Source organism: Rhizobium lentis (assembly GCF_014200175.1).
GTDB classification, from domain to species: Bacteria; Pseudomonadota; Alphaproteobacteria; order Rhizobiales; family Rhizobiaceae; genus Rhizobium; species Rhizobium mulingense.
In genome coordinates, this window is the sequence record NZ_JACHBD010000008.1 from 1 (window position 1) to 230686 (window position 230686).

Here is a 230686-nt window from a genome sequence, read left to right on the forward strand (position 1 = left end):
CGGCATCGCGCCGGGACAAAACACCCGCCTTGCCTTCAATCTCGACAAGGCCGTGTTCTTCGATCCAGACAGCCAGATGCGGATCGCGTGATGGCTGTCAGGCGGCGGACGTCACAGTGAGGGTCACCGGCGCGAAACGCGAGGAGATCGCTTCGACGGTGATCTCGCCGACCAAACCCGTCGCCTCCAGCCAGAAGCCGGCGGTGCCGCCCTGCAGCGGCACATTGGCCGGGCCGACGATTTTTCCGGGTCCATGCACTTTCAGCGCAATGCTGTCGTTCATGAAGGGCAGGCGCTGGCCGCATTGGTCGAGGGCGCGAATGATGACGCGGGTGCTGTCGCGTTCGCGGGCCTTCAGCGTGTGGCTGTCGGCGACGATTTCCAGCGTCGTCGGCAGCGGATCGGCGGCAAACGTCAGGCTCGCCGCCGGCTCGCCGCCGATATAACCGGTCAAGGTGCCGTCGATCCATTCCAGACCCCAGGTGCCGAGCTCGTCGGCGGTGAAGTGGCGATGATCGAGCACGACGGGCGGATGCGGCAGATGCGGATAATTCTCGCGGTCCGGGCCGATGCGCTTGCTGAGCCCGCCATATTGCAGTTCCACCTCGTCGCAATTGGTCAGGATGATCAGCGGCAGCACGCCGCCGATATTGCGCTCGCCGCGCGCCCAGAAGGTCACCGGCTTCATGACGATCTCGTCGGATGGATCGCACTGGCTGATATAAGCATAGGCCGCGAATTTCGGCTCGCGGAACATATCCATCACGCCGTGATAGCAGATGCGGTCGCCGGAGCCGAAATCCTTGTGGGTGTTGTAATCGAACATGCACCAGCCGATCGCGCCCGAGATATCGGGGTCGCCATAGGCGGCATTCAGCACCTCCAGGTGACGGCGCACATGCTCGGCCTGGCGCTGCTCCTGGTCATAGATTTTCGTCGGGTGCATGTGGCCGTTGAACTCGGTGATGAGATACGGCACCTTCCGGGACAGACCGGTATTTTCCTCTTGGCGGCGCAATGCGGTGCGCGGGCGATTGGCGCCCGGCAGTTCCTCGTTGCCGAGGATGAAGTCGTTCATCGTATACACGTCTTCGAGCAGCTCGCTCTCGGTGATGTAACGCACGCCGCCGGTCTGGCGGGTGCTGTCGAGCTCACGGGCAAGGCGATTCGTCTCTGTGTAAAAATCGTGATTATCTTGGGACTCGTTGATGCGCACGCCCCAGATGATGATCGAGGGATGGTTCCAGTCGCGCTCGATCATGCGGCGGACGTTCTCGATCGATTCCTTCTGCCAGTCGACATCGCCGATATGCTGCCAGCCGGGGATCTCCTCGAACACCAGCAGGCCGATCGCATCACAGCGGTCGAGGAACCATTTCGACTGCGGATAATGCGAGGTGCGGACGATATTGCACTTCAGCACGCTCTTCATGATGTCGGCGTCGCGTTCCTGGGCGGAGCGGCCGGCGGCATAACCGACATAGGGGAAGGACTGGTGGCGGTTGAGGCCGCGCAGCTTCAGCGGCTTGCCGTTCAAGAGGAAGCCTTCCGGCGTGAACTTGGCGGTGCGGAAGCCGAAGCGGCTGGAGACACGGTCGGAGCCGTGCTCGGTCCGGAGTTCGACGGTGACTTCGTAGAGCGTGGGATCGGTGATATCCCAAAGGGTAATGCCGGTGAGGCCGCCGAAGGAAAGCCTTGTGCGGTCGCCGATCGTCTCGGTTGCTGCGGTGGCGATCACCGTGCCGTCAACCTGCTTCAGCGTGGCGGTGACGGTCGCCGAAAAGCTGCGGCCCTCGGGATTGGCGATATCGACGCGGATGGTTGCCGATTTCTCCGGAGCGAGAACGTCCGCGGTTTCGATCTTGAGATTGCGGATCGACACCGGATCGGTGACCTTCAGCCAGACGTCGCGGTAGATCCCGGCATAGGTCAGATAATCGATGCGGCCGCCGAAGGGCGGGACCTCAGGGTTTTCGCTGCCGTCGATCTTGACGGTCACGAGGTTCTCGCCCTTGACGAGCCTGCCGGTGAGGCGGGCCTCGAAGGGGGTGTAGCCGTCCTTGTGGGCGATGATCTCTTCGCCGTTCAGATAGACGACGCTGTCGGCCATGGCGGCGTCGAAAACGAGCCAAACCTCACGGCCCTCGAATTCGGGCAGCCAGCGCAGCACTTTCTGATAGGTGAAGGCGCGCTGATAGCTTTTCTCGTCGAAATAATTGAACGGTAGTTCGACGGCGGTATGGGGCAGGCTGACCGACTTGGCGGCGTCGAAGGTTTCGAGCAGACGCTGTCCGAAGCCCTCATGGAAACTCCAGCCTTCGTTGAAGGAAACAACGGAACGCATCTCAGGCTCTCCCGGTCATGGCATCAGAAGTGGTACGGCGGCCTTCGGCGCGTGAAAATCGGGTCATCGGGACATCCCTTCTTGATGCAATGGATGTGCGGGCTGCCAGAACAGGATGTTATCCGAAAATCGCTCACAGGTTTCGGCATCATGCTCTGAAGCACGCACATCGAATCTCATTCGTGAGACGCGCTTTAGCTTTTTTTATGCAAGTCGTCATCCCGGAACGGTGTTCTTCAACCCGGTCCTGATTCTCACGGAAATTGCGCGCCGTTGGTCTTCGTGTAGATCGAATAGACCGAGCGCGTCGCGGTGATGAAGAGCCGGTTTTTCTTGGGGCCGCCAAAGGTGAGATTGGACACCGTCTGCGGCACCTTGATCTTGCCGAGCAGCGTGCCATCGGGCGCGAAGCAATGCACGCCATCCCCCGCGCTCGTCCAGAGGTTGCCACTGACATCAAAGCGGAAGCCGTCGGGATTGCCGACATCGAGGCTGCAGAAATAGCGGCTGTTCGTGAGCCTTCGGCCGTCGACGACGTCGAAAACTCTTATATGGCGTGGCACGTCATGTTTTGCCGAGCCGGAATCGGCAATGTAGAGCTTCGTCTCGTCGGGCGAGAAGGCAAGGCCGTTCGGCTGGATGAAGTCCTCGACGACGGCCTCGATCGCGCCGCTTGAAGGATCGATCCGATAGACGTTGCGGGTCGGCTGCTCGGACTCGGCCTTGTGCCCTTCGTAGTCCGACAGGATGCCGTAGGTCGGATCGGTGAACCAGATCGAACCGTCGGAACGGACGACGACGTCGTTCGGCGAGTTCAGCCGTTTGCCTTTGTAGCTGTCGGCAAGAACGGTGATGCTACCATCCGTCTCGGTGCGGGTGACGCGGCGGCCGCCATGTTCGCAGGAGATAAGCCGGCCCTGCCGGTCGCGGGTGTTGCCGTTGACGTAATTGGAGGGCGAGCGGAAGACCGAGACCGTGCCGTCGGGCGTCCAGCGCATCATGCGTTCGTTCGGTATATCGCTCCAGAGCAGGCAGTTGAGGTCGGAAAACCAGACCGGGCCTTCCGTCCAGCGGCAGCCGCCATAGAGTTCCTCGAGCGCGGCGCTGCCGATGACCAGAGCGCCGAAACGTTCATCGCGGATGTCATAAAGCGGATTGTCGGCCACGCCAGTTCCTCCCTGAATGCTGCCGCTCTTTTCCTAGCGACAAATGCCGGAAGGTGCCAGAGCCCGGCGAGTGGAAATGCCGGGTCCGGTTTTTCAGAGGGCGGCGACCGGATGCGGCGAGCCGTCGTAAGCACCCCAGATCGACTGGTCGAAGCAGATGACCGAGCCGGTCATCAGCCCGGATTCGGCCGACGACAGGTAAGCACAGGCGCGCGCCACCTCATGCGGATCGACGAGGCGGCCGAAGGGCTGGTTGGCGGCCGCCTTTTCCAGCCAGTCGGCGGGGGCATCGTGATATTCGCGCTGGATGCGGTCCTCGCCTTCCGACGCCATCCAGCCGATATTGAGGCCGTTGACGCGGATTCGATTGCGCAAGAGCGCATAGGCGGTGTTCTTCGTCAGCGTTTCCAACGCGCCCTTGGAGGCGCAGTAGGCGGCGATGAAGGGCTGGCCGGCTTTGGCGGACATCGAGCCGATATTGACGATGGTGCCTTCGGTCTTTTCGCGGCGCATGACCTTCACCGTCTCCTGCATCAGGAAAAACGGCCCGCGCACATTGACGGCGAACATGGCGTCGAAGAGTTCAGGACTGGTATCGAGGATGGTACCGCGATCGGTGATGGCGGCGGCATTGACCAGCGCGTCGACCCGGCCGAAGGCCTCGTCGCAGACGTGAACGACATTCCGCGCGTCCTCGACCTTTCCGAGGTCGGCCTTGACATAGACGACCCGCGCTCCGGTGGCGGCGGAAATCTCTGCGGCCCGCGCCTTGCCTTTGGCTTCGTTGCGCCCGCAGATGACGATGCCTGCCGCGCCGCGTTCGGCAAAGAGCCGGGCAATGGTGGCGCCCAAGCCTTGCGTGCCGCCGGTGACGATGGCGATCTTGCCGTCGATGCGGCCGTGGTCTGTGCTCATGGGGTTCCTCCTTGGTGGTGATGCACGAATGGCCTCCGCGGGTACGGGAGGCGGTTATGTCAACGTGTTTGGCCCCCTCAACCGGCTGCCGCCACCTTCTCCCCGAGGGGAGAAGGGATATGCCGCGCCGTCTGTTTTCCCCTTCTCCCCTCGGGGGGAAGGTGCCCGTAGGGCGGATGAGGGGGCTCCAGTCTACAAGTTCAGCTCAGCTTCTTCCGCGCCTGCTCTGCAAGCGCTGCCGCAAAGGCTTCGTCGCTCCAGCCTTCCTTCAATGCCTCGTGCATCAGCTGTGCCTGCGTCTTCGGCGCCAGGCCGCCGAGCGGCGGGTCGCGATCGAGATTGGTGGGGAAGGAATAGCCTTCGGCACAGGCGGCGACGGCGTTGGCGATTTCATCGGGGGAGAGCCTGCCCTGCAAGGTCTTCAGAGCGGGAAAGAGCTTGGCGCTCATTCTTTCGCGGTTGACGGTTTCCATGGCCCGGCCGAAGGCCGAGGAAACCTGCAGCAGGTTGGCGACGCGCTTGATATCGGCCGAGCGATTGGTGCCGGCAGCGTGAAAGAGTGCGGGGTTGAAGAACACAACGTCGCCTTTTTCGAGCGGCAGCTGCACATGGTTGGCGTCGAAATAATCCCGGAACTCCTGCCGTTTGAGCGCAAGATAACCTGGCACATAGGTCTGGCTATGCGGCAGGAAGAGCGTCGGGCCGCTTTCGAGCGGCATGTCGCAATGGGCGACCGCACCCTGCAGCGTCAATACCGGCGAGAGTCGGTGCACATGCGCCGGAAACTGCTCGATCACCTGAGACGACTGGAAGCCGAGATGGTAGTCGCGATGCGCCGACTGTGCCGCGCCGCCCGGATTGACGCGGTTGACCTGCGCCGTCATCTGGTAGCTTGGGCCCAGCCAGGCTTCGCTTGCCAGCGCGATGATGGCATTGCCGTAATAATCGGCAAAATTTTCCGGATCGGCGAGGCAATGTTTTTCCAGCGAATTCCAGATGCGGTCGTTGGCGCCGGGCTTGGCGAAGTGATCGCCGCCGCCGGTCGAGGTGCGATGCTGCTCCTCAATGATGGCGTCGAAGATCGCGCTGGCGCGGTCGATGACGCCGGTATCCTCGTAAGCATGTTTGAATACGACCACGCCGGGGCCTTCGCCCAAGGCTTCGCAGATTTCAGCCCGCACGGCGCGTTTGTCTTCTACCGTCGCGACCGCCGTCACCTTGCGGCTGTCATAGATCAGGATGTTCTTCTCGACAGCGGACGCGGTGGGATAGTCGGCAAGCACGGTCGTCTTTTCCGCCAGGTGGCGAAAATCGGCAAGATCGCAGGCGTCTTCGGAAAGCCAAACACGGTCGGCGCGCATTTTCCTGACGTTGTCGGTTTTCATCATGGGCTCCTCCCTCTTCCGATGGAGGCACTATACGCCGCGATGCGCGGTGATATAGATCAGCAATCCATCAAAAAACCATCAGAAGGATTCCTATGGCGCATGTTTTTCTCGTCAAGGAGATCGCCTTCGCTGGAAGTCATTACGCCCTACACTATGCCGGTAGGCGGTTGAGCCAATTGGCTTTCCCTCGAAGCCGAATTTGGGCTACAGCTTAGGCAGCAGCGAAGGTGAGCGCCATGGATTACAGCGACGTCAGCACGATTGCGGCCTGGGTTACGGAACAGGGGCTGAAGGGCGTTTCTGAAGCAGAGCTGATGACCGGTTTTTGCGCGGCCTGCCGCAAGGCCGGCCTGCCGCTCGACCGCGGCCTGGCGCTGATGGATACGCTGCACCCCGTGCATGAAGGCCGTGCCTTCCGCTGGGACAGCGTGGAGGAGATCGAAGTCGAATTCGAGTATGGTCCGACGATCTCGGGCGAAGCGGCGGCGAATTGGCAGCGCTCGGCCTTCTATCATCTCTGGTCGGGCAACGAGCGGGAGGTGCGCCGACGCCTGGGCTTTGGCGATCCGATCGATTTCGCCATGCTCGACAAGATTGCGGAAGCCGGCCACACGGATTTCGTGGCGATGATGCATCGTTTCAGCGAAGCCGGCACGATCGGCGAAATGGATTGCTTTTTCTCGCATTTCGCAACCAAACACCCGCAAGGTTTTTCCGATCATGATCTTGCCATCCTGCGCAAGCTGGTGCCGGTTCTCGGATTGGCGATCAAATGCATTGCGCTTGGACGCATCGCCCGCACCATCGCGGAAGTCTATCTCGGCGAGGACGCGGCGCGCCAGGTGATGGAAGGCAAGATCAGCCGCGGCAAGTCGGAGCGGATTTCGGCGGCGCTCTGGTTTTCCGATCTGTTGAACTACACCAAGATTTCCGACCGTGTGCCGCCGGAGGAAATCATCCCGCTGCTCAACGATTACAGCGAGGTGGCGATCTCTGCGATCCATGAGGCGGGCGGCAACGTCCTGAAACTGATCGGCGACGGCGTGCTCGCCATTTTCAAGGGCGAGGTGCCGGCGGAGACTTGCCGTGCAGCGCTCAGCGCCGAATCGCTGCTGCGGGAGAAGCTCGTCACCCTGAATGCCGCGCGCGCGGCTGACAGCAGGCCGACGACGGATGTCTATATCGGCTTGCATATCGGCGATGTCTTCTACGGCAATATCGGCAGCCAGAACCGGCTGGATTTCACAGTGATCGGTCCGGCCGTCAACGAGGTCAGCCGGATTGCCTCCATGTGCCGTTCGGTCGATCTCAACCTGTTGATCTCCTCCGATTTTGCTGCGGCCATTCCAGAGGAAGAGCGCGCCGCGCTCGCCTGCGTCGGGCGCTACGCGTTGCGCGGGGTGCAGCGCGCACAGGAACTCTACACCTTGGACAGTGCGCGGCTTGCCGACTGATCGTCTGACGACGCGCGGCTATCGCAGCAGGCCCTGGCCGCCGTCGATCCAGATCGGGGTGCCGGTAATGTGCCGGGCGCGCTCGGAGGCGAGGAAGAGGATGGTCTCGGCGACATCCTCGCTCTTGCCCGCCTTGCCGCCTGCGATCGGAATATCGCCTTCCGGCCAGATGACCGGAACCTCGGTTTCTTCACGACCACGACTGGCGGTATTGGTGTTGATATTTGTTTCGATCTCGCCGGGGCAGACGGCATTGACGCGGATGCCGTGCCGTCCGAGTTCCAAAGCGAGCTGCTGGACCATCGCGACCTGGCCGGCCTTGGTGGCGGTATAGGCAGTGGCGCCCGGCGTGGTGAAGGTGCGGGTGCCGTTGATCGAGGAGACGACGATAATCGAGCCGCCGTGACGCTTCAAATGCGGAACCGTCAGATGCAGTGTCAGATAGGTGCCGCGCAGGTTGACGGCGATCGTCTTATCCCACTCGTCCGGCTTCAGATCGTCGATCGGTGCCCAGACGCCGTTGATCCCGGCATTGGCGACGACGATGTCCAGGCCCTCGAAGGTATCCGTAAGTTTCTGCACCGCGGCTCGCATTTGAGCCTCGTCGCTGGTATCGGCCGTCAGCGCGATCGTGTCGCCGCCGAGCGCTGTGATCTCGGCGCAGGTCTTTTCGACTTCGTCTGCCGTCCGGCTCAAAGCAGCGACCGCCGCTCCCTCGGCAGCGAGTTTCAACGCGGCTGCCTTGCCGATGCCGGAGCCGGCGCCGGTTACCAACGCGATCTTTCCCTTCAGCTCCATGGACGCTCTCCTTGAGGTTCCGCCGTATGCCAATGTCCGGCGCGGCAGTTGGTTCCGGAAGGAGAGCTGGTTGTCACGCTATCTGAGAAGCGTTTGCTTGAGGGCCCATCTCTCCGGCCCATGGACGGCGGCGAAGAGCAGGCCGGCGAGGAAGGTGAAGTGATCGACGAAGAAGCCGAATTCGGCCTGGTTCTGCTGCCAATGAGACGGTCCGTGGAAGGCAAAGGCGAGGAAGATCACGTAGATGCCTGCGAGCAGGCTGGCTTCGGCAAAGAAGGCCCCGGAGATGAAGGCGAGCGCCAGCGCGATCTCGAAGAAGGCCGCGACCCAGGTCAGGAATGTCGCCATCGGAAAACCGGCGGCGGTGATATAGCCCGCCGTCGCGCCAATATCGGCGAATTTGAAGCCGGCGGCCATGAAGAAGATGAAGCTGAAGATGACGCGGGCGACGATGATTGCGATTGCTCTGGCCATTCTGAAATCTCCTCTTTGAGTTTCCACTATGACGGATGAGATCGGCGATATCCGACACGGCGCATGAAAAAGGGCCGCTTGCGCGGCCCCTCCAATCTTTACCATTCGGCGAAGCTGCCGTCGGCATGGCGCCAGATCGGGTTGCGCCAGCGATGGCCTTCCCTGGCGCGCTCGATGACATAGGCCTCGTCGACCTCGATGCCGAGACCAGGTCCCTGCGGGATCGAGACGAAACCATCGGCATAGTGGAACACCTCCTTGTTGGAGATGTAGTCGAGAATGTCGTTGCCGGTGTTGTAGTGGATGCCGAGGCTCTGTTCCTGGATGAAGGCATTGTAGCTGACGGCGTCGACCTGCAGGCAGGCGGCGAGCGCGATCGGGCCGAGCGGGCAATGCGGCGCCAGCGCCACGTCATAGGCTTCGGCCATCGCTGCGATCTTGCGGCATTCGGTGATGCCGCCGGCATGCGAAAGATCCGGCTGAATGATGTCGACGTAACCGTCAGAAAGGACCTGCTTGAAGTCCCAGCGGGAATAAAGCCGTTCGCCGAGCGCAATCGGTGTCGACGTGTGGTTGACGATATCGCGCAGCGCTTCCTTGTTTTCGGAGAGCACCGGTTCCTCAATGAACATCAGCTTGTAAGGTTCGAGCTCCTTGGCCAGAACCTTGGCCATCGGCTTGTGAACGCGGCCGTGGAAATCGACGCCGATGCCGATATGCGGGCCGATCGCCTCGCGGATGGCGGCGATCGTCTCGACCGCCTTCTCCACCTTCTCATTGGTATCGACGATCTGCATCTCCTCGCAGCCGTTGAGCTTGATCGCCTTGAAGCCGCGGGCGACCACCTCCCTGGCATTGTTGGCGACATCGGCGGGACGGTCGCCGCCGATCCAGGAGTAGACCTTGATGCGGTCGCGCAGCTGGCCGCCGAGCAGCGAATGGATCGGCTGGCCGAGGGCCTTGCCCTTGATGTCCCAAAGCGCTTGATCGATGCCGGAGATGGCGCTCATATGGGCAGCACCACCGCGATAGAAACCGCCGCGATACATCACGGTCCAGTGGTCCTCGATCAGGAAGGGATCCTTGCCGATCAGGTAGTCTTCGAGTTCGTGGACGGCGGCCTCGACCGTCAGCGCGCGGCCTTCGACGACCGGCTCACCCCAACCGACTATGCCTTCGTCGGTCTCGACCTTCAGAAACAGCCAGCGCGGTGGAACGATATAGGTGGTGAGTTTGGTGATCTTCATCGCGGTTCTTTCGGCCTCTTTTCATGTTTTTCAAGCGGCTCCTCAGGAACCATCATTTCGTTCTGCCGATCGCCTTTTCGGCGGCGTCAAGGTCGCGCACCGCAAGGTCGAGCATGCGGTTGGCGCATTCGCGGGCAGCCGTTTTGTCGCGCATGCGCAAAGCCTCGACCAGCTGGCCGTGAACGAGCACCGCATCCTCCCGGTTTTCGACAGCGATATTGGAGGCATGCAATGCATATTTCAGCGCCGCATGGATGGCGCTCGACAGGCGGCGGAATACCTGGTTGTGGCTGGCGGTGAGCAGCACGGTGTGAAACATCACATCGGCATCGGTGAAGCTTTCCGGTTCGCCGGCGCTGTCGCGCATCTGCCGCCAGGCCTTGTCGAGATCGGCAATCTCCTGGGCGCTGGCGCGTTCGGCGGCATATTCGGCGGCTGCCGGCTCTATGGTGCGCCGGGCTTCGAGAATGCAGCCCAACAGGTCGAAGTCCTTGATGTAAGGCCCCATCCAGTCGAGCACCTCGGCATCCAGGATATTCCAGTCGTCCCTGTCGCAAACAGTCGTTCCGACCCGCGGTTTGCCGCGGACGAGGCCCTTGGATTCCAAGACCTTCAATGATTCGCGGATCACCGTGCGGCTAACGCCGTAGAGTTCGCAGAGGTCGTTCTCGCGGGGCAACGCCGAGCCAGAGGGATAGCGGTCCGCGCAGATGTGCTGAGCGATCGCCGCCGTGATGTTGCGGCGTACGCGCGGGCGGCGCCCGCTGCCCGGGCTTTCCATTCGGCCCTGTTCCTCGGTCGATTCCAACTTCACCTCTCCGCGCTCTCTCCCTGCAGCAACCAAACCTGATTATCCGAATTCGATCCAGTTTGCGACGGCTGCATCCGTTTCCCGTCACTGTCCTACTACTCCAATCATCATACATTGGCAATTGACTGGTATGATGATTTAACGTAATTCATTGGACGCTGCCTGGGAGGCAGTTGCTCGATTTCAAGAGTTTAGGGAGAGAGACATGCGCTTGTTCAAAGCAGCTATTCTGGCTGGCACTTTCGCCATTCTGACAGCCGGCTCGGCATTTTCCGCGGACGTCAAGATCGGTTTCATCGTCAAGCAGCCGGAAGAGCCCTGGTTTCAGGACGAATGGAAATTCGCAGACCAGGCCGCCAAGGAAAAAGGCTTCACGGTCGTCAAGATCGGCGCCGAAGACGGCGAGAAGGTTCAGTCGGCGATCGACAATCTCGGCGCTCAGGGTGCGCAGGGCTTCATCGTCTGCACGCCCGACGTCAAGCTCGGCCCCGGCATTGTCGCAAAGGCGGAAGCCAACCAATTGAAGCTGATGACAGTCGACGACCGTCTTGTCAGCGCCGACGGCAAACCGCTGGAGGACGTGCCGCATATGGGCATTTCGGCCACCAAGATCGGCGAGACCGTCGGGCAGGCCATCGTCGACGAGATCAAGAAGCGTGGCTGGGACATGAAGAATGTCGGCGCGATCCGGGTTTCTTACGATCAGCTGCCAACCGCGGTCGATCGCGTCGAGGGGGCGATTTCGGTGCTGAAGTCAGCCGGCTTCCCGGTCGAGAATATTTATGACGCGCCGCAGGCGAAGACCGATACGGAAGCGGCACTCAATGCCGCGACCACGGTTCTCAACAAACATGCCGATGTGAAATACTGGGTCGCCTTCGGCCTCAACGACGAAGCCGTCCTCGGCGCCGTGCGTGCTTCCGAATCGGTCGGCATTCCCGCGACCAACATCATTGGCGTCGGCATCGGCGGGGCAGAATCGGCGATCAACGAATTCAAGAAGCCGGCCGCGACAGGTTTCTTCGGAACCGTCATCATCTCGCCGAAGCGTCATGGCTACGAGACAGCGATGAACATGTACGACTGGATCGCCAACGGCAAGGAGCCGGCCAAGCTGACGCTGACCTCCGGGTCGCTGGCGCTGCGCGGCGATTACGAGAAGGTCCGCAAGGATCTTGGCATCCAGTGATCATCTCCGGATGATGTCAATCCGGCGGCAGGCGGGCATGCTGCCGGATCCTTCTCGACGGAGCAGTGATGGCTTTCCTCGAATTCCACAATATCTCCAAGGGCTATCCCGGCGTGCAGGCGCTGGCGAGTGTTTCCTTCACCGTCGAGAAGGGTGCCGTCCATGGCCTTATGGGCGAAAACGGCGCCGGCAAATCAACGCTGATCCGCGTCCTTTCCGGCGATCAGGCCGCCGATGACGGCAGCATCTTCGTCGACGGCGAGGAGCAGAAATACGGCTCGGTGCGTGACGCCTTCCACGCCGGCATTGTCGTCATCCACCAGGAGCTGCAGCTCGTTCCGGAATTGACGGTTGCCGAAAACCTCTGGCTCGGCCGCTTTCCGGCCAGGGGCGGCGTCATCCATTCGAAGACGCTGATCGAGACGGTGCGCACGAAGCTCGCGGACATCGGCATCGACGTCGATCCTTCCGCCAAGGTCAGCTCGCTTTCGATCGGCGCGCGGCAGATGATCGAGATCGCCAAGGCGGTTATGCTCGACGCGCGGGTGATCGCGCTCGACGAGCCGACCTCCTCGCTTTCCTCGCGTGAAAGCGAAATCCTGTTTTCGCTTATCGGCAGGCTGAAGGCGAGGGGAGCCGTCATCCTTTACGTATCGCATCGTCTCGACGAAATTTTTCGGCTCTGCGACAGCCTGACGGTGCTGCGTGACGGCAAGCTTGCCGCCCATCACCCGAAGATCGCCGAGACGACGCGCGAACAGATCATTTCGGAAATGGTCGGGCGCGAGATCAGCAATATCTGGGGATGGCGCGAACGCACGCTCGGCGACATAAGGCTGGAGGTCAAGGGCCTGTCCGGGCCGAGGCTGCGCAATCCGATCAGTTTTTCCGTGCGCCAGGGCGAAATTCTCGGCTTCTTCGGCCTGATCGGCGCCGGCCGCAGCGAGATGGCGCGGCTGCTTTATGGCGCCGATGCCAGAGATCAGGGCCAGGTCACGATCGACAACATTGCCGTATCGCCCCACAATCCGAAAGCGGCGATCAAGGCCGGCATGGTGCTCTGCCCCGAGGATCGCAAATTCGACGGTATCGTCCAAGGTCGGTCGATTGAAGAGAACATCGCGATTTCATCACGCCGGCACTTTTCGCCCTTCGGCATTCTGAAGCCGAAGATGGAGGCAGCACAGGCAGACCAATTTATCGCCAAGCTTCGGGTGCGCACGCCGTCGCGCCGGCAGGACATCGTCAATCTCTCGGGCGGCAATCAGCAGAAGGTCATTCTCGGGCGCTGGCTCTCCGAGCAGGGCATCAAGGTTCTCGTCATCGACGAGCCGACCCGCGGTATCGATGTCGGGGCGAAGTCGGAAATCTACGACATCCTCTATGAGTTGGCGGCCGGCGGCATGGCGATCGTAGTGATATCGAGCGAGTTGCCCGAAGTCATGGGCATCTGCGATCGCATCATGGTGATGTGTCAGGGCCGGGTGGCGGCCGACGTCGCCCGGCCGGTTTTCGACGAGCGCAGCATTCTGACGGCGGCACTGCCCGACAAGAATGCCGCCGGCACCATTTAAGGTCAGGAATACGGACAATGAATGCGTTGAAAAAAACCCTTCTCGGCGAACAGGGGCTGGTGGTGATCTTCGCTGTCGCCTTCGTGGTCGTCTCACTCTTCGTCCCGAACTTCCTGACCGAGCGAAACATGCTGGGGCTCTTGCAGTCGGTCGTTACCATCGGCATCGTCGCCTGCACGATGATGTTCTGCCTGGCATCGCGCGATTTCGATCTTTCGGTCGGCTCGATCGTCGCCTTCTCCGGCATGATTGCCGTGATGGTTTCGAATGCGACCGGCTCGATTCCGGTCGGTCTGCTGGCCGCCCTGCTGTGTGGCGCCGTCGTTGGCTTCGTCAATGGCATCGTCATTGCCCGCTTTCGCATCAATGCGCTGATCACCACTCTTGCGACGATGCAGATCGTGCGCGGGCTGGCGCTGATCGCCTCGGATGGCCGCGCCGTCGGTATCAACGATCCGGCCTTCTATCAACTCGCCCTGTCGCGCTTTGTCACCGTGCCGACGCCGATCTGGATTATGCTGATCCTTTTCGTCGTCTTCGGCTTCGTCCTCAATCGCACCGTCTTCGGCAAGAATACGCTGGCGATCGGCGGCAATCCCGAGGCCTCGCGGCTTGCCGGGGTCAATGTCGTCAATACGCGCATCTGGATCTTTGCGCTGCAGGGCCTCGTCTGCGGTATTGCCGGCGTCCTGCTTGCCTCGCGCATCACCTCCGGCCAGCCGAATGCGGCCACCGGGCTCGAGCTGTCGGTCATTTCCGCCTGCGTTCTTGGCGGGGTTTCGCTGGCCGGCGGCCGGGCGGCGATGAGCGGCGTCATCGTCGGCGTGCTGATCATGGGCATTGCCGAAAACGTTATGAATCTCCTCAATATCCAGGCATTCTATCAGTATGTCGTGCGCGGGCTGATCCTGCTGATCGCGGTGCTGCTCGACAATTTGAGATCTTCGGCCGCGGGACGACGTGGATGAACAACGGACATGGTGGAGATGAAATCGAGCTGAGCCACGGCGATCTCTCGGTCAAGGTCAGCCGCCGGGGCGCTGCCGTCACCGCCGCAACGTTTCGGGGCAAGCCCTTTCTCCTTCCAGCCGGCGGCCCAGGCGGAAATTTCGCGAATTTTCCTATGGTGCCGTTCGGCAATCGGGTCGAAGGCAATGCCATGTCCTTCGGCGGACGCGACTATGCCTTCCAGCGAAATTCTCACGATCCTCTCTACCTGCACGGCGATGGCTGGATCAACCTTTGGCAGCTAGAGGAATCGAGCCCTGAGCATGTGCAGCTCAGCTTTTCGCGAAATGCCGATGGCATTTCGCCCTACGCCTATCTTGCCCGCCAGGAGATCCGTCTTGCCGGCAATCGACTGGCGGTGGCGCTCTCCGTGGAGAACCGCTGTGAGACGGATCTCCCCTTCGGACTCGGTCAGCATCCTTTTTTCGTCAGGACGCCGGAAACGCGATTGACGATTGCCGCCGAGCGGTTCTGGAACGAGCGGCACGACCACCTCCCCGGAGAACCCGGCCCGGTCCCTGATGATTTCGATTTCAGGTCCGGCAAGCAGCTGCCGCGGCTCTGGATGAACAATGCCTTCGAGGGATGGGATGGGCGGGCAGCCATCGCCTGGCCGGAGCTTTCAATTCAGGCGGCGCTGGAAGCCGATGCCGCGCTCGGCCGATTCATGCTTTATATGCGGATCGACCGCACGGATTTCTTCTGCCTCGAGCCGATGAGCCATCTGCCGAACGGCCATCACCTGCCTGAACTCGGAGGCCTCATACCGCTTTCGCCGGGTGAGGTTCTTTCCGGCAAGGTCACGATCGAACTGTCGCCGCTGCCGGTTCAACCGGAGGGAAGATGATGAGCAACCGCCTACAGGGCAAGAACATCCTGATAACGGGCGCTGCGCAAGGTATCGGCCTTGCAATCGCGAAGGCGTTCATCAGCGAAAATGCGGCCGTCTATCTCGTTGATCGCGATGCGGCGCTGCTGGCTCGGGCAGCGGCGGATCTCGCGAGCACCGGCGCCCGCGTCGGTTATCTGCCAGCCGATATAACCGATGCCGGAACGATCGCGCGGGTGGTTGCCGAGGCGAATGAGGAGATCGGTCCGCTGAGCGCGCTGGTCAACAATGCAGGGGTCAACGTCTTTGCCGAGCCGCTCGCGACGACGGACGACGAATGGAACCGTTGTTTCGACATCAACCTCAAGGGCGCATGGAATTGCTGCAAGGCGGTGCTGCCGGGTCTGATCGAACAGGGCGGCGGCGTCATTCTCAACATTGCCTCGACGCATGCCTTTACCGTCATCCCGCACACATTTCCCTATCCGCTGGCAAAGCATGCATTGCTGGGCATGACGAAATCGCTCGGTCTCGAATATGCGGCCCGCAATATCCGGGTCAACGCGCTGGCGCCGGGCTATGTATCGACGCAGAAAGTGATCGATTACTGGAACAGCTTTCCCGATCCGGAAGCGGCAAAGGCCGCGACGATGAAGCTGCATCCCGGCGGGCGGATCGCAACACCGGAGGAGATTGCGATGGCGGCGGTGTTCATGATCTCCGACGAGTGCCCGTTCATGAACGCGACCTGCCTGACGATCGACGGCGGCCTCAGCGTGCTGCAGCATTCCGCGTGAAACGGCTTCAAGCCGGCTGATTTTTACAGGCCTGTCGTCTTCTGGCGATAGAGCATTATATTGCCATCGGGAAGACTATCTGATCTCCCGCAGGCATGGAGCGGCACCCTGCCGCTTGCTCGAAAACACAATCGAAACAGGAGGACGGCATGCAGATCAATCGCACGGCTTCGGCTCATTGGACCGGTGGCCTCAAAGACGGCAAAGGCCTGATCTCGACGCAGAGCGGCGCCCTGACGGACTACCCTTACGGCTTTGCCAGCCGCTTCGAGGGCATTCCCGGCACCAACCCGGAAGAGCTGATCGGTGCTGCCCATGCCGGCTGCTTCACCATGGCGCTGTCCTTGATCCTCGGTGAAGCCGGTTTCACCGCCGAGCATATGGAAACCTCTGCCAAGGTGACGCTCGAAAGCGTCGAGGGCGGCTTTGCCGTCACCGCCATCCATCTTTCGCTCTCCGGCCGCATCCCCGGCGCCGATGAGGCGACCTTTACCGAACTCGCCAATAAGGCGAAGGCCGGCTGCCCGATTTCCAAGGCGCTCGCCGCCGTTCCGATCACGCTCGACGTCAAGCTCGCCTGATTTCTGCTGCCGCCGACGATGTGCCGCGCCTCTCCGTCGCGGCACTTTCCATTTCCTCACGTCTTTCCAAGAACTCCCGATATTCGCCGCGCTGCTCGATGGCAGGAGCCCTCGCGCAGCATTCCCGTGCTGGTATATTGACAAATGCCGGCTGATATTTTACGACTGACGAAATTCGAAAATCGTCAGTCGTAATTCGGACTCCGAAAACCATGAACGACATCGCGGAAAATACGCTCGACGTCACCCGGCAGGAGAATGTCACCCGCATTCTCGATGCGGCCGAGCGGCTGTTTCGCCACTATGGCTACAGCAAGACGACGGTGGCCGACATTGCCCGCGATCTCGGCATGTCGCCGGCCAATATCTATCGGTTCTTCGCTTCCAAGGTGGAAATCCACCAGGCGCTCTGCGGCCGCATGCTCGCCACGGCCTATCAAATTGCCTACGACATCCGGCATCAGCCGATCAGCGCCAGCGAGCGGCTGCGCCGCTATGTCGAGACGCAACATCAGTTGACGCTCGATCTGATGCTCGACGAGATGAAGGTGCATGAGATGATCATCGTCGCGATCGAGCGCGACTGGCATGTCATCGAGAAGCATATCGACCGCGTCCATGATCTCATTGCCGAAATCATCGCCGAAGGGATCGCGGCCGGCGAGTTTGCCGAGCAGGACCCGGTCGTTGCCTCGCGCTGCTTCGGCGCGGCGACGATCAATCTCTGCCACCCGCAGATGGTGGCGCAATGTCTTTCCAAAACCAACCGCGCGAGCGTCGACGAACTGATCGATTATGTGATTAGGGCGCTCAAGAAATAACGGGCGGCAGCCGCCGCCGAATCCCCCGAAACGATCCAGGAGTGCGGAAGATGTTTTCGCTCAAGTCCCTCAGCCACCGCATGCCGTCCGTCGCCCGCCTCGTGCTCGTCAGCGCCGTCGGCATCGGCCTTTCCGCCTGCTCGGAGGAGAAGGCCGAGGTGAAAGAGGTCATCCGGCCGGTGAAGGTCGTCGAGATCGCCAGGGCCGGCGACACCCGCAAGCTCGATTATTCCGGCTCGGTCAAGGCGCGCACGGAGATGAACCTCGGCTTTCGGGTCGCCGGCAAGATCACCGAACGCCTCGTCGATATCGGCGATCGGGTGACGCCGGGCGACGTTCTCGCCCGCATCGATGCCACCGATTACCAGCTGGCGGTCAAGACGGCGGAAGCCAATCTCGCTGCGGCCGAAAGGGGCGTCGAAACCGCCGATCTGGCCAATAAGCGCGCCGAGCAGCTGTTCGACAAAAGCGTCGCCCCGAAGTCGCAGCTCGAACAGGCCGCCCTCAGCCATGACCAGGCGATCTCGCAGCGCGATGCCGCGCTTTCCGCGCTCGACCAGGCAAAGAACCAGGTGAGTTACACCGATCTCAAGGCCGGCCAGAGCGGCATCGTCACATCGATCAATGCCGATATCGGCCAGGTGGTCGGATCCGGCACCCCCGTCCTCACCGTTGCCGTGGACGGCGAGAAGGAAGTGCAGATCGCTGTCCCGGAAAACGACATCGCCGAATTCAAGCCCGGCAAGACGGTCAAGGCAAGCTTCTGGGCCGACGACAGGCTGGTACTCGACGGCAAGGTGCGCGAGGTTTCCGGCAGCGCCGACCAGCAGTCGCGCACCTTTGCGGTTCGGGTGAGCCTGCCGAACGATCCGCGCGTGCTTCTCGGCATGACGGCGACGATCGAGGCCGATATCAGCAACGGCAACAGCTACGTCTCGATTCCGCTCAGCGCGCTCGCTGAAAAGGACGGCAAGCAAATGGTCTGGACCGTCGACCGCGACACGGGGACCGTGCATGGCCGCGACATCCAGGTCGCCGATTTCACCGGCGACGGTGTGCATGTGACCGAGGGCCTCGATACCGGCGATCTCGTCGTTGCCGCTGGCACGCAATTCATGAGCGAAAATCTGAAGGTGAAGGTGCCGGACCAGCAATCGGCCCTGGCCGCCACGGACCAGACGGTCCGCTGATCGCGTCGCAAAGGGAAGAAGACCATGGATGCCACCACCACTGAAAAGCGGCCCTTCAATCTGTCGCGCTGGGCGATCGGCCATCCGAGCATCGCCCGCTTCCTCTTCGGCCTGATCATCATCACCGGTGTGCTCGGCCTGATGCGCATGGGCCAGCGCGAGGATCCGGAATTCACCTTCCGCGTCATGGTCGTGCAGGCGATCTGGCCGGGCGCTTCCATCCAGGAGATGGAAGACCAGGTCGTCAACAAGATCGAGCGCAAGCTGCAGGAAACGCCGCATATCGACTGGGTCAAGTCTTATACACGGGCGGGCAGCGCGATTATCACCCTGCAGGTCAAGGGCGACACGAATTCGAAAGACGTGGCCGATGCCTTCTACCAGGTGCGCAAGAAGGTCGGCGATATCTCCAGCGAGCTGCCGCAGGGACTGCTCGGCCCCTATTTCAACGACGAGTTCGGCGATACCTTCATCACGCTGCACTCAATCAGCGGCGACGGCTATTCCTATCCGGAACTGAAGAAATTCGCGATCCAGGCGCGTGACATGCTGCTGACGACGCCGGGCGTCGAGAAGGCGGTCATCATCGGCGACCAGCCGGAGAAAATCTATATCGACGTCTCATCCAAGGCGCTCGCCGAGCGCGGCCTGACGATCCTCGACCTGCAGAACGCCGTCAAGGGCCAGAACAATGTCGATCCGGCCGGCTCCGTCGACACCGGCCTGCGCTCGGTGCGCATCTCCGTCGAAGGCGACGTCAAGAAGGCGGCCGATATCCGCGAGCTTCGCCTTCGCGCCGGCGGCCAGGTGACGCGCCTCGGCGATATCGCCACCGTCAGTTCCGGCCTCGAGGATCCTTATCAGCGCAAGTACCGCTTCAACGGCCATGACAGCGTCCAGGTCGGCGTCGTCATGGCCAAGGGCTTCAATGTCACCGATGTCGGCAAGGGCGTGGAGGCGACCTATCAGCGCTTCGAGGACTCGCTGCCTTACGGCGTCGCCGTCGATCAGATCGCCAACCAGCCCGACGTGGTGACGGATGCGATCAGCGAATTCATGCATGCGCTCGGCGAAGCCCTCGTCATCGTGCTTGTCGTCTCGTTCCTGTCGATCGGCTGGCGCTCGGGCCTCGTCATCGCCATCGCCATTCCGCTGGTGCTCGCTGCCACCTTTGCGCTGATGTACGAACTCGGCATCGACCTGCAGCGCATCTCGCTCGGCGCGCTGATCATCGCGCTCGGCCTGCTCGTCGACGATGCGATGATCGTCGTCGAGATGATGGAGCGAAAGCTGGAGGAGGGGCTGGTCAAGATCGAAGCGGCAAGTTTTGCTTATTCCTCGACCGCCTTCCCGATGCTGACCGGCACGCTGATCACCACGGCCGGCTTCATTCCGGTCGGCTTTGCCGCATCGACGGCCGGCGAATATGTTCGTTCGCTGTTTTATGTCGTCGGCATCGCGCTGGTGACCTCGTGGTTCGTCGCCGTCTACTTTACGCCGTGGCTCGGCTACATGATCCTCAAGCAGCGCCATCATGCCGGCGAGCACCACGACGCCTTCGACACGAGCTTCTATCGCCGGCTGCGCGGCACCGTCGGCTGGGCGGTCCGCCATCGGGTCATCGTGCTGCTCTTGACGCTCGGCACTTTCGTCACCAGCCTCTGGGCCTTCCAGTTCATTCCGCAGAATTTCTTCCCGCAATCGTCGCGGCCGGAAATCCTCGTCGATCTGTGGCTGCCCGAGGGCACCAGCATCAAGGAAGTCGAAGTCCAGGCCAAGGCGCTCGAAGCCAAGATGATGGATGATCCCGACAAGCGGTTCATCGCCACCTATATCGGCGAAGGCGCCCCGCGCTTCTTCCTGCCGCTCGACCAGCAGCTGCGCAACCCGAACTTCGCTCAGCTCCTCGTCATGGCCAATGACGAACCGGCACGCGAACGGCTGATCGTCAAGCTGCGCACGATCCTTGCCGAAGACTTCCCGTCGATCCGCGGCAAGGTCGACCGCCTCTTCCTCGGGCCCCCGACCGGCTGGCCGGTGCAGATGCGCGTCATGGGACCGGACCGCCAGGAGGTGCGTGCGATCGCCGACCAGGTGAAGGCGCGGTTTGAGGCAAATCCGATGCTCGGCGCCATCCACGACGACTGGCTGGAACAGGTGCCGGCGATGAAGCTGGTGATCGACCAGGACCGCGCCCGGGCACTCGGCGTCACCTCGCAGCGGGTGCGGCAGATGCTGCAGACCGCCATGTCCGGGGCGCCGCTCGACGATTTCCGTGACGGCGAGGAGACGGTTTCGATCGTCGCCCGCGAGCCGGATTCCAGCCGCTCGCTGCTGTCGGCAGTCAATTCCGTCTATGTGCCGACCGATTTCGGCGGCTTTGTGCCGGTCTCGCAGGTCGCCAAGGTCGTGCCCGTCATGGAGCAGGGTATCGAATGGCGTCGCAACAGGCTACCGACCATCACCATCCGTGCGACGCTGCCCGATGGCGTGCAGCCGAATGACGTGGTGATGAAGATGTATGCCGACATGAAGGACCTGCGCGACAGTCTGCCGGCCGGCTACAAGGTCGAGATTCAGGGCGGCGCCGAGGATGCGGCGGAAAGCCAGATGTCGATCGCCGCCAAGGCGCCGCTCATGCTGGCCGTCATCGTCGTGCTGCTGATGATACAGTTGCAGCATTTCGGCAAGGCGATGCTCGTGCTCGCCACCGGCCCGCTCGGTATCATTGGTGCGGCGGCCGCCTTGCTGATCAGTGGCGCGCCCTTCGGCTTCGTGGCGATCCTCGGCGTCATCGCGCTGCTCGGCATCATCATGCGCAACTCGATCATCCTGGTCGATCAGATCGACCAGGATATCAAGGCCGGCATGCACCGGACGGAGGCGATCGTCGGTGCCGCCGTGCGGCGTTTCCGGCCGATCATGCTGACGGCGCTGACCGCGGTGCTGGCGCTGATCCCGATCTCGCGCGGCGTCTTCTGGGGTCCGCTCGCCTACGCGATGATGGGCGGCATCCTGGTTGCGACAGTGCTCACCATCCTGGTTCTGCCTGCCGGCTACGCGCTTTTCTTCGGCCGTGAGCCGAAGACGAAGGACGAGCCAGGCCGGGATGCCGACGCCATCCAGGAAGAGGCGGATGACAGACATCCGCCGGCGTTGGCAGCTGAGTGAGGACGGCGCGGCGAAAGCCGCGCCGTTTTCCTTTGCGGGGCCGTTATCCTTATCCAAGCGCGATTCGGGCGGTTCCCGCACACGCGGACCGCCCACCCGCTAATGCGCTGTAATTCCTGTAACCCGCGCAGGCCGCTCCGCCGTGAACTCGGGCGGCCGATTCCATTACCGTCTCGAAAAAGCTAAGCTTGCGAATGCATGACCAGAGATCCGCCGCGATCGCGGCCATGCACAACCGCGGATCAATTCGCGGAGGGAGGCACGACCATGGCCGATTACCATCTGGAAGCGAGCTGGAGCCCGGTCGAAGCGGGTCCCGGACGCCTGACCCTGACACTTTTCAACCTTTCGTCCGAGCCGCTCTCCGGCTTCTCGCTTACCTATCGCTCACCGACGCGGATTGCCGACACCCACGTCTGCGACGGTGCCAGCCTGACGCGGCAAGTCGCGGATTTCCATGAATTCCTGCCGCCCGAGGGGCTGAGCATTCCCCCGGGCGGGCGCTGGCGGTTCACCGTCGAGGGGCTGGCCGACGAACCGAAACATCGGACGGACGGCATCAAATCGGCCTGTCTGACGCTCGGCGACGGCCGCCGCGTTGCGGTCGGCTTCGGCGATCTCTTACTCGAAGGTGGGGACGGCGGTGTGACGCCGCCGCTGCTGCCGCCGGGCCGGGTTGAGGAACCCTTTGCGCTGCTGCCTTGGCCGCTGTCGGTCGGGCTGAGAGCGGGAGACCTGCCTTCCGTCCTCTATCCTGCCGAAAGGACCCGGCCGGAGGCGATCAAGGCGCTCTCTCTGCTTCTTGCGCTTTACCAGCGGCTCTATTCTGCCGAGGCGGCGCCGTTCTCGCTTGCTGCCGTCAAGGGCGGGCGGGCCATTCGGTTCGTCACCGAATCGTCGATCGCCGCCTTTGCTTACGAACTGCGTTTCAGCGCGCGGGAGATCGTGCTTTCGAGTGCGGATGCAGCGGGGCGGCACTATGGGCTGATCAGCCTGGCGCAACTGCTGCACGGCGCCCGCACCGATCGCGATGCCTTCAAATTCCCGAATTTCGGCACGATCGCCGATCAGCCGCGTCATGGCTGGCGCGGCTGCCATCTGGACGTGGCGGGGCAGTTCTATCCCGTGGCTGATGTCATGCGGCTGATCGATATCCTCGCCTGGAACAAGTTCAATATCTTCCACTGGCACCTGACCGACGACGAGGCCTGGCGGCTGGAGATCAAGGCCTATCCCGAACTGACGGAAATCAGCGCAGGAGGCGGGACGGATGAAAGGCCCATGTCTGACTTCAACGACGGTGCGCAAGCGCGCATCAGCCACTACAGGCAGGAGGACGTCAGGCGCATCGTTGCGCATGCCGCCTCGCTGCATGTCGAGGTGGTGCCGGAAATCGATATTCCCGGCCACAGCACCGCAGCGCTCTCGGCGCTTGCCGATCTTGTCGACCGGCAGGAGCCGGCGGACAGCTATCGCTCGCCGCAGGGCTATGCCAACAACGCCCTCAACCCGGCGGTCGAATTCACCTATGAATTCCTCGGCAAGGTGTTCGATGAGGTCGTGGCACTGTTTCCCGGCGAGTATGTCCATGTCGGCGGCGACGAGGTGGCAGAGGAGGCCTGGCTTTCTTCGCCGCTCTGCAGGACACTGATGAAGCGGGAGAGACTTGCTGGCACCGCCGAGCTGCAATCCTATTTCCTGAGGCGCATCAAGGCCATGTTGTCGGAGCGCGGCAAGAAGCTCGCCGGCTGGAACGAGGCGGCGCACGGTGGCGGCGTCGACCGCGACGGCACGCTGTTGATGGCTTGGGAAAAGCCTGAAACGGGCCCCGAACTGGCTGAGGACGGCTACGACGTGGTGATGACACCAGGAAAGGCCTATTATCTCGACATGGCGCAGGCCGAAGCCTGGGCCGAGCCCGGCGCAAGCTGGGCGGGTTTTACGCCGCCGGAGCGCACCTATGCTTATGAGGCTGAGCTGCCGGAGGCGCTGAGGGAAAAGATGCGCGGCGTCCAGGCCTGCATCTGGAGCGGCAACATCGCCTCACGCGCCCATTTCAACCGGCTGGTCTTCCCCCGCCTTCCGGCAATCGCCGAAGCGGCGTGGACGCCGTTGACACGCAAGGACTGGGATCGGTTCGCAGCAATCGTGCGGATGTGGCCGGTGCTTTAAAGCGCGGCTGCTTCGGCTTTCAGCCCCAGCAGCGCGGCGCCGATCAGGCCGGGTTCGATGCGGCATTGGCTGCGCACCACCAGCGGGCGGTCGAACTTGCGCAGGATGCGGGCACGCACGGCGTGGTCGAGTTCTGCAAGCAAGGGTTCGACATTGGACAGGCCGCCGCCGACCGGCACGATGGTCGCGCCGGTGATGTTGATCGTCAGCGCCAAGGGCGAGGCGACGAGATCGACATAGACGTCGATGGTGCGTGTCGCCTTCTCCTCGCCTTGCTGCCATTGACCGATGATCTCTTCGCTGGAAAGATCGAGATTGTGCAGCGTCTTGTGCAGGCGCTCCAGGCCGCGGGCGCCGCCGACGGTATCGACGCAGCCTTTCTGGCCGCAGCCGCAGGCATAGACAGGAATGACGGCTGGCGGATTGCCGGCTGCAGACGCGATGATCGGGCCATGACCCCATTCGCCGGCAAAGCCGCCGGCTTCGTTAACGAGGCGCCCGTCGGCGACCAGTCCGCCGCCGACGCCGGTGCCAAGGATGGCGCCGAAGACGATGCGGTGGCCGCGACCGGCGCCGAGGCCGGCTTCGGCGATGGCGAAGCAATCGGCGTCGTTGGCGATCAGCGCCGGCAGGCCGAGTTCGGCTTCGAGATCGGCCGCCAGTGCGCGGCCATGGATGCAGGGAATGTTGGCGCAGATCAGCCGCTGCGTATCGGGATCGACGACGCCGGCAATGGACAGCGCGATGAGGCTCGGCGCTTCGCCGGTTTCGGCGATGATGGCGCGCAGGGTGTCGACGAAAGCGGCGAAATCTTCCTTCGGCGTCGGGCGCCGGCCGAGCGGCACGATGTCTGTCTCGGAGCGGGCGATGCCGCCCTTGATGGCGGAGCCGCCGATGTCGAACGAAATGATCATTGCCACTCTGCCGCTTTCCTGGTCTGGGCCGTCTGCTCGCACTGTTGGCGGGGAATTACAAGATTTCATTCGCTTCTCGGCTTCAGGGTTGTGCCGTAATTCTGACCCTATAAGTCATTCAATTGGCATATTGCGCGGTCAAAATCGAATCCCGCACTTCCATCATCCACCGGTATCATGACAATCGAAAACGCCGATTCCAGCAAACGCCGAAGACCACGTCCGCCACGACCCAAAGGCCGCCGCCTCTCATCCATCCTGCGGCAGTTGGCCGCCGACCGCAGCCGGGAGCGGATTTCGATCGGTGATCTGTTCCAGACGATGGGCGACAGGGCGATCAGCGCGCTGATGCTGATCTTCGCGCTGCCGAACGCGTTTCCCACACCGCCCGGCACCTCCGCCCTGCTCGGTGCGCCTTTGGTCTTTCTGGCGGCGCAGCTGACCTTCGGGTTAAAACCCTGGCTGCCCAAGGCGATCGCCGACCGTTCGGTGCTGCGGGAGGATTTCGAGAGCATCGTCGTCCGCATCCATCGCTGGCTCGCCTGGGCCGAACGCATGCTGAAGCCGAGGCTTGCCATTTTCGCCGAGCCGCCGGCAGAGTATTTCGCCGGTCTTGCATGCTTGCTGCTGTCGATCGTGCTGGTGCTGCCGGTTCCGCTCGGCAATATCCTGCCGGCGATCACGATCTCGGTCTTCGCTTTCGGCATCATGGGCCGCGACGGGCTCTTCGCGCTCATCGGCTTCATCATGACCGCCGTGTCGCTCGTCATTGCCGGCGGCGTGATTTACAGCCTCGTAAAGGCGGGGGTCTATCTGGTGATGCAATGGTTTGCCTGATTGGCAGCGGTTATTCGGACAAGGCTTTTGTCAACAGGCTCGACATTCTCAGGAATTTTGTTTTGATCTGGTGCGGTACAGACTCGAAATCATATCCGGCGGGCGGCAAGCCGGCTCACTTTGCGTGGTAGACATCATATGGCAAAAAGATCCGAGACCCCTGCACGGCTCGACGATGCGGCGCGTGCCGGCTGGCTTTATTACGTCGCTGGGCGCACGCAGGACGAAATCGCCGCCTCGATGGGGATCTCGCGGCAGTCGGCGCAGCGGCTGGTGTCGCTCGCGGTCGCCGAACGTCTGATCAAGGTGCGGCTCGATCATCCGATCGCCGCGTGTCTTGAACTCGGCAGTCAGTTGCGGCGGAAATTTGGACTGAAACATGTGGAGGTGGTGCCGAGCGATCCGGGCTCCTCGTCGACCACCATCGGCATCGCCGAGGCGGCGGCGGCCGAGATCGAGCGCTGGCTGAAGCGGGCGGAGCCGATCGTGCTTGCGGTCGGCACCGGCCGTACGCTGAAGGCGGCCGTGGACCAGCTTCCGGCCATCGAATGTCCGAATCACCGCATCGTCTCGCTGACCGGCAATATCGCGCCGGACGGATCGGCCGCCTACTACAACGTCATCTTCAGCATGGCGGATGCGGTGAAGGCGCGGCACTATCCGATGCCGCTGCCGGTTCTCGTCACCTCAGCCGAGGAGCGGGAACTGCTGCACGGCCAGCAGCTTGTACGTTCAACGCTTGACATGAGCGCACAGGCCGACGTCACCTTCGTCGGCATCGGCGAACTCGGCATCGACGGGCCGCTCTGCGTCGACGGTTTTCTCGAGAAGGACGAGATGATGGAGCTGATGCGCGGGGGCGCGGTCGGCGAAATATGCGGATGGATTTTCGATGTCGACGGCCGGCTGCTCGACAACCCGATCAACGAGCGCGTCGCGTCCGCGCCGATCCCGTCCCGTGAGGCATCGATGGTCATCGGGCTCGCCAAGGGCAAACGTAAATTCAAGGCGATCAAGGCTGCCGTCGTCGGCCATCAGATCAATGGATTGATCACCGACGAAGAGACTGCCGAGTTTTTGCTCAAGAGCTGAGCAAAAAATTCTTCTTCTGAATCAATTGGATAGTTAGGATGTTCGGCATTGCAGCAACGATTGCCGATTGACATTTTCGGTCGTTTGGTGAGTAATTGCTCATGAGCAAAGCGAATGCTCACATCTCGTCTTCTGGGAGGAAGATATGACATTGAGAACTTTCCTGCTGGGCGCCTGCTCGGCATTGGCGTTTGCCGGCATGGCTTCGGCCGAAACGCTGACAATTGCGACCGTCAACAACGGCGACATGATCCGGATGCAGAAGCTGACGGATGACTTCAAGGCAAAGAATCCCGGCATCGACCTCGAATGGGTCACCCTCGAAGAGAACGTGCTGCGCCAGAAGGTCACGACCGACATCGCGACCAAGGGCGGCCAGTACGACGTTCTGACGATCGGCACCTATGAAGTTCCGATCTGGGCAAAACAGGGCTGGCTGCTGCCGCTCGACAATCTCGGCGACGCTTACGACGTCAACGACCTGTTGCCGGCCATCCGCAGCGGCATCAGCATGGACGGCAAGCTCTATGCCGCGCCGTTCTACGGCGAAAGCTCCATGGTCATGTACCGCAAGGATCTGTTTGACGCCGCCGGCCTAAAGATGCCCGATGCGCCGACCTGGGACTTCATCGCAGACGCTGCGAAGAAGATCACCAACAAGGACAAGGAAATCTACGGCATCTGCCTGCGCGGCAAAGCCGGCTGGGGCGAGAACATGGCCTTCCTCACGGCGATGTCGAACTCCTTCGGTGCGCGCTGGTTCGATGAACAGTGGAAGCCGCAGTTCGATCAGCCCGAGTGGAAGGACACGTTGAACTTCTACGTCAACCTGATGAAGGAAGCCGGCCCTCCGGGCGCCTCTTCCAACGGCTTCAATGAAAACCTGGCGCTGTTCCAAACCGGCAAGTGCGGCATGTGGATCGATGCGACCGTTGCTGCGTCCTTCGTCAGCAACCCGAAGGAATCCACCGTCGCAGACAAGGTCGGCTTCGCGCTCGCTCCGGACAAGGGCCTCGGCAAGCGCGGCAACTGGCTCTGGGCCTGGAACCTAGCCATTCCGGCAGGCTCGCAGAAGGTCGAAGCCGCCGAGAAGTTCGTCGCCTGGGCAACGAGCAAGGACTACACCAACCTCGTCGCCGAGAAGGAAGGCTGGCTGAACGCACCTCCCGGCACCCGCACCTCGCTTTATGCGAATGCGGAGTATCAGAAGGCCGCTCCCTTCGCCAAGATGACGCTCGACTCGATCAACTCGGCTGATCCGACCAAGCCGACCGTCAAGCCGGTCCCCTATGTCGGCGTCCAGTTCGTGGCGATCCCGGAATTCCAGGGCATCGGCACGGCGGTGGGACAGCAGTTCTCGGCAGCCCTTGCCGGCCAGATTTCGGTCGATCAAGCATTGAAGAGCGCGCAGCAGCTGGCAACCCGGGAAATGACCAAAGCCGGCTACATTAAGTAAAACCTCCTGAGAAGGCGGATCCTTGACAATCCGCCCCTCTGGGCCGCCGATCGCCCGAACCGCATCGGCGGCCTCTTTTCCCGACAAAGCTGCCTTGCGGCCGCTCCCCGCTTCAGATCAGATCGGTGATTGCCATGGCAACATTACATACTCGCTCCGCGGCGCGCCTGATGATTGCGCCCTCCGTGCTGTTCCTTTTCGCGTGGATGATCGTTCCGCTCGCGATGACGATCTATTTCTCGCTCTTGAACTACAATCTGCTCAGCCCCGGCATGGAGAGCTTTGTCGGCCTGCTGAACTACGAATATTTCCTTTCCGATCCAGCCTTTATCGCCGCGCTGCTCAATACGTTGCTGCTTGTCGCCGGCGTTCTTGTCGTCACCGTCGTCGGCGGCGTCGCCTTTGCGCTGCTGCTCGACCAGCCGATGTACGGCCAGGGCATCGTGCGCATCCTTGTCATCGCCCCGTTCTTTGTGATGCCGACGGTTGCAGCACTCGTCTGGAAGAACATGTTCATGAATCCGGTCAACGGCCTGTTTGCGCATCTTGCGAAGGCGCTCGGCCTGCAGCCGATCGACTGGCTGGCGACTGCGCCGCTAGTGTCAGTAATCCTCATCGTCGCCTGGCAGTGGCTGCCTTTTGCCACCCTCATCCTGCTGACCGCGCTGCAGTCGCTCGACGAAGAGCAGAAGGAGGCGGCCGAGATGGACGGCGCCGGGGCGATCTCGAAATTCGTCTATATCATCCTGCCGCACATGGCCCGCGCCATCACCGTGGTGATCCTGATCCAGACGATCTTCCTGCTTTCGGTCTTCGCCGAAATCCTCGTCACCACCAATGGCGGGCCGGGTACCGACAGCACCAATCTCACCTATCTCGTCTATGCGCAGGCGCTCTTGCAATTCGATATCGGCGGCGCTTCGGCGGGCGGCATCGTCGCGGTCGTGCTTGCCAATATCGTCGCGATCTTCCTCGTGCGCCTCGTCGGCAAGAATCTGGAGGCTTGAGATGGCCAGAAAAGTCACAACGCAGCACAAGGTCATCGTCACCGCGATTGCCTGGACGCTCGGCATCCTGATCTTCTTCCCGATCCTGTGGACGTTCCTGACCAGCTTCAAATCGGAAGCTGACGCCATCGCGTCGCCGCCGCAGTTCCTGTTTTTCCACTGGACGGCGGAGAACTATGCCGAAGTGCAGAGCCGTTCCAACTATCTCAGTCACTTCATGAATTCGGTGGTCATTTCCTTCGGCTCGACGCTGATCGGGCTGATCATCGCAATCCCGGCCGCCTGGGCGATGGCGTTTTCGCCGACCAAGCGGACCAAGGACGTGCTGATGTGGATGCTGTCGACGAAGATGATGCCGCCGGTCGGCGCATTGATCCCGATCTATCTGATGTTCCGCAATTCCGGCCTGCTCGACACCCGCACCGGGCTGGTGATCGTGCTGACGCTGATCAACCTGCCGATCATCGTCTGGATGCTCTACACCTACTTCAAGGAAATCCCCGGCGAGATCCTCGAAGCGGCGCGCATGGATGGAGCGTCGCTGATGAAGGAGATCATCTACGTGCTGACGCCGATGGCGGTGCCCGGCATCGCTTCGACGCTGCTCCTGAACATCATCCTTGCCTGGAACGAGGCGTTCTGGACGCTCAACCTCACCGCTTCGAAGGCGGCGCCGCTGACGGCCTTCATCGCGTCCTATTCCAGCCCCGAAGGCCTGTTCTACGCCAAACTCTCGGCGGCCTCGACCATGGCGATCGCGCCGATCCTGATCCTCGGCTGGTTCAGCCAGAAGCAACTCGTCCGCGGCCTGACCTTCGGCGCAGTGAAATAAGAAAAGGGAGACAAACATGGGCAGTATTACCCTTCAGAAGGTTTCCAAGGTCTTCGGCGAAGCCAAGGTCATCCCGTCGATCGATCTCGATATCAAGGATGGCGAATTCGTCGTCTTCGTCGGCCCGTCGGGCTGCGGCAAGTCCACGCTGCTAAGATTGATCGCCGGTCTCGAGGACGTTTCCGGGGGCAAGATCGTCATCGACGGCAGGGACGCCACCGAAAAGGCGCCGTCGGAACGCGGCCTCGCCATGGTGTTCCAGTCCTACGCGCTCTATCCGCATATGAGCGTGCGCAACAACATCGCCTTTCCGCTGAAAATGGCGGGCGTCGACAAGGCTGAGATCGACCGCAAGGTGACCGATGCCGCCCGCGTGCTCAATCTCACGGACTATCTGGAGCGCAAGCCGCGCCAGCTTTCCGGCGGCCAGCGTCAGCGCGTTGCGATCGGCCGCGCCATCGTGCGCCAGCCTTCGGCCTTCCTCTTCGACGAGCCGCTGTCGAACCTCGACGCCGCACTGCGCGTCAACATGCGCCTGGAAATCAGCGAACTGCATCAGCAATTGAAGACGACGATGGTCTACGTTACCCACGACCAGGTCGAGGCCATGACCATGGCCGACAAGATCGTCGTCTTGAACCGGGGCAATATCGAGCAGGTCGGCTCGCCGCTCGAACTCTACAGCCGGCCACGCAACCTTTTTGTCGCCGGCTTTATCGGGTCGCCGAAGATGAACTTCATCAGGGGCCAGAACGCCGCCCAGCTCGGCGCCCACACGATCGGCATCCGTCCCGAACATATGCTGTTGTCGATGGAGAGCGGTGACTGGAAGGGCAGGGTGGTGGTCGCCGAGCATCTCGGCTCCGACACTTTTCTGCATATAGATGCCGATGGCATCGGCATGGTGACGGCACGCGGCAGCGGCGATTTTGCCGCCAAGGCCGGCGATACGGTCTACCTGACGCCGGACCGTTCGCGCATTCACAAATTCAACGAGGGCGGCCTTGCCATCTGAGGCAGGCGGCCGGCTGGGGAGGCATGCGAGCCGGGCGATGGCGCCCGGCCGTTTCGGCAAGACCTTCAAGAGGACTGGAACATGACGTGCAAACTATCGCTGGCAACGCTTCCGGACGCGGCGCGCACTGCTGCCATTCCCCGATATGACAGGGCGTCGCTGAAAGCCGGCATCGTGCACTTCGGGGTCGGCAACTTCCACCGCGCCCACCAAGCGATCTATCTCGACGATCTCTTCAACGCGGGCACGGATCACGACTGGGCGATCGTCGGCGCCGGCGTGCTGCCGTCCGATGCCGCCATGCGTGAGAAGCTTGCGGCCCAGGATTTCCTGACAACCATCGTCGAGCAGGACAATAACAAGACCGGGGCGCGCGTCACCGCGCCAATGATCGACATCCTGCCGGTCGGCGATCCCGCCGCAATCATCGCCAGGCTTGCCGATCCCGAGATCCGCATTGTTTCGCTGACGATCACCGAGGGCGGTTACTTCATCGATGCATCGGGCACATTCAATCCGGCCCATCCTGATATCGCCGCCGACGGAAGCAGTCCCGACGCGCCGAAGACGGTGTTCGGGCTGATCGTCGCCGGCCTGAAGGCCCGCAGGAAAAAGGGCATCGGTCCGTTCACCGTCATGTCCTGCGACAACATTCCCCATAACGGCATCGTTACCGCCAATGCCGTGGTCGGCACGGCGGCACTTTCAGATCCCGCCTTTGCCGACTGGATCCGGGAAAACGTCGCCTTTCCGAATGCGATGGTCGACCGCATCACCCCGGCGACCGGCCAGCGGGAGATCGATTTCCTCAGGGACAATTTCGAGATCGAGGACAATTGGCCGGTCTATTGCGAGGAATTCAAGCAGTGGGTGCTCGAGGACAAGTTCACCGCCGGCCGCCCGGCGCTGGAAAAGGTGGGCGTGACCTTCGTGCCCGATGTCACCCCCTATGAGCATATGAAGATCCGCATCCTCAACGGCGGACATGCGGCGATCGCCTATCCGGCGGCGCTGATGGACATTCATTTCGTGCATGACGCCATGGAAGATCCTGTGATCCGCGCCTTCCTCGCCAAGCTTGAGAAAGACGAGATCATTCCGATCGTGCCGCCGGTGCCGAACACGTCGCTGACGGATTATTTTGCGCTGATCGAGCATCGCCTGCTCAATCCGAAGATAGCTGATACCATTCCGCGCCTGGCCCAGGACGGTTCGAACCGCCAGCCGAAATTCATCCTGCCGTCGACGCTCGACAATCTCCGCCAGAACAGGGATGTCGTCGGCCTGGCGCTGGTCTCGGCGCTATGGTGCCGTTATTTCGCCGGCAAGACCGACAGCGGCAAGGATATCGTCTTCAACGACGCCAGCGCCGAGCGCCTGCATGCGGCGGCGCTGAAGGCCAAGGACGAGCCGTCCGCCTTCCTCGCCTTCGACGATATTTTCGGTGAGGTGGCAAAATCCGAGCTCTTCCGCAAGCGTTTCGCCCATGCGCTCAAAACCCTGTGGGAAAAGGGCACGCGGGCGACGCTGCAGCTCTATCTCGACGGCAAGCTCGCGGTGTAAGGACCGGATGGCGGCATTCGCGCCGCCATCCGGTCCGGTCTGTGAGCGGCACGGACGTGCGTGCGAATTGAACTCAGATTGGGTCTTTCATGGCTGATGCTGAACCAAGGCTGGTCATCTTCGATTGCGACGGCGTGCTCGTCGACAGCGAGCCGATCTCGATCAGCGTCCTCGTCGGCGCGATGAACGATCTCGGCGTCTCGATCAACGAAGATCAGGCCTATGAGCGCTTTCTCGGCCGCAGCCTGTCGACGCTCATCGATACGCTGGAAACCGAATTCAACGTCCATGCCAGCGAGGAATTCCTCGAACGCATCCGCATCGATCTCTACGCTCGCTTCCGCACCGAATTGAAGCCGATCGACGGCATCGCCGCGACGATTGACCGGCTCGGCATACCGTGCTGCGTCGCCTCGTCCAGCCAGATGGAGCGAATCCGGCTGTCGCTTTCCGTCACCGGCCTTCTCGACAGGCTGCCCGACATCTTCAGCGCGACCATGGTCAAGCGCGGCAAACCGGCGCCCGATCTCTTCCTGCATGCGGCGCACGAGATGCAAGTCGAACCTGGGTCCTGCGTTGTCGTCGAGGACAGTCCGGCCGGCATTGCCGCCGCCAAGGCGGCGGGTATGACGGTCTTTGCCTTCACCGGCGGATCGCATGCGAATTTCGCAGGATACCGTGCCGAACTCGACCGGCTTTCGCCTGATGTGGTGTTTGACGCCATGCCGCATTTGATACACCTTGTCCGCAACCATAAGCTGGACGGGACCAAGATTTGATGCCTGATCATGTGGTTGCGGTCGATGTCGGCACTGGCAGCGCACGCGCGGGTGTCTTCGATGCCGCCGGCCGTCTGCTCGCCAAGGCCGAACATCCGATCGCAATGAACCGGCCGCGCGAAAACCACGCCGAGCACGATTCCGAAAACATCTGGTCGGCCGCCTGCACGGCGGTGCGTAGCGCGATGGCGCAATCCGGCATCGCCGCCGCCTCGGTCGGCGCAATTGGTTTCGACGCCACGTGTTCGCTTGTCGTGCGCGACGCCGAGGGCCGGCAGATCAGCGTTTCCACCGGCGGCGAGCAGCGTTTCGACACGATCGTCTGGCTCGACCATCGGGCTCTGAACGAAGCCGATTTCTGCACGGCGACGGGGCACGCGGTGCTTGAGCATTCCGGCCACGTGATGTCGCCGGAAATGGAAATGCCGAAGCTGATGTGGCTGAAGAAGAAGCTGCCCGCCACTTGGGAAAAGGCCGGTTACTTCTTCGATCTCGCCGATTTCATGACGTGGAAATCGACCGGCTCGCCCGCCCGATCGCGCTGCACGCTGACGGCAAAATGGAATTATCTCGCCCATCTCGAAAAAGGCTGGCAGCAGGATTTCCTGCAGCGCATCGGTCTCGAAGACCTTCAGGCGCGCGGGTGCCTGCCGGATGAGACGACGCCGGTCGGCGGCAGCGTCGGCCGGCTGACGCCGGAGGCGGCGGCAACCCTGGGGCTGACCACCGATTGCCACGTGTCGGCCGGGATGATCGACGCCTATGCCGGCGCGCTCGGCGCACTCGGCGGTTATGCCGCCGATGCCGTCAAACGCGAGCATCAGCTCGCTCTGATCGCCGGCACGTCGAGCTGCATCGTCGCCTTTTCGCAGGACCGCAAAACGAGCCACGGCATGTGGGGTCCCTATTACGAAGTAGTCTTCCCGCAGTCCTGGCTGGTGGAGGCCGGGCAATCGGCGACCGGGGCGCTGCTCGACCATATGGTGCGCATGCATGCCGCCGGCGGTGAGCCGACGGCGGCGCTGCACCAGAGGATCGTCGCGCGCATTGCCGAATTGCGAGCCGAGGAAGGCGATTCTTTCGGGGAGCGCATCTTCGTGCTTCCGGATTTTCACGGCAACCGTTCGCCCCGCGCCGATCCGCATGCGGTCGGCGTCGTCAGCGGGCTGACGCTCGATACCTCCTTCGACGGGCTCTGTGCGCTCTATTGGCGGTCTGCAGTGGCTATTGCGCTCGGCATTCGCCATATCCTTGAGAAAATGAAGGAATATGGCTATGTGGCGGATACGCTGCATGTCGCCGGCGGGCATGTGAAAAACCCGGTGCTGATGGAACTCTATAGCGATGCCACCGGCTGCAAGGTCGTGGTGCCGAAGATGAACGAGGCGGTGCTACTCGGCACGGCGATCGCTGCATCGGTTGCCTGCGGCCTGCACAAGGATTTGGCGGCTGCTGGCGAAGCGATGTATCCGGGCGGCGAGGAACGGCTGCCCGATAGGGCGAAGCAGGCCCTTTACGACCGCGATTACCGCCGCCTTTTGGCGATGTATCGGCACCGCGCCGAACTGGAAGCGATGCAGTAGCCGCCGAAACGCGCGGTTTGAAGCTGTTTCAGTGGTTGGCCGTCTCGCCGAGGACGGTTGCGAATTCCAGCATGCGGCGGCGGCGAAGGGCGGCCTCTTCTCCGACTTCGAGAATGACCGATTCCGACAGGCAATCGAGCAGCGCGATCAGCGGTGGAAGATTGTCGAGATCGGGGGCGCGTGCGGGCGGCAGGGGCAGCATGACGTTCGACTGATCTGCCATCCAATCCGCCTGCTGCGGTGAAATAAGGATGACCTTGTAGCCGTAGCGCCGCGCGGTTCTGGCCAGCAGGCGCGCCTTGGCGAAGCGGCGACAGTCGATGATGACGAGCAGCGCGTCGTCGACCGCCGGCCGGGCAAAGAGGTCGGCAAAACGGTTGTCGGCGCCGTCGAGCGTGTGCACCCCGTCTCGGGCCTGTGTCAGCCGCTGGCAGAAATGATTGGCGAGGCTTGCAAGCCGCGCGTGGGTAGCGATCGACACTTCACGGGCGGTGCTGATCAGGCTGACGGCTTCGGACCAGTGCGGCTGCGCCGTCAGATGATAGATATGATGGAGCGCCTGGATCTGTTCAGCGACCAGCATGGCGAGCGGTTTGCCTTCCGCAGCATCCGCATGCAACTCGCTCATGGCGCTCTGCAACTGCGCCGGCGATGTCGTCACGGTCTCGCGGATCTCCACCTTGACGCTGTCCAGCCCCTGGTAACCGAGCGCGCGCAGGAATCGCCCGACGGTCATCGGCGACAGATCCAGGCGATCGGCGACGGACGCCGCCGTCTCAAACGGCAGGTCATTCAAGTGCTCGGAGAAATATTTCGCGATACGGCGCTCGGCCGGTGTGCCGCTTTTAACGTATTGCCTGAGTTTGTGCACAAAGTCTTCCACGTCAGCCTCCCCCGTCTTCCCTCAGAGGCGTTCCGTGGATGCGCTATCGCGATCCCTTGTCTTTGCAACTATTGTCGGAAGCTGCTTCTCAGGCCCATGCTTATTTCTATTGGATATAATATTATATTAGCACTTATATTGCGACAAGTTTCTATTACAGCCTGCAATTTTATTCTCACTTGTCGGTCGCATTCGCCTTTCCTACATCTTCTGCGCAACCGGAGACGCTGAAGAAATGATCCTTGACGCTGCTCGACTATCCCTCGCCAACCTGTTCGCGCCGGAAACGCGGTCGGTCTTCTGGAAAGTGCTAGGCTTGACGATTCTGGTGCTGGTCGGCCTGTGGTTCGCGTTGCGCGGAGCCTTCATGGCCTTTCTCTTTCCCTGGCTGACGGGCTTTTTTCCCGATCTGCCGGAATGGGCGGGGTGGTTCACCCTGGTGTTTACGATCCTTGCGGGCATCGGCCTTGCGCTCCTGCTGGCGCTGTTGCTTTCGCCGGTCACGGCCTTGATCGCAGGCTTGTTTCTCGACGATGTCGCCGATGTTATCGAAAAACGCGACTATCCCACGGACGCACCGGGCACCGCAATGCCCTTCGGACCGGCGATGGCAAGCTCGATCAAGTTCCTCGGCGTGGTGATCCTCGGCAATATTGTCGCCTTGCTGCTGTTGTTCATCCCCGGCGTCAATCTGGTCGCGTTCTTTCTGGTGAACGGCTACCTGCTTGGACGGGAATTCTTCGAATTCGCAGCCATGCGCTTCCGCCCGCCGCAGGAGGCGCGGCTTTTTCGCGCCAAGCATGCGCCCATCGTCTTTCTCGGCGGGCTGGTGATTGCGCTGTTTCTGATGATCCCGTTCGTCAATCTGCTGACGCCGCTCTTTGCTGCCGGCATGATGGTGCATCTGCACAAGCTGATTTCGGCGCGCGACACCGGGTCGCGCGCCTGAGGCTCAGCCGGGCAGGGCGGAGGCGTCGTACATCGCAGCGAATTCCGCACTCGGCGGGATCGGCTTGATGATGTCGATCAGCACGCCGTTCGGATCAGCGGTGATGAAGTGCCGCTGACCGAAATCCTCATCGCGGATCTTTCTCAAAATCGGCAGACCTGCGTTCCGGCAGGCCTCGTAGATGCGATCGACATCCTCGACCTCGAAATTGAGCAGCAAGCCGCGAACCTCACCACGCGCGGTGGCAGGAATAGTCTCGTGCCTGCCGTCGAGGATGGCGAGCGCGACATGCTCCGCCTCGGCCGATTGTAGATGAACGTACCAATCGCTTTCAAAAACGGCCTTGAAGCCGAAGTGGGCGCAGTAGAAGGCCGCGGTGCCCTCAACGTCGCCCGTCATGATGACAGGATAATAGCTGGTCGATTTCATCTTCCCTCCTTTTTACATACAGTCTGTATGTTTTTGTGTTTAACATACATGCAGTTTGTATGTAAAGAGACGGTATGAGCCGCAGCAATCGCGAGAGAACCGAACAGACAAGGCAGGCGCTGGTCTACGCCGGGCGGCGTATCTTCGTTGAGAAAGGTTATGCCGAAACCGCGACGCCGGAGATCGTCGCGGCGGCAGGCGTGACGCGCGGGGCGCTCTACCATCATTTCGAGGACAAGAAGGCACTGTTCCAGGCGGTGATCGCGTGCGAGGCGCAAGCGGTGGCCAAGGCAATCGACGCGGCTTCGGCGCCGGAGCATGGGGCGCGGGCTGCACTGATCGCCGGCGCTTCAGCCTATTTCGCCGCGATGGCGCAGCCGGGGCGGACACGGCTGCTGCTGATGGAAGCACCTGCCGTTCTCGGATCGCCGGCGGTCGCGGCACTGGATGCGGAGAATGCGGAGGCGAGTTTGCGGGACGGACTTGCGGCGTTTCTGCCGGAGGCAGGCGCCTTGCTCGACCCGCTGACATCGCTGCTGTCGGCGGCCTTCGACCGTGCCGCGATTGCGATCGAAGCCGGTGGGGAGCGGCGAGATTACGAGCGGGCGATTGCGGCCTTACTCGACGGCCTCGCCGATCACCTGCGGCGGTAACTCGACGAGCGGCGCCGGAATATCCGAACTTTTTTCCGGCGATTTGCAGATGTCGGCGATGACGCAGCACTCGCATTCGGGGCGGCGCGCCTTGCAGGTGTAGCGGCCGTGCAGGATCAGCCAGTGATGGGCGTGATAGAGGTACTGTTTCGGCACGACCTTCATCAGCCGCGCCTCGACCTCGTCGGGCGTCTTGCCGGGGGCCAGCCTGATGCGGTTGGCGATGCGGAAAATGTGGGTGTCGACCGCCATCGTCGCCTGGCCAAAGGCCATGGAGAGCACGACATTGGCGGTCTTGCGCCCGACGCCCGGCAGGCGGACCAGTTCCTCGTGGGTTTCCGGTACCTTGCCCGCGAATTCGTCGACCAGCATCTGGGAAAGCGCGATGACGTTCTTTGCCTTGTTGCGATAAAGGCCGATCGTCTTGATGTAATCGCGGACCTTCTCCTCGCCGAGATCGAGCATTTTCTGCGGCGTGTCGGCGACCTTGAAGAGCGCCCGCGTCGCCTTGTTGACCCCGGCGTCGGTTGCCTGGGCGGAAAGCGCCACGGCAACGACGAGGGTAAAGGGGTTGGTATGCTCGAGTTCGCCCCTCGGTTCCGGCCGCTGCACCGAGAAACGGCGGAAGATCTCCTCGCGCTCAGCCACGGAATAGGCGGTTTTCACCGCCGCTGCCGGTTTGCGGCGGGTGATGACATTCGAGTTTTGGGACGGTTTGCCAACGGATTTGAGTTTCGGATTCGCCATGGAGAATCTATACTCAACGGCCATGATGGAAAGCAACGTCGACAGCTTCAACGAAAAGCCTGTTTTCGCAGCCGAACTCTTTCCCCACCGATCGCTCGGGCGCAAGGGCTTCAAGGTGCTGCTCATTTTGTCGGGCGCCGTGTGCTTTCTCTACGGCATGTTCTTCACCGTGACCGGCGCCTGGCCGATCGGCTTCTTCTTCGGACTGGATTTCGTCCTGCTCTACGGTGCGTTCTGGCTGAGTTACCGCTCCGGAAGGGCACGCGAGGAAATCACGGTGTCGCGCACGGATGTTTCGGTGCGCAAGTTTGCGCCGTCGGGGCGGATGGTGGAGCATCATTTTAACCCGTTCTGGGCGCGTTTCCTTGTCCGGCGGCATCAGGAAATCGGCATCCTCTCCATGCAGATTTTCGGCGAGGGCCGGCGTACGGATGTCGGCTCCTTCCTGAACCCTGATGATCGCGAGAGTTTCGCCAAGGCTTTCAAAGGGGCGCTCGCCACGGTCAAGCAGCGTCTTTGAACCGATCTGCCGGAGGCGCAAGAATCGGGTGGCTTGGCCGTCTGCCCTTGATTATCTCCTGTCTAAAGGAGAAAAACGATGAATATGATCGCGAAGCTCGACACAGATATCACCCCCGGCGGCCCCGACTACGATACCGTCCGTCGGGTCATCGAACTCATCAGCGAAGAATATCGCGACCAGCCCTCGCTGGAAGCGATCGCGGCGCGGCTGAACCAGTCCCCAACGCAGCTTCAGAAGACCTTCACCCGCTGGGCCGGCCTCTCTCCCAAGGCCTTTCTGCAAGCCGTCACGCTCGACCATGCCAAGCGGCTGCTGCGCAAGGAAGAGATGCCCTTGCTCGAAACCTCCATCGAGGTCGGGCTTTCCGGCCCGAGCCGCCTGCACGATCTCTTCGTCACCCATGAGGCCATGTCTCCGGGCGAATGGAAGGCGAAGGGCGGCGGCCTGACGATCCGCTACGGCTTCCACAATTGCCCCTTCGGTGCGGCTCTCGTCATGGTCACGGATCGCGGCCTCGCCGGCCTTGCCTTCAGCGACAGCGGCGACGAAAAGGCCTGTCTGGAAGACATGACCTGCCGTTGGCCGAATGCGGAATACATCGAGGACCGGCAGGGGACGGCTCCCTACGCCGAGCGCATCTTTCAACCGGGCCGCTGGACATCGGACCAGCCGTTGCGGGTCGTCCTGATCGGAACGGATTTCCAGGTCAGAGTCTGGCAGAGCCTGCTGAAGATCCCATTCGGCAAAGCCGTGACCTATAGCGATATCGCCAGGGATATCGGCCGGCCGACCGCCATGCGCGCTGTCGGGGCTGCCGTCGGGGCCAATCCGATTTCCTTCGTCGTGCCCTGCCATCGCGCGCTTGGCAAGAACGGAGCATTGACCGGATATCATTGGGGCCTGACCCGCAAGCGGGCCATGCTCGGCTGGGAATCAGCGCACGCCTGAGGGGAGCGGCAGGTCCATTCGTCGCCGCCGCCCACCACCGCATTCCCCCGCTATCGCTCTGGTACTTGTCTCCGCTGGGGAGAAGAGGCTGGCGGTTGGATTGGCGGTGATGTCTCAGCCAATTCCAACAGTGCCCGCGCCGCGCTTTCGTCGGTGATCAGCGTGTTGCAGCCGATGCGTTTGATCGTGGCGCGGATGGCGACGGCACGATGGGCGCCGCCGGAGGAGAGTACGATGTGCTTGGCTTCCTTCAGCGTGTCGAGATCGACGGACATCACCCGACGATTGATCGAGTGGTCGACCGAATTGCCATCTCTGTCGAGGAAGTTGAACATGGTGTCGCAGACGCAGCCGGCGTCGATCAGTTCCTGCAGTTCGGCTTTCGATATCCAGCCTTCCGACAGCGAGGTCGAATGCGGGCCGATATCGCCGCAGCTGACGATCGCCAGATCAAGATTCTCGGCGAGACGGTAGATGGTGTCCAAGCCGCACTTCTCGATGAGATTGCGTTTGGTTTCGACGGAATCGACCAGAAGCGGCGCTAGGAACATATAGCATTCGGCGCCGAGCTGATTTGCCAGCCGCCACGTATAATCGATCGGGTTCGTCTGGTGGACGGCGACGATGCCGCCGAGCAGCGACACGACCTTGCAATTGGCGCGGCGCGGCGGCCGGAAGCTCGACAGCGAGGCTGTCATCGTGCGGCCCCAACCGACGCCGATCGTATAGTCGTCCGGGATGGCTTCGGAAAGGAACTGGCCAAGCGCCAGGCCGACATTCTTCGCCAGCGAAGCGACGTCGCCATGGACCGGCGCCGGCACGACGATCGCCTCGTCGAGGCGGTAGGCGCGCTCCAGCTTCACCGAAAGCTCGACGCAATCGCCGATCGAATCGTTGATCCAGATCTGGACTTCGCTGCGCTTCATCGCCTCGTCGAGCAGCCGGATGACGGTGGTGCGGCTGATACCGAGCTGTTCGGCGACATCCTTCTGAGTCAGGCCCTCATTGTAATAGAGCCATGCGGCCCGCAGCCGCAGCGAGGATGCCTCCGAATAGGCCGTATGCGTGCCGCGTTTGAGTTTGACCACATGTCCTCCAGCCGAATTCCGGCCCTAAATCCCATCAGGGATGAATGGCTGTCGCGGCGCATTTGTTGCGGGGATAATGACGGGTGTGACACTTATGTCAATCGAAATGCACAAATGTCCTTGACTTTTCCTCGGGCGAACGGCGATAGTCCGGCCCACACGAAGTCCTTTTGTCCGTCCGAGGAGGACATAGTGCGAGCATGCCGAAAGTCACGACCGGCCAAGCAGCCGCAGGCCACATCGCTTGCGTTCGGCGTGCGGTTTGCCCGCGGGAACACGGCCACTGTCCTTCACGTTTATGAATCATCCGTGACGGATGTGCGCATTTTCGCCTGCAGCATGCCGGCAACCTGTCGGTAGATCACCTTTGCCGGGCGGAACTCGCGCCGGTCGCAGCCAAGTTCAACAAGGATTATTGACGATGACATCCAAGCTTGACCAACTCCGCCAGATTACCACCGTCGTCGCCGACACCGGCGACATCGAGGCGGTTGCGCGCCTGAAGCCGGTCGATTGCACGACGAATCCGAGCATCGTGCTGAAGGCGCTCGGTACACCGATGTTTGCTGATGCCATCAAGGAAGCCGTCGCCTGGGGCAAGACGCAAGGCGGCAATTCCGAAGCCGTCTCCTCCGCCGTCGCCGATCGCCTCGCGATCTCGGTCGGCGCTGCGCTGGTGAAGCTCGTCCCCGGCCGCGTCTCGACCGAGGTCGATGCCGACCTTTCCTTCGACACCGAGGCTTCACTCGCCAAGGCGCGGTCGATCATTGCAGCTTATAAGGACCGCGGCATCGAACGGGACCGCATTCTTATCAAGCTCGCGTCCACCTGGGAGGGCATCCGAGCCGCCGAAGTGCTGCAGAAGGAGGGCATCGACTGCAACCTGACGCTTCTCTTCAGCAAGGCCCAGGCGATCGCCTGCGCCGATGCCAAGGTGTTCCTGATCTCGCCTTTCGTCGGCCGCATTCTCGACTGGTACAAGAAATCGACCGGCAAGGATTACACCGCCGAGGAAGATCCGGGCGTCATCTCCGTGCGTGATATCTACAACTATTACAAGGCGAACGACATCAAGACGATCGTGATGGGCGCCTCCTTCCGCAATGCCGGCGAAATCGAAGCCCTTGCCGGCTGCGACCGGCTGACCATCAGCCCGGCCCTGCTTGACGAACTTTCTAAGGACGAAGGCAAGCTGGAGCGCAAGCTCTCGCCCGAGAGCCGCAAGCCCGACGCCAAGGTCTCGGTCGACGAGAAGACCTTCCGCTGGATGATGAACGAAGACGCGATGGCGACGGAAAAGCTCGCCGAAGGCATCCGTGCCTTCGGCAAGGACCTGACGACGCTGCGCACTATGGTGCAGAAGGAACTGCAGCTCGCTGCCGCCTGATCGAGGTGCGCAAACAAATTGGAGGCGCGGAGGCCGGCTGGCCTCCGCGCCTTTTTCGTGCTGATATCAACGGCCTATGCGGCCGGAGGCGACGATAGTGCAAGAGAAGCGGGCAAGTTCTTTGGCGACATTCTTCCGAAGACATGCAAGCTTCATCATCGCTTTCGTGGCCGGGCTGGCGGTCTTTATGCTGGTGACATCGCGCGAGGTCAGCGCCCGCAACATCCTGTTCGGATGGAATGCGAGCGCCGGCGTGTTCATCGTGCTCAGCTGGCGCAAGATGCTACGGGCGACGGTCGAAAGCATCCGCGAACGCGCCGCAGATCTCGATTTTTCCGATACGGTCCTTTTGGTCCTTTCGATCGGCGCGGCGGTTGCCAGCATCGCCGGCATCGGCCTCGAGCTTCATTCGATCAAGGAGGCTACACCCGACGTCGCGCTCACGCGGGCAGGCGGCGCCGTGCTGACGATCCTGATCTCCTGGGTTTTTCTGCACACACTCTTCACCATTCACTACGCCCACTATTTCTACGGTGGTGCCGACGAAGAGGGCGGCTTGAAGTTTCCCGACGGGATCGAAGAGCCCAGCTATTGGGACTTCCTCTATTTCTCCTTCACCATCGGTGTTGCGGCGCAGACGGCGGATGTCGCAGTCGGGTCGACCGGCATGCGTAAGCTGACGCTGTTGCATGCCGTGCTGTCTTTCCTGTTCAATACGACGATCCTGGCACTGGCGATCAATGTCGGCGCAAGCCTGCTATAATGCGGTTGCCACAGCGGCGGCGAGGATCGGAGAACCGGTTGGCCCAAGACAGCATGGACGAGGAAGCTGAAGAACGAGCGGCTGGCCGATCGCCGCTCTTCGACCGGAGGTTAAGATGGAAAGCGCCTCAAGCCGGCTGCGGCCGGCCGATCTCATTGTTCTCCTGGGCAGGCTCCTGCTGTCGCTGATCTTCCTGCACGAGGGCTTGTCGCTTGCGGCCGATCTCGCCGCGACCGTGGACGCTTTCGAAAAGCTCGGTCTTTCGGCGCCGATCGCCTTTGCTACCATCGTCCTTCAGATCGGCGCCGGCCTTTGCGTTGCGACCGGGTTCCTCAGCCGGCTCGGCGCCTTGGCGCTGGCGCTCTTTTGTCTGGCAACCGCCGTTCTCTTCCACACCAACTTTGCAAGCCAGAACGAGCTCCTGCATTTCGAGAAGGATTTGGCGATTGCCGGCGGCATGTTCGTCCTGGTGGCTCCGGGCGCGGGATCGATATCGATCAGCCATCTGCTGAAAAAACGGACGGACCATATGCACCCCTGGCTAAGGGCGATATTATAGCAGGCGCGATCCTGGCCGCAGCCATCGAAAGTCCGGATAGAGAGCGAGAGACGTGGCTTCAGGCCGGCGGCTTGCAAAATGCTGCCGGCCGCGGCCGCTTACAGGACCGCCTGTCCAGCCATCAGTGCAAGGACGAGGAAGATCAGGAAGATCACCAGGGCGATGCCGAAGAGCACGCGGGCGATAGTCGCCGTGGCTGCGGAAACACCGGAAAATCCGAAGAAGCCGGCGACGATCGAAATCACGAAAAATATCAGAGCCCATTTCAGCATGGCGTCATCCTTTGCTTTTGCCTGAGAAGACGCCGCAGCCGGGAAATTGTTCCACATCGTCGACTGGCGATCAGCCGGAGAATGCTGGCGGAGGTCTAGATGTTGCCGGACAAAATGCTTGCGCGGCGGTCGGCGCTTTCCGACGCCTACAGCTGGACTGCCCGAGCCTCCCCAGATTCTGCCTTACGCCGTTAGCCGTGATTGATCATCACGTGGCGAACGGCGGTGTAGTCTTCCAGAGCATAGGTCGACAGGTCCTTGCCGTAGCCCGACTGTTTGAGGCCGCCGTGCGGCATCTCGTTGACCAGCATGAAATGGGTATTGATCCAGGTGCAGCCATATTGCAGCCGGGCGGCGGTCTTCATGCCGCGGCCGATATCCCTGGTCCAGACTGAGGAGGCGAGGCCGTAGTCGCTGTCGTTCGCCCAAGCGATGGCGTCGTCGGCGTCGGAGAAGCGGGTGACCGAGACGACCGGCCCGAATACCTCACGGCGGACGATCTCGTCGTCCTGAAGCGCGCCGGCAATGACTGTTGGCGTAAAGAAGAAGCCCTTGTCGCCGGAGACCTTGCCGCCGGTGGTAATCTCCATGTGCTTGTGTTCGGAGGCGCGGGCAACGAAGCTTTCGACGCGGTCGCGCTGGCGCCGGGAGATCAGCGGGCCGATTTCGTTTTCGGTATCGTCGGCGTGGTTGAAGCGGATGCTCGCGACGGCCGAGGAGAGATCGGCGACGAAATTGTCGTAAACCCTGGCATCGGCATAAATGCGGCAGGCGGCGGTGCAGTCCTGGCCGGCATTGTAATAGCCGAAGGTGCGGATGCCTGACACGACGGCATCGATGTCGGCATCATCGAAGACGATGACCGGCGCCTTGCCGCCGAGTTCCAGATGGGTGCGCTTGACCGTCTTGGCGGCGGCCTGCAGCACCTTTTTGCCGGTGGCGATATCGCCTGTTATCGAGATCATGCCGATCTTGGGGTGATTGATCAGCGCGTTGCCGACGCTTTCGCCGCGGCCGAGAATGACGTTGACGACGCCTTCGGGTAGGATTTCGGATAGTAGCTTCGCCATCTTCAGTGCCGTCAGCGGCGTTTGCTCCGAAGGCTTGAAGACGACGGTATTGCCGCCGGCGATCGCCGGCGCCAGTTTCCAGGCCATCATCATCAGCGGGTAGTTCCACGGCGCGATCGAGCCAACGATTCCGATCGGATCACGGCGGATCATCGAGGTGTGGCCGGGCAGGTATTCGCCGGCGGCCGGAGCGTGCAAGTTGCGCACGGCGCCGGCGAAGAAACGATAACAGTCGACGATCGCCGGGATCTCGTCGTTCAGCACTGATTTGATCGGCTTGCCGCAATTCAACGCCTCCAGCGCAGCGAAGGCTGCGGCATCCTTCTCGATGGCGTCGGCAATTTTCAGGAGATAACCGGAGCGCTCGCCCGGTGTCGTCTGCGACCAGCCGGCGAAGGCTTTTTCGGCGGCATTTACGGCGTCGTCGATCTGCGACAGCGAGGCTTCGGCAAGGTCGATCACCGTCTCGCCGGTCTTCGGGTTCAGGATGTGTTCTTCCGTCTCCGTGCCTTTTTCGAAGCGCGAACCGATCAGCATCTGGGTATCCATGATGTTCTCCCTGTTATTTGCCGCCGCCGGCGATCTGGTCGCCGTCGCGGGTGAGGTAATAGGCTGCCAGGATCGGCAGGAAGGTGACGAGCACCACCACCATGGCAACCACATTGGTGACCGGGCGCTGGCGCGGGCGGATGAGTTCTTCGAGCATCCAGATCGGCAAGGTCGATTGCTGGCCACCGGTGAAGGTGGTGACGATGACCTCGTCAAAGGAAAGCGCGAAAGCCAGCATGCCGCCGGCCAGAAGGGCGGTGCCGATATTCGGCAGGATGACGTGGCGGAAGGTCTGGAAGCCGTCGGCGCCGAGATCCATCGAGGCCTCGATCAGCGAACCGGAGGTGCGGCGGAAGCGGGCGACGGCATTGTTGTAAACGACGACGACGCAGAAGGTGGCGTGGCCGAGTACGATGGTCCAGACCGAAAACGGGATGTCGAACAGGCTGAAGGCGGAGCGCAGCGCAATGCCGGTGATGATGCCGGGAAGTGCGATCGGCAGGATGACCAGCAGCGAGATCGCCTCGCGGCCGAAGAACTTCGTCTGGCTGACGGCCGCCGCGCATAGTGTGCCGAGGACGAGCGCGATCGCGGTGGCAATGACGGCGACCTGGACGGAAAGACCGAGCGCCGACCAGACATCCGGCCGGTTCCAGGCGATGGCAAACCATTGCAGCGTCAGGCCGGGCGGCGGCCATTGATAGCTCTTTTCCTCCGTCGTGAAGGCATAGACGAAGATTAGCAGGATCGGCAGGTGCAGGAAGAGCAGTCCGCCGGCGGCGGCAATCTTCAAGGGCAGCGGCGATGTCTTGAGGTCAGAGCGCATCGAAGGCTCCCAGCTTTTTGGCGAGCGACAGGTAAAGCGCCATGATGACGATCGGCACGACGGAGAAGGCGGCGGCGAGCGGCACGTTGCCGGCCGTTCCCTGCTGGGCATAGACGGCCTGGCCGATGAACAGCCTGGACGAGCCGATGATCTGCGGGATGATGTAATCGCCCAATGTCAGCGAGAAGGTGAAGATCGAACCGGCGACGATGCCGGGCAGCGCCAGCGGCAGAAGCACCGTGCGGAAGGTCTGGCGCGGCGTGGCACCGAGATCGGCCGAGGCCTCGATCAGATTGCCGGGCACACGCTCGAGGGCCGCCTGCGTCGGCAGGATCATGTAGGGAAGCCAGATATAGACGAAGACGATGAAGGTTCCGAGATAGCTCACCGAGAGCGAATTGCCGCCGACGACGGGCAGATTGAGGATACCGTCGAGCAGCCAGGAAAGGTGCAACTCCTCGAAGAGCCAGGTCAGGATGCCTTCCTTGGCGAGGATCAGCTTCCAGGCGTAGACCTTGACGAGATAGCTCGACCAGAGCGGCAGCATGACGCCGAGATAGAAGAGCACCTTCCATTTGCCTTGCGCATAGCGTGCCGCGTAATAGGCGATCGGAAAGGCGATCAGCGCGGAAGCGAGGGTGACGAGCGCGGACATCGCGACAGTGCGGATGATGATGTCGAAATTCGTCGGGCTCAGAAGCTGGGCATAGGTCGCAAGGGTGAATTCGTAATTCACCAGACCGGAGAAATCGTCGATCGAAAAGAAGCTCTGCAGCAGCAGGGCGATCAGCGATCCGATATAGATGATGCCGAGCCAGAGCAGCGGCGGCGTCAGCATCAGGAAGAGCAACAGCTTCGGGTGCCGCCAGAAGACATCCGACATCCGGCCGAACAGCCCGCTGCGTCCCGGCAGGATCGATGTCTTGGCGCTGGAGAGGGTGAGCGCCGTCATGCCGCATCGTCCATATAGTGGATATCGGCCGGCTGCCAGGCCAGGCGGATACCGGCGCCGACGTCGGGCACGGGCGCGCCGGCCGGCAGCATCACATGCAGCCGGCTGCCGCGGAGATCGACGCCGAGACGGGTGGCGGCGCCGAGAAAGCTCGCATGTTCGACCGTGGCCTCGATGCCGTCGCCTGCCAGGTGGATCGCCTCTGGCCGCAGGCTCGCCCAGCGTTTCTGGCCGCCGAGCGCGGCCATCAGATCCGGCGCGATCACATTCGAGGAGCCGACGAAATCGGCGACGAAGCGGGTCCTCGGGCGGCGGTAAATATCCTGCGGCGTGCCTTGCTGGACGATGTTGCCGTCGTTGAAGACGGCGACGCGATCGGCCATGGACAGTGCTTCGCCCTGATCATGCGTGACGAAGACGAAGGTGATGCCGAGCGCGCGCTGCAGGCTCTTCAATTCCTCCTGCATCTGCTCGCGCAGCTTCAGATCGAGCGCGCCGAGCGGCTCGTCGAGCAGCAGCACCTTCGGCTTGTTGACGAGAGCGCGGGCGAGCGCCACGCGCTGCCGCTGACCGCCGGACAGTTGTCCGGGGCGGCGGGCGCCGTAGCCCGGCAGCTTGACGAGCTCCAGGGCATCATTCGCCGCCTTCAGCCGTTCCGCCTTGCCGACGCCCTTGACCATCAGCCCATAGGCGACGTTGTCGAGGATGTTCAGATGCGGGAAGAGCGCGTAGTCCTGGAACACGGTGTTGACGTTGCGGCGATAGGGCGGCACGCCATCGGCTGTCTCGCCGAAGATCTGGATATGGCCGGCACTCGGCTGCTCGAAACCGGCGATCAATCTCAGGCACGTCGTCTTGCCGGAGCCGGACGGACCGAGCATTGCGAAGAATTCACCGGGCGCGATCTCAAGATCGACGCCGTCGATGGCGCGAACCTGGCCGAAATGGCGCGATACCTGCTGGAAACGGACGGCTGACGTCATTGGAGCGCTCCGGGTCTTGCAATGCTTAGAGAGGGCTTCGGTCTTGGCTGATGAAGACCCGCCCCAAACCCCTCCCCACAAGGGGAAGGGCTTAATCTGCCGCACCCTCGCGAAGAATCGGCATCCAAAGAGGAGTAAGGCGGTGCCTCATAGCCCCTCCCCCTTGTGGGGAGGGGTTGGGGCGGGGTCTTCAACCACACAAGCCGACTTGGCTGTTACCGCCCGCCGATCACGCCGATATAGTCCGACACCCAGCGATGGTACGGCACGCATTCGCTTTGCGTCGCGCATTTGGCGACCGGGGTCTTCCAGAACTTGATCTTGTCGAAGTGATCGAAGCCGTTGGTGGCGCAGCCGGCATCGCCCATCAGTTCGTTGCCCTTGCAGGCGGCGGGAACGGAGGGGACGGCGCCGAACCAGGCGGCGGCGTCGCCCTGGACCTTGGCCTGCAGTGAATGTTCCATCCACATATAGGCGCAGTTCGGGTGTTCGCTGTCGGCGTGGAGCATTGTCGTGTCAGCCCAACCGGTGACGCCTTCCTCCGGGAAGGTGGAGGCGATCTTCTGCTTGTCGGCCTGCAGCAGGTTGACCTGGAAGGGCCAGGAGCCGGAGGCGACGACGCCTTCGTTCTTGAAGTCGTCGATCTGGATCATAGCATCGTGCCAGTAGCGCGAGACCAACTTGCGCTGGCCGCGCAGCAGATCGAGGGCGGCCTTGTACTGATCCTCGGTCAGTTCGTAAGGGTCCTTGATGCCGAGGTCCGGCTTGTGGGCCATCAGATACATGGCCGCGTCGGCAATATAGATCGCGCCGTCATAAGCCTGGACGCGGCCCTTGTTCGATTTGCCATCGGGCAGCGTCTGTTCCTCGAAGACGACGTTCCAGCTGGTCGGCGCCTTGTCCTTAAAGGCATCGGTATTGTACATCAGCACGTTCGGGCCCCAGAGATAGGGCACGCCGTAATGCACGTCGCCGACCGTATACCAGGCGCCGTTCTGCAGGCGCTGGTCGACATTCTTGAAGCTCGGGATCAGATCGGTGTTGATCGGCTGGACACGTTTGCCGGCGATGAGGCGGAGCGACGCGTCGCCCGATGCAGTGACGAGATCGAAGCCACCCTCGTTCATCAGCGACACCATTTCATCCGAGGTGGCGGCGGTCTTGACGGAGACCTTGCAGCCGGTCTTCTTTTCGAAATCGGTGACCCAGTCGTAATTCTTGTCGGTTTCGCCGCGCTCGATATAGCCGGCCCAGGCGACGATGCTGACGGCGCCTTCGCCCTTGCCGAGCGCCTTCAACGGTTCGGCGGCGGTCACCTGTGTCGCGAAGCTCAGGCAGGCGAGTCCTGCCGTGCAGGATTTCAAGAGATTCGTCATCATCCGTCTCCCGGTTTGGTGCCACTTTTCGTGGCCGTTCGTTCCCGGTTATGAAGGTGAGCCGAAAAAGTCGCTTTCGCAAATTCATTTATCAGAAAGGCGATATCGGAAATTCCGATATCAACGCATGCGGCCGGAGCGCATGCTTTCGGCGATCCCGACGAAATCGCGCGCCGCCTGCGGCAGGCTGGAGCCCTTGCGCCAGACCATGCCGACCTGCACGACCGGCAGAGAGCCGGAGACGTCGCGGCTCTCGATGCGGTCGCCTTCGAGCGACCACGGGCGGTAGACGAGGTCGGGAAGCAGCGCCACGCCGGCGCCGGTTGCGACTAGGCTGCGCACCGCTTCCACGGAGCGGGTGCGGAAGGCGACATGCGGGCGGGCGCCGAGCGCCGACAGCAGCTTGCCGGTATTCTCCTCGATTTCATCGACCGTCAGCATGATCAGCGGCTCGCGGGCGATATCGGCGACCGAGATGATGTCGGCGGAGACCAGCGGATGGCCCATCGGCAGCCACAGGCGATAGGGCGAGGTCTCGAGGATTTCCGCCTGGAGCGCCATGCGGTCGCGCAGGTTGGATATCACCATGACGGCGACATCGAGTTCGCCGCCGACCAGGAGGTGTTCGAGATAGCCGCCATTGTCCTCGATCGCACTGACCTCGACTCCCGGACAGGCGCGCCGGTATCGCGCCAGCAAGTCTGACAGCACGTAGCCGGCGACCAGCGAGGTGACGCCGATGTTCAACGTGCCGGAAAGGGCGCTCTGCCGGCCGGAGAAACTGGTGCGCGCATCGGAGACGGAGGCGAGGATCTTGGTCGCGTGACGGAGGAACTGGTGTCCATTGTGAGTGATCGTCAGGCCGCGCGGATGGCGTTCGAAGAGCTCGACGCCGAGGTCGGTTTCGAGCTCCTTCAGCGCCTCCGTCACAGAGGATTGCGAGATCGAAAGGTTCTGCGCGGCGCGTGTTACCGAACCTTGTTCGGCGACGGCGACAAAATATTGGATCTGGCGAAGCGTGAAGGCCATCAGCGTTTAGAGCATGGCGGAATGTGCCGTGGCAAGCGGTTGAAAAAGGCGGACCTTTTTTGGTCTTTATTCAAAATGGAGCAGGCTTGGCATGCTCACTTAAACTTTCGGAAACGTCATTTCTCTAGCATCTCAGCACCTGTCCTGCGTTGGAGTTTGAGATGGCGGAGCAGTTGGCGTGAAGGCCTTACTGCGCATATTCCGGCCTTCCCGGAAATCGGCAATCATCATCGGCGGCGTCGCGCTTCTGGCGGGCGTTTCCGGTGGTGCAGCGCTTTATGTCGGCAAGGACAGGCTGATCGGTGTCTCGGGCGGCGGCTACGGACTCGAATGCTCCGACGTCAACCTGGTGACGATCAAGAAGCAGGATCACGTCTGGGTGCGCAAATACATCAAGACCGAACCGACCGACGGCATGACGCGGGTCAGGACCGCGCTGCGTGTCGCCCAAGCCGTCTATGCCGCACAGAAACCGGATCTGGTGCAGGTGGTGGTGCTCGACGAGAACGGCCCGACGCTGCGCGCCGATATTCGCGGCCGGGCGATCGGCGCCGACGTCGTCTACATCCCGCATCCCGACAAGACGGTTCCCGGTCTCGACGACAAGCCCTATACGGCGCGCTACTATGACGGCAAGGCCAGCGAGAACGGGCTGTTCTTCGGCGAGCGCATCGACATGCCGGCCGACGAGATCGCCATGATCAGCGCCTCGTTCAAGGATCCTGAGGATTGTGTCGACCCGGTCGCCGTCGCCTCCACCAAGAACGAGGAAAAGGGCAAGAAGGATGCCGGCGGCGGACATGGCGCGGCATCCGATGCCGAAAGCGAAGCCGTGCCCGCCGGCGAGAGCGGCAGCCCCAACGTGGTGGCTGAGGCGCCGGCCGAAGAGCCGCCGGCGGAAGCTCCAAAGACACACTGACCTCGGCATGAAAAAAGTGGAGCGCCGTCTACAGCGCCTGTGCGTCTTATCGGATGCGCAAAGGACGCTGTAGCACTTTTGGATGGCTGCATAATTCTCTCCTTAAATCGATTCCGATTTAAGGAATTATGCAGTGGCACCCCGCTTTCGTTTTCCGACGTCTCTTCCTGTCAGTCGGCTTTGCTGCGGCGGGCCGGGAAGAGGATGATGTCGCGGATAGATGGCGCATTGGTCAGAAGCATGATCAGACGGTCGACGCCGATGCCGAGGCCGCCGGCGGGCGGCATGCCCTGGTCGATCGCGTCGAGGAATTCCTCGTCCAGCTGCTTTTCCTTTTCGCCGCGGGCATGCGCCTGTTCGAGCTGTTCGACCATGCGGCGGCGCTGCTCTTCGGGATCGTTGAGCTCGGAGAAGGCGTTGCCGAGTTCCCAGGCGTTGCAATAGGTTTCGAAGCGCTCGACGAGGCGCGGCTCGCCCGGCACTTCCTTGGCGAAGGGCGAGATGTCCTTCGGGAAGTGCGTGACGTGGGACGGTTGAATCAGCGTGGATTCGACCTTTTCCTCGAAGATGAAGGCGAGGCACTCGCCCCAGGTCCAATCCTTCTCGACTGCAAAGCCGGCAGCCTTGGCCGCGGCGCGCGCTTCCTCATCGGTCTTGATGGCGAGGAAATCGATGCCGGTTGCTTCCTTGACGGCGTCGGGCATCGGTACGCGCTTGAATGGTCCCTTGAAGGACAGCCGCTTGTCGCCGAAATCGAATTCCGTCGTGCCGTGAATGGAGAGGGCCAAGGTCTCGAACAGACGCTCGACGAGGTCCATCATGTCCTCGTAATCCGCATAGGCCCAGTAGCACTCCATCATGGTGAATTCCGGATTGTGCCGGGTGGAGACGCCTTCGTTGCGGAAGTTGCGGTTGATTTCAAAGACCTTGTCGGTGAGGCCGGAGACCAGGGTGCGCTTCAAGAACAGTTCCGGCGCAATGCGCAGGTACATGTCGAGCTTCAGCGTGTTGTGATGCGTCTTGAACGGCTCGGCGGTGGCGCCGCCATAGATCGACTGCAGCATCGGCGTCTCGACTTCCATGAAGCCGTCATTTTCCATGAAGCGGCGGATGCCGGAGACGATCTTCGAGCGCTGCTGGAAGCGCAGCTTCGAATCCTCGTTGGTCATAATATCGAGATGGCGCTTGCGGTAGCGCAGTTCGATGTCGGAGAGGCCGTGCCACTTCTCCGGCATCGGCAGCAGCGACTTGGTCAACATCTCGATCTTCTGGGCGTTGATCGTCAGTTCGCCGCGCTTGGTGCGGCGCACGATGCCGGTGACGCCTATGATGTCTCCAATGTCGATCATCGGCAGCAGGGCGCGGGCTTCCTCGCTTGTTACGTCCTTATGCGAAAAGATCTGGATCTTGCCGGAGGCGTCATGGATATCCATGAACATGCCCGAGTTGCGCGAGGAATAGACCCGGCCAGCGACGGTGACGATGTCCTGCGTCTCGACATCGGGGTCCAGCGCTTCATATTTGGCGCCGAGTTCGGCATTGGTCATCGTCCGGTGAAAATGCGCCGGATAGACGTCACCGATCTGCTCGCGCAGCAGCTTCAGCTTCTGAGCCCGCACCTCAGTCGCGTCGGAAGAAAGAGTGTTTTCGGTCTTGTTGTCAGCCACTGTCGAAATCCTCTGACTGTTTTTACTTCGAGCCGACGAGAGCGGCGACCGCCTGCGCGGCGAGCTTAAGGCGCTGGCGCACGACTGAGCGGCCGAGGATCGCCATGGAATCGAAGAGCGGCAGCGAGCGCGACGAGCCGGAGACGGCGACGAAGAGCGGGGAGACCACGACCTTCAGCTTCTTGCCCATGCGGTCGGCGATGGCGCGCAGCTCCGCCTCGATGGTCTCGACATTCCATTCCACTATCTTTTCGAGATCCGGCTGAACGGTGTTGAGGATCTCGAGAATCTCTTCCGGCGGCGATTTGATCTTGGCGAAGTCGGACGGCTGCAGGCCGAGATCGGACTTCAGCAGGAAACCGGCCAGATCGGGCAGCTCGCCGAGCTTGGAAATGCGTGTCTGCGACAGGCGCAGACCTTCCTTAAGGCGGTCGTTTTCCATTGCCCAGGTCAGCACGCGCGCCTGAAACTCCTCTTCGGAGAGCTTTTCACGGATCCAGCGGCCGTTCAGCCAATCGAGCTTCTGGATATCGAAGATCGCGCCGGCCTTGGAAAGGTTATCGGGATCGAATTTCTCGGAGAGCTCAGCCATCGTCAACAGTTCCTCGCCTTCGGCGATCTGGATGAAGAACAGGCCGAGGAAGTTCATCAGCGCTTCGGGGATATAGCCGAGCGCGGAATAATAGGAGATCGAGGTCGGGTTCTTGCGCTTCGACAGTTTCGACTTGTCGGCATTGCGCATTAGCGACAAATGCATGAAGACCGGCTGGTCCCAGCCGAAATAGCGATAAAGCAGGATGTGCTTGGGCACCGAAGCCAGCCATTCCTCGCCGCGGGCCACATGCGTGATCTGCATCAGATGGTCGTCGATGACGTTGGCCATGTGATAGGTCGGCATGCCGTCGGCCTTGATCAGGACCTGCATGTCGACGGAATCCCAGGGGATCGACACGTCGCCGTAAACGCCGTCGGTGAAGTCGCACGAGCCTTCGGTCGGGATTTTCATGCGGATGACAGTGGTTTCGCCAGCTGCCATGCGTGAGGTGACTTCCTCAGCCTTCAGCGTCAAGCAGAGACCGTCATATTTCGGTGGCTTGCCGGCAGCGCGCTGCGCCTCGCGCATCTGCTCCAGCCGCTCGGGTGTGCAGAAACAGCGGAAGGCATGGCCCTTGTCCAGGAGCTCCTGCGCGTAGGGCTGGTACAGCGGCTTGCGGTCGGACTGGCGATAAGGGCCATAGGGGCCGCCGATATCGGGGCCTTCCTTCCATTCCAGCCCGCACCATTTCAGCGCGTCCAGCACCTTCGTCTCGAATTCCGGGGTCGAGCGGGTCGCATCGGTGTCCTCGATGCGCAGGATGAACGCGCCGCCGTGCTTCTTGGCGAAAAGGTAATTGAAGAGAGCGATGTATGCGGTGCCGACATGCGGCTCGCCGGTCGGCGAGGGAGCGATGCGGACGCGGACGCCGGAAGCTGTCATAGTATGTGCCCGTCAATGAATGCCGGACGGCTTTCACGGGAAAGCGACGTTCGGCCGGAAGGATGCAGATATCTTCGGCAAACCGGCCGGAAAAAGGGCATGCGCCCGCACTATCCGCCGATCGTCCGTTCGGCTGGCCTTAGGCCATATTCAATCCGGCGCGTCAAGAAAAACCGCGCCTGCAAGGGGCCTGACGACGCTGGGAGGGGGCGCGCCGGTTACGACGCGCCCCCTTGCTTCGGTCTCAGTGAGCGCCCTCGCGTTTGCGCTTGCGGGCATTGCGCGCGAACATGTTCAGCACCTCGACCAGCGCCGAGAAGGCCATGGCGGCGTAGACGTAGCCCTTCGGCACGTGGAAGCCCATGCCTTCGGCGATCAGCGTCGTGCCGATCATCAGCAGGAAGGCGAGCGCCAGCATGACGATCGTCGGGTTCCGCTCGATGAAGTTGGCAAGCGGGGTGGCGGCGACCAGCATGACGGTGACGGCGGCGATGACGGCGATCACCATGATCGGCAGATGCGGCGTCATCCCGACGGCGGTGATGATGCTGTCGACGGAGAAGACGAGGTCGAGCAGCAGGATCTGGCCGATCGCCGATGCAAAGCCGGTTGTTGCCGACGTCGCGATGAAATCCTCTTGATGGTCGATCGGATCGACGCTGTGGTGAATTTCCTTGGTGGCTTTCCACACGAGGAACAGGCCGCCCGCGATCAGGATGAGATCCTTCCAGGAGAAGCCGTGTCCGAAGGCTTCGAACAGCGGTTCGGTCAGTTGGACGATCCAGGCGACGGTGCCGAGCAGAGCAAGACGCATGATCAGCGCAAGGCCGATGCCGATCTTGCGGGCCTTTTCCCGGTGTTCGGGCGGCAGTTTGTTGGTCAGAATGGAAATGAAGATCAGGTTGTCGATCCCGAGAACGACTTCCATCACCACCAGCGTGATGAGCGCCACCCAGGCGGCCGGATCCTGAATGAGCGTCATGATGTCCTGCATCAGCATATACCCCTTTGCGTCACATGAATGAATGACGCGCGCAATGTAATGTCGGCGGCCTGCCGCGCAAGCGCCGCAAGGGGGTATACGAAACCGATGTGAATTTTATTCCTCAGAACAGGATGATTTAAGGCCGGGTGGGCCTTAAATTCGAATCCTGTCCTAAATTGAAGAGTTAGACCATGATATCGTCCGAAAACCGCTCACGATTTTCGACATCATGCTCTGATTGGCAACCAGATTTCGGTGACGCCCATGCCGGTATAGGGGTCGAAGCGCTCGTCATAGCGTTCGAACATATCGGGTGTGGCGCCGTGCTCGAAGCCGGAAGTCGGCCACCATGTGCCGAAAATCCGGTTCATCGTCGCAGGAATGCCGGAGACATGGCCGCGATGGGTGAAGACCACGTAACGCTGGCCTGGAAGCTTGAGCGTGGTAAAATCCGCCGGTAGATCGCTGACGTCGGAGACTTCGGCCGCGGCCATATAACGGAATTTCTCCGCTTCGCCGTCGATATGGGTGCAGACGCCGTAGGCGACATTACCCTTCTGGCCTGATATGTGGCCGAAATGGGCATTGAACTTCTGCCAGAGAGACGGGATGGCGGCATTGCCGCCGTAGGGATAGGTCTCCTGCAAGCCGGCAAGGAGCATCGGCTGCAGCGTTTCGAAGCGGGGCGGTTCAAGGTCGTTGAGGTGAGTGGGGTCCATTCTGATCGGCTCCAGCAAGACAAGGTTACGGGCGTGCCCCTGTCTGCGCACTGCATCCGGCGTCATGCCGAACTGGTCGCGAAAGGCACGGGTGAAAGCTTCGTGGGATCCGTAGCCCGCGCAAAGCGCAACTTCGAGGATGGTGGATGAGCCGCTGACCAACGCGGGTACGGCGCGGCTGAGGCGCCGCCCCCTGATATAGCCGCTGATCGAGTGGCCGGTGACCAGCCCGAAGACGCGCGACAGATGGTAGCGCGACAATCCGGCTGCTTCCGATATCTCTTCCAGCGATATGTCGCTTTCGAAATGGCTCTCTATGAACCAGATCGCCCGTGCGATGGCGCTCATTTTCACTCCCCGCGGTTGCGGCTTCTTCCTTAGAGAAAAGTCGAAAGCGGGGTTTGATCGTTCTTGCGGAGTTTTGGCCGATGCAAGCGAGCAGTCAAGAAAGCGTATCAGGCGGTGTGGTGCCGGCGCGCGCCATAGGCCGCCATGAAGACCTTGATCGCACCGCGGATGACGCGGTCGATTTCTTCGCGGCTCGGCGGCTCCTCCATGCTGCCGAACAGACGCAGCTTGAAGAAACTGCCGCTGGCAAGATCGAGAAACTGACCGGCGGCCAGATCGATGTCGTCGATGACAAGCGTACCTTCCGCGACGTGCCGTTCCAGGAAGTCGCGCATGATAGTGCGCAGATTGACCGGCCCCTTGAAGAAGCGCTGACAGAGCACCGGCATGCGGTCGCGGACGCCAAGCACGGTGCGCATCGCAGTGATGACCTTTTCATCGGTCATATGGGTGACGAAGTTGATCCCGAATTCGTACAGGCCGGCTTCGGGATCGTCATGTTCGGCAAGCGCGGTGCGCACGGCCGCCACGAAAGCGGCGCGCTCGGCTTCGATCATCGCCGAAAATAGTTCTTCCTTGTTGGTGAAATAGACGTAGAGCGTTCCCTTGGAGACGCCGGCCTCACGCGTCACGTCGTTCATGCTGGCAGCGTCGAAACCCATCTTCATGAAGACACGTTTGGCACCGGCGAGGATCTGCTGGCGCTTTGTCGGATCTTCGCCCGCAGCAAATCGGCCTCCGCTAACGGGAGGGCTGAAGACGGCAGCGTTGTCGGGTTTCAGCGTCATTTCTCCTTAACCGTGTTCACGGTTTCGTATTTTCCTTAAAGAAATCGAACCGATTGGTTCTATACACCTTGATATGACGGTAAAACAGGTTTATGTCAACTGAACCGAACCGTTCAGTTCGATTATTTACTCCAAGATCGGTAGTGCCCCCATGTCGAGCAACCAGAAAAGCAACGTCGCGCGTATCGTCAGCGAAAAGGCCGAAGCCGAAGAGGTCAAGACCGAGGTCGCGGCTGTTGTGGAGGCTCCGACGGCGGAAGCCCTGGAAAAGCCGTCCGCCCCCGCGCAGTCGGCGCCGGCTCCGGTAGCAGCACCCGCGGCTGCGAAGAAGCGCCGCAGTCCGGTGCTGCCGATCGTCGTGCTCGCTCTTCTGGCGGGCGGCGGCTGGTATGGTTATGAATGGTGGACGAACGGCCGCTTCATGGTGTCGACCGACGACGCCTATATCGAGGGCGATATCGCAACGATTTCGCCGAAGGTCACGGGCTACGTCGCGAAGGTGAATGTGGTCGCCAACCAGGAAGTCAAAGCGGGCGACGTGCTTGCCACGCTTGATAACGGCGATTATCAGAACGCCCTCGATCAGGCGCAGGCCCAGATCGCCACCGAACAGCTTTCACTGCAGCGTATCGACGCGCAGATCGAAGGCGCCAATGCAAGCCTTGCGCAGGCGCGGGCGCAAAAGGTGGCACTCGAAGCGGCCGTTCGTGGTGCCGAAATCACCCAGAAACGCCAGAGCGAGCTCCAGGCGAAGTCGGTTGGCACCGCTGCCGATCTCGACAACGCCAATATCGCGCTCGACCAGGCCAAAGCCAATCTTGCCGGCGGCGACGCCAACATCGCCGCCGCGCAGGCCAATATCACCATTCTTCAGGCGCAGCGCAAGGAAGCCGAAGGCTCGGTCCGGGCGCTGGAAATCTCGCGCGACAAGGCCGCCCGCGACCTCTCCTTCACCGTGCTCAAGGCGCCTTACGACGGCATTGTCGGCAATCGCTCGGTCCAGGAAGGCGATCTCGTCTCGCCCGGCCAGCGGCTGATGGCGCTCGTTCCGGTGCATGAGCTCTATATCGACGCCAACTTCAAGGAAACGCAGATCCAGCATCTCGTTGCCGGCTCGAAGGTCAACGTCCATGTCGACGCCTATGACGACCATCCGATCGTCGGCACCGTCGAATCGATCTCGCCGGCGTCCGGCTCGGTTTTCTCGCTGCTGCCGCCGGAAAATGCGACGGGCAACTTCACCAAGGTGATCCAGCGCGTGCCGGTGCGCATCGCGCTGCCGCAGGAGGCGCTCGACAGCGGGCGTCTGCGCGCGGGCCTCAGCGTCGTCGTCGACGTCGACACCCGTACGGCGCCGAGCAAGTAGCCTCAATAAGGCGGAGGTGGTCCGATGGCCGGAAGCGCGACAGCAACGACGGGCACGATTCCGGCGTTACCTGACCATGCCGCGGATCGCATGGATCCGAGGAAGCTCATTGCCTTCTTCGCGATGGTGCTCGGCATGTTCATGTCGATCCTCGACATCCAGATCGTCTCGGCCTCGCTTGCGGAAATCCAGGCCGGCCTTTCGGCGGGCTCTGACGAGATCGGCTGGGTGCAGACGGCCTATCTGATCGCCGAAGTGATCATGATCCCGCTTTCGGGCACGCTGGCACGCATCATCTCGACGCGTTATCTCTTCGCGATTTCGGCGGCCGGTTTCACCATGGCGAGCGCGCTTGCGGCGACGGCGACGAATATCGACCAGATGATCGTCTACCGCGCCATCCAGGGCTTCATCGGTGGCGGCATGATCCCGTCGGTGTTTGCGGCCGCCTTCACCATCTTCCCGCCGTCGAAGCGCAGCATCGTCTCGCCGATCATCGGACTGATCGCGACGCTGGCACCGACCATCGGCCCGACCGTCGGCGGCTATCTCAGCCACGCCTTCTCCTGGCACTGGCTATTCCTGGTCAATATCGTTCCCGGCATCATCGTCACGCTGGTCACCTGGAACTTCATCGATTTCGACAAGCCGGAGCTGTCGCTCTTCAAAAAGTTCGACTGGTGGGGATTGATCTCGATGGGCATCTTCCTCGGCACGCTGGAATATGTGCTCGAAGAGGGCAATTCGAACGATTGGTTCAACGACAGTTCGATCGCGATTGCCGCCGTCGCCTCGGGTGCCGCGGCTATCGTCTTCTTCTACCGCGCCTTCTCGGTGGAGTTTCCCGTCGTCGATCTCAAGGCCTTTGCGAACAGGAATTTCTCCTTCGGCTCGGTCTTCTCCTTCGTCATGGGCATTGGCCTCTATGGCCTCACCTACATCTACCCGGTCTATCTCGGCCGCATCCGGGGCTATGATTCACTGATGATCGGCGAGACAATGTTCGTCTCGGGGCTTGCGATGTTCTTCACGGCGCCGATCGCCGGCCGGCTGTCGACCAAGATGGACCTGCGCCTGATGATGGTGATCGGCTTCATCAGCTTCGCTGCCGGCACCTACATCATGGTTCATCTGACGGCTGATTGGGATTTCTACGAGCTCTTCATCCCGCAGGTTCTGCGTGGCTTCGGGCTGATGATGTGCATGGTGCCGATCAACAACATCGCCCTCGGCACAATGCCGCCCTCTCGCATCCGCGGTGCGTCAGGCCTGTTCAACCTGACCAGGAACCTCGGCGGCGCGGTCGGCCTTGCCGTCATCAATACCGTGCTGACCAACCGGCAGGACGTGCACTATGAGCGGCTGCGGGAGAATATGGACTGGGGCAATCCGGCGGCGATCGACCAGATGAACAACATGGCCGCCAATTTCAACAGCTACGGCATGGATGGCGCCTCGGTTGCGATCAAGCAGATGGTCGGGCTTGCCACCAAACAGGCGGTCATCCTGTCCTTCAGCGATGTCTTCCTGATCCTGACCGCGCTTTTCGTCGCGATGATCCTTGGAGTCGCGATGATCCAGAAACCCGCGCCGCAAGGCGGGGGAGGCGGTGGCGGCCACTGACCTCCGGCCTGCCGCCCCATGAAAAGGTCCTCTCCGGAGGGCCTTTTTGTTTCCAGTTTTCCGGCCTCTATGCGATCAGCCAATAATCGTCCTGCTGAGCGGCTCCCGGCCGGCGGCGACGCGGGAAACGTGATGGGCGAATCACCCGCTCGATTTTTTGATTTACGTACATCAAAATTGGCGTTAATGGTCTCGTCAGGAGGAATGATGAGGCCAACAGTTCACGATATCGCTGCCGCTGCCGGGGTGAGTCTTGCGACCGTCGACCGGGTTCTCAACCGGCGTCCGGGCGTGCGCCACGTCACGCGGGAAAAGGTCGAGACTGCGATCCGCGAGCTCGGTTATATCAGAGACGTGGCTGCGGCCAATCTCGCCAAGGGCCGCACCTATCCGCTGGTGTTCATCCTGCCGGCCAGCGACAATTCCTTCATGCACGGGCTTAATGGGGAAATACGGCAAGCGATCCTGCGTTCAGCTGCCGAGCGCACCGATATTTGCACCATCGAGGTGCCGGCCTTCGATCCGGCGGCTCTCGTTGCTGTGCTCGAAGAGCTCTCTCAAGGAAAACCTTGCGGGGTTGCCATGGTCGCCACTGATGCACCTGAGGTGCGCGCCACTGTCGACAGGCTGGTGCATGCGGGCTTTCCCATCGTCACGCTGGTGTCCGACCTCACGGGCTCCCTGCGCCACCATTATGCCGGCGTCGACAATATCGCGGCCGGCCGCACGGCCGCCCGTCTGCTCGGCCGCTTTCTCGGGCCGCGAAAGGGCGAGATCGCCGTGCTCGCCGGGTCCATGCTGGTGCGTGACCATCGCGAGCGGCTGGAGGGCTTCACCGCGGTCATGGCCGAGGAGTTTCCCGATCTGGCAATCCTGCCGGTACTCGAAGGCCGTGACGATCCGGAGATCGCCCATATGCTCGTCGCCGACGCGCTTGCCAGGAATGCCGGCATTGTCGGCGTCTACAGCCTCGGCGCCGGCAATCGCGGCCTCATCCGGGCGCTGAAGGAAAAGGCCGTCGACCGGACGCTGACCGTCATCGCCCATGAACTGACCACCCACACGCGGGCGGCGCTTATCGACAATACGATCGATGCGATTCTCAATCAGGACGCCGGCCATGAAGTGCGTAGCGCCATCCGCGTCTTGAAAGCCAAAGCGGACGGGCTGCCAATGATCGACGCTCAGGAGCGCATCCGTCTCGATATATTCCTGAAAGACAATCTGCCGTAACGGCAAAGGAGCAACCCCATGTATCTCGGTCTCGATCTCGGAACCTCCGGCGTCAAGGCGATGCTGATCGACGGCGATCAGACGATCGTCGGCTCGGCCAACGGTTCGCTCGACGTTTCGCGCCCGCATTCGGGCTGGTCGGAACAGGATCCGGCCCACTGGGTGCGCGCCGCGCAAGAGGCTGTCGCCGGCCTCAAGGCAAAACATCCGAAAGAACTCGCGGCGGTCAGGGGTATCGGCCTGTCCGGACAGATGCACGGCGCCACGCTGATCGACGCCGCCGACAAGGTGCTGCGCCCCTGCATTCTCTGGAACGACACGCGCAGTCATGTCGAGGCCGCGGCCCTGGATGCCGATCCGCGCTTTCGCGCGCTCACCGGCAATATCGTTTTCCCCGGCTTCACGGCGCCGAAGCTCGCGTGGGTCAGGAAGCATGAGCCGGACATTTTCGCGAAGATCGCTAAGGTGCTGCTGCCGAAGGACTATCTACGTCTGTGGCTGACTGGCGAGTATATTTCCGAAATGTCGGATTCGGCCGGCACCTCCTGGCTCGACACCGGCAAGCGCGCCTGGTCGTCCGATCTGCTCGCCGCCACTCAACTTTCCGAGGAGCAGATGCCGAGGCTTGTCGAAGGCACGGCACCGGCCGGCAGACTACGCTCCGAACTCGCGGCACAGTGGGGCATATCGGGCAATGTCGTCGTTGCCGGCGGCGCGGGCGACAATGCCGCATCGGCCTGCGGCATGGGGACCGTCAGCGATGGCGCCGCCTTCGTCTCGCTCGGCACCTCCGGCGTGCTTTTTGCCGCCAACGGCTCCTATCTGCCGAAGCCGGAAAGCGCCGTGCATGCCTTCTGCCACGCGCTGCCGAATACCTGGCACCAGATGGGTGTCATCCTGTCGGCGACCGATGCGCTCAACTGGCATTCCGACGTGACCGGCAAGTCGGCCGCCGATCTCACCGGCGAACTCGGCGAGACGCTGAAGGCGCCGACCGGCGTCACCTTCCTGCCCTATCTCTCCGGTGAGCGTACGCCGCACAATGATGCCGTCATCCGCGGCGCCTTCATCGGGCTGGAACATGAAAGCAGCCGCGCCGTGCTCACTCAGGCCGTGCTCGAAGGTGTCGCCTTCGCCATCCGCGACAATCTCGAAGCGCTGCGGTCGGCCGGCACCGGCATCTCCCGTGTCACGGCGATCGGCGGCGGTTCGCGCTCGCGCTACTGGCTGGCGTCGATCGCCACTGCCCTCGGCGTTCCGGTCGACCTGCCCGCCGACGGCGATTTCGGCGCGGCCTTCGGCGCTGCTCGCCTCGGTCTGATCGCGGCAACGGGTGCCGATCCGATTTCCGTCTGCACGCCGCCGGTGACATCAGGCACGATCGAACCGGTGTCGGCGCTGAGCAGCGCTTACGAGGATGCCTATACGCGTTACCGGGCAATTTATCCGGCGATCAAATCGCTGGCGCATTGAAACTGGAGCCAGCGGCCCCCTCATTCGTCTGCCGGCACCTTCTCCCCGCTGGGGAGAAGAGATTCGCGGCGGCGCCTCTTTCCCTTCTCCCCTGGGGGAGAAGGTGGCCCGAAGGGTCGGATGAGAGGCCAGACGGCACAAACGACAAGACTGAACTACGAACCCAAGGAGACCTGACATGAGCACCGGATTTTTCGGCGATATCCAGAAAATCAAATATGAAGGCCCCGACAGCACCAATCCGCTGGCCTTCCGTCATTACCAGCCGGACGAGATCGTTCTCGGCAAGCGCATGGAAGACCATCTGCGTTTTGCGGTGGCCTATTGGCACACCTTCACCTGGCCGGGCGGCGATCCCTTCGGCGGCCAGACCTTCCTGCGCCCGTGGTTCGAAGACACGATGAAGGCTGCCAAGCTCAAGGCCGACGTCGCTTTCGAATTCTTCTCACTGCTCGGCGCACCCTATTATTGCTTCCACGACGCCGACGTGCGCCCCGAGGGCAAGAACTTCGCCGAGAACACCAAAAACCTCAACGAGATCGTCGATTATTTCGCCGAGAAGCAGGCTGCGACCGGCACCAAGCTGCTGTGGGGCACGGCCAACCTCTTCTCCAACCGCCGCTACATGTCGGGTGCTGCGACCAACCCGGATCCCGATGTTTTTGCTTTCGCCGCCGCGACGGTGAAGACCTGCATCGACGCCACGCAGAAGCTCGGCGGCGAGAACTATGTGCTCTGGGGCGGCCGCGAAGGCTACGAGACGCTGCTTAACACCGACCTCAAGCGCGAACTCGACCAGCTCGGCCGCTTCCTCAACCTCGTCGTCGAATACAAGCACAAGATCGGCTTCAAGGGCACGATCCTGATCGAGCCGAAGCCGCAGGAGCCGACCAAGCACCAGTATGACTACGACGTCGCGACCGTCTACGGCTTCCTCAAGAAGCATGGGCTGGAAAACGAGGTGAAGGTCAATATCGAGCAGGGCCATGCGATCCTTGCCGGCCATTCCTTCGAGCACGAGCTGGCGCTCGCCAATGCGCTCGGCATCTTCGGCTCGATCGATATGAACCGCAACGACTATCAGTCCGGCTGGGACACCGACCAGTTCCCGAACAATGTTCCGGAAATGGCGCTTGCCTATTACCACGTTCTGGCAGGCGGCGGCTTCAAGACCGGCGGTACCAACTTCGACTCCAAGCTGCGCCGCCAGTCGCTCGATCCGGCGGATCTGCTCATCGGCCATATCGGCGGTATGGATTGCTGCGCTCGCGGCCTGAAGGCCGCCGCCAAGATGATCGAGGACAAGGCGCTGTCGCAGCCGCTTGCTGATCGTTATGCCGGCTGGGAAACCGCCGAGGCGCAGAAACTGTTCCGCGGCGAATACTCGCTGGATGAGATCACCAACTGGGTCGAGGCCAAGAACGTCAACCCGCAGCCGAGATCCGGTCAGCAGGAACTGCTCGAGAACGTCGTCAACCGTTACGTCTGATAAGGTGCGCCGGCGGCCAGCGGTCGCCGGCGCAGCTCGTTGTAGCCGGCTATTATAACGTCTTCAGCGCTTCAACCATTGGCGCGACGGTGCGGAGACCGAGTTTCGAACCACCAGATCCGGCCGCAGCAGGATTTCCGTCTCGGCCGGCCGACCATCGGATAAGAGTTCCAACAGCAGCGCCATCGCCTGTTTGCCGATCGCCGTTCGCGGCTGACGGATCGTCGTCAGCGACGGGGAGATGAAGACGGCCTGCGGCACGTCATCAAATCCGGTCACCGAGAAATCCCGTGGAATGTCGTAACCTCGCGCACCGAGCCCGATCATGACGCCGATTGCCGTCTGGTCGTTCACGCACATGAAGGCGGTCGGGAGCGTGTCGCGCATGAAGAGCTGTTCGACCGCATGCCGGCCGCTTTCGATCGTGCCGTCGCCTTCGAGCACGATCCTGAGATCCGGCGGGACGCCGGCGGCGTCGAGGCCGGCATCGTAACCCATGCGGCGCCTGACATAGGCAAGCCGGGTGCGCGAATCGCCGATGAAGGCGATCTTGCGATGGCCTTCGGCCAGCAGCAGATCCACCGCCTTTCGCGCGCCTTCGGTATCGTCGACACCGACATAGGGAATGCCGCCGTTGAAGACCGGTTCGAAAACGCCGACGCTCGGCGGCAACCGGGCTGTCATCGTCTGATGGCCGAAGGGCAGGATGCCGGTGAAGAGGATCAGCCCGGCGGCCTGGTTGGAGTTGAAGAATTTCAGATATTCCAGGCCACGCTGGGCGTCGTTCTGGGTGTGGCCGATCAGGATGCCGTAGCCGTGGGCGCGCGCCTCGTTCTCCAGTCCAACGAGAATGTTGGAGAAATTGGGATCGCCGATGTCCGGCGCCACGACCAGGATCATGTTGGAGCGACCGAGCCTCAGGCTGCGCGCCATGGCATTGGTGGTGTAGCCGGTGACGGCGATCGCCTGATTGACTTTAAGCCGCGTCGAGTTGGCGACCTTCTCCGGGGTGTGGATCGCCCGCGAAACCGTCGCGATGGAGACCTCGGCAATCCGGGCGACGTCTTCGATTGTTGCGGGCGTGGAATTCGACACTGCGCTCTGCCTTGGGGCTGTTCGCCGCGACACTACACAGACTCGCCGAGAGGTCAAAGGCAAGCTTCAGCGGATCTGTGTAAATCAACGATGTAAACCTTTACATGCATGATGTAAAGGTTTACATAAGGCCCAAAGCGGACGGGAACCGCAAGCGCAGAGCTCTGAGGATCGAGAACGGTTTTCAGAATGGAAATGTGCGCTAGTTCAAGGTGATGGAGCGGCGCCGGCGCGTTCTGCCGGATGCAAGGCGCTCTTGGGGAGGCATGATGACCGTGGAGATCGCCGACACCGCACCCGTGGTGCTGTCCGCCAGGCGCATATGCAAATCCTTCAGCGGCGTGCAGGTGCTCTTCAGCGTCAATTTCGATCTCCGTGCCGGCGAAATCCATGCGCTGATGGGTGAAAACGGCGCCGGCAAGTCCACCCTCGTCAAGGTATTGTCCGGCTTTGAGCAGCCGAGCTCCGGTGAAATTCTGCTCGACGGCCAGCCCGTTATCCTGCCGCCCAATGGTGCGGCGGAAGCGCTCGGCATTGTCATCATCCATCAGGAATTCAATCTCGCCGAACATCTGACCGTGACGGAAAGCCTGTTCCTCGGGCGTGAGGTCACGCGTTTCGGTGTGCTCGACCGCAAATATATGCGCGCCGAGACACGCAAAGTCCTCGACGTGCTCGGATCGCATGTCGATGAGAATGCGCTGATCAGCACGCTTTCCATCGCCGACAAGCAAATGGTCGAGATCGCCAAGGCGATCAGCCGCGATGCGCGCGTTGTGTTCATGGACGAGCCGACGGCCGTCTTGTCGCGGGAAGAGACGAGCATGCTCTTCAAGCAGGTTCGCAAGCTGCGCGACCAGGGCACCAGCTTCGTCTTCGTCTCCCATAAGCTCGATGAAGTGATGGAATTGACGGATCGGGTGACGGTGCTGCGCGACGGCCAGTGGATCAAGACCTCGCCGACATCAATCCTCGACGGGGAATCGATCGCGCAGCTGATGGTTGGCCGCGAGCTCTCCAGCCTCTATCCCGCCAAGGTCGAGCCCGATGTCGACGAGGAGGTTGTCCTCAGGGTTTCCTCGGTGTCGACGGGTTATATCAGGGATGCGAGCTTCGAAGTGCGCAAGGGCGAGATCATCGGCTTCTCCGGGATGATCGGCTCCGGCCGCACCGAATTGATGGAGGCGATCGCCGGCCTGCGAACCCGCCTTGAGGGTGAAGTGGTCATCAAGGGGCAAACCGTTCCCTCCGGCGACGTGCATGCCGCCAATCGCTGCGGGCTTGCCTACATGACCAAGGACCGCAAGTCGAAGGGCCTGCTGCTGCGTTCCGGCATGATGGCCAATCTGACGCTGCAATCGCTCGGGCGGCATTCTCGCCATGGCTATCTCAGCCCGAGCAGTGAAGCGGCGGCGCTGGCGAAGGCCAAGCGACGCTTCGACATCAGGGTTCGCGACGGCAATATCATCGCCGGTCGCATGTCGGGCGGGAACCAGCAGAAGCTGCTGCTTGCCAAGGTCATGGAGACCGATCCCGATATCGTCATCATCGACGAGCCGACGCGCGGCATCGACGTCGGCACCAAGCAGCAGATCTATCATTTCATCTCGGCGCTTGCCCGCGACGGCCGGTCGATCATCGTCGTTTCCTCGGAGATGCCGGAGGTCATCGGTCTCTGCACGCGGGTGGCGGTAATGCGCGAAGGGCATATCGTCGGCGTGCTCGAGGGAGACGAGATTTCCGAGCAGGAGATCATGCGCTACGCCGCCGGGCTCAAAAAAAAGGCGGCCGCGTGAGGGCGAAGCGGGACTTGGCCGAAGCGGACAATAGATAGATGCCCAGGCAGTCTGGGACGGGAGGTTGGTTTTGGACATGAGTGTTAACGAGGAGACCAGGGAAATCCGGCGCAGGTCCTGGCGTGACGTCGATCTACGCGCGGTTGCACCCTTTGCCGCCCTGGCCTTGCTTCTCATCGTTGGCGCATTGGTCAATCCGAATTTCATCGGCATCACCAATCTGGCCAACGTCGCGACCCGCTGCGCGTTCATCGCCATTATCGCCGTCGGCGCGACGTTCGTCATCTCGGCCGGAGACCTCGATCTTTCCGTCGGCTCGATGGTGGCCTTCGTCGCCAGTCTGATGATCCTGCTGATCAATTCGGGCGTCATTGCCGATCCGGTGCTGATGCTGGCGGCTGCCGTGCTGTTCACGGTCGTTGCCGGGGCTCTTTGCGGCCTCGCCAACGGTCTCATCACCACGGTCGGCAAGATCGAACCCTTCATCGCCACGCTCGGCACCATGGGCATTTATCGCGGCCTGACCACCTGGCTGTCGCAGGGCGGCGCGATCACCTTGCGCTCGAGCGACATCCAGACGCTGTACCGTCCGGCCTATTTCGGCAATATCCTCGGTCTTCCGGTTCCGATCGTGGTGATCCTCGTCGTGACCGCGATTGCAGCCTTCATCCTGTACCGCACGCGTTACGGCCGCCATGTCGTCGCTGTCGGGTCGAACAGTGATGTCGCGCGCTATTCCGGCATTGCGGTCAATCGCGTGCGCACCATTGCCTTCGTCATCCAGGGCCTCTGTGTTGCGATCGCCGTGCTGCTCTACGTGCCGCGTCTCGGTTCCACTTCGGCAACGACCGGCATCTTGTGGGAGTTGCAGGCGATTACCGCCGTCGTCGTCGGCGGCACGGCTCTCAAGGGTGGCGCCGGCCGTGTCTGGGGCACGATCTGCGGCGCCTTCATTCTCGAACTCGTCGGCAACATCATGCTGCTTTCGAATTTCATCAGCGAATATCTGATCGGCGCGATCCAGGGTGCGATCATCATCATCGCCATGCTGGTGCAGCGGTCACTGGTGCGCAAATCGTAAGGCAAGCCGGCTTCTCGAATTGGTCGGGCTTTACAGGGCACCCGGCTCGAATTGGACAAGTCCCTGATATTTTTTGGGAGGAAATAGCATGCGCAAGCTCATGTTGGGTCTGGCGGTTGTGGGGGTGGCTTTTGCCGGTGCAGCCTACGCCCAGGACAAGAACTACACGATTGGCGTATCCATTCCGGCCGCCGACCACGGGTGGACTTCCGGGGTCGTGTTCCACGCCGAGCGTATTGCCAAGAAGCTGATGGCCGAACATCCGGGCCTGAACGTCATCGTCAAGACTTCGCCGGATGCCGCGACACAGGCTAATGCCGTGCAGGACCTTGATACGCAGGGTATCGACGCCCTCGTCATCCTGCCATCGGATCCGGATCCGCTCGTCAACGCCATCAAGGAAGTCAAGGACAAGGGCAAGTTCGTGGCGCTGGTCGACCGCGCACCGTCCAATAACGACAACTCCGTGCGCGACCTCTATGTCGCCGGCAACAATCCGGCGCTCGGCGAAGTCGCCGGCAAATATATTGCCGAAAAGACGCCAGAGGCTGAAGTCGTCGTCATCCGCGGCTTGCCGATCCCGATCGACCAGCAGCGCCAGGACGGTTTCGACAAGGGCATTGCCGGCTCGAAGGTCAAGGTCCTTGACCGCCAATACGGCAACTGGAACCGCGACGATGCCTTCAAGGTGATGCAGGATTATCTGACGAAGTACCCGAAGATCGACGTCGTCTGGTGCCAGGACGACGACATGGCCGTCGGCGTCCTGCAGGCAATCGAGCAGGCCAAGCGCACCGACATCCAGTATGTTGTTGCCGGCGCCGGTTCCAAGGACATGGTCAAGAAGGTCATGGACGGCGACAAGCTGATCCCGGTCGACGTTCTCTATCCGCCGGCAATGGTCGGCACGGCGATGGAACTCACGGCCGCCGCACTCTACGATCAGGTCCCAGTCCACGGTAACTACATCCTCGACGCGACGCTCGTCACCAAGGAGAATGCCAAGAACTTCTACTTCCCGGATTCACCCTTCTGATAGCAATTGGAAATACGCGCCCATTCGAAAGGATGGGCGCGGTTTTGCTTCCCTCCGGCGCGCAGTCGAAAATGCTGCACGTACCTCTTGCCCGCCAAAGCCCATCATGATTAGCTCGCAGCCGCATCGCATCCGGCTTCATGCCAGATCCGAGAGCCAGGGCGAAGAGGCGCCTTGCGCCAGCCGAATTGCGTGCTACAAGTTTCCAGAAACGTTTACGGTCGATATTCAGGGAGGAATCTGACATGAAGACGATCAAAGGCCCGGGTCTTTTTCTTGGCCAGTTCGCGGGCGATGCCGCGCCTTTCAATTCATGGGACGCAATCACCAAATGGGCAGCCGACATCGGCTACAAGGGCGTGCAGGTGCCGACCTGGGCGAGCCAGCTGATCGATCTGAAGAAGGCTGCGACGTCCAAGGATTATTGCGACGAATTCGCCGGCAAGGCCCGCGAAAACGGCATCGAGATCACCGAACTTTCCACCCACCTGCAGGGCCAACTGGTCGCTGTTCATCCGGCCTATGACGAAGCCTTCGACGGGTTTGCAGCCCCCGAGGTGCGCGGCAATCCCAAGGCCCGCCAGCAATGGGCGGTCGAGCAGGTCAAGATGGCGCTGACCGCGTCGAAAAACCTCGGCCTCAAGGCGCATGCGACCTTCTCCGGTGCGCTTGCCTGGCCGTTCATCTACCCTTGGCCGCAGCGTCCCGCGGGCCTGGTCGAGACCGCCTTCGACGAGCTTGCTCGCCGCTGGACACCCATCCTTAATCATGCCGACGAGAATGGCGTCGACGTCTGCTACGAGATCCATCCCGGTGAAGACCTGCATGACGGCATCACTTTCGAGATGTTCCTGGAGCGGGTGAAGAACCATCCGCGCGCCAACATGCTCTACGATCCTTCGCATTATGTCCTGCAGTGCCTGGATTATCTCGAGAATATCGACATCTACAAGGGCCGCATCAAGATGTTCCACGTCAAGGATGCGGAGTTCAATCCGACCGGGCGCCAGGGTGTCTATGGCGGTTATCAGGGCTGGGTCGAACGCGCCGGCCGCTTCCGCTCGCTCGGCGACGGCCAGGTTGATTTCGGCGCGGTCTTCTCGAAGATGACAGCCAATAATTTCGACGGTTGGGCCGTGGTCGAATGGGAATGCGCGCTGAAGCATCCCGAGGACGGCGCCCGCGAAGGGGCGGAGTTCGTTGCCGCCCATATCATCCGCGTCACTGAAAAAGCCTTCGACGATTTTGCCGGCAGCGGCACCGACCAGGCAGCGAACCGGCGGATGCTGGGGCTTTAATTTTTCATTTCCCTTCTCCCCAGCGGGGAGAAGATGCCCGTCAGGGCAGATGAGGGGGATGAGGAGCGATAACGACGAATGCCTTGAGCGGCAAGCGAAAGGCGATGTCTGTCGTGCCGCCCCCTCATCCGACCCTTCGGGCCACCTTCTCCCCACCGGGGAGAAGGGAAAAAGATTTCAGGAGGACAAGAATGGCAATCGAAGCATCATCGGAAAAGACCCGCGAGCCGCGCATCCGGCTCGGCATGGTGGGCGGCGGCGCCGGCGCGTTCATCGGTGCGGTGCACCGCATCGCGGCGCGCATCGACGATCAGTACGATCTTATCGCCGGGGCGCTGTCGTCGACGCCTGACAAGGCGGTGCAGTCGGGCCGCGACCTCGGTCTCGACCCGTCGCGGACCTATTCCAGTTACCGCGAGATGGCAATCCGCGAGGCGAAGCTGAAGAATGGCATCGAGGCGGTGTCGATCGTCACGCCGAACCATGTGCATTACGACGCAGCCAAGGAGTTCCTGAAGCGCGGCATTCACGTCATCTGCGACAAGCCGCTGACCTCGAACCTTGCCGATGCCAGGAAGCTGAAAAAGGTCGCCGACGAAAACGGCGCGCTCTTCGTGCTGACGCATAATTACACCGGTTATCCGATGGTCCGCCAGGCGCGCGAGATGATCGCGAACGGCGAACTCGGCGATATAAGAGTCGTCCAGGCCGAATATCCGCAGGACTGGCTGACGGAAGCGGTCGAGCAGACCGGGCAGAAACAGGCCGCCTGGCGCACGGATCCGGCCCAGTCCGGCGTCGGCGGCTCGACCGGCGATATCGGCACGCATGCCTATAATCTCGCCTCCTTCATCACTGGTCTCGAACTCGACAGCCTGGCCGCCGATCTCGACAGCTTCGTCCCCGGCCGCCGGCTGGATGACAATGCCCATGTCATGCTGCGCTTCAAGGCGAAGGGCTCGGAGAAGCCGGCCAAGGGCATGCTCTGGTGCAGCCAGGTTGCACCCGGCCATGAGAACGGTCTGATGGTCCGCGTCTACGGCACAAAGGGCGGGCTGGAATGGACCCAGAAGGACCCGAATTACCTCTGGTACACGCCGTTCGGCGAGCCGAAGCGGCTGATCACCCGTGCCGGCGCCGGCGCAGGCGCGGCGGCCGGTCGCGTCTCGCGCGTGCCGTCAGGGCATCCGGAAGGCTATCTCGAGGCTTTCGCGACGATCTATACGGAAGCGGCGCATGCGATCAACGCCCGCAAAAAAGGCAAGGAAGTCGACAAGGCGGTGGTCTATCCCACGGTCGACGACGGCGTGAAGGGTGTGGCCTTCGTCGAGGCTTGCGTTGCCTCGTCCAAGAAGAACGGCGCCTGGGTCAAGCTCTGAGGCTTGGCGATCCGCGCCTGGGTCGGCACGGAGCTCGCGAAATTGCCGAGGCGGTCATTGACCGCCTCGGCCCGTCCGTCATTCATCAGGCCGCAGCGCGGTCGCGCTTCATCAGGCTGTCGACGCTGAGCGGCCCGGCGCCCGCCGCCACCAGATAAAGAAACACGAAGCAGAACAGGATCGCCGCGACGCCGCCGTTCTGCGCGGGATAGAAGCTCTTTCCCGCATGGCCGATAAAGTAGGCGAAGGCCATCAGCCCCGAGAGCACGAAGGCTGCGATGCGTGTCTGGAATCCTATAAGGACGAGGAAGCCGAGGGTAAGTTCGATCAGCCCGGCGATCCAGGAGAGAGAGCCCATCGGCGGCACGCTTGCCGCGGCCGGAAAGTGCAGGATCTTCTGCGTTCCAAAGCTGAAAAGCACGAGCGACGAGACGATGCGCAGGAGGCTCAGCAGGTGGGGCTGCAACAGGTGGATCGAAGACAGCATTGGATTCCTTTCATGTTTTACGAATGTCTTCCGCTCTGTAGCGATCATGGGCGCGACAGCAAGTCACGACTGCTGACATTCGCGTTATGAAAGCGCTGGGGCGGAAAACAAGGCAATTGAGAGCGAGAAAAAATGCCGTATGGCCGCTCTGCCTTTCGTACTGCAACGTTGCAGTTTTTCGTCCCGGAGACCTGTACTTTGCTTTGCGGCTTGGCTAAATCCGCCCGACGGTCAGTCCGAATAGTGAGAGACGGGGATTACAGATGATCGATGCCAAGACGCTTGCAGGCCGCTTTCCCGGTGATTTCACCTTTGGCGTCGCCACCGCCGCCTTCCAGATCGAGGGTGCCAGCAAGGCCGATGGCCGCAAGCCGTCGATCTGGGACGCTTTCTGCAATATGCCCGGCCGGGTCCATAACCGCGACAATGGCGATATTGCCTGCGACCATTACAACCGGCTGGAGCAGGACCTCGACCTCATCAAGGAGATGGGCGCCGAGGCCTATCGCTTCTCGATCGCCTGGCCGCGTATCATCCCTGACGGTATAGGCCCCGTGAACGAGGCCGGCCTCGATTTCTACGACCGTCTTGTCGACGGCTGCAAGGCGCGCGGGATCAAGACCTTCGCGACGCTTTACCACTGGGACCTGCCGTTGCTGCTCGCCGGTGACGGCGGCTGGACGGCGCGCTCGACGGCCTATGCCTTTCAGCGTTATGCCAAGACGGTGATGAACCGCCTCGGCGACCGTCTTGACGCCGTTGCGACCTTCAACGAGCCTTGGTGCATCGTCTGGCTCAGTCATCTCTACGGCATCCACGCGCCGGGTGAGCGCAGCATGCAGGCCGCCCTTCACGCCATGCATTATATGAACCTCGCCCACGGCCTCGGCGTGGAAGCGATCCGTTCGGAGGCCCCGAACGTGCCAGTCGGGCTTGTGCTCAACGCGGCCTCGATCATTCCCGGCTCTACCAGCCCTGCCGACCTCGCCGCCGCCGAGCGGGCGCATCAGTTCCACAACGGCGCCTTCTTCGATCCGGTCTTCAAGGCTGAATATCCAAAGGCATTCGTCGAGGCGCTCGGTGACCGCATGCCCGTTGTCGAGGAGGGCGACCTGAAGCTCATCAGCCAGAAGCTCGATTGGTGGGGGCTGAATTATTACACGCCAGAGCGCGTCGCCGACGATGCCGAGCGCAAGGGCGATTTTCCCTGGACCGAGAAAGCGCCGCCGGTAAGCGACGTCAAGACCGACATCGGCTGGGAAATCTATGCGCCGGGCCTGAAGCTCTTGGTCGAGGGCCTTTACCGCCGCTACGAGCTGCCGGAGTGCTATATCACGGAGAACGGTGCCTGCGACAATACCGATGTCGCTGATGGCGAGGTCGACGACACGATGCGCCTCGAGTATCTCGGCGACCATCTCGACGTTGTGGCCGATCTCATCAAGGACGGCTATCCCATGCGTGGCTATTTCGCCTGGAGCCTGATGGACAATTTCGAATGGGCGGAAGGCTACCGCATGCGCTTCGGGCTCGTCCATGTCGATTACGAGACGCAGCGCCGCACGGTGAAGAAGAGCGGCAAATGGTATCGCGACCTCGCGCGGCAATTTCCGAAAGGAAACCATAAGCCGGGTCAGGGGTCTGTCTGAGCGCGAATTCTACCGGCGGCCCCAGGCCCCTTCGGGCCGGCGGCGGGCAAAAAAATAGACCGACCAAATCTGCAGCAGGCGGTTGCTTAAACGTTTCTGAACCCTTGGCTGGCAAAGTCCGATGGCTAGGGAGCGGTAATGCAGATACTCGGAAAGTTGCAGGGCAAGGGATCCGGAATAGGCCGTCACATCACTGTCACGGCTGTCCTGTTCTCCTTTGCTGTCATCGTCGCGGTTGCCACCGTCATGGTGATGACCGCAATCGAACGCGTGGCTGAAAATGCCAATGTCCTTGATGAAGCGCGCTCGCGTGAAACGACGATCGGCGCGTTGAAGACCTTCGAGGATCAACTCGGTGCGACGCTCGACGATTATGCCGCCTGGGACGACGCCGCCGCCAAGGTTTACGCAGCAGATGGAATGGCGTGGACGGTCAGCAACTACGGCGAGATGTCGGTCAATAGCTCGCTTTTCGATATGGCGATCGTCATCGATGACGCGAAGAAGTCGATCATAGCCTATCGCGACGGCAAGCCGATGGAGGAGCCACTCGCAGATTTCTTCGCGCCTTCTCTCTGGACGCTGCTCGACACGGTGAAGGCGGTCGGCCCGGCCGATAGGCCTCAGGCCGTCGGCTTCGTTCGCACCAAACGGGGGATTGCCGCTGCCGGCGTGGCGCTGGTGCGGCAAAAATCCGGGGCGCTCGATGTGCCGGCCGGTCAACATCGCTATCTTATTTTCGCCCGGCATCTCGATGAGGACAGGGTGAGCGCGCTCGGTCAGACCTATGTCATCGGTGGCCTGCGGCTGGCGCCGCCGAGCTTCGAAGCCGAGTATCTCGTGCCCATCGTCGATCCGATGGGGGCAACGCTCGGCAAGCTCGTCTGGACCTCGCGTGCACCGGGGAATATCGCCTATGCGCAGGTGCGGCCGATGGTCATCGAGGCTCTGGGTCTGGTCGGCTTGTTTTTCGTGGTGCTGCTGGCCATCGGCTGGCTCGCCGGCCGCCGCCTGAAGGCAGAGGAAAACAGGGCCCGCGAGGAGGCGTTGCGCGACAGGCTGAGCGGGCTGTCCAATCGCGAAGGTCTCGGGCTGGCCGTCGACCGCTTTGTTGCCGAAGCCCGCCAGAGCAAGCGCAATGTGCTTCTCCTCTATCTCGACCTAGACGGTTTCAAGGAAGTCAACGACAGCTATGGACACGGCACCGGCGACCAGTTGATCCGGGCGGTCGCGGCCGGGCTTAAGGTGCTGATCCCACGAGGCGCGGTTCTCGCCCGCATCGGCGGCGATGAATTTGCGATCGCCTTTATCTCCGACGGCGAGAATGCCGCCGCGCTGCAGCTTTCCGAGCAGATTCTCGATTTTCTGGTCGAACCTCTGGAGATCGGCCGCCGCGTCGTCGTCGTCGGCGCCAGCATCGGCATCGCCATGTCGCCTGCCGGAGCGATTGATCGCGAAGAACTGGTGCGCCGCTCCGACCTTGCCATGTACAAGGCCAAGGAGGCCGGCCGCGCGCGCATGACGCTCTACGATCCGTCGATGGATGCGGACCGCGAGCAGCGCAATGCGCTGGAACTTGATCTCAGAACCGCCATTGAAAGCGGCGACCTGACGCTTGCCTATCAGCCGCTGGTCGATGCAGCCACGCAGGCGCTGACTGGCGTCGAGGCGCTGGTGCGCTGGAACCGCCCGGGCTACGGCCCTGTTTCGCCCGAAGTATTCATTCCGATCGCCGAGACCAGCGGGCTGATCGAATCGCTCGGCCTGTTCGTCCTGCGCAAAGCTTGCGACACGGCCAAGCAGTGGCCGGAACTCAACGTCTCGGTCAACGTCTCGCCCGGCCAGTTCCGAAATCCCGCCTTCACTGATTATGTGCGCTACGTCTTGAAGCAGACGGAGATCGAGGCCAGCCGCATCACGCTGGAGATCACCGAAGGTTACATGATCCAGAATCCGCAGCGCACCCGCCAGTCGATCGAACGGCTGAAGGGGTTGGGAGTGAAAGTGGCGCTCGACGACTTCGGCTCCGGCTTCTCCTCGATCGGTTATCTCAGGCAGTTCGGCTTCGACCGCATCAAGATCGACCGCTCGCTGGTGATGGGCGTCAACGAGGACAAGCGCCAGCGCGAAATGCTGCAGGCGACGGTGGCGCTCGCCCGCTCGCTCGATATTCCGGTGACGGCCGAAGGCATCGAGACCGAGGGGCAGGCCGTCGCCATGCGCCTGTTCGGCTGCGACTCTCTGCAAGGCTATCTGTTCGGAAAGCCGATGGTGGCCGAGCGAATTACCGACATGCTCAACGAGCTGCGCGCCGCGGAGCCAGCGGCCCAGCGCCGTCTCGGCGCGGCCTGACGACGAAATTCTCGAACAGCAAGCCCGTCCAACAGAAACAGGTCAGTTGCCGATATGCCGCTGGCCACGTTTTCTTGCCAGCGCGATCTGATGCTGCCGCTGACGGTAACGCAACCGGTCCTCTTCGCTACGGGTGTGATAGCAGTGGCTGCAGGAAACGCCTTCCTCATAGAGCGGCGAGGTAATTTCCTCGGCGTTGATTGGATTGCGGCAGGCGTGACAGAGCTTGTGTTCACCCTCTTTCAGCCCGTACTCGACGGACACACGCTCATCGAAGACGAAGCAGGCGCCGTCCCAGAGGCTTTCCTCCTGCGGAACCTCCTCCAGATATTTCAGGATGCCCCCCTTCAGATGAAAGACCTCGTCGAAGCCCTCAGCCTTCATGAAAGCCGTGGCCTTCTCGCAGCGTATGCCGCCAGTGCAGTACATGGCGATCTTCGGCTTGTTGTGCAGGCCGGAATTCTGACGCACCCAACCCGGAAATTCGCGGAACGTCTTCGTTTTCGGATCGATCGCGCCGCGAAAAGTGCCGATTGCCGTTTCATAGTCGTTGCGGGTGTCGATGACGATCGTATCGGGATCGGAAATCAGCGCGTTCCAGTCCTGAGGCGCCACATAGGTGCCGACCACCTTGTTGGGGTCGATGTCTTCGACGCCCATGGTGACGATTTCCTTTTTCAGCTTCACCTTCAGCCGCAGGAAAGGCATTTTCGACGCGCGGCTTTCCTTGTGCTCCAGGCCCGCAAATTCCGGTTGGGCACGCAGGAAGGCAAGCACGGCACCAATACCGACATCCGGTCCCGCGATCGTGCCGTTGATGCCCTCATGCGCCAAGAGCAGCGTTCCCTTGACGCCGTTCTCTTCGCAAAGCGCCTGCAAGGGCGCCTGCAAGCTGGCAAAGCGCGCTACGGAAACGAAATGATAGAGCGCCGCTACGAGGAACGGGCTAGTGTGTGTCAGGCTGTCGGTCATGGCCGGGAAATACAGAAAATCCGCGGCTCGCGCAATTGCCTTCGCCGATAGCGGCTTTGACGGTTACCGATTATGCTTCGCCTTCCATTCCGAAAACGGCCGCACGCCGAAGCTTCGGTTGGGAGTGTCGTCGAGAATGCTGATGAATTCGATCGAGTGTCCATCCGGATCCTTGAAATAGATCGATAGGGCCGGCATCCAGCCGAGAACCACCGGCTCCGCCGCCGATTCGCCGGTAAAGCCGAGAGGTTCAACGCCCTTTGCCTTGAGAGCGGCGGGCGCCTGCAGCACGCCTTCGACAGTCATGCGGAAGGCAATATGCAGCCGCATCCGCAGGGGTCCGGTTCCGGTTTCCCAAAGGCCGAGCATGCCAGTCTTCCTGTCGTCCACCCAGAGGAAAGCGACTTTGCGCTCCTCGAACGAGGCCGCTGGTTCGAGTCCGACGACATCCCGGTAGAAAGTCGTGGAGGTTTTGAGGTCGGAAACGGTCAGATGGGTCTCGTAGAGCCCGAGCAGCTTTGGCATCGCGGCGTTTTCGGCAAATCATTTTTTCCTCCGGTCAAGTCTGCTGGTTCGGCCACCGGAGGGTAGGACCTCAAGAACAGTTGAGGTCAATGGGCTTTCTTGTGAAATTTCAGAAGCGCTGGCGCAATCGAATAATGACGCCGCCGCTCAACTTGCGGCCGTCAGCCAGAGAAGCTCAATCCGCTGCGCTTCCTCGTCGGGATCATCGGCGAAGATGGCTTCGGCCGTGACAAGCGCATGCCGCCGATCTTCCTGCTGGCGGAAAATGATGGCGTCGAGCAGATGCGCCAGATCGTCGTTGCGGGTGAAGAGCTGCGGTTCGGCTTCCACCAGTTCGCAGAGCACTGCCAGGTCGTGAATATGGCCGAGATCCTCGACGAGCTCCTTGGCCGCATCGCGCTTGGCCTTCATCGCGCCCGGCCATATGTCGCGCAACAGGGCGTGATAGAGTCGATAATCGTAGGTGCGTTTGCGCAGAACATGGAAGTCGTCGGCCGACGCCTCGCCGTGGCAGGCGGCGAGCGCTGCCCTGGCCTTTCGCGCGGTGCGGCGCCAGCTCTTCGCCAGCTTGCGGGCATTCTTGCGGTGACCGCCATCAAATGAGACTGTATCGACGGCGGCAATCGCTTCTTTCAGAACGTGCGAGGTTTCCGCGAGCCGCTGCTCTAGGCCGCTTTCCGCCTCCGCCATCCAGTCACGGCGGCCTTCGAGAATGGTGACGATCCGGCCGAGCGCTTCGTTCTCCTCTGGCTCACGGGCCGACTGTTGCAGATATTGCGCCGTGCCGATAAGAGCGGCTGCGTCGCGGATTGCCGACAGCGAGCGTGCGACATCGCGCAGCCTTGCATTTTCATGCTCCTGGAATTCGGGCACCTCGCGAGCCACGAGCCGGTAGAGCGAGCGCAATCGCTTCAGGTTCTTGCGGAAGGAATGGATCGCCTCATGCGCGCCGTCCGGCCGCTCCTCAAGAACCGTGATGGCGCTTTCCAGCTGCTCGGTCGCAACGCTCCGGAATGCCTCGGTGAAATCGCAATCAGGCCGAATGCGATAGGCCATGCCTGTCGTGCCCGTATTCTGTGGCGAGGGCCTGGTTTGAATAGCGGAAATCGCCGGTCACTTCGCGGCCAAGCCAGCTGGGCAGGGCCGGGTCGTCGGTTTCCGCCGTCATTTCCACTTCGGCGATCACCAACCCGCGATGCGCCCCCGCAAAGACGTCGACCTCCCAGACGAAACCTTGAAACGGAACGCGGTAACGTGTTTTTTCGATGACGATGCCGACCGCATTCTCCAACAGTTCCTCGGCATCTGCAATCGGGATGTCAAATTCGAATTCGTCGCGGGTGATGGCGCTGCGGCCAATCTTGATCGTCAGCTTCGCCTTCCGGCCGTCGAGGATGCGCACCCTGACGGAGCGGTCGTCCATCGAGGCGATATAACCCTGCTTGAGCTCGGATTTCGTCTCGACGGCGGATCGCCATCCATCGCTGCGCACCAGAAACTTCCGCTCGATCTCTTTCGCCATGCCAGTGAACCTTTTGTGACGATCGCCGCAACGGTAGACCAATTTACCCGCATTTCATACCCATCTTCTCATGCGGCCGGGTTTTATCTCGACAAGGGTCGGCGGGGGCGTTATTCGGGATGCAATTTCAATCGTTTCAAGGAGGTCGCGCGACCATGGGCGAGAAAACAGAGAAACTCCTTTCCATCCTGAAACTCCAGCCGGTTGTCCCGGTCCTGATCGTCGATGATGCCAAGTCGGCGGTGCCGCTGGCGCGCGCGCTCGTCGCAGGCGGCCTGAAGGCAATCGAGATCACCATGCGCACGCCGGCGGCCCTCGAGGCGGTGCGGGCCGTCGCTGCCGAGGTCGAGGGTGCTGAAGTCGGCGCCGGCACGATCCTGAATGCCGCCCATTGGCGGGCCGCCGTCGAGGCTGGTTCGAAGTTCATCGTCAGCCCGGGCACGACGCAGGAGCTGCTCGACGCCGCCGCCGATTCCGACGTGCCACTGCTTCCGGGCGCTGCCACCGCCAGCGAAGTCATGGCGCTGCGCGAAGAAGGCTACCAGGTGCTGAAGTTCTTTCCCGCCGAGCAGGCCGGCGGCGCCGCCTTCCTGAAGGCGCTTTCCTCACCCCTTGCCGGCACGCTGTTCTGCCCAACCGGCGGCATTTCGCTGAAGAACGCCAGGGATTATCTGTCGCTGCCGAACGTCGTCTGCGTCGGCGGTTCGTGGGTCGCGCCGAAGGAGTTGGTCGCAGCCGGCGACTGGGCGGGGATCACCAAGCTTGCGGCGGAGGCCGCGGCTCTGAAAGTCTGAGGTCGGATCGGCGGGGGATGCACAATCCCCCGCGCCCCGTGTTTGTATTTCAGCCGTCGCAAACCTATGTTCTCTCCAGCCTCAAACAGGGAGACGACGAGGAATGTTCGACGCAAAGAAGCTTCTCGACCAGTTCTTGGGTTCGCAGGTGCCCGGTCTCGGCGGTTCAGTCCGCGACAGGGCGGGCGATGCCGTGCAGACGGCGAGGAACAACCCGATGAAGACCGGCGCGCTTGCGGCCGTGCTTCTCGGCACCAAGACCGGGCGCAACATCGCCGGCAATGCGCTGGCGATCGGCGGTCTCGCCGCCATTGCCGGCCTCGGCTACCAGGCCTACAAGAATTATCAGGCGGGTCAGGCGCCTGCGGCTCCCTCGGATGCGCCGTCGGCCAACAATCCGGTTCTCCTGCCGCCGCCTGTCGACTCCGGTTTCGGGCCGGCGTCACCGGCCGGCAGCAACGAATTTGTGCTGGTGCTGATCCGCGCGATGATCGCCGCCGCCAAGGCCGACGGCCATATCGACGATGCCGAACGCGCGCTCATCATGGACAAGATCAAGGCGGCCGATGTCAGCGGCGAGGCCGCGGCCTTCATCGAACGCGAACTCGCTTCGCCGACGGATATCGATGCGCTTGTGGCTGCGGCGGTGACGGAAGAGCAGCGCGTCGAGCTCTACACCGCCTCGCGCCTGACGATCGAACCGGATTCGCGCGCCGAACGCGGCTATCTCGATCTGCTTGCCGGCCGGCTCGGCCTTGCCGACCAGCTGGTCGACCATATCGAGGCGACGGTGTCGTCCGCCAAGACGACCTTGTCACAGTAACATCCAGGCCGGTTGCCTTTGTCGGGCGGCTGGCCTATCCACTCCTCAGAACAGGGGAGTGGATATGCGCGATCTTGCGAATTTCAAAGGCTGTCCGGCGCCGACGCCGGTGACGCTGAAGGGCCGCTTCGTTACCGTCGAGCCCTATCGGCGGGCGGAGCATCTCCAAGCTCTGTGGGAAGGTCTCGGCGGCATGGGCATCAACCCGCTGCTGCTCTATTTCGCGCAGGACGATTTTTCCGGCATCGAGGATTTCGCCAACTGGCTGGAGGCCGTCTCCACCAAGTCCGGCTGGCTCACCCATATCTTCCGCGACAACGCCACCGGCAAGATTGTCGGCATGGCGAACTATATGCGCGCCGACCCGGCAAACGGCGTCGTCGAGATCGGCGGAGTGGCGCATGGCGCCGACATGAAGCGTTCGCCGCTCTCCACCGAGGCGCACTATCTGATGGCCAAGCACGTCTTCGAAGATCTCGGCTATCGCCGTTACGAATGGAAATGCGACAACAAGAACGAAGCGAGCAAGACGACGGCCCTGCGCTACGGCTTCAGCTTCGAAGGCGTCTTCCGCCAGCACATGATCTCCAAGCACCGCAACCGCGACACCGCCTGGTTCTCGATGATCGATGCCGAATGGCCGCTGATCAACGATGCTTTCGAGGCCTGGCTTTCTCCCGAGAATTTTGACGCTGCCGGCAACCAAATTCGCCGCCTGCAGGATATTCGCGCCGATTTCGAAAAGGAAAGGCTCGCATGAGCCCCGAGAGCCGCTCGCAGGCGACCGCCGCCGCCATCATCCTGCTTGGCGCCGGCCTCGTCCTCTATTTTCTGCCGACCATCGTTTTATGGATCGGCAATTTCTCACCGGTGCTGGGAATTGCCGTTGGCGTCTGCCTGATCATGGCGTTTTTCGTGGTCTTCTGGCTGCGGGCGCGCTATCAGCGCGGCAGAGGAAAATAGTCTATCCCTGCAGCGAGCCCCCGAGCAGCAGGACTCCCATCAGAATGACGAGCAGGGCGCCAAGGATTTCGATGGCGTTGCCGATCCACACCGAGGCGGCTGAGCCGCGCCCGGAGAGGCGGACCGCAGCACCTTTGGCGGTGACGGCGAGAGTGGCAAGCAGCGACACGGTGATTGCAGTGCCGAGCGACATGGCGGCGACCGACAGCATGCCGCCGAGGTAGAGCCCGTTCAGCAGCGAAAAGGTCATGACCAGAAGCGCACCGGAGCACGGGCGGAGGCCGACGGCCACGATCGCCGACCAGGCCTCGCGGGCGTTGAACTTGTCGCCGCCGAGCAGCGCGGGGTCGGGCACGTGGGCATTGCCGCAGGTCTCGCAGACCATGCCGGGAACGAAGGTATGGCCGGCTTCCACGGCCTGCGCCTTGCCGTTGAAGGCATAGGCCTGGCGTTCGGCCGCATTATCCTTCCAGTCGAGCATCATGCTGACCGGACCGGCGGACGTGGCCATCAGCCGGCGGCGCGGCAAATTGCCCGCCATCGAGCGCAGTTTGCGAAACAGCAGCCAGCCGCCGAAGAGGATGACCATGACGAAACTTGCGATTTCCATCGCATGGGTCGCGGCCGTCAGCGTAATGCCGGTGCCGCGCAGCACCAGCCAGGCGCCGCCAACTAGCGCCACGGCGACGACACCCTGGATGAACGCCGAAATGAAGGAAATCACCACGCCGCGCTTCAGCTCGACCTCATTGGCGATCATATAGGAGGAGATGACCGCCTTGCCGTGGCCGGGGCCGGCGGCATGGAAGACGCCGTAGGCGAAGGAAAGACCGATCAGCGATGTCAGCTGCCACGGATCCTCGCGCATGCCCTTCAAGGCATCCGTCAGCGCCCGGTAGAAGGCCTGCTGTTCATAGTTCACATAGAGGAAGAGCGGTGCGAACGGCCCACCGGTCGGTTGAAAACTCGGTTCGGCCGTGCCGATGCCGAGCGGCGACTGCGCATGGGCAAGGCTTGCCGCCGTCACGAGCGCAAGCAGTGCTGCGGAAAGGATGAGGGGGCGTTTTATCAGCATGTGATCTCCAGCCGGGTGGCGAAGAGCTTGGACATGTTGGTGCCGGTGGGATCGTTGAAGAAGGCGTCGGTCAGCGACTGCTTGTTTTGCGAGATCACCTCGTCGGCATCCGGTCTCACCACCTGGTGTTTGCAGGCTTTGAAGCTGTCGCCGACCGTGGAGAGTTCGTTGTCTGTCGGAAAGTCGATCGACGTATAGAGCGTCGGGTCGTAGACGCCGAAAGTGAGCCTGCCCTTGAGCGGCATCTTCTCCGCTGGCTTGACCGCGAAGAACATCAGGAGCTGGCCGTTTTTATAATCAACATGGATGATGTCAGGCTGCTGGACGGTGACGTTCTTCCCGTTGACCGTCAGATTCATGTAGTAGTCGTAATCGGCAAGCGACTGCTTCACCGTTTTCCCAACCTGCGCGAGTTCGTTCGGCTCCAGCTTCAGATCGGTGTTCTTGTCGAAATCCATGACGACCGAGGAGGAGAAGACCTCGTCGAAGCGCCAGACATTGCGCAGTTCCTCGATGCTGCCGTCGGCGCCGGCGACGACTTCGAGCCGCGCCTCCACGAAGATATGCGGATGCGCAAGGGCGGCGGCCGGCGCCAGCGAAAGAAGCGCGGCTATCAATGGTATGGATTTTTTCATAAGTCCCGCTGCCTTATTCGCTCGATCCGAGTTCTTGCCAGAAATTGGGACGGAATTGGGACCGGCTTGCGGCCGATGCCGATCGTCGACGTCCGATTCCCCAGTCGGGGGTCTTTCGTCAAAGCCTCACGGATGCTTCTTGAACCAGTTGTGCAGGTAGTCGACGAAGATCCTCACCTTGGCCGGCAGGTAGCGCCGGTGCGGATAGACGGCATAGATGCCGCGGTCGGTCGGGATGTAGTCGTTAAACAGCGTCAGCAGCTCCCCGCTCTCGATCGGCTTGCGGGCGATGAAATCGGGGATGAGAGCGATGCCGATGCCGGCGAGGGCTGCGCGCAATGTCGCATGCGGACTGTTGACCTCTATCGGCCCGGAGACGGCGACGGCGAAGGTGGTGTTATCAGGATTGTAGAAGCGAATGCTCCCCTGCGTGCGCGAATTGGTATCGACGATGAAGGGGACATTGGAAATGTCGCTCGGATGCTCAAGATCGGGATGGCGCTCGAGAAATTCAGGCGTGACGCAGAGATGGACGCGGAAATCGGAGATCTTGCGGGCGATCATGCCGGAATCTTCGAGCTTGGTAATGCGGATCGCGACATCGAAGCCCTCCTCGATCAGGTCGACGAACCGATCGTCGGCGGCGATCTCCAGCGACAAGTCGGGATTTTCCCGGGCGAAATCGATCAGCGACTGACCGACGTCGGCATCGACGAAGGTGCGCGGCACCGAGACGCGAAGCTTCCCCTTCAGCTGCGCATTGTTCTCGCGCACGAGATCGGCGAGGTTGTCAATCTCCTTAAGGATATCGGAAGCGGTGCGATAATAGGTGTGGCCGGCTTCGGTCATTGAGAACTGCCGGGTGGTGCGGTTGAGCAGCAGGGCGCCGAGCTCATCCTCCAATTCGCGCACATATTTGGAGAGCAGCGCCTTCGAGCGACCGGTGCGCCGTGCCGCGGCGGAAAAGCCTTCGGCCTCGACGACATCGATGAAGGCGCGTATGCGGGTCAGAGTGTCCATGGCGCTTCCCCAAGCTGTTTCGAAACGTTGAACAAATTGGCCCGATCTGTTCAATTATTTTTTTGACCCCAGATCAAAAAAACGCTTGATTGTGAAGGCGAATATTCTTATTTCCACCTCAGCCCAAAGTCGCACGTGCCCATGGGTGTCCGCCGAACCCTCGAATTGGTGAGGAAATCGGTAAGGTACCTGGAATTAACCCCTCCAGTCGCTATTCCGGCCAACCGGAAAATGCGAGGACGCCTGAAGCAACGACGGTGCGGGCCTTTTTGTTCTCTCCCTGCTTTCCATCAGCGGGGGTTACTGAAGAGGCACACCATCATTGCCGGAAGTGCGGTTGGGATTCTCCCTCCAATCCATGGCAGACAAAGCCGAACTTACACCGCATCGCGGCGTTGGTTCACTATCCGCGCATCGAGCGCTTGCTATGGTTCCGGGGTCTCCACCGGCTGGTTCCAATGCGAGTTCTCGTATGCCCTTTGTCCTCCGGTTCATGCCGGAGCTCTGGAATTGGAAGAGGGAATCGATATGACCACCCAGCGCATCCGCGACTTTCTCGCAACCCGACGTCCCGACGGTCCCTGCCTGGTGGTTGACCTCGACGTCGTTCGCGACAATTTCCATGCCTTCCGTCACGCCATGCCGGACAGCGCCATCTACTATGCCGTCAAGGCCAACCCGGCTCCTGAGGTGCTGAAGCTGCTCGCAGGCCTCGGCTCCAATTTCGATTGCGCATCCGTTGCCGAAATCGAAATGGCGCTCGAGGCCGGCGCGACCGCTGCCCGCATCTCCTTCGGCAACACGATCAAGAAGGAACGCGACGTCGCCCGCGCGCATGCGCTTGGCGTCAGCCTCTTTGCGGTCGACAGCCACGAGGAAGTCGAGAAGATCTCGCGCGCCGCTCCCGGCGCCCGTGTCTTCTGCCGCGTGCTCACCGATGGCGAAGGCGCCGAATGGCCGCTGTCGCGCAAGTTCGGCTGCGTTCCGCAGATGGCCGTCGACGTTCTCGTCTACGCCCACCAGCTCGGACTGCAGTCCTACGGCGTCTCGTTCCATGTCGGTTCGCAGATGACCAAGGTCGATGCCTGGGATTCGGCACTCGCCGATGCCAAGCGCGTTTTCGTATCGCTTGCCAAGCAGGGCATTCACCTGCAGATGGTCAACATGGGCGGCGGCTTCCCGACGAAGTATCTGCGCGACGTTCCGTCGGCAGAGGCTTACGGCAAGTCGATCTACCAGGCGCTGCGCACGCATTTCGGCAACCAGATCCCGCAGACGATCATCGAGCCGGGCCGCGGCATGATCGGCAATGCCGGCGTCATCAAGGCGGAAGTCGTGCTGATTTCGAAGAAGTCGGACAATGACGATGCCCGCTGGGTCTTCCTCGACATCGGCAAGTTCGGCGGTCTCGCCGAGACGATGGATGAAGCCATCCGCTATCCGATCCGCACGGAGCACGACGGCGACGAGATGGAACCCTGCGTCATCGCCGGCCCGACCTGCGATTCGGCCGACGTGCTCTACGAGAAGAACCTTTATCCGCTGCCGATCTCCCTTTCGATCGGCGACGAGGTCCTGATCGAAGGCACCGGCGCCTATACGACGACCTATTCGGCGGTCGCTTTCAACGGCTTCGAGCCGCTGAAGGCCTACGTCATCTAAGGTCGTTTCCGCCGGCCCGGTAACCAGCCGGGGCGGCAACCTCACATGTTCCTTCATCGCCGCTGATAACGGTATTGGGTACGGGAGGCCGAGATGGCCGCTGTTCTTGATTCTGTCCGCGCATTCTTTGCGCCCACCACCTTCGCCATCGACGTCGAAAATCCGTCGGATGTCGTTGCGCGTGAAAACCTGCTCGACCGCGTCATGGGGCCGGATCGCCGCAAGAAATCGTCGGAGAAGATCCGCCGCAACCGGATTCCGGCCGAAGGCCTCGCGCTCGTCGCGCGCGATCGCGACGGCCATGTCATCGGCTCGGTGCGGCTCTGGAACATTGAGGCGGGCGTCAACGATGAAGGCACGCCGATCAATGCGCTGCTGCTCGGTCCGCTCGCCGTTGCGCCCGATCACGGTGGCAAGGGCGCCGGCTCGGCGCTGATGCGGGCGGCGATTCTCGAGGCAAAGAACCGCGGACATGGCGCTGTTCTGCTCGTCGGCGACGCCGCCTATTACGAGCGTTTCGGGTTCTTCGCCGAAAAGGCTCGCCATCTTGTCATGCCGGGTCCGTTCGAACGCTCGCGCTTTCTGGCGCTCGAGCTCACGGAAGGCTGGCTTGACGGCGCGGCCGGCATGATCGTCCCCTCGGGGCGCATGCTGACCGGCGCGCCGGTTCGCCGCGCCGCCTGAAGCTGTGCCGATCGGCTGGCCGGGGTGGAACGTCCTTACCCCGGCCGGCAATATCCGCGCCGTTTGATCATGGAGGCAAGCGGGCCTGCCGTGGTTGCGGCGCGGATTGTCCTTTTGGCGGCCGACGCGGCGCATGATCACCGGCGCACGCGGCAACACAATCGCGTGAAAAGTGCCGCCGGCCCGCGAAGATATCGCTGAGATATCCTATCTTGCGCCGCATGCTCCGTGTTCTCTCCTTTCTGCTTCTTTTCTCTCTGCCGCTTGCCGCAACGGCGCCGGCCACTGCCCAGAGCGTAGCCCGCGCCAGCACCGGGCTTGACCCGCGTCTCGATCAGGCGGCTGATGACCCGGCGATGCGGCCGCTCAAGGTGGTGATCGTCGCGCGCGGCGGGCGGGTGCTTGCCGAACGCGGTTTCCACGGTCATTCACCGGCAGAATCGACCAATATCAAATCCGCTTCGAAGTCGATCATTTCGGCGCTGGTCGGTATCGCTATCGACAAAGGCCTGCTGAAGGGGCCGGATCAGAAGATCGCATCGATCCTGAAGGCCGATCTGCCCGAATCACCCGATCCGCGCCTCAACGACATCACCATCGGCAATCTTCTCTCCATGCAGACTGGGCTCGATCGCATGTCGGGGCCGAACTACGGCCGCTGGGTCTCCTCGCGCAACTGGGTGCGTTTTGCCCTTTCGCAGCCTTTCGTCGATCAGCCCGGTGGAGAAATGCTCTATTCCACCGCATCCACGCATCTGCTGTCGGCCATTCTCACCAAGGTCAGCCGGCGGTCGACGCTGGCCCTGGCGCAGGAATGGCTGGGTCCGGTCGACGGTTTCCGCATCGGCGCATGGGAGCGCGATCCGCAGGGCATCTATCTCGGCGGCAACCAGATGGCGATGAGCGCCCGCTCCCTGCTTGCCTTCGGCGAACTCTATCGCAACAGCGGCAAGACCGCCGAAGGCCGCCAGGTCATCCCGGCCGACTGGATCTCCCAATCGTGGCAGCACCGGACCAACTCACGCTTTTCGGGCGACGAATATGGCTATGGCTGGTTCACACGGCAGATTGGCGGCGAGCAGGTGCATTTCGCCTGGGGTTACGGCGGACAGATGCTCTATATCGTGCCGTCGCTCGATTTGACGGTCGTCATGACTTCGGAAGAGAGCGGCCCGTCCGCCCGAAACGGCTACCGGGATTTGCTGCACGGTCTGTTGGCGGACATCATCGGCGCGGTGCGGGCCGCCTGATTGCGGCGCCCGTGCATCTTGGAAATCAGCAGGCCGCGTAACGACCGAGGCACATTTCGGAAAGACCTAGCTAGATATTCTGATCCATCGTCTCGGCCGGGATTTCGTCGGCGCGGTGGATGCGCACGAGGGTGGCCGGCACGCCGGCGACCGTACAATGTTCGGGAACCGGCTTCAGCACGACACTGCCGGCGGCGATCTTGCTGAAGGCGCCGATTTCGATATTGCCGAGGATCTTGGCGCCGGCGCCGATCATGACGCCATGGCGGATCTTCGGGTGGCGGTCACCGGTTTCCTTGCCGGTGCCGCCGAGCGTGACGCCCTGCAGGATCGATACTTCGTCCTCGATCACGGCCGTTTCGCCGATGACGATTCCCGAGCCGTGGTCGAGCATGATGGAAGCGCCGATCCGTGCGGCCGGATGAATATCGGGGCCGAAGACCAGCGAGGCGAGATTGGCGAGCCAGGTGGCGATCTCCGGCCGGCCGGCGTTCCAGAGCTCGTGGGCGACGCGGTGCGTCTGCAGCGCATGAAAGCCCTTGAGGTTGAGGAGCGCGTGCAGAAATGTCGTGCAAGCGGGATCGCGCTGGCGCACGGCTGCGAGGTCTGCCTCGACCTTCCGCATGATGTCGTCGGTGAGGGTGGAGAGGATAAGATCGAACAGATTGCCTGTTTCCACCTGCGTTACCGAGAGCCGCGCCGCCAGCACCCGGGCGATGATCTCATTGTTGCCGGTGGCATCCGTTACCTCAGTGGTCAGCAGCCGTCGCAAGATCGGCTCGCGCACGGCAAGTTCGGCCGACTCGGCGCGGATCATCGCCCAGACGGAGGCATTGTCCGGAGAAGGTGGCTGTTGTTCGGCCAAACCGAGGCCGGTCGATTTCGGCATTCCCGTTTCCTCTGTCAGCGACAGCGCAGCCACTTCCTGCGCGCGGTTCATGTTTCGCCTGGCCAAGGCATTTGGCAAGTCCGATGTTCTACGGCCCTGGATCAGACGGCTGTAGGCCAGGCGTCCGCTCCGGAAGCCGGCGCCAGTGATAGAGCACGTCGGGCTCCTTTTCCTCGTTGTCGAGACCATCGGTCTTTTCCTCGACGGAAAAACCGTATCGCTCGTAGAAAGCGCGGGCGCCGCTATTGCGCTGGAACGTCCAGAGCCTGATTTCGTTCATCTCCTCCCGGGCGCAGCCGAGCAGCAGCGAGCCGATGCCGATATTCTGGAAATCGGGGAGAACGTAAAGCTGTTCGATCCAACCGTCACCAAAGGCGATGACGCCAACCAGCCGGTTTCCGATTGCGGCGCCGAGGATGGTGCAATTCGGCAGGAGATGCTTGCGCCAGTACTGCTCTTCTTCCTCAGGCGTATGCAGATCCGGCAGCCAGGGCAATTGCCGCCACAGGGCGACGCGCCTGATTGCCGCCGCCGCTTGCATATGCTCGGCGCCAAGCGCCACGATCTCCGGTTCGGTCACGGCGTCGCCCATTGCCGGCAACAGGAGCTCACGCCGAAATATCGATGACACCGCAATCGCCGGCTTCGGAGGCGAAAGCGAGCAGCTTGCCGTTTGCGCTCCAGCTCATCGCCGTGATCGCGCCCTTGCCGGGGCGGCGCAGCAGCGCTTCCTTGCTGTCGGCGATGCGTACGGCCAGAATCATGCCGTCGATGAAGCCGATGGCAAGGATGTCTTCCAGCGGATGGAATTTCACCGAGGTCGCCATGATATTGGCGCGGGTGCCGAGTTCGAGCGGCGCCTTGCCCATCGGGCCGTCCTTGCCCTGGAAGGGCCAGACGATAGCTGCGGGCGCGCCTGATGAGGCGAGCCATTTGCCCTTCACCGACCAGGACAACGATTTCACCTTGGCGGGATAGCCGGTCATGCGCATGTGCCGGGCCTCGGCGCCGGGTTTGCTGTCGAGCTTCCAGCCGTGCAAGGCATTTTCCTGCATCGAGGTGACGAGAAAATTGCCGTCAGGCGAGAAGGTGACGCCGGTATGCGCGCCCTTCCATTCGAGATCGACCGGTTTGGCGCTCGTGCCGACCCAATGCAGCGACACGCCGTTGTAACGGGCGGCGGCGATGCGCAGGCCTTTCGGCGCGAAGGCGATGCCTTCGACCGTGCGTTCCTCGGGGAATTCCTTGGTGGTGCCGTCGGCAAGGCGCACCAGCGAACTCTTGCCGTAGGAATAGGCAATGGCGCCTTGCGGGCCGGCGGCGACCTGCGAGATCCACTTGCGCGGCGCCGTTGCGAGTTCGCTGACGCTGCCATCGGCGGCAATGCGCAGAACCTTGCCGTCCTCGCCGCCGGAGATCAGGCTGTCGCTATAAGGATCGCGGATGGCGGTGAGCATGCCCTGATGGGCCTCGCAAACCTTCTCGCCGCCGTCCAGCCGGTGAAACGTGCCGTTTGCGTTTGCGAAGAAGGGGATATCACCTAAAAATTCGACGGCCAGAACGTGGCCGTCGAGATCAAGCGGTGCAACTGTCGGCATCAGGCGGCTGCCTCGCAGGCCTTGAAGGAGGCCTCGAGCTTTTCGCGGTCGAGATCGCGGCCGATGAAGACGAGACGGCTTTCATGTTTCTCGCCGTCCTTCCAAGGCCGCTGATGATCGCCCTCGATGATCATGTGTACGCCCTGAACGACGTAACGCTCGGGATCGTCCTTGAAGGCGATGATGCCCTTGAGACGCAGAATATTCGGGCCCTGAACCTGGGTGATCTTCTGGATCCAGGGGAAGAAGCGCTCCGGGTTCATCTCACCGCCGCGCAGCGAAACCGACTGCACCGTCACATCATGGATCGCCGACATCGCGCCATTGTGATGATGGCCGTGATCGTGATCATGATCATGATGGTGATGGTCGTGATCATGGTGATGATCGTGATCGCAGTCCGGGCCGCAGACATGGTCGTCATGGCCGTGTTCGAGGAAATGCGGATCGTTTTCGAGCGCCCGCTCCAGGTTGAAGGCGCCCTGGTCGAGCACGCGGGCGAGGTCGACGCCCGAGCGGCTGGTCTTGTAGACCCGGGCGGCCGGGTTGATGGCGCGGACAATGTCCTCGATCACGTCAAGTTCTTCCGCAGTCACTAGGTCGCTCTTGTTGATGACGACGACGTCGGCGAAGGCGATCTGGTCTTCGGCCTCGCGGCTGTCCTTCAGGCGCAGCGGCAGGTGCTTGGCGTCGACAAGAGCGATAACGGCGTCGAGCTCGGTCTTGGCGCGCACGTCGTCATCCATGAAGAAGGTCTGGGCGACCGGCACCGGATCGGCAAGGCCCGTGGTTTCGACAATGATGCCGTCGAAACGGCCGGGGCGGCGCATCAGGCCTTCGACGACGCGGATCAGGTCGCCGCGCACCGTGCAACAGACGCAGCCATTATTCATCTCGTAGATTTCTTCATCCGACTCGACGATCAGGTCGTTGTCAATGCCGATCTCGCCGAATTCATTGACGATGACCGCATATTTCTTGCCGTGATTTTCCGACAGGATGCGGTTGAGCAACGTCGTCTTGCCGGCACCGAGATAACCGGTGAGCACGGTGACGGGAATGGGCTTCTGTGTGGCTGTCGCGTCGGTCATGAGAACCTCTAGGATTAGGCGTGCGGCCGAGCGGCTTTGGATCGGCTGCTTAAACGGTTGGTCTCATATAATGGCATGGGCACGGCAGTTCAAAGGGTTTTATAATGTTATAAGATCACGTCATCTGCCCGTGCAAAATCAGTCGTGCTCACCGGAGCTCGCCGACGTCGAAGGCGTCGACATCTTCCAGCAGTTCCACCAGGCCCCTCACCGCATGGGCAATCAGCGCCTCGCCCTTTTCAGCCGTCGCCGCCGCGGCGTTGCCTGCCACGCCTTCGGCATTGAGATCCGACATCTTCCAGCCGAAGGCGTGCGGCCCGTAGGCGCGCAGATGTTTGAAGCGTTCGGCAAATTCCGTCTGACGCGAAGGGAAATCTGCGGCCTTCGCCATATCGACCCTGTCAGGATGAAGCGCCAGCATGACCGAGGTCTCGATGTCGCCGCCATGAATGCCAATCGCCTTTTCCCCGGGAGGGATCACCCCATCCGGCAGGCCGAAGCGGGTCCAGCTTGTCGCCACGGCCAGCATGGCAAAGCGGACCCGGGCCTCGGTTGCGACGATGGTCATCAGGGGCGAGTTGCCGCCATGGGCGTTCAGCATCACCAATTTACGGATATCCTGCGTGGCCAGGTCTTCGGCGATGCCTAGCCATTGGTGAACCGCCTCATCGAAAGCGAGCGTCTTCGTTCCTTCAACATCCATATGCTCTATCGAGTAGCCGACCGATTCGGCGGGCAGAAAGGTGACCGGCAGGCCGGCGGGCAGGGCCGCCTTCAATCGTTGGGCGATGCCTTGGGCAATCAGCGTGTCGGTTTCGAAGGGCAGATGAGGGCCGTGCTGCTCATGAGCGCCAAGCGGCAACACGGCGATGGGGCGGCGCGGGGCCGAGGCCGGGTGGCTCTCGTCGAAGCGGGGCGAAGGCGTCATCATCCGGTCGTTGCCTCTTGTTTATGACGAGATCCTGGGCAATGTCATATCGCAGCGGCGTCGGGGCTTAAAGATCAAAGGGATGGCTATGGGAAAGAAGCATAAGGACGGCAAGAAGAGCAAGTCCAAGAAGAAGGACCAGACGGAATATACGCTCGTCGATCTCTCGCCGGCGCTGACCCAGGCGGCTCGTTCCATGCGTACGGTGCTCTCTCGCAACTTGTTCGAAAGCGGCCTCTATGCCGGCCAGGACGGCGTCATTCTCTCGCTCGCCGAGAGCGACGGCATGACGGCGGGCGGTCTTGCCCAAAAGCTCGGCGTTAAGGCGCCGACGATGACCCGCACCATCGGCCGCATGGAGGCGCAGGGCTTTCTCGAGCGCAAGCCCGACGCCGAGGATGCGCGCCTGACCAAGGTCTATCTCACGGCGCTCGGTCGTGACAGCGTGCGGGCGATCGAGATGGCGGCCGCGGCCTGCGACAGGCTGGCGACGCTGGAGTTTTCAGAAAAGGAAATCCGCAATCTCGTGCGTCTGCTGAAGGCGATCGACGCCAATCTGCAGGCCGAAGCGCTTCCTTTGGAAGAACCTGACGAAGACTGAAATTTCGCTGAAAAGACGAATTGCCTCCGCCTGTTAAATCTTTTAATTAAACATTTTAAGGGACCGCGCCGGCTTTTCGATGCGGTCTGCTGTCTTGCGTGCTGCCTGGAGGAGGACACGTGGTCCAGAAGATCAAGCTTTCGACAATCGCCGAAACGCTCGGCATTTCAACGGCGACCGTATCGCTCGCCTTGCGCGACAGTCCGCTGGTTGCCGGCAATACGCGGGAGAAGATCAAGGAACAGGCGCGCGCGCTCGGCTACATCTACAATCGCCGTGCCGCCAGCCTGCGCACCTCGCGCTCCGGCATCATCGGCGTCGTCGTGCACGACATCATGAACCCCTTCTACGGCGAGATCCTGAAGGCGATCGAAAGCGAGCTCGATCGCAGCCGCCACACCTTCATCCTTTCCAACCATTACGACAATGTTGAAAAGCAGCGCACCTTCATCGAGACGCTCCTGCAGCTCGGCGGCGACGGCGTCATCATGTCGCCGGCGATCGGCACGCCGCCGGAAGATCTGCAGCTGGCGGAGGAAAACGGCATGCCGGCAATCCTTGTCGCTCGCTCGATGGATGGCCTGGAGCTGCCGACCTATCGCGGTGACGACAGTTACGGCATTTCACTTGCCACCAACCACCTGATCGGCCTCGGTCACCGCTCGATCGCGATGATCGGCGGCACCGACCAGACCTCCACCGGCCGCGACCGCTACCAGGGTTATGTCAATGCGCTGCGCAAGGCCGGCATCGAGGTCGATCCGAACCTGCGCATTCCCGGCCCGCGCTCGAAGCAGGGCGGTTTCGAGGCCGCGGTGCACTTCCTTTCGCTACCGCAGCAGCCGACGGCGGCCGTCTGCTGGAACGATCTCGTCGCAATAGGCCTGATGAACGGCATAGCCCGTGCCGGCCTGGTCCCGGGGCGCGACATTTCCGTCACCGGTTATGACGATCTCGAGGAAGCCTCGATCGCCACGCCGGCGCTGACGACCGTCTGGAACGGACAGACCGAAGTCGGCCGCCTGGCTGCGCGCGCGCTTCTCGATCGTCTCGCCGGCAGTCACGAACCTGACGGCATGCATCTCATCAAGCCGGAGATGCGCATTCGCCAGTCGACCAGTCCCCATCGGCCCCGCGCCTGAACAAAGCCCATCCAAGAGGAAAAGCCATGTCCCGCATCGCCATTCTCGTTCCTGGGAAGATACACGAGCGTGTTCTCGAAAGACTGAAGGATCGTTTTGAGATCATCGCCGCCGCCCGCGAGGAGAAGCTGGGGATCGACGGTGAGACAGCCGGCCGCATCCGTGGCGTCGCCGTCTCCGGTGCTTTTCCCGGCGCCTGGATGGATCAGTTGCCTGGTGTCGAGGTCATCGCCAGTTTCGGCGTCGGTTATGACGGCATGGACGTAAAGCGCGCGGCCGAAAAGGGTATCGTCGTCACCAATACGCCTGATGTCCTGAACGACGAGGTCGCCGATACGGCGATCGGACTGCTTTTGAATACGATCCGCGAATTGCCGCGGGCCGAAGCATGGCTGCGTGCGGGCAACTGGAAGCCGGGCACGGCCTATCCGCTGTCGCGTTTCTCGCTCAAGGGCCGTCATGTCGGCCTCTACGGCCTCGGCCGCATCGGGCTCGAGATTGCCAAACGGCTGGAGCCGTTCAAGGTGAAGATCAGCTATCACACCCGATCGCGCCATGCCGATGCCCCCTATGAATATTACCCAACGTTGAAGGGACTGGCCGAGGCGGTGGACACATTGATCGCCATCGTTCCGAAGACGCCGCAGACGCATAAGACGATTGATGCCGATATCCTCGCCGCTCTCGGTCCGAACGGCATCCTCGTCAATGTCGGCCGCGGCTGGACGGTGGATGAAGAGGCGCTGAGTGCGGCCCTTGCGTCAGGCGCGCTCGGCGCGGCCGGCCTCGACGTCTTCTATGAAGAGCCAACCGTGCCGGCGACGCTCATGGAACCGGCCAATGCCGTGCTGCTGCCGCACGTCGCCTCAGCCTCAGTGCCCACGCGCAATGCTATGGCCGATCTCGTGGCCGACAATCTAATTGCCTGGTTTGAGAAGGGGACGGCGCTGACGCCGGTGCCGGAGACGCCGCAAAAGGCCGAGGGAAAGTGAGTTCTTATGCATGTCGCCCGGACGTGTGCAGCGGCTCCGGGACAACGACATGCGTAAAAACAAGGGCCTAAAGCGCGCCGCATGAATCAAAGTCGCATGAATCAAATTTGATGCAAGGCACTTTTGGCCTCTTCAGGCGATTGCCTGCGCCGCTGCCGCTGGCAATTTGGCGGCGGCATAACTGCGGACGGCGTCGCCGAAGGCGGCAAACAGCCGGTTCGATGTCTTGTCGGTTTCGGCCCAATATTCCGGATGCCATTGCACGCCGACGGCGAAGGCCTTGGCATCGATGACGGAAACGGCCTCCACGGTGCCGTCTTCGGCGGTGGCTTCCACCTGCAGGCGCGGCGCGGTCCTGGCGATCGCCTGGCGATGCAGCGAATTGACGCGGATATCGCCCGGGCCGAGGATGCCGGCGATGCAGGAACCTTCCTTGACGTGGACAGTCTGGCGGATGGCGTACATGCCGTCACGGTCGACACCGTCCGGCCGGCGATGGTCCCAGATGCCGGGCTGCTCGTGGATCTCGCTTGCCAGCGAGCCGCCGAGAGCGACATTCAGCTCCTGAATGCCACGGCAAATGGCGAGCAGCGGGATGGCGCGGTCGATGGCACGGCGGATGAGCGGCAGGCTTGTGGCGTCGCGGGCGCGGTCGAAGGGGCCGTCCCGGTCGGTCGCCTCGGCGCCGTAAAGCGAGGGATGCACATTGCTGGCTGAGCCTGATACCAGCAGACCATCGATGCGGTCGAGCACCGCGTCGGAATCGTAGCCTGCCTCAAAGGCGGGAATCAAGAAGGCCATGACGCCGGCCGCATTCAATGCGGCACTGAGATATTGATGCTGTACGGCATGCCAGGTTGCGCCGTCGAAGCTGCGGATATCGGCAGGAATGGCAACGATCGGTTTCGTCATGTTTGCACCGGTAAAATCTTCTGCTCGTCGTTTTTGCCGCTAGAACGGCGGTGAAGTCAACGCCTGGCATTGTCCGATGACCAATTGCGCCGAAAACGGCGCCGCGGTTCGGGGGCTCGCGCTAAGCTGCTGATTTTGATAGGCGCCTCGCGCGCTACCTATTGCTATCCTGATGCCAAAGGCTAATAGACTAAAGCTTGAATCGCGGCCCCCTCCATGCTTAGCTCTGCCCTCGCTGCGGGTAGGGATGGATTGGCCGCGCAGTGCCATCTATACGGGAGGTTTTTAATGGATCGTCGTTCGTTTTTCAAGAAGGCGGGAACCGCCGGCGCCGGCGCCGTTGCCGCAACGGCGCTGGCAGCGCCTGCGATCGCGCAAGAGAATCCGAAGATCGCATGGCGTATGACGTCGTCGTTTCCGAAGAGCTTGGACACGATCTATGGCGGGGCCGAGGATATCGCCAAGCATGTTGCCGCCGCGACAGACGGCAATTTCACCATCCAGCCTTTCGCAGCCGGTGAAGTGGTGCCGGGCCTGCAGGCCGTCGATGCGGTGGCTGCCGGCACGGTCGAGGCGGCACATACCACCTCCTATTATTTCGTCGGCAAGGATCCGGCCTATGCCTTCGGCACGGCCATCCCCTTCGGCCTCAACAGCCGCCTGACCAATGCCTGGTTCTATGAGGGCAACGGCAACACGCTGATGAACGAATTCTACGCCACGCAGGGCATGTATGCGCTGCCGGCCGGCAATACCGGGGCGCAGATGGGTGGCTGGTTCCGCAAGGAAATCAATACACTCGATGACCTCAAGGGCGTCAAGATGCGCATCGCCGGCCTCGCCGGCCGCATCATGGAGAAGGTCGGCGTCATCCCGCAGCAGATCGCCGGCGGCGACATCTACCCGGCGCTGGAAAAAGGCACGATCGATGCGGCCGAGTTCGTCGGCCCCTATGACGACCTGAAGCTCGGCTTCCACAAGGTGGCGAAGTACTACTATTATCCGGGCTGGTGGGAAGGCGGACCCACGGTGCACGCCTTCTTCAATCTCGAAAAATGGAGCGGCCTGCCGAAGCACTATCAGGCAGCGCTCACCGATGCCTGCGCCTTCGCCAACACCAACATGCTGGCGAAATACGACATGAAGAACCCGACTGCGCTGAAGCAACTGGTTGCGGAAGGGGCGACGCTGCGCCCGTTCAGCCAGGAGATCATGGAGGCCTGCTTCCAGGCGGCGACCGGCATTTACAATGAGATCTCGGGCACGAACCAGTATTTCAAGAAGATCTATGAGGACCAGACGGCCTTCAAGCGTGATGCCTATCTCTGGATGCAGCTCTCGGAATACACCTTCGATACGTTCATGATGATCCAGCAGCGGGCCGGCAAGCTTTAAGCTTTCCGCCAGCGGCATTCGCCGACGCCTGATTAGGGCCGGCAGCAAAACCCCCGGATTTTCCGTCCGGGGGTTTTGCTTTTCCACGTTATTTGGCAGGTGGCGGCGATCCCGGCAGACCGTTCAGCGGCGGCAGGGCGAGGCCCGGAAGCTGCGGCGCGCCATTGCCGCCCCCGCCCAACGGCGGCAGGCCGAGCTGGCCGCCGAAGCCCGGCACTTCGATCTTGATCGAATTCGGGTCGACCTTCGGGCCATGGTCCAGCCAGTAGGTGACCGATTGCGGCCAGAAGATCACGATTGCCACCAGGATGATCTGCATGCCGACCCAGGGCAGAGCGCCCATATAGATATCGGATGTCTTGACGTCCTTGCTGGCGATCGAACGCAAATAGAAGAGCGCGAAGCCGAAGGGCGGATGCATGAAGCTCGTCTGCATGTTGACGCAGATCAGCACGCCGAACCAGATCAGGTCGATGCCGAGACTGGAGGCGACGGGGGCGAGCATCGGGATGACGATGAAGGCGATTTCGAAGAAATCGAGGAAAAAGGCGAGCACGAAGATGAAGATGTTGACGAAGATCAGGAAGCCGACCGGGCCGCCTGGGATGCCCGACAGCATGTGCTCGATCCAGCGCGAACCGTCCATGCCCTGGAAGACCAGGCTGAAACAGGTGGAGCCGATCAAGATCATCACCACCATCGACGTGATATGGGTGGTCGACGTCATCGCCTCGCGGATCAGCGGCCAGGTGAGACGGCGATGCAAGGCGGCGAGCAGCATGGCGCCAACGACGCCGAGCGCGCCGGCTTCCGTCGGCGTCGCAAGGCCCATGAAGATCGTGCCGAGCACGAGGAAGATCAGCACGATCGATGGCACCATGCCCATCAGCACTTTGGCGAGTAGCGCCCAGTTGAGATCGCCGCGCACCTCTTTCGGCAGCGGCGGCATCGATTTCGGCCGGATGATCGACATCACCAGAATGAAGAGGACGAAGATCGTCACCTGCAGGATCGAGGGGCCGATCGCGCCGAGATACATGTCGCCGACCGATCTGCCGAGCTGGTCGGCGAGGACGACGAGCACGAGCGAGGGCGGGATCACCTGGGTGATGGTGCCGGAGGCGGCGATTACGCCGGTGGCAAGGCGCGGGCTGTAACCGTAGCGCAGCATGATCGGCAGCGAGATCACGCCCATGGTGATGACGGAGGCGGCCACCGTGCCGGTGATGGCGCCGAGGACGGCGCCGACGAGGATGACGGCATAGGCGAGGCCGCCGGGAATTCCGCCAAAGAGCTTGCCGGTGCCTTCGAGCAGATCCTCGGCAAGGCCGCAGCGTTCCAATACCGCGCCCATGAAGGTGAAGAAGGGAATGGCGAGCAGCAGGTCGTTGGAGACGATGCCGAAAAAGCGCAGGGGCAGCGCTTGCAGAAAGGCTTCGCTGAAATGGCCGGTGGCGATGCCGATGATGCCGAAGAACAGGCCGACGGCGGCGAGCGAAAAGGCGACCGGAAAGCCGTAGAGCATGAAGATGACCATGCCCAGGAACATGGCCGGCGGAATAATGCCGAAATCAAACAAATCCGTTCCTCCCCGGGGGCGCTATTGCAGCGGCTTTTCGTATTTCGTGTCGATGCTGATATGGCCGGTGAGGGCGGCGATCCGCTTGATCAGCTCGGAAACGCCCTGAAGGGACAGCAGGCCGAAGCCTGCGACCAGGATCAGCTTGACGGGCCAGCGAATCAATCCGCCGGCATTGCCCGATATTTCTCCCTGCCGGTAGGACAGCGCGAAGAAGGGCCAGCAGAGCCAGGTGAGAAAGATGCAGACGGGGATGAGGAACAGGATGAGGCCGACGACGTCGATCCAGATCTTCGCCTTGTCGGACACGGCGCCATAGATCAGATCGACACGGACATGCTCATTGTTGCGCAGCGCATGCGAGGCGCCGAGCATGACGACGAAGGCGAACAGATACCACTGGATTTCCAGCCAGCCATTCGAACTGTAGTTGAAGGCATAGCGGACGATGGCATTTCCGGCACTGATCAGACAGCAGAACAGCACCATATATTCGGAAAGTTTGCCCATGATCCGACTGACCGAATCGATCAGCCGGCTTGCCGCCAGAAGTCCCGACATGCGTTTCCCTTATTCTTGTCCTGCCGTTATTCGGCAGCTTTCCCCTCTTTGGAATCGGTGTAGACCACGACCTTCGAAATTGGAAGGATAAATGCCGCGCATAGGCGCATAGTCGTACAGCGCCGTCTCGTCATTTCCGCGCGCGCTTCGGATTTTTCCGAAAACGATTCCGATTTTCGGGGCTGAGGCGGCGCTTTAGATGGCCGGCCCCAGGGGCCGGCAGTTATTTTAACAACCCAGGCGTGGATGATTATTTCAACAATCTCGCGAAAAGGCTGCAATATCACGCCGAGGCTGTGGCGCTCATCCTTGGGTTTTAGAAAATTTGACCAAATGTTTGATTCGATTGAAATCAATTTTTAAAGGGTTGCCACTAGAATTCCCGCGCACAGGGAAAGTGTGGATGAAGCCAGATAGCCCGAACAGGGTCCCTATAGATGTGTATCTATCGTTTGTGAGTTCCCTTTCCGGGAACCGCATGACGCTTCTTGCTGGCGTAATCGTCCACGTGGCGACATGCCTTGCCGTCGCCGCCAAGACACAGTCTTCCGTCTACATTTTCCTCTCTGCCGCCTTCCTTCTGGTCTTCAGCGTGCGCATGGCCATCTTCCGGCAGTTTGACCGTGTCGACAAGGAGAGGCTGTCGCACGCCGGAATCGAGCGTTGGGAGCGGATTCTGGTTGCCGGTGCTGCCTGCACCACGGCATTGCTTGGTATCGCCAGCGGCTACGCGATCTTCGTCGTGCGCGATTCCTTTGCCGAGCTTGCCTGCATTGCCGTCACTATGGCAACCATGGTTTCGGTCGTCGGCCGCAACTACGGTTCGCGCCTCGCGGTCGACCTTCAGACGTTCTCCTGTTGCCTGCCGATGATCGTCTGCAGCCTGTTGGCGCTGGATTTCTACCGCGGTCTCCTGTCGATCTTCCTTATTCCCTTCTGGCTGACGACGCGGGCAATGGCGAATGGCGTGCGCGAGTTCCTTTACGAGAACGTGATCGCGCGCCGGGAAATCACCATGATCGCCGACCGTTTCGATACGGCGCTCAACAACATGCCGCATGGCCTGGTGATGGTGGATGTGGAAAACCGCATTCAGGTCGTCAACCGCAAGGCCTGCGAGCTTTTGAGGATCGGTGCACCGGAGCGGCTGAAGGATCGTGACCTCGGCGCCGTGCTGCGCTACGGCGCCCGCTACAGCTTCATGGATGCCTCGCAGCCGGAGCTCATCCTGCGCCAGCTCACCCAGGTCGCCGACGGCAACCTGTCACGCACGCTCATCCATTTCCCCGAGGACCTGTCGCTCGAATTCTCCGCCAGCCGAAGGGCCGACGGCGGCGCCGTTCTGATCTTCGAAGATGTTTCGAGCCGGGTGAAGGCGGAGCAGAAGATCATGCACATGGTCCGCTTCGATGCGCTGACCGGCCTGCCGAACCGCGAATATTTCGGACAGCTGGTACAGGAATATCTCGCCAGACACCCGCGCAAGTCCGGCCCGCTCGGCTTCATGGTCCTCGATATCGACGAGTTCAAACATGTCAACGACATGCGTGGTCACGTCACCGGCGACCATTTGCTTTGCGCCATCGCCGCTCGCATCAAGCAGGCTTGCGGCAATGCCATCCTTGGCCGGTTGATGGGCGATCAGTTCATTCTGTTCTTCCCACATGCGAAGGAGCCCACCGCGCTCGAGCTCTCGATTCGCCGCGTGCACGCCGCGATCCAGGGCCATTACGAGGTCGACGAGCTGACCTTCCTCGTTTCGCTCAGCGCCGGCTACGCGATCCTCGAAAGCTCGGCCTTTGCGATGGACGAGTGGAGCGTCAAGGCGGATCTTGCATTGTTCGAAAGCAAGTCCCGCCTCAAGGGCGGCATATCCGGTTTCGAACGGGAGATGGACGGGCGCTATATCGAACAGCAGAAATTGAAGGCTGACCTGCGCGAAGCGGTTTCGGCGCAGGCGCTGCATCTCGTCTTCCAGCCGATGTTCCGAGCTGATGGCACAAGGATAGAATGCGCCGAAGCGCTGGCCCGCTGGGTGCATCCGGAGAAGGGCTCGATCCCGCCCGACGTGTTCATCCGGCTTGCCGAAGAGATGGGCATTATCTCCGACATCACCCGTTTCGTCCTGTTCAAGGCCTGCAGCGAGTGTACGAGCTGGCCGGACCATATCGCCGTCTCGGTCAACCTCTCGGCACGCGACCTGCGCGATGCCGATATCCTTTCCGTGGTCGCCGATGCGCTCGCTCATTCCGGCCTCGATGCGGCGCGGCTGCATCTCGAAGTCACCGAAAGCTGCCTGATCGACGAGCCGCAGGCCGTGCGTGCCATCCTGGCGGAGCTGAGGGTCCGCGGCATCACCATCGCCATTGACGATTTCGGCACCGGTTTCTCCAGCCTCAGCTATCTCGACACGCTGCCGCTCGATATCGTCAAAATCGACCGTTCCTTCGTGCGCAACATCGTCGAGGATACCCGCCGTCTCAAGCTGTTGCGCGGCACGGTCCATCTCGCCCGCGAACTCGGCCTGAAGATCGTCATCGAGGGTGTCGAGACCGAGGAGCAGCTCGCGCTGCTCAACAAGCACCGCAGCACCGATCTGGTGCAGGGCTATGTTTTTTCGCAGCCGGTGCCTTCCCAAAACATCCCGCTGTTGCAGCAGGGCATCGGCCGCCGCCCCGTGCAACGTCGCCGCAATAAGGTCGCCTGAGCGCTCTGTGAGCGCCAATTCTTCCGCTGACCATCCCCCGCACCGTTAACCTTAATAGTTTATATACGGGCCGAATTATCGGATTTCCTTGCCTAAAGTTCACCGGCGTATGATTAATGATCCGTTAACGAGCGGATCGAGAGAATGTCAGAGACACTGTTCAAGGGTGGCGATTTCAGCAGGAAAATTTTGGATATTCTGGATCATGTCGAATATCGTCGCGTTGAAAGCAGCGAAGACATGGAACAGGTGGAACGCCTGCGTTACAAGGCTTACAAGGCCCATGACGTCCTGGCGCTCGCTCCGAAAGGGCTGCTTGATGACAGCGATTTCGACAGCCACGCCTATATTTTCGGGTTGTATTATTATGGTGAGCTGATCAGCACGATCCGAGTTCATTATGTGACACCTGATCACCGCCTCAGTCAGTCCGGCGGCGCCTTTCCCGAAGCGATGGACGAACTCCTGGATGCAGGGTTGACCCTGATCGATCCGGCGCGTTTCGCGGCCGATCCGGAACTCACGGCCGATCTGCCCTGGGTTCCCTATCTGACACTGAGGCCCACCATTGTTGCGGCCGCCTATTTCCGCGCAGACCGTGTGCTTCAGTTCGTTCGACCGCCGCATGCCGCTTTCTATAAGCGGGTCTTCTATGCCGACACGATCGTCCCCGGCCGACTGGCGAAGAATTACGGGATCGACATGACACTGATGGCGACGAATGTGGTCGAGGTCGGGCGCAAGCTGTTGACGCGCTATCCCTTCTTCATCTCCAGCGCCAGCGAGCAGCGTATGATGTTCTCGCGCAATCCCAACGACACGTTGCCGCCGCTCACCATTATTCCGACGGCGCGTTTCGTGCCGCCAGGTGAACTCGGCACTGACCTGCCCCTCTGATTTCTCCTGCCTCCGGACGGGGGAGATCAGGCGATGACAAGATCCGCAGCCGATGTCCCGCCATGCCTTTTTCCTCCGTGGGAGAGGGGTGGTTTGGAACTGTGGCTGCGGCATTCTCATGCATTGCGCTTTCGCCTGTCATTGTGTAATTCCTGCAGGCAGGGATTTCCCTCGGCCTAAGCGGGGGAATCAGGCAGCGCAGAGGCATTTCAGGGAGACGATATTTATGGCCGAACATCATACCGGACCGGTCGAGACCGGCGCGCCGATGGATTACCGGGAACATGAAAAGACCTACGACATGTTCATCGCGGCCACGAAATACGGCTCGATGCTTCTCATCGTCCTGCTGCTTGCCATGACAGCCGGGTTCTTCGGCGGCGCCGGCCTTCTCGGTGGCCTCTTCGTTTTCATCATTCTTCTCGCTGCCGGCATCTTCCTGGTCCGCTGATCGCGGTAAGGGGAGGAGGGGCTTTTCCGCAGCTTTGTGACTGAAGCGCGTCGCGATCTTTCAGATTCGCTCCTCGCGCTTCAGGTCTGAATTTTCTGGCACGTCGTTATCGCAAAACCGCCGTACAGTTTTGCGCGACATGCTTAGGTGCTTGGCCTGCGCAGGGAAGCCTGCGGCGGTCTGGCTGACCCGGAGGAGGGGGCAGTTGGGCAATATCGTTTTCGTTGCAAAGGAAATTGCCGGCGGGGAGACGCGTGTCGCGGCCTCGGCCGAGACAGTAAAGAAAATGAAGAGTTTTGGCTTTGACGTCGTCGTCGAAGCCGGCGCGGGGGCGGGGTCACGTTTCCCTGATCGAGAGTTCGAGGCAGTAGGCGCCAGGATCGGCAGTTCGGCGGATGCCGCTTCGGCCGACGTTGTGCTCAAAGTGCGCCGTCCGAGCGAACAGGAAATCTCATCCTATAAAAGCGGCGCCGTGGTGATCGCCATCATGGACCCCTATGGCAATGAGGAGGCGATCGCGGCCCTCGCCAGCGCTGGGCTTTCGGCTTTCGCGATGGAGCTGATGCCGCGCATTACCCGCGCCCAATCGATGGACGTGCTCTCGTCCCAGGCTAATCTCGCCGGTTACCAGGCCGTCATCGAAGCGGCGGCGGTTTATGACCGCGCCATGCCGATGATGATGACGGCAGCCGGCACCGTCCCGGCCGCCAAGGTCTTCGTCATGGGCGCCGGCGTCGCCGGTCTTCAGGCGATCGCCACGGCGCGGCGCCTGGGTGCTGCGGTCTCGGCCACCGACGTGCGCCCGGCCGCCAAGGAACAGGTTGCCTCGCTCGGCGCCAAGTTCATCGCCGTCGAGGACGAGGAGTTCAAGGCGGCGGAAACGGCCGGCGGCTATGCCAAGGAAATGTCGGCCGACTATCAGGGCAAGCAGGCCGCACTCGTGGCCGAACATATTGCCAAGCAGGATATCGTCATCACCACGGCATTGATCCCCGGCCGCGCTGCGCCGCGTCTGGTTTCACGCGCCATGCTCGCCTCGATGAAGCCGGGTGCTGTCGCCGTCGACCTTGCGGTCGAGCGCGGCGGCAATATCGAGGACGTCGTTGCCGGCGAAATCGCCGATGTCGAAGGCGTCAAGGTGATCGGTTTTGCCAATATGCCGGGCCGGGTTGCAGCCAGCGCCTCGGCGCTCTACGCCAAGAATCTCGTCACCTTCCTCGAGACCATGGTCAACAAGGAAACGGGCAGCGTCGTCGTCAACCTCGACGACGAGCTCGTCAAGGCGACGATGCTGACCTATGCCGGCGACGTCGTTCATCCCGCCTTCGGCGGCGCGAAGAAGGGAGACATCTGATGGCCAGTGAAGCAATGGACAGGGCGCTGGAACAGCTCGACCAGGCGGTGACCGCCGTCGTCACGGCGGCGGCCCAGGCGCCGGAAGCGGCGAGTGCCGCTACTGGCGGGGCGATCGATCCCTTCGTCTTTCAATTCGCGATCTTCGTCTTGTCGATCTTCGTCGGTTATTACGTCGTGTGGTCGGTAACGCCGGCGTTACATACGCCGCTGATGGCCGTCACCAATGCGATCTCCTCTGTCATTGTCGTCGGCGCGCTTCTGGCGGTCGGCATCTCGACGAGCGGGCTTGCGACCGGCTTCGGCTTCGTCGCCCTCGTGCTGGTTTCGGTCAACATCTTCGGCGGCTTCCTCGTCACGCAGCGGATGCTGTCGATGTACCGCAAGAAGGACCGGTGAGCGACCGATGACCAATATCGCAGCCTTTCTCTACCTCGTCTCCGGCGTTCTGTTCATCCTGGCGCTGCGGGGTCTCTCGCATCCGGCCACTAGCCGCAAGGGCAATCTCTACGGCATGGTCGGCATGGGGATCGCTATCCTGACGACGCTGGTGCTGGCGACGCCTGACTTCGGCGGCTTTGTGCTGATCATCCTTGGGCTTGCCATCGGCGGCAGCGTCGGCGCCTATGTCGCCCGCACCATCGCCATGACCTCGATGCCGCAGCTCGTCGCCGGCTTTCATTCGCTGGTCGGACTTGCGGCCGTCCTGGTCGCGGCTTCGGCGCTCTATACGCCGGCCTCGTTCGGCATCGGCGAGATCGGTCATATCCACACCGAGGCGCGTGTAGAGATGGCGCTCGGCGTGGCGATCGGGGCACTTACCTTCACCGGCTCGATCATCGCCTTCCTGAAGCTCGACGGGCGCATGTCCGGCAAGCCGATCCTGCTGCCCTACCGGCATGTGATCAATGCGGCCCTGCTAGCGCTAATCATTCTGTTCATCATCGGGCTTGCCGTCACCGAAAGTCATTTCGATTTCTGGGCCGTCGTGGCGCTGTCGCTGGCGCTCGGCGTTCTCTTGATCGTGCCGATCGGCGGCGCCGATATGCCCGTCGTCGTCTCGATGCTGAATTCCTATTCGGGCTGGGCTGCGGCCGGCATCGGCTTCACGCTCGGCAATCTGGCGCTGATCATCACCGGCGCGCTCGTCGGTTCCTCCGGCGCAATCCTCTCCTACATCATGTGCAAGGGCATGAACCGTTCCTTCGTCTCCGTCATTCTCGGCGGTTTCGGCGGCGAGACGGCGTCCGGCGGACCCGATACCTCGGACCGGACGGTCAAGCTCGGCTCGGCCGAGGACGCGGCCTATCTGATGGCGAATGCGTCGAAGGTCATCATCGTGCCGGGATACGGCATGGCGGTTGCCCAGGCCCAGCATGCCTTGCGTGAACTCGCCGACAACCTCAAGAAGAACGGCGTCGAGGTGAAATATGCCATTCATCCCGTCGCCGGCCGCATGCCTGGCCACATGAATGTGCTGCTCGCCGAAGCGAATGTTCCCTATGACGAGGTCTTCGAGCTGGAGGACATCAATTCGGAATTCGCCCAGGCCGACGTCGCCTATGTCATCGGCGCCAACGACGTCACCAATCCTGCCGCGCGCGACGACAAGACCTCGCCGATCTACGGTATGCCGATCCTCGACGTCGATCGGGCAAAAACCTGCCTGTTCGTCAAGCGCTCACTCGGTTCCGGTTATGCCGGCATCGACAATACGCTGTTCTACAAGGACGGCACGATGATGCTGCTCGGCGATGCGAAGAAAATGACCGAGGATATCAACAAGGCGATTTTGCATTGATCGAGCCAGATGCAGCCGCCGATTGGGCGGCTGTTTGATTCATGGCGGCCGGTCCGTGCAATGCAAGCTCGGTCTCACCTTGCCGCAAACAACGCTCCTCCGGTCATACATCGCCCGGTACGAGCGTCATCTTTTCAACCCCGATCGCCAGGTTCAGTCCTTCCTGGGCTTGCACGTTCAACGGCTGCAGCATGAAAGCCTTGTTCGTGCCGCCGGCGATCACCTTGGCGCCGGCGCCTGCCCCGATGCTCGCATCCGCCCCGATGCCATAATATTCACCGGCCAAGGCGTATTGCGGCATATCCGTGCCGGTTTTCGCCATAACCTGCCAAATCATCACGCTCTTGCCGGTCTGACCGATGTCGAGGCCGAACTTCTCGATTTTGCCGGCGTAGACCGCCTTGGCGCCGCCGGATGCCGGCGTGTAGGTGCAGATCAGGTTCTTCTGCGACGTGATGATCAGGCCCTGGCCGCCATCCGATCCGCAGACCAGGCGGCCAAGCGTGACATAGTTTTCCGCGCCCGCCGGGCTTGCCCAGGCTGCGGCCGTGAGAGCCGCGGCTGCGATGATGGTTTGGTTGAACATGGTCTTTCTCCTTGGGAACGACCTGTTCGAAACGGGTGCAGGTGGCGATTGTTCCGGGAGGCTGAAGCACGCCGCATGAAACGCGTGATTCATGGGATGCGGTCCGGCACTTTGGTTTTCAGGAACCCCTGCGCGCCTCCGGGTGACATGGGTCAGTCCCGTTCCAGCGTGGCGCGCTGCGCCGTCAACACCCACAACAGGCCATCAGGCAAGAAATCGACCTCAACTGTGCCGCGGAAGGCGGAGGCCGCATGAGCTTTGATAACGGTCGTTCCGAAGCCCGTGCGTGATGGCTCTATCACCGGCGGGCCGCCACGCTCCTCCCAGGTGAAGCGGAGCAGGGCATCCGGCTTGTTTTCTTCCCTGACATCGCGCCATTCGAAGCGGACACGGCCTTGCGGAACGGAAAGCGCGCCGTATTTCACCGAATTGGTGGCCAACTCATGCAGCGCCAGACCGAGATTCTGCACCGCATCCGGCTTCAGGACGAAATCCTCACCTGTGATTTCGATCTGTTCACGCGATTGCGGGAAGGCCTGCAGATGGATATCGACGACCCGCCGCAGCGACACGCCTCCCCATTGCTCGCTGGTCAGGAGCTCGATCGAGCGCACCAGCCCCTCGAGGCGGTCGGCGACAGCGGCCTGGAAGGTCTCGACACTGTCGGCCTGCTTGGCGAGCTGGCGCATCATTGCCTGGGCAAGCGTCAGAAGATTTTTCGTGCGGTGGACGAGCTCGTGCATGACGAAACGCAGCCGGTCCTCGGTCTGGCTGCGGTCGAAGGAGGCATTCGACAGGGCGATCGCCACCTGGTTCGCCTCGATGACGCTGGTCTCGACCGGCGAGACAATGTGGCCGTCGCCCATACGCTTTGCCATTTCGGCGATATCGCGGATGGTGGTGCGCACCTGCCTCGCGACGGCATAGGCGGCGAGCACCGCGACGAGCACAAGCGCCACGCCGCCGATGATGAGGAAGCGCCAGGTGCTGAGGATCGAAGCCTGTGCTACCGGCCCCCAGATCACCGTCTTCCATGACCAGCCGGGAATTTGAGCATAACCGAGAAGCATGTGAGGCAGGATCGTTTTGTCTTCGAACACACCGCGGGAGAAACCAAGCGCCGGCAGGATGCGCGGATCGAAGGGCGTGCCAGGTTCCAGGGCTGCGGGGCCTGCGGCAACGACCACGTGACCGCTTTGATCGATGACGGCGGCCGACCAGCCGGGAGCCAGGCCCTGAGTCGTCACCACCCTGCCGAGATCCTTGGCATCCTGCGTGATGATGAGGGCGGCGACCGGATCATCCGCCGCCCGCGGGAGCGTGACGTTATAGACCCAATCGCCGCTGGTTCTGCCGCGAAAAACATCGGATGCCTCGATGCGACCGGATTTGATGGCGGCATCGAGGGCAGCGATATTTGCCATCTCTCCGAGCGGCGTGCCGAAAGGCCGGCGTGTGTTCAGCAGTTGCCGGCCGGTGCGGTCGACGGCAAGCACGTAGAGCGAATTGTTGCGGAGAGCCGTTTCCGTGCGCTCGTGGAAGGAGGCGAGATCGCCGTTTTCAAGTTCCGGCGAGCTCGACAGCAGCCGCAGCGTCGTTGCCATGTCCTGAAGCTGGCGGTCGATGATGCGCGAAAGGGCAAGCGCGTCCTGCACCGTCTCGCGTTTCAGCGCCGAACGCTGGTTGTCCTCCAGCTGCAGCAGAAGCAGCGCCACGAAGGCGAAAATCGGCAGCGCGATCGCCACCGCCATGGCAACGAGATAGGTGCCGATCGAAGCCTTTGGAAAGAACAGCGCAACGATCTTCATTGAATGCGCCACGCCGCCTGCGCCATCGCACAATCCATCGAGTCCCATCGAGCGAAGGATAAAATCGCCGAGCACAAAACATGGCCGCATCCCTTGCGTCGCTCGGACGTTGCGCGGGGCTGGGGCGGGCGCTGCCCGCAACAGTTTTCGCTCGCGGTCAGGAACGCAAAGATCCGTATCTCTCGCAAAACGCCCTCAACACGTTTTCCAACGCCCGATAGGGGGCTATCGAAGCAGCGACATGTTAGGGGGAGCAAGAGCGGGTTGCAACATCGTATGACATGCTATCGAAGACGACGGATGTTTCTTCCGCCTTTCTTTTCAAGACGATGCAGCCGCCTTCATGACAGCGTCGACGTCATGGGCGGTCGCTGCACGCGCATCGGGCCGGTCACAGGTGAGGCGGCTCCGCCGGAGATTCTCGCAACGGGAAGGTTTGGAGCATCCGATGGTCCGGCCGCCCCAATGCACATCTCTTAGCCGGCTGGAGCGCCGACGCGAGCGAGACCGTCGCGGGCCGGCTGGTATTTCGGGTCAAGTCCGATTGCATGACGATAGGAGCGGGCGGCCTTGGCCTTGTCGCCGCGGCGTTCGTAGACGAGCGCCTGGTTGGCCCAGGATTCGGCGATGTTGCCGTTGAGCTCGATCGCATGGTTGAAATCGGCAAAGGCGTTGTCGTCGTCGTTCAGCGCGATATAGGAAATGCCGCGGCCGTTATAGGGCTCGGGCGAGTTCGGTGCGAGCGAGATTGCTTTCGAGAAGTCGTCGATCGCCTTATCCTGCTGATTGCGCTTCTGATAAATCAGGCCACGATTGTGGTAGGCGCGGCCGTCGGTGGTGCCGAGCTGGATCGCCCGGTCGAAATCGTTGAACGCCTGGTTGTCCTGACCGGCCATGCGATAGACATTGCCGCGGCCGATATAGGCGACGTCATAGCTCGGGTTGATCTGCAGCGCGGCGTTATAGTCGGCGATCGCCTGGGCCTGCTGACCCATGTTGCGATAGACGAGGGCGCGGTTGGCATAGGCCTGGAAGAAGCGCGGATTGATCTGCAGCGCCGTGTTGAAATCGTTCAGCGCCGGACGGAATTGGCCGCTGCGGCCATAGGCGGAGCCGCGGACGTTGTAGCCCTCGGGATCCCTCGGGTTGGCGTTGATGACCGCCGTCAGCGACGCGATGTTCTCTTCCGACCCCTGAGCCTTGTCGATGCGGATCACGGCGTCGGTCGTATTGGTCGTTTCGCAGCCGGCAAGGCCGAACATGGCGGCCAGCGCCACAGCGGGCAGCAATGCGGTTTTCTGCAGGCGCCAGGCGCGGGACGGATTGAAGGTGGTAACAGCCATTCGGGCTCGCTTTCCCCATGCGGCATATCCGATCCTGGGATATGCGATCTTCAGCGGCAAACTAAAAAGGCGGCGGCGAACCAATCGCCCCCGCCACAATGCATCTGAAAACGTCGAAAAAACGACGGCAACGCTTAGCGTGCGACCAGGCCTTCGCGCTGGGCGCGCTTGCGGGCCAGCTTGCGAACGCGGCGAACAGCTTCGGCCTTTTCGCGGGCACGCTTCTGCGACGGCTTCTCGTAGTAGTCGCGCATCTTCATTTCGCGGAAAATGCCTTCGCGCTGCATCTTCTTCTTGAGAGCGCGGAGAGCCTGATCGACATTGTTATCGCGGACAAGTACCTGCACGAGAATCACGTTCCTTTGGTTTGGTTGATGCCTGAGGCGGCGCAGCGCCAGGGGCAAAAAAATAACGTTCGCGCGGCCGCAGCCTTGCGATTGGTGATGCGGGATAGCAGATCGGGTCGGGGAAGTCCAGACGGATATGGGAGGCAGGCGGAAAAATCACACCGGCCCGGTATCCTGTCTCGATCGCGCCGACTCCGGCAGGGCTTCATCCAGAGCTGCAATCGCCTCCTTGAGCGCCGTCCTGACCCGAAGTCGGTCGGCAGGCTCCACCCGGCTCATATCCAGATGCAGGTCGAGGCCGGCGAGATGTTCACTCAGAACGCGGCTCTTATGATCCGCGCCGAGCGTCAGCCCGTCCACAGCATAGGGCACGATCTCGCGCTGTATGCCCTTCATCGTGATCGGCGGCAGCGGATGGGCATCGACGATCTCGTTGACCAGCGCATAGGTTTCGTAGCTGATGACGATCTCCCCGCCCTGGGCGATCGATTGCAGGCGGGCCGCGAGATTGGCCTCCGCGCCGATGATCGTATAGTCCATGCGGTCGCTGCTGCCGAAATTGCCGACATTGCAATAGCCGCTGTTGATTCCCATGCGCACGACGAAAGGCTCTTCGGTGCCGTTTCTGCGCCATCTGTCCTTCAGTTCGCCGAGGCGGCGCTGCATGTCGACGGCCATGCGCAGGCAGGCTTTCGCATCCTCCTCCGGCCCCTTCGTTTCCGGGTCGCCGAAGAAGACAAGCATGGCGTCGCCGATGAACTTGTCCACCGTGCCGCCATGCGCCAGGGCAATGTTCGACATCTCGGTCAGATATTCGTTGAGCATGTCCGTCAGCGCTTCCGGCTGTAGCCGCTCGGTGGTCGCGGTGAAATCCTTGATGTCGGAGAAGAAGATCGTCAGGCGCTTGCGCTCGGTATGGACCACCACGTCCTTCTGCCCGCTGAAAATGCTCTTGTAGATCTGCGGCGAGAGGTAGCGTGAAATCTTCAGCGAGACGCTGGCGAGGAATTCGTTGGCCGCTTCCAGGTCCTGGTTGGCGTTATGGATCGCGCGCGCCTGCTGCCGTTGCAGCAGAATGAAGCTGAGGCCGATGATGGCGACAAAAAGAAAGTAGCAAAGCAGGTATTTGAAGGCGAAGACGTTGCTCGCATAGGGCTGCCGGATGATCACTTCCTGAATGCCGCGCACATCGCCAACCTTCCAATCGGTCTTTGGGCTTTCCGGATGGCTGTTGTGGCAGGCAACGCAGGCCTGACCCATGACAACGGGGGTGATGAACCGCAGGGTATCGGTCAGTCCGACACGCGTGAGATCGTTCAGCGTCTGTTGCGGATTGGTGCGCAGCGCCGCGAGCGCTTGTCTTTCGAAGTCGTCGAGCTCGTGGGATGCGCGGCTCTTGAACGGCAGGTCGGAGACGAAACGATAGGTGATATTGGCCTGCTGTTCCTTGATGACGCCGCCGAGCTCCAGCGAAAGTGTTGCCGGCAGCGGGATAGCGCCTGGAATATTGCGGTAGTTGTGGGAGACGACCGTGCCGGCGGTCGCACCGCTGGCATGCGCGGCCAAAACACGTCCGACGACGTTCGCCGAATAATAGGAGCGAATGCTCGATATCAGCGAACTCATGTCACGCGCCTGTCGCCGCAAGGTATTTCCCGAGAGATCGCTGATGTCGAGCCAGACGGCAAGCGGCAGCCCGGCCAGCATGGCCAGCACGACGACGATCAGCCAGTAGCCGCTGCGGCGCGCGGCGGATTCGGAAATCACGGCGACCCTTACCCTTCTCTTGAAAAAGCGTGCGATTTTCGATCGCTACATGAACATTTCGCCGGGCGCCCGGCAAGGTCGAAGCCTTGTCATCCTGGTAAAAGCCTGGCCAAAAATCGCAGCCGGGGGCTCATTGAAGGCCGCTCCTTATCGGCTGAGTGGAAAGACGAAGGGCCACCGGTCGAAAACGGAGCGTCCGGGATGCGTGCGTGAATGGCATTCGGGCCGAAAGCGGCGTAGCCTGTCTGCCGGCAGACGCAGGCCGCTCCGTCGGCGGCGGGAGGGACAGCCGGTGAGATGATGGCACGCGCGCAGCAAATCGGTGTGGTTATCGGCCTGGCGATCGTGGCGGCGCTGACAATGCTGCGGGCCGACGATCCCGGGATTTTCAAGCTGATCCGCGGGGTGACCTTCGACGAATATCAGCGGCTGCTTCCGAGAAGCTTCGAACCGATGCCGGTCCGCGTGGTTGACATCGACGAAGCCTCGCTGCGCGAATTCGGTCAGTGGCCGTGGCCGCGGGACAGGCTGGCGCTGTTGGTGGACAGGCTCTCGCAAATGGGGGCGGCGGCCATCGCCTTCGATGTTCTTTTCGCCGAACCGGACCGGCTGTCGCCGCGCACCGTCGTTCGCGAGGTCGCCGGCGTCGATCCTCTGCTGGCGGAGAAATTGCCCGATAACGACGAGATATTCGCCGGCTCGATTGCCGGTAAACCCGTCGTGCTCGGCTTCGGCCTGTCCAACGAGGGCAGTTACCGACCGCCCGTCAAGGCGGGCTTCGCCGTCACGGGCGAAAGCCCGATCTCGGCCCCGCCCGTTCTCCGCGCTTCGACGCCGCTCAGGCCGCAACTGGAGGCCAATGCGGCAGGGCTTGGCCATATCAGCCTCAATCCGGGCAATCCCTCGCCTGTGGTTCGCGCGGTTCCGCTGTTCCTGACCGATGGCGAGCAGCTCTATCCGAATCTGGCTATTGAGGCGCTGCGGGTGGCGCAGGGGGTGTCGACTTATGTGCTGTCGGGCGCGCCCGACCGCGCCGGCATTATGACATCGGCAAAGATCGGCGACTTCGTCGTGCCGCTGACGGCCGTCGGCGAACTCTGGCTCTATGTCACGCCGGACCGGGCTGAGCGCTATATCTCTGCACGCCAGGTGCTCTCCGGTACTGGCGCCAGCCCCGACGTTGCGGCCGCCATCAACGGCAGCGTCATTTTCGTCGGGACTTCGGCCGCCGGCCTGCAGGACATTCGCGTCACCGCGCTCGGCGAGAATGTCCCTGGCGTCTCGCTGCATGCGCAGGCCGTCGAGCAGATTCTCTCCGGCCAGTTCCTGTCACGGCCCGACTGGGCGGACGGGCTGGAAATCCTGACGATCGCGGTGCTCGGATGCCTGCTCGTCGTGATCACGACCTTCGTCAGTCCCGCCGTCGCCCTGGTCTGCGGCCTACTCATTACTGCAATGGCCCTCGTGGCCTCCTGGCTCTCCTTTCTCCATGCGGGGCTCCTTCTCGATCCGCTGGCGCCGATCGTGAGCGGATCGATCACCCATTTTGCCGCAACCTCGTTCCGCATTCTGGTGATCGATCGGGAAAGGCGCGAGGTGCGGCGCGCCTTCGGACATTATCTGTCTCCGTCGCTGCTCCATCGCATCGAGCATAACCGCGACGCATTGCGCCTCGGCGGCGACGACCGCGAGCTGACGGTCATGTTCGTCGACGTCAGGAACTTCACCGAGATGAGTGAACGGCTGGCGCCGACGGATGTCGTCGCCTTCCTGAACACATTGCTCGACGCGCTGAGCCGTCATGTCGTGGCCAATGAAGGCACACTCGACAAGTTTATCGGCGATTCGATCATGGCGTTCTGGAATGCGCCGGTTGATGTTGCGGATCATGAAGCCAAGGCCGTTCGCACAGCCCTGGCCATGCGCGAGACACTCGCCGAACTGAACGCCAGCGATGCCTTCGGCTTCGGTCCCGATCAGGAGGTCGGGATCGGCATCGGCATCCATACCGGCATTGCCTGCGTCGGCAATATGGGCGCCAAGACCCGCTTCAACTATTCGGCTGTCGGAGATGCCGTCAACGTCGCCGCCCGCATCGAGTCATCATGCAAAGAGGTAGGCTTCGATATCCTCATCTCCGACAGCACTGCACGTTCAGTGAAAGGAATGGCGCTGATCGACGCCGGGGCCATTCCACTGAAGGGAAAGAGCAGCCGCACCAAGATCCTTGCCGTCCTCGGCGATGAGCAGGTAGCGGCATCCCGGGAATTCGCCGCGCTCAATGCCGTTCACCGGCAATTGATGCAAGCCCTGCATTCGCATTCAAAGAATACCCGCAAACTTATGGATACGGCAAAGCTCAGGGCGGATGAAGTGCTGGGCGGTTTGGTGGAATTCTATCGGCGGATCCCCAGCAGGACTGGCCATTTTCGGGAATTGTCTGCCGGGAACGAAAAGAGCGCTGCCGATGCCGAAAAGTAGAAGCGATTTTCGAAGAGCGGTGTCCTTCTTCGGGATATCGCCTTCACTGCCCGACACGCCGGCAGTCCTCGCCGGCCTTCGCACTGCTCGTCGACGCACTACCCCACCGTCTGGCGGACATACCAGTGCCGACGCCTTGACTTGCAAGGATCCCGAAAACAGCCTCACCGACCGCGATTGAAATTCCGACTTCTGTCGTGGTTTCGATCATTCTTATGATCGCGATCGCCATCATGGTGGCGCTGGGGCTCCCGATGATCCAAACCGTGATTTCCGGGCTTTCCGTCATCGTCATGGCTCCCATGGCCCTCATGCTTGTCGGGTCTATCCGGCTTGTCATGGTGGGGCTTATCATGGTGCGGCCTGTCGTGATAAGGCCTGTCGTGATGAGGCTTGTCGGGCTTGTTCGGTTGCTCCTTTTGCGGCTCGGCCTGTGGCGGATCCTGCCTCTGCGGAGCAGGTGCAACTGCTGGCGGCGGCCTTGTTCTGTCCCTTCTTTCCGGCACAACGGAGGCCATATTGCAGCCGCCGAGCATGCCGAGGCCGCCCGAAAGCCGCTGGTTGCCGGAAAGGAAGGGCAGGGCACGCTGGTTTCCAAGTCTGTCAAGGATGTTGCGATCGACCCGGCCGGCCGCCGTCATATCGCCATTCGGCTTGGCGACAACGCAATCGCAGCGTTGCTGCAGCTGGCGACAGCCGCCGGGGCCGCAAAAGCTGGCCGCGCCGTTCAGGAGTACGACGGCGGTGGTGCCGTCGGCGCCGACATAGAAATCGAATGCGGTGCCGCGCACGCCGATCGTGCCGGCTGGCGTCAGGATCTGATAGGCCGACGATTTGGAATTGCCGCTGACCCAGCGGAAAGTGCCCTTGGCGGCCTTGATAGTGAGCTTTCTGACCGATTGCGTATCGTCGAACACAAACTTGTCGATGACGACAGAGGACCCCCAGCCGACCGCAAGTTTGGTGCCGTCACGAAACAGAAACTGGCCAAGGCCGGATTGCGATGTTCGGATCCGCTCGTCGCGGTGAACGCTGGCATTGACCTCTATTGGTCCAGCCTGTCCGGTGACTTCGGTCTTGATGAGGACAGCCTGGCCGACCGGCTCGGCAGCGGGCGCCGCCTGGGCGCTGCAAAAGGCGATGAAAAGCGCGTGGAAGAATGAACGCCGACCCCACATGACACAAGAACCCCGGCAAGGGGGGAGAATTAACATTTTAGTAACTTCTTGTCTTCTCGCCCTCTTGGGTGAGGGCTAGCCGACGGCCCGATCCCATTGCGTTTAACGCCACTCCCGTGAATGGCATTCGCTTCAGACTCGGGCAGGTGTGTCCTGAAAAACAGGGCGCTTTTCGACATCATGTCGCTCAGTGTCAAAACCAAAGCTCTCGCGCGTCGCAAAAGAGCCGTTGTGCCGCATTTGGATTTGCGATTTGTATGACACGGAGAATGGCCTGCCCGAAGGAGAAGAAGGCGGATGCGGAAATATTCGGTTTTTGCCGTGGCGCGAGAGGCCCTTCGTGGCCACAGAGGCTGGGAGAAGCAGTGGACGTCGCCGGAACCGCGCGCCGAATACGACGTCGTCATCATTGGCGCCGGCGGACACGGCCTGGGCGCCGCCTATTATCTCGCCAAGGAGCATGGCATCACCAATGTGGCGGTGATCGAGAAGGGCTGGCTCGGCGGCGGCAATACCGGGCGTAACACCACCATCATCCGCTCAAACTATCTCTATGAAGAGAGCATGCACATTTACGAGCATTCGATGAAGCTCTGGGAGGGGCTTTCACAGGAGCTCAACTACAATGTGATGTATTCGCCGCGCGGCGTGATGATGCTCTCGCACAATATTCACGACCAGCAGTCGTTCAAGCGGCATATCCACGCCAACCGGCTCTACGGCATTGACAATGAATGGCTGACGCCGGAACAGGCGAAGGCCTATTGCCCGCCGCTCGATATCTCCGCCAGCGCGCGCTACCCGATCAACGGTGCGGCACTGCAGCGGCGCGGCGGCACGGCGCGGCATGATGCGGTCGCCTGGGGTTATGCGCGCGCAGCATCGGACCGCGGTGTCCACATCATCCAGAATTGTGAAGTGACAGGCATCCGCCGTGCGCACGATGGACGCGTGACCGGCGTCGAGACCACGCGCGGTTTCATCGGCGCCAGAAAGATCGGCGTGTCGGCGGCCGGCCACACGACGACAATCATGAAGATGGCCGACGTGCGGGTGCCGCTGCAATCGAGCCCGCTGCAGGCGCTGGTTTCCGAGCCGCTGAAGCCGATCTTCCCCTGCGTTGTCATGTCGAACACGGTGCACGCCTATATCTCCCAGTCCGACAAGGGAGAACTGGTGATCGGCGCCGGCACCGACCAGTACAATTCCTATTCCCAGACCGGCGGGCTGCAGATCATCACCCACACGCTCGATGCCATCTGCGAACTCTTCCCGATGTTCCGGCGCGTCAAGATGATGCGCCAATGGGGCGGCATCGTCGACAACACGCCGGATCGCTCGGCGATCCAGTCGAAGACGCCGGTTCCCGGGCTTTACGTCAATTGCGGCTGGGGCACCGGCGGCTTCAAGGCGACGCCGGGCTCGGCCAATCTGTTCGCCCATCTGATCGCCCGCGACGAACCGCACAAGTTCAGCGCCGGCCTGACGCTGGAACGTTTCCGCAGCGGCCGGCTGATCGACGAGGCTGCAGCGGCGGCGGTGGCGCACTGACGATGGGTGTTTTCGTGCCAACGCTCGCCGCTTCTGTCGCTCACCCCCTCATCCGTCTTTCAGGCACCTTCTCCCCGCTGGGGAGAAGTGGAGGAGAAGGAAATCCTACATGCTGCTGATCCATTGCCCTTACTGCCAGGAAGAGCGCTCCGAGCTCGAATTCCGCGGCGCGGGTGACGCGCATATTGCGCGGCCCGCAGATATTGCCTCGATCTCGGACGCGGAATTCGAAGCCTATTTCTTTCTGCGCGACAATCCGAAGGGGCTGATATTCGAACGCTGGCGGCACATCCATGGCTGCGGACGTTTCTTCAATGCAGTCCGCGACACGGTGAGCGACAAGTTCATCACGACCTACAAGGCAGGCGAGCCGAAGCCCGAGATCGGTCCTGCAGCCGAGAAGCACGCGCCTGTCGAGACATATGAAGCCCTGGAAGGAGAGGCGCAATGAGCGGCGTCAACCGTATCGCCGGCAAGGGGCGCCTGACGCCGGCCAAAACCGCGCGCCTCAGCTTCGACGGCAAGAGCTACACGGCGCTCGAAGGCGATAGCGTCGCCTCGGCGCTGATCGCCCACGGCGTGCACCTCGTCGGCCGTTCGTTCAAATATCACCGGCCACGCGGCATTCTGTCAGCTGGCGCTGAGGAACCGAACGCCCTGATCGACGTCGCTCGCGATGCAGCACGCAAGCAGCCGAACGTGCGCGCCACCGTGCAGGAAGTCTTCGACGGCATGATCGTCAGCTCGCAGAACCGCTGGCCCTCGCTTGCCCGCGATATCGGGGCGATCAACAATCTGATGTCGCCGTTCTTCGCCGCCGGCTTCTACTACAAGACCTTCATGTGGCCACGCGCCGCCTGGAAGCATGTCTATGAACCGCTCATCCGTCGCGCCGCCGGCCTCGGTGTTGCGCCGACGGAAGGCGATCCGGACCATTATGCCAGCCGTTACGCTCATTGCGACGTGCTGGTGGTCGGCGCTGGGGTTGCCGGGCTTTCGGCGGCGCTGGCCGCGGCCCGGACCGGCGTCAGGGTGATCCTCTGCGACGAGCAGCCGGAAGCGGGCGGTGCGCTGCGCTATGATGCCGGCGTAAAGATCGACGGGCAGGACGGCTTCACGTGGGCGCAGAAGGCCGTAGCGCAGCTGAAGACGATGGACAATGTGCAAGTGCTACTGCGCACCACTGCCTTCGGCTACTACAACCACAATTTTGTCGCCCTTGCCGAGCGCGTCACCGACCATCTCGCTAATCCCGCCCATGATCTGCCGCGCGAACGGCTCTGGCAGGTCCGGGCCAAGCGGGTGATCCTCGCCAACGGCGCGATCGAACGGCACATGGTATTTCCGAATAACGACCGGCCCGGCATCATGCTGGCCTCGGCGGCGCGGACCTATCTCAACCATTACGGCGCCGCCGTCGGGAAGAATGTCGGCATCTACACGGCGCATGACTCGGCCTATGAGGCGGCTTTCGATCTGAAACGAGCAGGTGTGTCGATCGCCGCGATCGTCGATTGCCGGCAGGCCCCGGGCGCGGCGGTGCTGGCGGAGGCACGTGCGCTCGGTATCGACGTCCTGGCCGGCCAGTCGGTCATCAATACTGCGGGTCGGTTGCGCATCTCGTCAATGACGGTGGCGCGCAACGGCGGCGGTTCGCCGCGCAAGATCGCCGTGGATGCGCTGCTGGTTTCGGCCGGCTGGACACCGTCCGTGCATCTGTTCTCGCAGTCGCGCGGCAAAGTGGCCTTCGACGCTGAAAGCCAGCGTTTCCTGCCCGGCTCCTACGCGCAGGACTGCCTGTCGGTCGGCGCCTGCAACGGCACCGACGATCTGCAGCGGACGATCGAGGAATCGCTTGCCGCCGGCGAGCTGATGGCGCAGGCCACCGGCGGAAGCAGCGGCGAGAAGATCGCAATTTCGGCTGAGCAGGCCTTTGAATGGACAGGCGGCATGATCGGTGCTGCCGAAGGTGCCGGGCCGAAAACCAACGCCAAGGCGTTCATCGACTTCCAGCACGATGTCTGTGCCAAGGATATCCGCCTTGCCGTGCGCGAGGGCATGCATTCGATCGAGCACATCAAGCGCTTTACGACGAATGGCATGGCTTCGGACCAGGGCAAGCTGTCCAACATGCATGGGCTGGCGATCGCCGCCGAGATGCTCGGCAAGGAAATCCCGCAGGTCGGTCTCACCACCTTCCGCGCGCCCTACACGCCAGTCACCTACGGCACGCTGATCGGCCATTCGCGCGGAGAGTTGTTCGATCCGACGCGTAAGACGCCGCTGCACGAATGGGAAGAAGCCCATGGTGCCGTTTTCGAAGATGTCGGAAACTGGAAACGCGCCTGGTTCTACCCGCGTGCTGGCGAGACGATGCATCAGGCGGTCGCCCGCGAATGCCGCACAGCCCGAGAGTCGGCCGGCATCTTCGATGCTTCGACGCTTGGCAAGATCGAGGTGGTGGGGCCGGATGCCGCGAAGTTCCTCAACCTCATCTACACCAATGCCTGGGATACGCTGAAGCCCGGCAAGGCCCGCTACGGCATCATGACCCGCGAAGACGGCTTCGTTTATGACGACGGCGTCGTCGGGCGACTGGCCGAGGACCGTTTCCATGTGACGACGACGACCGGCGGTGCGCCACGCGTTCTTCACCACATGGAAGATTACCTGCAGACGGAATTCCCGGACCTGAAGGTATGGCTGACCTCGGTGACCGAGCAATGGGCCGTCATCGCCGTGCAGGGGCCGAAGGCGCGCGAGATCGTCGAACCACTGGTCGAAGGGGTCGACCTCTCGAATGAGGCCTTCCCGCATATGAGCGTTGCCGAATGCACGGTCTGCGGCGTGCCGGCCCGGCTCTTCCGCGTCTCCTTCACCGGTGAAGTCGGCTTCGAAATCAATGTGCCGGCCGATTATGGCCAGTCCGTGCTCGAAGCCGTCTGGGCCAATGCCGAGCCGCTCGGGGCCTGCGTCTACGGTACGGAGACGATGCACGTTCTTCGCGCCGAGAAGGGCTACATCATCGTCGGCCAGGATACTGACGGGACCGTGACCCCTGACGACGCGGGCGTTGCCTGGGCCGTTTCGAAGAAGAAGAAGGACTTCGTCGGTATTCGCGGCCTTCAGCGGCCGGACCTCGTCAAGGAGGGACGCAAGCAGCTCGTAGGCCTTGTCACCAAGGATCCGAAGCTGGTGCTCGAAGAAGGTGCACAGGTCGTGGCCAACCCGAACGAGCCGAAGCCGATGACGATGCTCGGTCATGTCACCTCGGCCTATTGGTCGGAAAACTGCGGCCGGTCGATCGCCTTCGCGCTCGTCGCCGGCGGCCGGGCGCGGATGGGCGAGACGCTCTACGTGCCGATGCCGGACCGGACGATCGCCGTCGAGGTGACGGATCTGGTATTCTTTGACAAGGAAGGAGGCCGCATCCATGGCTGATGTCGCAATTCGCAAGCCAGTGCTTGCCGGCCGTCTCGGCGGCTCCGCAACGGTACGGCTGACGGTGGCACCGGCAGCGGGCCGGGTGGCGCTGCGCGCGCCTGCGGAATCGATCGCCGCGCTTTCCAAAGCGCTCGGTCTCACTCTGCCGAACGCTCCGAAGACCTCCAGGCGGGCCGGCGCACGCTCAGCGCTCTGGATCGGGCCGGACGAATGGCTGGTAATCGACGAGGATGGCGCCGATCTGATGGCGGTGCTTTCCGGCCTCCGTGCCGTACATTCGGCGACCGACGTTTCCCACCGCAATGTCGCGATCATCGTCTCGGGACCGGGCGCGGAGACGACGCTTGCCGCCGGTTGCCCGCAGGATCTGTCGCTTGCTTCCTTTCCGGTAGGGGCCGCGTCGCGCACGATCTTCGGCAAGGCGGAAATCGTGCTTCTGCGCACGGAGGAAGAGACATTCCGGGTGGAGTGCTGGCGGTCGTTTTCGGACTTCGTTTTCGGGCTGCTCAACGAAGCGGCTCATGATGCCGGGCATTGAGGCCGCACCGCATTATTCTCTTAAATCGGAATCGATTTACGGATAAAAAATGCAGTAGCGCAAAGTTTTACAGCGTCAGCCTCTGGAAAGCCGCGCGGCGCTGTAACAATCTGCCCGCATAGGCACTTGGTCGAGGGATGGACGAATGCTGCATCATGCTTCCCTCGGCGTTTCCGATATCGAGTGGTCGGCGGCATTTTACGATGCCGCTCTTGGCGCGCTCGGTTATGTCAGGGTCTGGGATGACATCGGGCCGGGCCAGATAGGGCAGGCGGTCGGATACGGCCCTCCCGGCGGCGGGGACAAGCTAGCGATCAAACATCGGCCGGATTGCCAGCGCCCGGCAGGCCCTGGTTTTCATCTGGCTTTTGCTGCGCCGCACCGTCAGGCGGTCGATCAGTTTCATGCGGCGGCGATCACGCATGGCGGCCGTGACAACGGTGGTCCAGGCCTGCGACTCCATTACGACGAATACTATTATGCTGCGTTCGTGATAGATCCGGACGGGCACGCAATCGAAGCCGTCTTCAATTCGGCTGTATGAACAATAGTGCCGTTTTACTTAGACGTCCTCGGGACGATCCTTCGGGTCGAACTGGATGATGGTGATCCATTTTGCCGTCAGGGCCGGCTTCTTCTCGTTTTCGATCTCGATCGTAACGTCGTAGGTGGTCATCAGCATGCCGCCGCCGCGGAAGCGGGCGTCTGAGAGCAGGAAGCGGCCGCGCACGCGGGCGCCGCTTTTGACCGGTGTCATGAAGCGGACGCGGTCGAAGCCATAATTGATGCCCATGGTCTGCTCTCGCACTTTCGGCAGGCAGTTGTAATTCATCGCCGAGAGCAGAGACAATGTCAGGAAGCCATGAGCGATGGTGCCGCCGAAGGGGCTTTCGGCGGCGGCGCGCTCAGGATCGACGTGAATGAACTGATGGTCATCCGTTGCCCCCGCAAAGGCATCGATCATCGTCTGGTCGACGGTGATCCAATCCGAAAGGCCCGTTTCCATGCCGATCAATCCCCGCACGTCGGAGAGTGAAATTTCCGTGCCCATGCATTTCCCCGTCAGATAAGCCCGCCGCGCCAAAGCCTTATCGTGCATTTATGACGATTGCGATAAGGATTTGCGCCAATGGGAGGCGCCGGTCATTTTTCTATGAAAAAGCCGACGGAGCGTGGCTCGACGGTAACTCGGGCACCGGTCTTCTTCGCGCCTGCCGGCGTCAATTGACGCCAGGAAGCTTCGCCTTCCGCCGGAAGCGTAAAGAGCTCGCGGCTTTCGGAGCGATTGAAGAGCACGGCAAGCCGGGTGCGTTGGCCTCTTGAGGCCCGGTCGCCGGTTGCCAGCAGCATGCCGAGCGTGTGGAGCGACGGCGTCTCCCATTCGGCGACCGTCATCGGTTCGCCCGAAACCGAGATCCATTCGACGTCGCCATTTCCCGACAGGAAATCCGTTTCGGAAAAGACGGTGAAGCGGCGGCGCAGCCCGGCGACGAAGGCGGTATGGGCGATGAGGTCCTCATCCAATGTCTTCCAGTCGAGCCAGGTGATCTCGTTGTCCTGGCAATAGGCATTGTTGTTGCCGCGCTGGCTGCGTCCGCCTTCGTCGCCGGCCGTCAGCATGATGCTGCCGCGGGTGGCAAAGAGCGTTGATATCAGCGCCATCACATCGTTTTTTCGGCGCTTGCGGATCGAGGGGTAGAGTGTTTCGCCTTCGACGCCATTGTTCCACGAGTGGTTTTCATTATGGCCGTCGCGATTGTGCTCGCCATTGGCGTCGTTATGCTTTCCGGCATAGGAGACGAGGTCGATCAGCGTGAAGCCGTCATGGGCGGCAAGGAAATTGACGCTGCGCGTCCCTTTGCCGTCATTGCGGGCGAAGATGTCGGAAGAGCCGGCAAGGGCTGTCGCCAGCGCGCCGGTTTTCCATTGATCGCCGCGCCAATAGCAGCGCAAATCATCGCGAACCCGGTCGTTCCATTCGAGGAAGGGCGGCGGGAAGTTGCCGAGTTGGTAACCGCCCGGGCCGATATCCCAGGGTTCGGCGATCATGATCCGGTCGGCAAGCACGGTGTCGGCCAGAATCGCGGCAAGTGTTCCGCCATCGCGTTCGAAGCCGGCCGCGGTTCGGCCGAGCACCGGGGCGAGGTCGAAGCGAAAACCGTCGACGCCCGAATTGAGCACGAAATGGCGCAGGCTGTCGATGACGAGACGGCGAACTTCGGGATGGTCGCAGGCAAGCGTGTTGCCGGTTCCCGTATCGTTGACCAGTTCGCCCGGGCAATTCTGGACATGGCGGAAATAGTGCAGGTTGTCGAGGCCGCGCAGCGACAGCGTCGTGCCGTAACGATCGCTCTCGCCGGTATGGTTGAAGACGAGGTCGAGGATGACGGCGATGCCCTCGGCATGCAGGGCGGCAACGGTCTCGCGCAGCTCCGCCATGCCGCCCGGGGCGAGCCGCGGATCGAGCGCCATGAAGGCGACAGGATTGTAGCCCCAGCCGTTGGTGAGGCCGAGCGGCGGCAGGTGGCGTTCGTCGATCCAGGCGGTGATCGGCATCAGTTCGACGGCATCGACCCCGATCCGCTTCAGGTGGGCGATGACGGAGGGATGGGCAAGGGCGGAGATCGTGCCGCGCTGGTGCTCCGGTATGTCGGGATGAAGAATGGTGAAGGGCCGCACCGCCACTTCGTAGATGAAGCCGCCCGGTTTGAAGAGTGGCTTGGCGACGGCGGCGCGCGTATCGGTGGTGACGATCGCCTTCGGCATCAGATCCTGGCTGTCTTCGCCGTAGACGCCGAGGCGGGGATCGTAGCGAAACGGCCGGTCGATCTCCTTGGCGTAGGGGTCGATCAGCAATTTCGACGGATCGAACCAGAGGCCGTTGTCCGGCGCGTAGATACCGTCGGCACGATAGCCATAACACGCGCCTGCCTTCAGCCCGTCGACAAACAGACGATGGATGTGGTTGCCGTCGCGTGCCATCGGCAGGCGCGCGAATTCTCTATTGCCGTCATTGTCGAACAGGCAGAGCTCGACCTGCGCGGCATGATGCGACCAGACGGCAAATTCGACGCCGGTGTCGAAGACGATCGCGCCGACCTGCGCCGCATTGTTCCCGCGCATGTTTCCCCCGGATCAGGTGATCACGGTTGGCGCGTCGCGTCCCGTGCGTTCCCGAATGCTGGCAACGCTGTCGGCTGCTGCGATGAGATCGGCGAGCGCTTCCTGCGTTTCGAAGTTGTGGCGAGTGGAATCCGGCTCGTAGCGCTCGATATAGACACGCAAGGTTGCGCCAGACGTGCCGGTGCCGGAGAGACGGAAGACGACGCGGGAGCCGCCTTCGAAGAGGACGCGGATGCCCTGGTGCTCGCTCACCGATTTGTCGATCGGATCGTGATAGGCAAAATCGTCGGCTTTCTCGACCTTCAGGCTGCCGAAACTCTTGCCGGGCAGCGTGGAAAGCTGGCTGCGGAGACTGTCCATCAGCCCGTTCGCCGCATCGATGTCGAGGCCTTCGTAATCGTGGCGCGAATAATAGTTGCGGCCGTAGGTCTGCCAGTGCTGGGTGACGACATCGGCGACGCTCTCGCCGCGCACGGCAAGAATATTCAGCCAGAGCAGCACCGCCCAGAGGCCATCCTTTTCGCGGACGTGGCTGGATCCGGTGCCGGAGCTTTCCTCGCCGCAGATCGTCGCCATGCCGGCGTCGAGCAGGTTGCCGAAGAACTTCCAGCCGGTCGGCGTCTCATACATGCCGATGCCGCGTTTTTCGGCGACGCGGTCGGCAGCCCCCGAGGTCGGCATCGAGCGGGCGATGCCGGCGAGGCCGCCGGAGTAACCGGGAGCGAGATTGGCGTTGGCGGCAAGAATCGCCAGGCTGTCGGAGGGAGTGACGAAGATGCCGCGGCCGATGATCAGATTGCGGTCGCCGTCGCCATCGGAAGCGGCGCCGAAATCAGGCGCGTCCTCGCCCATCATCTCATCGAAGAGTTCCTTGCAGTGAACTGGGTTCGGATCCGGATGATGACCGCCGAAATCGGGCAGCGGCATGAAGTTGCGCACGGATCCCGAGGGAGCGCCGAGACGATTTTCAAAGATTTCCTTGGCATAGGGGCCGGTGACCGCACTCATCCCATCGAAGGCGATGCGGAAGCCGAGGCTGATCAGATTGCGGATGGCGCCGAAATCGAACAGCTCTTCCATCAGCGCGGCATAGTCCTCGACCGGGTCGATGACGGAGAGGATCATGCCGCCGGGAAGTTCGTCCTTGCCGATGCGATCCAGATTGACGTCGGCGAAATCGGCGATCTTGTAGCTGTCGATCGTCTTGGAGCGGGCATAGATCGCGTCGGTGATCTTTTCCGGAGCCGGACCGCCATTGTTGATGTTGTACTTGATGCCGAAATCTTCGGTCGGGCCGCCGGGATTGTGGCTGGCAGACAGAATGATGCCGCCGAAAGCCTTGTATTTGCGGATGATGTGGGACGCGGCCGGCGTCGACAGAATGCCGCCCTTGCCGACCATCACCTTGCCGAAGCCGTTGGCGGCGGCCATCTTGACCGCCTTCTGGATGACTTCGCGATTGTAATAGCGTCCGTCGCCGCCGATGACGAGGCACTTGCCATGGTAGCCTTCCAGCGAATCGAAGATCGACTGGATGAAGTTCTCCGCATAATTCGCCTGTTGGAAGACCGGAACCTTCTTGCGCAGGCCGGATGTGCCGGGCTTCTGGTCCAGGTAGGGCGTGGTGGGTACGGACTTGATCATTTTAGGTCACATGCCTTTCGAGACGAGGCTTGAATAGAGGGCAGCGTAGCGTTCGGCGCTCTTCTCCCAGGAGACATCCGATTTCATGCCCTGCTTTTGCAATTGGGTCCAGAGTTTTCGGTCCGCGTAAAAATGCATTGCACGGCGGATTGCCTGCAGCATGCCCGTTTCCGTCACGGATGAGAATTGTATGCCGGTTGCCACTTTCGCCGCAAGTGCGGCGTGATTGGCATCGATCACCGTGTCATTCAGCCCGCCGGTACGGGCGACGATCGGCACGCAGCCATAGCGCAGAGCATACAGCTGGGTCAGGCCGCAAGGCTCGAAGCGCGAGGGGATGATGATCGCGTCGCAGCCGGCCTGCATCAGATGCGACATCGGCTCGTTATAGCCGATCGAGACGCCGATGCGGCCGGGATGACGGCTGGCGGAAGCAAGCAGCGCGCCTTCGAGAGCGGCTTCGCCGGAACCGAGCACGACGAGCTTGCCACCCATGCCGACGATCTCGTCGGCGACATTGGCGACGATATCCATGCCCTTCTGCCAGGTGAGACGGCTGATAACGCAGAAGATCGGGGCATCGTCATTGTCGAGATGGAAGAACTCGGCGATCGAGCGGCGGTTCTCGTCGCGGTTCCTCAGTGTCGTCGGGCCGTAATGGGTGTGGACGACGGGATCGGTTGCCGGATTCCAGATATCGGTGTCGATGCCGTTGACGATGCCGTGCAGATTGTCGATGCGGGCGGCAATCACGCCTTCGAGCCCCATGCCGAATTCCGGCGTCAGGATCTCATCGGCATAGGTGGGGCTGACAGTGGTGATCGCATGGGCGGTTTGCAGGCCGCCTTTCAGAAAGCCGGTCGTGCCGTAATATTCGACGCCGTCGATGGCGAAGGCATGATCGGGCAGGCGCAGGCCTGAAAAGATCTCGGAGCCGAACTGGCCCTGGAAGGCGATGTTGTGGATCGTCAGCACGCTCGGAAGTTCCGGCGTCGGATAATAGTGCATGTAGACGGATGTCAGTGCTGCTTGCCAATCATGCGTGTGGACCAGATCCGGCCGCCAGCCGGGCAGCAGACCGGCGGCGATCTCGGAGGCGGCGAGCGACAGAGCGGCGAAACGGCGCCAATTGTCGGGATGGTCCTTGCCGAGCGGATCGAGATAGGGGCCGCCCGGCCTGTCGTAGTAGGCCGGGGCATGGAGGACGAGAAGATCGAGGCCCTCGTGCTGGACCTCGAGCACGGTCGCCTTTTCTCCGAGCAGGTCCGCGAATTCGAGCCTGACAACCGGGTCGCGAATGACCTTCATGACGGCGGGATAGCCGGGCAGGAGAGTCTTGGTTTCGACCCCGAAGGCGTTGAGAGCAATCGGCAGGGCGCCGGACACATCCGCCAGGCCCCCTGTCTTGATCAAAGGGAAGACTTCGGACGAAACCGAAAGAACTTTCATACGTCAGATATCCAGCTTGTCGATCATCGGCTGCGTGATCAGGCAAATGCCGCTTTCCGTCCGCCGGAAGCGCTTGGCGTCGAGTTCGGCATCCTCGCCGACAACAAGACCTTCCGGAATGACGACGCCGTGGTCGATCACCACATTCTTGAGCTGCGCGCGCCGTCCGATCTTCACATTCGGCAGGATGACCGCCCCTTCCAGCTTGGAGAAGGAATTGGCCCTGACACCGGTGAAGAGCAGGCTCTTATTGAGGCTGGCGCCAGAGATGATGCAGTCGCCCGACACGACGGATGATGTGGCCGAGCCGCGGCGATCCTCGTCATCATGGACGAATTTCGCCGGCGGGGTGATCTCGGCATAGGTCCAGATCGGCCAGGACTTGTCGTAGATATCGAGCTCCGGAACGATCGCGGTCAGGTCGATATTGGCCTGCCAATAAGCGTCGATCGTGCCGACGTCGCGCCAATAGGGCTCGTGCTCGAAATCCGATCGGACGCAGGACTTGGCGAAGCGATGGGCGACCGCCTTACCATTCTTGACGATATAGGGAATGATGTCCTTGCCGAAGTCGCGGCTCGAGGTCGGATCAGCGGCGTCGCGGCGCAGCGCATCGAGCAGGAACTTTGTGTGGAAGACGTAGATACCCATCGAGGCCAGCGCGAAATCGGGCTTGTCGGGAATGGGCGGCGGATCGGCCGGCTTCTCGACGAAGGCAATGATCTCGTCCTTGTCGTTGACATGCATGACGCCGAAGCCGGTCGCTTCCATGCGCGGCACTTCCAGGCAACCGATGGTGACGTCGGCGCCGGAATCGACGTGCTGCTGCAGCATCCATTCATAGTCCATCTTGTAGACGTGGTCGCCGGCGAGAATGACCATGTATTCGACACCATAATCCTCGATGATGTCGATGTTCTGGTAGACGGCGTCGGCGGTGCCTTCATACCACTGCGTTTCCGAAACGCGCTGGCTGGCCGGCAGGATGTCGAAGCTCTCGTTGCGCTCAGGGCGGAAGAAGTTCCAGCCGCGCTGCATGTGGCGGATCAGCGAATGCGCCTTGTATTGCGTGGCGACGCCGATGCGGCGGATGCCTGAATTCAGCGCGTTCGACAGAGCGAAATCGATGATGCGGGCCTTGCCGCCGAAATAGACGGCGGGTTTGGCACGCCGATCGGTGAGTTCCTTGAGACGGCTCCCCCTGCCGCCTGCCAGAACATAGGCCATTGCATCGCGGGCAAGTGGCTGAATACGCTTTTCTACCATTTTCTCCTCCCACCAGTCTTAATTTTCAGGTTCAAGCATAATTGTCGCCAAGGGCGGCAGGGTGATCGAGCAGGTGATGTTGCCGCCGGCATCGACGGCCTGCACGCGCCCGCCATTGCCCTTGCCGCTGCCGCCGTAGATGTCGGCATCGGTATTCAGAATCTCCCGCCACCGGCCCGCCAGGGGCAGGCGGATCGAATAATTCTCGCGATAGACGGGCGTGAAATTGGTGATCACGGCAATCGGCTTCTGGCCCGGCGCCTTGCGCAGCCAGGCAAAGACGGAATTCTGGTGGTCGTCGGCGACCAGCCATTCGAAGCCGTCGCCCTCGCAGTCACGCTCATGCAGCGCCGGTTTGCTGCGATAGGTGAAGTTGAGATCGCGCACCAAGCGCCGCATGCCTTCGTGCATCCGATACTGCAGCAGGTTCCAGTCGAGCGACTTCGCCTCGCTCCATTCGCTCCACTGGGCGAATTCCTGTCCCATGAACAACAGCTTCTTGCCGGGATAGCCCCACATATAAGCGTAATAAGCGCGGAGATTGGCGAATTTCTGCCAGTCGTCACCCGGCATCTTGGCGATTAGCGAGCCTTTGCCGTGGACGACCTCGTCATGCGACAGCGGCAGGACGAAATTTTCGGAATAGGCATAGAGCAGACCAAAGGTGAGCTCGTTGTGGTGGTGCCTGCGGTGGATCGGATCGCGTTTCATGTAGCTCAGCGTGTCGTGCATGAAGCCCATGTTCCACTTGAAACCGAAGCCGAGGCCGCCCTCGTGCACGGGCTGCGAGACCTTCGGCCATGAAGTGGATTCCTCGGCGATGGTCATGACATTGGGATGCAGGCCATAGATGCGGACATTGAGGTCCTGCAGAAAGCGGACAGCTTCGAGATTTTCGTTGCCGCCATATTCGTTCGGGATCCATTCGCCGTGTTTGCGCGAATAATCGAGATAGAGCATCGAGGCGACTGCATCGACGCGCAGGCCGTCGAGATGGAACTTCTCCGCCCAATAGAGGGCATTGTTGACGAGATAGGAGACGACCTCGGTGCGGCCGAAATTGTAGATCGCCGTGTTCCAGTCGGGATGAAAGCCCTTGCGCGGGTCTTCGTGCTCATAGAGCGCCGTGCCGTCGAACCAGCCGAGACCATGCTCGTCGGTCGGGAAATGCGCCGGCACCCAGTCGAGGATGACGCCGATGCCGACCTTGTGGCAGCCGTTGACGAAACGGGCAAAGCCCTCCGGCTCGCCGAAGCGGGCGGTCGGCGCGTAGAGGCCGGTCGTCTGGTAACCCCAGGAGGGATCGTAGGGATGCTCGGTGATCGGCAAGAATTCGATATGGGTGAAACCCATGTCGACACAATAGGGAATGAGGCTGGAGGCGAGCTCGTCCCAGGACAGCATGGTGCCGTCCTGCCGGCGCTGCCAGGAGCTGGCATGAACCTCATAGATCGAGATCGGCTGGCGGCGCTTGTCGGTCTCGCGCCAATGCTTCAGATGGGCCTCGTCCTCCCAGACCTGCTCCAGCTCGGCGGCGGCGACCGAGGCGGTCTTCGGCCTGAGCTCGCTGCGCCGGGCGAACGGATCGGCCTTCAGCGGCAGCAATACGCCGTCATGGCCGCGGATCTCGAATTTGTAGGCAACGCCGATCGGCACGTCAGGGGCAAAGATCTCCCAGATGCCGCTGTCGGCTCGCAGCCGCATGACGTGACGGCGACCGTCCCAATTGTTGAAATCGCCGACGACCGAGACGCGCTGCGCATTCGGGGCCCAAACGGCGAAATGGATGCCCTGGGCGCCATCATGCTTGATGAGATGCGCACCCATCTTGTCGAACAGGCGCAGGTGCGAGCCTTCGCGGGCGAAATAATCATCCATCGGCCCGAGCACCGGCCCGAAGCTGTAGGGATCGGTGACGGCCCATTCGGAATCGCCGCGCCGGGCGCGGTAACGCACCGGCTGGAGCTTTGTCAAGGAAACCGGGCCGGCGAAGACGCCGTCGGCATGAAGCTGCTTCAGTTCGCCGATGACGCCGCCGTCGAGCGTCATGGCGGTCACGTCTTCGGCGCCCGGGATGAAACACCTGGCGACGAAGGCGTCGCCGGCCTGGTGGACACCGAGGACGGCAAAGGGATTGGAATGCGAGCCGGCAAGGATCGCCGTGATTTCATCTGCCGAAATTTCCCAGGAAAGCTTTACTTCAGGGATGGTTTTCGGCGTTTTCATCCGGCTCTCCAGATTTCGTCTGCATATTGCCTGATCGTGCGATCGGAAGAGAACCAGCCCATCCGCGCCGTGTTGTTGATCGTCTTGGTGTACCAGTCGGACTGGTTGGTCCAGATCTGGTCGACGTCGCGCTGAGCCTGGGCATAGGCATCGAAATCGGCGGCGACCATGAACCAGTCGTGCGAATAGATGCCGTCGATCAGCGCGGCGTAGCGGTTGCGGTCATCGGGCGAGAAGACGCCGGAGCCGATGGCGGAGAGCGCCTGCGAGAGCTCGCGCGAGCCCTCGATAATGGCGCGGGGATTGTGGCCGTCGCTGCGGACCTTGGCGACCTCATCGGCCCTGAGGCCGAAGATGACGATGTTGTCTTCGCCGACATTGTCGCGCATCTCGACATTGGCGCCGTCGAGTGTGCCGATCGTCAGCGCCCCGTTGAGGCCGAACTTCATGTTGCCGGTGCCGGATGCCTCCATGCCGGCGGTCGAGATCTGCTCGGAGAGATCGGCGGCCGGAACCATGACCTCGGCGAGCGAGACATTGTAGTTCGGCACGAAGACGACCTTCAGCAGGCCGCGCACCGACGGGTCGTTGTTGATGGTGCGGGCGACATCGTTGATCAGCTTAATGATCAGCTTGGCGTTGTAGTAGCTCGGCGCCGCCTTGCCGGCGAAGAGTTTGACGCGCGGTACCCAGTCCAGCTCCGGATGCGAGCGGATCTGGTCGTAGAGGGCGACGGCTTCGATGATGTTCAGCAGTTGGCGCTTATATTCATGGATGCGCTTGATCTGGATATCGAACATCGCCGACGGATCGAGCTTAACGCCCATGCGGCTGGCGACGAGATTGGAGAGCGCCACCTTGTTGGCCCGCTTTATCGCCGCGAACTTCTGCTGGAAGCTCGGATCGGAAGCGTGCGCCTCGAGCGGGCGCAGCTTTTCGGCATCATCCAGGAACTCGTCGCCGATCGCCTCGCGGATCAGGCCGGTGAGGCCGGGATTGCACTGCTGCAGCCAGCGGCGCGGCGTGATGCCGTTGGTCTTGTTGTTAATGCGGTCGGGATAGAGCTTGTGCAGGTCGGCAAAGACCGTGACCTTCATCAGATCGGTGTGCAGCGCCGAGACGCCGTTGATCGAATGCGAGCCGATGAAGGCGAGGTTGCCCATGCGCACGCGGCGGTCGCCGCTCTCTTCGATCAGTGAGATCGAGCGGATTTCGCTGTCGGAAAAGTTCTTGGTCTTGCGGGCATCGAGCAGGATCTTGGCGTTGATCGCATAGACGATCTGCATATGGCGCGGCAGCAGGCGCTCGAACAGCGGTACCGGCCAGCTTTCCAACGCTTCGGGCAGAAGCGTGTGATTGGTATAGGAGAAAGTGTGGCGGGTGATCTCCCAGGCCTGTTCGAAATCCATGCCGTGCACGTCGCAGAGCAGGCGCACGAGTTCGGCGACCGAGACGGCTGGATGGGTGTCGTTCAATTGGATGGCCACCTTGTCCGGCAGCGAGGTGAAATCATCATATTGCTGCAGATGGCGGCGCAGGATGTCCTGCAGCGAGGCAGACGAGAAGAAAAATTCCTGGCGCAGGCGCAACTCCTGGCCGGCCGGCGTTGCGTCGGCCGGATAGAGAACCCGGGTCAGACTTTCGGCCTTGTTGCTTTCGCGAAGCGCGCCGATGTGGTCGCCGGCGTTGAAGGCATCGAGCAGGATCGGATCGATCGGCTGTGCCGACCAGAGGCGCAGCGTGTTGACTCGTTTGCCGCGCCAGCCGACGGCCGGCGTGTCGAAGGCGGCGGCGATCACGCGCTCCGCCGGTTTCCAGACGTAGCGCGGCTGGTCGTCATGGGTGGTGATGAATTCGACGGAACCGCCAAAGCCGATTTCATAGGAGCTCTCGCGACGCTCGAACTCCCAGGGATTGCCGTGGGCGAGCCAGTTTTCGGGCAGTTCCACCTGCCAACCGTCGGCCAGCTGCTGGCGAAAGAGGCCATGGACATAGCGGATACCGTAGCCATAGGCCGGGACGTTGACCGTCGCCATGCTCTCCATGAAGCAGGCGGCGAGACGCCCGAGGCCCCCATTGCCGAGTGCGGCATCCGGCTCTAGCCCGGCAATGACGTTGACATCGACGCCGAGCGAGGCGAGCGCATCGCGCACCTCTTCCATCAGGCCGAGATTCGAGATGGCATCGCGCATCAGGCGGCCGATCAGAAATTCGAGGGAAAGATAATAGACGCGCTTGGCGCCCGTCGCGTAGACCTCGCGGGTGGAGGCCATCCACTTGTCGATGATGCGGTCGCGCACCACCAGGATCGTCGCCGTCAGCCAGTCATGCGGCTTTGCCACCTTGGCGTCCTTGCCGATGCGGTAGGTCAGACGTTCGATGATTTCTTCAGCGAGAATTTCCGGCCTTGAACTGCGGGGAGCGGGAGAAGGGATAACCGGCTTGGAAACGGTATTCATGGTCAGATCTCGCCAATTTTAATTTGGTTTCAGGGTGTTATGCCTGATTTAATCGATTTGTCGCTTGCGCGGACCACAGTTTATGCATCGTTAGGAAGCACTTGCAACAAAGGATTTGGGCAAACGAAAAATTTGCGAAACCTTCATATTCACGGGGTTCGAGCGGATTGATTACAAACGTTTTTCCCGATCGGATGGATGGGTAGCGATCACGAAAAGCCGCGCCGGTTTGTTCCGGCGCGGCTTTTTTGATCGGCTTTCGGCTAGCGGTATCGTCAGTTCGTCAGGCGCGTTACCTGTGCGGAGGCCTTCGCTCCGATCGCCTTGAACGCGGCGAGTAGGTCTTCCATTTTTTCCGCCTGGAAATAGTGGGAGCCGTCTGAGGCGCAATACTGCAGCAGCGCTTGTCCGCCCGAAGGCGCCATGAAGGCGATCGTATAGATCTCGATGCCCTTGGACTTGGCGGTGTCGCATGTCGCCTTCGTCAGCGTGTCATATGAACGGCCGCCGCTGCTGTCGTTGTTATTGTCGCCGTCCGTCATGAAGACGATGTACTTCTTGGGTATCTGGCCGGTCTTCAGCTTGTGGGCGGAGTCTTCGGCGTCGTTCCCTGCGGCATTCTTAGCGATCAACGACGTGTAAGCCGTGTTCATTGCGCCGCTGGAATTCGTGCCGCCATTCGCCTGAAGTGCGTTGACATAGCTGGTTACACCGGTAATTCCCCAGGCGAGATTGCTCGGAGTGTATTGAACGATATCGTAAGATACCGCGCCGGTGCGGACGTATTGGGCGTTGGGATCGGCGCTGTTCAACTGGCTGAAGAGATTGCTCGCCGCGATCTTAAGCGCCTCTATCTTGGTGTAGTAATTTGTGCGGCTGCCGGTGCATTTGTCATAAACCCACTTATTATTCTTGCTGTTGTAGTGGAGGTTGCAGTCGTAGGTGAACGTTTCGGTCGGATCGTCTTCATTGACTGTGGCAGTATTCTCTCCCATTGACCCCGATTTATCGAGTGCGAGGAACATGGAGATCGAGCCTTGGGTCTGTGAGTGACCGCCGACCGTCGTGCCGGAGGTCGAGAGATGCTGTGTCTTGAAGCCGACCGCCTGCATCAACGGATTGACCGTCAGGTCGTAGCTCGGCGAAACCGTCACCTGGTAGGATGTCGAATTTCCCGATGTGTTTGTCTGCACGCTAACGCCCGTCGCGCTTTTAATATCGACGCCGCTTTGCAGATAATTCGCCATTTGCCCCACGACGAAATTCCGCGCGAAGGCTTCGGCCTGAGAGGATTGGATCGTGCCATTCGCCAACGCGGTGGCGGTGGCAAGCGCCGCCGAATCGGCGGCTTCCTGCAGTTGCTGCTTGGAGAGCAACATATCGCCGACATGGACCGCCATGCCGGCAGCGCCGAGAAGAACCGGCGCCAAAACCGCCGTCATGATACCGAAATTACCGCCTCGATCGCTGAACATGCGACGCAGGCAGGGACGCAAAAAGGAGGTGCTCATCATGTTCACCCAACTGGAAACCCTGTCAGGTGATTAACGCATGCTGGTTCTTTACGCCGTCCTTACGGCGTCAAGAGAATTTTAACGAATCGACGGTTTTTTCCAGTTTTGGGATTAGCCTATTTCAGCGGGATCACATCGACCGCTTGCACCGCGCGCTGGCTGCCGTAGCTTTTCAACACGCCGATAACAGGGACGACGTCGGAATAGTCCCGGCCGTAGGCGACGACGATATGGTCCGTGCCGGCTGGAATGTCGTTGGTCGGGTCGAGCTCGATCCAGCCGATCGTCTCGCCGCACCAGATCCTGACCCAGGCATGCATGGCATCAGCCCCTTCCAGCCGTTCCTTGCCGGGCGGCGGAATGGTGCGCAGGAAGCCGGAGACGTAACCTGCCGGAATGCCGAGGCTTCGCAGCGCCAGGATCATGATGTGGGTAAAATCCTGGCAGACGCCGCGCTTCAGCCTGAAAGCCTCAATCGGCGTCGTGTCGACCGTCGTCGCGTCGGGATCGTAGGTGAAATCCTTGTTGATGCGGGTGCAGAGCGCATGAGCGATCTGCATCGCCGTCAGATCGGGCTTGGCGCAGCTTCGTGCATAGTCGGCGATCTCGCGCGTCGGCGTCAGGCGCGGGCTGTCGCCGAGAAAATGGTGCGGCGAATCCGGCGCCAGCGACCAGATGCCTGCTATCTCCTCGGGCAGGTCGGCAAGCAGCGGCGAGAAATCGGCGGCGATCGGCTGGCTTTCGACCTGCACGCGGGCCTGCATGCGAATGTCGAGCGCCTCGTGCGGCGCACGCAGCATGAAGGCGGTGGCGGGGTGTTGAAAGAAATCGAGGAAATGCGACTGCTCGTCCGGCGTCGGCGAAATCGTGATCGAGCCGGCGACCAGGCGTTGTCGGTTGGTCAGCGAAAGCGGCATCAGGCGCATGATGTGGCGGGCGCCGGATGCCGGCACATCGTAGCTGTAACCCATGCGGAGCGAGAGGTCGTAAAGCACTGCCGTCACCCGAGATAGGTCTGGGCGAGCAGGTCGGAAAGCTGCTCCAATTCGCGTTCGAACCGCTGATAGACCTCAGGCCCCATGCCCTCCGGCGTCATCACCGCCAGGCCGGAATGAAGCCGCATCGCCTCGCGGTAGAAGGGCGACATCTGGCCGTTGATCAGGGCATTCGGCAGTTGCTCGACCTCATGGTGGATCTCATTCACCTGGAAGAGGACCGAGCGCGGATTGAGGGGATCGAGTGCCAGCAGGTCGGTGACGGTCAGGCGCGCCGTATTGACGTTGTAGCGACGGCGGTGGGTCATGACGCTGTCGCCGATCTCGAGCAGCATGTCGAGCGCGCCGTCGGGCGCTTCCGGGCCGGACATGTGGCCGAGCAGGCGGGTCATGTGCAGGCCGCGCTCGATATAGCGGCCGAGCGAGAGGAAGCGCCAACCCATGAAGCGGTACATGTTCTCGTGCACGAGGCCGGCAAAACCGGCGAGCTTGCGCAGAAGGATGGTCATCGCGTGGCTGGCGTCGTCGCCGGCAGTGACGGTGACACGGAAACGGCGGGCCGTCTTGGCGAGATCGTTGAGCGCCAGCCAGCCATCAGGCGAAAAACGGTCGCGGATGTTGCTCGCCGAATAAACCGCACTGTCGATGTTGCGCAACAGCGTTTCCGGTACGGCTTCAGCCGTATCGATATCGACGGCAGCGAGATAGGCGGAGACATCGGCGAGCAGCGGCTGGCTCGGATCGGCGGCCTCGGCATAACGCGAGTGCCAGGCGCGCAGGATGCGCAACGCCCCTTCGGCGCGTTCGATGTAACGGCCGAGCCAGAACAGGTTGTCGGCCGCCCGGCTCGGAAGGCTGCCCGGCATGTTGCGGGTGAAGCTGCCTTCGGCCGGCAGCAGCGTGTGACGCTCGACCGGCTTGTCGCTGACGATCCATACATCGGCGGCTGCGCCGCCCGACTGCATGGCAATCGCCGCGACATCGGCGCCGGAGCCGATGCGGGCAAAACCACCTGGCATGATCTGCCAGCCATTGGCGGTGCGGGCGGCGAAGACGCGCAGCGACATCGGCCGCGGCACCAGCTTGCCGTCCACCCAGGCGGGCGTCGTCGAGAGTGTGACGACCTCCTGGCCGACCAGCTTGGGGCCGTCCGAACTCAGCCAATCGGTGATGGAATCCCTGGCGGTCGCCCGCAGCGACGAGCCGAGCACGGATTCGCCGTCGTCGTCGAAGAAGGGCGCTCGGGAATAGGCCGGGCCGATCACCATCTTCTCGATATTCTTGGCGACGTGCTCGCGCTCTTCCTCCTGGCCGCACCACCAGGTCGCAATCGAGGGCAGCCGCAGATCCTGCCCCAACAGACGGCGGCAGATGGTCGGCATGAACGCCAGAAGCGCCCGGGTTTCGAGAATGCCGGTGCCGAGCGCATTGACGATGGTGACGCTTTCGGTGCGCAAGGCTTCGACGAGGCCGGCCGTGCCGATATGCGAATTCTGGTTCAATTCCAGCGGGTCGGCGAAGGCGGAATCGAGACGGCGCCAGAGCACGCCGATCGGCTTCAGGCCGGCGACGGTGCGCACCATGACGCGGCCCTTGACGACGGCGAGATCCTCGCCCTCGAGCAGCATGAAGCCGAGATAGCGGGCAATATAGGCGTGTTCGTAATAGGTCTCGTTGGCCGGGCCGGGCGTCAGCACGGCGATGCGGTCGTCGCCGGAGTGTTTCATGCCCTGCAGCGCATCGCGGAAGGCGCCGAAGAAGGAGGCGAGGCGGTGGACCGGGGTTTCGGCGTAGATATCCGAGAAGGCGCGGGTGGTGGCGACGCGGCTTTCCAGCGCGAAACCGGCGCCCGACGGCGCCTGCGTCCTGTCGGCGAGCACCCACCAATTGCCGTCAGGCCCGCGGCCGATCTCGAAAGCGCAGAAATGCAGATAGTGGCCGGATGCCGGTCTGATGCCGGAGAGCGGGCGCTGGAATTCCGGATTGGCGGCGATCAGCGCCGGCGGCAGGACCCCTTCCTCCACCAGCCGGTTGTCGCCATAGATATCGGCGACGATCGCTTCCAAGAGATCGGCGCGCTGGACCAGGCCCGCCGACAGCGCCTGCCATTCGCGCTCGTCGATAAGCACCGGGATATGCGAGATCGGCCACGCGCGTTCGCCGGTGCCCTTGCTGCCATAGGCGCGGTAGAAGACGCCGGCATCTCTGAGATAGCGGTCGGCGCGGGCGAAACGCTCGGCGAGGTCCTTTTCCGGCATTGCGCCGAGATGCGAGAGGAAACGCTGCCAGACGGGGCGGACGACGCCATTATTGTCGACCATCTCGTCGGCAGTGCCCGGAAGCGGCGCATAGTCGAAGGCCGCATCCTTGCCGATGCGAACCTCTGCCTCACCCTTGCGCTCCGCTGCGGGCCTTTTACCCATCAAATCTCACATCCCAACCTCGGCCTCAGCCCTCGGCCCCGACCCCGCCTCAAATTCCGGCGGGCCGCCGCAGATCCAGCGTCAGCGGGAATTCAAGCGAACCCGTCTCTGCGCGCGGGATATAACCGCCTGCCGTATGCCCCCACGGCTCGAAGCGGGCGAGCCGCCTTGCTTCGGCCTCGTTGCCGTTCACCGGGAAGGTGTCATAGGTCCGGCCGCCCGGATGGGCAACATGATAGATGCAGCCGCCGATCGAACGCTTCGACCATGTATCATAAATGTCAAAAGTCAAAGGTGTGTTGACCGGCAGGACCGGATGCAGGCCCGAAGCCGGCTGCCATGCCTTGTAGCGGACGCCGGCGACCGATACGCCAGAGGTGCCGGTCGGCGTCAGCGGCAGGGTGCGGCCGTTGCAAGTCACCGTGTAGCGGGCGGTATTGCTGGTTTCGAACCGCACCTGGAGGCGTTCGACGGAGGAGTCGACATAGCGGACGGTGCCGCCGACCGCGCCTTCCTCGCCCATAACATGCCAAGGCTCCAGCGCCTGGCGCAGTTCCAGCTTCGAGCCCTCGTATTCGACTTCGCCGCAGAAGGGGAAGCGGAATTCGAGCTGGGCCTTGAACCATTCCGGGCTGAGGTCGAAGCCGTTTTCGCGAAGATCGGCGAGCACGTCGAGGAAATCGGCCCAGACGAAATGCGGCAGCATGAAACGGTCGTGCAGGGTCGTGCCCCAGCGGACGAACTTGCCGTCGACCGGGTTGACCCAGAAGCGGGCGATCAGCGCGCGCACGAGCAATTGCTGGGCAAGCGACATACGTGCGTTCGGCGGCATCTCGAAGCCGCGGAACTCGATGAGGCCGAGCCTGCCGGTCGGGCCGTCGGGCGAAAACAGCTTGTCGATGCAGATCTCGGCGCGGTGGGTGTTGCCGGTGACATCGGTCAAAAGATTGCGGAACAGGCGATCGACGAGCCATGGCAGCGGCGGCTGACCGCGGCCGGGCGCCACGATCTGCGCCATGGCGATCTCCAGCTCGTAGAGGCTGTCGTGGCGAGCCTCGTCGATGCGCGGCGCCTGGCTGGTCGGGCCGATGAACATGCCGGAGAAGAGGTAGGAGAGCGAGGGGTGGCGCTGCCAGTGGAGGACGACGCTTTTCAACAGATCCGGACGGCGCAGGAAAGGGCTGTTGTTCGGATTGGCGCTGCCGACGACGACATGATTGCCGCCGCCGGTGCCGGTGTGGCGGCCGTCGATCATGAACTTGTCGGCGCCGAGCCGGGTGGCACGCGCCTCCTCGTAGATTGCGGTGGTGATATCGACGCATTCCCGCCAGTTCGAGGCTGGATGGATGTTGACCTCGATCACGCCGGGATCCGGGGCGACGCGGATGACGTTGATGCGCTCGTCCTGCGGCGGCGGATAACCTTCGATATGAACGGGAAGCTTGAGCTCGGCGGCAGCGTTTTCGGCAGCGGCGATCAGCTCAAGATAATCCTCGATCCGCTCGACCGGCGGCATGAAGACGCAGAGCCTGCCGTCGCGCGGCTCGACCGACATGGCGGTTCGCACGGCACCGCCGATTTCGCCGAGCGTCTGTTCGATGCGGCCCCGATTGTTCTCGCCGGCGTGGAAGGAGGCTTCCGGCATGGCGCGGCCGGCCGGCACGAAAACGTCGGGCAACGGTTGGCGCGGAATGGTCGGATCGGCCGGGTGGATATAGGGATAGCGCGCCGGCGGGACATAGGGCAGGGTGCCGAGCGGCAGGCGGTAGCCGATCGGGCTGTCGCCAGGCACAAGGAAGATCTTGCCGCGGCGGGTGCGCCATTTCTCACTGACCCAGACCCGGCTTTCAGCTGCCTTGGCGTTCCATGCCTGGACCGGAAGGATGTACCCCGTGGGGACAGTGAGGCCACGGTCGAAGACGCGGGCGATGCGGTTACGCTCCTCGGGATCCTTCAGCTTCGAATTCGCCGGATCGACATTGTCGGGAAGATTGCCTTCCTTGATGATCCAGTCGGCCGGATCCTCAAATGCCGGCTGCACCATGTCAGGTTTGATTGCCAGTTCCTTTGCGATCAACGTCAGGAGCTTCTCGGCATCCTCTGCCGCAGCGCCGGTATCCTTGCCTTCGGCGGCGACCAGATCGACGTTCTGCCAGATCGGCTTGCCATCGCGGCGCCAGTAGAGCGAAAAAGTCCAGCGCGGCAGGCTTTCCCCCGGATACCATTTGCCCTGGCCGTAATGCAGGAAGCCGCCGGGAGCGAAGCGTTCCTGCAGCCGGCGGATCAGGCTGTCGGCCTTTTCGCGCTTGGTCGGGCCGACGGCGGCGGTATTCCATTCCTCGGATTGGAAATCGTCAATCGAGACGAAGGTCGGCTCGCCGCCCATCGTCAGATGCACATCCTCGGCCTCGAGGACGCGGTCGACCTTCTTACCGAGTTCGTTGAGCTCGTTCCAGCTTTCATCGGAGAAGGGCTTCGTGATGCGCGGGTGTTCGGCGACGCGAGAGACCTTCATATCGAAGGCGAATTCGCTCTCGGCCTCGCCGAAATAACCGCCCGAGATCGGGGCGGCGTTGCGGTAATGCGGCGTGGCTGCCAGCGGGATGTGGCTTTCGCCGGTCAACAGGCCGGAGGTCGGATCGAGGCCGACCCAGCCGGCGCCGGGCAGATAGACCTCCGCCCAGGCATGCAGGTCGGTGAAATCGACTTCGGTGCCGGAGGGGCCGTCGAGTGCCTTCAGATCAGGCGTCAACTGGATGAGATAGCCGGAGACGAAGCGGGCGGCCAGGCCGAGATGACGAAGGATCTGGACGAGCAGCCAGCTGGTGTCGCGGCATGAGCCCTTGGCGCTTTCCAGGGTCTCCTCCGGTGTCTGCACGCCGGTTTCCATCCGGATGACATAACCGATCTGCCGCTGCAGGCGGGCATTCAAGCCAACGATCATATCGACCGTTGGCTGGCCGGGAGACCAGTCGAGCGTCGGAAGCAGCGCTTTCAGGCGCGGGCCGGCCGGCTCCGGCGTCATGTAGATCGACAGATCCTCCTGAATCGTTTCGGGATAGCCGAAGGGCCACTTGGTCGCCTCTTCCTCAACGAAGAAGTCGAAGGGATTGTAGACCGTCATGTCGGCGACAAGATCGACCTCGATCTTTAATTCTGTCACCGGGTCTGGGAAAACGTAGCGAGCGAGATAGTTGCCGTAGGGGTCCTGCTGCAGGTTGACGAAGTGGTTCGAGGGCGTGACCTTCAGCGAGTGGCTGAGCACCCGTGTCTTCGAATGCGAGGCCGGTTTCAACCGGATGATCTGTGGGCCGAGGCGGACCGGCTTGTCATAGGTATAGTGCGTCAGGTGATAGATGCTGGCTTTGATCGACATATTGCTCTTTTTATCCGGCGCGCATCGTCGTGCGGCTTGCTGTTCCCGAAGCCAGTGTGTGCAATGCAGCGAAAGAAAGCAAGGTGGAAAGGTCGATGGGGCGCCGGCTTTCAGGCCGCTCTGGCGAAAGTGACGGCAGCCTTCAGGCCCCTGCCGTCACTGCCCGATTCCAGTGTCAACGCTGCGTGGAAAAGACTGGCAATTTCCTCGACGATGGGAAGACCGAGGCCGGCGCCGGGGGCGGCGGATTCATTGCCGCGCGAAAAACGGCGACGCACCGCCTCCAGCTTCTCGCGCGGAATACCGGGGCCGTTGTCCTCGACTTCCAGGCGGATCGTCTCGGCGGCGGCGATGACGCGGACAGTGACTTCAGCGCCCTTGCCGGCATAGGCGATGGCATTGCCGGCAAGATTGCGCAGCATTTCGCCGATCAGCAGCGGCTCGGCGCGGATCATCGCCGGGCTCTCACCCTCGTAGCCGAGATCGATGCCGGCGACGGCAGCGGCCGGGATCTGTTCGCCCGTGATCTCCTGGGCGATGGCGGCGAGATCGATGGCGGAGGCGGTCAGCGCCTCCTTGGCCGTGGCGGCGTCGATCTTCGCCATCAGCAGAAGCTGGGCAAGAATGCGCTCGGCATGTGCGACGGCCTGGTCTCCCTTCAGAGCTGCCGCGTGGGCTTCACCGAGCGAGCCGGCGCGGGCCGACAGCGCAAGCTGAGTGCGGATAATCGCCAGCGGCGTGCGCAGCTGGTGGCTGGCATTGCCGGTGAAATTGCGCAGGGCATCGAGCGCCGACTGCAGGCGGACCATGAAGGAATTGACCGTATCGACCAGCGGCTCGACCTCGCTCGGCACGGTTTGTTCGATAGGATGCAGATCGTCAGGACTGCGTTCGCCGATGGCGTCGCCGAGCTTATAGAGCGGGCGGAGCGCCACCGTGACCGAGATCCAGACGATGACCGCCGCTCCGGCGATCATGAGAGCGAGGCGCAGTGCCGAACGCACGAGGATCGCCTGAGTCAACTGCCGGCGGGCAATCGTGGTTTCGGCGACGGTCACGACGAAGGGTACCGAGCGGATGCCGGTCGAGGCGGAACGTTCGAGCGTGGCGATGCGGATGGGCTCGCCGCGAAAGTTGTCGTCGGCGAAGGCCGCCGCACCGCTCGGCGTCTTCTGCAGGACCGGCAGAGCCTGGTAGCCGGTGATGAATTGGCCTGGCGGGCCGTCGACGCGGTAGAAGACGCGGTCCTGCGCTGCCGAGGTCAGCATTTCGAGCGCGACATAGGGAATATCGACCTGCAGCGTGCCGTCTTCGGCGACGACGACGCGTTCGGCGATCGCGAGTGCCGAGCCGGCGAGAACACGGTCGGAGACGATGTTCGAAGTCTGCACAGCCTCGCGATAAGTGTCGGCAAGCGCGAGCATGCCGATGACGGCCGTGGAGACGAGCAGCCAGAAGAGCAGGCGGCGCCTGAGAGAATAGGCGGCCTTCATGAAGCCTCTGGCACCTTGTCGAGATAATAGCCGATGCCGCGGGCAGTCTTGACCGTCAGGCCATGCGGCAAAAGGCGCTTTCTCAGCCGGCTGACATATTGCTCGATGGCGTTTGCGGAAATGTCGTCGTCGAAGGCGGTCAGCGACTGTATGATCGCCTCCTTGGCGACGACCTTGCCGGCCCGCATGAAGAGGATTTCGAGCAGGCCAAGTTCGCGGGCGGGGATGTCAAGAGGGGTGGAACCGGCGGAGAAGGTGCGGGAGTTGAGGTCGAAAGAAATGCCGCCGAAGCCGACCGTCGCCGAACGCAGCCCGGCCTGACGGCGAAGCAGTACGCGCACGCGGGCCTCGAATTCGGCGATGTCGAAGGGCTTGATCAGATAATCGTCGGCACCGAGATCAAGGCCTTTCACCCGTTCCTCCGGCGCTCCCCGTGCTGTCAGGATGAGGACGGCGGCCTGATTCTGGCGGGCGCGCATGGCGCGCAGCACGTCGAGCCCGTCCATCTCGGGCAGGTTGAGGTCGAGGATGACAAGGTCGAAATTTTCCGCCGCGATGACGGCATTGGCGGACGCCCCGTCATGGACGACATCGACGGCATGGCCCGTGCCGCGCAAGATCGCCGAGAGCCCGTCGGCCAGCGCGATATTGTCTTCGGTGAGCAGGATGCGCACGGTTGTTCCCCTGTTTTTAAAGCGACGTTACAGGGGTGAAGACGGCTTGTCACAGCGATTTTGAAGATTGGCGAACGGGGGCATAAAGATCGATCTCAGCTGCCCGTTCGCTCCATCTCCTCGCGCTGCGTCATCGCGGCGGCGAGCAGCTGTTGGAAGCGCGGGTCGCCGCGGATATTGTCGAGGTCGGAATCATTGTTGAACCATTTGATATGGTAGACGGAGCTGTGCGGCAGCAGCTTCTCCAGAAGCTCGATCGCCTGGTCGACATCACCGAGGACGGAATAGACGCAGGCGAGATTATACTGGGCGACGATATCGTCGGGATCGATGGCGATCGCCCGCGCCGCCCAATCGCGTGCGCGCGCCGCATCGCCGAGATGGGCAAGCGCCAGGGCACCGCGATGGGCGGGACCGGAATTTTCCGGATTGAGATTGAGCGCACGTTCGGCGCGCAGCAAGCCAAGGCGCGCCCAGTTTTCCCTGTCCACCCCACGGCCGAGCGAATGGTAGGCGGCCATCAGATGGATCGGCGAGACGTAGTCGTCAGGGCGGATTTCGGCGGCGCGGGTGAAGTATTGCACGGATTCTGCAAAATTGCCGTGCATGAAGAAGAACCTGGCATAATGGAAATTCGCCTCGAAGAGGTTCGGGTCGAGCGTCAGGGCACGCTCGAAAGCCGCCGCCGCCCGATCATCATAGCCGCTCTGATGCAGCGCCAGGCCGTGCGAGGCATGGGCCTCCGGAAGATCGGGATCGAGCGCGAGCGCGCGGGCGCTCATCTCGAGGATGCGTGTCAGCGGCACATCGTCGGGCGCCCAGTCGCGGATCGCGGCGTCGCAATCGGCGATGCCGGCATAGGCGCGGGCATAGTCCGGATCAAGCTCGACTGCTTTGCAGAACATGCGCCTGGCAAGCTGCAGGTAGGATTTCGTCCAGGTGTGGGAAAGCTGGCGGCCCCGGAGATAATAGGTATAGGCCTCGACATTGGCGGTCGGCTCGTTGGCGATCGCCTTCTTCTCCTCCGGCAGCAGCCGCACTTTCAGCTGGCCAACGATCGCATGAGTAATCTCGTCCTGGATGGCGAAGATGTCGGTAAGGTCCCGGTCGTAGCGCTCGGCCCAGAGATGATCGCCATTGGCGGTGTCGATCAGCTGGCCGGAGATGCGCACACGCTTGTCGAAGATGCGCACACTGCCTTCGAGCACATAGCGCACGCCGAGTTCCTGAGCGAGCCGCTTCAACTTCACCGAGATGCCCTTGTAGGTAAAGATCGTATTGCGCGGCACGACGTGCAGGCTGGAGATCTTGGAAAGATCGGTGATGATGTCTTCGGTGATGCCGTCGGAGAAATAATCCTGGTCGGCGTCGCCGCTCATATTGGTGAAAGGCAACACCGCGATGAAGCAGGTATTGCGATTCTGCGCGATGAGCTTGGCGGAAGAGGGTGGCGCGAGGGTGACAGTATAGACCTGCACCGGCTGGCGGATGTTCTTCAGCATGTGCTCGCCGATAAATTCGAAGCCGAGATTGAGGCGCGAGCCCACCTGATCGCGGACCGAAGCCGACACGGCGATGCCGCCGGGGGCGGCGATACGCTCGAGTCTTGCGGCAAGATTGACGCCGTCGCCGAAGATGTCGCCGTTTTCGACCACGACGTCGCCGAGATTGATGCCGATACGGAATTCGACGCGCTCATCCTTCGGGACGTTCTCGTTGCGGGCCGACATGCTGCGCTGGATTTCGGCGGCGCAGGCAACCGCATTCACCACGCTCTGGAATTCGGCCAGGATGCCGTCGCCGGTGAGCTTGACGATGCGGCCCTTGTAATCCGAAATCCTGACATCGACCAGCTCGCAGCGATGGCGGTTCAGCGCCTGCAGCGTGCCTGACTCATCGATGCCCATCAGTCGGCTGTAGCCGACGACATCCGCAGCGAGAATAGCGCTCAGTCGTCGTTCCATGACCCCTCCCATGGATCTTCCCGGGATAACCTAGCTATTTTTAGAGTTTTTGTCGCGCAGAGTCGTCCCCCGAAAAACAATTTCGGGTGGCGTCGACATTTTGACGCGGTAGCGCGACCATATATCGTCGCCGGTCTTCATCAATACTCTAAAAGGGTGAAGGGCGGCCTTGATTGCTAATCCTTTGTGGTGAAAGAAGGGCTCTCGTCGGTGGAAACGAAACATACCGCTTGGTCAACGCTTGCCGGTCGGCACCGAAAACGACCCGTGATCTAGTTGAGCCGGCCTTGCGGAGGGCCTCGCTCCGGCGCGCCCTTGCTCCTCCCGCTATGCTCGGGCATTGTTGCCGCATGAGGAGAATTTTCATCTTGCTGCTGGCATTCTGGCCGGGTTTTGCCCTGGCCGATCAGGTCTTTTTTCCGGCGAAATCGGGCAAGGCCGACGCGCCGGTGCTGACGGTTTATTCCTCGCTCGACGAGCCGCTGGCGCAGCCGATGATTCGGGGTTTTCAGGAGGCCAATCCCGATGTCGCGGTCAGATATGAGGATATGCTGACCGGCGAAATCTACGACCGGATCGTCGGGGAGACGGATGCCGGCAAGAAGACGGCAGATTTTGCTTTCTCCTCGGCGATGGATCTGCAGGTGAAGCTTTCGAATGACGGCTATGCGCAGGTCAGCAACCTGCCGATGAGCGCCGCGTGGCCGAAATGGGCGAACTGGCGCAACACCGCTTATGCGCTGACCTTCGAGCCGGCCGTATTCGTCTATCACAAGCCGAGCTTCGCGCATGAGCCGGTGCCAAGCTCGCGGGCGGAATTCATCGACTATCTGAAGCGCAAGGGCAATGCGGTCTATGGCCGGATCAGCACCTACGATATCGAGCGCTCCGGTGTCGGCTTTCTGTTCATGGCGCGCGACCAGGAGCAGTTCGGCGACATCTGGTCGGTGATCGGCGCGATGGGCTCGGCCGGCGTCAAACTTTACTCGACGAGCTCGGCGATCCTCGAACGCGTCGCCGACGGGCGCTTCGTGCTCGGCTACAATATTCTCGGCTCCTACGCCGCCGATTGGGCGTCGCGGCACCCTGATGTCGGGATCGTGCTGCCGAAGGACTATACGGTGGTGATGTCGCGGATCGGGCTGGTGCCGCAGGCGGCTGCCGAGCCGGAGCTCGGGCGTCGCTACCTTACCTTTTTCATGTCGAAGGAGGGCCAGACGATCATGGCGCGCGAGCTGCAGATCCCCGCGGTCAGTCCCGAGGTGGCCGGCGAGAACACGGCCAATACGCTGCAGGAGCTACTCGGCGCCCAGCTTCGGCCGGTGCCTGTCAGCCCCGGGCTGATGGTCTATCTCGACCAGGTGAAGCGAGCGCGGTTGATCGCGCACTGGAACGAGGTTCTGCGGGCTCAGTGAAAGCTCTCAGCGAAGACGACGTCGGCAATTACGGCAAAAAAGTGTCCTTTCCTCCTGGATATCTGGCCAATGTCAGCTAGATGACAGCTTGTTGTGGTGGCTTTGGCTACTTCTTCTCCGTGGAGGCGGAGAACTGAAGCTTTGGGAGGTCTTCCGCTCGTCATTCAGGACAACTGTGTCCGCCGGCCGGCTACCCTCCCGATTCCCTGGAGAATAACAGGCGGTGCGCTCAGCCGCCGACGGAGGACACATCGTGAAGCATACGTTCATTGCAACCATTATCGCAGCGGCGATCGCGCTGCCGGCCTATGCGGCCGACTACACCATCATCGCGCCGGCCGCGCCCGGTGGCGGCTGGGACCAGACCGCCCGTTCGCTGCAGACAGCGCTGCAGCAGGAGAAGATTTCCGGTAACGTCCAGGTCCAGAACGTCCCCGGCGCCGGCGGCACCATCGGGCTGGCGCAATTCAGCAGCCAGGCTGCCGGCAACCCGAACGCGCTGATCGTCGGCGGCTATGTCATGGTCGGCGCCATCCTGACCAACAAGTCGCCGGTAACGCTCAAGAACGTCACGCCGATCGCTCGCCTGACTGGCGAATATGAGGCGGTCGTGGTTCCCGCCTCGTCCGATATCAAGACGATGGCCGATCTGGTCGCCGCGCTGAAGAAGGATCCGGGCGCTGTTTCCTGGGGCGGCGGCTCGGCCGGCGGCACCGATCACATTACCGTCGGCCTGATCGCCAAGGCCGCCGGGGTCGACCCGACCAAGATCAACTATGTCGCCTTTTCCGGCGGCGGCGAAGCACTTGCCGCCATTCTCGGCAGTCAGGTCACCGCCGGTGTCTCGAGCTACAGCGAGTTCGAATCGCAGGTGAAAGCGGGCACGCTGCGTCTTCTCGCGGTATCCAGCGACAAGCGAATCGACGGCGTTGATGCTCCGACGCTGAAGGAAGCCGGCACCGATGTCAGCATCCAGAACTGGCGCATGGTCGCCGCTGCCCCCGGCCTGTCGGCAGAGCAGGTCGCGGCCATCACCGCCGATTTCGAGAAACTGCACAGCTCCGCAACCTGGCAGGAAACTCTGAAGACCAAGGGCTGGGCCGACACCTATCTGTCCGGCGACGCCTTCAAGGCGCAGCTCGAAAAGGATGTCGCCGCCACCGAAGGCATCCTCAAAGAGATCGGACTTGTTCAATGAGCGGGGATAACATCTCCTCGGCAACCACACGCCGCCCTGATTGGGCGGCGTGCATCATTGCCGCTTTCCTCTTTGTTGTCGCCGGCGTGATGTTCTGGGATGCATCGCATCTGAAAACAATCGCGCAGTACGACCGCATCGGCCCGGCAACGATGCCCGAAGTGGTGGCCTTCGGCCTCTTCTGTCTTGGGATCTGGACCGTCGCCGAAGCTTGGCGCGGCGAGTTTCCGGAACGCGATCGGCAGGAAGTTGCGCCGGTCATCTGGATTGTTGCCGGTCTCGTCGGACAGATGCTGCTTCTGCGCGTTGCCGGCTTCTCGATCGCCACAGGTCTGCTGTTTGCATTGACGGCACGCGGCTTCGGCAAGCGCAAGCTCTGGATCTCGCTGCCGTTCGGCATCGTCTTCAGCTTCGTCGTCTGGGCGATCTTCTCGCAGCTGCTGCAGCTGACGCTGCCGGCCGGCCCGCTCGAACGCCTGTTCTTCTGACGGCGCGCGCGCTGTCGGCACTTTTGATTTTGCGCAGCGCCGGATCGGGTAACGCACGGCCGGGAACGCGCTTGGGATATCAAGATGAGCACATTCGAATTCCTATGGCAGGGGATCCTGGTTGCGATGCAGCCGATGAACCTGGTTTATGCGCTGGTCGGCGTGACGCTCGGCACTGCCGTCGGCGTGCTGCCCGGCATCGGACCTGCACTCACCGTGGCGCTGCTGTTGCCCGCCACCTATAAGCTCGACCCCGGTGGCTCGCTGATCATGTTCGCCGGCATCTATTATGGCGGCATGTATGGCGGTTCGACGACCTCGATCCTCTTGAACACGCCAGGCGAAAGCGCCTCGATCGTCACAGCGCTCGAAGGTAACAAGATGGCGCGGGCAGGACGTGGCGGGCCGGCGCTGGCGACGGCGGCGATCGGTTCTTTCGTCGCCGGCCTGCTAGCGACACTCGGGCTCGCCTTCATCGCCCCCTATATCGTCAAGCTGGCGCTGGTGTTTGGACCGCGTGAATATTTCGCGCTGATGGTGCTCGCCTTCGTCACCGTGTCCTCGGCTTTCGGCGATTCGGCGCTGCGGGGCTTGACCTCGCTGTTCATCGGCTTTGCCCTTGCCATGGTCGGCATCGACCAGCAGACGGGGCAGGCCCGACTTTCCTTCGGCATACCCGACCTGCTCGACGGTATCGAGGTAACGACGCTCGCTGTGGCGATGTTCGCGATCGGCGAGACGCTTTATATCGCCGCGCAGGGCAACCGGATCGAAGATAAGGTCGAAGCCGTCAAAGGCTCGCTCTGGATGAACGCGCAGGACTGGGCGCGTTCGTGGAAGGCCTGGCTGCGCGGCACGCTGATCGGCTTTCCGATCGGCGCCATGCCGGCGGGCGGCGCGGAAATCGGCACCTTCCTCTCCTATGCGACGGAAAAGCGGCTGGCAAAGAACCCCGAAGAGTTCGGCCATGGCGCGATCGAGGGCGTGGCCGGTCCGGAGGCAGCGAACAACGCGTCTGCGGCCGGGACGCTGGTGCCGCTGCTGACGCTCGGCCTGCCGACGACGGCAACGGCGGCGATCATGCTGGCCGGCTTCCAGCAATACGGGCTGCAGCCCGGGCCGCTGCTGTTTGCCACCAACCCACAGCTTGTCTGGGGTCTGATCGCCAGCCTGCTCATCGCCAATGCGATGCTCCTGGTCTTGAACCTGCCGATGATCGGACTCTGGGTGCGGCTGCTGACCATTCCGAAGCCGTGGCTCTATGCGGGCATCCTGCTGTTTGCGACGCTCGGGACGATCGGCGCCAATCCGTCGGTATTCGAACTCGGCATGCTGCTGGCTTTCGGCCTGCTCGGTTACGTTATGCGGCTCTTCGGCTATCCGATTGCGCCGACGGTCGTCGGCCTGATCCTCGGGCCGCTTGCTGAACAGCAGCTGCGCCGGGCACTGGCGATCAGCCAGGGCGACGTCACGACGCTGGTCATGTCACCGATCGCAGCCGGCCTGCTCGTTGTCGCGGCAGCCGCCTTCCTCATTCCGCTGATCCTGCGGCTGCGTGGCCGGGGACAGGTGCTTGCACAGCTGGCGGCAAACGAAGACTGAAAAGACGAACCTACCCCTGCCTCAAGGCCGGCCATGGAGACATGCGCCGGCCTCTTCTTTCTTGCATGGCTGAGATGAGTTTACGTGCATTGTCCTGCAGGACGGGCGGCCCCATTTGCAGGTGGTCAATCATAGAACGAGAGCAAAACACAATGTCCGCTATCCGCAGTTCAATCCGCACCGGTTTCCTTGGCCGTGCATTTGCCGTGCTCGGCGCCGCAAACGCGGTCAGCGCCGCTGTCGAAGCCGGCCGCCGGCCGCGCGCCCGCGACCTCAGTGAACTCGGCATCGATCCGGCCTCCTTCGATCAGGTCACCCGCTAAGATTTTCAATGCATGAATGAAACAGCCCGCAGCCGGATGGTTGCGGGCTTTATCATTTTTGGCCAAGGGAGCCGCAACGCCAAGCGCTGCGGCTTGTTGGCGTCAGGCGTGAAGCTCTTCCTGCCGGGCGTGGTCTTCCACCCGCTCGCGCCTGTTGTGGCGGATGGATGACCAGAGCGACAGGCCGATCAGGGCCGCGCCGCCAAGCCCGGTGATCACCTCGGGGATGTGCACCAGGGTCTGCGCATACATGATCACCGCGAGGATCAGGATGGCATAGAAGGCGCCATGCTCGAGATAGCGGTATTCGGCAAGCGTTCCCTTCTCCACCAGCATGATCGTCATCGAGCGCACATACATGGCGCCGATGCCGAGGCCGATGGCGATGACGAAGAGGTTCTGCGTCAAGGCGAAGGCGCCGATGACACCGTCGAAGGAGAAGCTGGCATCCAGCACCTCCAGATAGATGAAGGCGCCGAGGCCGCCCTTGGCGGCAGCGCTCATCGTCTGCTGCGAGGCATCAAGCAACTCGCCGACGACCTCGACCGCCAGGAAGGTGAGCAGGCCGTAGATGGCGCAATGGACGAAGACGCTGGCTTCCTCGCCTCCGATCAGCCAGGAGAACACAAGCATCAGCGCCAGCACGAAGGCGATCTCGATGCCCCTGATGGTGGCCGAGCGCGCCATCACCTTTTCCAGACCGCGAAGCCAATGGATCTTCTTCTCGTGGTCGAAGAAATAGCTGAGGCCGACCATCATCAGGAAGGTGCCGCCGAAGGCTGCGATCGGCAGATGCGCATCGTTCATGATGCGGGCATATTCAGCGGGTTCGCGGGCAGCCAGCACCAGCGCGTCCCAGGGGCCGATCCGCGCCGCGATGGCGACGATCGCCAGCGGAAAGACGATGCGCATGCCGAAGACGGCAATGATGATGCCCCAGGTAAGGAATCGGTGCTGCCAGACCGGCGTCATCTCCTTCAGCTTGTTGGCATTGACGATGGCATTGTCGAAGGAGAGTGAAATCTCCAGCACCGCAAGCACGGCACAGATGAAGAAGACGGTCGCCATGCCGCCGATCGTGCCTGTTGTCTGCCATCCGAGCACGGCGCCGAGAACGAGACCTAGGGCAGTGACGATGAACGCCCAGCGAAAATAGCTGAGCGAGGATTTATCGGTCCCGATCTGATTCATGGCCGCACCTCGCGGCCGCAAACCTTGCTGGGAAGGGTGAAGGGGGAAAAACGAAGCACGCCACAATAGGCATGCGGATAAGGCATGGTGAGCTTTTTCATCGATGAAAAATCCGCCGGCTGAGCTGCAGGCGGTACCGACATCACGAGAGCGCCGTAAAAACTCTCGCCAGAGGGGCCCGGCACCAATGTTCCCCGCAGCCGATGTCTGGGAGGCTGTGGGATATGCCCTAGGTAATGAACTTTCCAGACCAGTCAAGCCCAATCGCGACACAGAAATCGGCATTTTTTAGGGAACCATCCGGCCCCCCGCCCGTTAGACTTCGGTTGAGCTTGAAGGAGGCCGATGATGCACACCTCGACCCATGTTCCTGACAAACGCACGGAAACGTCCGACCGCATGAAGCGCGCAAGGCCGAACCGCATGCAGAAAGCGCAGGTGCTGCCGCCGCATCATGTCGACCTGACCCTGACGCCCGGCGTCATCCACGACATTCATGTGCCGGCCCATGTCACCGGTGCCGACCTCTCCAAGGGCGGCCCCGACATCAAAAGCAAAAAATGAAGCTGCCCTTTGGCACTCCGGCAAATCGAAAGAGGATAAGAAGCATATGACTGTGAACTTTGTGCCCCGCGACATCTTCATCCGGCACGAAAATGAATGGAAGGCCGTTCGTGAAGCGGCCGACGAACGCATCGATGTCGGCAAGCGCCAGCGACCGTTCGGCACATCCGGCAATCACCCGGCATCGGCTGGGAAAGGCGATGCTTCGGCCGCACGATCCGAATAGGCAGCAGACAATTATCTCAGCATGAGCGCCCGGCATGAAGCCGGGCGTTTTGCTTGTCTAACGCCTCTCATCCCCGTCGACACGTTGGCCGGAATTATAGCCTAGCCACTGCTCGAGCTTGCCGAAGGCGAAGAGAACGCAAATTGCCGCAAGCGTCGTGAAGAAGGCAACCGGCCAATAGCCGAAGCCCATGGCGAGGCCGATCGCGCCGGAGAGCCACATGCCCGCGCCCGTCGTCAGTCCATGGATGCGACCCCTGGCAAAGACGATCATGCCCGCGGCCAGGAAGGCGACGCCTGCGGTCACGGCTTCGATGACGCGCAGCGGATCGATGCGGACCTGCTGGCCATCGGCGAAGCCCGGCATATGCACGGCCTCGATGGAAATTATGGCGAAGAGGGCAGCGGCAAGGCTGATCAGAATATGCGTCCGGAAGCCGGCGGGGCGATCGCGCGCCTCACGTTCGAAACCGATGAGCCCGCCAAAGACGATGGCGCCGAGCAGGCGGGCGAAGATGACGGGATAGTGGATGCGCGATGCCGGTATCATATCGGCGATAATAAGATCCATGGAAATTCCTTCTGGGATATCGGATTCTTCGCTGGCTAACGTCGGAGCGCGGGATTTGTTCGGCTTTTGCCGGCCACGCGTTTCGACTTCTGCGCCCACTTTCATGATCGAGCCTGGCCGCCGGAGGGAAGGATCGGTGGAGGATACATTATCCTTCTGTCGCGCCAACCTTTCGGAAAGGATTGGGCGGCGATAATCCCGGCCTCACGGGATTCGGACAGATGGCCAAGACAGCGACACGCGGCCGCCGCAAGGCGCCGGCGAGAGGAAAGAGCAAGGCGCGCAGCGGCGGTGGCGGACTGCTGCCGTGGATGGTGATCGCCGTTGCCGCATTCGCAGGCATCGCCGTCTATGACAATTGGAAGAGTATCAAGCCAATGCTGAGCAAACAGCCGGCTGTGGCGATGCGGGAGAGCGCGGAGACGAAGCCCGCAATCAGGAGGGATGCGCCACCGAAGCAGGTGGCGCTTGCCGCGCAGGCGCCGAAAGTGGCGCCGCCCGCGCAACCATTGCCACCGGCGGCCATTCCCACGCCGACGGCTCAGCCGGTAAAGGCGACGCCGTCTGCTTCTTCTCCCGCGACCCCGCAAACCGGTACGGGCGCCTTTGGCTATTGCGGGCAGGGCGCCCACATCAATTGCGTCGGCGACGGCGGCGTCTTCTGGTACAAGGGCGAAAAGATCGTCATTGCCGACATGGAGAGCCCGGTGGCCGACCGGGCGCGCTGCGATGACGAACGCCGGGTGGCCTTTGCCGCCAAGTTGCGTCTGCTGTCGCTGCTGAACGCCGGACCCTTCACCATGAATGCGGCTGGAAAGACCGACCCTGCAGGCGCGCCGCGCGTGGTCTCGCGTGACGGGCGCTCTTTCGGCGTGCAACTGATCAATGAGGGGCTGGCGCACAAGCCAGGGGCTGCCGGCGGCGCCTGGTGCGCCGCCTGACGGAAGCTACTTGCCCTTTTTCACCAGTTTGCCGCCGGTGCGGAAGCTGCCGGTGAACGAGGAATCCTTGCTTTCGGCCGTGCATTCGATCGCGATCGGCTTGCCGGCATAGGGATTGCCGAAGGTGCAGAAGCCGGCGACCTTGACCTGACCGGTCATCTTGTTGCCGACGCCTGTCGTGACGAGGCTGAGGGGCAGGCGGGCATTGCCATTGGACGCGGGCTTGATCCCGGCGCCATCGCCCTGGAAGCCGAGCGCCTTGCCATCCGACGTGAAGATGAACGTCACCGAGCCGTTGGCCAGTGTGACGCTGGCAAGCTCGTTCTTGCAGCCCTTGGTGGCGTCGAACTTGGCAACGACGAGCTTGGCGCATTTGCCGGACAGGGTAATGACGCCGGCCGCGCCGGGAAAGGTTTCGGCAGGAGAGGCCGGTGCGGCGGTGGCCGGCAAGGCAAGGGCGGCGGACAAAAATGCGGCGGCGGCAAGCGCAGATAAGTTCATTTCGATTTCAAACCCCATGTGCTGGCAAGGCGAATCACCGCCCCATCCTCGATTCGCCATGGCATTGTTCTGTGTCCGAATTTGGTTCCGCTATCCCCACGGCATAAGATTCCCGCCGGCTGCGCCTGGTCAGCCGTTGACGGCAAATGGGTGAAAAGCCCGCTGAGCTTGCCGGCCGGAAAGCAGGGCAACGGCGTCCTTGTCAGGTATCGACAAGCTGGCATGATTTGACGGTGGCAAGGCACTCGTCGAGCGCCTGCCGTCTTGAATGCACTGTCTGATCAGGGGAATGGGTCCAGGCAGGGAAGTCCAGACCCATTCTTTCCCGATCGGAGGTCAGTCAGATCAGGAATTTGCGGCTGCCGGCTAGAGCATGATGCCGAAATTGTAGGCAGTTTTCGGACGACATCATCCTCTAACTCTTAATTTAGAACAGGATTCAGATTTTAGCCCGAACGGACCTAAAATCATCCTGTTCTAGCCGGCAGCCATGTTTTATCAGAACGCGCGCTGCAGGCGGAAGAAGCCCGAGGTGACGTCGTCAGCATTGTCCGGATCGAGGTACTGGACCGAGATCTTCGTGGAGAGGTTGTCAACGATCTGGTAGTCGATCGTTACGCCGGCCTTCCAGGCGCTGACGTCGTCGTTGAACTCGCCAGCGGTGACGCCGTAGTTGTCGTAGTACTGAACAGCCGGGGTGATCTTCAGCTTGTCAGTCGCCTTGATGGCGTATTCGGCAGCGATCGCCCATTCAGCCTTGTTGTAGTAGGCGTTCGGGTTGGAGGCGTAGACGACTGCGAGGCCGAACGTGCCCGGACCGACAGCAACGGTACCCATGGCGCGGACGGCACCTTCTTCGTTGTCGGTGTCGTAACCAGCCGTGATCTGGTAGCTGAAGATACCAGCCTTGCCGCCGAGACCAACGGCAACGCCGACGTTGTTGGGCGTTTCGCCGTTGTAGAACGGGCCGTCTTCCAGCTCATCGACGCTGATGCCAGCGTAGAAGGCGTCGGTTTCGTACTGATAACGGATGGAGTTATGCAGGGTGACCGGAGAACCGATATCGTCGGTTTCGCCCGAGAGGCCATCGTCCCACCAGCTGTAGAACAGACCAGCGCGGAAGCCGGCGATGTCGATGTAAGCGGAATCGAGCTGGGCCTTCTGGGCCGAAGCGTTGTCAGCATTGAACTGCATGACGATGACACCGGTCAGCGGACCGTATTCGGTGTCGCTCTTGGCCGTGAACTGAACCTGGCCGCGCGTACGGGCATCCCAGTCCGAGTCGTTGGCAACGGAACCGCCGCCGCTGGCGCCGATCGAGCTGGCGTTCGGAGCAACGTCAACCTGGAAACGGACATAACCGTTGATCTTGAGGCAGGTTTCGGTGCCCGGAATGTAGAAATACCCGGTGCCGTAAGCGTCGCAGACGCGGACGTACTCAACCGGTTCCGGTTCGGCAGCAACGATAGCGTCAGCCGCCTGAGCGCCGGATACTGCTGCGAGAGCAGCAGCGGAGCCGAGAAGAAGGCTCTTGATGTTCATGGAATAACCTCCAGTTCAGATGCGAGAGGATGGGATCTTCACCCCGTGTGAGCGAAGCGGCATCCTTTTAACCAGTTGCCTGCCTCGCCGCGGTAGTTACATGGGGGATATTGCGCCGCAATAAGGATATCGATCATGACAACAGGCGGGCATAGCTATGTTGCTGAAATAACACGCGTTTTGTCACAAACTCGTCATCTGTTCGTCACAAACTCGGCGGCTCTTGATGCTTGACTAACGAGGGGTTGAAACTTGAAAACGCTAATGCAAGTGGCGAGCGCGTGAGCATGTCCTCACATGCTGTCGAGCCGTCGCTGTGATCTGCGCGACTCCGGGGATGGCTCGTAGGTAACTGCGATGGGCGGAGGCAGGCGCGGCTAAGGCCGGCAAGGCGAGGGCGGCGGAAACGAGGGGGGCGGCTGCCGGTGCGAATAATCTCCTACCTCTGACTGTGCCGGCGAACCGGTCGTACGCTGGAAGTCAGGTATTCGCATGGTTCTGCGACGTGATCTGGCGGCGTTCTCGGCCTGAATTGCTTCCTTAACGCGGTCGCGAACACCCCGCCCAAGAATTCATTCCAGGATGGCTTCCTTGCGGGCAACATTGCCGCTCACATCGATGTCACTGCCCAACATCGCGCTGCCGGTCAGATCGACACCGTAGTCCAGGAGGTTCTGACGCGTCAGGTGAAGCATGATACGGCCGGCCTGCTCGACCGGCCTGCCGCGCATATGGGAGACGACGTACTCGGCAGTGACGGGGTAGCGTCCCTCAGGAAGGCTGACACCTTTTGCCAGGGAAATCTTGTCGTTGGAAACCACAAGAGTTTTGCGTCGTTTGATGACCTGGGCCAAGTCTGAAACTCCTACTGGAGCAGGTGTATCACACCCGCAAGCCGCGATGTAAAAAGGCCTCTCGACTTCTCGAAAGGCCTTCTAGGTCAAGCAATCTGGATGGTGGGCGTGACAGGGATTGAACCTGTGACCCCTACGATGTCAACGTAGTGCTCTCCCGCTGAGCTACACGCCCATCCGATGGCGGCGCATAGATCACAAAACATTCGGAGCCGTCAATAGGCTTTTTTCAGTTTTGTGACGCGCCGCCCGGCAAGCCTTATGCGGCAAGCATTTTGTTGACCTCGTCGACGAGGTCGCGCAGGTGGAAGGGCTTGGAAAGGACCTTGGCATCCTTCGGCGCCTTCGAATCAGGGTTCAGCGCCACGGCGGCAAAACCGGTGATGAACATAACCTTCAGGTCGGGATCGAGTTCGGTGGCGCGGCGCGCCAGTTCGATGCCGTCCATCTCGGGCATGACGATATCGGTCAGCAACAGGGAAAACGGCTCCTCGCGCAGCCGGTCATAGGCGCTGGCGCCGTTATCATAAGAAAGGACCTTGTAACCGGCCTTTTCCAGCGCTTTCACCAAGAAGCGGCGCATGTCGTTGTCGTCTTCGGCGAGAAGTATCTTCTGAGTCATCAATCCAGACCGCTGATCAATAGGTTTTGGGTGGGTGCCAGCCGTTTACACTAGTCTTTGCCCGGTAAACAACCGGTGAATTGCCTGTGCGTGATTGCCATCCCTTCTACATAGTATGGACTTGGGGCCGGGCAACTGGCAACATGGCCGAAGCAGTCAGTTCATGACATGGTAAAGAGGGCAGAAAGTGCCGGAAATCCGCGAATACGAGCTTTTTGAAGTCCATGAGCCCGTGTCGCAGACCATTCCCTTCGTCTACAACTCCCCCCATAGCGGCCGCATTTATCCACCGGAATTCATCGCCCAGTCGAGGCTCGAAGGCATCGCCATCCGCCGTTCCGAGGATCACTATGTCGATGAGCTCTTCGGTTCGGCCGTCACCCTCGGCGCACCGCTTCTCGCCGCCAACTTTCCGCGCGCCTATCTCGACGTCAACCGCGAGCCCTACGAGCTCGATCCCAGGATGTTCGACGGGCTGCTGCCGCCCTATGCCAATGTCAACTCGCTGAGGGTCGCCGGCGGGCTCGGCACCATTCCGCGCATCGTCGCCGAGAACATGGAGATCTATGCGCGGCGCTTGCCGGTGCAGGAGGGGCTGGATCGGGTCGAAGCGGTCTATAAGCCTTACCATGCGGCGCTGCGCCGGCTGATCGCCCGTACCCATGTGCAGTTCGGCTTCGGCGTGCTGATCGATTGCCACTCGATGCCCGGGAATGTGCGCGTCGCCGGCTGCACCGGACGGCCCGATTTTATCATCGGCGATCGCTACGGCACCAGCGCTTCGGCCGAACTTTCGCGCGCCGCCATCGCCATCCTCGAGGAAATGGGGTTCGCGGCGATCCGCAACAAGCCCTATGCCGGCGGGTTCATCACCGAACATTACGGCCGCCCCTCGCGCGGCCTGCATGCATTGCAGATCGAGGTGAACCGGGCGATCTATGTCGACGAAGTGACGCTAGAGAAGCGCGAGGATTTTGCCGCGGTGGCCGAGGCTGTGACGGCCTTCATGCAGCAGATGGCGGATTACGTCGATAAGTTCGCCGGCGACCGGGCGCTAGCCGCCGAATAGGCTTCTTTATCAGTTTGGCGATCTTCGTGTGGCCGTCGTCTTTCGCAAGGCCAAAAAAGAACCGCGCTTGTCAGCGCGGCTAAGTCTAGGGAGGAAACACCCAAGGAGGGTATTTACAGTCAGAAGACTGTACCGACGACGCTACTATTGCATTGCACAAATGTCAAGCAATATATTGCGCTGCGACATCTTTGGGCAGTTCGTCGGATATTGCCCGCGGCGTTTGCATTCCCGTCACGTTTCGCTATGAAACCCCGATCCCGCCAGCCAAATGGTGCCACCATGCTTCCTGACCGTTCGTTCTTCAATCGTCTGGCGGAGGCCGCCCGCGCCGAGACGCTGCCGCGCTTCCGCTCCGGCCTCGATGTCGCCAACAAGCTTTCCTCGGGGTTCGATCCGGTGACGGAAGGCGACCGGGCTGCCGAGTTCGCCATCCGGGCGCTGATCGAGGAGAGTTTCCCCGATCACGGCATTCTCGGCGAAGAGCACGGCAATGTCGGGCTCGATCGTGACTATGTCTGGGTGATCGATCCGATCGACGGAACCCGCGCCTTCATAGCGGGCGTGCCGGTGTGGGGCACGCTGATCGGCCTGCAGAAAGAGGGTCGGGCGATCATGGGCATGATCGAACAACCCTTTACCGGCGAGCGTTATTTCGCCGACGAAAACGGTTCGATCTATACCGGGCCGGAGGGCGAGCGGCGGCTGGTGACGCGCCAGTGCGACCGGCTCTCGAACGCCATTCTGTTCACCACATCGCCGCACCTCTTCGGCGGCGAGGAGATGGAGAAATACCGGGAGATCGAGAGCCAGGTGCGGCTCTTCCGTTACGGCTGCGACTGCTATGCCTATGCGCTGCTGGCTGCCGGCCATATCGATCTCGTCATCGAGAACGGCCTGAAGCCGTATGATGTCGGCGGCATCATTCCCGTGATCGAGGGGGCGGGCGGGATCATCACCACCTGGGACGGCAGCCGGCCGGAAAATGGCGGCTCGATCATCGCCGCCGGCAGCCGGGCGGTCTACGAGCAGGCGATCGCCGTGCTGCAGCGCTGATCCCCGTCAGCTCCCCTGATCCCCCGGTCAGCTCGGCTGATCCCGCGTTCAGCCTGCTGATCCGGGCTCACGTGCCGAGGGCTGCGACATTCTGGCTTTCCTCGGCATCGCTGCCAGGAATGAAGGCATGGAAGGCGGCGAGTGCGGCGGCGCGGTAGATATCCCGTTCCTGGAAGATTTCGTGGCGGGCGCCATTGATCGGCACCAGCTGACCGGCGCGGAAATAGCGCGAAAGCCGCTCCTGAGCCGTATAGGGCACGACGCCGTCACGCGTCGGGGCGATGACGATGGTCGGTATGGTGATCGAAAAAAGATGGTTGGGTGAGGTGACCCGATCGATGGTCCTGAACGCCTCGGTGAGCCAACGGGCTGTCGGCGGACCGAGCGTCAGCTCCGGATGAGCCTTCATCATCGCGACATTGCGGTCGAAGCGCTGTTCGTCCGAGGTCAGCGGGTTGTGGCTGAAGTCCGGCTCCTTCAATTTCGAGGTCAACGGCAGGAAACCAAGGCCGAGAGCGGTCAGCGTGCCTGCAAGGGCACGGATGACGCGGGGTGAGGCCGTCTGGCCGGTCAGGCCGATGAAGGGAGCGGACAGCACCATGCGGTCGATGCGAGTGGTCAGATAAGGGGCGGCTGACAGCGCGATCAGCCCACCGGTGGAATGGGCGAGCAGGTAGAAAGGCAGGCGCGTGTCCGGCAGCACCACCTTTTCGAGGAAGGTGTCGAGATCGTGCTCATAATCGACAAAGCGGCGGATGTGACCGTGATTGCGGCGTTTCATCAGCCGCGGCGACCCGCCCTGGCCGCGCAGATCAAAGGTCGCGACCCAGAGGCCTTTCGCCGTGAGGTCGCGGATGGTCTCGAAGTACTTTTCGATATACTCGTTGCGGCCATGGAGAATGACCACCGTGCCCCTGGCGACCTGGGCGCCGGAGCGAAAGACGGCGTAACGCAGCCGGTGGCCGTCATGGGTTTCAAAATAACCTTCCGTGCGGTTTTCCGGGGCGGGATTGTCGGGCGTCGAATAGAGAACCTGATCCATGACTTTGCCAATGCGCCGCTGCTGCGTGCTTCGTTATCAGGGATAGCGCATGGCTCCCGGCTTGGAAAGCGGCGGCGCCGCAAAGCGGCGGGAGAAAAGGGCCGGCAGGAGCATGAGGGTGCCCGCAGCCGGCCTAGGTTGAGGCTGAAGAAGAAGGGACGATGCACTTCAGCCGCCGGGACCAGATTTACCCGACGCTGCTATCTCTAGGCGCTTGCGTCTGAATGCGTTCCGAACCGGCCGTTCATGCGGGGTTCACGGGCCGTTCAAGGCGATTCCGAAAAGGTCTTGAACTCCGCAAATCCCATCACCATCTCCTTGCTGCGGGTGCCAAGAAGGGCCCGCGCAACCGTCCCGGGGCCGCCAAACATGGGGTTTCAGGGACATTTTATCGCAACACGTCGCTTCCACAGGAGGACATCATGCGTCACGTAGACTTCTCTCCCCTTTATCGTTCGACGGTCGGTTTCGACCGCCTGTTTACCATGCTCGACAGCCTTGCTCAGCCGGAGCAGGCGCAGACCTATCCACCCTATAATATCGAGCGCACCGGTGAAAACACCTATCGCATCACCATGGCGGTCGCCGGTTTCGACGAGACCGAACTTTCGATCGAGGCCCATGCCCATGTGCTGTCCGTGAAGGGTGAAAAGAACGAGGAAACCGCCGAAGGCGGTGAATTCCTCTATCGCGGCATTGCCAAGCGCGCCTTCGAGCGCCGCTTCCAGCTCGCCGACCATGTCGAGGTGACCGCCGCTTCGCTGAAGAACGGCCTGCTGCACATCGACCTTCTGCGCAATATTCCTGAGGCCATGAAGCCCCGCAAGATCGCGATTGCCGCAGAGCCGGTCGAGGCTCCGAAGGCCATCGAGGCGCAGGTCGTCAACGGCTGATCATTATCCCGTGCGGATAAATGGACGGCGCTCCGCTTGGGGCGCCGTTTTTTATTGCGCTCGCTCTACTGCTGTTCAGGCGGGGCTGGCGGCATCCTTGATCTGCTGTTCGGTTGCGCGGCGGGCCGCGGCGGCGGCGTATTTCTGGGCGATGACGGAGCAGACCATCAGCTGGATCTGGTGGAAGAGCATCAGCGGAAGCACGATCGCGCCGATCGACTGGCCGGCAAAAATGACGTTTGCCATCGGCACGCCGCTTGCGAGACTTTTCTTGGAACCGCAGAAGGTGATGGTGATCTCGTCGGCCTTGCCGAAGCCGAGCCGGCGGCTGCCGAACATCGTCAGCAACAGCACTATCCCCAGAAGGAAGGTGTCGGCGACGATGACGACGCCGATATCGGCGATCGAGAAGGTATGCCAGAGTCCTTCGACGACTGCCGTCGAGAAGGCGAGATAGACGACCATCAGGATCGAGCCGCGGTCAACGGGCATCAGAATCTGCCTCCTGGCGCGAATCCAGTCGCCGATCCAGGGCTGCAGGATCTGGCCGGCGATGAAGGGGGCAAGCAGTTGCAGCAGGATCTGCTGAAGCGCGTCGAGGGAGAAGCCGCCATGGCCGCCGACGGAAAAGAGCAGGCCAACGAGCAGCGGCGTCAGAAACATGCCGAAAATATTCGAGGCGGAGGCCGAGCAGATGGCGGCAGGCACGTTGCCACCGGCCATCGAGGTGAAGGCGATGGATGACTGCACCGTCGACGGCAGCACGCAGAGGAAGAGGATGCCGAGATAGAGCGGCTGCGGCAGGATCGCGTCCGGTATGAAGCCGAGCGCCAGGCCAAGCAGCGGGAAGATGCCGAAGGTCGTCAGCAGGATGACGAGATGCAGGCGCCAATGCAGGAGGCCCGCGATGACGACATCGCGCGAGAGGCGGGCGCCGTGCAGGAAGAACAGGGCGGCGATGGCGAGATCGGTGGCGATGCCGAAATAATCCGCGAAGGTGCCGCTTGCCGGAAACAGCGAGGCAAGGATGACGGCGCAGACAAGCAGGCTGGTGAAGTTATCGGGCAGAAAGCGGCGCATGGCGGTCTCGCGGCAAACAAGATTGGTTATTGTTCTGTCCTCGATTATGATCCAGGATGCAAGAAATAACAGTTATCAAGAAACTGGATGTCATGCTGGACCTTTCGCAATTGCGCAGTTTCGTCGCTGTCGAACAGATGGGCAGTTTCACGCTCGCCGCAGAAAGGCTGGGTCTCGGGCAATCGACGGTCAGTCAGCATATTAAGCGGCTGGAGGCGACGCTCGGTCGCAAGCTTCTGGCGCGCGACACGCACAAGGTCATGCTGACCGGCGATGGCGAAGCGCTGCTGACGCATGCGCGCGCCATGCTTTCGATCGAGGGGCAGGTGCAGTCGCTGTTTAAGAGCAACAGCCTGCGCGGCAGCCTGCGTCTCGGCGTCTCGGAGGATTTCGTCACCAGCCAGTTGCCGGCGGCGCTGGAAGATTTCGTTCGGTCGCACCCGTCCGTCGACCTTGAACTGACCGTGGCGCTCTCCGGCGTCCTCTACGAGATGCAGGACAATGGCGACATCGATCTGGTGCTTGCCAAGCGCCGGCTCGGTGACGCACGCGGGAAGCTCGTCTATCGCGAGCCGCTCGTCTGGCTGGCGCGCGATCCTGAGCGGCTGCTGGCAGCCGGGCCACTGCCGCTGATTGCTTTCCCGCCACCGAGCGTGACACGGGCGATCGCCCTGGAAGCGCTCGGGCGCAATGGCGTGCCGTGGCGGATCGTCTGCACTTGCGGCAGTCTCAGCGGGCTGACGGCGGCTGCGCGGGCCGGGATGGGCGTGCTGGTGCAGCCGCGCAGCATGGCGCCGTCGGGGCTGAGAGAGATCGCTGCTGGAGGACTGCCGGCGCTGGAGGACGTGGAATTCGTGCTCGTGCCGCGCAAGGGCGCCGATCAGACGCTGGTCGCCGCACTTTCGGACGATATTCTGCAAAAGGTGAGAGGGCTGAGGTCGGCGTGAGCCATCGTCGGTACCGGGAGCCTGCCCGGCAGGCGGGCTCGGCCGATCAGGCGGCCAGGCACTTCAGGAAACCATCCACATCGGCTTGCGTGGTCGCAAAGCTGGTGACGAGGCGGATCAGGGTTTCGCCTTCGGAGACCAGTTCAGGCGTTGCCGCGGGCACCGGCCAGGCGTAAAATTTGGCGCCCTTTTCCTCGGCGGTTTTTGCCGCGCGCTTGCTGATGACGGCAAAGACTTCGTTTGACGCGGTCGGCCAGGCGAGCCGCGCGGCATTGCTGGCGCCGATGCCGGCGCGCAAGCGATCGGCCATGCCGTTGGAATGGCGGGCGAGATCGAGCCAGAGCCCGTTTTCGAAATAGGCATCGAACTGGGCGGCGATGAAACGCGATTTGGAAAAGAGCTGGGCGGCGCGCTTGCGGATAAAGGGCATTTCGCGCGCCCGCTCCGGATCGAAGAAGACGATCGCCTCGGCGCACCAGCAGCCGTTCTTGGTGCCGCCGAAAGAGAGCATGTCGACGCCGCGCTTCCAGGTCATGTCGGCCGGAGTGGCGCCGAGCGCAATCAACGCATTGGCGAAGCGGGCGCCGTCCATGTGGAGCGGCAGGTTGCGCTTTCGTGATATGGCGGCGATCTCGCCGATCTCCGGCAGGGAATAGACGGTGCCGATCTCGGTTGCTTGGGTGATGGTGACGGCGCTGGCACGGCCGTGACGGAGGGCGTCCTCGGGAAAGTTGGCGATTTTTGCGGAGAGTTTCGCCGGATCGATCTTGCCGGCTTCGCCGTCGACGGCAACGAGGCGGGCGGAGCCGGAGAAGAATTCCGGCGCGCCGCATTCATCCTCGATCACATGGGCCTCGGAATGGCAGAAAGTGATGCCGCCGGGGCGTTGGACGCTTGCCAGCGACAGGGAATTGGCGGCCGTGCCGGTGGCGACGAAGAAGACGGAAACCTCACGTTCGAAGATCTCGCAGAAGCGGGCCTCGACTTGTTTGTCGAGCTCGCCGGCGCCATAGGCAGGGGCAAAACCAGCCGATTCCGCCAGCAGGCGTTCGGCAATGGATCTGTGGGCGCCGGCCCAATTGTCGGATGCAAAGAACATAGCGGAGACCGTGGGAGTGAAACAGGTTCGGAGGGTCGCAGCGGACATTACGTCAATCCTTCACGGGATCAAGACCATTGCCTATAATCCATCACGAAAATTGAACCGCGCAATTAATAAATAAAATATTTCCATTTCACGTAATTTTATTTCGTGATTACGACTGATATGGCAATCTTCCGTCGCAAAATCATGATTTTTGACCCGGCGCTCTTGCGAAGCCAAGTGCTTTCTGGCATAGAACAGATGAATTAGGACAGTGTTGCTGTCCTATTTTGGCCTTTGCGGCCGAAGAAGCGCCGAAAGCCCTGGAACAGGCGGGCTTTCACGCTATAGTTCTTCCGAGCGCCAAGCCCTAGGATGGGCGGCGTGCGGAGGCGAATGGCAGGCGCGCAACGCGACGGTTTGCTTTCCCTAGAAGCAGATGTCTGCGGCGATCTTCACAATGCAACAGCGCTGTCATGCGCCGAACCTATCTTCGGGTTGCGGTGCGGGACGAAAAGCCGCCCGCGGCCCGCGGGTTTCGACAGGAGGAAAGACGATGACGAAGACGCCATCCATGGAATTTGACCGGTTTGCCGCTGCTGAGATGCGCGCGACGGCCACGTCCAAATCCGCCTCCGGCCTGCCGAAGAAGCAGGGCCTCTACGATCCCCGCAACGAGCATGATGCCTGCGGCGTCGGCTTTGTCGCGCATATGAAGGGTGAGAAGTCGCACCAGATCGTCAAGGACGGCTTGTTCATTCTTGAGAACCTGACGCACCGCGGCGCTGTCGGCGCCGATCCTCTAATGGGCGACGGCGCCGGCATTCTGGTGCAGATTCCCGACCTCTTCTTCCGTGAGGAGATGGCCGGGCAGGGGATCACCCTGCCGCCGGCCGGCGAATATGGCGTCGGCCACATCTTCATGCCGCGCGATGAAAAGCAGATCGAGCACTTCAAGAAGGTGATCAAAGACGTCATTGAAGAGGAAGGTCAGGTCCTGATCGGGTTTCGCGACGTGCCGGTTGACAATTCCTCTCTCTCAAAGGCGCCGGCGATTGCCGCCACCGAACCGCATCACGTGCAGGTCTTCATCGGTGCCGGCGAGGATGCGGAGAACAACGACGAGTTCGAGCGCCGGCTGTTCACGCTGCGCAAGGTGATCTCCAACCGCATCTATGACGAGTTCGACGGCGAGGAGAGCAATTTCTATCCGGTGTCGCTGTCGTCGGCGACGGTGGTCTACAAGGGCATGTTCCTGGCCTATCAGGTCGGCGCCTATTACAAGGACCTGTCGGACCCGCGTTTCGAAAGCGCGGTCGCCCTGGTGCACCAGCGCTTCTCGACCAACACCTTCCCGTCATGGAAGCTTGCGCACCCCTATCGCATGGTCGCCCATAACGGCGAGATCAACACGCTGCGCGGCAACGTCAACTGGATGGCGGCGCGGCAGGCATCGGTTTCCTCGCCGCTGTTCGGCGAAGATATTTCCAAGCTCTGGCCGATTTCCTACGAGGGACAGTCGGACACGGCCTGCTTCGACAACGCGCTCGAATTCCTGGTGCGCGGCGGTTATTCGCTGGCGCATGCCGTGATGATGCTGATCCCGGAAGCCTGGGCCGGCAACCAGTCGATGGCGGCCGAACGCAAGGCCTTCTACGAATATCATGCCGCGCTGATGGAACCCTGGGACGGGCCGGCTGCCGTTGCCTTCACCGACGGCAAGCAGATCGGCGCGACGCTCGACCGCAACGGCCTGCGGCCGGCGCGTTATCTCGTCACTGACGACGACCGCGTCATCATGGCGTCCGAAGCCGGCGTTCTGCCGGTTCCGGAGGATAAGATCATTCAGAAGTGGCGCCTGCAGCCGGGCAAGATGCTGCTGATCGACATGGAAGAAGGCCGGATCATCTCCGACGACGAGGTGAAGTCGCAGCTTGCCACCGCGCATCCCTATCGCAGCTGGCTCGACCGCACCCAGCTGATCCTCGAAGAGCTGAAGCCGGTGGAGCCTCGGGCGCTGCGCCGTGACGTGTCGCTGCTCGACCGTCAGCAGGCCTTCGGCTACACGACCGAGGATACCCGCATCCTGATGTCGCCGATGGCGACGACGGGGCAGGAAGCGATCGGCTCGATGGGCACGGACACGCCGATCTCGGCGATGTCGGAAAAGCCGAAGCTGCTCTACACCTATTTCAAGCAGAACTTCGCGCAGGTAACGAACCCGCCGATCGATCCCATCCGCGAAGAGCTCGTCATGAGCCTCGTCTCCTTCATCGGCCCGCGCCCGAACATTCTTGACCATGAAGGCATGGCAAACGCCAAGCGCCTCGAGGTGCGTCAGCCGATCCTGACCAATGGCGATCTCGAAAAGATCCGCTCGATCGGTCATACGGAAGACCGGTTCGACACCAAGACGCTCGATTTCACCTATGACATTGAGCGCGGCGCCGCCGGCATGCCCGACATGCTCGACCGGCTATGCGAGCGCGCGGAAGCGGCCGTCAAGGGCGGCTACAACATCATTGTGCTCTCCGACCGTCAGATCGGCCCGGATCGGATCGCCATTCCGGCGCTGCTGGCGACGGCTGCCGTGCACCATCACCTGATCCGCAAGGGGCTTCGCACCTCTGTCGGTCTCGTCGTCGAGACCGGCGAGCCCCGCGAAGTGCATCATTTCTGCCTGCTCGCCGGCTACGGCGCCGAGGCGATCAATCCTTATCTCGCCTTCGACACGCTGCTCGACATGCATGCCAAGGGCGAGTTCCCCAAGGAAGTCGATGCCTCCGAAATCGTCTACCGCTACATCAAGGCGGTCGGAAAAGGCATCCTCAAGGTAATGTCGAAGATGGGCATCTCGACCTACCAGTCCTATTGCGGCGCGCAGATCTTCGATGCGATCGGCCTGTCGTCGGAACTGGTCGACAAGTATTTCTTCGGAACCGCAACGATGATTGAAGGTATCGGCCTCGAAGCGATCGCCGAAGAGACCGTCGCCCGCCACAACGCCGCCTTCGGCAAGGATCCGCTGCTTGCGACGACTCTCGATATCGGCGGCGAATACGCCTACCGCATGCGCGGCGAAAGCCATGCCTGGACGCCGGATGCGGTCGCCGCCCTTCAACATGCCGTGCGCGGCAATGCTGAGGACCGCTACCGCGAATTCGCCGAGATGGTGAACAATTCGGCGCTGCGCATGAACACGATCCGCGGGCTGTTCAACATCAAGAGCGCCGAGGCGCTCGGCCGCAAGCCGGTATCGATCGACGAGGTCGAACCGGCGGCCGATATCGTCAAGCGGTTCTCGACCGGAGCGATGTCCTTCGGCTCGATTTCCCGCGAGGCGCATACGACGCTGGCGATCGCCATGAATCGGATCGGCGGCAAGTCGAACACCGGCGAGGGCGGCGAGGAATCCGACCGCTACATGCCGCTCTCCGATGGGTCGAGCAATCCTGAGCGTTCGGCGATCAAGCAGATCGCGTCGGGCCGCTTCGGCGTCACGACCGAATATCTCGTCAACGCCGATGTGCTGCAGATCAAGGTGGCGCAGGGCGCCAAGCCCGGCGAAGGCGGCCAGCTGCCCGGTCACAAGGTCGATGCGACGGTCGCCAAGACCCGTCACTCGACCCCGGGTGTCGGCCTGATTTCGCCGCCGCCGCACCACGACATCTATTCGATCGAGGATCTGGCGCAGCTGATCTACGATTTGAAGAACGTCAACCCGACCTCTGATGTCTCGGTCAAGCTCGTCTCGGAAGTCGGCGTCGGTACGGTCGCCGCCGGCGTCGCCAAGGCGCGCGCCGACCATATCACGATCGCCGGCTTCGACGGCGGCACGGGTGCGTCGCCGCTGACCTCGCTCAAACATGCCGGCAGCCCTTGGGAAATCGGCCTTGCCGAAACCCAGCAGACGCTGGTGCTGAACGGGCTGCGTTCGCGCGTCGCGCTGCAGGTGGACGGCGGTCTGAAGACCGGCCGCGACGTCATCATCGGGGCGCTGCTCGGCGCCGACGAGTTCGGCTTCGCCACCGCGCCGCTGATCGCAGCCGGCTGCATCATGATGCGCAAGTGCCATCTCAACACCTGTCCGGTCGGTGTGGCGACGCAGGATCCGGTGCTGCGCAAGCGCTTCAAGGGCACGCCGGAGCACGTCATCAACTACTTCTTCTTCGTTGCCAACGAAGTGCGCGAAATCCTCGCCTCGCTCGGATTTGCCCGGCTTGACGAGATCATCGGCGCTTCGGAGCTCCTGGAGAAGGACGAGATGCTGGCGCATTGGAAGGCCAAGGGGCTCGACTTCAGCCGCATCTTCCACAAGGTCGATGCCGCCAAGGAAGAGACTTTCTGGACGAGCCGGCAGCAGCACCCGATCGATGACATTCTCGACCGCGTGTTGATCGAGCAGGCGCAGCCGGCGCTGACCGACAAGACGCCCGTCGCCTTTGAGGTCGACATCAAGAACGTCGACCGCTCGGCCGGCGCGATGCTGTCCGGCGAGGTTGCCAAGCGTTACCGCCATCGCGGGCTGAAAGAAGACACGATCAACGTGACGCTTCGCGGCACGGCGGGCCAGAGCTTCGGCGCCTTCCTGGCGCGCGGCGTCACCTTCAACCTGATCGGCGACGGCAACGACTATGTCGGCAAGGGACTTTCGGGCGGCAAGATCATTATCCGGCCGCCGGAAAACTCCAGGATTGTGGCCGAGAACTCGATCATCGTCGGCAACACCGTGCTTTACGGCGCCACCGAGGGCGAATGCTACTTCCGCGGCGTGGCGGGCGAACGTTTCGCCGTCCGCAATTCCGGCGCGATCGCCATCGTCGAAGGTGTCGGCGACCATGGCTGCGAATATATGACCGGCGGTGTCGTCGTCGTGCTCGGCGCCACCGGCCGCAACTTCGCGGCGGGCATGTCGGGCGGCGTCGCCTATGTGCTCGATGAAGCCGGCGATTTTGCCAGCCGCTGCAACATGGCGATGGTCGAACTCGAGCCGGTGCCGGAGGAGGACGACATGCTGGAGAAGCTGCATCATCACGGCGGCGATCTCATGCACAAGGGACGCGTCGATGTCTCTGGCGACATGACCCGCCATGACGAGGAGCGCCTCTACCAGCTGATCTCCAACCATCTGCACTATACGGGCTCGGCCCGCGCCAAGCAGATCCTCGATCACTGGGCCGACTACCGTCCGAAGTTCCGCAAGGTCATGCCGGTCGAATACCGCCGTGCGCTCGAGGAAATGGAACGCAGCCGGATGGGCATCGCCGCGGAGTGATTTGCACCGGGATATTCGCCACGTGCTGATTGCGGGTGGCGGGTATCGGAAACGTCTCGATGATCCGTGACGATCATGACGGCGAAAGGCCGTCCAGATCGCCCGGATGTTTCAGGGGATATGTTCCAATGACGGTCAAGAGAAGCAACCCGCCCGGAATGCCGGGACTGACGACAGACAATTGGCCGCGGATGAGGCGGTCATGAGGGTAAGGGACGAAGAGATGGGTAAGGTAACAGGGTTTCTGGAAATCGACCGGCAGGTGGCGAAGTACCAGCCGGCGTCGGATCGTATCCGCCATTTCCGCGAATTCACGATCCCGATGTCGGATCCGGAAGTGCAGAAACAGGCGGCGCGCTGCATGGACTGTGGCATCCCCTATTGCCACGGCCCGACCGGCTGCCCGGTGCACAACCAGATTCCTGACTGGAACGACCTCGTCTACAACAACAACTGGGAAGCGGCGATCCAGAACCTGCATTCGACCAACAACTTCCCGGAGTTCACCGGCCGCGTCTGCCCGGCGCCCTGCGAGGAAGCCTGCACTTTGAATCTCGAGGATGCGCCGGTTGCCATCAAGACGGTCGAGCAGGCGATTGCCGACAAGGCCTATGAGCTCGGCTTCATCCGGCCGCAGCCGGCGACAGTTCATACCGGCAAGAAGGTTGCCGTCATCGGCTCCGGTCCGGCCGGCATGGCGGCCGCCCAGCAGCTCGGCCGCGCCGGCCACGAGGTGCATGTCTATGAGCGCGAGACCAAGCCGGGCGGCCTGCTGCGCTATGGCATTCCCGATTTCAAGATGGAGAAGAACTTCATCGACCGCCGGGTCGAGCAGATGAAGGGCGAGGGCGTCACCTTCCATTGCGGCGTCAATGTCGGCGTCGACGTCAAGGTTGAGCAGCTGCTGGCCGATCATGACGCCGTGCTCTATTGCGGCGGCTCAGAGACGCCGCGCGAGGCGGGCATTCCGGGCATCGACCTTGCCGGCGTGCATGATGCCATGCCCTATCTGGTGCAGCAGAACCGCCGCGTCGGGCGCGAAAACATCGACAGCGTCGGCTGGCCGTCGGATCCGATCCTTGCCGGCGCCAAACATGTCGTCGTCGTCGGTGGCGGCGATACGGCGTCGGACTGTGTCGGCACGGCGTTCCGCCAGGGCGCCGTCAAGGTCACCCAGCTCGACATTCGGCCGCAGCCGCCGGAAAAGGAAGACAAGCTGGCCGTCTGGCCTTTCTGGGCAACGAAGATGCGCACCTCCTCCTCGCAGGCCGAGGGCGCCGTGCGCGAGTTCCAGGTGGCGACGCTCGAATTCATCGGCGAAGACGGCGTGCTGACGGGCGTCAAATGCTGTGAGGTCGATGAGCGCCGGCGGCCGGTTGCGGGCACGGAATTCGTCATCCGAGCCGATCTGGCCTTCATCGCCATCGGTTTCCGCGGGCCGTTTACGACAAGCGTGCTGAAGGAGCTCGAGGGCAAGCTGACGCTCAATACCGATAAGCGTGGTTCCACCAACGTTGTCGCCAACGACCGGGACTACAAGACCTCGATCGACAAGTTCTGGACGGCGGGCGACGTGCGCCGCGGCCAGTCGCTGGTGGTCTGGGCGATCCGCGAAGGCCGCCAGGCTGCCCGCGCCATCGATGAGGCCTTAATGGGCTCGAGCGTGCTGCCGAACTGATCGCGCGTCCTATAGGCTGACAGAGACACGAACTCCGCCTTTCCGGCGGAGTTTTTTATTGTGCGCGGCGCGTCCGGCGGGAGCTCTTTTGCCGGTGCGACCGCTTGACGCGCCGGGGTGGGACGCAAGCTTGAAGCAATGCCGGAGGGTGAGGCTTATGCCTGACGCGGGCTCAGGAGGAGCCGTCGCGAATGATCGACAAGGATTATTCAAATGGTTTCTGCACTCGATAATACCAGGATGGTTTCGACCCAATACGCCTTGAAGAATCTTCGTAGCTCCGATGAAAGCTCAGAGGATACGCAGAGTTCGTCGGCGGCAAGCATTCTGCGCAGCTACGGACTCGATTCGAGCTCCGCGTCGCTTCTTTCCAATCAGGCGCTGTCGGGGCTGCTCGACGCGCTTTCGTCCAAGGACGACACCTCCGACGAGACCGACACGACTGACGACAGCGCCGATGTGACCAGCGGCTCCTTCATGTCGATGCTGAAGCAGCAGTTGCAGGAAGCGGCCGCGGCCGAGGGCGAAAGCGGCAAGGCCCATGACATGCTGGCTGCGCTGGAGGCAGGCACGCTCACCATCTCCGATCCGACGCAAGGTGTGTCGGTCGCCGCCTGGGACATCGACGATCCTGACGAGGCAGACACGGAAAGCAAGGTCGGCAGGACGATCGATGTCAGAGGCTGGAGCGAATTCCTGAATGCACATCTGGAGCGTGGTTCCGACGGCGCCTTCATCAAGGAAAACGGCAGCTATGTCGACCAGACGACTGAAGGCAATGCCTTCTTTGGCCTGATCGGCTCAAACTATTATTATCTGAGCTGGCCGCAGACGGCGGCGAAGTGAAGGGAATGAAGGCCGCCTCGCGCGGCCTTTCTCATTTCACCGAGACTTCGGCCGGCGATTTGGCCGCCGGCATGCGGTAGTCGTCGACGCGCCCGACTGGGGCCGGCGTCATCTCGCCCTGTTCGACGAGGAGATCGCGCGGCGATTTCGTCAGCGTCACAGGCGGCGGGCTTGCGCCGAGAAGCTCGGTGCCGCCGTCGAGATTGGGATCGGAGAGACTGATCGGCACGGTGTGTTCGACCGGATTGGTGGGAAGGCCGAGACCGGGCAGGGCACTCTCGTCGAGCCGCACCAGATCCGGGCTTGCTTGGGTGCCGAGAATGCGGCGGGCCGGCTTTTCCACATAGAAGGCAAGTTTGCGGCGGCCGGCCTGCGTGAGGTTGACGCCGTCGGAGGTGCGCAGGCGCACCTGCTGGCCATTCACATCCGAACCGGTGACGATGAAGTTGCTGTTCTCGTCGACGAAGCCATCCCAGATATCTACGAATTCGCCGCCGATGCTTTCCACCTGGTTGCGGTAGAGCTGATTCATCTGGACGGCGTCAGCCGTCATCTGATCGGATTCGAAGGCGGGAAGTCCGACCCAAAGCAGCGGGATCTTGCGGTCGGTGACTTCTTTGCCGAAGGAAAGAACGCGGCGGCGATATTCGGCAAACCAGCCGTCAGTGCGGAATTTTTCCTTGGCTGTGTCGGTCACCATCTGCTGGCGATCGTTGGCGCCGATCATGACGACGACCATGGCCGGCTTCAGCTCGTCGATCATCTTCGGCAGCTGTTCCGGCCAGTCATAATAATCGTCGCGGACAAGGCCCGAGGAGACGTTGCCGCGGGCTTCGACGACGACGCCGGGCGAAGTCTCGAAGGCGGCGGTCAGGCCGTCGCCGAGGCCGCTGGCGAGGAAATCGCCGACGATCAGGATCTTCTTGGCGTCGCCAAGCTTCTGCACGATCGGCTCTTCCTGCACCGGCGGCCGCACCGGCGGCGCGGTGCGGGTATTGATCACCGCCTTCTGCGTCGGCGGGCGCTTGCGCTGCTGCTGGCGTCTCGGCTGCGGGGCATCAGGGGCCTGCGGACCGTCATCATCGAGATAGCGCCGGCCAAGGAAGAAATCGAGGATCGACCGGCGCTGGTAGCGCTGTTCCTGGGCCTCGGCGACATGCACCGGCGCAAGCGCGCCGGCGCACAGCGAAGCCGCCGTCAAGGCGAGCAACAGCCAACGGATTTTCGGGGTCCGATCACTTTTCTTCATCATGGGCAGTTCCGAATCTGCCGGCATCTTGCACGCAGGGTAGGTCAGCGTCCACTCCCGCTCATAATTTAGGTCACGGTTCTGTGGCTTCCAATCAGGGCTTGCCTTTCGGCATGGCGCTAGCGGCGGAGTGCGTTCAGGAGCGGCAGTGAGGGCTCGCCGTCCGGCTGCATGCCGATGCGCTCCTGCACCGCCGATATCGCCGCTTTCGAACCCGAGCCGAAATTGCCATCGACCTCGCCATTGTAATAGCCGAGGGTCTTGAGGCGGGTCTGCAGCTCGAATTTCTCGGTGATATCAAGGGCGCCGTCCGGGCGCGGCCAGCGCTGCTGCATGCCGCCGTAACCGGCGATCTGATCGGCCAGCAGGCCAACCGCAAGCGCGTAGCTGTCCGAAGCATTGTAGTTCTTGATGGTGAAAAAGTTGGCCGTCATCAGGAAGCCCGGGCCGTTCGGTCCGGCCGGCATTTTCAGTACGGCCTTGCTGCCGCCTTCGCGGAAGGCCTTGCCGTTCGCGCGTTTCAGGCCGAGTTCCGCCCATTGGGCGAGCGTATGGGTCTTGCCTGCCTGCTTGGCGGCGGCCGCGGGAACGATGACCTCGTAGCCCCAGGTCTTGCCGGTATCCCAGCCGTTCTTCATCAGGAGATTGGCCGAAGTCGCCAGCGCGTCCGGCACCGAATTCCAGATGTCGCGATGGCCGTTGCCGTCGGCATCGACGGCGTAAAGCAGGTAGCTCGTCGGGATGAACTGCGTATGGCCCATGGCGCCCGCCCAGGAGCCGGTCATCTCACGTGCCGGCACGTCGCCGTTCTGCAGGATCTTCAGCGCGGCAACCAGCTGCTTCTTGGCGAACTTGGCGCGGCTCGGATCGGCATAGGCAAGCGTCGCCAGTGCACGCGGCACGTAATGCAGCCGGTCGTCCTTGTCGAGGATCGCTCCGTAATTGGATTCCATCGACCATATTGCGAGCAGAATGGCCTTGTCGACGCCGAAGCGCTGTTCGATCGCGTTGAGCGTGCGGGCATGCTTGGCGGCCATCTCGCGGCCGATCTTGACCGTGTAGGGATTAACACGCGAATCGATGTAATCCCAGATCTTCGAGGTAAATTCCGGCTGATAGGCGGCTTTTTCGAGCACCGTCGGGTCAGGCTCGCTCACCCCGGAAAGGGCCTTTTGGTAGGTTGCCTTACTGATGCCACTCTGTGCGGCTGTTTGGTAAAAATCCGCGATCCATTTCTGGAACCGAGAATCGGCTTTCGCGTTGTCGGGGACCAGCCCCACCTGGGCGGCGACAACGAGGGCGAGAGCAAGACCACGAAGGGAGTTTTTATGATTCTGGATCATCGACAGTCGTATCCGTCATCTTTAGTTTTCGGTGCAGCAGAGGCGTCACGTCCGCCCAGACCCGAGACTACAGGAACGGAGTCAACAAATTCTTTACCATGGCGGTCGGCCGCGGTCACCATTGCAAAACAGTAGCAATTCTATACTAGGTAGAGCCAAAAGGCTCTTTTTCCAAAGCGATATGGCGAAGCAGGAGGCCGGGTGTGGCTCAGCATAACAAAGTTCGTAAAGCAGTATTTCCGGTTGCCGGGTTGGGGACGCGATTCCTGCCGGCGACAAAGGCTGTTCCGAAGGAAATGTTGACCGTCGTCGACAAGCCAATCATTCAATATGTCGTCGATGAGGCGATCGAAGCCGGAATCGAACATCTGGTTTTCGTCACCGGGCGCAACAAGCACGTCATCGAAGATTATTTCGACATTCATTTCGAGCTTGAGCAGACGCTCAAGGAGCGCGCCAAGAAGGCCGAAATTACTCTCCTGCAGCAGCAATTACCTAAGGCCGGCACGGTGAGCTTCACCCGCCAACAGGAGCCGCTCGGCCTCGGTCATGCGGTCTGGTGCGCCCGCGAGATCGTCGGCGACGAACCTTTCGCATTGCTGCTGCCCGACATGATCATGAAGGGCGACAAGGGCTGCATGAAGGGGATGATCGACCTTTACGGCCAGAGCGGCGGCAATATTATCGCCGTCGAGGAATGCGCGCCCGACCAGGCCCATAGATACGGCATCGTCGGCGTCGGCGAAGCAATCGGCGAGGGCTTCCGAATCACCGGCATGGTGGAAAAGCCCGCCAAGGGAACGGCGCCTTCCAACTTCTTCATCAACGGCCGCTACATCCTGCAGCCGGAGATTTTCCGGATCCTCGAAACCCAGGAGCGCGGGGCCGGCAACGAGATCCAGCTGACCGACGGCATGCTGAAGCTGCTGAAGGAACAGGATTTTGCCGGTTACCACTTCCGCGGCACGACTTACGACTGCGGCGCCAAGGATGGCTTCATCTTGGCAAATGTCGCCTACGCCCTCGAACGCGCCGATATCCGCCCGACCGTCGAAGGCGGCTTCAAGGAATTGCTTGCCGGCCTGAGGTAAGGTTCTCTTTAGCGCATGAATGACACAGCGCCGCGCAAAAGTGTGCGCGGTTTTGCGGCAACGACATGCGTGAAAACAAAGAGCTAAAGCGCAAGGAGCGAATCTGAACGATTGCGTTGCGCTTTAGCGTTTCAGCTTGAGGCCGACGCCCGCGCGCCATTGCTGCGAATCGGATCCTTCCTTGCGCGTCGTCAGCTCGTAACCGAGCGTACTGGTCAGATCGAGATAGCGGTTGATGTTCCAGGTCAGGCCGGTCGCCGCGGTATAGACGAGCTCGTCGTTGATCGTGCTGTCAGTGGGATAATTGCGCCATACGACCCCACCGATCATCCTGCCGACCAGATTGTCGCGCAGCTGGTGCGTGACCGTCGTCGTCAGCGCGTGCGAGACATAACCGCTCTCGCCGGCCGTGGTCGTCGGCTGGATGCTCGTCTGCAGGTCGAAATTGACATCGGTGCCGCGGATCGGCGACCAGAGCAGGCTCGCATCGAGCGTGGCCGTGTCGATCGACGAGAGCCTGTTATCTTCGAAATCCGCCCTCTCGTAACCGACGCCGACTTCTCCCTTCAGCTTTTCGCCGAGATCAACCTCGACGCCGGCCTTGGCGCCGTAGCTATGGCCCGAACGCTCGTAGCCGGCGGAATCGCGCGTCTCGTCATAAAGCGTCCGGCCGACCGTCGCCTCGATGAAGGGGATGAGCGCGGGCGACAGCTCGTAGCCGAGGCGGCCACGCAACGTGCCGGTCGTCTGATCGCGGTCGCTGAGTGCGACGGTCGCGCCGCTGGCCAGCGTGGCGTCGGAATAGATCGAACGGGTGAGCGCCAGCGCCGTCGTGCCGCGCAGAATGCCGAAATCGCGTTGGACGGAGGCCCCGGCCGAAAACTCCTGCACATCGGATTGCTGCGTTGCATTGGCGATCGCGTCGGGATCGTCCGTATCTTCGCGGTAAAAATTATACCCTGCCGTGAGGTGCGCGACCGTATCCTGGGGAAGATCCAGCCTGAGATCGCCGTTGATCTTGAAGGAAGGCTGCTCCTCGCCTTCGCCGCTGATATTCCTCTGCCAGGCGCCTTCCGAGGTGACGCTCAGCTGGTGACGGCCCCAGTCGGAGGTCAGCGTCGCGGCCGCATCGGTTTCGAGGAAGGCCCGCCGCTGCCTGGTATTGCCGTCCTTTGTGGTCTCGGTGTTGATGCTCTGGGTGACGCTTGGGCGAAGCACGAAGGTGCCGAGCGGAATGCCCGGCGTTTCCGCCGTCGACGCACTTTCGGCAGCCCGGCGGCGCGGCGCTTCGTCGACCGGTGCTTCGCGGGTGTTCAGCCGGCGGATGTCCTCGTCGAGAATGGAGCCGGTAATGTCGTCGCCGGCGTGCGAATCCGATATGGCGGGCCTCTGCGAAGCGTCATCGGCGTTCGCGGTCGTGCCGTTCGCCGCGGGAATGGCGCCGTCATCGCTATCGTCAGCGGTGGATGCGGCGCTGTAGGTGGTGCGATTGCCCTGAGAGGCCGCGGAGCCGCTGCTTGCCGGCTGTGAGGCGGATTGTGCAAAGGCTAGCTGGCTAAGCAGCAGACTGCCGAACGCAGCAAAAGAGACGGCACGGCTCATGGCGCGGAGCGGCGTCACACTGCTCGTCTGATCTGGCTGGCCCATGCAATTCGCGCCTGACATGCTTTCGGTTCTTACCCAAAGGTAAAGCCTCGTGGTTAATCATTCGTTGCCGTCGGCGGGCGCCGTTCACAATTCGGAAAGAGGCCGGGGTGGACTTGGAAAGTGAAAAGGTCTAACGCAAGTCCATGAACAGAAGAGCGATAAAACTGGTCGAAAACGGCGTGCTCGAATCAGCAAAGCGCACGATTGAAATCGAAAAACGCGGTCTTGAAGCGCTCGAACAGGCCTTGGACAATGGATTGGCCGGCCCGTTCACCCGCGCGATCGAAGTCATCGGCGATATCTCCGGCCGGGTGATCGTCACCGGCGTCGGCAAGAGCGGCCATATTGGCGCCAAGCTGGCGGCGACCTTCGCGTCGACCGGGACGCCTGCCTTCTTCGTGCATGCGGCCGAAGCCAATCACGGCGATCTCGGCATGATCGCGCGCGACGACGTCGTGCTGGCGATTTCCAAAGGCGGCGAGAGCGCCGAGCTCAAGAGCATTATTTCCTTCACGCGGCGCTTTTCCATTCCGTTGATCGCGCTCACCTGCGGCGAACACTCCTCGCTTGCGACCGCTGCCGATATCGTGCTTCTGGTGCCGAACGAACAGGAAGCCTGCCCCAATGGGCTGGCGCCGACGACCTCGACGCTGATGCAGCTTGCGCTTGGCGATGCCTTGGCAGTGGCGCTTCTGGAGGCGCGCGGCTTTACCGCCACGGATTTCCACGTCTTCCACCCCGGCGGCAAGCTCGGCGCCAGCCTGACACATGTCGCCGACATCATGCATACCGGCGAGCGGTTGCCGCTCGTTGCCAAGGGCACGCCAATGCCGGAGGCGATCACGGTGCTCTCGCGCAAGCATTTCGGCTGCGTCGGCGTGCTCGACGAGGAGGGACGGCTCTGCGGCATCGTCACTGAAGGCGATATGGCGCGCAACCTGACCCGTAATCTCGCCGAGCTTGCCGTCGACGACATCATGACGAAGACGCCGAAGACGGTGAAGCCGACGATGCTGGCGACCGCTGCCCTCGCGCTGCTCAATCAGCACAGCATCGGCGCGCTGATCGTCGTCGACGACGACAGACGACCGCTCGGGCTGGTGCATTTCCATGACCTGCTGCGGATCGGCGTCGCCTGATCAGCATTATTTGATTAGATGGGTTCGACCGTGAGGTCGCGGCCGTTGCTCGCGACGACCTTGACTTGCGTCCCTACGGGCAGATCAGGCCCCATCACCTGCCACAGCGTATCATCGAGACGGATGCGGCCGCGGCCTTCACGAATCGGCTCGTGCAGCGTCGCGGTACGGCCGACGAGGCTCGCGCCGCGCTGATTGAGGAAGGGCTCGTCGGTGGCGGCATTGCGCAGCATCAGCCGACGGCCGGCAAAGGTCGTGGCAACGGCGAGCAAGGCAAAAAGGATCGCCTGCAACTCCCAGACCCAGAACGCGCTGTCCCAGAACAGCAGCGACAGTGCACCGACGATCAAGGCAGCGAGGCCGATCCACACCAGGAAGAAGCCGGGCACGATCATTTCCGCGGCGAGCAGAACCAGGCCAACAACCCACCAGCTCCACGGACCGAGTTCGGCGATGATCTTCGCCAGCATGGCTCAGCGCTCCGGATCGGGGTTGAAGGGGTTGGGGGTCGGCGGATTGATCGGCGGCGTCGAGCGGACCGGCGCGGGGCGCGGACGCGGCGGCGGAGGCGGCGGATTGCCGGCGTCGCCGAAGACCTCCCGGGCGATGGCGCCGATGCCGCCGAGGGAGCTGAGGATAGACGAGGCTTCCATGGGCATCAGCACGATCTTGGAGTTGGGCGCAGAGCCGACCGAGGCGAGCGCTTCGGTGTATTTCTGCGCGACGAAATAGTTGATCGCCTGAACGTCGCCGGCGGCAATCGCCTCGGAGACCATCCGCGTCGCCTTGGCTTCGGCCTCGGCCAGGCGCTCGCGGGCTTCGGCGTTGCGGAAGGCGGCTTCGCGCTGGCCCTCGGCCTGCAGGATCGCGGATTGCTTGGCGCCTTCGGCCCTCAGAATCTGCGCATTGCGCGCGCCTTCGGCTTCCAAGACCTGCGCGCGCTTTTCGCGCTCGGCCTTCATCTGGCGGGCCATCGCATCGACGAGGTCGCGCGGCGGTTGGATGTCTTTGATTTCGACGCGGGTGACCTTGATGCCCCAGGGCTGCACGGCCTCGTCGACGACACGCAGCAGCCGGTCGTTGATCGCATCGCGGTTGGAAAGCAGTTCGTCGAGATCCATCGAGCCCATGACCGAGCGGATGTTGGTCATGGTGAGATTGAGGATGGCGTTTTCCAGGTTGGCAACCTGATAGGCGGACTGAGCTGCGTTCAACACCTGATAGAAGGCGACGGCATCGGCCGAAACCGAGGCGTTATCCTTGGTAATCACCTCCTGGGTCGGCACGTTCAGCACCTGCTCCATCACGTTCAATCGGGCGCCGACGCGCTCGATGAAGGGTGTGATGAGGTTGAGGCCCGGCTCCAGCGTGCGGGTATAACGGCCGAAGCGCTCGATCGTATAGCGGTAGCCCTGCGGCACCGTCTTGATCCCGGCGAAGAGGACCAGGATGACGAAGACGACCAGCACGATCACGACGATATCGAAACCGCCCAAAAGCATGAAAAACCCTCCCATCGGCGCATGCGCCCACTCACTGAATGTGGTGAGTTAGCATGTTCTTTGCGAGGAAGAAATGCACCACCTCCGAGGGAAATAGAATGTGGCGTCTCGGCAGGATTCATCGGGGCGACCCGTCGAATGACGGGTCCGCGAAGGTCTCTCAGACCCAACCTTGCAATTCGCGGCGGACGACCCTTTCCAGCACCTTCATGCCGTCCTCACTGTCGTTGAGGCAGGGAATATGCGCGAACTTCTCGCCGCCATTTTCGTGGAACGAATGGGCGGCCTGCTCGGCGATTTCTTCGAGCGTTTCCAGACAGTCGGAAACGAAGCCGGGATTGATGACGGCGATGCGCTTGACGCCGTCGCGGGCGAGTTTCTCCACCGTCTTGTCGGTATAGGGCTGCAGCCATTCCTCCGGCCCGAAGCGGGACTGGAAGGTGACCGTGAAGTTTTCCTCGGTCAATCCGAGCCGCTCGCGCAGTAGCCGTCCGGTCTTCTGGCACTGACAGTAATAGGGATCACCCTGCTTGAAATAGGACATCGGAATGCCGTGGAACGAGGCGATCAGCATCTCCGGCTTCCAGTCGAGTGTCGAAAGATGCCGTTCGACAGATTGGGCGAGCGCCTCGATATAGGTCTCGTCGTCGTGATAATCGGGCACGGTACGCAGCGCCGGCTGCCAGCGCATCGTGAGAAGTTTCTGGAAGGCCTTGTCGTTGACGGTGGCGGTCGTCGCCGCGGCATATTGCGGATAAAGCGGGAAGAGCACGATACGGTCGCAGCCCTCCTGCTTCAGCACGTCGATGCGTGAGGCGATCGACGGTGTGCCATAGCGCATCGCCCAGTCGACCTTGACGTTATCGAGATCCTTCAGCCGCCCGGCCATCAGTTCCGACTGATTGCGCGTATAGGTACGGAGAAAACTTTCGTTCCTCTCCTTGTTCCAGATCAGCTCGTAGGCCTTGCCGACCTTCTGCGGGCGCCTGTTGAGCACGATGCCGAACAGGATCGGATACCACTTCCAGCGCGACCATTCGATGACGCGGCGATCGGTCAGGAACTCCCTGAGATAGCGGCGCATCGAGGCGTAGTCGGTTCCGTCGGGCGTGCCGAGATTGACCAGCAGGACGCCGATCTTGCCTGACTTGACGGCCGGATGATCCGCCGGACGGAGTGAAATATCTGCTGTCATTCTGGCCCCAATACTCGTTGTCTCGTCGGCTCATACGCAGCTTCGAGATCATGGTTCACGCTATAGAAAGAAAAGCCGGCCCGGGAAACCCCGGGCCGACCGATGGCGTCGAGACAGATCGTCTTACTTGGCGGGAACCTGGATCTCCTTGCCGACCGTCAGGTGCCGCGGATCCGGCTTGCCGTTGGCTTCCGAAAGCTTCCGCCACAGCGTGCCGTCGCCATAGAAGGTCACGGCGAGATCCCAGAAGGTGTCGCCGGCTGCGATCACGTGGGTCGAGGGCGTCGTTGCCGCAGGCGCGGAGGCTGCCGGCGCGGGCGTCGGTTCCGGGGCGGGCGCGGGTGCGGCCGGTGCAGCCGGAGCAGGCTCGGTGGCCGGAGCGGGTGCGGCCGGTGCTGCAGGAGCAGGGGCGGGCTCGGCGGTTGGTGCCGGCGTTGCCGGAGCTGCAGGGGCGGGGGCAGGTTGGGTGGTTGATGCCGGCGCCTGCGCCACAGTCGTGCCGATTTCCGTCACGCGGCCATCGGTATAGGGCTTATAAGGCGAATGCGCAGCCAGATACTCGGCGGTTACGTCGGCGAGATCCGGGCCGTAATCATAGACATTCTTGCCTTCCTTGAAGATCGAATAGCCGTCGCCGCCGGCCCGCATGAAGTTGTTGGTAGCTAGCTTGTAGGTCTTCGCCTGGTCGATCGGAGCGAAACTGTCGCCTTCCTTCACCTGGACATCGCTGACGCGGCTGCCGACAGGCTTGGACTGGTCGAACGAGAATTTCAGGCCGGCGACCTGCGGAAAGCGGCCGGCGCCCTGATCGATCTGGCTGACGCCGTTTTCGAGCGCCTTGACGACGTCTGCGCCGGTGGCCTCGAAAGTGGCGAGCGTGTTCTGGAAGGGCAGCACGGTGATGACCTCGCCCTGGGTGACATCACCGCCGTCGATCGAAGCACGCAGGCCGCCGCCATTCTGAACGGCAATGGTGACGCCCTGGTTCTTCGTGCGGTCAAGCATGGCGTCGGCCACCAGATTGCCCATCGAGCATTCCTTGACGCGGCAGACTTTACGATCGCCCTCGATCGGACCTTCGGAGGCGCCGATCACCTTCTTGCGTAATTCCTCGATCGGCTTCGCGAGTTCGGCGACGCGGGTGACGATGGCCGGATCGGGCGTGAAGGACGAGTCGATCAAGATCGGGTCGCCCTTGGCATCCTTGACGACGCCGCTATCGTCGAAATTGACGACGATATCACCGAGATATTTGCTGTAGGAGGCAGCCTGGACGACCGGCACCTTGTAGCCGCCGGGATTGTCGACCATCGTCGGATATGGGCCTTCAGCCTTCGGATCGGTGTTGGACAGCAGGCTGTGGGAATGGCCGCCGACGACGACATCGACATCCGGAATCTTGGCGATGACGGCGAGGTCGCGGGGATAACCGACATGGGTGAGCGCAATGATCTTGTTGACGTCCTGGCCCTTCAGCTCCTGAACCGCTGAAGTAATGGACTGGACGTCATCGGCGATGGTGACGTTCGGGCCGGGAGAGGACAATTCGGGCGTATCATTGGTGACGGCGCCGACGATGCCGATCTTCTGGCCGCCGACATCGAGCACCAGCGACGGCTTGATGCGGTCGCCGAGCTTGGAGGCAGCGGTCGCCTTGACGTTCGCCGTCACGACCGGGAATTGCACCTTGTCGAGGAAGGTCGCGAGACCATCCTCGCTGTCGTCGAATTCATGGTTGCCGACGGTCATGGCGTCGAACTTCATCAGGTTCAGGAATTCGGCTTCGGCCGCGCCCTTGTAGGTGGTGTAGAAGAGCGAGCCCTGGAAATTGTCGCCGGCGTTCAGCAGAAGGACATTCTTGCCCGATAGCGCCTGGCGGCGCTGGTCGATCGCGGTCTTCAGGCGCGCGGCACCGCCGAAGCATTCCTTCTTGCCTTCCTCCTCGGCCGAGCAGGTGGAATCGAACTTGTTGATCGATTCGATGCGGGAATGGAAATCGTTGATATGAAGAATATTGAGTTCGTAATCCGCAAAGGCGGCGCCCGCGCTCAGCGCCAGCATGGACGCGGTCAAAAGACCGAAGCTGAAAGACTTCGTCATCCCTGTTCTCCTGATTGAGGCGAAAGATCCCCCTCGCCGATCCCTTCCATAGTCCGCCGGGGCGGTACCCGGCATGCCGATGTTCCATGACACAGCATATGACTGCAAGGGAAAGCTGGGCCAGACGGCACTCTTTCCAAGAGGGGCGGGACAAAAAAGCCGGCTGCTACCCCGGCATTCGCCGCCGGCGTCGTTTCGGTGGAGTTCGTGCACAGCCTCGGCAATATTCGGAACCGCGGAGAGGCCCCATGAACAGGCAGAGAAGGGAAACGAGGCGATGAAAGCGCCGCCCGGCGCGATAGACACGGAGCGTGCCGACGCCAAAGATCAGCACGACCGGCAGGGCGAAGATCAACAGCTGCAGCGGTCCGTCCCAACCGGAAGCGTCGATGTCCTGGGCATGATAGCGTTGGCCGGCAACACGACGGCCAACGCGGCAAGCGGCATTGCAGCAGCAGGATGAGATAACCGGCGACGGCCCGCATGGTGTGTTTCGGTTGCCTATCGCCTGGCACTTCAGCCGCGGCGGGAAAGCGTGAATTGGGACCCTGTTGCGGTGGTGCAATTAAGCTGGCTTGATCCAATGAGGGCACAATTGACGAGAGAGCTTGTTTTTTTCACATTCGAGTAAAGGTTAATCTGAATAATTTGATCAGGTCCGACCGTATAAGTTCCCGATGCCATCTGCGTGTTTGTTCCGTCGCTTGTGCGAGTTACAAACTGCCCACCTGTGAAGGTGGAGGTTAAGCCATTGGCATCCGTCCATTCGCCTTCAACAGAATTCGTAACGGGTGGGGCGACTGCAGCCACCCTCTGTCGCGGCTCCGGTGAAACGCAGGCGGCAAGAGCGGCCGCGGCACCGACAAGAACGAGACCAGTTCTGATTTTCATAAGGCTTCTCCCGGCGATTCGGCGTGGCGGTCACCCACCAAGTTCGGGCAAAACATGGCGTGCGCCCGCCACGATGGCAAGGCTTGGCGCGGCGGGGGCGCCATTTATACAGCCGGCGTTACAAAAATGCCCGCCTTGCGGCGGGCATCATCGAGCGTGTGCGAGCGCTCTCAGCGAACGAGAATGTTGCGGAACTGCCACGGATCCCTGGTGTCGATGTCCTCTGGGAAGAGGCCCGGACGGCCGTCGAGCGGGGTCCAGTCGGTATAATGACCTTCGACCGGGCCGAGATAGGGCATCTGCACTTCGAGGCAGCGCTTGTAGTCGATCTCGTCGGCTTCGACGATGCCGGCCGTCGGGTGTTCCAGCGCCCAGACCATGCCGGCGAGAACGGCTGATGTGACCTGCAGGCCGGTGGCGTTCTGGTAGGGCGCGATGCGGCGGGTTTCTTCGAGCGACAGTCGCGAGCCATACCAGTAGGCGTTCTTCTCATGACCGTAGAGCAGGACGCCGAGTTCGTCGATGCCGTCCTCCAATTCGTCCTCGTCGAGAACGTGATGGACCGGCTGCGACGTACCACCATTGCCGAACATCTCGTGCAGGGAGAGCACGGCGTCATTGGCTGGATGATAGGCGTAGTGGCAGGTCGGGCGGAAGGTCACTTTGCCGTCCTTGTCGCGGACCGTGAAGTAATCGGCGATCGAGATCGACTCGTTATGGGTGACGAGGAAGCCATATTGCGGACCGGGCGTCGGGCACCAGGTGCGCACGCGGGTGTTGGCGCCCGGCTGCTCCAGGTAGATCGCCGCCTTGTTGCCCTTCTTGTGCTTCTTGGCGTTCTTCGGCATCCATTCTTCATGCGTGCCCCAGCCGAGTTCGGCCGGCTGCATGCCTTCGGAGATGAAGCCTTCGACGGACCAGGTGTTCCAGAAGACGTTGAGCGGTTTCGGATGCTTGGTGCGCTGGGTGTCGCGCTCGGCAATGTGGATGCCCTTGACGCCGAGCTTCTTCATCAGCTTGGCCCAGCCTTCGCGATCGTGCTGGTCCGGCTCCTCGAACTTGACACCAATGTCATTGGCGAGGTTGACCAGCGCCTGCTTGACGAACCAGGAGACCATGCCCGGATTGGCGCCGCAGGTGGAGACGGCGGTGGCGCCGCCGGGGTTCTTCGCCTTTTCTTTGCGCACGGTTTCGCGCAGCGCATAGTTGGTGCGGTCGGCGTTGCTCATGCTCTTGTCGAAATAGAAGCCGAGCCAGGGCTCGACGACCGTATCGATGTAGAGAACGTCGAGCTTGCGGCAGAGCTTGATGATGTCGAGGGAGGAGGTGTCGACCGAGAGGTTGACGCAGAAGCCCTGGCCTTCGCCTTCGGTCAGGAGCGGTTTCAGCAGCTCCTTGTAATTGTCCTTGGTGACATATTCCTTGATGTGGCGGACGCCGTGCTTCTTCAGAATCTCCATGTCGGAGGGTTCTTCACGCGGGTCGATGACGACCATCCGGCTCTTGTCGAATTTGAAGTGGCGCTCGATCAGCGGCAGGGTGCCGCGGCCGATGGAGCCAAAGCCGATCATCACGATCGGACCGGTAATTTCGGCATATACCGGATGGTTCTTTTCCGTCATTCTTTTCTCCTGTGGGGGGACGAAGGCGATCAGCCTGAAGAATTCTTTTGAAATTGCCGCAGAAATTGCGAGGTGATCGGCTCTAACCACAAAACGGCGTCACAATAAAGAGCGTTGAGGGGCAAAGGCCAAATATCGGCCGGGCAGGCCGGCAAGGGGTGACGGGAACATCCGCCCCGCTCTATTAAAATCAGTGTTTCAGGATTTCCAACCCTTCGGCCGTCGTCGTCACGGCGAGCTCGGTAATGTCGTATGCGGCGACGCCATGGATGGTGAACGGATCAGCGGCGACATAGGCCTCGATAGCGGCGCGGTCGCCGATTGCGAGGATTACGCCGCCGGTGCGCGGTATCTTGCGGCCGGAGGCGAGGAACCAGCCCTTGGCATAGCCCTCTTTCACCCAGGCCATGTGCGGCTCCATGTACCTGTCGGCTTCGTCATTGGACTTGAGATAGGTGAGGGAGAGAATGAACATGGTCAGCTCCTGACAAGATCGGCGCGGATCAGGCCGCGTAGCGAGTTGCCGATATAAAGCGTGCCGGCATCGAGATCGGCAAGTGTGAGGCGGCCGACACGCGCTTTGCGCGCGCAAATGAGCTCCGTGCGCAGCACGCCCGAAAGCAGGCCGCAGGAGATCGGCGGAGTGCGCAGCGAGCCGGTCCCGTCATCCAGGAAGACGGAGGTGATGGTGCCCTCGCAGACCTCGCCGCGCTCGTTCAACAGGATGACTTCATCGGCGTCATCGGGCGCATATTCGGCCCGCGCCGTCTCGTAGACGGCGCGGCGGGTGGTCTTGTGGCGCAGCAGCCTGTCGGTGGACTCAAGACGGGTCTCGGCGATGCGCACCGTCCAGACCGTCTTCGGCGCCAGCGGCACGAAAGCCGCGCTCGTTACCTCGATGCGGCCCTGCGCGTCGAAGGTCAGGCGGATGCGCAGCGGACCGGCAAAGCCTGCAACGGCGTCCTCGAGCTTGGCGGCCGCCTCGATCGGCTGTGGGAAGCCGAGGCGGCGGGCGGAGCGGGAAAGCCGGGCGAGATGCAGCCGCAGGCGGATGAAGCCGTCGCCGGGCTGCCAGCGCAGCGTCTCGATCAGCGAAAAGTCGGTCATCGCGCGATCCATTGGTCGCCGACGGCGAAGCGGGCCTTGAGCAGGCACTCCTCGTATTCGGCCTCGGCGGTCGAATCGAAGACGATGCCGCCGCCGACATTAAAGACCGCCCTGCCGCGCTCAAAAAGCGTGATGGTGCGGATCGCGACGGAGAAACGCATGGCGCCGCTGGGCGAGATCATGCCGATCGCGCCGCAATAGGCATCGCGGGGAGCATCTTCGAGTGCGTGGAGGATTTCCATCGCCCGCATCTTCGGCGCCCCGGTGATCGAGCCGCAGGGAAAAAGGGCGGCGAAGATGTCGCGGATCGAAAGGCCGGGGCGCAGCCTCGCCTGCACATGGCTGACCATCTGGTGGACGGTCGGATAGGTTTCGACATCGAAGAGCTTCGGGACATCGAGCGTGCCGACCTCGGTGATGCGGGAGATATCGTTGCGCAGCAGATCGACGATCATGCGGTTTTCGGCCTGCGTCTTGATATCATTGCGCATGGCCTCAATGATTTCGGCATCCTCGGCGGCGGTGGCGCCGCGTTTGGCCGTGCCTTTCATCGGATGGGTCTCGATCCAGCCCTGCGCATCGGTGCGGAAGAACAGTTCGGGCGAGCGCGACAGGATGACGGGGCCGCCGAGATTGACCAGCGCGCCGTATTTGACCGGCTGGCGTTCGATCAGCGACCAGAAGGCGGCGCGAGGATCGCCATTCCAGCGGGCCTCGACCGGCATGGTGAGGTTCGCCTGGTAGGCGTCGCCAAGCCTGAGATGCTCGTGAAGTCGGTCGAAGCGCTCTTTATATATAGGGAAATCCCAGGCGGCTTTCGGTTCGGTGAGGAATTCCTCGTTTTCGAGACGCTGTTTCGGCTGGGTAAGCGGATGTGTGTCCGGTTGCGGGGCGTCGAATACGCCGAAACAGAGGAGCGGCGTTTTGCGATTTTCGCCGACGAAGGAAGCAAGTTTTTCTTCAAAGAGATACCCGGCCTCGTAGGCCATGTAGCCGGCAAGCCATTTCCCTTCCGCCTTTGCTACTTCCATGCGGGCGAGGCCGCTGAAGAATTCGGCGGGCGTGTTGGCCACGATGATCTCCGCGGGATCGGCGAACAGCATCACCTGTTCGGTCGTGTCGTCGCGGAAGAGAATATAGGGGTCAGACATGGTTGCGCCGCATCTTGCTTGGTTATCCGATGCTTGCGATGGTTTTGTGGTCTGCATCGCTGGGCGATCCCAAGCTCGTGGTTTCGCTGTAGGCCGAGACGGCGGCAACACCCACCTCCCTCATTCCTGTGCTCGTCACAGGAATCCAGCCACGGCGCGTCCGCGCCGTGAATGACTCATTTCCGGCAAACAAGGAGTCTCCCGCGCCCAAGGACTTGGGCGCGCTGGATTCCTGTGACAAGCACAGGAATGAGGGAGGGTGGATTGCCGTCATGGTTCCTAATGGACGCTATAGAGCGCGGTTGGTCGATCAAATGTTACAATTGCCCATCGAGGCGCCTACTCGTTTCGAGTCTGGCCGAGCCTTACGCTCTATCCAAAGCCTCCAACTCATCGATCAGCCCTTCGATCATCGACAGGCCCTGGCTCCAGAACGACGGATCGGTGGCGTCGAGGCCGAAAGGCTTCAGCAATTCGGAATGGTGCTTGGTGCCGCCGGCCTTCAGCAGTTCGAAATACTTCTCCTGGAAGCCCTTCTCGGCCTTCCGGTAGACGGCATAGAGCGAATTTACCAGGCAATCGCCGAAAGCATAGGCGTAGACATAGAAGGGCGAGTGGATGAAATGGGGGATATAGGCCCAATAAGTCTCGTAGCCCTCGGAAATGCTGATCGCCGGCCCGAGGCTTTCGGACTGGACGGAGAGCCAGAGTTCGCCGATGTCGTCGGCGGTGAGTTCACCTGATTTGCGGGCGGTGTGCAGCTGGCGTTCGAACTCGTAGAAGGCGATCTGGCGCACGACCGTGTTGATCATGTCCTCGACCTTCTGGGCGAGCATCGCTTTGCGCTCGCGTTTGTCGTTGGTCTTTTCGAGAAGCGTGCGAAAGGTCAGCATCTCGCCGAAGACGGAGGCGGTTTCGGCAAGCGTCAGCGGCGTCTGGCACATCAGCGCGCCTTGCGCTCCGGCCAGAACCTGGTGCACGCCGTGCCCGAGTTCGTGGGCAAGGGTCATCACGTCGCGCGGCTTGCCCATATAGTTGACGAGCACATAGGGATGGGCAGAGGGAACTGTCGGATGGGCAAAGGCGCCGGGCGCCTTGCCCGGTCGAACCGGGGCATCGATCCATTGTTCGTCGAAGAAGCGCCTGGCGATATCGGCCATCTCGGGGGCGAAATTGCCATAGGCCGACAGCACCGTGTCCTTTGCCTCCGACCAGGAGATGACGGCGCTGGAGGTTTCCGGAAGCGGCGCGTTGCGGTCCCAGAAGTTCATCTGCTCCATGCCGAGCCATTTCGCCTTCATCTTATAATAGCGGTGCGAAAGGCGGGGATAGGCTTCTCGGACGGCGGCGGCGAGCGCATCAACGACCTCGCGCTCGACGCGGTTTGCGAGGTGCCTGGAGTCGGCAATGTCCTCGAAGCCGCGCCAGCGGTCGGAGATATCCTTGTCCTTGGCAAGCGTGTTGGTAATCAGCGTGAAGATGCGGATATTGGCCTTGAAGGTTTCGGCGAGCGCCATGGCGGCCTTGCGGCGCACGTCCGGATCCTTCTCCTGCAACATGTTCAAGGCAACTTCGAGCGGCACTTTCTCGCCATCGATCTCGTAGCGGAGTTCCGCCATGGTTTCGTCGAACAGGCGATTGAAGGCGGAGGCCGATGTCATCGACTTTTCGAGGAAGAGCTGCTCCAGCCTGTCATCGAGCTGATAGGGCTTGTCTTTCCTGAGGTCGATGAGCCAGGGGCGATAGTGGCCGGCATCGGGGTCATTGGCGATGCAGGCGTCGATGACCGCGTCGTCAATGCGGTTCAGTTCCAGCGCGAAGAACAGGAGATGGCCTGAGAATTCGGTGATCTTGGCCTGCACGTCGCCGTAGAGCTTGCCGTTGGTCGGGTTTGTGGTGTCGGAGAAATAGGTGAGGCCGGCAAAGGAGCCGAGGCGGCCCATGATGTCATCAAGCGCCTCATATTCCTTCAGCGCCGCGCCGATGCCCTCGGTGCCGGTTTTCGTCGCGGCGTCGGCGAGTTTGCCCTTCCACCTTTCCTCGAAGGCGATCGCGGCCTTGCCGGCCTTTTCCATGTCGGCGACGAAGGCGGTTGACGTGGCGGAGGGATAGAGGTCCTGCAGCTTCCAGACCGGCAGATCGCCGAGCCCCGGATCGGCGGGCCCAGCTGGCGCTGCAGGCGACAAGCGAAGGCTGGCGTGCGGGAGCTTGATTTTCATGAACGCAATTCCTCTCCACTTTAAAACAGGTCTGTTTGAATAAGCGTGAGGAGGTCCCGCATCAAGGGCCTTTCGCCCCATCAAAGACCTCGTTTCGGCACGAAAATCAGTCGTTGCAATCGTTAAAATGCAATTATTTCTCAAAACTGGATGTTCAAGCCTTTCTGCGAGAGTGCCCTCCATGGTTTCGCATGAAGTGAGGCGACAATGACCGGTTACAATGAGCTCAAGGGAGCAGGGCAAATCCTCGTGGTCGAAGACGACCCGGTGCAGCGCCGCCTGCTCAAGAACGCAATCGAGCGTCACGGCCATGTCGTGCACCAGGCGGAAAACGGCCGGATTGGCCTTGAAATGGTCAAGCGCGACAGCGGCCTTTTCAACGTCATCGTGCTCGACCTGATGATGCCCGAGATGACCGGCCTCGAATTTCTCGACGCGCTTCACGAATTCGGTACGCAGATCCCCGTGATCGTTCAGACAGGCCAGGGCGGTATCGAAACCGTCGTGCAGGCGATGCGCGCCGGCGCCTTCGATTTCGTCGTCAAGCCGGTTTCGCCCGAACGCATCGCGACGTCGATCTCGAATGCGATGAAGCTCGACCAGCGCGAGGTGAAGGCACGGGCCGGACGCCGGTCGCGCTCAGGCTCCGTCGGTTTCGACGACATCGTTTCGGCCAGCCCGGCAATGCTCCGCGTCATCGATCTCGCCCAGCGGGCGGCGCAATCCAATATTCCCGTCGTGCTCGAAGGCGAATCCGGCGTCGGCAAGGAGCTGGTGGCGCGCGCCATCCAGTCCGGCGGCGAACGCTCGAACAAGCCGTTCGTCACCGTTAATTGCGGAGCGATTCCGCACAATCTCGTCGAGAGCATCCTTTTCGGCCATGAAAAGGGCGCCTTCACCGGCGCGACCGAACGTCACATCGGCAAGTTCATGGAAGCCGACGGCGGCACCATCTTCCTTGACGAGATCGGCGACCTGCCACTCGAAGTGCAGGTGAAGCTGCTGCGCGCCGTGCAGCAGGGCGAAATCGAGACTGTCGGTGCGCGCACCGCCCACAAGGTTAATGTCCGGCTGATTTCGGCGACCAACAAGGATCTGATCGAGGAGGTCAAGAACGGCCATTTCCGCGAAGATCTCTACTATCGCCTCAACGTCTTCCCGATCACCATTCCAGCGCTGCGCAAGCGCAAGGAAGATATTCCCCACCTGGTGCGCGTCTTTGCCGACCGCTTCTCCAGCGAGCAGAAGAACGGCCGCCGCATGACGGTGAATTCGGGCGCGCTGGCGCTTTTGACCGCCTATGACTGGCCGGGCAATATCCGCCAGCTCGAAAACGCGATCTTCCGCGCGGTCGTTCTGGCCGAGGGGCCGGAGTTGACCGAGGCGGACTTCCCGCAGATCGCCGCCCAGCTTCCGGAATATGAAGTGGTGGATCACCTGGCGCTCGTGGCCGACAATACCGGCCTCGACCCGGACGAGGCATATAGCGAAGACTACCGGGTTCCGACGCACGGTGAGGTCCACCACCACCGCCTCTCCGAGACCTCTGAAAATGCAATCGCTAGCGTCAACCCCTCAGGCGACGTGCGCAAGCTTGCCGATGTCGAGGAGGAACTCATCCGATTCGCGCTTAAATTCTATCGCGGACAGATGAGTCAAGTGGCACGCAAGCTTGGCATCGGGCGGTCCACACTTTATCGCAAGCTCAAAGATTACGGTATAGATCCCGATAATCCCCAGAAAGATGCGGCCTAAGCCCGCATTTGTTAAGACTCGGGCAACCACGATTTGTTACTGTTCATAAACCACTTGTTAGTGGCTCGTTCACTATGTAAAGAAAAGGTTGATCATGTGTGGCATTTTTGCCATCGTGTGACCGCATTTGACAGTCATCTGGGACAGTACGGGACATTGTCTGTCTGACGGGGATCGAGTTGCCGAATCTGAATGGGAATTCCAAGCCTTCGCGCTTGAGCTGGCGTTCTTTGTGCGCCGACATCTGCGGAAAGGCAGTGAGGACGGCGGCGGCCGCCCTTCTTGCGCTTGCGGTTTCCTCGCCGGTATTCGTCAGTACGCCTTCTCAGGCCGCAGGCGACACCCGCAGCCTCAAGCTCTATTTCATCCATACCGGCGAAAAAGCCGTCATCACCTACAAGCGTAACGGCAAGTTCGACCCCAAGGGTCTGGAGCAGCTGAACCGCTTCCTGCGCGACTGGCGCAAGAACCAGCCGACGAAGATGGATCCGCGCCTGTTCGACCTGATCTGGGAAGTCTATCGTCAGAGCGGTTCGAGGGACTATATCAATGTTGTCTGCGGCTTCCGCTCGCCGGCGACCAACGAGATGCTGCGCGGCCGCTCGCGCAAGTCCGGTGTTGCCGAAAAGAGCCAGCACATGCTCGGCAAGGCGATGGACTTCTTCATTCCCGACGTCAAGCTGGCGACGCTTCGCGCCATCGGCATGAAAATGCAGGTCGGCGGCGTCGGCTTCTATCCGAAATCGGGTTCGCCCTTCGTGCACATGGATGTCGGCGGTGTTCGCGCCTGGCCGCGCATGAGCCGCGACGAGCTTGTCCGGCTTTTCCCGAACGGCAATACCATCCATATTCCGGCCGACGGCAAGCCGCTGCCGGGCTACCAGCAGGCGATGGCCGACTACAAGCGCCGCGCCAACGGCACGCAGATCGAGATCGCCAGCGCCTCCGAATCGGCACTGAAGCACAAGACGCTGTTTGAGGCGCTCTTCGGCGGCGGCGCCGACGAACAGGAAGACGATTCCGACGATTCGGCCCCGGTCGCCGTCGCCAAGGCGACGCCGCCGAAGGCCGAGCCTGCCCCTGCCGAGCCGCAGCAGACCGAGGTCGCCGATGTGAACGCGCCAGTGCCGCAGGTTCGCCCGGCATTCAGCAACCAGCCGGCCGGCAGCGAAGTGGCAAGCGCCCTGGTCGCGCCGCCTTCAGGCAATGCCGCGCAGCAGGCCCTGGCCGCCGCGCTCCCGGCCGACCAAGCCCAGCCGCAGCAATTCGCCGATCTCAGCGCCTACAGCATCCCGGTTCCCTCGCTTCTTGGCCAGCGCCGCGCGCCCGGCGATGCCGAAGTCGCGTCGGCCGATCCCGCCATGCTGAGCGGAATGCCGGTTCCGACGCCGGTCGAACGTCCGGCCCTTGCCGAGAAGCTTCTCGCTGCCGCCAATGCCGATCCGGAAGCAGAGGCCGACGAGGCCGATCAGGATGGCGGACTGTCTCCTGCCCTTGCCGATGCGCTCGACCAGCAGAACAAGGGTGACGAAAACCAGGTCGCCGCGCATGCGCCCGCAATGACGGTGGAGCAGGCGATCAACGCGGCGATGCCGCAACAGGCGCCTGCCCAGAAACCGTCGCTTCAGCTCGCAGCCTTGGCGCCAGCAACGAAGTCGGCAAGCTTCGGCGACGCCTTCGACGAACCTGCCGCCGAAAACGCCGTGGTGCCGGCTCTTCCCACCAAAGGTGGCCGCCCGACGCAGAAGCAGGCCGCCGCAGCCGACGCCAGCCGCGCGACGGTGCGGACCGAGCCGAAGCTGACGCAGAAGATGATTTCGCAGTGGGCGCTAACCAATGCCCGTCTCGAAATGGCCTCCAAGCAGGTCAAGGCGCCGCGCTTCGTCAGCCAGACGATGCGCGCCCAGCCAACCGCTGTCTATGCCGAGGGCTTCAACGTCAAGACCGCCTCGGTCGATCCGGCCCGCTTCAGCGGCACCGCCGTCAACTTCATGGAGGTGCGCAAGTTCAATACGAACTAAGCGCGCCGATCATCGAAATATCGAAAAACCGCTGGAGCGATCCGGCGGTTTTTCTTTTGGTCGTTTCGATCGGACACCGTCGATATTCAGCCGGCCGCGTTCTCTGCAAAAGAAAAGCCGCCGGATTGCTCCAGCGGCTTGTCGACATCGGTGATGCCAGTCGGATCAGCCTTCCGGCGGGGACTCGATCATGCCGAGCGCGTGCAGATAGGTATCGAGGATCGCTTCCTCTTCCATGCGCTCCTGCTCGTCCTTTTTACGCAGCGCCACGACCTTCTTCAGGATCTTGGTGTCGAAGCCCATCCCCTTGGCTTCGCCGTAGACGTCCTTGATGTCGTCGGCGATGGTCTTTTTTTCTTCTTCCAGCCGTTCAATGCGCTCGATGAAAGCGCGAAGCTGGTCGCGGGCGACGCCATGAGCATCAGACATCGTGTTCTCCTGATTGGGATGATCATTTTGGATGCCCGTGACTGCCGCGAAGCGGCGCGAGGGTCAAGCCTATTCGCTCGGTGATGGGTTATTTGTGCGGGTTGTTCAGTTCAAAAGCGGCCTTTTGCACAGGCGAGGCCTCGTTCTGGTGGAGATTTTTCCAGTCCTCGTAAGGCATGCCGTAGACCATTTCCCGCGATTCGTCCTTGGTTACCGCGACACCCTCGGCCTCGGCGGCTTCGCGGTACCAGTTCGACAGGCAGTTGCGGCAGAAACCGGCCAGGTTCATCAAGTCGATATTCTGCACGTCGCTGCGCTCACGAAGATGCGCGACAAGGCGGCGGAAGGCGGCGGCTTCGAATTCGGTCTGCCGTTCTTTACTGAGCGCGGTCATCTAGCTTTCTTTCCTTCCTTCAATAGGGACCGGTGCGCGACAGATGGACCTCGTAGTCGTGCAAGACAGGATCGGCGTTCATCGCCGCAAAGATCGGTGCCAGGCGTTCGGCCCATGCAGCAATCCCGGTCTCGTCTGCAATCAGATCCTGGCGCACTTCGAGCAGCGCGTGCGGGATGCCGGTCATCATGCAGTGCCGGTACATGGTATCGCCCTTCAGGGCGCCGTCATAGGGCTCATTGTCGCCAACGAAGAGATAGGGATCGGCGCGCAGCATGTCGAGCAGTGGGCCGACCGCGCGCCGGTCGCTGTCCCAGAGGACTGCGGCATGCCACGGGCGAGGAATTCCTTTCCACGCCGGCGTGAAGGAATGCAGCGACAGGACCAGCGGCGCCCGGCCGGTGGCATTCGCCACCTTATCGATCGTCTCCGCCACGGCATTGTGATAGGGGCGATGGAAGGTCTCGATACGATACTCCCACTCCTGCGGTGTGATCGGATGGTTGCCCGAGATGACTGCGCCGTCGGAAATCTTCATGATCAGCGTCGGATCATCCTCGCCGCGGTTCGGGTCGATCAGCAGGCGCGAGAAGCCGCCGAGCACCGCGGGCACGGCGAGTCTCGCCGAGAGCTGCCGCGTCAGGCCCTCGATGCCGATGTCATAGGCAATGTGGCGGGCAAAGGCCGCATCGGGCAGGCCGAGCCGGCCGTATCGCGCGGGGAGGCGGTTCATCGCGTGATCGGCGAGGATAACCATGCCTTTGTCATGTTTGCCGGATAGGATCTCGAAGGATTGGAAGTTGTCCATGAAGGAATTGCCGTTCGTCTTTGCGCAGTCGCGCGCTGTGATCGCATGGTGCTGCCGCCGGTTCAAGCGCGACAGGCGGCGGGAAGCGAAGATGAAGCCTTCATGCGCAGTTTGTGAAAGGAAATATAATCGATTAGCATCGCGTTGACTTTCGCATGACGGCGGCGCAAGAAGACACGGATACGAATAACCGTGGAGCTATTTGGGAGCCGTGTTGATTCAAGCCGCGCCAAGTTTCCTCACGCGGTCCGGACCGCTGGTCCGACTCGCTCTGTTCGCTCTTGCAGCTTTTATGCCGTTCTTCATCGCAGATGCCGCACGCGCCGATTTTCGCGTCTGCAACGGAACACAGAATCTCGTCGGCGTAGCGATCGGGTACCGGGCCAAGGATGGCTGGGTGACGGAAGGCTGGTGGCAAGTGCCGGCGACCACCTGCGCCACCCTGATCGAGGGAGAACTGCAGTCGCGTTATTATTACCTCTACGCAGAGGACGCCGCCCGGGGAGGACGATGGACGGGTGACGTGCAGATGTGCGTGGCGGAAAACGAGTTCAAGATCTCGGGTGTACAGGATTGTTATGCCCGCGGTTACCAGAAGATGGGTTTCAAGGAATACGACACGGGCCGCCAGGGCAGCTGGATGGTCCAACTCTCCGACACCCCAGGGACGCAAGAAAGCCAGAATTGATGAAGCGTAATCGCAAAATTAAAATCCTCGCCACCCTCGGGCCCGCCTCCTCCGAGGAATCGATGATCGAGAAGCTGCACCAGGCGGGTGCCGATGTCTTCCGCATCAATATGAGCCATGCGAGCCATGACCTGATGCGTACGCTCATCGAGCGTATCCGCTCGGTCGAAGCGCGCTCCGGCCGGCCAATCGGCATTCTGGCCGACCTGCAGGGACCGAAACTGCGCGTCGGCAAATTCGTTGATAGCAAAGTCGACCTGAAACCCGGCCAGACCTTCACGCTCGACAACAACGAGGCGCTTGGCGATCAGACCCGCGTCTATCTGCCGCATCCCGAAATCCTGGAATCGGTGCAGCCCGGCCACCGCCTGCTGATCGACGACGGCAAGCTCGCGCTCCGTGCGGAAAAGTGCGACGGCAAGAGCATCGTCACGACGGTTATTTCGGGCACGCGCATCTCCGACCGCAAGGGTGTCAGCCTTCCCGACACGCTGCTCGGCGTCGGCGCTCTGACGGATAAGGACCGCGCCGACCTCGACGCGGTGCTCGCCACCGACGATGTCGACTGGGTGGCGCTGTCCTTCGTCCAGCGTCCCGACGACCTCGCCGAAGTGCGCAAGATCGCCCGCGGCCGCGTCGGGCTGATGTCGAAGATTGAAAAACCGCAGGCTCTCGAGCGCATCGAGGAAATCATCGAGCTTTCCGATGCCTTGATGGTTGCCCGCGGCGATCTCGGCGTTGAAATGCCGCTCGAATCCGTTCCCGGCATCCAGAAGCAGCTGATTCGCGCCTGCCGCCGCTCTGGCAAGCCGGTGGTCGTCGCCACGCAGATGCTGGAATCGATGATCTCGGCGCCGGTGCCGACGCGCGCCGAAGTCTCCGACGTCGCGACCGCCGTCTTCGAAGGTGCCGATGCCGTCATGCTCTCGGCCGAATCGGCCTCGGGCGACTATCCCGTCGAAGCCGTCTCAACCATGGCGTCGATTGCCACCGCCATCGAGCGCGAGCCGCATTATCCCGGCATCATCTATGCCCAGCGCGCCCAGCCGGAAGCGACTGGCGCCGATGCGATCTCGCTCGCTGCGCGCCAAATCGCCGAAACGCTGAAACTGTCGGCGATCGTCTGTTATACCTCGTCGGGCACGACAGGTCTTCGCGCCTCGCGCGAGCGACCGCAGGTGCCGATACTGGCACTGTCGCCGATCATCAAGACGGCGCGGCGGCTTGCCATCGTCTGGGGTCTGCATTGCGTCGTCACCCATGACGCCACCGATCTCGACGACATGGTCAACCGCGCCTGCCGCATCGTCGCGGATGAAAGCTTCGGCAAGCCGGGCGACCGCATCATCATCTCGGCCGGCGTGCCGCTCGGCACGCCCGGCGCCACCAACATGATCCGCATCGCCTATATCGGTTCCGACGGCCAGAGCGGTATCTGATCCGGTCGCATCCTTTCAAGCGCCCGCAGCCTCACAGAGGCTGCGGGTTTTTTGTTGACGGTCCGGCATTGCCAGGGCTTGCGGCGCGTGCAAGTTTCGTTCCTCTGACCTGGGAGGGGATCATTATGGACACCGTCACGCTTCTGGCCTTTGCAGCCGTTTCCTTCGTCGGCATCGCGACCCCGGGCCCGACAGTGCTGCTGGCGCTGACGAATGGTTCGAGGCATGGTCTGCGGCCGGCAATCGCCGGCATGGTCGGCGCCGTGCTTTCCGATTTCGTGCTGATCGGCGCCGTGGCGGTCGGGCTCGGCGCGCTGCTCGCGGCATCGGAATTCTGGTTCTCGATGCTGAAATGGGCAGGTGCTGCCTATCTTGCCTTTCTCGGCATCATGCTGCTGCGCTCGAAAGGCGGGCTCGATGCGGCTTTGAAAGCAGGCGCGCCGGCCGGCGCGGCATCGACCTTCTCGATCGGCCTGAAGAGTTTCATGGTCGCGGCGACCAATCCGAAGGGCTACCTGTTTTTCTCGGCCTTTCTGCCGCAGTTCATCGACCCGACGCTGCCGCAGGCAGGGCAATATGCGCTGCTGGCGCTGGTCTTTGCCACGCTCGATTTCATCATCATGTTCGGCTACGCCTTTTTCGGTTCGCAGGCGGTGCGTTTTCTGAAGACGTCGGGCGCCCTCTGGCTGGAGCGAGCCTGCGGCGGTGCGCTCTTGGCGCTTGCCGGGTCGCTCGCCTTCTATCGTCGGGCAACCCTTTGACGCCAGCGTCAGGTCAGGGACAGGTGACCGACGCGATAGGCCTGCGTCTGGGCCTCGATCTCTGGCATCTCGCGCCATAGCCTGAAGCGCACCCGCGTCCAAGTCGTCGGTTCGAAGCCGGAGACGGAGGCGAGTGCGCCGCCTGTCGCAACCTCGGCTTCAGCCTGCGCGCTTTCGGCCCGCCGGATATCAGCGAGCGGCGCATAAGGCTCTGTCAGCAGGATATCGCGGGTCGCAAACCTGGCAGCAGCGATCTCAGCCGAAAGCTCGGCCTGCCAGACAATCCAGGTTCTGACCGTGGGCCAGTCGAAGGCACCGGTCAGGGCTTCGAATCCGGGGCCGCAGAGAAAGTCGCTTGCCCCTTCCGGTTTCTGCCAGAGATAGAAGGGCGCATAGAGATTGTCGCGGCTGGCGCATTCGCCTTGGCGGGCGCTGAGATAGGCCTTGAAGCCGAGATTGGGGAAACCGTCGAGCAGCGGTCCCTTGTCGCGGATGCGTCGGTCGACGATCGACATGTCGTAATCGGCGGGCAGGGTGAAGCTGTATTGCATGGCAATCATCACCGTTCCCCCGCTGCCCGCAGCCGCCAGTCGGGATCCGTCATCTGCGCGATACCGTTGCCGAAGGACCAGTCTTCCGGGGCGCTGGTGCTGATGACGATCATCACATCCTCGGGCCGAAGACCCGGCGATTGCGACACGAGATCGACAAGCCGGCGATAGAGCGCCGCCTTCATTTCGGCCGTTCGGGGACGGCCGATGGTGATCGAGATATAGACGAAATCGCCGGAGCGAGGGCCGGCGAGATAGCGGCTGTCGAAGATCAGCTCGTTCTCGTCGTGCTGGTGGATGGCCTGGAAGCGATCGTTCTCAGGCACGTCGAAGGTCTCGACAAGGGCGCGTTGGATGGCGTCGGCGAGTGCTGCGAGATAATCCGGCGACTTGCCTTTGCGAAGGGAAATGCGAACGAAGGGCATCGGGATCTCCATGGTTGCGGCCGTCCGCCGGCCTTGACAACAGCACCATCGCACGGCACGATGATGCTGAAAATCAGAATATTTTGGACAAATGATCCTGAAAACATGAACTATGTGATGCGGCGGACCATCTTCGATCTCGATGTGCTTCGAACCTTTTCGACCGGCATGGAGCTAGGCAATTTCGCCAAGGCGGCCGAAAGGCTCGGGCGGTCGACCTCGGCGGTCAGTGCGCAGCTGAAGAAGCTGGAGGAACAGGCGGGCACGCCGATCTTCCGCAAGGCGGGGCGCGGGCTGGCGCTGACCGATGCCGGTGAGACGATGCTCGGCTATGCCAGGCGGCTGCTGGAGCTCAACGACGAAGCGGCCGCCGCCGTGCATAGCATCGAGCTGGAGGGCTGGGTGCGGCTCGGGCTGCAGGAGGATTTCGGAGAGACCTTGCTGCCCGAGGTGCTCGGCCGTTTCGCCCGAGCCCATCCGAAGGTCCGCATCGAGGCGCGGGTGGCACGCAATACCGAACTGCTCGAGCGCGTGACATCAGGCAAGCTCGATCTGGCGCTTGCCTGGAGCGACGGCGCGCTGACGGCACATTGCGAGCGGATCGGCGAAGTGCCGATGTGCTGGATCGGGCCTGCCGAGGGGCCGATCGGCTGGCATGCGGCCAGCGGCGAGCCGATGCCGCTCGCCTCACTGGAGGCGCCGTGCCTGTTGCGCAGTGCCGCGACAAAGGCGCTTGATGCGGCTGGCATTTCCTGGCGGCTCGCCTTCGTCAGCGCCAGTCTTGGCGGCCTCTGGGCGGCGACGGCAGCCGGCCTCGGTCTCACCATCCGCACACCGATCGGCCTGCCGGCGAAGCTCCGGCCGCTTATGCCGAAGGCCGTCGGCCTGCCCGACCTGCCGAAGCTTGGCCTGGTTCTGCATCGGGCCGAAGCCGAGCTGCCGCCGGCTGCGGCGCGGCTCGGCGAGCTCGTGCTGCAGTCCGTAGAGGGCGCGCTGCAGCAAAGGCTCTAATATCTCAGCCGAAGCGCTCCAGCGCCATGGCGAAGAGATCGGCATCGACATTGCCGCCCGAGGTGACGGCGATGATTGCATCGCTTTCCAGCGCCTCGCCGTGGAAGAGGGCGGCGGCGAGCGCCACGGCGCCGCCGGGCTCGACGACGATTTTCAGCCGGGTAAACGCGAGCGCCATGGCGCGCAGCGCCTCCTCGTCGGTGACGACGATGCCCGCGCCGGCAAGGCGCTTGAGGATCGGGAAGGTGATGTTGCCGGGATGCGGCGTCAGGATCGCATCGCAGATCGAGCCTGATATCGACGTGTTGCGTTCGATCCTGCCGGAGGCGAGCGAGCGGGTGGTATCGTCGAAATCCTTGGGCTCGCAGGGCCGGACGCGGAGGCCGGGGGCGCTGGCTTCGAGGGCAAGGGCGATGCCGGAGGTCAATCCGCCACCGCCGCAGGGCACGAGGACCTCGGCTGACGTCACGCCCTCTTCTTCGGCTTGTTCGGAGATCTCGAGGCCGGTTGTGCCCTGGCCCGCGATCACCAGCGGTTCGTCGAAGGGCTTGATCAGCGTCAGGCCGCGCTCGGCCGAAAGCCGGGCGCCGATCTCGTCGCGATCCTCGTTGGCGCGGTCGTAGAGCACGACTTCGGCGCCGAAGGCGCGGGTGTTGGCGATCTTCAGCTTCGGTGCGTCACTCGGCATGATGATGACGGCGGGCACCCCGTGCAGCTTGGCGGCCAGCGCCACGCCCTGCGCATGATTGCCCGAGGAGAAGGCAATGACGCCGCAGGCGCGTACAGCCGGGTCGAGGCCGGAGACGGCAGACCAGCCGCCGCGAAACTTGAAGGAGCCGGAATGCTGCAGGCATTCCGCCTTCACGAACAGGCGCCGGCCGGCGATTTCGTTCAGGAAGGGAGAGGAGAGAAGCGGCGTGCGGCGCGCATGGCCGCGCAAACGGGCGCGGGCGGCGACAATCATTTCAATGCTTGCCATTCGGGAATCGTCCTGCTTGGAGAGTTCGTACATGCATAGGATGCGGCACGCCGTTTGTGAACGTCGACTTTGTCACCGTGACATGAATGGATATCCGCCGCAGCCTGAACCGCTTGGCGCCGGTCAATAGCCGCCGGCGGAGCCTTCCGCCGCGCGGGCGTCCATGGCGCCGTTGTAGCGGGCGCCGCCGCCCTTTGCGATCGCGGCAAGGCTTTTGCCGCCGACGAGGATGCCGGCAGCCTGGCCCCAGACCGGCGCGTCATTACCGCCGTCAAAGCTATAGCCCATGGCGGCGAGGGCCCTTTCCGTATCCGGTGAAAGTGCATAGGGCTCGAGAAAGACCTTATCAGGCTGCCATTGGTGATGGAAACGCGGTGCATTGACTGCCTGGCTGATATCCATGCCGAAATCGACGACGTTGAGGAAAGCCTCCAACGTGATGGTGATGATGCGCGAGCCGCCGGGGCTGCCGATCACCATGAAGGGCTTGCCGTCGCGGGTGATGATCGTCGGACTCATCGAGGAGAGCGGCGTCTTTTTCGGGGCGATGGCGTTCGCCTCGCCCTGCACTAGACCGTAGAGGTTCGGCACGCCGGGTTTGGAGGTGAAATCGTCCATCTCGTTGTTGAGCAGGACTCCGGTCCCGGGTGCTACGACGGCGGCGCCGAAGGAGCCGTTCAGCGTGTAGGTGACGGCGACCGCATTACCATCGTCGTCAATGATCGAATAATGCGTCGTCTCGTTGCTTTCCTTACCGCCCAGCGGCTTCAGGTTCGCCGACGTGCCCGCCTTGTAGGGGTCGATCTTTGCTGCGATCTCCTTGGCGTAACCCTTGTCGAGCAGCTTTTCGACGGGATTCTCGACGAAATCGGGATCGCCGAGCGCCGCGTTACGGTCGACATAGGCGTAGCGCATCGCCTCGACCATGACATGCACAGTTTCGGCCGAGGCGTAGCCGAGGTAGGAGAGCGGATAACCTTCCAGGACGTTGAGGATTTCGCAGATGATGACGCCGCCGGAGGAGGGCGGCGGCGAGGAGATGATGTCATAGCCGCGGTAATTGCACTCGATCGGCTTCAATTCGCGCACGGCATATTGCTCGAAATCCTGCTTGGCGAGGATGCCGCCCTTGGCCTGGCTCGCAGTGACGATCGCATCGGCGGGTGCGGCCTTGTAGAAGGCGTCGGGGCCTTTTTCGGAGATGGCGGCCAGGATTGCGGCGAGATCCGGCTGCTCAAGTTTTTCGCCCGATGCATAGGGCTTGCCATCCGGTTTCAGAAAGATTTTCGCCGCCGTCTCATCCTTGGCGAGGCGTTTGGCGCTGCTGGCGAGGATGGCCGCGTCGCCCTGTTCCAGAGTGAAGCCTTCTTTGGCGAAGCGAAGGGCCGGCGCGATCAGATCCTGGCGCGAGCGGGTGCCGTATTTCTCGCGTGCGGTTTCAAAACCCATGACCGAGCCGGGAACGCCGACGGCGAGATAACCGTCGAGGCTGGCCCGCGGCACGATCTCGCCCTTGGCATCGAGATACATGGTCTTCGTCGCGGCGAGCGGCGCACGTTCGCGGAAATCGAGGAAGGTCTTGGTGCCGTCCTTCAGGCGGATGGTCATGAAGCCGCCGCCGCCGAGATTGCCGGCGGAGGGATAGACCACCGCCAGCGCATAACCAACGGCGACGGCCGCATCGACGGCGTTGCCGCCGCTCTTTAGCACCTCGACGCCGACATCGGTCGCCAGATGCTGAGCGGTAACGACCATGCCGTGTTCAGCTTCAACAGGTGCGGGCGAGGCCGCGAAAGCCGAGGTCAGGCATAGCCACAATGCCGATATGACCGAGATCGTCCCGATATGCAGGCGGCCCATGAATTCCCCTCCTATGGACAACAACGGAAAAACATATGGGGCTGCGCCCGCTCGAGGCAATGCGGGCGATCGGCTTTATGCGAGGCGTTCGATCGAGTTTCCTGCTGAAGGGTCATGCCCGCGGGGGGCGCCAGGCTCCAGCGACGGCAGCGATGTCCGATCGGGTGACGCCGCGGCGAGCCGCTCCTCGGTCCGGCGGGCGATTGCCTGCAGGTCGCGCGGCTTGCCGGCGATCTTTTCCATGGCAGCGATGGCGACATCGGTCGCGAGATAATCCGGCTTGTGGCCGACGCCGCGGACGGTGATGAGCTCGGAGCCGGCTATGTCGCGGGCAAGGCCGCGTGAATGCAGGTGTTCCCAGACGATCTCGTCGCTGTCGCCTGTTATGATGACGGTCGGCGCGGTGATCTGCGAGTAGAGCGGCGCCTGCTCCTTCAGATAGGCTAGCAGCCTTTTGAAATCGGCGGCGTTGTTGCGGAAGGTACTGGGCCGCAGCACCAGCGATGGGCCGGTCTTTTCGATGTAATCGAGCGGGCGCGGATTGGGGCTGAAGACATTAAGCGTGCCGCGTTCCAGCCGGCTGAGCCCCAACGGCACGACGATGGCGTGATTGAACAGCCAGCCGACGACCGGCGTGGTCGCGACGTGATAGTACCAGTCGATACCGCCCGGCCAGGGATGGGTGGCGGGTGCCAGAAAGAGCAGGCCGGCTGTCTTTTCGGGATGGCGCAGGCCGAAGGTTGCAGTGATCGCGCCGCCGAAAGAATGACCGACGATGATCGCCCTATCGATACCGCGTGCCTCCATCAGCCGGGCGATCGCATCCGCCTGGCCGGAAGGGACCGCATTTTCAGGGCCGCCGCGTTCGGAATAGCCGTGGCCGGGACGGTCGACGAAGAGCATTTCCGCCCGGCCTTCGAGTGCAGCGCGGAAGGCGACGACCTGGTCGAGCAGATTGCCGCTGGCGCCGTGAATGAAGACGAGCGCCGGCAGATCGGCATGTTCCGGACGCCTGATATGGACGGCATTCATGCGGTATCCGCCGACATCCGTCAGCTCACCGATATTTGGATAGGTCTGTTCGAAGCGCCGCGCCTTGTAGGAGGTGTAACCGATGGCGGCGGCGAGGGGAGCGAGAAGAGTAGAAACTTCTGCAAGCATGATCTTTACGGGCGATGGTTGCGGCGGTTCTCGAGAGCGGTGGGCGAAGCGCCGCGTTGCTCCCTCGATAATGCTAAAATTGTGCGGTCCGGCCGGGCTTCAAGATCGGGCGAGCCGACATCACGTGCGGTTGCCGGCGAGTTTTTCCGACAGCGTATTGACCTGTTCCTGCGCAGTGCGCTCGGCGGGATAGATGTCGAGGAACCGCTCCCAGGCTTTCAACGTCAGCTGATCGTTGCCGGAATTGCTGAGGATCGCGGCCATGCCGGAGAGCGCGCCGAAATGGCGCGGCTCGAGATCCAGCACATGTTCGATGTCAGACATCGACTTGCGGTAATTGCCCATGACGAAATTCAGCGTGGCGCGCCGATTCCAGCTTTCGGCGTAATCGGGCTTAAGCGCTATTGCCTCATCGAGGAAATCGAGCGCGGCGGGATTGCGCTTTTCCTCAATCGCCTTGTCGGCCCATTGCATCAGCAGATTGACGGTCGCGCTGCCGGAATCATTCCATTCCAGGCGAATTTCGTTGGCGATACCGCTGGCCTTGTCGGGATCGCGCTCACGCTTCAGCTGGCTGAAGAGCTGATCGAGGCGCTGCTTCGGCGAATTGGCGGCATTGCTTTGCTCGACGATGACATCCTTTTCCGCCGCGATGGCCGGAAGCGGAGAGATGGAGAGGACGAGGAAGAGCGGCAGGGCCGCTGGCATCAAAGCAAAAAAGCGCATGGCGGACATATTAGCCCGCCAACGCCGAAGATCAAACAAATTTGACGTGATCACCGCAGCGACCTACCGGATGTCCGACGGCGCAACTGCGCGGCGCGGCGATCCGGATGCGCGCAATCAGCCCTGACGAGCCTTGTAGCGCGGGTTCAGCTTGTTGATGATGTAGATGCGGCCCTTGCGGCGAACCAGACGGTTGTCACGGTGGCGAGCCTTGAGCGACTTGAGCGAATTCTTGATCTTCATTTTTCTGATCCGCGATCTCTATGGGGGAATTCACATTCGCCCGTATCTTTAACAATCAAAAGCGCGCCGTCGGGGCGCGCTCTTTAGGTGGGGGAGCAGATACCCCGTCACCTTTTCCGTGTCAACCACGTGACGGTGTTTTTCCCCCGGCGAGAGGGTGTTTTCTCACCGGGAAAGCGGGGATTTCGGCGCCAACGTGGTGACATGGCCCATCTTGCGGCCGGGGCGCCACTCCGTCTTGCCGTAGAGATGGACCAGCGTATCGGGTCGTCGCAGCCAGTCGGGAACGGCAAGGATATCGTCGCCGATCAGGTTCTGCATGACGCAGTCGGAATGGCGCACGGCATCGCCGAGCGGCAGGCCGGCGACGGCACGGATGTGCTGCTCGAACTGGCTGACGGTACAGGCTGCCTCCGTCCAGTGTCCGGAATTGTGCACGCGCGGAGCCATCTCGTTGGCGATCAGGCTGCCGTCGGCAAGCACGAAGAATTCGATGCCGATGACGCCGACATAGTTCAATGCCGCGAGGATTTTTTCGGCCGAGCGATGTGCGGCTTCGCCCGTCGTCGCGGAGATCGCGGCGGGAACCGTCGAGGTATGGAGGATGCCGTTGCGGTGTATATTTTCGGCAGGATCGAAGCAGACGACCGCGCCGTCGGCGGTGCGCGCGGCGATGATCGAAACCTCGCGCTCGAAGGCGACGAAGCTTTCGAGGATCAGCGGCACGGCGCCGAGCGCAGCATAGGCGCCGTCAGGGCTGTCGGCCGCTGAACGGAAAACCTTCTGTCCCTTGCCGTCATAACCGAGACGGCGGGTCTTCAACACGCCCCGACCGCCGAAATCGTTCAGCGCCCCCTCGAGATCGGCCTGGCTGTCGATCGCGTGAAAGCGGGCGGTGGGAATGCCGCAATCGTTGAGGAAGCGCTTCTCGACCAGGCGGTCCTGGGCGGCTTCCAGCGCTCTTGGCGGCGGATAGACGGCAATACTTGCCGAAAGCGTTTCTGCGGCGGCAACCGGCACGTTCTCGAATTCGTAGGTGACGACATCGCAGGCAGCGGCAAGTTCGGCCAGCGCCGCCGGATCATCGTAGGCGGCAACGATCTGCCGGTTGGCGAGCTGAGCGGCCGGGCAGTCCGCCTGCGGCTCGAGAATGATCGTGCGGAAATTCAGTCTGGCAGCGGCGATGGCCAGCATGCGGCCGAGCTGGCCGCCGCCGACAATGCCGATCGTGCTTACAGTCATTGGTCGTCCATCGGGTATTCGGCGATGCTGGCACTCTGACGTTCGCGCCATTCGTCGAGCCGCTCGGCGATTTCTTCATCGGAAAGGGCAAGCACGGCGGCGGCGAGAAGGGCGGCGTTGACGGCGCCCGCCTTACCAATGGCCAGCGTTCCCACCGGAATGCCGGCCGGCATCTGCACGATCGACAATAGGCTATCCTGGCCGGACATGGTTTTCGACTGGACCGGGACGCCGAAGACCGGCAGCGGCGTCATCGATGCGGTCATGCCCGGCAGATGGGCAGCGCCGCCGGCGCCGGCGATGATGACCTTGAAGCCCTCGGCGCGCGCGCCCTTGGCGAAATTCGCCATGCGGTCGGGCGTGCGGTGCGCCGAGATGATGCGCGCATCGTAAGGGATTTCCAGGGCTTCCAGCGTATCGGCCGCGTTTTTCATGGTTTCCCAATCGGATTGGCTGCCCATGATAATGGCGACGGGTGGTCTGTCTGTCATCGTTGCCGCTATTCCTTTCAAGCGATACGATCAGGCGATGATATCAGGGACGATCTGGTCTTCCAGCTTGGAGAGCTTGTCCTTGATGACGAGCTTCTTCTTTTTCATGCGCTGGATTCGCAGAGCATCGCATCCGGTCTCGATCATGGCGTTGATCGCGGCGTCGAAATCCTCGTGCTCCTGACGCAGACGCGCCACCATGAGCCTGATTTCCGCCTGTTCCTGATCGGCCATATGCATTCCCCGTTATCGTCTTCGGATCTTGTCCGATCTGCCGATGATTTCCGCAAGCTCCTATCACCAAATACGGGTAACGGCTAGTTAGTCTTGATCATGAATTTGCCATCTCATCTTCATCTTTTCGCCTTCGACAAGCCTTCAAAAATATGTCACAGTCCGGCGCGTTGACACCTTGATCCCCGACGATGATGGCCGGGGAGGGTAAGAGGAAGGAAGGGTCAAATGACAGTTGAAGCTCATCTTGAATCACTCCAGAAAAAGCATGTTGCTCTCGAGGAGGAGCTGCACGCGCTTAGAACAGCTCCCTCTATCTCCGATACGGAAATTGCCGAATGCAAGCGCCGCAAGCTGCGCATCAAGGACGAGATTCAGCGTCTCAAGTCATCCGTCCACTGATCTTCCCAAGGGTCGCCGGCCGATCATCTTGCGTATGAAGAGGTAAATCCATCCATTCCGCCTAAAATTTGCAAGACCCGGTGATTTTACGCCAGAATTGCGCCAGCCCGATGCTCGCGGCATCGCGGCTGGCGCCTTTGCATCTCCCGCCGCCGATCGCGTTCATAGGATTAGGTTTGGGGTCTTGTCGGAGGGTGATCAGGCCCAGAACTGATCCAGCCACAGATTGAGCTTGTCGAAGCCGCGGTTGTTGACCGCGTAAATGCGTTTCGTGCCTTCCGACGTCACCGAGACGAGGTTGCTGTCGAGCAACGCCTTCAAGTGTTGCGACACGGCCGGCCGGCTGATCGGCAGGCCCTCGGCGAGCTCGTTGACTGTCCGCGGCGCGCGTCGCAATTCCTCCAGCAGAAACCGCCGGTTCGGATCGGCAATCGCAGAGAAGGGGTCCGTGTTCGACATGGCGCAAACGCTACGGCAAACCGGCCGCGGCGGCAAGGAAATTGTGCGTTGCAGCGTGGAACAGCGCCGCCCTTACCCGCCGAGGCCCTCGCGCACGATCAGCAAGGCGGCGATCAGAGCCATCGCATACATGAAGGGATAGAAGATCGCCGGCTTCATGCGGCGCACGCACCAAGCGCCGGCAAGCGTGGCGAGCGGGGCGAAGGGCAACAGCGTTGCCGAGGTCGCCAGGTTCTGCGTGTCGAGCTGGCCGAGCGCGAAATAGGGGATCAGCTTGACGGCATTGAGGATCGCGAAGAAGCGCACACTGGTGCCGGTATATTCGCGCGGCTGCAACTTGAGCGGCAGGGCATAGACCTGGAAGGGCGCGCCGCCGGCATGGGCGACGAAGCTGCCATAACCGGAAAACGTCCCCCAGAGGCTGGCGGCGATAGGCCGCTGGCCGCGCGGCGGGATCACCTTGCCGGTGCCGGGACCGAAATTGTTCCAGAAATAACGCAGGCAGAAGAGGATGGTAACCGCCCCGATGACGATGCGCAGCATGTTGCCCGGAACCAGCGCCGACGTCGCCCAGCCGAGGCCTATGCCGAAGATTGCGCCCGGCAGCATGATCTTCAGCGTCGTCCAATCGCCATGTTTGCGCCAGATGACGAGCGAAATCATATCCATGAAGATCAGAACCGGCAGCAGGATCGCCGCCGCTTCGACCGGCGAGACGACCAGGGCGAGAAAGGGCAGGCCGATCAGCGACAAAGCGTCGCCCATGCCGCCTTTCGCGAGGCCGATCAGGAGGACGGCGGGCACGGCGGCGTAGTAGAATGACAAATCCTGCGGCATGCTTTCGGCGTCCTCCTCTTGCAAGCCTCCTCTATCGGAACTACTCACACAAAACGAGTGCGGATCCGTGCTTTCGAAACGGGAATTCGCTGGAAACGGAAAGACCTCATGACCGAACCGGAAAACCGCTGCCGTCTTGTGCTCATCGCCCCCGATATCGCCGATGCCGATGAACAGGCAAAGATCGTTGCCGACGCACTGAAAGGCGGCGATGTCGCCTCGGTGATCGTGCCGCAATACGGGCTCGACGACGGCGCCTTTCAAAAACATGCCGAAAAGCTGGTGCCTGTCATTCAGGACGCCGGCGCGGCGGCGCTGATTGCGGGCGACAGTCGCGTGGCGGGACGGGCGAAGGCCGATGGCCTGCATCTTTCCGCCAATGCCGAGGCGCTTTCGGAGGCGATCGACAAACATGCGCCAAAGCTGATCGTCGGCGGCGGCAATGCGGCCGACCGCCACACGGCGCTGGAGATCGGCGAAGTCCGGCCGGACTATATTTTCTTCGGCAAGCTCGATGGCGACATCAAGCCGGAGGCCCATCCGAAGAACCTTGCGCTCGGCGAATGGTGGGCTTCGATGATCGAAATCCCCTGCATCGTCATGGGCGGCACCGATCCAGCCTCGGCGCTCGCCGTTGCCGAAACCGGAGCGGAGTTCGTGGCGCTGCGGCTGGCGGTCTTCGGCGAGCCCGCTCGGGCGCCATCCGTCATTGCCGAAATCAACGCGCTGCTTGACGAAAAAGCGCCACGGTTTGAGGATTGAAATCGCGCTCATGCCGATCCCGCCCGCCCGCCACTTGAAATATCTGCTCGCCAGCATCGCCGTTCTGCTTGCAGCCGGGCCGGATGTCGCCCTGGCGCAGGCAGCCAACAGCGTCATCAGCCAGCCGGTCCCGGCGCCGGCTTCGACCTTTCGCACCGACCGACCTGCCGGTCCCGGCGTGCGACCCTCCGATGGCGTCGGGGTTTTCGACCGGATGGGCGCGAAACTGCCGGACCTGCCGCCGGAGAAGGACTACAAGGGACCGATCGACGAGGCTTACGGCGCTTACCAGCGCGGTTATTACCTGACAGCGATGGACAAGGCGCTGCCGCGCGCCCAACTCGGAGATCCGGCGGCGCAGACGCTGATCGGCGAAATCCTCTCACAGGGTCTCGGCGTCAAGAAGGACGTGAAGAACGCGGCCTTCTGGTATGGCAAGGCGGCCGAAGGCGGCGATCCGGCGGCAATGTTCAAATATGCGTTGATGCTGATGGAAGGCGAAGGCGTGCCGCGCGACAAGGTCAAGGCCGACGACTACATGCGCAAGGCGGCCGAGGCGGGCAACCCTTCGGCCGAATTCAACTGGGCGCAAATCCTCGTGGCCGACAATCCGGGCGAGAAGGGACTGAAGCTGGCGCTGCCATTCTATGAGAAATCGGCCGAGCAGGGCATTGCCGATTCGCAATATGCGGTGGCGCAGCTTTACGCGACGCTGAAAGATCTGCCGGAAGAAAAGAAGCGCCTCGCCCGCGAGTGGATGGCGCGCGCGGCGCGTGCCGGCTTCGACACGGCTCAACTCGATCTCGGCATCTGGCTCGTCAACGGCGTCGGCGGCCCGAAGGATTATGTCAAAGGTTTCGAATGGCTGAAACTTGCCGCCAATGGCGGCAATGTTGCGGCGCAAAACAAGCTCGCCCACCTCTATGTCAATGCCATCGGCACGCCGCCCAATCCGGTCGAGGCGGCGAAATGGTACGTGCTGTCGCGCCGCGCCGGGCTTGCCGATCCGGCGCTCGAGGATTTTTATCTAGGCATCGAGGACGACCAGCAGAAGGCGGCGATCGAGGCCGCCAACAAGTTTCGGCGGCGATAGTCGGAGCGTCGCCGGGGGCGGTTTCAAAAAAGTGCGTCGGCGAAAAGATCCTCGTCGTTTTCCGCTCTAACGGTTTCGGCGGGGGCAGGGGTGGTGTCCTCGGTCGCCGGAATGATGTCGCGATGAATGTTGCGCTCCTGGACCATAGTATAAAGCTTGAAGATCTTCCGGTCGAGCGGCGCGATCGTCTCCGCGAGATCAGAGATATCGGCGAGATCGGCGCCGGCGACGCCTTCCAACACATCGGCGCAACGAGCAAGGACATCGCCAAGTTCATGCTGGAAATCGAGTTTGCCGATCAGCTGGCCGATTTTGGTGGCGACCTCGTGACCGTTCTCGGCAAGTGTTTTCAGTTCGTTTTCCATCAGGTTGGCTGCGGAGCGGATATTGCCGACGGCCGATGTCAGGCTTTCTCCCAAGCCGCCGGCTTCTGTGGCGGCCGCTGGGGCGACACGTCCGGCTGCGGCTTCGAGCGCCGGCAGTCCGTTAACGATGGCGTCAGCGGAATCGTCAAGCTTTCCGGCAAAGATGCGCAGCTCGGCGGTGACGACGTTGATTGACCTACCTTCCTCGCCGAGGCGGCTGCAGCGCAGATTGGTATTCAAAGCCATGTAATGAATATCGGTCTTGACGGTGCGGATATTGGCGATCGCTTCGGAAAGCTTGGCGGCCGTGCCGATCGTCGATTCGCTCACCTGGTCGGCCTGCCGGCTTGCTGTGTCGACCTGCTTGACGATTTCGTGGGCGGCCGAAACGCTGGATTCCAGGGCGCGCATGAAGTTGCCGCCGTTCTCCCCGCTCATCTGGTCCCGCAGTTTTAGAATTTCGCGCATATCGTGATCGAAGCTCGCGATCGTCTTGACGACGTTCTCGGAGTCCCGCTGGAAATTAACGCATATGTCGCTCATTTGCGTCGCTGTCAGATGATGGACGACGTTCTGAAGGCGTTGGCGTGCGCCAGCGTCGAGCTTCGCGCCGTCTCCGCCGGCAAAAAACTCCTCAAGCAGCGAAAAGGTCGCCTGCACATGCTCGATGCGCTGGCGGGTGATGTCGCCGATCTGCAGGGCGGACAGCGTCGAGGCGACCTTGCTCTGGACCCCACGTGCGATCGCGCCAACCTCGCGGGCAATGACGCCGAGATCCTTGCGGTGTTCGGTGATTTTGGCGGCATCGTCACGCAAGGCTCCGGCAACGGCCGGTACGGTATCGGCGTAGCCCTTGGAAACGCTGGCGCCGAAGGCGGCGGCAAGCTTGACCTCTTTCTCAAGGCTGTCGAGATGCGCGGCGAAAAGGTTGACCTCGTCGGTGCCGGAATAGATCCTCTCCAGGATCTCCTGCGCGAAGCCGGCGAATTCGGCAAGGCCAGCGCCGGTGATCTTTACGGTCACGGCAAAGGTTCTGAGATAACGCATCGTCTCTTGCATGTCGGCGACGTGCTTGCGCAGTTCCCTGCCGGTTTGCGCCAGCAAGATGAGCGCCTGCTGGCGTTTTTCTTCGCTGACCGGCAATGCAGTCAGGCCTTCCACCGTGGCACGAAGATCGGCGCTGGTGTCGCTCGCCTCATTGTTGTCGAGTGCCTTGGCGACACTTTCGAGCGAATTCAGCAGGCGATTAAGGACAGCCATCACCGACAGCAGGACCGAGCCGCCCTCGAGAAAACGCTCCTCGACTTGGCTGCGGGCAGATTCCAGGATCTGGGTGATCCCCCGCCCCGATCTGTAGGCTGCAGCGTCAGATGATACCAGAGCGTGTGCCACATTTATACCTTTTTTAAAAACGCAGGCCATTAGACTCTATTTTTACGGGCAGAATGGAAATGCCAGGTAAACACGTCCAGACTCGCCTGCGTTGTGATTAATGAAAGGTGTGAATGAGGGTTGGTACAGTCCTCAGCGAAAAGAGATCAATAAGGGTATGTTTTCACTTTGTTATTTTCTAGGTTTCTAGACATATACAACTTATCCTGGATGAGAATTAGGAGTCGCGGTATGCGCTATACGACAGTTTTATACAACCGCTGTTTACGCTGCATTAACGCTGTCGTGAGAGTCCTCTTAGGGTAGCAAGTATTTCTCGGGCCCAGGAGGCTGCATTGGATACTCAGAGACAATATTGTGAATCTATAGGTTTGCCGGACGCGCTAAACATTCGCAGCATGTCTGAATTACATTCCAAGCTTAGTGAAGCATTTCGTAGTAAGGATGAAATTTTTCTCAGCATCCCCGCTGGGGCCGAAGCTGACCTGAGTTTCATCCAACTTATTGAGGCGGCGCGTCGCCAAGCAAAATCTGATGGAAAGACGTTCAATCTTTCTTCTCCCGCCAGCGGCAATGTTCTGAAGGTGCTTAAGCGCGCCGGTTTCATCGAATCCTTCGATCAAGAGGACTTAAAGTTCTGGTTGCATAAAGAGGTGACGTTATGAGTGCCAACATCCTGACGGTAGACGATTCCGCCAGCATCCGCCTGACCACAAAAGTCACGCTGACCAATGCCGGCTACAGCGTCACCGAAGCGGTCAACGGGGCGGAAGGCCTCACGGCAGCCAAGGGCAGCAGCTTCGATCTGATCGTGACCGATCTCAACATGCCCGTCATGGACGGGCTGACGATGATCGAGGAGCTGCGCAAGCTGCCGGCGCAGGCAGGCGTCCCGATTATCTTTCTGACGACGGAATCGGACGCCGATCTCAAGGCCCGCGCCAAGGCCGCCGGTGCCACCGGCTGGCTGACAAAGCCATTCGACCCGGAGAATCTCGTAAAGATCGTCAAGAAGGTCTTAGGAAGATGAGCACGCTCGATCCCGTTGCCGTATTCCGCATGGAGGCTGCCGAATGCCTCGAAGCGATCGAGGCCGGTCTTCTCGACCTCACTCACCAACTCGACAATAAGGATCTCGTCGACGCGGTATTCCGCGGGCTTCACACGCTTAAGGGATCGGGCGCGATGTTCGGTTTCGAGGCGCTTGCCGCCTTCACCCATCATTGCGAAACCGCCTTCGACCGCGTCCGAAAGGGCGAGGTCGCGGCGACCAGCGAACTCGTCGCCGCCGTTCTCGCTGCCCAGGACCATATGCGTGCCCTCGTGGACCAGCCCGACGCCGATCACGGTGACACTGGGCATAAGCTTCTGACACAGCTGCAGGCTGCGGTCGGCGCCAAGGCTGCCGCGCCTGCCACAGCGACAGCCGCCGTTGCAGCGCCCGTGCAAGAGGCGTCGGCGAAGAAGACGAAGAACGGCTGGCGCATCCGCTTCAGCCTGCCGGCCAATTCGATGGCCAACGGCACCAATCCGCTCGGTCTGCTGGACGAACTGCGCGATCTCGGCGAATCCACCGTGCGCGCCGACACTTCGGCCATTCCGCCCCTCGACGAGCTCACTCCGACGGAACTCTACATTTCCTGGGATGTGACGCTGATGAGCGAGCAGGACCGTTCGGCGATCGACGACGTTTTCATCTTCGTGCTCGACGACATGGAACTGAGCGTTGAGGAGATCGACGGCGCGGCAGCGGCAATGGCTGCTCCGGTCGAGGCAAAGCCGGCGCCTGCCGCTGCCGCCTCAGTATCGTCACTGCCTGTCCCGGCGGTCGCCGTGCAGGAATTTCGTCCCGTCGAAGCGGTCCCCGTCAAGCGTGAGGCGCCAGCAGCCAGCCAGGCGAAGGCTGCCGAAAACGTGCGCGTCCCGGCAGAGCGCTTGGACGAACTGATGGACCGCGTCGGTGAGCTCGTCATCGCGCAATCGCGGCTCAGTCAGCTCGCCAGCGCCAGCACCGATATTGCATTGCGCTCCGTCTCAGAAGAAATCGAACGTCTGTCCGGCGAATTGCGCGACACGATGATGGTGCTGCGGATGGTGCCGGTCGCAACCCTCTTCTCCCGCTTTCGCCGTCTTGTCCACGACCTTGCCCGCGAGACGGGCAAGGTGATCGAGCTGGTGACGGAAGGCGAGACGACCGAGGTCGACAAGACGGTGATCGAGCGGCTGGCCGATCCGCTGGTGCATCTGGTGCGCAACTCGATTGATCATGGCCTTGAAACGCCAGCCGATCGATTGGCCGCCGGCAAGACCGAAGCCGGCACAGTGACGCTCTCTGCCCGCCAGGCCGGCGGCGAAGTGATCATCTCGATCAAGGACGACGGCCGCGGCATCAATCGTGAACGGGTCCGCGCCAAGGCGGAATCCTCCGGCCTGATTCAGCCCGGACAGCCGCTTTCGGACTCAGAGCTGCTGCAACTGATCTTCGCCCCCGGCTTTTCGACGGCGGCGGCGATCACCAATCTCTCCGGTCGCGGCGTCGGCATGGACGTGGTCAAGAAGACCGTCGAAGCGCTGCGCGGTGCGATCGAAATCGTCAGCGTGCCGGGACAGGGTTCGGAAGTGTCACTGCGCATTCCACTGACGCTCGCCATCATCGACGGATTGCTGGTGCGTGTCGGCTCCGGCCGCTACGTCATCCCGCTCTCGGCCGTTGAGGAATGCCTCGAATTGTCGCTCGAGGAGGATCTGCGCTCGCGTGGTCGCAGCTTCATTTCGCTGCGCGACAGCCTGGTGCCGTTCTTGCGCCTGCGCGATCTCTTCCGCACCGGCACGAAACCCGACGTGCATCAGAAGGTCGTCGTCATCTCGACCGGCACGGAGCGCGTCGGCCTCGTCGTCGACCAGATCATCGGCGATCACCAGACGGTCATCAAGTCGATGTCGAAACTGCACAACGACGTGGCGACCTTCTCCGGCGCCACCATTCTAGGCGACGGCAGCGTCGCCCTCATTCTCGACGTCGGGCACCTGGTTGCCGCGGGTCAGCAACAGGAGGCGCAATTGCGGGTAGCAGGATGAGTGCAGCAGCAACAGCCGAACGTTTCGACAATCATTGGAGCTATGCCGAGGAAGTCGAGGTTCTGACTTTCGATCTCAACGGCGAAACTTTCGCGCTGGAGGCGGCCATCGTCCAGGAAATCCTGGATCTGCTTCCGGAGACGGCGGTGCCGGGCAGCCAGCCCTTCGTCGCCAGCGTCATCAACTTCCGCGGCAAGGTCATTCCGCTCGCCGACCTGCGTCTCGCCTTCGGGATGGATGCGGCGGAGGCGACGATCGACAGCCGCTTCATCGTCATCGAAATCGATCTGCAGGGCGAGCCGACGCTCGTCGGCCTCAGAACCGATAAGGTGAACGAGGTAACGACGCTCGCAAAGACCGCGAGCGAGGCGCCTCCGAGCGTCGGCATGCGCTGGCGCGCCGACTACATCAACTGCCTGGTGAAGAGGGATGGAGAGTTCATCATTCTCCCTAATCTGCAGGCGATTTTTTCATCGCGACATGACGCGGCGGGGGCCGTCAATTGACGGCAGATAAATCCAAGAGGGGTTTGGGACGATGAGACTGACAATCAAGACGAAGCTGGTGACGGCGTTCACCTTTATTATTCTCATGTTATTGAGCACTGCCGCTTATGGCATTTTCAGCCTTGGATCACTGAACGATACGATCGGCAATCTTCTTGCCGGCCCGGCAGCCCGCCTCGACCTTGCGCAGCAGATCAACATCGCGCAGCTCGAAGCCATCCGCCAACAGAAGAACCTGCTCACCGCCCGCACTCCAGAAGAAAGTGCCCGTGCGACCGACAAGGGCAACGCGGCTCGCAAGGATTTCAGCGATGCCTTCAACCAGGTTCTGGCGCTTGCCACGGAAGAAGGCAAGGCGCGTTGGGCGCGTATTGCCGAGCTTTCCAAGGCCTTCAACGCAGCCGACGACCAGATCCGCGACTATCTGAAAGCCGGCAATGCGGACGGTGCCAACACTATCTCCATCACGACGGCGCGTGCCGCCGCCAACGATATCGACTCGACACTCGCCGAAATTCTGGCGCTTGAGAAGCAGCGCATGAAGACCGCCGACGCCGATGCCGACGCGCAGTATGCGACGACACGCACGACGATGATCGCCGTCGCTGCCGTGGCACTGCTGATTGCCGCGATTACGGCCTTCTGGATCGCCAGCACGATCAGCAAAGGCCTCGGCCGCGCCAACACCGTGGTTCGCGAAGTGTCCGAAGGCGACCTGACGAAAATGGCCGATATCACCAGCCATGACGAAATCGGCGAGCTGCTGGGCAATGTCAACATCATGATCGAACGACTGCGGGGCGTCGTCGCCGATGCGATCTCGGCTGCCGAGAACGTCTCGTCCGGCAGCCAGGAGCTTTCGGCAAGCTCCGAACAGGTGTCGCAGGGCGCCACAGAACAGGCCGCGTCCGCCGAGGAGGCCTCCGCTTCGATGGAGCAGATGGCCGCCAACATCAAGCAGAATGCCGACAACGCCGCCCAGACCGAAAAGATCGCCCGCCAGTCAGCCAGGGATGCTGAAGCCAGCGGCGAAGCGGTAACGCGCGCTGTCGACGCTATGCGCACGATCGCCCAGAAGATCGGCATCGTGCAGGAAATCGCCCGTCAGACCGATCTGCTGGCCCTCAATGCCGCCGTCGAAGCAGCACGCGCCGGCGAACACGGCAAGGGTTTTGCGGTGGTCGCCTCGGAAGTGCGCAAGCTTGCCGAACGCAGCCAGTCGGCGGCAGCCGAAATCAGCTCGATGTCGAGCGATACCGTCAAGGCCGCCGCTGATGCCGGCGAGATGCTCGGCCGCCTGGTGCCCGACATCCGCAAGACGGCGGAACTGGTTTCCGAGATCAGCGCCGCCTGCCGCGAGCAGGATATCGGTGCGGCTCAGATCAACGAAGCGATCCAGCAGCTCGACAAGGTAACGCAGCAGAACGCCGGCGCCTCGGAGCAGATGTCGGCAACTTCCGAAGAGCTCGCCTCCCAGGCGGAAGAACTGCAGACCTCGATCGCCTTCTTCAAGGTCGATATGGCGGGTGGGCGCCGCGATCGCACACCGGCCGCCAAGCTGACGGTGCGCAGCCCGGCTCCTGCCGCCCGCAAGCCGGCGACAAAGAAGTCGGCCGCCAACAGCGTTGCCGGCCAGCAGGCCCGCGTGAAGGGCTTTGCGCTCGACATGTCGATGGGCGGCCCTGACGCCGGCGACGACGATTTCAGGGAGAGCGCATGACGCTTCCCTGGGAATAGCGCATGACGTTCCCCAGGGATGGCGTGCTTTCCCTCGCAACTGTCGTGGGCCAGCCAGCACGGCCCGCGACGCATAACTCCGCCGCTCGAGGGCGGTGGACGCCAATTCCTTTTACCTGCTTTTCGCCTGCCGGAATTTCTTTGCTGCATGACGCCGCGCGCCCGGTCCACATTGTTCCTTCGCTCTCAGAGAGGGATATTGAGATGCGTATTACGATCAAACTTAAACTCGCAGCCGCATTCGGTTTCGTCATACTGTTGCTGGTGGGGAGCGCGATTTATGGAATCATCAGCCTCGGCTCGCTGAACGATGCTGTCGGCAGCCTCATCTCCGGTCCGGCAAAAAGACTGGAGTTGGCTCTGGAAGCCCAGACGGCCGAACTCAATGCTGTTCGCTGGCAGAAGAACGCCCTACTGGAGATGAATCCTGAAACGGTGATCAGGGACTATCAGAAGTCGGCCAAGAGCACGGACGAGATGCTCGCCTTCGCGACAAGCGGTCAACAGCTCGCAACCGCGGAGGGCAAGCCCACCTGGGACAGGCTGATCGAGCTGGCCAAACGCTTCAGTGAAGGGTCCGCTAAGGTCGCCGCCATCCAGGAAAGTGGTGACAGGGCAGGGGCCAACGCACTTTCGTCAGGAGAGGTTCGTGCTGTCGTCGTGGAACTGGAAGAAGTGTTCGACACGCTCGTCAGGCTGCAGCAGAAGGCCATGACGCAGGCCGATAACGACACCGACGTCCTCTATAGCACCACCAAGAACATGCTGATCGGCATCGCACTCGGTGCATCCCTCATCGGCTTCGCGGCCGCATTGTGGATCGCTCTCGGCGTCAACAGCGGCCTGAGCAAGATCATGCACGTTGCCAATGCCGTCGCCGCCGGCGACCTGAACCAGAAGGTCGAGATCAAGAGCAACGACGAGATCAGGGATCTCGTCGATACAATCAACGTCATGACCTCTAATCTTCGAGCCACCGCCGAGATCGCTATGCAAATCGCCGGCGGCGACCTGACGGTCTCGCCGAAGCCGCTCTCGGAGAAGGATACGCTTGGTATCGCGCTGGAACAGATGGTCGAACGGCTTCGCGGCATCGTTGCCGATGCGATCTCGGCCGCTGAAAATGTTTCGGCCGGCAGCCAGGAGCTGTCGGCAAGTTCCGAGCAGGTCTCGCAGGGGGCTACGGAACAGGCCGCTTCCGCCGAAGAGGCTTCCGCCTCGATGGAGGAAATGGCCTCGAACATCAAGCAGAATGCCGACAATGCCGCGCAGACGGAAAAGATCGCGCGTCAATCCGCCAAGGATGCGGAAGCCAGCGGCGAAGCCGTATGCCGCGCGGTCGATGCCATGCGCACGATCGCCGAGAAGATCGGTATCGTCCAAGAAATCGCCCGGCAGACCGACCTCTTGGCTCTCAACGCTGCCGTCGAAGCCGCTCGTGCGGGTGAACATGGCAAGGGCTTTGCGGTCGTAGCCTCCGAGGTGCGCAAGCTTGCCGAACGCAGCCAGTCGGCGGCAGCCGAAATCAGCGCCATGTCGAGCGATACCGTAACGGCGGCTCAGGAAGCCGGCGACATGCTCGGGCGCCTGGTGCCCGACATTCGCAAGACGGCGGAACTGGTCTCCGAAATCAGCGCGGCCTGCCGCGAGCAGGATATCGGTGCGGCGCAGATCAACGAAGCGATCCAGCTGCTCGACAAGGTGACGCAGCAGAATGCCGGCGCCTCCGAAGAAATGTCGTCAACCTCGGAAGAGCTTGCCGCCCAGGCGGAAGAACTGCAGGCTTCGATTGCCTTCTTCAAGGTCGATATGACCGGCAACGGCAAGGCGGCGACCGGTCGCCATGGACGCGCTGCTGCGGTCAAGATGACGGCGCGCAGCCCGGCTGCGGCCGCGGTGCGCAAGCCTGCCGGCAAGGCGGCCGCCGCTAACAGCATCGCAGGCCAGCAGGCCCGCGCGAAGGGCTTTGCCCTCGATATGTCGATGGGCGGTCCCGATGATGGAGACGCCGAATTCAAGGAAAGCGCATGATCATGGCCACTACATCTCTGGAAGCGCAATTCGTGACCTTCAGCCTCGGCGAGGAGATTTTCGCCGTGCCGGTTGAGGTCGTTCGGGAAATCCTCGACTATGCGGAAGCCTTCAAGATTCCGAATGGTCCCGACTATCTGCTCGGCCTGCGCGACGTGCGCGGGCAAGGTGTGCCGACCATCGATCTTCGATTGAAGCTCGGCATGACCAAGACCGTGCCGACGCCGCACACACGGGTGCTGGTCCTCGACGTACCGATGGAGAGTCGGCTCCTGACGCTGGGCCTCGTCGCCGACCGCGTCTTCGAGGTCACGCCGTTCCGGCGCGACCAGATCGAGGCGGCGCCCGACATCGGCGTGCGCTGGCGCTCGGACTATATTGCCGGCGTCGTTCGCCGTGAAAACGGCTTCGTCGTCATCATCGATCTTGCACGGCTCTTGTCGCGCGAGGATGCTTCTGCACTGCAATCGGCGGCCTGACCGCGCGTCAACCCGGAGAAACGCGTTCCATGAGTATGCCAGCAGCGGTCGAAACCCAATTGCCCGGCGACCGGATCAGCAAGCGCAATTTCGACAAGCTTGCCCGGTTCATTTACGATTATAGCGGCATCAAGATGCCGCCGACAAAGCTGACGATGCTTGAAGGGCGGCTGAGACGCCGCCTTCGCGCGACCAACCACTCGACCTTCGACGATTACTGCGACTTCCTGTTCAATAACGACGGCCTCGCCCAGGAAACCGTATACCTGATCGATGTGGTGACGACGAACAAGACCGACTTCTTCCGCGAAGCAAAGCATTTCGACTATCTGCAGAGCGTCGCGCTGCCGGCGATCGTCAATTGCGGCGTGCGGACCATCCGCGCCTGGAGCTCGGCTTGCTCGACGGGAGCAGAACCCTACACGATGGCGATGGTGCTGGCCGAGTTCACCGAAGGTCGCAACGATGTCTCCTACAGCGTGCTGGCAACCGACCTTTCCACAGACGTGTTGCAGACCGCGCGCCGGGGCATCTATCCGGAAGATCTGATTGCGCCCGTGCCGCGCGACCTGCAGCGCAAATATGTGCTGACAGCCAAGCAGCCCAATCGGCGGGAAGTGCGCATCACGCCGAAGCTGCGCAGCAAGATTGGCTTTGCCCGCATGAATCTCATGGATGAAAAATATCCGATCGGCGACTCGATGAACGTCATCTTCTGCCGCAACGTGCTCATCTATTTCGACAAGCAGACTCAAGCGGGCGTGCTCAGCCGTCTCTGTGATTGCCTGGCGAAGGGCGGCTATATGTTCATCGGTCATTCCGAATCGATCACCGGCTTCGACCTGCCGCTGAAGCAGGTCTCGAACACGGTGTTTCAGCGTATCTAGAGGCATTCATGCGCAAGAAAATCCGGGTTCTCATCATCGACGATTCCGCCAGCGTCCGGCAGACGCTGGCTCATGTGCTGGAGCAGGATCCTGATATCGAGATCATGGCAGTGGCGTCCGATCCTTTCGTGGCGGCGCGAAGGCTGCAGGAGGAGATTCCCGACGTTATCACGCTGGACGTGGAGATGCCGCGCATGGACGGCATCACTTTCCTGCGCAAACTGATGTCGCAGCGGCCGATCCCGGTAGTGATGTGTTCGTCGCTGACGGAAGCGGGCTCGGAAACGCTAATCCAGGCGCTGGAGGCGGGCGCCGTCGACGTCATTCTGAAGTCGAAGATCGGCGCCGCCGACGGTCTTGCCGATGATGCGATGCGCATTCGCGAAGTCGTCAAGAGCGCCTCGCACGCGCGACTTTCCATCGCGCGCCGTGCCGCCGGAACCATTCGTTCCGCTTCCGCTGAGGGACCAGCCAAGAAGCTTACGGCCGATGCCATGCTGCCGCCGCCAACGGGCCGCGCCATGGCGAAGACGACGGAGATGGTCGTCTGCGTCGGCGCCTCTACCGGCGGAACCGAAGCGTTGCGCGAATTCCTGGAGGAGCTGCCGGCCAATGCGCCCGGCATGGTGATCGTCCAGCATATGCCGGAGAAATTCACCGCCGCCTTCGCCAAGCGCCTGAACGGGCTCTGCGAGGTCGAGGTCAAGGAGGCCGCCGACGGCGATCCGGTGCTGCGCGGCCATGTGCTGATCGCGCCCGGTGACAAGCACACTCTGCTCGAACGCCAGGGTGCGCGCTATTATGTGAGCGTGAAGACCGGGCCGCTGGTCTCCCGCCACCGGCCTTCCGTCGATGTGCTCTTCCGTTCGGCGGCGCGTTCGGCCGGCTCCAACGCCATGGGGATCATCATGACCGGTATGGGCGACGACGGTGCGCGCGGCATGCTGGAGATGCATGAAGCCGGCGCCTACACCGTGGCGCAGGACGAGGCGAGTTCGGTTGTCTTCGGCATGCCGAAGGAGGCGATTGCCAGGGGCGGGGTCAACCGCATTCTGCCGCTCGATCAGATCGCCCGCGAAGTCCTGATAACGCAACAGAAGTTCTGAGGGCGGTTCCAGTTCCGTTGGGCAAATAAAGCGGGCGCTTTTCAGGCCGGCGGGCAGCCATGCGTGCCTCCCCTTGAAATTTCCGCGATTTTGTGGTCTTGAGGCCGCCAATCTTTGCAGCGCTGCCTGTCATGCATGTTCAGGGACATTTCCCGCCCCTGGCAGCGCGCGTCCCGTATCAGTCCCAAGGAAATGCGCCGATGGCCCGCTCAGCTCTTCTCAATGTCATGGTTCAGGCTGCTCTCAAGGCAGGAAAATCGCTGGGGCGTGATTTCGGCGAAGTGCAGAACCTGCAGGTTTCGGTGAGGGGGCCGGGCGATTTCGTTTCCGCCGCCGACCGCAAGGCCGAGAAGATCGTCAGGGAAGAGCTGATGAAGGCGCGTCCGACCTATGGCTTCCTCGCCGAGGAGAGCGAGGAGATCAAGGGCACTGACGGCGCGCATCGCTGGATCGTCGATCCGCTCGACGGCACCACCAACTTCCTGCACGGCATCCCGGCCTTCGCGGTTTCGATCGCCCTCGAACGCAACGGCGAGATCGTTGCGGCCGTAGTCTTCAATCCGGCGACCGACGAGCTTTATACTGCGGAGCGCGGCGGCGGCGCCTTCCTCAACGACCGGCGCCTGCGCGTCGCCGCGCGCCGCGTGCTGTCGGATTGCGTCATCGGCTGCGGCGTGCCGGCGCTCGGCAAACGCAACCACGGCAAATTCCTGGTCGAGCTTCGCCACGTGATGGGCGAAGTGGCGGGCATTCGCCGCCTGGGCTCGCCGACGCTTGATCTCGCCTATGTCGCCGCCGGACGTTTTGATGGTTTCTGGGAGGCGGAGCTTGCACCCTGGGACATGGCGGCCGGTATCCTGCTCATCCGCGAAGCCGGCGGCTTTGCCAGCGATTGGGACGGCGGAGCGGCCATTCTAGAGGGTGGCGCGATCGTCGCCGGCAACGAACACATCCACAAGGCGCTGGTCGAGGTTATCAAGCGACCGATTCCCGCCAAGTAGGTGAAGGAAAACGCGGCTGTTGTAAAGTCACGGTTTTCGCCTCCAGATACTTCAATTCGGCACAATGTTGCTCTAGTCTCCGCCAGCAATGAGTTCGGAGGCTGCTGAACCTATGGAAAATGTGAATGTGGCGGAGCTCGGCTCCACCGAAAAGACGCCGGGCGGTTATGCCTACAGGCTTTCGAGCCCCATGCCCTTCCTCTGGACGATGCTGCTTTTCCTCGTCATCGTCGGGTTCATTGCCGCCATCCTTTTCCGGCAGACGCAGACCGCCTTCATGCACAATCCGGGCCTCAACGGCCTGATCGTTGGCGTTCTCGCGGTCGGCATCATCCTTGTTTTCAGTCACGTGCTAGCGCTTCGCCCCGAAGTGCGCTGGTTCAACTCCTTCCGCGCCGCCGGCAGCGCCGACAAGGTCAACCGCAATCCGCGGCTTTTGGCGCCGATGCGGGCACTGATCGGCAATCGCAAGACCTCGTTGGCGCTATCGACGACGGCGCTGCGTTCGATCCTCGATTCGATCGCGACCCGCCTCGATGAATCGCGCGACGTCTCGCGCTACCTGATCGGCCTCCTGGTGTTCCTCGGCCTGCTCGGCACGTTCTGGGGCCTCATCGGCACGATCGGTTCGATCAGCGGCGTCATCCAATCGCTCGATGCCAGCTCGAACGGCACCGGGGACGTGCTTTCGGCACTGAAGGAAGGGCTGTCCACGCCGCTTTCGGGCATGGGCCAGGCCTTCTCGTCGTCACTGCTCGGCCTTTCCGGTTCGCTCATTCTCGGCTTCCTCGACCTGCAGGCCGGCCGCGCGCAGAACCGCTTCTACATGGAGCTGGAGAACTGGCTTTCCTCGGTTACCGATGTCGGTTCCGATCTTGCGCCGGCGCTCGACGCCGTGTCCGGCTCGTCCTCGGAGGACATGCGTGCGCTCTCCGAATATCTGCGCAAGGCCTCCGAAGAGGGGGGCGTCGGCAGCCAGCGCTCGGTCGCCGCCATGGCGAGCCTTGCCGAAGGCATCCAGGGGCTCGTCAAGAACATGCGCAACGAGCAGCAGATGCTGCGCGACTGGATCGAGGCACAGCAGGACGAGGCCAAAGCAATGCGCCGGACGCTCGACCGGCTGGCCGAACGCATCGGCCTGCAGGAGCGGGCCGGTGACAAGGCCGAACGCCACCGCGACCGCGCAAGCCACACAGAGAAGAGCGAGGGCAAGTAAGCCATGGCTCTTGCCCGCAACCGCCGCCGCGAACGCACGGTCGACTATTGGCCGGGTTTCGTCGATGCGCTATCGACGCTGCTGATCTCGATCATGTTCGTGCTGACGGTCTTCGTCGTCGGGCAGTTCATTCTCAGCCGCGAGATTACAGGGCGAGACGAGGTGCTCAATCGCCTCAACAGCCAGATCAACGAGCTGACGCAGCTTCTCGCGCTCGAAAAAGGCAGCAATCAGGATCTCCAGGACTCGGTCGCCAACCTGCAGGCTTCGCTTGCTAACGCCGAAGGCGAGCGCTCGCGGCTCCAGGCGCTGCTGAATGCCGGTTCAGGTGGCCAGGACGCGGCGCAGAAGCGGATCGGTGCGATGACGCACGAGCTCGACGAGCAGAAGCAGGTGAGCCAACGGGCCCTCAGCCAGGTCGAGCTGCTGAACCAGCAGATATCAGCACTTCGCAGTCAGATCGCCGCCGTCGAAGCGGCCCTTCAAGCGTCTGAGGAGAAGGATCGGGTCTCGCAGACCAAGATCGCCGATCTCGGCAGCCGCCTGAACGTGGCGCTTGCCGCTCGCGTGCAGGAGTTGAACCGTTACCGCTCCGATTTCTTCGGCCGCTTGCGCGAGATCCTTTCGAACCGCGAGAATATCCGCATCGTCGGCGACCGATTTGTCTTCCAATCGGAAGTGCTGTTTCCCTCGGGCGGCGCCGATCTCAATCCGGAGGGGCAGACGGAGATGGCAAAGCTTGCGACCGCCCTGCTCGACCTCGCCAAGGAAATTCCCCCGGAAATCAACTGGGTGCTGCGTGTCGACGGCCATACCGACAACGTGCCGCTGGGCGGAACGGGCCGCTATCGCGACAATTGGGAGCTTTCCTCGGCGCGCGCGACGTCGGTCGTCAAGTTCCTGATCGGCCAAGGCGTGCCGGCCGACCGGCTCGTTGCCGCCGGCTTCGGCGAGTTCCAGCCGATCGCGCCCGGCGATTCGCCGGACGCGCGCGCCACCAACCGTCGCATCGAGTTGAAGCTGACCGAGAAATAATCAGCTTGATATTGTCCGCCGCGACTCCTCGAGCCTCTCGGCGAGAAAGGCGCGAACGGCGGGACTGTCGCTGAGTCCAATCGCTATCACGTAAGAGTCAGCCGCGGCGGTATTTTCGCCGGCCCGTGCCAGAAGAAAGGCACGCACGGCCCAGTAGGGCTGATAGGCCGCGATGGCGCGCGGATCGATCCGGTCGAGCCGGTCGAGGCCTTCGGCGGCGCTTGAGGCCCTGCCGATCACCGCCGCCTCGGCGACGCGGGCGCCGAGCGTCGGCTTCATCAGCAGCAGCGCGGCATAGAGCGTCGTCAGCGCCTGCCAGTCGGTCGTCCCGGAAAGCCGGCGCGCCGCATGCACGGATTGAATTGCCGCCTGACACTGAAAAGGGCCGAAACGCTCGAAGCTCCCAGCCTTGCGCAGCAGCGCGTCTGCCTCGGCGATCATGTTCGCGTTCCAGACCGCCGTATCCTGCTCGTCCAGCGGCACATATCGACCATCGCCGCGGCGTCGGGCCTTACGGCGGGCTTCGCAGTGAAGCATCAGTGAGAGGAGGCCGATCGCTTCCGGCTCGTCCGGCAGCACCGTCAGAAGCGCCCGGCCGAGCCAGATCGCTTCGGCGGCAAGCGACTGGTGCGCCTCCTCGCCGTCAAGGCCATCCCATCCGATGCCATAGGCGGCGTAGATCGCCGAAAGCACGGCGGCCAGCCGCTCCGGCAGGGTGGGCCGAGGCGGAACGGTGAAGGGAATACCGGCATCGCGGATCTTCGTCTTGGCCCGCACCAGCCGCTGGCTTGTCGCTTGCGGCGAAGCGACGAAGGCCTGTGCGATAGTTTTCGCCTCGATGCCGAGAACCGTCTGCAGCATCAGCGCCGTATGCACGGAGCTGTCGATGGCAGGGTGGGTACAGGCAAAGAGCAGCTTCAGCCGCTCATCGGGAAAAACGGAATTGCCGGCCTCGTTCATGCGCTCCTCCGCTTCCTCAAGGGCGAGCGATATCGTCGTTCGTGCGTTAGCCTCGACGGTGCGGTGGCGGGCCGCCTGCATGAGGTTGCGCCGTGCGGCGACCAGCAGCCAGGCTTCGGGATTGACAGGAATGCCGCGCTCCGGCCAGACGCGCAAGGCCGAAGCCAGCGCCTCCGACAATGCGTCTTCCGCCGCCGGCACGTCACGCGAGCGGGCGGCGAGAAAGGCGATCAGCTTGCCATAGGACTGACGCGCCACCTGTTCGGCAGCGCGTCGGGCATCGGCGGACATTCCCGTCTCACATCTGCAGGCGCGGGCGCACCTCGACCGAACCCTTGTCGGAGATCGGAACGCGGGTCGCCCATTCCAGCGCGGTGTCGATATCGGGGACCTCGATCAGATAGAAGCCGCCGAGCTGTTCCTTGCCTTCCGGATAGGGACCGTCCTGGACATCGTGATCCTCGCCTTTGCGGCGCAAGATCGTGCCGGTCTCGGGGGCAGTCAGGCCGGCGCCGCCAGTCATGATTCCTGCCTGCGCGAGCGCCTTGCTGTAGGCGACCCAACCGTCGCGATAGGCAGGATCGCTGCGGCGGGCGAAATCTTCGGGGGCTTCGCGAATGATGAGAGCATATTGCATGGAAAACTCCTGATCTCGTTGTTGGCGTTGCTCCAGGCAGGCCGACGAAAGCCGTTATGCCTGGTGGAGCGGCTCTGCCGTTCCGAGACAATGAGGCGCGACCGGTGGTCGTTTCGACATGGCTTTGACAAATACTTGAAAAAGAAACGGCGCCGGAATTAGGTGAGCCAAGCTCAGAGGGCGCCAGCGCCGCCCAAGGCGTGAATGAAAGCAGGGCGGCGCTCACGCCGCCCGTGCCGTGGTGCTCAGGCTTCTGCCTTCGTCTGATCGACGACATCGGCGCCGGGCGAGTTCTTCTTGATGGATTCGATGGCACTCATGGCCGAGGCCTTCGCCTTGTAGCCTTCGGACAGGAACATGGTTTCCCCGTTCGATGCCTTGAAGCGGAAGCGGAATTCGCCTGATTTATCCTTGTAAACTTCGAATTTGTACATGGATGTCTCCCGAAACGCTGAATTGTACCATCAGCATTGAGAGGCTAGATCAAAATGGCGAGCT

204 protein-coding genes, 1 tRNA gene and 1 pseudogene are annotated in these 230686 nt (G+C 61.9%); 101 read left to right on the forward strand and 105 right to left on the reverse strand.

From position 1 onward, the window contains the following. Positions 1 to 97 precede the first annotated feature (97 nt). From GGI60_RS18950 to GGI60_RS18965, 4 genes are all read right to left on the reverse strand, one after another. Complete coding sequence (locus GGI60_RS18950) at positions 98 to 2344, reverse strand: glycoside hydrolase family 2 protein (protein WP_183917714.1); 2247 nt, start codon at positions 2342 to 2344, stop codon at positions 98 to 100. Positions 2345 to 2598: 254 nt separating this feature from the next. Then, positions 2599 to 3510, reverse strand: coding sequence for an SMP-30/gluconolactonase/LRE family protein (locus GGI60_RS18955; RefSeq protein ID WP_183917716.1), 912 nt, complete (start codon positions 3508 to 3510; stop codon positions 2599 to 2601). A 93-nt stretch (positions 3511 to 3603) separates the two neighbouring features. After that, the gene (locus GGI60_RS18960; protein ID WP_183917718.1) at positions 3604 to 4425 is read right to left on the reverse strand and encodes an SDR family oxidoreductase; all 822 of its coding nucleotides are present in this window, start codon (positions 4423 to 4425) and stop codon (positions 3604 to 3606) included. 200 nt (positions 4426 to 4625) lie between these two features. After that, positions 4626 to 5810: a phytanoyl-CoA dioxygenase family protein gene (locus tag GGI60_RS18965; RefSeq protein ID WP_183918198.1), complete on the reverse strand. Its 1185-nt coding sequence runs from the start codon at positions 5808 to 5810 to the stop codon at positions 4626 to 4628. 239 nt (positions 5811 to 6049) lie between these two features. Here GGI60_RS18965 and GGI60_RS18970 point away from each other — a divergent pair, with 239 nt between their 5' ends. Then, positions 6050 to 7267, forward strand: coding sequence for an adenylate/guanylate cyclase domain-containing protein (locus tag GGI60_RS18970; RefSeq protein ID WP_183917719.1), 1218 nt, complete (start codon positions 6050 to 6052; stop codon positions 7265 to 7267). Positions 7268 to 7285: 18 nt separating this feature from the next. Here the strand turns inward: GGI60_RS18970 and GGI60_RS18975 are convergent, their stop codons facing one another. The 4 genes from GGI60_RS18975 to GGI60_RS18990 form a co-directional block, all read right to left on the reverse strand. Further along, entirely contained in the window at positions 7286 to 8065 is a 780-nt protein-coding gene (locus GGI60_RS18975) for an SDR family oxidoreductase (protein WP_183917721.1), read from the reverse strand. Between the two features lie 78 nt (positions 8066 to 8143). Next, the gene (locus GGI60_RS18980; protein ID WP_183917723.1) at positions 8144 to 8539 is read right to left on the reverse strand and encodes a DoxX family protein; all 396 of its coding nucleotides are present in this window, start codon (positions 8537 to 8539) and stop codon (positions 8144 to 8146) included. A gap of 98 nt (positions 8540 to 8637) precedes the next feature. Then, positions 8638 to 9786 carry a galactonate dehydratase gene (gene dgoD / locus GGI60_RS18985; RefSeq protein WP_183917725.1) on the reverse strand — a complete coding sequence of 383 codons (1149 nt, stop codon included), beginning with the start codon at positions 9784 to 9786 and terminating at the stop codon, positions 8638 to 8640. 52 nt (positions 9787 to 9838) lie between these two features. Continuing rightward, complete coding sequence (locus tag GGI60_RS18990; protein WP_183918200.1) at positions 9839 to 10567, reverse strand: FadR/GntR family transcriptional regulator; 729 nt, start codon at positions 10565 to 10567, stop codon at positions 9839 to 9841. 235 nt (positions 10568 to 10802) lie between these two features. Here GGI60_RS18990 and GGI60_RS18995 point away from each other — a divergent pair, with 235 nt between their 5' ends. From GGI60_RS18995 to GGI60_RS19040, 10 genes are all read left to right on the forward strand, one after another. After that, on the forward strand, positions 10803 to 11786 hold the full coding sequence (locus tag GGI60_RS18995; RefSeq protein ID WP_183917727.1) for an arabinose ABC transporter substrate-binding protein: 984 nt from the start codon (positions 10803 to 10805) through the stop codon (positions 11784 to 11786). Between the two features lie 68 nt (positions 11787 to 11854). Beyond that, on the forward strand, positions 11855 to 13360 hold the full coding sequence (araG, locus tag GGI60_RS19000; protein WP_183917729.1) for an L-arabinose ABC transporter ATP-binding protein AraG: 1506 nt from the start codon (positions 11855 to 11857) through the stop codon (positions 13358 to 13360). Between the two features lie 17 nt (positions 13361 to 13377). Then, a complete protein-coding gene (gene araH, locus GGI60_RS19005) occupies positions 13378 to 14328 on the forward strand; it encodes an L-arabinose ABC transporter permease AraH (protein ID WP_183917731.1) in 951 nt (316 codons plus the stop codon). Continuing rightward, positions 14325 to 15215 carry an aldose 1-epimerase gene (locus tag GGI60_RS19010; protein WP_183917733.1) on the forward strand — a complete coding sequence of 297 codons (891 nt, stop codon included), beginning with the start codon at positions 14325 to 14327 and terminating at the stop codon, positions 15213 to 15215. The genes araH and GGI60_RS19010 overlap by 4 nt, the downstream gene beginning before the upstream one ends. Further along, positions 15215 to 15994: an SDR family oxidoreductase gene (locus GGI60_RS19015; RefSeq protein ID WP_183918202.1), complete on the forward strand. Its 780-nt coding sequence runs from the start codon at positions 15215 to 15217 to the stop codon at positions 15992 to 15994. The genes GGI60_RS19010 and GGI60_RS19015 overlap by 1 nt, the downstream gene beginning before the upstream one ends. 149 nt (positions 15995 to 16143) lie before the next feature. Then, positions 16144 to 16575 (forward strand): OsmC family protein, encoded by a 432-nt coding sequence (locus GGI60_RS19020; RefSeq protein ID WP_010028352.1) that lies wholly within the window; start codon positions 16144 to 16146, stop codon positions 16573 to 16575. 212 nt (positions 16576 to 16787) lie between these two features. Beyond that, positions 16788 to 17396 (forward strand): TetR family transcriptional regulator, encoded by a 609-nt coding sequence (locus GGI60_RS19025; RefSeq protein WP_183917734.1) that lies wholly within the window; start codon positions 16788 to 16790, stop codon positions 17394 to 17396. Positions 17397 to 17446: 50 nt separating this feature from the next. Then, positions 17447 to 18586 carry an efflux RND transporter periplasmic adaptor subunit gene (locus GGI60_RS19030; RefSeq protein ID WP_183917736.1) on the forward strand — a complete coding sequence of 380 codons (1140 nt, stop codon included), beginning with the start codon at positions 17447 to 17449 and terminating at the stop codon, positions 18584 to 18586. A gap of 24 nt (positions 18587 to 18610) precedes the next feature. After that, the gene (locus GGI60_RS19035; protein ID WP_183917738.1) at positions 18611 to 21757 is read left to right on the forward strand and encodes an efflux RND transporter permease subunit; all 3147 of its coding nucleotides are present in this window, start codon (positions 18611 to 18613) and stop codon (positions 21755 to 21757) included. A gap of 267 nt (positions 21758 to 22024) precedes the next feature. Next, positions 22025 to 23929: a beta-N-acetylhexosaminidase gene (locus tag GGI60_RS19040; protein ID WP_183917740.1), complete on the forward strand. Its 1905-nt coding sequence runs from the start codon at positions 22025 to 22027 to the stop codon at positions 23927 to 23929. Here GGI60_RS19040 and GGI60_RS19045 read toward each other — a convergent pair. Continuing rightward, positions 23926 to 24843, reverse strand: coding sequence for an ROK family protein (locus GGI60_RS19045; protein WP_183918204.1), 918 nt, complete (start codon positions 24841 to 24843; stop codon positions 23926 to 23928). The genes GGI60_RS19040 and GGI60_RS19045 overlap by 4 nt on opposite strands. 258 nt (positions 24844 to 25101) lie before the next feature. On the opposite strand from GGI60_RS19045, the gene GGI60_RS19050 reads away from it, so the two are divergent. From GGI60_RS19050 to GGI60_RS19090, 9 genes are all read left to right on the forward strand, one after another. Further along, complete coding sequence (locus GGI60_RS19050; protein ID WP_183918206.1) at positions 25102 to 25680, forward strand: exopolysaccharide biosynthesis protein; 579 nt, start codon at positions 25102 to 25104, stop codon at positions 25678 to 25680. A 138-nt stretch (positions 25681 to 25818) separates the two neighbouring features. After that, entirely contained in the window at positions 25819 to 26772 is a 954-nt protein-coding gene (locus GGI60_RS19055) for a sugar-binding transcriptional regulator (RefSeq protein ID WP_183917742.1), read from the forward strand. A gap of 145 nt (positions 26773 to 26917) precedes the next feature. Next, a complete protein-coding gene (locus GGI60_RS19060; protein WP_183934847.1) occupies positions 26918 to 28228 on the forward strand; it encodes an ABC transporter substrate-binding protein in 1311 nt (436 codons plus the stop codon). Between the two features lie 134 nt (positions 28229 to 28362). Continuing rightward, complete coding sequence (locus GGI60_RS19065; protein ID WP_183917746.1) at positions 28363 to 29235, forward strand: carbohydrate ABC transporter permease; 873 nt, start codon at positions 28363 to 28365, stop codon at positions 29233 to 29235. Position 29236: 1 nt separating this feature from the next. Further along, entirely contained in the window at positions 29237 to 30067 is an 831-nt protein-coding gene (locus GGI60_RS19070) for a carbohydrate ABC transporter permease (RefSeq protein ID WP_183917748.1), read from the forward strand. A gap of 16 nt (positions 30068 to 30083) precedes the next feature. Further along, on the forward strand, positions 30084 to 31082 hold the full coding sequence (locus tag GGI60_RS19075) for an ABC transporter ATP-binding protein (protein WP_183917750.1): 999 nt from the start codon (positions 30084 to 30086) through the stop codon (positions 31080 to 31082). An 81-nt stretch (positions 31083 to 31163) separates the two neighbouring features. Beyond that, positions 31164 to 32645 (forward strand): mannitol dehydrogenase family protein, encoded by a 1482-nt coding sequence (locus GGI60_RS19080; RefSeq protein ID WP_183917752.1) that lies wholly within the window; start codon positions 31164 to 31166, stop codon positions 32643 to 32645. Positions 32646 to 32734: 89 nt separating this feature from the next. Beyond that, positions 32735 to 33424: an HAD family phosphatase gene (locus GGI60_RS19085; protein ID WP_183917754.1), complete on the forward strand. Its 690-nt coding sequence runs from the start codon at positions 32735 to 32737 to the stop codon at positions 33422 to 33424. Then, a complete protein-coding gene (locus GGI60_RS19090; RefSeq protein ID WP_183917756.1) occupies positions 33424 to 35007 on the forward strand; it encodes an FGGY-family carbohydrate kinase in 1584 nt (527 codons plus the stop codon). Before GGI60_RS19085 ends, GGI60_RS19090 begins: the two co-directional genes overlap by 1 nt. A gap of 28 nt (positions 35008 to 35035) precedes the next feature. Here the strand turns inward: GGI60_RS19090 and GGI60_RS19095 are convergent, their stop codons facing one another. After that, positions 35036 to 35890 (reverse strand): MurR/RpiR family transcriptional regulator, encoded by an 855-nt coding sequence (locus GGI60_RS19095; protein ID WP_183917758.1) that lies wholly within the window; start codon positions 35888 to 35890, stop codon positions 35036 to 35038. A gap of 235 nt (positions 35891 to 36125) precedes the next feature. On the opposite strand from GGI60_RS19095, the gene GGI60_RS19100 reads away from it, so the two are divergent. After that, positions 36126 to 36839 carry a sulfate transporter family protein gene (locus GGI60_RS19100; protein WP_183917760.1) on the forward strand — a complete coding sequence of 238 codons (714 nt, stop codon included), beginning with the start codon at positions 36126 to 36128 and terminating at the stop codon, positions 36837 to 36839. Between the two features lie 3 nt (positions 36840 to 36842). Here GGI60_RS19100 and GGI60_RS19105 read toward each other — a convergent pair whose 3' ends face one another. Continuing rightward, positions 36843 to 37268, reverse strand: coding sequence for a VOC family protein (locus tag GGI60_RS19105; protein WP_183917762.1), 426 nt, complete (start codon positions 37266 to 37268; stop codon positions 36843 to 36845). 74 nt (positions 37269 to 37342) lie between these two features. On the opposite strand from GGI60_RS19105, the gene GGI60_RS19110 reads away from it, so the two are divergent. After that, entirely contained in the window at positions 37343 to 37921 is a 579-nt protein-coding gene (locus tag GGI60_RS19110) for a TetR/AcrR family transcriptional regulator (RefSeq protein ID WP_183917764.1), read from the forward strand. Here the strand turns inward: GGI60_RS19110 and nth are convergent. Beyond that, positions 37886 to 38692 (reverse strand): endonuclease III, encoded by an 807-nt coding sequence (gene nth / locus GGI60_RS19115; protein WP_183917766.1) that lies wholly within the window; start codon positions 38690 to 38692, stop codon positions 37886 to 37888. The two genes, GGI60_RS19110 and nth, sit on opposite strands and share 36 nt — an antisense overlap. Between nth and GGI60_RS19120 the strand changes: the two genes are divergently transcribed. Both GGI60_RS19120 and GGI60_RS19125 read left to right on the forward strand, forming a co-directional pair. Continuing rightward, a complete protein-coding gene (locus tag GGI60_RS19120) occupies positions 38691 to 39188 on the forward strand; it encodes a DUF2244 domain-containing protein (protein ID WP_183918208.1) in 498 nt (165 codons plus the stop codon). The genes nth and GGI60_RS19120 overlap by 2 nt on opposite strands. Before the next feature lie 78 nt (positions 39189 to 39266). Further along, entirely contained in the window at positions 39267 to 40139 is an 873-nt protein-coding gene (locus GGI60_RS19125) for a methylated-DNA--[protein]-cysteine S-methyltransferase (RefSeq protein ID WP_183917768.1), read from the forward strand. Between the two features lie 50 nt (positions 40140 to 40189). Here the strand turns inward: GGI60_RS19125 and GGI60_RS19130 are convergent, their stop codons facing one another. After that, the gene (locus tag GGI60_RS19130; RefSeq protein WP_183917770.1) at positions 40190 to 41227 is read right to left on the reverse strand and encodes a sugar-binding transcriptional regulator; all 1038 of its coding nucleotides are present in this window, start codon (positions 41225 to 41227) and stop codon (positions 40190 to 40192) included. Positions 41228 to 41648: 421 nt separating this feature from the next. Between GGI60_RS19130 and tal the strand changes: the two genes are divergently transcribed. The 3 genes from tal to GGI60_RS19145 all read left to right on the forward strand — a co-directional run bounded on the left by tal (position 41649) and on the right by GGI60_RS19145 (position 43936). After that, positions 41649 to 42614 (forward strand): transaldolase, encoded by a 966-nt coding sequence (gene tal, locus GGI60_RS19135; RefSeq protein WP_183917771.1) that lies wholly within the window; start codon positions 41649 to 41651, stop codon positions 42612 to 42614. Positions 42615 to 42708: 94 nt separating this feature from the next. Beyond that, the gene (locus GGI60_RS19140) at positions 42709 to 43377 is read left to right on the forward strand and encodes a DUF1345 domain-containing protein (RefSeq protein ID WP_183918210.1); all 669 of its coding nucleotides are present in this window, start codon (positions 42709 to 42711) and stop codon (positions 43375 to 43377) included. 115 nt (positions 43378 to 43492) lie between these two features. Further along, positions 43493 to 43936 carry a DoxX family protein gene (locus tag GGI60_RS19145; protein WP_183917772.1) on the forward strand — a complete coding sequence of 148 codons (444 nt, stop codon included), beginning with the start codon at positions 43493 to 43495 and terminating at the stop codon, positions 43934 to 43936. 98 nt (positions 43937 to 44034) lie between these two features. On the opposite strand, the gene GGI60_RS19150 is transcribed toward GGI60_RS19145, so the two are convergent. From GGI60_RS19150 to GGI60_RS19180, 7 genes are all read right to left on the reverse strand, one after another. Beyond that, positions 44035 to 44208, reverse strand: a complete 174-nt coding sequence (locus GGI60_RS19150) for a DUF1328 domain-containing protein (RefSeq protein ID WP_020922323.1) — start codon at positions 44206 to 44208, stop codon at positions 44035 to 44037. A 191-nt stretch (positions 44209 to 44399) separates the two neighbouring features. Continuing rightward, complete coding sequence (locus GGI60_RS19155) at positions 44400 to 45827, reverse strand: gamma-aminobutyraldehyde dehydrogenase (protein ID WP_183917774.1); 1428 nt, start codon at positions 45825 to 45827, stop codon at positions 44400 to 44402. Between the two features lie 13 nt (positions 45828 to 45840). Further along, entirely contained in the window at positions 45841 to 46653 is an 813-nt protein-coding gene (locus GGI60_RS19160) for an ABC transporter permease (protein WP_183917776.1), read from the reverse strand. Further along, on the reverse strand, positions 46643 to 47605 hold the full coding sequence (locus GGI60_RS19165; protein WP_183917778.1) for an ABC transporter permease: 963 nt from the start codon (positions 47603 to 47605) through the stop codon (positions 46643 to 46645). The genes GGI60_RS19160 and GGI60_RS19165 overlap by 11 nt, the downstream gene beginning before the upstream one ends. After that, positions 47602 to 48588 carry an ABC transporter ATP-binding protein gene (locus tag GGI60_RS19170; protein WP_183917780.1) on the reverse strand — a complete coding sequence of 329 codons (987 nt, stop codon included), beginning with the start codon at positions 48586 to 48588 and terminating at the stop codon, positions 47602 to 47604. The genes GGI60_RS19165 and GGI60_RS19170 overlap by 4 nt, the downstream gene beginning before the upstream one ends. Positions 48589 to 48803: 215 nt before the next feature. Further along, complete coding sequence (locus GGI60_RS19175) at positions 48804 to 49964, reverse strand: ABC transporter substrate-binding protein (RefSeq protein WP_183917782.1); 1161 nt, start codon at positions 49962 to 49964, stop codon at positions 48804 to 48806. Between the two features lie 120 nt (positions 49965 to 50084). After that, positions 50085 to 50993: a LysR family transcriptional regulator gene (locus GGI60_RS19180; RefSeq protein ID WP_038691418.1), complete on the reverse strand. Its 909-nt coding sequence runs from the start codon at positions 50991 to 50993 to the stop codon at positions 50085 to 50087. Between the two features lie 178 nt (positions 50994 to 51171). On the opposite strand from GGI60_RS19180, the gene GGI60_RS19185 reads away from it, so the two are divergent. Beyond that, the gene (locus GGI60_RS19185; RefSeq protein ID WP_183917784.1) at positions 51172 to 51912 is read left to right on the forward strand and encodes a hypothetical protein; all 741 of its coding nucleotides are present in this window, start codon (positions 51172 to 51174) and stop codon (positions 51910 to 51912) included. Positions 51913 to 52082: 170 nt separating this feature from the next. Here GGI60_RS19185 and lysS read toward each other — a convergent pair whose 3' ends face one another. The 5 genes from lysS to GGI60_RS19210 all read right to left on the reverse strand — a co-directional run bounded on the left by lysS (position 52083) and on the right by GGI60_RS19210 (position 57896). Then, complete coding sequence (lysS, locus tag GGI60_RS19190) at positions 52083 to 53579, reverse strand: lysine--tRNA ligase (RefSeq protein ID WP_183917786.1); 1497 nt, start codon at positions 53577 to 53579, stop codon at positions 52083 to 52085. Positions 53580 to 53601: 22 nt separating this feature from the next. Then, positions 53602 to 55056, reverse strand: a complete 1455-nt coding sequence (gltX, locus tag GGI60_RS19195; RefSeq protein WP_183917788.1) for a glutamate--tRNA ligase — start codon at positions 55054 to 55056, stop codon at positions 53602 to 53604. Between the two features lie 244 nt (positions 55057 to 55300). Beyond that, entirely contained in the window at positions 55301 to 56050 is a 750-nt protein-coding gene (locus tag GGI60_RS19200) for a TerC family protein (protein ID WP_246720440.1), read from the reverse strand. 218 nt (positions 56051 to 56268) lie between these two features. Continuing rightward, positions 56269 to 57108, reverse strand: coding sequence for a GyrI-like domain-containing protein (locus tag GGI60_RS19205; RefSeq protein WP_183917792.1), 840 nt, complete (start codon positions 57106 to 57108; stop codon positions 56269 to 56271). A 107-nt stretch (positions 57109 to 57215) separates the two neighbouring features. Beyond that, a complete protein-coding gene (locus GGI60_RS19210; RefSeq protein ID WP_183917795.1) occupies positions 57216 to 57896 on the reverse strand; it encodes a TetR/AcrR family transcriptional regulator in 681 nt (226 codons plus the stop codon). A 151-nt stretch (positions 57897 to 58047) separates the two neighbouring features. Here GGI60_RS19210 and GGI60_RS19215 point away from each other — a divergent pair, with 151 nt between their 5' ends. The 5 genes from GGI60_RS19215 to xylA all read left to right on the forward strand — a co-directional run bounded on the left by GGI60_RS19215 (position 58048) and on the right by xylA (position 65080). Next, positions 58048 to 59262 (forward strand): HlyD family secretion protein, encoded by a 1215-nt coding sequence (locus GGI60_RS19215; RefSeq protein ID WP_183917797.1) that lies wholly within the window; start codon positions 58048 to 58050, stop codon positions 59260 to 59262. Positions 59263 to 59286: 24 nt separating this feature from the next. Further along, positions 59287 to 60885, forward strand: coding sequence for a DHA2 family efflux MFS transporter permease subunit (locus GGI60_RS19220; protein WP_183917799.1), 1599 nt, complete (start codon positions 59287 to 59289; stop codon positions 60883 to 60885). 207 nt (positions 60886 to 61092) lie between these two features. After that, on the forward strand, positions 61093 to 62118 hold the full coding sequence (locus GGI60_RS19225) for a LacI family DNA-binding transcriptional regulator (RefSeq protein WP_183917801.1): 1026 nt from the start codon (positions 61093 to 61095) through the stop codon (positions 62116 to 62118). Positions 62119 to 62136: 18 nt separating this feature from the next. Next, complete coding sequence (xylB, locus tag GGI60_RS19230; RefSeq protein ID WP_183917803.1) at positions 62137 to 63591, forward strand: xylulokinase; 1455 nt, start codon at positions 62137 to 62139, stop codon at positions 63589 to 63591. Between the two features lie 178 nt (positions 63592 to 63769). Further along, a complete protein-coding gene (gene xylA, locus GGI60_RS19235; RefSeq protein ID WP_183917804.1) occupies positions 63770 to 65080 on the forward strand; it encodes a xylose isomerase in 1311 nt (436 codons plus the stop codon). Positions 65081 to 65143: 63 nt separating this feature from the next. Here the strand turns inward: xylA and GGI60_RS19240 are convergent, their stop codons facing one another. Beyond that, entirely contained in the window at positions 65144 to 66175 is a 1032-nt protein-coding gene (locus tag GGI60_RS19240) for a LacI family DNA-binding transcriptional regulator (protein ID WP_183917807.1), read from the reverse strand. Between the two features lie 269 nt (positions 66176 to 66444). Here GGI60_RS19240 and GGI60_RS19245 point away from each other — a divergent pair, with 269 nt between their 5' ends. From GGI60_RS19245 to GGI60_RS19265, 5 genes are all read left to right on the forward strand, one after another. Next, positions 66445 to 67971 (forward strand): sugar ABC transporter ATP-binding protein, encoded by a 1527-nt coding sequence (locus tag GGI60_RS19245; protein WP_183917809.1) that lies wholly within the window; start codon positions 66445 to 66447, stop codon positions 67969 to 67971. A 76-nt stretch (positions 67972 to 68047) separates the two neighbouring features. Further along, complete coding sequence (locus tag GGI60_RS19250; protein ID WP_183917811.1) at positions 68048 to 69052, forward strand: ABC transporter permease; 1005 nt, start codon at positions 68048 to 68050, stop codon at positions 69050 to 69052. Positions 69053 to 69140: 88 nt separating this feature from the next. Then, on the forward strand, positions 69141 to 70088 hold the full coding sequence (locus GGI60_RS19255) for a substrate-binding domain-containing protein (RefSeq protein ID WP_183917812.1): 948 nt from the start codon (positions 69141 to 69143) through the stop codon (positions 70086 to 70088). Between the two features lie 245 nt (positions 70089 to 70333). Continuing rightward, entirely contained in the window at positions 70334 to 71386 is a 1053-nt protein-coding gene (locus GGI60_RS19260; protein ID WP_183917814.1) for a sugar phosphate isomerase/epimerase family protein, read from the forward strand. Between the two features lie 191 nt (positions 71387 to 71577). After that, positions 71578 to 72765: a Gfo/Idh/MocA family protein gene (locus GGI60_RS19265; RefSeq protein ID WP_183917816.1), complete on the forward strand. Its 1188-nt coding sequence runs from the start codon at positions 71578 to 71580 to the stop codon at positions 72763 to 72765. Between the two features lie 85 nt (positions 72766 to 72850). Here GGI60_RS19265 and GGI60_RS19270 read toward each other — a convergent pair whose 3' ends face one another. Next, positions 72851 to 73252: a DoxX family protein gene (locus GGI60_RS19270; RefSeq protein WP_183917818.1), complete on the reverse strand. Its 402-nt coding sequence runs from the start codon at positions 73250 to 73252 to the stop codon at positions 72851 to 72853. A gap of 263 nt (positions 73253 to 73515) precedes the next feature. Here GGI60_RS19270 and GGI60_RS19275 point away from each other — a divergent pair, with 263 nt between their 5' ends. Next, entirely contained in the window at positions 73516 to 74901 is a 1386-nt protein-coding gene (locus GGI60_RS19275) for a GH1 family beta-glucosidase (protein ID WP_183917820.1), read from the forward strand. Positions 74902 to 75039: 138 nt separating this feature from the next. Continuing rightward, entirely contained in the window at positions 75040 to 77253 is a 2214-nt protein-coding gene (locus GGI60_RS19280) for a bifunctional diguanylate cyclase/phosphodiesterase (RefSeq protein WP_183917822.1), read from the forward strand. A 42-nt stretch (positions 77254 to 77295) separates the two neighbouring features. Here GGI60_RS19280 and GGI60_RS19285 read toward each other — a convergent pair whose 3' ends face one another. From GGI60_RS19285 to GGI60_RS19300, 4 genes are all read right to left on the reverse strand, one after another. Next, positions 77296 to 78225, reverse strand: coding sequence for a rhodanese-related sulfurtransferase (locus GGI60_RS19285; RefSeq protein ID WP_183917824.1), 930 nt, complete (start codon positions 78223 to 78225; stop codon positions 77296 to 77298). A 63-nt stretch (positions 78226 to 78288) separates the two neighbouring features. Next, entirely contained in the window at positions 78289 to 78750 is a 462-nt protein-coding gene (locus GGI60_RS19290; RefSeq protein ID WP_183917826.1) for a VOC family protein, read from the reverse strand. 147 nt (positions 78751 to 78897) lie between these two features. Beyond that, complete coding sequence (locus GGI60_RS19295) at positions 78898 to 79806, reverse strand: CHAD domain-containing protein (protein ID WP_183917828.1); 909 nt, start codon at positions 79804 to 79806, stop codon at positions 78898 to 78900. Continuing rightward, on the reverse strand, positions 79784 to 80272 hold the full coding sequence (locus GGI60_RS19300) for a CYTH domain-containing protein (RefSeq protein ID WP_183917830.1): 489 nt from the start codon (positions 80270 to 80272) through the stop codon (positions 79784 to 79786). The genes GGI60_RS19295 and GGI60_RS19300 overlap by 23 nt, the downstream gene beginning before the upstream one ends. A gap of 155 nt (positions 80273 to 80427) precedes the next feature. On the opposite strand from GGI60_RS19300, the gene GGI60_RS19305 reads away from it, so the two are divergent. The 4 genes from GGI60_RS19305 to GGI60_RS19320 all read left to right on the forward strand — a co-directional run bounded on the left by GGI60_RS19305 (position 80428) and on the right by GGI60_RS19320 (position 82852). Continuing rightward, positions 80428 to 81066 carry a 2-dehydro-3-deoxy-phosphogluconate aldolase gene (locus GGI60_RS19305; RefSeq protein WP_183917833.1) on the forward strand — a complete coding sequence of 213 codons (639 nt, stop codon included), beginning with the start codon at positions 80428 to 80430 and terminating at the stop codon, positions 81064 to 81066. 103 nt (positions 81067 to 81169) lie between these two features. Further along, positions 81170 to 81889 (forward strand): tellurite resistance TerB family protein, encoded by a 720-nt coding sequence (locus GGI60_RS19310; RefSeq protein WP_183917835.1) that lies wholly within the window; start codon positions 81170 to 81172, stop codon positions 81887 to 81889. 64 nt (positions 81890 to 81953) lie between these two features. Next, positions 81954 to 82649, forward strand: coding sequence for a GNAT family N-acetyltransferase (locus GGI60_RS19315; protein WP_183917836.1), 696 nt, complete (start codon positions 81954 to 81956; stop codon positions 82647 to 82649). After that, positions 82646 to 82852, forward strand: coding sequence for a hypothetical protein (locus GGI60_RS19320; protein WP_183917839.1), 207 nt, complete (start codon positions 82646 to 82648; stop codon positions 82850 to 82852). The genes GGI60_RS19315 and GGI60_RS19320 overlap by 4 nt, the downstream gene beginning before the upstream one ends. A 1-nt stretch (position 82853) precedes the next feature. Here GGI60_RS19320 and GGI60_RS19325 read toward each other — a convergent pair whose 3' ends face one another. The 3 genes from GGI60_RS19325 to GGI60_RS19335 all read right to left on the reverse strand — a co-directional run bounded on the left by GGI60_RS19325 (position 82854) and on the right by GGI60_RS19335 (position 85582). Beyond that, a complete protein-coding gene (locus GGI60_RS19325; RefSeq protein WP_183917841.1) occupies positions 82854 to 83927 on the reverse strand; it encodes a nickel/cobalt transporter in 1074 nt (357 codons plus the stop codon). Next, positions 83921 to 84562 carry a DUF1007 family protein gene (locus GGI60_RS19330; RefSeq protein ID WP_183917843.1) on the reverse strand — a complete coding sequence of 214 codons (642 nt, stop codon included), beginning with the start codon at positions 84560 to 84562 and terminating at the stop codon, positions 83921 to 83923. Before GGI60_RS19330 ends, GGI60_RS19325 begins: the two co-directional genes overlap by 7 nt. A gap of 126 nt (positions 84563 to 84688) precedes the next feature. Then, positions 84689 to 85582 carry a LysR family transcriptional regulator gene (locus GGI60_RS19335; protein ID WP_183917845.1) on the reverse strand — a complete coding sequence of 298 codons (894 nt, stop codon included), beginning with the start codon at positions 85580 to 85582 and terminating at the stop codon, positions 84689 to 84691. 528 nt (positions 85583 to 86110) lie between these two features. Between GGI60_RS19335 and odc2 the strand changes: the two genes are divergently transcribed. From odc2 to GGI60_RS19350, 3 genes are all read left to right on the forward strand, one after another. Continuing rightward, entirely contained in the window at positions 86111 to 87244 is a 1134-nt protein-coding gene (odc2, locus tag GGI60_RS19340; RefSeq protein WP_183917847.1) for an ornithine/lysine decarboxylase, read from the forward strand. A 93-nt stretch (positions 87245 to 87337) separates the two neighbouring features. Then, positions 87338 to 87928 (forward strand): GNAT family N-acetyltransferase, encoded by a 591-nt coding sequence (locus GGI60_RS19345; RefSeq protein ID WP_183917849.1) that lies wholly within the window; start codon positions 87338 to 87340, stop codon positions 87926 to 87928. 221 nt (positions 87929 to 88149) lie between these two features. Then, positions 88150 to 89178: a serine hydrolase gene (locus GGI60_RS19350; RefSeq protein WP_183918212.1), complete on the forward strand. Its 1029-nt coding sequence runs from the start codon at positions 88150 to 88152 to the stop codon at positions 89176 to 89178. 70 nt (positions 89179 to 89248) lie between these two features. On the opposite strand, the gene cysE is transcribed toward GGI60_RS19350, so the two are convergent. The 5 genes from cysE to GGI60_RS19375 all read right to left on the reverse strand — a co-directional run bounded on the left by cysE (position 89249) and on the right by GGI60_RS19375 (position 93687). Next, entirely contained in the window at positions 89249 to 90067 is an 819-nt protein-coding gene (gene cysE, locus GGI60_RS19355) for a serine O-acetyltransferase (protein ID WP_183918214.1), read from the reverse strand. 88 nt (positions 90068 to 90155) lie between these two features. Next, a complete protein-coding gene (locus GGI60_RS19360) occupies positions 90156 to 90659 on the reverse strand; it encodes a GNAT family N-acetyltransferase (RefSeq protein WP_183918216.1) in 504 nt (167 codons plus the stop codon). A 16-nt stretch (positions 90660 to 90675) separates the two neighbouring features. Beyond that, positions 90676 to 91665, reverse strand: a complete 990-nt coding sequence (locus tag GGI60_RS19365; RefSeq protein WP_183917851.1) for a WD40 repeat domain-containing protein — start codon at positions 91663 to 91665, stop codon at positions 90676 to 90678. Beyond that, entirely contained in the window at positions 91665 to 92756 is a 1092-nt protein-coding gene (locus tag GGI60_RS19370) for a CobW family GTP-binding protein (RefSeq protein WP_183917853.1), read from the reverse strand. The genes GGI60_RS19365 and GGI60_RS19370 overlap by 1 nt, the downstream gene beginning before the upstream one ends. A 148-nt stretch (positions 92757 to 92904) precedes the next feature. Continuing rightward, the gene (locus tag GGI60_RS19375; protein WP_183917855.1) at positions 92905 to 93687 is read right to left on the reverse strand and encodes a creatininase family protein; all 783 of its coding nucleotides are present in this window, start codon (positions 93685 to 93687) and stop codon (positions 92905 to 92907) included. A gap of 85 nt (positions 93688 to 93772) precedes the next feature. Here GGI60_RS19375 and GGI60_RS19380 point away from each other — a divergent pair, with 85 nt between their 5' ends. From GGI60_RS19380 to GGI60_RS19390, 3 genes are all read left to right on the forward strand, one after another. Beyond that, entirely contained in the window at positions 93773 to 94285 is a 513-nt protein-coding gene (locus tag GGI60_RS19380) for a MarR family winged helix-turn-helix transcriptional regulator (protein ID WP_183917857.1), read from the forward strand. 119 nt (positions 94286 to 94404) lie between these two features. Next, positions 94405 to 95427 (forward strand): LacI family DNA-binding transcriptional regulator, encoded by a 1023-nt coding sequence (locus GGI60_RS19385; protein ID WP_029532233.1) that lies wholly within the window; start codon positions 94405 to 94407, stop codon positions 95425 to 95427. 26 nt (positions 95428 to 95453) lie between these two features. Then, positions 95454 to 96419: a 2-hydroxyacid dehydrogenase gene (locus GGI60_RS19390; RefSeq protein ID WP_183917859.1), complete on the forward strand. Its 966-nt coding sequence runs from the start codon at positions 95454 to 95456 to the stop codon at positions 96417 to 96419. 132 nt (positions 96420 to 96551) lie between these two features. Here GGI60_RS19390 and GGI60_RS19395 read toward each other — a convergent pair whose 3' ends face one another. Beyond that, positions 96552 to 97331 carry a gamma-glutamyl-gamma-aminobutyrate hydrolase family protein gene (locus GGI60_RS19395; RefSeq protein WP_183917861.1) on the reverse strand — a complete coding sequence of 260 codons (780 nt, stop codon included), beginning with the start codon at positions 97329 to 97331 and terminating at the stop codon, positions 96552 to 96554. Between the two features lie 288 nt (positions 97332 to 97619). Here GGI60_RS19395 and GGI60_RS19400 point away from each other — a divergent pair, with 288 nt between their 5' ends. Then, positions 97620 to 98726, forward strand: a complete 1107-nt coding sequence (locus GGI60_RS19400) for a TRAP transporter substrate-binding protein (RefSeq protein WP_183917863.1) — start codon at positions 97620 to 97622, stop codon at positions 98724 to 98726. 88 nt (positions 98727 to 98814) lie between these two features. Here the strand turns inward: GGI60_RS19400 and GGI60_RS19405 are convergent, their stop codons facing one another. Beyond that, on the reverse strand, positions 98815 to 100305 hold the full coding sequence (locus tag GGI60_RS19405) for a TRAP transporter large permease subunit (protein WP_183917865.1): 1491 nt from the start codon (positions 100303 to 100305) through the stop codon (positions 98815 to 98817). Positions 100306 to 100326: 21 nt separating this feature from the next. Beyond that, on the reverse strand, positions 100327 to 100866 hold the full coding sequence (locus GGI60_RS19410; protein WP_183917867.1) for a TRAP transporter small permease subunit: 540 nt from the start codon (positions 100864 to 100866) through the stop codon (positions 100327 to 100329). 403 nt (positions 100867 to 101269) lie between these two features. Between GGI60_RS19410 and GGI60_RS19415 the strand changes: the two genes are divergently transcribed. From GGI60_RS19415 to GGI60_RS19440, 6 genes are all read left to right on the forward strand, one after another. After that, entirely contained in the window at positions 101270 to 103573 is a 2304-nt protein-coding gene (locus GGI60_RS19415) for a putative bifunctional diguanylate cyclase/phosphodiesterase (RefSeq protein ID WP_183917868.1), read from the forward strand. Positions 103574 to 103717: 144 nt separating this feature from the next. Continuing rightward, positions 103718 to 104470, forward strand: a complete 753-nt coding sequence (locus tag GGI60_RS19420; RefSeq protein ID WP_183917869.1) for an N-acyl amino acid synthase FeeM domain-containing protein — start codon at positions 103718 to 103720, stop codon at positions 104468 to 104470. Between the two features lie 226 nt (positions 104471 to 104696). After that, positions 104697 to 104921, forward strand: coding sequence for an aa3-type cytochrome c oxidase subunit IV (locus GGI60_RS19425; protein ID WP_038691333.1), 225 nt, complete (start codon positions 104697 to 104699; stop codon positions 104919 to 104921). Between the two features lie 205 nt (positions 104922 to 105126). After that, complete coding sequence (locus GGI60_RS19430) at positions 105127 to 106275, forward strand: Re/Si-specific NAD(P)(+) transhydrogenase subunit alpha (RefSeq protein ID WP_183917871.1); 1149 nt, start codon at positions 105127 to 105129, stop codon at positions 106273 to 106275. Beyond that, positions 106275 to 106673 carry a proton-translocating transhydrogenase family protein gene (locus GGI60_RS19435; protein ID WP_183917873.1) on the forward strand — a complete coding sequence of 133 codons (399 nt, stop codon included), beginning with the start codon at positions 106275 to 106277 and terminating at the stop codon, positions 106671 to 106673. The genes GGI60_RS19430 and GGI60_RS19435 overlap by 1 nt, the downstream gene beginning before the upstream one ends. A gap of 7 nt (positions 106674 to 106680) precedes the next feature. Next, positions 106681 to 108075, forward strand: a complete 1395-nt coding sequence (locus GGI60_RS19440) for an NAD(P)(+) transhydrogenase (Re/Si-specific) subunit beta (RefSeq protein WP_183917875.1) — start codon at positions 106681 to 106683, stop codon at positions 108073 to 108075. A 103-nt stretch (positions 108076 to 108178) separates the two neighbouring features. On the opposite strand, the gene GGI60_RS19445 is transcribed toward GGI60_RS19440, so the two are convergent. The 5 genes from GGI60_RS19445 to GGI60_RS19465 form a co-directional block, all read right to left on the reverse strand. After that, a complete protein-coding gene (locus GGI60_RS19445) occupies positions 108179 to 108661 on the reverse strand; it encodes a DUF992 domain-containing protein (RefSeq protein ID WP_183917878.1) in 483 nt (160 codons plus the stop codon). Between the two features lie 152 nt (positions 108662 to 108813). Beyond that, the gene (locus tag GGI60_RS19450; RefSeq protein ID WP_183917880.1) at positions 108814 to 110469 is read right to left on the reverse strand and encodes a sensor histidine kinase; all 1656 of its coding nucleotides are present in this window, start codon (positions 110467 to 110469) and stop codon (positions 108814 to 108816) included. Positions 110470 to 110945: 476 nt separating this feature from the next. Next, positions 110946 to 111812, reverse strand: a complete 867-nt coding sequence (locus tag GGI60_RS19455; protein ID WP_183917883.1) for a tetratricopeptide repeat protein — start codon at positions 111810 to 111812, stop codon at positions 110946 to 110948. 134 nt (positions 111813 to 111946) lie between these two features. Continuing rightward, entirely contained in the window at positions 111947 to 112159 is a 213-nt protein-coding gene (rpsU, locus tag GGI60_RS19460) for a 30S ribosomal protein S21 (protein ID WP_003585885.1), read from the reverse strand. 156 nt (positions 112160 to 112315) lie between these two features. Further along, complete coding sequence (locus GGI60_RS19465) at positions 112316 to 113926, reverse strand: adenylate/guanylate cyclase domain-containing protein (RefSeq protein WP_183917885.1); 1611 nt, start codon at positions 113924 to 113926, stop codon at positions 112316 to 112318. Between the two features lie 300 nt (positions 113927 to 114226). Between GGI60_RS19465 and GGI60_RS19470 the strand changes: the two genes are divergently transcribed. Then, on the forward strand, positions 114227 to 116407 hold the full coding sequence (locus tag GGI60_RS19470; protein WP_183918218.1) for a CHASE2 domain-containing protein: 2181 nt from the start codon (positions 114227 to 114229) through the stop codon (positions 116405 to 116407). A gap of 164 nt (positions 116408 to 116571) precedes the next feature. Here the strand turns inward: GGI60_RS19470 and GGI60_RS19475 are convergent, their stop codons facing one another. Then, a complete protein-coding gene (locus GGI60_RS19475) occupies positions 116572 to 117585 on the reverse strand; it encodes a FecR domain-containing protein (RefSeq protein WP_183917887.1) in 1014 nt (337 codons plus the stop codon). Between the two features lie 297 nt (positions 117586 to 117882). Here GGI60_RS19475 and GGI60_RS19480 point away from each other — a divergent pair, with 297 nt between their 5' ends. From GGI60_RS19480 to GGI60_RS19500, 5 genes are all read left to right on the forward strand, one after another. Further along, on the forward strand, positions 117883 to 119136 hold the full coding sequence (locus GGI60_RS19480; RefSeq protein ID WP_183917889.1) for a sarcosine oxidase subunit beta family protein: 1254 nt from the start codon (positions 117883 to 117885) through the stop codon (positions 119134 to 119136). A gap of 109 nt (positions 119137 to 119245) precedes the next feature. Beyond that, positions 119246 to 119587 (forward strand): sarcosine oxidase subunit delta, encoded by a 342-nt coding sequence (locus GGI60_RS19485; protein ID WP_183917891.1) that lies wholly within the window; start codon positions 119246 to 119248, stop codon positions 119585 to 119587. Next, complete coding sequence (locus GGI60_RS19490; RefSeq protein ID WP_183917893.1) at positions 119584 to 122577, forward strand: sarcosine oxidase subunit alpha; 2994 nt, start codon at positions 119584 to 119586, stop codon at positions 122575 to 122577. The genes GGI60_RS19485 and GGI60_RS19490 overlap by 4 nt, the downstream gene beginning before the upstream one ends. Beyond that, a complete protein-coding gene (locus tag GGI60_RS19495; protein ID WP_183917895.1) occupies positions 122570 to 123118 on the forward strand; it encodes a sarcosine oxidase subunit gamma in 549 nt (182 codons plus the stop codon). The genes GGI60_RS19490 and GGI60_RS19495 overlap by 8 nt, the downstream gene beginning before the upstream one ends. Positions 123119 to 123263: 145 nt before the next feature. Beyond that, positions 123264 to 123662 (forward strand): VOC family protein, encoded by a 399-nt coding sequence (locus tag GGI60_RS19500; RefSeq protein ID WP_183917897.1) that lies wholly within the window; start codon positions 123264 to 123266, stop codon positions 123660 to 123662. Positions 123663 to 123680: 18 nt separating this feature from the next. Here the strand turns inward: GGI60_RS19500 and GGI60_RS19505 are convergent, their stop codons facing one another. The 14 genes from GGI60_RS19505 to GGI60_RS19570 all read right to left on the reverse strand — a co-directional run bounded on the left by GGI60_RS19505 (position 123681) and on the right by GGI60_RS19570 (position 147724). Further along, a complete protein-coding gene (locus tag GGI60_RS19505) occupies positions 123681 to 124169 on the reverse strand; it encodes a MaoC family dehydratase (protein ID WP_038691313.1) in 489 nt (162 codons plus the stop codon). Positions 124170 to 124261: 92 nt separating this feature from the next. Next, positions 124262 to 126241: a glycogen debranching protein GlgX gene (gene glgX, locus GGI60_RS19510; RefSeq protein WP_183917899.1), complete on the reverse strand. Its 1980-nt coding sequence runs from the start codon at positions 126239 to 126241 to the stop codon at positions 124262 to 124264. Positions 126242 to 126253: 12 nt separating this feature from the next. Beyond that, the gene (locus GGI60_RS19515) at positions 126254 to 127885 is read right to left on the reverse strand and encodes an alpha-D-glucose phosphate-specific phosphoglucomutase (RefSeq protein ID WP_183917900.1); all 1632 of its coding nucleotides are present in this window, start codon (positions 127883 to 127885) and stop codon (positions 126254 to 126256) included. 6 nt (positions 127886 to 127891) lie between these two features. Beyond that, positions 127892 to 129334, reverse strand: coding sequence for a glycogen synthase GlgA (gene glgA / locus GGI60_RS19520; RefSeq protein WP_183917902.1), 1443 nt, complete (start codon positions 129332 to 129334; stop codon positions 127892 to 127894). A gap of 3 nt (positions 129335 to 129337) precedes the next feature. Further along, complete coding sequence (glgC, locus tag GGI60_RS19525; protein WP_183917905.1) at positions 129338 to 130600, reverse strand: glucose-1-phosphate adenylyltransferase; 1263 nt, start codon at positions 130598 to 130600, stop codon at positions 129338 to 129340. An 18-nt stretch (positions 130601 to 130618) separates the two neighbouring features. Continuing rightward, on the reverse strand, positions 130619 to 132826 hold the full coding sequence (gene glgB / locus GGI60_RS19530; protein ID WP_183917907.1) for a 1,4-alpha-glucan branching protein GlgB: 2208 nt from the start codon (positions 132824 to 132826) through the stop codon (positions 130619 to 130621). Beyond that, positions 132823 to 135285, reverse strand: coding sequence for a glycogen/starch/alpha-glucan phosphorylase (locus GGI60_RS19535; protein WP_183917909.1), 2463 nt, complete (start codon positions 135283 to 135285; stop codon positions 132823 to 132825). The genes glgB and GGI60_RS19535 overlap by 4 nt, the downstream gene beginning before the upstream one ends. Before the next feature lie 275 nt (positions 135286 to 135560). Further along, complete coding sequence (locus GGI60_RS19540) at positions 135561 to 136796, reverse strand: pilus assembly protein (protein WP_183917911.1); 1236 nt, start codon at positions 136794 to 136796, stop codon at positions 135561 to 135563. Between the two features lie 119 nt (positions 136797 to 136915). Beyond that, the gene (locus GGI60_RS19545; protein ID WP_183917913.1) at positions 136916 to 137803 is read right to left on the reverse strand and encodes a transglutaminase family protein; all 888 of its coding nucleotides are present in this window, start codon (positions 137801 to 137803) and stop codon (positions 136916 to 136918) included. After that, positions 137800 to 140217 (reverse strand): circularly permuted type 2 ATP-grasp protein, encoded by a 2418-nt coding sequence (locus GGI60_RS19550; RefSeq protein WP_183917915.1) that lies wholly within the window; start codon positions 140215 to 140217, stop codon positions 137800 to 137802. Before GGI60_RS19550 ends, GGI60_RS19545 begins: the two co-directional genes overlap by 4 nt. 49 nt (positions 140218 to 140266) lie before the next feature. Then, a complete protein-coding gene (locus tag GGI60_RS19555; RefSeq protein ID WP_183917917.1) occupies positions 140267 to 143593 on the reverse strand; it encodes a DUF2126 domain-containing protein in 3327 nt (1108 codons plus the stop codon). 110 nt (positions 143594 to 143703) lie between these two features. Next, positions 143704 to 145086, reverse strand: coding sequence for a sensor histidine kinase (locus tag GGI60_RS19560; RefSeq protein ID WP_183917919.1), 1383 nt, complete (start codon positions 145084 to 145086; stop codon positions 143704 to 143706). Next, complete coding sequence (locus GGI60_RS19565) at positions 145083 to 145760, reverse strand: response regulator transcription factor (protein ID WP_183917921.1); 678 nt, start codon at positions 145758 to 145760, stop codon at positions 145083 to 145085. The genes GGI60_RS19560 and GGI60_RS19565 overlap by 4 nt, the downstream gene beginning before the upstream one ends. A 95-nt stretch (positions 145761 to 145855) precedes the next feature. After that, a complete protein-coding gene (locus tag GGI60_RS19570; RefSeq protein WP_183917923.1) occupies positions 145856 to 147724 on the reverse strand; it encodes an adenylate/guanylate cyclase domain-containing protein in 1869 nt (622 codons plus the stop codon). 368 nt (positions 147725 to 148092) lie between these two features. On the opposite strand from GGI60_RS19570, the gene GGI60_RS19575 reads away from it, so the two are divergent. The 5 genes from GGI60_RS19575 to GGI60_RS19595 all read left to right on the forward strand — a co-directional run bounded on the left by GGI60_RS19575 (position 148093) and on the right by GGI60_RS19595 (position 152750). Then, the gene (locus GGI60_RS19575) at positions 148093 to 149139 is read left to right on the forward strand and encodes an ABC transporter substrate-binding protein (protein ID WP_183917925.1); all 1047 of its coding nucleotides are present in this window, start codon (positions 148093 to 148095) and stop codon (positions 149137 to 149139) included. A 253-nt stretch (positions 149140 to 149392) separates the two neighbouring features. Then, a complete protein-coding gene (locus GGI60_RS19580; RefSeq protein ID WP_183917927.1) occupies positions 149393 to 150337 on the forward strand; it encodes a tripartite tricarboxylate transporter substrate binding protein in 945 nt (314 codons plus the stop codon). After that, positions 150334 to 150825 carry a tripartite tricarboxylate transporter TctB family protein gene (locus GGI60_RS19585; protein ID WP_183917929.1) on the forward strand — a complete coding sequence of 164 codons (492 nt, stop codon included), beginning with the start codon at positions 150334 to 150336 and terminating at the stop codon, positions 150823 to 150825. The genes GGI60_RS19580 and GGI60_RS19585 overlap by 4 nt, the downstream gene beginning before the upstream one ends. Before the next feature lie 84 nt (positions 150826 to 150909). Then, positions 150910 to 152427, forward strand: a complete 1518-nt coding sequence (locus GGI60_RS19590) for a tripartite tricarboxylate transporter permease (protein WP_183917931.1) — start codon at positions 150910 to 150912, stop codon at positions 152425 to 152427. A gap of 152 nt (positions 152428 to 152579) precedes the next feature. After that, on the forward strand, positions 152580 to 152750 hold the full coding sequence (locus GGI60_RS19595) for a hypothetical protein (RefSeq protein WP_183917933.1): 171 nt from the start codon (positions 152580 to 152582) through the stop codon (positions 152748 to 152750). A gap of 102 nt (positions 152751 to 152852) precedes the next feature. Here the strand turns inward: GGI60_RS19595 and GGI60_RS19600 are convergent, their stop codons facing one another. Continuing rightward, positions 152853 to 153941 (reverse strand): DUF475 domain-containing protein, encoded by a 1089-nt coding sequence (locus GGI60_RS19600; protein ID WP_183917935.1) that lies wholly within the window; start codon positions 153939 to 153941, stop codon positions 152853 to 152855. A gap of 345 nt (positions 153942 to 154286) precedes the next feature. Between GGI60_RS19600 and GGI60_RS19605 the strand changes: the two genes are divergently transcribed. Together GGI60_RS19605 and GGI60_RS19610 are read left to right on the forward strand one after the other, a co-directional pair. Continuing rightward, positions 154287 to 154505 carry a hypothetical protein gene (locus GGI60_RS19605; protein ID WP_183917937.1) on the forward strand — a complete coding sequence of 73 codons (219 nt, stop codon included), beginning with the start codon at positions 154287 to 154289 and terminating at the stop codon, positions 154503 to 154505. Between the two features lie 46 nt (positions 154506 to 154551). Next, positions 154552 to 154731 carry a hypothetical protein gene (locus GGI60_RS19610; RefSeq protein WP_183917939.1) on the forward strand — a complete coding sequence of 60 codons (180 nt, stop codon included), beginning with the start codon at positions 154552 to 154554 and terminating at the stop codon, positions 154729 to 154731. 57 nt (positions 154732 to 154788) lie between these two features. On the opposite strand, the gene GGI60_RS19615 is transcribed toward GGI60_RS19610, so the two are convergent. Then, positions 154789 to 155301, reverse strand: coding sequence for an MgtC/SapB family protein (locus GGI60_RS19615; protein WP_183917941.1), 513 nt, complete (start codon positions 155299 to 155301; stop codon positions 154789 to 154791). Positions 155302 to 155522: 221 nt separating this feature from the next. Here GGI60_RS19615 and GGI60_RS19620 point away from each other — a divergent pair, with 221 nt between their 5' ends. Then, positions 155523 to 156242: a hypothetical protein gene (locus GGI60_RS19620; RefSeq protein WP_183917943.1), complete on the forward strand. Its 720-nt coding sequence runs from the start codon at positions 155523 to 155525 to the stop codon at positions 156240 to 156242. A gap of 6 nt (positions 156243 to 156248) precedes the next feature. On the opposite strand, the gene GGI60_RS19625 is transcribed toward GGI60_RS19620, so the two are convergent. From GGI60_RS19625 to cpdR1, 5 genes are all read right to left on the reverse strand, one after another. Continuing rightward, positions 156249 to 156743, reverse strand: a complete 495-nt coding sequence (locus GGI60_RS19625; RefSeq protein ID WP_183917945.1) for a hypothetical protein — start codon at positions 156741 to 156743, stop codon at positions 156249 to 156251. 498 nt (positions 156744 to 157241) lie between these two features. Beyond that, positions 157242 to 158285, reverse strand: a complete 1044-nt coding sequence (locus GGI60_RS19630) for a porin (protein WP_183917947.1) — start codon at positions 158283 to 158285, stop codon at positions 157242 to 157244. A 572-nt stretch (positions 158286 to 158857) separates the two neighbouring features. Then, positions 158858 to 159139 (reverse strand): hypothetical protein, encoded by a 282-nt coding sequence (locus GGI60_RS19635; RefSeq protein WP_210314515.1) that lies wholly within the window; start codon positions 159137 to 159139, stop codon positions 158858 to 158860. Positions 159140 to 159239: 100 nt separating this feature from the next. Next, a tRNA-Val gene (locus tag GGI60_RS19640) sits at positions 159240 to 159314 on the reverse strand. A gap of 84 nt (positions 159315 to 159398) precedes the next feature. Then, a complete protein-coding gene (gene cpdR1 / locus GGI60_RS19645; protein ID WP_003542883.1) occupies positions 159399 to 159761 on the reverse strand; it encodes a response regulator CpdR1 in 363 nt (120 codons plus the stop codon). Positions 159762 to 159948: 187 nt separating this feature from the next. On the opposite strand from cpdR1, the gene GGI60_RS19650 reads away from it, so the two are divergent. Beyond that, entirely contained in the window at positions 159949 to 160830 is an 882-nt protein-coding gene (locus GGI60_RS19650; RefSeq protein ID WP_183917949.1) for an N-formylglutamate amidohydrolase, read from the forward strand. Positions 160831 to 161112: 282 nt separating this feature from the next. After that, complete coding sequence (gene hisN / locus GGI60_RS19655) at positions 161113 to 161886, forward strand: histidinol-phosphatase (RefSeq protein ID WP_183917951.1); 774 nt, start codon at positions 161113 to 161115, stop codon at positions 161884 to 161886. Positions 161887 to 161953: 67 nt separating this feature from the next. Here hisN and GGI60_RS19660 read toward each other — a convergent pair whose 3' ends face one another. Further along, a complete protein-coding gene (locus GGI60_RS19660) occupies positions 161954 to 162928 on the reverse strand; it encodes an alpha/beta fold hydrolase (protein ID WP_183917953.1) in 975 nt (324 codons plus the stop codon). A gap of 422 nt (positions 162929 to 163350) precedes the next feature. Here GGI60_RS19660 and GGI60_RS19665 point away from each other — a divergent pair, with 422 nt between their 5' ends. Beyond that, positions 163351 to 163821, forward strand: coding sequence for an Hsp20 family protein (locus tag GGI60_RS19665; RefSeq protein WP_183917955.1), 471 nt, complete (start codon positions 163351 to 163353; stop codon positions 163819 to 163821). A 75-nt stretch (positions 163822 to 163896) separates the two neighbouring features. On the opposite strand, the gene GGI60_RS19670 is transcribed toward GGI60_RS19665, so the two are convergent. Further along, positions 163897 to 164901 carry a bile acid:sodium symporter family protein gene (locus GGI60_RS19670; protein ID WP_183917957.1) on the reverse strand — a complete coding sequence of 335 codons (1005 nt, stop codon included), beginning with the start codon at positions 164899 to 164901 and terminating at the stop codon, positions 163897 to 163899. A gap of 92 nt (positions 164902 to 164993) precedes the next feature. On the opposite strand from GGI60_RS19670, the gene GGI60_RS19675 reads away from it, so the two are divergent. Continuing rightward, a complete protein-coding gene (locus tag GGI60_RS19675; RefSeq protein ID WP_183917959.1) occupies positions 164994 to 165848 on the forward strand; it encodes a LysR substrate-binding domain-containing protein in 855 nt (284 codons plus the stop codon). Between the two features lie 46 nt (positions 165849 to 165894). Here the strand turns inward: GGI60_RS19675 and GGI60_RS19680 are convergent, their stop codons facing one another. Further along, on the reverse strand, positions 165895 to 166947 hold the full coding sequence (locus GGI60_RS19680) for a threonine aldolase family protein (RefSeq protein WP_183918222.1): 1053 nt from the start codon (positions 166945 to 166947) through the stop codon (positions 165895 to 165897). 541 nt (positions 166948 to 167488) lie between these two features. Between GGI60_RS19680 and gltB the strand changes: the two genes are divergently transcribed. The 3 genes from gltB (at position 167489) to GGI60_RS19695 (ending at position 174731) form a co-directional block, all read left to right on the forward strand. Beyond that, positions 167489 to 172207: a glutamate synthase large subunit gene (gene gltB, locus GGI60_RS19685; RefSeq protein WP_183934848.1), complete on the forward strand. Its 4719-nt coding sequence runs from the start codon at positions 167489 to 167491 to the stop codon at positions 172205 to 172207. Between the two features lie 223 nt (positions 172208 to 172430). Continuing rightward, positions 172431 to 173885: a glutamate synthase subunit beta gene (locus GGI60_RS19690; protein WP_097580374.1), complete on the forward strand. Its 1455-nt coding sequence runs from the start codon at positions 172431 to 172433 to the stop codon at positions 173883 to 173885. Between the two features lie 213 nt (positions 173886 to 174098). After that, a complete protein-coding gene (locus GGI60_RS19695) occupies positions 174099 to 174731 on the forward strand; it encodes a hypothetical protein (protein ID WP_183917963.1) in 633 nt (210 codons plus the stop codon). A 31-nt stretch (positions 174732 to 174762) separates the two neighbouring features. On the opposite strand, the gene GGI60_RS19700 is transcribed toward GGI60_RS19695, so the two are convergent. Together GGI60_RS19700 and GGI60_RS19705 are read right to left on the reverse strand one after the other, a co-directional pair. Beyond that, a complete protein-coding gene (locus GGI60_RS19700) occupies positions 174763 to 176007 on the reverse strand; it encodes an SGNH family hydrolase (protein WP_183917965.1) in 1245 nt (414 codons plus the stop codon). A gap of 92 nt (positions 176008 to 176099) precedes the next feature. Further along, positions 176100 to 177323, reverse strand: coding sequence for a lytic murein transglycosylase (locus tag GGI60_RS19705; protein ID WP_183917967.1), 1224 nt, complete (start codon positions 177321 to 177323; stop codon positions 176100 to 176102). A gap of 203 nt (positions 177324 to 177526) precedes the next feature. Between GGI60_RS19705 and galU the strand changes: the two genes are divergently transcribed. Further along, on the forward strand, positions 177527 to 178414 hold the full coding sequence (gene galU, locus GGI60_RS19710; protein ID WP_183917969.1) for a UTP--glucose-1-phosphate uridylyltransferase GalU: 888 nt from the start codon (positions 177527 to 177529) through the stop codon (positions 178412 to 178414). Positions 178415 to 178537: 123 nt separating this feature from the next. Here galU and GGI60_RS19715 read toward each other — a convergent pair whose 3' ends face one another. Beyond that, the gene (locus GGI60_RS19715) at positions 178538 to 180061 is read right to left on the reverse strand and encodes an outer membrane beta-barrel protein (RefSeq protein ID WP_183917971.1); all 1524 of its coding nucleotides are present in this window, start codon (positions 180059 to 180061) and stop codon (positions 178538 to 178540) included. Positions 180062 to 180204: 143 nt separating this feature from the next. Between GGI60_RS19715 and GGI60_RS19720 the strand changes: the two genes are divergently transcribed. Beyond that, positions 180205 to 181200, forward strand: a complete 996-nt coding sequence (locus GGI60_RS19720) for an SIS domain-containing protein (protein ID WP_183917973.1) — start codon at positions 180205 to 180207, stop codon at positions 181198 to 181200. Between the two features lie 14 nt (positions 181201 to 181214). Here GGI60_RS19720 and GGI60_RS19725 read toward each other — a convergent pair whose 3' ends face one another. From GGI60_RS19725 to GGI60_RS19775, 11 genes and pseudogenes are all read right to left on the reverse strand, one after another. After that, positions 181215 to 181670, reverse strand: coding sequence for an NfeD family protein (locus GGI60_RS19725; RefSeq protein ID WP_010033200.1), 456 nt, complete (start codon positions 181668 to 181670; stop codon positions 181215 to 181217). A gap of 3 nt (positions 181671 to 181673) precedes the next feature. Further along, positions 181674 to 182702, reverse strand: coding sequence for an SPFH domain-containing protein (locus GGI60_RS19730; RefSeq protein ID WP_183917975.1), 1029 nt, complete (start codon positions 182700 to 182702; stop codon positions 181674 to 181676). A gap of 160 nt (positions 182703 to 182862) precedes the next feature. Beyond that, positions 182863 to 183897, reverse strand: a complete 1035-nt coding sequence (gene hemH / locus GGI60_RS19735) for a ferrochelatase (RefSeq protein WP_183917977.1) — start codon at positions 183895 to 183897, stop codon at positions 182863 to 182865. 123 nt (positions 183898 to 184020) lie between these two features. Beyond that, complete coding sequence (locus GGI60_RS19740) at positions 184021 to 185997, reverse strand: bifunctional metallophosphatase/5'-nucleotidase (protein WP_183917979.1); 1977 nt, start codon at positions 185995 to 185997, stop codon at positions 184021 to 184023. A gap of 168 nt (positions 185998 to 186165) precedes the next feature. Continuing rightward, positions 186166 to 186482: pseudogene (locus tag GGI60_RS32100) on the reverse strand (hypothetical protein); the annotation flags it as partial. Between the two features lie 31 nt (positions 186483 to 186513). Then, positions 186514 to 186888 carry a hypothetical protein gene (locus tag GGI60_RS19750; RefSeq protein ID WP_183917983.1) on the reverse strand — a complete coding sequence of 125 codons (375 nt, stop codon included), beginning with the start codon at positions 186886 to 186888 and terminating at the stop codon, positions 186514 to 186516. Positions 186889 to 187058: 170 nt separating this feature from the next. Then, positions 187059 to 188510 (reverse strand): homospermidine synthase, encoded by a 1452-nt coding sequence (locus GGI60_RS19755; RefSeq protein ID WP_183917985.1) that lies wholly within the window; start codon positions 188508 to 188510, stop codon positions 187059 to 187061. A 190-nt stretch (positions 188511 to 188700) separates the two neighbouring features. Next, the gene (locus GGI60_RS19760) at positions 188701 to 188985 is read right to left on the reverse strand and encodes a YciI family protein (RefSeq protein WP_183917987.1); all 285 of its coding nucleotides are present in this window, start codon (positions 188983 to 188985) and stop codon (positions 188701 to 188703) included. 2 nt (positions 188986 to 188987) lie between these two features. Continuing rightward, complete coding sequence (locus GGI60_RS19765) at positions 188988 to 189617, reverse strand: aminotransferase class IV family protein (protein ID WP_183917989.1); 630 nt, start codon at positions 189615 to 189617, stop codon at positions 188988 to 188990. Then, positions 189614 to 190768 carry an aminodeoxychorismate synthase component I gene (locus GGI60_RS19770; protein WP_183917991.1) on the reverse strand — a complete coding sequence of 385 codons (1155 nt, stop codon included), beginning with the start codon at positions 190766 to 190768 and terminating at the stop codon, positions 189614 to 189616. Before GGI60_RS19770 ends, GGI60_RS19765 begins: the two co-directional genes overlap by 4 nt. A gap of 365 nt (positions 190769 to 191133) precedes the next feature. Beyond that, positions 191134 to 192987 (reverse strand): M3 family oligoendopeptidase, encoded by a 1854-nt coding sequence (locus GGI60_RS19775; protein ID WP_183917993.1) that lies wholly within the window; start codon positions 192985 to 192987, stop codon positions 191134 to 191136. Positions 192988 to 193194: 207 nt separating this feature from the next. On the opposite strand from GGI60_RS19775, the gene GGI60_RS19780 reads away from it, so the two are divergent. Together GGI60_RS19780 and GGI60_RS19785 are read left to right on the forward strand one after the other, a co-directional pair. After that, entirely contained in the window at positions 193195 to 194742 is a 1548-nt protein-coding gene (locus GGI60_RS19780) for a sigma-54-dependent transcriptional regulator (RefSeq protein WP_183917995.1), read from the forward strand. 179 nt (positions 194743 to 194921) lie between these two features. Next, a complete protein-coding gene (locus GGI60_RS19785; protein ID WP_183917997.1) occupies positions 194922 to 196763 on the forward strand; it encodes a DUF882 domain-containing protein in 1842 nt (613 codons plus the stop codon). A gap of 165 nt (positions 196764 to 196928) precedes the next feature. Here GGI60_RS19785 and GGI60_RS19790 read toward each other — a convergent pair whose 3' ends face one another. From GGI60_RS19790 to GGI60_RS19800, 3 genes are all read right to left on the reverse strand, one after another. After that, positions 196929 to 197192 carry a DUF2312 domain-containing protein gene (locus tag GGI60_RS19790; protein ID WP_003585771.1) on the reverse strand — a complete coding sequence of 88 codons (264 nt, stop codon included), beginning with the start codon at positions 197190 to 197192 and terminating at the stop codon, positions 196929 to 196931. Positions 197193 to 197280: 88 nt separating this feature from the next. Then, on the reverse strand, positions 197281 to 197586 hold the full coding sequence (locus GGI60_RS19795; RefSeq protein WP_183917999.1) for a DUF1244 domain-containing protein: 306 nt from the start codon (positions 197584 to 197586) through the stop codon (positions 197281 to 197283). A gap of 19 nt (positions 197587 to 197605) precedes the next feature. Next, entirely contained in the window at positions 197606 to 198394 is a 789-nt protein-coding gene (locus tag GGI60_RS19800; RefSeq protein WP_183918001.1) for an N-formylglutamate amidohydrolase, read from the reverse strand. Positions 198395 to 198596: 202 nt separating this feature from the next. On the opposite strand from GGI60_RS19800, the gene GGI60_RS19805 reads away from it, so the two are divergent. The 3 genes from GGI60_RS19805 (at position 198597) to GGI60_RS19815 (ending at position 201282) form a co-directional block, all read left to right on the forward strand. Beyond that, positions 198597 to 199082, forward strand: a complete 486-nt coding sequence (locus GGI60_RS19805) for a DUF1036 domain-containing protein (RefSeq protein ID WP_012485172.1) — start codon at positions 198597 to 198599, stop codon at positions 199080 to 199082. Then, a complete protein-coding gene (pyk, locus tag GGI60_RS19810) occupies positions 199082 to 200521 on the forward strand; it encodes a pyruvate kinase (RefSeq protein WP_097580356.1) in 1440 nt (479 codons plus the stop codon). Before GGI60_RS19805 ends, pyk begins: the two co-directional genes overlap by 1 nt. Positions 200522 to 200646: 125 nt before the next feature. Continuing rightward, complete coding sequence (locus GGI60_RS19815) at positions 200647 to 201282, forward strand: LysE family translocator (protein ID WP_183918003.1); 636 nt, start codon at positions 200647 to 200649, stop codon at positions 201280 to 201282. Positions 201283 to 201290: 8 nt separating this feature from the next. Here GGI60_RS19815 and GGI60_RS19820 read toward each other — a convergent pair whose 3' ends face one another. Together GGI60_RS19820 and GGI60_RS19825 are read right to left on the reverse strand one after the other, a co-directional pair. Beyond that, positions 201291 to 201842 carry a DUF4865 family protein gene (locus tag GGI60_RS19820; RefSeq protein WP_183918005.1) on the reverse strand — a complete coding sequence of 184 codons (552 nt, stop codon included), beginning with the start codon at positions 201840 to 201842 and terminating at the stop codon, positions 201291 to 201293. Continuing rightward, positions 201842 to 202258, reverse strand: coding sequence for a tautomerase family protein (locus GGI60_RS19825; RefSeq protein WP_183918007.1), 417 nt, complete (start codon positions 202256 to 202258; stop codon positions 201842 to 201844). The genes GGI60_RS19820 and GGI60_RS19825 overlap by 1 nt, the downstream gene beginning before the upstream one ends. 117 nt (positions 202259 to 202375) lie before the next feature. Here GGI60_RS19825 and GGI60_RS19830 point away from each other — a divergent pair, with 117 nt between their 5' ends. Then, positions 202376 to 203269: a LysR substrate-binding domain-containing protein gene (locus GGI60_RS19830; RefSeq protein WP_183918224.1), complete on the forward strand. Its 894-nt coding sequence runs from the start codon at positions 202376 to 202378 to the stop codon at positions 203267 to 203269. Between the two features lie 4 nt (positions 203270 to 203273). On the opposite strand, the gene GGI60_RS19835 is transcribed toward GGI60_RS19830, so the two are convergent. From GGI60_RS19835 to GGI60_RS19870, 8 genes are all read right to left on the reverse strand, one after another. Continuing rightward, complete coding sequence (locus GGI60_RS19835; RefSeq protein WP_183918009.1) at positions 203274 to 204248, reverse strand: threonine/serine dehydratase; 975 nt, start codon at positions 204246 to 204248, stop codon at positions 203274 to 203276. Positions 204249 to 204371: 123 nt separating this feature from the next. After that, positions 204372 to 206108, reverse strand: coding sequence for a gamma-glutamyltransferase (gene ggt / locus GGI60_RS19840; protein ID WP_183918011.1), 1737 nt, complete (start codon positions 206106 to 206108; stop codon positions 204372 to 204374). A gap of 75 nt (positions 206109 to 206183) precedes the next feature. Then, entirely contained in the window at positions 206184 to 207269 is a 1086-nt protein-coding gene (locus GGI60_RS19845; protein WP_183918013.1) for an alpha/beta fold hydrolase, read from the reverse strand. 120 nt (positions 207270 to 207389) lie between these two features. Beyond that, positions 207390 to 208004: a hypothetical protein gene (locus GGI60_RS19850; RefSeq protein WP_183918015.1), complete on the reverse strand. Its 615-nt coding sequence runs from the start codon at positions 208002 to 208004 to the stop codon at positions 207390 to 207392. Positions 208005 to 208112: 108 nt separating this feature from the next. Beyond that, positions 208113 to 208238, reverse strand: coding sequence for a type B 50S ribosomal protein L36 (gene ykgO, locus GGI60_RS19855; protein WP_003582204.1), 126 nt, complete (start codon positions 208236 to 208238; stop codon positions 208113 to 208115). 165 nt (positions 208239 to 208403) lie between these two features. After that, positions 208404 to 209480 (reverse strand): 5-(carboxyamino)imidazole ribonucleotide synthase, encoded by a 1077-nt coding sequence (locus GGI60_RS19860; RefSeq protein WP_183918017.1) that lies wholly within the window; start codon positions 209478 to 209480, stop codon positions 208404 to 208406. Further along, positions 209477 to 209971: a 5-(carboxyamino)imidazole ribonucleotide mutase gene (purE, locus tag GGI60_RS19865; RefSeq protein WP_004679370.1), complete on the reverse strand. Its 495-nt coding sequence runs from the start codon at positions 209969 to 209971 to the stop codon at positions 209477 to 209479. Before purE ends, GGI60_RS19860 begins: the two co-directional genes overlap by 4 nt. Positions 209972 to 210001: 30 nt before the next feature. Further along, positions 210002 to 210205 carry a YdcH family protein gene (locus tag GGI60_RS19870; protein ID WP_010028538.1) on the reverse strand — a complete coding sequence of 68 codons (204 nt, stop codon included), beginning with the start codon at positions 210203 to 210205 and terminating at the stop codon, positions 210002 to 210004. A 228-nt stretch (positions 210206 to 210433) separates the two neighbouring features. Here GGI60_RS19870 and GGI60_RS19875 point away from each other — a divergent pair, with 228 nt between their 5' ends. Next, positions 210434 to 210607, forward strand: a complete 174-nt coding sequence (locus tag GGI60_RS19875) for a YdcH family protein (RefSeq protein ID WP_008533139.1) — start codon at positions 210434 to 210436, stop codon at positions 210605 to 210607. 198 nt (positions 210608 to 210805) lie between these two features. Here GGI60_RS19875 and GGI60_RS19880 read toward each other — a convergent pair whose 3' ends face one another. Beyond that, positions 210806 to 211066, reverse strand: a complete 261-nt coding sequence (locus GGI60_RS19880) for an ArsR/SmtB family transcription factor (protein WP_003552646.1) — start codon at positions 211064 to 211066, stop codon at positions 210806 to 210808. Between the two features lie 72 nt (positions 211067 to 211138). Continuing rightward, on the reverse strand, positions 211139 to 211903 hold the full coding sequence (locus tag GGI60_RS19885; RefSeq protein WP_183918019.1) for a sulfite exporter TauE/SafE family protein: 765 nt from the start codon (positions 211901 to 211903) through the stop codon (positions 211139 to 211141). 108 nt (positions 211904 to 212011) lie between these two features. Between GGI60_RS19885 and GGI60_RS19890 the strand changes: the two genes are divergently transcribed. Both GGI60_RS19890 and GGI60_RS19895 read left to right on the forward strand, forming a co-directional pair. Continuing rightward, positions 212012 to 212665, forward strand: coding sequence for a thiamine phosphate synthase (locus GGI60_RS19890; RefSeq protein WP_183918021.1), 654 nt, complete (start codon positions 212012 to 212014; stop codon positions 212663 to 212665). A gap of 10 nt (positions 212666 to 212675) precedes the next feature. Beyond that, on the forward strand, positions 212676 to 213758 hold the full coding sequence (locus GGI60_RS19895; protein ID WP_183918022.1) for a tetratricopeptide repeat protein: 1083 nt from the start codon (positions 212676 to 212678) through the stop codon (positions 213756 to 213758). Positions 213759 to 213781: 23 nt separating this feature from the next. On the opposite strand, the gene GGI60_RS19900 is transcribed toward GGI60_RS19895, so the two are convergent. After that, entirely contained in the window at positions 213782 to 215515 is a 1734-nt protein-coding gene (locus GGI60_RS19900) for a chemotaxis protein (protein WP_183918024.1), read from the reverse strand. A 335-nt stretch (positions 215516 to 215850) separates the two neighbouring features. Here GGI60_RS19900 and GGI60_RS19905 point away from each other — a divergent pair, with 335 nt between their 5' ends. The 12 genes from GGI60_RS19905 to GGI60_RS19960 all read left to right on the forward strand — a co-directional run bounded on the left by GGI60_RS19905 (position 215851) and on the right by GGI60_RS19960 (position 228591). Next, the gene (locus GGI60_RS19905; RefSeq protein WP_183918026.1) at positions 215851 to 216180 is read left to right on the forward strand and encodes an STAS domain-containing protein; all 330 of its coding nucleotides are present in this window, start codon (positions 215851 to 215853) and stop codon (positions 216178 to 216180) included. After that, entirely contained in the window at positions 216177 to 216545 is a 369-nt protein-coding gene (locus GGI60_RS19910; protein WP_183918028.1) for a response regulator, read from the forward strand. Before GGI60_RS19905 ends, GGI60_RS19910 begins: the two co-directional genes overlap by 4 nt. Then, complete coding sequence (locus GGI60_RS19915; protein WP_183918030.1) at positions 216542 to 218593, forward strand: chemotaxis protein CheA; 2052 nt, start codon at positions 216542 to 216544, stop codon at positions 218591 to 218593. Before GGI60_RS19910 ends, GGI60_RS19915 begins: the two co-directional genes overlap by 4 nt. Further along, positions 218590 to 219099 carry a chemotaxis protein CheW gene (locus GGI60_RS19920; RefSeq protein WP_183918032.1) on the forward strand — a complete coding sequence of 170 codons (510 nt, stop codon included), beginning with the start codon at positions 218590 to 218592 and terminating at the stop codon, positions 219097 to 219099. Before GGI60_RS19915 ends, GGI60_RS19920 begins: the two co-directional genes overlap by 4 nt. A gap of 31 nt (positions 219100 to 219130) precedes the next feature. Next, complete coding sequence (locus GGI60_RS19925) at positions 219131 to 220819, forward strand: methyl-accepting chemotaxis protein (protein WP_183918034.1); 1689 nt, start codon at positions 219131 to 219133, stop codon at positions 220817 to 220819. Between the two features lie 221 nt (positions 220820 to 221040). After that, the gene (locus tag GGI60_RS19930) at positions 221041 to 222867 is read left to right on the forward strand and encodes a methyl-accepting chemotaxis protein (RefSeq protein ID WP_183918036.1); all 1827 of its coding nucleotides are present in this window, start codon (positions 221041 to 221043) and stop codon (positions 222865 to 222867) included. Continuing rightward, positions 222864 to 223346 carry a chemotaxis protein CheW gene (locus GGI60_RS19935; RefSeq protein ID WP_171049239.1) on the forward strand — a complete coding sequence of 161 codons (483 nt, stop codon included), beginning with the start codon at positions 222864 to 222866 and terminating at the stop codon, positions 223344 to 223346. The genes GGI60_RS19930 and GGI60_RS19935 overlap by 4 nt, the downstream gene beginning before the upstream one ends. Positions 223347 to 223375: 29 nt before the next feature. Then, positions 223376 to 224233: a protein-glutamate O-methyltransferase CheR gene (locus GGI60_RS19940; RefSeq protein ID WP_183918038.1), complete on the forward strand. Its 858-nt coding sequence runs from the start codon at positions 223376 to 223378 to the stop codon at positions 224231 to 224233. A gap of 8 nt (positions 224234 to 224241) precedes the next feature. Beyond that, a complete protein-coding gene (locus GGI60_RS19945; protein WP_183918040.1) occupies positions 224242 to 225339 on the forward strand; it encodes a chemotaxis response regulator protein-glutamate methylesterase in 1098 nt (365 codons plus the stop codon). A gap of 200 nt (positions 225340 to 225539) precedes the next feature. Beyond that, the gene (locus GGI60_RS19950) at positions 225540 to 226340 is read left to right on the forward strand and encodes an inositol monophosphatase family protein (RefSeq protein WP_183918042.1); all 801 of its coding nucleotides are present in this window, start codon (positions 225540 to 225542) and stop codon (positions 226338 to 226340) included. 112 nt (positions 226341 to 226452) lie between these two features. Beyond that, positions 226453 to 227556, forward strand: a complete 1104-nt coding sequence (locus tag GGI60_RS19955; protein ID WP_183918044.1) for a MotA/TolQ/ExbB proton channel family protein — start codon at positions 226453 to 226455, stop codon at positions 227554 to 227556. A gap of 3 nt (positions 227557 to 227559) precedes the next feature. Next, complete coding sequence (locus GGI60_RS19960; RefSeq protein WP_183918046.1) at positions 227560 to 228591, forward strand: peptidoglycan -binding protein; 1032 nt, start codon at positions 227560 to 227562, stop codon at positions 228589 to 228591. Here the strand turns inward: GGI60_RS19960 and GGI60_RS19965 are convergent, their stop codons facing one another. The 3 genes from GGI60_RS19965 to GGI60_RS19975 form a co-directional block, all read right to left on the reverse strand. After that, positions 228592 to 229842, reverse strand: coding sequence for an RNA polymerase sigma factor (locus tag GGI60_RS19965; RefSeq protein ID WP_183918048.1), 1251 nt, complete (start codon positions 229840 to 229842; stop codon positions 228592 to 228594). 7 nt (positions 229843 to 229849) lie between these two features. Next, positions 229850 to 230188 carry a YciI family protein gene (locus tag GGI60_RS19970; RefSeq protein ID WP_097664136.1) on the reverse strand — a complete coding sequence of 113 codons (339 nt, stop codon included), beginning with the start codon at positions 230186 to 230188 and terminating at the stop codon, positions 229850 to 229852. 245 nt (positions 230189 to 230433) lie between these two features. Continuing rightward, a complete protein-coding gene (locus tag GGI60_RS19975; protein ID WP_097603990.1) occupies positions 230434 to 230622 on the reverse strand; it encodes a YegP family protein in 189 nt (62 codons plus the stop codon). Positions 230623 to 230686: the final 64 nt, after the last annotated feature.

Bases quoted from the DNA above. Each gene is read 5' to 3' on its own strand.
- GGI60_RS18950 (WP_183917714.1), bottom strand. From the start codon at position 2,344: ATGCGTTCCGTTGTTTCCTTCAACGAAGGCTGGAGTTTCCATGAGGGC.
- GGI60_RS18960 (WP_183917718.1), bottom strand. From the start codon at position 4,425: ATGAGCACAGACCACGGCCGCATCGACGGCAAGATCGCCATCGTCACC.
- GGI60_RS18965 (WP_183918198.1), bottom strand. From the start codon at position 5,810: ATGAAAACCGACAACGTCAGGAAAATGCGCGCCGACCGTGTTTGGCTT.
- GGI60_RS18970 (WP_183917719.1), top strand. From the start codon at position 6,050: ATGGATTACAGCGACGTCAGCACGATTGCGGCCTGGGTTACGGAACAG.
- GGI60_RS18975 (WP_183917721.1), bottom strand. From the start codon at position 8,065: ATGGAGCTGAAGGGAAAGATCGCGTTGGTAACCGGCGCCGGCTCCGGC.
- GGI60_RS18980 (WP_183917723.1), bottom strand. From the start codon at position 8,539: ATGGCCAGAGCAATCGCAATCATCGTCGCCCGCGTCATCTTCAGCTTC.
- dgoD (WP_183917725.1), bottom strand. From the start codon at position 9,786: ATGAAGATCACCAAACTCACCACCTATATCGTTCCACCGCGCTGGCTG.
- GGI60_RS18990 (WP_183918200.1), bottom strand. From the start codon at position 10,567: ATGGAAAGCCCGGGCAGCGGGCGCCGCCCGCGCGTACGCCGCAACATC.
- GGI60_RS18995 (WP_183917727.1), top strand. From the start codon at position 10,803: ATGCGCTTGTTCAAAGCAGCTATTCTGGCTGGCACTTTCGCCATTCTG.
- araG (WP_183917729.1), top strand. From the start codon at position 11,855: ATGGCTTTCCTCGAATTCCACAATATCTCCAAGGGCTATCCCGGCGTG.
- araH (WP_183917731.1), top strand. From the start codon at position 13,378: ATGAATGCGTTGAAAAAAACCCTTCTCGGCGAACAGGGGCTGGTGGTG.
- GGI60_RS19010 (WP_183917733.1), top strand. From the start codon at position 14,325: ATGAACAACGGACATGGTGGAGATGAAATCGAGCTGAGCCACGGCGAT.
- GGI60_RS19015 (WP_183918202.1), top strand. From the start codon at position 15,215: ATGAGCAACCGCCTACAGGGCAAGAACATCCTGATAACGGGCGCTGCG.
- GGI60_RS19020 (WP_010028352.1), top strand. From the start codon at position 16,144: ATGCAGATCAATCGCACGGCTTCGGCTCATTGGACCGGTGGCCTCAAA.
- GGI60_RS19025 (WP_183917734.1), top strand. From the start codon at position 16,788: ATGAACGACATCGCGGAAAATACGCTCGACGTCACCCGGCAGGAGAAT.
- GGI60_RS19030 (WP_183917736.1), top strand. From the start codon at position 17,447: ATGTTTTCGCTCAAGTCCCTCAGCCACCGCATGCCGTCCGTCGCCCGC.
- GGI60_RS19035 (WP_183917738.1), top strand. From the start codon at position 18,611: ATGGATGCCACCACCACTGAAAAGCGGCCCTTCAATCTGTCGCGCTGG.
- GGI60_RS19040 (WP_183917740.1), top strand. From the start codon at position 22,025: ATGGCCGATTACCATCTGGAAGCGAGCTGGAGCCCGGTCGAAGCGGGT.
- GGI60_RS19045 (WP_183918204.1), bottom strand. From the start codon at position 24,843: ATGATCATTTCGTTCGACATCGGCGGCTCCGCCATCAAGGGCGGCATC.
- GGI60_RS19055 (WP_183917742.1), top strand. From the start codon at position 25,819: ATGGCAAAAAGATCCGAGACCCCTGCACGGCTCGACGATGCGGCGCGT.
- GGI60_RS19060 (WP_183934847.1), top strand. From the start codon at position 26,918: ATGACATTGAGAACTTTCCTGCTGGGCGCCTGCTCGGCATTGGCGTTT.
- GGI60_RS19065 (WP_183917746.1), top strand. From the start codon at position 28,363: ATGGCAACATTACATACTCGCTCCGCGGCGCGCCTGATGATTGCGCCC.
- GGI60_RS19070 (WP_183917748.1), top strand. From the start codon at position 29,237: ATGGCCAGAAAAGTCACAACGCAGCACAAGGTCATCGTCACCGCGATT.
- GGI60_RS19075 (WP_183917750.1), top strand. From the start codon at position 30,084: ATGGGCAGTATTACCCTTCAGAAGGTTTCCAAGGTCTTCGGCGAAGCC.
- GGI60_RS19080 (WP_183917752.1), top strand. From the start codon at position 31,164: ATGACGTGCAAACTATCGCTGGCAACGCTTCCGGACGCGGCGCGCACT.
- GGI60_RS19085 (WP_183917754.1), top strand. From the start codon at position 32,735: ATGGCTGATGCTGAACCAAGGCTGGTCATCTTCGATTGCGACGGCGTG.
- GGI60_RS19090 (WP_183917756.1), top strand. From the start codon at position 33,424: ATGCCTGATCATGTGGTTGCGGTCGATGTCGGCACTGGCAGCGCACGC.
- GGI60_RS19100 (WP_183917760.1), top strand. From the start codon at position 36,126: ATGATCCTTGACGCTGCTCGACTATCCCTCGCCAACCTGTTCGCGCCG.
- GGI60_RS19105 (WP_183917762.1), bottom strand. From the start codon at position 37,268: ATGAAATCGACCAGCTATTATCCTGTCATCATGACGGGCGACGTTGAG.
- GGI60_RS19110 (WP_183917764.1), top strand. From the start codon at position 37,343: ATGAGCCGCAGCAATCGCGAGAGAACCGAACAGACAAGGCAGGCGCTG.
- GGI60_RS19120 (WP_183918208.1), top strand. From the start codon at position 38,691: ATGATGGAAAGCAACGTCGACAGCTTCAACGAAAAGCCTGTTTTCGCA.
- nth (WP_183917766.1), bottom strand. From the start codon at position 38,692: ATGGCCGTTGAGTATAGATTCTCCATGGCGAATCCGAAACTCAAATCC.
- GGI60_RS19125 (WP_183917768.1), top strand. From the start codon at position 39,267: ATGAATATGATCGCGAAGCTCGACACAGATATCACCCCCGGCGGCCCC.
- tal (WP_183917771.1), top strand. From the start codon at position 41,649: ATGACATCCAAGCTTGACCAACTCCGCCAGATTACCACCGTCGTCGCC.
- GGI60_RS19145 (WP_183917772.1), top strand. From the start codon at position 43,493: ATGGAAAGCGCCTCAAGCCGGCTGCGGCCGGCCGATCTCATTGTTCTC.
- GGI60_RS19150 (WP_020922323.1), bottom strand. From the start codon at position 44,208: ATGCTGAAATGGGCTCTGATATTTTTCGTGATTTCGATCGTCGCCGGC.
- GGI60_RS19155 (WP_183917774.1), bottom strand. From the start codon at position 45,827: ATGGATACCCAGATGCTGATCGGTTCGCGCTTCGAAAAAGGCACGGAG.
- GGI60_RS19160 (WP_183917776.1), bottom strand. From the start codon at position 46,653: ATGCGCTCTGACCTCAAGACATCGCCGCTGCCCTTGAAGATTGCCGCC.
- GGI60_RS19165 (WP_183917778.1), bottom strand. From the start codon at position 47,605: ATGACGGCGCTCACCCTCTCCAGCGCCAAGACATCGATCCTGCCGGGA.
- GGI60_RS19170 (WP_183917780.1), bottom strand. From the start codon at position 48,588: ATGACGTCAGCCGTCCGTTTCCAGCAGGTATCGCGCCATTTCGGCCAG.
- GGI60_RS19175 (WP_183917782.1), bottom strand. From the start codon at position 49,964: ATGACGAATCTCTTGAAATCCTGCACGGCAGGACTCGCCTGCCTGAGC.
- GGI60_RS19180 (WP_038691418.1), bottom strand. From the start codon at position 50,993: ATGGCCTTCACGCTTCGCCAGATCCAATATTTTGTCGCCGTCGCCGAA.
- gltX (WP_183917788.1), bottom strand. From the start codon at position 55,056: ATGACAGCTTCCGGCGTCCGCGTCCGCATCGCTCCCTCGCCGACCGGC.
- GGI60_RS19200 (WP_246720440.1), bottom strand. From the start codon at position 56,050: ATGCAGGACATCATGACGCTCATTCAGGATCCGGCCGCCTGGGTGGCG.
- GGI60_RS19205 (WP_183917792.1), bottom strand. From the start codon at position 57,108: ATGAGCGCCATCGCACGGGCGATCTGGTTCATAGAGAGCCATTTCGAA.
- GGI60_RS19210 (WP_183917795.1), bottom strand. From the start codon at position 57,896: ATGACGCTGAAACCCGACAACGCTGCCGTCTTCAGCCCTCCCGTTAGC.
- GGI60_RS19215 (WP_183917797.1), top strand. From the start codon at position 58,048: ATGTCGAGCAACCAGAAAAGCAACGTCGCGCGTATCGTCAGCGAAAAG.
- GGI60_RS19220 (WP_183917799.1), top strand. From the start codon at position 59,287: ATGGCCGGAAGCGCGACAGCAACGACGGGCACGATTCCGGCGTTACCT.
- GGI60_RS19225 (WP_183917801.1), top strand. From the start codon at position 61,093: ATGAGGCCAACAGTTCACGATATCGCTGCCGCTGCCGGGGTGAGTCTT.
- xylB (WP_183917803.1), top strand. From the start codon at position 62,137: ATGTATCTCGGTCTCGATCTCGGAACCTCCGGCGTCAAGGCGATGCTG.
- xylA (WP_183917804.1), top strand. From the start codon at position 63,770: ATGAGCACCGGATTTTTCGGCGATATCCAGAAAATCAAATATGAAGGC.
- GGI60_RS19245 (WP_183917809.1), top strand. From the start codon at position 66,445: ATGACCGTGGAGATCGCCGACACCGCACCCGTGGTGCTGTCCGCCAGG.
- GGI60_RS19250 (WP_183917811.1), top strand. From the start codon at position 68,048: ATGAGTGTTAACGAGGAGACCAGGGAAATCCGGCGCAGGTCCTGGCGT.
- GGI60_RS19255 (WP_183917812.1), top strand. From the start codon at position 69,141: ATGCGCAAGCTCATGTTGGGTCTGGCGGTTGTGGGGGTGGCTTTTGCC.
- GGI60_RS19260 (WP_183917814.1), top strand. From the start codon at position 70,334: ATGAAGACGATCAAAGGCCCGGGTCTTTTTCTTGGCCAGTTCGCGGGC.
- GGI60_RS19265 (WP_183917816.1), top strand. From the start codon at position 71,578: ATGGCAATCGAAGCATCATCGGAAAAGACCCGCGAGCCGCGCATCCGG.
- GGI60_RS19270 (WP_183917818.1), bottom strand. From the start codon at position 73,252: ATGCTGTCTTCGATCCACCTGTTGCAGCCCCACCTGCTGAGCCTCCTG.
- GGI60_RS19275 (WP_183917820.1), top strand. From the start codon at position 73,516: ATGATCGATGCCAAGACGCTTGCAGGCCGCTTTCCCGGTGATTTCACC.
- GGI60_RS19280 (WP_183917822.1), top strand. From the start codon at position 75,040: ATGCAGATACTCGGAAAGTTGCAGGGCAAGGGATCCGGAATAGGCCGT.
- GGI60_RS19285 (WP_183917824.1), bottom strand. From the start codon at position 78,225: ATGACCGACAGCCTGACACACACTAGCCCGTTCCTCGTAGCGGCGCTC.
- GGI60_RS19290 (WP_183917826.1), bottom strand. From the start codon at position 78,750: ATGCCAAAGCTGCTCGGGCTCTACGAGACCCATCTGACCGTTTCCGAC.
- GGI60_RS19295 (WP_183917828.1), bottom strand. From the start codon at position 79,806: ATGGCCTATCGCATTCGGCCTGATTGCGATTTCACCGAGGCATTCCGG.
- GGI60_RS19300 (WP_183917830.1), bottom strand. From the start codon at position 80,272: ATGGCGAAAGAGATCGAGCGGAAGTTTCTGGTGCGCAGCGATGGATGG.
- GGI60_RS19305 (WP_183917833.1), top strand. From the start codon at position 80,428: ATGGGCGAGAAAACAGAGAAACTCCTTTCCATCCTGAAACTCCAGCCG.
- GGI60_RS19310 (WP_183917835.1), top strand. From the start codon at position 81,170: ATGTTCGACGCAAAGAAGCTTCTCGACCAGTTCTTGGGTTCGCAGGTG.
- GGI60_RS19315 (WP_183917836.1), top strand. From the start codon at position 81,954: ATGCGCGATCTTGCGAATTTCAAAGGCTGTCCGGCGCCGACGCCGGTG.
- GGI60_RS19320 (WP_183917839.1), top strand. From the start codon at position 82,646: ATGAGCCCCGAGAGCCGCTCGCAGGCGACCGCCGCCGCCATCATCCTG.
- GGI60_RS19325 (WP_183917841.1), bottom strand. From the start codon at position 83,927: ATGCTGATAAAACGCCCCCTCATCCTTTCCGCAGCACTGCTTGCGCTC.
- GGI60_RS19330 (WP_183917843.1), bottom strand. From the start codon at position 84,562: ATGAAAAAATCCATACCATTGATAGCCGCGCTTCTTTCGCTGGCGCCG.
- GGI60_RS19335 (WP_183917845.1), bottom strand. From the start codon at position 85,582: ATGGACACTCTGACCCGCATACGCGCCTTCATCGATGTCGTCGAGGCC.
- odc2 (WP_183917847.1), top strand. From the start codon at position 86,111: ATGACCACCCAGCGCATCCGCGACTTTCTCGCAACCCGACGTCCCGAC.
- GGI60_RS19345 (WP_183917849.1), top strand. From the start codon at position 87,338: ATGGCCGCTGTTCTTGATTCTGTCCGCGCATTCTTTGCGCCCACCACC.
- GGI60_RS19350 (WP_183918212.1), top strand. From the start codon at position 88,150: ATGCTCCGTGTTCTCTCCTTTCTGCTTCTTTTCTCTCTGCCGCTTGCC.
- cysE (WP_183918214.1), bottom strand. From the start codon at position 90,067: ATGCCGAAATCGACCGGCCTCGGTTTGGCCGAACAACAGCCACCTTCT.
- GGI60_RS19360 (WP_183918216.1), bottom strand. From the start codon at position 90,659: ATGGGCGACGCCGTGACCGAACCGGAGATCGTGGCGCTTGGCGCCGAG.
- GGI60_RS19365 (WP_183917851.1), bottom strand. From the start codon at position 91,665: ATGCCGACAGTTGCACCGCTTGATCTCGACGGCCACGTTCTGGCCGTC.
- GGI60_RS19370 (WP_183917853.1), bottom strand. From the start codon at position 92,756: ATGACCGACGCGACAGCCACACAGAAGCCCATTCCCGTCACCGTGCTC.
- GGI60_RS19375 (WP_183917855.1), bottom strand. From the start codon at position 93,687: ATGATGACGCCTTCGCCCCGCTTCGACGAGAGCCACCCGGCCTCGGCC.
- GGI60_RS19380 (WP_183917857.1), top strand. From the start codon at position 93,773: ATGGGAAAGAAGCATAAGGACGGCAAGAAGAGCAAGTCCAAGAAGAAG.
- GGI60_RS19390 (WP_183917859.1), top strand. From the start codon at position 95,454: ATGTCCCGCATCGCCATTCTCGTTCCTGGGAAGATACACGAGCGTGTT.
- GGI60_RS19395 (WP_183917861.1), bottom strand. From the start codon at position 97,331: ATGACGAAACCGATCGTTGCCATTCCTGCCGATATCCGCAGCTTCGAC.
- GGI60_RS19400 (WP_183917863.1), top strand. From the start codon at position 97,620: ATGGATCGTCGTTCGTTTTTCAAGAAGGCGGGAACCGCCGGCGCCGGC.
- GGI60_RS19410 (WP_183917867.1), bottom strand. From the start codon at position 100,866: ATGTCGGGACTTCTGGCGGCAAGCCGGCTGATCGATTCGGTCAGTCGG.
- GGI60_RS19415 (WP_183917868.1), top strand. From the start codon at position 101,270: ATGAAGCCAGATAGCCCGAACAGGGTCCCTATAGATGTGTATCTATCG.
- GGI60_RS19420 (WP_183917869.1), top strand. From the start codon at position 103,718: ATGTCAGAGACACTGTTCAAGGGTGGCGATTTCAGCAGGAAAATTTTG.
- GGI60_RS19425 (WP_038691333.1), top strand. From the start codon at position 104,697: ATGGCCGAACATCATACCGGACCGGTCGAGACCGGCGCGCCGATGGAT.
- GGI60_RS19435 (WP_183917873.1), top strand. From the start codon at position 106,275: ATGGCCAGTGAAGCAATGGACAGGGCGCTGGAACAGCTCGACCAGGCG.
- GGI60_RS19440 (WP_183917875.1), top strand. From the start codon at position 106,681: ATGACCAATATCGCAGCCTTTCTCTACCTCGTCTCCGGCGTTCTGTTC.
- GGI60_RS19445 (WP_183917878.1), bottom strand. From the start codon at position 108,661: ATGTTCAACCAAACCATCATCGCAGCCGCGGCTCTCACGGCCGCAGCC.
- GGI60_RS19450 (WP_183917880.1), bottom strand. From the start codon at position 110,469: ATGAAGATCGTTGCGCTGTTCTTTCCAAAGGCTTCGATCGGCACCTAT.
- GGI60_RS19455 (WP_183917883.1), bottom strand. From the start codon at position 111,812: ATGGCTGTTACCACCTTCAATCCGTCCCGCGCCTGGCGCCTGCAGAAA.
- GGI60_RS19470 (WP_183918218.1), top strand. From the start codon at position 114,227: ATGGCACGCGCGCAGCAAATCGGTGTGGTTATCGGCCTGGCGATCGTG.
- GGI60_RS19475 (WP_183917887.1), bottom strand. From the start codon at position 117,585: ATGTGGGGTCGGCGTTCATTCTTCCACGCGCTTTTCATCGCCTTTTGC.
- GGI60_RS19480 (WP_183917889.1), top strand. From the start codon at position 117,883: ATGCGGAAATATTCGGTTTTTGCCGTGGCGCGAGAGGCCCTTCGTGGC.
- GGI60_RS19485 (WP_183917891.1), top strand. From the start codon at position 119,246: ATGCTGCTGATCCATTGCCCTTACTGCCAGGAAGAGCGCTCCGAGCTC.
- GGI60_RS19490 (WP_183917893.1), top strand. From the start codon at position 119,584: ATGAGCGGCGTCAACCGTATCGCCGGCAAGGGGCGCCTGACGCCGGCC.
- GGI60_RS19495 (WP_183917895.1), top strand. From the start codon at position 122,570: ATGGCTGATGTCGCAATTCGCAAGCCAGTGCTTGCCGGCCGTCTCGGC.
- GGI60_RS19500 (WP_183917897.1), top strand. From the start codon at position 123,264: ATGCTGCATCATGCTTCCCTCGGCGTTTCCGATATCGAGTGGTCGGCG.
- GGI60_RS19505 (WP_038691313.1), bottom strand. From the start codon at position 124,169: ATGGGCACGGAAATTTCACTCTCCGACGTGCGGGGATTGATCGGCATG.
- glgX (WP_183917899.1), bottom strand. From the start codon at position 126,241: ATGCGCGGGAACAATGCGGCGCAGGTCGGCGCGATCGTCTTCGACACC.
- GGI60_RS19515 (WP_183917900.1), bottom strand. From the start codon at position 127,885: ATGATCAAGTCCGTACCCACCACGCCCTACCTGGACCAGAAGCCCGGC.
- glgA (WP_183917902.1), bottom strand. From the start codon at position 129,334: ATGAAAGTTCTTTCGGTTTCGTCCGAAGTCTTCCCTTTGATCAAGACA.
- glgC (WP_183917905.1), bottom strand. From the start codon at position 130,600: ATGGTAGAAAAGCGTATTCAGCCACTTGCCCGCGATGCAATGGCCTAT.
- glgB (WP_183917907.1), bottom strand. From the start codon at position 132,826: ATGAAAACGCCGAAAACCATCCCTGAAGTAAAGCTTTCCTGGGAAATT.
- GGI60_RS19535 (WP_183917909.1), bottom strand. From the start codon at position 135,285: ATGAATACCGTTTCCAAGCCGGTTATCCCTTCTCCCGCTCCCCGCAGT.
- GGI60_RS19540 (WP_183917911.1), bottom strand. From the start codon at position 136,796: ATGAGCACCTCCTTTTTGCGTCCCTGCCTGCGTCGCATGTTCAGCGAT.
- GGI60_RS19550 (WP_183917915.1), bottom strand. From the start codon at position 140,217: ATGGGTAAAAGGCCCGCAGCGGAGCGCAAGGGTGAGGCAGAGGTTCGC.
- GGI60_RS19555 (WP_183917917.1), bottom strand. From the start codon at position 143,593: ATGTCGATCAAAGCCAGCATCTATCACCTGACGCACTATACCTATGAC.
- GGI60_RS19560 (WP_183917919.1), bottom strand. From the start codon at position 145,086: ATGAAGGCCGCCTATTCTCTCAGGCGCCGCCTGCTCTTCTGGCTGCTC.
- GGI60_RS19570 (WP_183917923.1), bottom strand. From the start codon at position 147,724: ATGGAACGACGACTGAGCGCTATTCTCGCTGCGGATGTCGTCGGCTAC.
- GGI60_RS19585 (WP_183917929.1), top strand. From the start codon at position 150,334: ATGAGCGGGGATAACATCTCCTCGGCAACCACACGCCGCCCTGATTGG.
- GGI60_RS19590 (WP_183917931.1), top strand. From the start codon at position 150,910: ATGAGCACATTCGAATTCCTATGGCAGGGGATCCTGGTTGCGATGCAG.
- GGI60_RS19595 (WP_183917933.1), top strand. From the start codon at position 152,580: ATGTCCGCTATCCGCAGTTCAATCCGCACCGGTTTCCTTGGCCGTGCA.
- GGI60_RS19600 (WP_183917935.1), bottom strand. From the start codon at position 153,941: ATGAATCAGATCGGGACCGATAAATCCTCGCTCAGCTATTTTCGCTGG.
- GGI60_RS19605 (WP_183917937.1), top strand. From the start codon at position 154,287: ATGATGCACACCTCGACCCATGTTCCTGACAAACGCACGGAAACGTCC.
- GGI60_RS19610 (WP_183917939.1), top strand. From the start codon at position 154,552: ATGACTGTGAACTTTGTGCCCCGCGACATCTTCATCCGGCACGAAAAT.
- GGI60_RS19615 (WP_183917941.1), bottom strand. From the start codon at position 155,301: ATGGATCTTATTATCGCCGATATGATACCGGCATCGCGCATCCACTAT.
- GGI60_RS19620 (WP_183917943.1), top strand. From the start codon at position 155,523: ATGGCCAAGACAGCGACACGCGGCCGCCGCAAGGCGCCGGCGAGAGGA.
- GGI60_RS19625 (WP_183917945.1), bottom strand. From the start codon at position 156,743: ATGAACTTATCTGCGCTTGCCGCCGCCGCATTTTTGTCCGCCGCCCTT.
- GGI60_RS19630 (WP_183917947.1), bottom strand. From the start codon at position 158,285: ATGAACATCAAGAGCCTTCTTCTCGGCTCCGCTGCTGCTCTCGCAGCA.
- cpdR1 (WP_003542883.1), bottom strand. From the start codon at position 159,761: ATGACTCAGAAGATACTTCTCGCCGAAGACGACAACGACATGCGCCGC.
- hisN (WP_183917951.1), top strand. From the start codon at position 161,113: ATGCTTCCTGACCGTTCGTTCTTCAATCGTCTGGCGGAGGCCGCCCGC.
- GGI60_RS19660 (WP_183917953.1), bottom strand. From the start codon at position 162,928: ATGGATCAGGTTCTCTATTCGACGCCCGACAATCCCGCCCCGGAAAAC.
- GGI60_RS19665 (WP_183917955.1), top strand. From the start codon at position 163,351: ATGCGTCACGTAGACTTCTCTCCCCTTTATCGTTCGACGGTCGGTTTC.
- GGI60_RS19670 (WP_183917957.1), bottom strand. From the start codon at position 164,901: ATGCGCCGCTTTCTGCCCGATAACTTCACCAGCCTGCTTGTCTGCGCC.
- GGI60_RS19675 (WP_183917959.1), top strand. From the start codon at position 164,994: ATGCTGGACCTTTCGCAATTGCGCAGTTTCGTCGCTGTCGAACAGATG.
- GGI60_RS19680 (WP_183918222.1), bottom strand. From the start codon at position 166,947: ATGTTCTTTGCATCCGACAATTGGGCCGGCGCCCACAGATCCATTGCC.
- gltB (WP_183934848.1), top strand. From the start codon at position 167,489: ATGACGAAGACGCCATCCATGGAATTTGACCGGTTTGCCGCTGCTGAG.
- GGI60_RS19690 (WP_097580374.1), top strand. From the start codon at position 172,431: ATGGGTAAGGTAACAGGGTTTCTGGAAATCGACCGGCAGGTGGCGAAG.
- GGI60_RS19695 (WP_183917963.1), top strand. From the start codon at position 174,099: ATGGTTTCTGCACTCGATAATACCAGGATGGTTTCGACCCAATACGCC.
- GGI60_RS19700 (WP_183917965.1), bottom strand. From the start codon at position 176,007: ATGCCGGCAGATTCGGAACTGCCCATGATGAAGAAAAGTGATCGGACC.
- GGI60_RS19705 (WP_183917967.1), bottom strand. From the start codon at position 177,323: ATGATCCAGAATCATAAAAACTCCCTTCGTGGTCTTGCTCTCGCCCTC.
- GGI60_RS19715 (WP_183917971.1), bottom strand. From the start codon at position 180,061: ATGGGCCAGCCAGATCAGACGAGCAGTGTGACGCCGCTCCGCGCCATG.
- GGI60_RS19720 (WP_183917973.1), top strand. From the start codon at position 180,205: ATGAACAGAAGAGCGATAAAACTGGTCGAAAACGGCGTGCTCGAATCA.
- GGI60_RS19725 (WP_010033200.1), bottom strand. From the start codon at position 181,670: ATGCTGGCGAAGATCATCGCCGAACTCGGTCCGTGGAGCTGGTGGGTT.
- GGI60_RS19730 (WP_183917975.1), bottom strand. From the start codon at position 182,702: ATGCTTTTGGGCGGTTTCGATATCGTCGTGATCGTGCTGGTCGTCTTC.
- hemH (WP_183917977.1), bottom strand. From the start codon at position 183,897: ATGACAGCAGATATTTCACTCCGTCCGGCGGATCATCCGGCCGTCAAG.
- GGI60_RS19740 (WP_183917979.1), bottom strand. From the start codon at position 185,997: ATGACGAAGTCTTTCAGCTTCGGTCTTTTGACCGCGTCCATGCTGGCG.
- GGI60_RS19750 (WP_183917983.1), bottom strand. From the start codon at position 186,888: ATGAAAATCAGAACTGGTCTCGTTCTTGTCGGTGCCGCGGCCGCTCTT.
- GGI60_RS19755 (WP_183917985.1), bottom strand. From the start codon at position 188,510: ATGACGGAAAAGAACCATCCGGTATATGCCGAAATTACCGGTCCGATC.
- GGI60_RS19760 (WP_183917987.1), bottom strand. From the start codon at position 188,985: ATGTTCATTCTCTCCCTCACCTATCTCAAGTCCAATGACGAAGCCGAC.
- GGI60_RS19765 (WP_183917989.1), bottom strand. From the start codon at position 189,617: ATGACCGACTTTTCGCTGATCGAGACGCTGCGCTGGCAGCCCGGCGAC.
- GGI60_RS19770 (WP_183917991.1), bottom strand. From the start codon at position 190,768: ATGTCTGACCCCTATATTCTCTTCCGCGACGACACGACCGAACAGGTG.
- GGI60_RS19775 (WP_183917993.1), bottom strand. From the start codon at position 192,987: ATGAAAATCAAGCTCCCGCACGCCAGCCTTCGCTTGTCGCCTGCAGCG.
- GGI60_RS19780 (WP_183917995.1), top strand. From the start codon at position 193,195: ATGACCGGTTACAATGAGCTCAAGGGAGCAGGGCAAATCCTCGTGGTC.
- GGI60_RS19790 (WP_003585771.1), bottom strand. From the start codon at position 197,192: ATGTCTGATGCTCATGGCGTCGCCCGCGACCAGCTTCGCGCTTTCATC.
- GGI60_RS19795 (WP_183917999.1), bottom strand. From the start codon at position 197,586: ATGACCGCGCTCAGTAAAGAACGGCAGACCGAATTCGAAGCCGCCGCC.
- GGI60_RS19800 (WP_183918001.1), bottom strand. From the start codon at position 198,394: ATGGACAACTTCCAATCCTTCGAGATCCTATCCGGCAAACATGACAAA.
- pyk (WP_097580356.1), top strand. From the start codon at position 199,082: ATGAAGCGTAATCGCAAAATTAAAATCCTCGCCACCCTCGGGCCCGCC.
- GGI60_RS19815 (WP_183918003.1), top strand. From the start codon at position 200,647: ATGGACACCGTCACGCTTCTGGCCTTTGCAGCCGTTTCCTTCGTCGGC.
- GGI60_RS19820 (WP_183918005.1), bottom strand. From the start codon at position 201,842: ATGATTGCCATGCAATACAGCTTCACCCTGCCCGCCGATTACGACATG.
- GGI60_RS19825 (WP_183918007.1), bottom strand. From the start codon at position 202,258: ATGCCCTTCGTTCGCATTTCCCTTCGCAAAGGCAAGTCGCCGGATTAT.
- GGI60_RS19830 (WP_183918224.1), top strand. From the start codon at position 202,376: ATGCGGCGGACCATCTTCGATCTCGATGTGCTTCGAACCTTTTCGACC.
- GGI60_RS19835 (WP_183918009.1), bottom strand. From the start codon at position 204,248: ATGGCAAGCATTGAAATGATTGTCGCCGCCCGCGCCCGTTTGCGCGGC.
- ggt (WP_183918011.1), bottom strand. From the start codon at position 206,108: ATGGGCCGCCTGCATATCGGGACGATCTCGGTCATATCGGCATTGTGG.
- GGI60_RS19845 (WP_183918013.1), bottom strand. From the start codon at position 207,269: ATGCTTGCAGAAGTTTCTACTCTTCTCGCTCCCCTCGCCGCCGCCATC.
- GGI60_RS19850 (WP_183918015.1), bottom strand. From the start codon at position 208,004: ATGTCCGCCATGCGCTTTTTTGCTTTGATGCCAGCGGCCCTGCCGCTC.
- ykgO (WP_003582204.1), bottom strand. From the start codon at position 208,238: ATGAAGATCAAGAATTCGCTCAAGTCGCTCAAGGCTCGCCACCGTGAC.
- GGI60_RS19860 (WP_183918017.1), bottom strand. From the start codon at position 209,480: ATGACTGTAAGCACGATCGGCATTGTCGGCGGCGGCCAGCTCGGCCGC.
- purE (WP_004679370.1), bottom strand. From the start codon at position 209,971: ATGACAGACAGACCACCCGTCGCCATTATCATGGGCAGCCAATCCGAT.
- GGI60_RS19870 (WP_010028538.1), bottom strand. From the start codon at position 210,205: ATGGCCGATCAGGAACAGGCGGAAATCAGGCTCATGGTGGCGCGTCTG.
- GGI60_RS19875 (WP_008533139.1), top strand. From the start codon at position 210,434: ATGACAGTTGAAGCTCATCTTGAATCACTCCAGAAAAAGCATGTTGCT.
- GGI60_RS19880 (WP_003552646.1), bottom strand. From the start codon at position 211,066: ATGTCGAACACGGACCCCTTCTCTGCGATTGCCGATCCGAACCGGCGG.
- GGI60_RS19885 (WP_183918019.1), bottom strand. From the start codon at position 211,903: ATGCCGCAGGATTTGTCATTCTACTACGCCGCCGTGCCCGCCGTCCTC.
- GGI60_RS19890 (WP_183918021.1), top strand. From the start codon at position 212,012: ATGACCGAACCGGAAAACCGCTGCCGTCTTGTGCTCATCGCCCCCGAT.
- GGI60_RS19895 (WP_183918022.1), top strand. From the start codon at position 212,676: ATGCCGATCCCGCCCGCCCGCCACTTGAAATATCTGCTCGCCAGCATC.
- GGI60_RS19910 (WP_183918028.1), top strand. From the start codon at position 216,177: ATGAGTGCCAACATCCTGACGGTAGACGATTCCGCCAGCATCCGCCTG.
- GGI60_RS19915 (WP_183918030.1), top strand. From the start codon at position 216,542: ATGAGCACGCTCGATCCCGTTGCCGTATTCCGCATGGAGGCTGCCGAA.
- GGI60_RS19920 (WP_183918032.1), top strand. From the start codon at position 218,590: ATGAGTGCAGCAGCAACAGCCGAACGTTTCGACAATCATTGGAGCTAT.
- GGI60_RS19925 (WP_183918034.1), top strand. From the start codon at position 219,131: ATGAGACTGACAATCAAGACGAAGCTGGTGACGGCGTTCACCTTTATT.
- GGI60_RS19930 (WP_183918036.1), top strand. From the start codon at position 221,041: ATGCGTATTACGATCAAACTTAAACTCGCAGCCGCATTCGGTTTCGTC.
- GGI60_RS19935 (WP_171049239.1), top strand. From the start codon at position 222,864: ATGATCATGGCCACTACATCTCTGGAAGCGCAATTCGTGACCTTCAGC.
- GGI60_RS19940 (WP_183918038.1), top strand. From the start codon at position 223,376: ATGAGTATGCCAGCAGCGGTCGAAACCCAATTGCCCGGCGACCGGATC.
- GGI60_RS19945 (WP_183918040.1), top strand. From the start codon at position 224,242: ATGCGCAAGAAAATCCGGGTTCTCATCATCGACGATTCCGCCAGCGTC.
- GGI60_RS19950 (WP_183918042.1), top strand. From the start codon at position 225,540: ATGGCCCGCTCAGCTCTTCTCAATGTCATGGTTCAGGCTGCTCTCAAG.
- GGI60_RS19955 (WP_183918044.1), top strand. From the start codon at position 226,453: ATGGAAAATGTGAATGTGGCGGAGCTCGGCTCCACCGAAAAGACGCCG.
- GGI60_RS19960 (WP_183918046.1), top strand. From the start codon at position 227,560: ATGGCTCTTGCCCGCAACCGCCGCCGCGAACGCACGGTCGACTATTGG.
- GGI60_RS19965 (WP_183918048.1), bottom strand. From the start codon at position 229,842: ATGTCCGCCGATGCCCGACGCGCTGCCGAACAGGTGGCGCGTCAGTCC.
- GGI60_RS19970 (WP_097664136.1), bottom strand. From the start codon at position 230,188: ATGCAATATGCTCTCATCATTCGCGAAGCCCCCGAAGATTTCGCCCGC.
- GGI60_RS19975 (WP_097603990.1), bottom strand. From the start codon at position 230,622: ATGTACAAATTCGAAGTTTACAAGGATAAATCAGGCGAATTCCGCTTC.